At 68.0% G+C, this 222,941-nt stretch carries 227 protein-coding genes and 1 tRNA gene (2 of these 228 only partly in view); 100 read left to right on the forward strand and 128 right to left on the reverse strand.

Translation table 11 applies throughout. From position 1 onward, the window contains the following. A protein-coding gene (hutH, locus tag AB0J62_RS26220) for a histidine ammonia-lyase (RefSeq protein WP_363876370.1) crosses the window boundary here: on the reverse strand, positions 1-476 show its beginning. 1,066 nt of this gene lie to the left of the window's left edge; 476 of the gene's 1,542 nt are visible here — the first part of the coding sequence; it begins with the start codon at positions 474-476; the stop codon falls past the left edge of the window. Between the two features lie 107 nt (positions 477-583). Here hutH and AB0J62_RS26225 point away from each other — a divergent pair, with 107 nt between their 5' ends. Genes AB0J62_RS26225 through AB0J62_RS26235 form a run of 3 tightly spaced genes read left to right on the forward strand, consistent with a single transcriptional unit; the run spans position 584 to position 2,451 of the window. Next, a complete protein-coding gene (locus tag AB0J62_RS26225) occupies positions 584-1,480 on the forward strand; it encodes a GNAT family N-acetyltransferase (RefSeq protein WP_363876373.1) in 897 nt (298 codons plus the stop codon). Next, positions 1,477-1,668: a hypothetical protein gene (locus AB0J62_RS26230; protein ID WP_363876376.1), complete on the forward strand. Its 192-nt coding sequence runs from the start codon at positions 1,477-1,479 to the stop codon at positions 1,666-1,668. The genes AB0J62_RS26225 and AB0J62_RS26230 overlap by 4 nt, the downstream gene beginning before the upstream one ends. Before the next feature lie 24 nt (positions 1,669-1,692). Continuing rightward, positions 1,693-2,451 (forward strand): IclR family transcriptional regulator, encoded by a 759-nt coding sequence (locus AB0J62_RS26235; RefSeq protein WP_363876381.1) that lies wholly within the window; start codon positions 1,693-1,695, stop codon positions 2,449-2,451. Here AB0J62_RS26235 and AB0J62_RS26240 read toward each other — a convergent pair. The 3 genes from AB0J62_RS26240 to AB0J62_RS26250 form a co-directional block, all read right to left on the reverse strand. Further along, on the reverse strand, positions 2,448-3,869 hold the full coding sequence (locus AB0J62_RS26240) for an aromatic amino acid lyase (RefSeq protein WP_363876385.1): 1,422 nt from the start codon (positions 3,867-3,869) through the stop codon (positions 2,448-2,450). The two genes, AB0J62_RS26235 and AB0J62_RS26240, sit on opposite strands and share 4 nt — an antisense overlap. 231 nt (positions 3,870-4,100) lie before the next feature. Beyond that, complete coding sequence (locus AB0J62_RS26245; RefSeq protein WP_134110539.1) at positions 4,101-4,346, reverse strand: type B 50S ribosomal protein L31; 246 nt, start codon at positions 4,344-4,346, stop codon at positions 4,101-4,103. Next, positions 4,343-5,425: a GTP-binding protein gene (locus AB0J62_RS26250; protein WP_363876390.1), complete on the reverse strand. Its 1,083-nt coding sequence runs from the start codon at positions 5,423-5,425 to the stop codon at positions 4,343-4,345. Before AB0J62_RS26250 ends, AB0J62_RS26245 begins: the two co-directional genes overlap by 4 nt. A 124-nt stretch (positions 5,426-5,549) precedes the next feature. On the opposite strand from AB0J62_RS26250, the gene rpmG reads away from it, so the two are divergent. After that, entirely contained in the window at positions 5,550-5,717 is a 168-nt protein-coding gene (rpmG, locus tag AB0J62_RS26255; RefSeq protein ID WP_130442702.1) for a 50S ribosomal protein L33, read from the forward strand. Then, the gene (rpsN, locus tag AB0J62_RS26260; RefSeq protein WP_134110543.1) at positions 5,718-6,023 is read left to right on the forward strand and encodes a 30S ribosomal protein S14; all 306 of its coding nucleotides are present in this window, start codon (positions 5,718-5,720) and stop codon (positions 6,021-6,023) included. A gap of 41 nt (positions 6,024-6,064) precedes the next feature. Here rpsN and AB0J62_RS26265 read toward each other — a convergent pair whose 3' ends face one another. Genes AB0J62_RS26265 through kdpF form a run of 7 tightly spaced genes read right to left on the reverse strand, consistent with a single transcriptional unit; the run spans position 6,065 to position 14,714 of the window. Beyond that, positions 6,065-6,907 carry a hypothetical protein gene (locus tag AB0J62_RS26265; RefSeq protein WP_363876396.1) on the reverse strand — a complete coding sequence of 281 codons (843 nt, stop codon included), beginning with the start codon at positions 6,905-6,907 and terminating at the stop codon, positions 6,065-6,067. A 52-nt stretch (positions 6,908-6,959) separates the two neighbouring features. Further along, the gene (locus tag AB0J62_RS26270; RefSeq protein ID WP_363876399.1) at positions 6,960-7,637 is read right to left on the reverse strand and encodes a response regulator; all 678 of its coding nucleotides are present in this window, start codon (positions 7,635-7,637) and stop codon (positions 6,960-6,962) included. A gap of 13 nt (positions 7,638-7,650) precedes the next feature. Further along, positions 7,651-10,221, reverse strand: a complete 2,571-nt coding sequence (locus AB0J62_RS26275; protein WP_363876403.1) for a DUF4118 domain-containing protein — start codon at positions 10,219-10,221, stop codon at positions 7,651-7,653. A gap of 17 nt (positions 10,222-10,238) precedes the next feature. Further along, a complete protein-coding gene (kdpC, locus tag AB0J62_RS26280; protein ID WP_363876406.1) occupies positions 10,239-10,871 on the reverse strand; it encodes a K(+)-transporting ATPase subunit C in 633 nt (210 codons plus the stop codon). Between the two features lie 14 nt (positions 10,872-10,885). Then, the gene (gene kdpB, locus AB0J62_RS26285) at positions 10,886-12,931 is read right to left on the reverse strand and encodes a potassium-transporting ATPase subunit KdpB (protein WP_363877020.1); all 2,046 of its coding nucleotides are present in this window, start codon (positions 12,929-12,931) and stop codon (positions 10,886-10,888) included. A gap of 32 nt (positions 12,932-12,963) precedes the next feature. Then, complete coding sequence (kdpA, locus tag AB0J62_RS26290; RefSeq protein WP_363876409.1) at positions 12,964-14,625, reverse strand: potassium-transporting ATPase subunit KdpA; 1,662 nt, start codon at positions 14,623-14,625, stop codon at positions 12,964-12,966. Further along, entirely contained in the window at positions 14,625-14,714 is a 90-nt protein-coding gene (kdpF, locus tag AB0J62_RS26295; protein ID WP_328524526.1) for a K(+)-transporting ATPase subunit F, read from the reverse strand. The genes kdpA and kdpF overlap by 1 nt, the downstream gene beginning before the upstream one ends. Positions 14,715-14,961: 247 nt before the next feature. Here kdpF and AB0J62_RS26300 point away from each other — a divergent pair, with 247 nt between their 5' ends. Beyond that, positions 14,962-15,585: a hypothetical protein gene (locus AB0J62_RS26300; protein ID WP_363876413.1), complete on the forward strand. Its 624-nt coding sequence runs from the start codon at positions 14,962-14,964 to the stop codon at positions 15,583-15,585. On the opposite strand, the gene AB0J62_RS26305 is transcribed toward AB0J62_RS26300, so the two are convergent. After that, positions 15,582-16,412 (reverse strand): PhzF family phenazine biosynthesis protein, encoded by an 831-nt coding sequence (locus AB0J62_RS26305; RefSeq protein WP_363876416.1) that lies wholly within the window; start codon positions 16,410-16,412, stop codon positions 15,582-15,584. The two genes, AB0J62_RS26300 and AB0J62_RS26305, sit on opposite strands and share 4 nt — an antisense overlap. 172 nt (positions 16,413-16,584) lie before the next feature. Between AB0J62_RS26305 and AB0J62_RS26310 the strand changes: the two genes are divergently transcribed. Continuing rightward, on the forward strand, positions 16,585-17,679 hold the full coding sequence (locus AB0J62_RS26310) for a TIGR03118 family protein (RefSeq protein WP_363876419.1): 1,095 nt from the start codon (positions 16,585-16,587) through the stop codon (positions 17,677-17,679). Between the two features lie 3 nt (positions 17,680-17,682). Here AB0J62_RS26310 and AB0J62_RS26315 read toward each other — a convergent pair whose 3' ends face one another. The 4 genes from AB0J62_RS26315 to AB0J62_RS26330 form a co-directional block, all read right to left on the reverse strand. After that, positions 17,683-18,555 (reverse strand): MarR family winged helix-turn-helix transcriptional regulator, encoded by an 873-nt coding sequence (locus AB0J62_RS26315; RefSeq protein WP_363876422.1) that lies wholly within the window; start codon positions 18,553-18,555, stop codon positions 17,683-17,685. Positions 18,556-18,568: 13 nt separating this feature from the next. Next, on the reverse strand, positions 18,569-19,387 hold the full coding sequence (locus tag AB0J62_RS26320; RefSeq protein WP_363876426.1) for a methyltransferase domain-containing protein: 819 nt from the start codon (positions 19,385-19,387) through the stop codon (positions 18,569-18,571). 99 nt (positions 19,388-19,486) lie between these two features. After that, positions 19,487-20,047: a cysteine dioxygenase family protein gene (locus tag AB0J62_RS26325; protein ID WP_350865503.1), complete on the reverse strand. Its 561-nt coding sequence runs from the start codon at positions 20,045-20,047 to the stop codon at positions 19,487-19,489. Continuing rightward, the gene (locus tag AB0J62_RS26330; RefSeq protein WP_363876431.1) at positions 20,044-20,946 is read right to left on the reverse strand and encodes an amidohydrolase family protein; all 903 of its coding nucleotides are present in this window, start codon (positions 20,944-20,946) and stop codon (positions 20,044-20,046) included. The genes AB0J62_RS26325 and AB0J62_RS26330 overlap by 4 nt, the downstream gene beginning before the upstream one ends. A 116-nt stretch (positions 20,947-21,062) precedes the next feature. On the opposite strand from AB0J62_RS26330, the gene AB0J62_RS26335 reads away from it, so the two are divergent. Further along, the gene (locus AB0J62_RS26335) at positions 21,063-22,073 is read left to right on the forward strand and encodes a LacI family DNA-binding transcriptional regulator (RefSeq protein ID WP_363876434.1); all 1,011 of its coding nucleotides are present in this window, start codon (positions 21,063-21,065) and stop codon (positions 22,071-22,073) included. 97 nt (positions 22,074-22,170) lie between these two features. On the opposite strand, the gene AB0J62_RS26340 is transcribed toward AB0J62_RS26335, so the two are convergent. Next, complete coding sequence (locus tag AB0J62_RS26340; RefSeq protein WP_363876437.1) at positions 22,171-23,031, reverse strand: SDR family NAD(P)-dependent oxidoreductase; 861 nt, start codon at positions 23,029-23,031, stop codon at positions 22,171-22,173. 109 nt (positions 23,032-23,140) lie between these two features. On the opposite strand from AB0J62_RS26340, the gene AB0J62_RS26345 reads away from it, so the two are divergent. Continuing rightward, positions 23,141-23,683, forward strand: coding sequence for a PadR family transcriptional regulator (locus tag AB0J62_RS26345; RefSeq protein ID WP_363876440.1), 543 nt, complete (start codon positions 23,141-23,143; stop codon positions 23,681-23,683). A 74-nt stretch (positions 23,684-23,757) separates the two neighbouring features. Here AB0J62_RS26345 and AB0J62_RS26350 read toward each other — a convergent pair whose 3' ends face one another. Together AB0J62_RS26350 and AB0J62_RS26355 are read right to left on the reverse strand one after the other, a co-directional pair. Further along, complete coding sequence (locus AB0J62_RS26350) at positions 23,758-26,610, reverse strand: M36 family metallopeptidase (RefSeq protein ID WP_363876443.1); 2,853 nt, start codon at positions 26,608-26,610, stop codon at positions 23,758-23,760. 281 nt (positions 26,611-26,891) lie between these two features. Continuing rightward, a complete protein-coding gene (locus tag AB0J62_RS26355) occupies positions 26,892-28,103 on the reverse strand; it encodes a hypothetical protein (protein WP_363876446.1) in 1,212 nt (403 codons plus the stop codon). Between the two features lie 344 nt (positions 28,104-28,447). Here AB0J62_RS26355 and AB0J62_RS26360 point away from each other — a divergent pair, with 344 nt between their 5' ends. The 5 genes from AB0J62_RS26360 to AB0J62_RS26380 all read left to right on the forward strand — a co-directional run bounded on the left by AB0J62_RS26360 (position 28,448) and on the right by AB0J62_RS26380 (position 34,517). Next, entirely contained in the window at positions 28,448-29,746 is a 1,299-nt protein-coding gene (locus AB0J62_RS26360) for a sugar ABC transporter substrate-binding protein (protein WP_363876449.1), read from the forward strand. A gap of 209 nt (positions 29,747-29,955) precedes the next feature. Further along, complete coding sequence (locus AB0J62_RS26365; protein ID WP_363876452.1) at positions 29,956-30,621, forward strand: sugar ABC transporter permease; 666 nt, start codon at positions 29,956-29,958, stop codon at positions 30,619-30,621. Continuing rightward, positions 30,606-31,430, forward strand: a complete 825-nt coding sequence (locus tag AB0J62_RS26370; RefSeq protein ID WP_363876455.1) for a carbohydrate ABC transporter permease — start codon at positions 30,606-30,608, stop codon at positions 31,428-31,430. The genes AB0J62_RS26365 and AB0J62_RS26370 overlap by 16 nt, the downstream gene beginning before the upstream one ends. Then, the gene (locus AB0J62_RS26375; RefSeq protein ID WP_363876458.1) at positions 31,427-32,056 is read left to right on the forward strand and encodes a hypothetical protein; all 630 of its coding nucleotides are present in this window, start codon (positions 31,427-31,429) and stop codon (positions 32,054-32,056) included. Before AB0J62_RS26370 ends, AB0J62_RS26375 begins: the two co-directional genes overlap by 4 nt. Beyond that, positions 32,040-34,517: a GH116 family glycosyl-hydrolase gene (locus tag AB0J62_RS26380; protein WP_363876461.1), complete on the forward strand. Its 2,478-nt coding sequence runs from the start codon at positions 32,040-32,042 to the stop codon at positions 34,515-34,517. The genes AB0J62_RS26375 and AB0J62_RS26380 overlap by 17 nt, the downstream gene beginning before the upstream one ends. Before the next feature lie 79 nt (positions 34,518-34,596). Here the strand turns inward: AB0J62_RS26380 and AB0J62_RS26385 are convergent, their stop codons facing one another. Both AB0J62_RS26385 and adh read right to left on the reverse strand, forming a co-directional pair. Continuing rightward, positions 34,597-34,974 (reverse strand): DUF779 domain-containing protein, encoded by a 378-nt coding sequence (locus AB0J62_RS26385; protein ID WP_363876464.1) that lies wholly within the window; start codon positions 34,972-34,974, stop codon positions 34,597-34,599. 2 nt (positions 34,975-34,976) lie between these two features. Next, entirely contained in the window at positions 34,977-36,500 is a 1,524-nt protein-coding gene (adh, locus tag AB0J62_RS26390; protein WP_363876467.1) for an aldehyde dehydrogenase, read from the reverse strand. A gap of 83 nt (positions 36,501-36,583) precedes the next feature. Between adh and AB0J62_RS26395 the strand changes: the two genes are divergently transcribed. From AB0J62_RS26395 to AB0J62_RS26415, 5 genes are all read left to right on the forward strand, one after another. Beyond that, positions 36,584-38,035 (forward strand): GAF domain-containing protein, encoded by a 1,452-nt coding sequence (locus AB0J62_RS26395; protein ID WP_363876470.1) that lies wholly within the window; start codon positions 36,584-36,586, stop codon positions 38,033-38,035. An 83-nt stretch (positions 38,036-38,118) separates the two neighbouring features. Then, complete coding sequence (locus AB0J62_RS26400) at positions 38,119-40,287, forward strand: (Fe-S)-binding protein (protein WP_363876473.1); 2,169 nt, start codon at positions 38,119-38,121, stop codon at positions 40,285-40,287. A gap of 88 nt (positions 40,288-40,375) precedes the next feature. Further along, positions 40,376-41,167, forward strand: coding sequence for a hypothetical protein (locus tag AB0J62_RS26405; RefSeq protein WP_363876476.1), 792 nt, complete (start codon positions 40,376-40,378; stop codon positions 41,165-41,167). Positions 41,168-41,266: 99 nt separating this feature from the next. Continuing rightward, the gene (locus AB0J62_RS26410; RefSeq protein WP_363876479.1) at positions 41,267-42,838 is read left to right on the forward strand and encodes an alkaline phosphatase D family protein; all 1,572 of its coding nucleotides are present in this window, start codon (positions 41,267-41,269) and stop codon (positions 42,836-42,838) included. Beyond that, entirely contained in the window at positions 42,835-43,689 is an 855-nt protein-coding gene (locus AB0J62_RS26415; protein ID WP_363876482.1) for a hypothetical protein, read from the forward strand. Before AB0J62_RS26410 ends, AB0J62_RS26415 begins: the two co-directional genes overlap by 4 nt. Here the strand turns inward: AB0J62_RS26415 and AB0J62_RS26420 are convergent. The 5 genes from AB0J62_RS26420 to AB0J62_RS26440 all read right to left on the reverse strand — a co-directional run bounded on the left by AB0J62_RS26420 (position 43,677) and on the right by AB0J62_RS26440 (position 47,202). Continuing rightward, positions 43,677-45,017, reverse strand: coding sequence for a HAMP domain-containing sensor histidine kinase (locus AB0J62_RS26420; protein ID WP_363876485.1), 1,341 nt, complete (start codon positions 45,015-45,017; stop codon positions 43,677-43,679). The genes AB0J62_RS26415 and AB0J62_RS26420 overlap by 13 nt on opposite strands. Continuing rightward, positions 45,014-45,685, reverse strand: coding sequence for a response regulator transcription factor (locus AB0J62_RS26425; RefSeq protein WP_363876488.1), 672 nt, complete (start codon positions 45,683-45,685; stop codon positions 45,014-45,016). Before AB0J62_RS26425 ends, AB0J62_RS26420 begins: the two co-directional genes overlap by 4 nt. A gap of 57 nt (positions 45,686-45,742) precedes the next feature. Continuing rightward, complete coding sequence (locus tag AB0J62_RS26430) at positions 45,743-46,375, reverse strand: hypothetical protein (protein WP_363876491.1); 633 nt, start codon at positions 46,373-46,375, stop codon at positions 45,743-45,745. Between the two features lie 189 nt (positions 46,376-46,564). Further along, positions 46,565-47,014 (reverse strand): hypothetical protein, encoded by a 450-nt coding sequence (locus tag AB0J62_RS26435; protein ID WP_363876494.1) that lies wholly within the window; start codon positions 47,012-47,014, stop codon positions 46,565-46,567. A 114-nt stretch (positions 47,015-47,128) separates the two neighbouring features. Continuing rightward, positions 47,129-47,202, reverse strand: a tRNA-Gly gene (locus AB0J62_RS26440). A 322-nt stretch (positions 47,203-47,524) separates the two neighbouring features. Here AB0J62_RS26440 and AB0J62_RS26445 point away from each other — a divergent pair. Both AB0J62_RS26445 and dcd read left to right on the forward strand, forming a co-directional pair. Beyond that, positions 47,525-47,965 carry a MarR family transcriptional regulator gene (locus AB0J62_RS26445; protein WP_134110609.1) on the forward strand — a complete coding sequence of 147 codons (441 nt, stop codon included), beginning with the start codon at positions 47,525-47,527 and terminating at the stop codon, positions 47,963-47,965. Between the two features lie 132 nt (positions 47,966-48,097). Further along, positions 48,098-48,673: a dCTP deaminase gene (dcd, locus tag AB0J62_RS26450; protein ID WP_363876498.1), complete on the forward strand. Its 576-nt coding sequence runs from the start codon at positions 48,098-48,100 to the stop codon at positions 48,671-48,673. 60 nt (positions 48,674-48,733) lie between these two features. Here dcd and AB0J62_RS26455 read toward each other — a convergent pair whose 3' ends face one another. The 4 genes from AB0J62_RS26455 to AB0J62_RS26470 all read right to left on the reverse strand — a co-directional run bounded on the left by AB0J62_RS26455 (position 48,734) and on the right by AB0J62_RS26470 (position 52,442). Continuing rightward, entirely contained in the window at positions 48,734-50,245 is a 1,512-nt protein-coding gene (locus AB0J62_RS26455; protein ID WP_363876501.1) for a hypothetical protein, read from the reverse strand. 221 nt (positions 50,246-50,466) lie between these two features. Then, positions 50,467-50,706 carry a hypothetical protein gene (locus tag AB0J62_RS26460; protein WP_363876504.1) on the reverse strand — a complete coding sequence of 80 codons (240 nt, stop codon included), beginning with the start codon at positions 50,704-50,706 and terminating at the stop codon, positions 50,467-50,469. Positions 50,707-50,856: 150 nt separating this feature from the next. Next, positions 50,857-51,693 carry a DUF4097 family beta strand repeat-containing protein gene (locus AB0J62_RS26465; RefSeq protein WP_363876507.1) on the reverse strand — a complete coding sequence of 279 codons (837 nt, stop codon included), beginning with the start codon at positions 51,691-51,693 and terminating at the stop codon, positions 50,857-50,859. Next, the gene (locus AB0J62_RS26470) at positions 51,690-52,442 is read right to left on the reverse strand and encodes a hypothetical protein (protein ID WP_363876510.1); all 753 of its coding nucleotides are present in this window, start codon (positions 52,440-52,442) and stop codon (positions 51,690-51,692) included. Before AB0J62_RS26470 ends, AB0J62_RS26465 begins: the two co-directional genes overlap by 4 nt. Positions 52,443-52,553: 111 nt before the next feature. On the opposite strand from AB0J62_RS26470, the gene AB0J62_RS26475 reads away from it, so the two are divergent. The 3 genes from AB0J62_RS26475 (at position 52,554) to AB0J62_RS26485 (ending at position 58,270) form a co-directional block, all read left to right on the forward strand. Further along, positions 52,554-53,348, forward strand: coding sequence for an SDR family oxidoreductase (locus AB0J62_RS26475; RefSeq protein WP_363876513.1), 795 nt, complete (start codon positions 52,554-52,556; stop codon positions 53,346-53,348). A gap of 196 nt (positions 53,349-53,544) precedes the next feature. Further along, positions 53,545-55,683 (forward strand): hypothetical protein, encoded by a 2,139-nt coding sequence (locus AB0J62_RS26480; RefSeq protein WP_363876516.1) that lies wholly within the window; start codon positions 53,545-53,547, stop codon positions 55,681-55,683. 85 nt (positions 55,684-55,768) lie between these two features. After that, entirely contained in the window at positions 55,769-58,270 is a 2,502-nt protein-coding gene (locus tag AB0J62_RS26485) for a polysaccharide lyase family 8 super-sandwich domain-containing protein (RefSeq protein WP_363876519.1), read from the forward strand. Here AB0J62_RS26485 and AB0J62_RS26490 read toward each other — a convergent pair. Genes AB0J62_RS26490 through AB0J62_RS26505 form a run of 4 tightly spaced genes read right to left on the reverse strand, consistent with a single transcriptional unit; the run spans position 58,248 to position 60,039 of the window. Then, positions 58,248-58,724, reverse strand: a complete 477-nt coding sequence (locus AB0J62_RS26490) for a MarR family transcriptional regulator (RefSeq protein ID WP_363876522.1) — start codon at positions 58,722-58,724, stop codon at positions 58,248-58,250. The two genes, AB0J62_RS26485 and AB0J62_RS26490, sit on opposite strands and share 23 nt — an antisense overlap. A gap of 51 nt (positions 58,725-58,775) precedes the next feature. Beyond that, positions 58,776-59,375: a DJ-1/PfpI family protein gene (locus AB0J62_RS26495; protein WP_363876525.1), complete on the reverse strand. Its 600-nt coding sequence runs from the start codon at positions 59,373-59,375 to the stop codon at positions 58,776-58,778. Between the two features lie 16 nt (positions 59,376-59,391). Beyond that, positions 59,392-59,805, reverse strand: a complete 414-nt coding sequence (locus tag AB0J62_RS26500) for a type II toxin-antitoxin system VapC family toxin (protein ID WP_363876528.1) — start codon at positions 59,803-59,805, stop codon at positions 59,392-59,394. Continuing rightward, positions 59,806-60,039 (reverse strand): hypothetical protein, encoded by a 234-nt coding sequence (locus tag AB0J62_RS26505; RefSeq protein WP_363876531.1) that lies wholly within the window; start codon positions 60,037-60,039, stop codon positions 59,806-59,808. A 75-nt stretch (positions 60,040-60,114) separates the two neighbouring features. Between AB0J62_RS26505 and AB0J62_RS26510 the strand changes: the two genes are divergently transcribed. Further along, positions 60,115-60,558 carry a GNAT family N-acetyltransferase gene (locus AB0J62_RS26510; RefSeq protein ID WP_363876534.1) on the forward strand — a complete coding sequence of 148 codons (444 nt, stop codon included), beginning with the start codon at positions 60,115-60,117 and terminating at the stop codon, positions 60,556-60,558. On the opposite strand, the gene AB0J62_RS26515 is transcribed toward AB0J62_RS26510, so the two are convergent. The 4 genes from AB0J62_RS26515 to AB0J62_RS26530 are packed head-to-tail and all read right to left on the reverse strand — an operon-like array spanning position 60,525 to position 64,436. Further along, complete coding sequence (locus AB0J62_RS26515; protein ID WP_363876537.1) at positions 60,525-61,703, reverse strand: MFS transporter; 1,179 nt, start codon at positions 61,701-61,703, stop codon at positions 60,525-60,527. The two genes, AB0J62_RS26510 and AB0J62_RS26515, sit on opposite strands and share 34 nt — an antisense overlap. Beyond that, positions 61,700-62,713 carry a MerR family transcriptional regulator gene (locus AB0J62_RS26520; RefSeq protein ID WP_363876540.1) on the reverse strand — a complete coding sequence of 338 codons (1,014 nt, stop codon included), beginning with the start codon at positions 62,711-62,713 and terminating at the stop codon, positions 61,700-61,702. The genes AB0J62_RS26515 and AB0J62_RS26520 overlap by 4 nt, the downstream gene beginning before the upstream one ends. Before the next feature lie 34 nt (positions 62,714-62,747). Beyond that, the gene (locus tag AB0J62_RS26525; protein WP_363877022.1) at positions 62,748-63,257 is read right to left on the reverse strand and encodes an AAA family ATPase; all 510 of its coding nucleotides are present in this window, start codon (positions 63,255-63,257) and stop codon (positions 62,748-62,750) included. A gap of 24 nt (positions 63,258-63,281) precedes the next feature. Then, entirely contained in the window at positions 63,282-64,436 is a 1,155-nt protein-coding gene (locus tag AB0J62_RS26530; protein WP_363876543.1) for an anhydro-N-acetylmuramic acid kinase, read from the reverse strand. 14 nt (positions 64,437-64,450) lie between these two features. On the opposite strand from AB0J62_RS26530, the gene AB0J62_RS26535 reads away from it, so the two are divergent. The 3 genes from AB0J62_RS26535 to AB0J62_RS26545 all read left to right on the forward strand — a co-directional run bounded on the left by AB0J62_RS26535 (position 64,451) and on the right by AB0J62_RS26545 (position 67,480). Then, positions 64,451-65,068, forward strand: a complete 618-nt coding sequence (locus AB0J62_RS26535; protein ID WP_363876547.1) for a SigE family RNA polymerase sigma factor — start codon at positions 64,451-64,453, stop codon at positions 65,066-65,068. Next, positions 65,065-66,420: a hypothetical protein gene (locus AB0J62_RS26540; protein ID WP_363876551.1), complete on the forward strand. Its 1,356-nt coding sequence runs from the start codon at positions 65,065-65,067 to the stop codon at positions 66,418-66,420. The genes AB0J62_RS26535 and AB0J62_RS26540 overlap by 4 nt, the downstream gene beginning before the upstream one ends. A gap of 145 nt (positions 66,421-66,565) precedes the next feature. Continuing rightward, on the forward strand, positions 66,566-67,480 hold the full coding sequence (locus tag AB0J62_RS26545) for an endo-beta-N-acetylglucosaminidase H (protein ID WP_363876554.1): 915 nt from the start codon (positions 66,566-66,568) through the stop codon (positions 67,478-67,480). Here AB0J62_RS26545 and AB0J62_RS26550 read toward each other — a convergent pair. Continuing rightward, entirely contained in the window at positions 67,477-67,992 is a 516-nt protein-coding gene (locus AB0J62_RS26550; protein WP_363876557.1) for a histidine phosphatase family protein, read from the reverse strand. The genes AB0J62_RS26545 and AB0J62_RS26550 overlap by 4 nt on opposite strands. 96 nt (positions 67,993-68,088) lie before the next feature. Between AB0J62_RS26550 and AB0J62_RS26555 the strand changes: the two genes are divergently transcribed. The 4 genes from AB0J62_RS26555 to AB0J62_RS26570 all read left to right on the forward strand — a co-directional run bounded on the left by AB0J62_RS26555 (position 68,089) and on the right by AB0J62_RS26570 (position 73,383). Beyond that, entirely contained in the window at positions 68,089-69,948 is a 1,860-nt protein-coding gene (locus AB0J62_RS26555) for an acyl-CoA dehydrogenase (protein WP_363876560.1), read from the forward strand. Between the two features lie 341 nt (positions 69,949-70,289). After that, the gene (locus AB0J62_RS26560) at positions 70,290-71,504 is read left to right on the forward strand and encodes a hypothetical protein (protein ID WP_363876563.1); all 1,215 of its coding nucleotides are present in this window, start codon (positions 70,290-70,292) and stop codon (positions 71,502-71,504) included. After that, the gene (locus AB0J62_RS26565; RefSeq protein WP_363876566.1) at positions 71,501-72,169 is read left to right on the forward strand and encodes a hypothetical protein; all 669 of its coding nucleotides are present in this window, start codon (positions 71,501-71,503) and stop codon (positions 72,167-72,169) included. The genes AB0J62_RS26560 and AB0J62_RS26565 overlap by 4 nt, the downstream gene beginning before the upstream one ends. Further along, positions 72,166-73,383 (forward strand): hypothetical protein, encoded by a 1,218-nt coding sequence (locus tag AB0J62_RS26570; protein WP_363876569.1) that lies wholly within the window; start codon positions 72,166-72,168, stop codon positions 73,381-73,383. The genes AB0J62_RS26565 and AB0J62_RS26570 overlap by 4 nt, the downstream gene beginning before the upstream one ends. Positions 73,384-73,394: 11 nt before the next feature. Here AB0J62_RS26570 and AB0J62_RS26575 read toward each other — a convergent pair whose 3' ends face one another. The 12 genes from AB0J62_RS26575 to paaN form a co-directional block, all read right to left on the reverse strand. Beyond that, positions 73,395-74,168, reverse strand: coding sequence for a DUF4097 family beta strand repeat-containing protein (locus AB0J62_RS26575; protein WP_363876572.1), 774 nt, complete (start codon positions 74,166-74,168; stop codon positions 73,395-73,397). A 126-nt stretch (positions 74,169-74,294) separates the two neighbouring features. Continuing rightward, positions 74,295-74,543, reverse strand: a complete 249-nt coding sequence (locus AB0J62_RS26580) for a DUF6458 family protein (RefSeq protein WP_134110656.1) — start codon at positions 74,541-74,543, stop codon at positions 74,295-74,297. Positions 74,544-74,695: 152 nt separating this feature from the next. Next, positions 74,696-76,474, reverse strand: coding sequence for an NHL domain-containing thioredoxin family protein (locus AB0J62_RS26585; RefSeq protein ID WP_363876577.1), 1,779 nt, complete (start codon positions 76,472-76,474; stop codon positions 74,696-74,698). A 55-nt stretch (positions 76,475-76,529) separates the two neighbouring features. Then, positions 76,530-78,155, reverse strand: coding sequence for a hypothetical protein (locus tag AB0J62_RS26590; RefSeq protein WP_363876580.1), 1,626 nt, complete (start codon positions 78,153-78,155; stop codon positions 76,530-76,532). A gap of 204 nt (positions 78,156-78,359) precedes the next feature. Then, a complete protein-coding gene (locus AB0J62_RS26595) occupies positions 78,360-79,259 on the reverse strand; it encodes a carbohydrate ABC transporter permease (RefSeq protein WP_363876583.1) in 900 nt (299 codons plus the stop codon). Further along, complete coding sequence (locus AB0J62_RS26600) at positions 79,256-80,155, reverse strand: sugar ABC transporter permease (protein ID WP_363876586.1); 900 nt, start codon at positions 80,153-80,155, stop codon at positions 79,256-79,258. Before AB0J62_RS26600 ends, AB0J62_RS26595 begins: the two co-directional genes overlap by 4 nt. A gap of 63 nt (positions 80,156-80,218) precedes the next feature. After that, positions 80,219-81,502, reverse strand: a complete 1,284-nt coding sequence (locus AB0J62_RS26605; protein ID WP_363876590.1) for an extracellular solute-binding protein — start codon at positions 81,500-81,502, stop codon at positions 80,219-80,221. A gap of 199 nt (positions 81,503-81,701) precedes the next feature. Continuing rightward, positions 81,702-82,733, reverse strand: coding sequence for a zinc-dependent alcohol dehydrogenase family protein (locus AB0J62_RS26610; RefSeq protein ID WP_363876593.1), 1,032 nt, complete (start codon positions 82,731-82,733; stop codon positions 81,702-81,704). A 173-nt stretch (positions 82,734-82,906) separates the two neighbouring features. Continuing rightward, positions 82,907-83,425: a flavin reductase family protein gene (locus AB0J62_RS26615; protein ID WP_363876596.1), complete on the reverse strand. Its 519-nt coding sequence runs from the start codon at positions 83,423-83,425 to the stop codon at positions 82,907-82,909. Then, on the reverse strand, positions 83,422-84,792 hold the full coding sequence (locus tag AB0J62_RS26620; protein ID WP_363876599.1) for a serine hydrolase domain-containing protein: 1,371 nt from the start codon (positions 84,790-84,792) through the stop codon (positions 83,422-83,424). The genes AB0J62_RS26615 and AB0J62_RS26620 overlap by 4 nt, the downstream gene beginning before the upstream one ends. A 61-nt stretch (positions 84,793-84,853) precedes the next feature. Then, positions 84,854-86,107 (reverse strand): glycosyltransferase family 2 protein, encoded by a 1,254-nt coding sequence (locus AB0J62_RS26625; RefSeq protein WP_363876602.1) that lies wholly within the window; start codon positions 86,105-86,107, stop codon positions 84,854-84,856. Positions 86,108-86,238: 131 nt separating this feature from the next. Next, the gene (gene paaN / locus AB0J62_RS26630; protein WP_363876605.1) at positions 86,239-87,909 is read right to left on the reverse strand and encodes a phenylacetic acid degradation protein PaaN; all 1,671 of its coding nucleotides are present in this window, start codon (positions 87,907-87,909) and stop codon (positions 86,239-86,241) included. Positions 87,910-87,983: 74 nt separating this feature from the next. On the opposite strand from paaN, the gene paaI reads away from it, so the two are divergent. From paaI to paaK, 3 genes are all read left to right on the forward strand, one after another. Then, positions 87,984-88,403 (forward strand): hydroxyphenylacetyl-CoA thioesterase PaaI, encoded by a 420-nt coding sequence (gene paaI / locus AB0J62_RS26635; RefSeq protein WP_363876608.1) that lies wholly within the window; start codon positions 87,984-87,986, stop codon positions 88,401-88,403. Positions 88,404-88,518: 115 nt separating this feature from the next. Continuing rightward, complete coding sequence (gene pcaF, locus AB0J62_RS26640) at positions 88,519-89,721, forward strand: 3-oxoadipyl-CoA thiolase (protein ID WP_363876611.1); 1,203 nt, start codon at positions 88,519-88,521, stop codon at positions 89,719-89,721. 9 nt (positions 89,722-89,730) lie between these two features. Further along, positions 89,731-91,026, forward strand: coding sequence for a phenylacetate--CoA ligase PaaK (paaK, locus tag AB0J62_RS26645; protein WP_363876614.1), 1,296 nt, complete (start codon positions 89,731-89,733; stop codon positions 91,024-91,026). 12 nt (positions 91,027-91,038) lie between these two features. On the opposite strand, the gene AB0J62_RS26650 is transcribed toward paaK, so the two are convergent. Further along, positions 91,039-91,722: a hypothetical protein gene (locus AB0J62_RS26650; RefSeq protein ID WP_363876617.1), complete on the reverse strand. Its 684-nt coding sequence runs from the start codon at positions 91,720-91,722 to the stop codon at positions 91,039-91,041. Positions 91,723-91,940: 218 nt separating this feature from the next. Between AB0J62_RS26650 and AB0J62_RS26655 the strand changes: the two genes are divergently transcribed. Together AB0J62_RS26655 and AB0J62_RS26660 are read left to right on the forward strand one after the other, a co-directional pair. Further along, positions 91,941-92,462, forward strand: a complete 522-nt coding sequence (locus tag AB0J62_RS26655) for a DinB family protein (protein ID WP_363876620.1) — start codon at positions 91,941-91,943, stop codon at positions 92,460-92,462. A gap of 82 nt (positions 92,463-92,544) precedes the next feature. Beyond that, on the forward strand, positions 92,545-93,171 hold the full coding sequence (locus tag AB0J62_RS26660; RefSeq protein ID WP_363876623.1) for a TetR/AcrR family transcriptional regulator: 627 nt from the start codon (positions 92,545-92,547) through the stop codon (positions 93,169-93,171). Here the strand turns inward: AB0J62_RS26660 and AB0J62_RS26665 are convergent. After that, positions 93,168-96,410: a BTAD domain-containing putative transcriptional regulator gene (locus AB0J62_RS26665; protein WP_363876626.1), complete on the reverse strand. Its 3,243-nt coding sequence runs from the start codon at positions 96,408-96,410 to the stop codon at positions 93,168-93,170. The genes AB0J62_RS26660 and AB0J62_RS26665 overlap by 4 nt on opposite strands. An 86-nt stretch (positions 96,411-96,496) precedes the next feature. Here AB0J62_RS26665 and AB0J62_RS26670 point away from each other — a divergent pair, with 86 nt between their 5' ends. Further along, complete coding sequence (locus AB0J62_RS26670) at positions 96,497-97,849, forward strand: serine hydrolase domain-containing protein (protein WP_363876629.1); 1,353 nt, start codon at positions 96,497-96,499, stop codon at positions 97,847-97,849. 101 nt (positions 97,850-97,950) lie between these two features. On the opposite strand, the gene AB0J62_RS26675 is transcribed toward AB0J62_RS26670, so the two are convergent. The 6 genes from AB0J62_RS26675 to AB0J62_RS26700 form a co-directional block, all read right to left on the reverse strand. Then, positions 97,951-98,580 carry an NYN domain-containing protein gene (locus AB0J62_RS26675; protein ID WP_363876632.1) on the reverse strand — a complete coding sequence of 210 codons (630 nt, stop codon included), beginning with the start codon at positions 98,578-98,580 and terminating at the stop codon, positions 97,951-97,953. Positions 98,581-98,678: 98 nt separating this feature from the next. Further along, the gene (locus tag AB0J62_RS26680) at positions 98,679-99,122 is read right to left on the reverse strand and encodes a VOC family protein (RefSeq protein ID WP_363876635.1); all 444 of its coding nucleotides are present in this window, start codon (positions 99,120-99,122) and stop codon (positions 98,679-98,681) included. A gap of 32 nt (positions 99,123-99,154) precedes the next feature. Next, a complete protein-coding gene (locus tag AB0J62_RS26685) occupies positions 99,155-99,970 on the reverse strand; it encodes an ABC transporter permease (protein WP_363876638.1) in 816 nt (271 codons plus the stop codon). Continuing rightward, complete coding sequence (locus tag AB0J62_RS26690) at positions 99,967-100,956, reverse strand: ATP-binding cassette domain-containing protein (protein ID WP_363876641.1); 990 nt, start codon at positions 100,954-100,956, stop codon at positions 99,967-99,969. Before AB0J62_RS26690 ends, AB0J62_RS26685 begins: the two co-directional genes overlap by 4 nt. A 129-nt stretch (positions 100,957-101,085) precedes the next feature. Beyond that, positions 101,086-102,402 (reverse strand): MFS transporter, encoded by a 1,317-nt coding sequence (locus AB0J62_RS26695; protein ID WP_363876644.1) that lies wholly within the window; start codon positions 102,400-102,402, stop codon positions 101,086-101,088. Further along, on the reverse strand, positions 102,399-103,127 hold the full coding sequence (locus AB0J62_RS26700) for a GntR family transcriptional regulator (RefSeq protein WP_363876647.1): 729 nt from the start codon (positions 103,125-103,127) through the stop codon (positions 102,399-102,401). The genes AB0J62_RS26695 and AB0J62_RS26700 overlap by 4 nt, the downstream gene beginning before the upstream one ends. A 282-nt stretch (positions 103,128-103,409) precedes the next feature. On the opposite strand from AB0J62_RS26700, the gene AB0J62_RS26705 reads away from it, so the two are divergent. Then, on the forward strand, positions 103,410-104,837 hold the full coding sequence (locus AB0J62_RS26705; protein ID WP_363876650.1) for a S8 family serine peptidase: 1,428 nt from the start codon (positions 103,410-103,412) through the stop codon (positions 104,835-104,837). Between the two features lie 58 nt (positions 104,838-104,895). Here AB0J62_RS26705 and AB0J62_RS26710 read toward each other — a convergent pair whose 3' ends face one another. The 7 genes from AB0J62_RS26710 to AB0J62_RS26740 all read right to left on the reverse strand — a co-directional run bounded on the left by AB0J62_RS26710 (position 104,896) and on the right by AB0J62_RS26740 (position 112,395). Beyond that, positions 104,896-105,726 carry a DMT family transporter gene (locus AB0J62_RS26710; protein WP_363876653.1) on the reverse strand — a complete coding sequence of 277 codons (831 nt, stop codon included), beginning with the start codon at positions 105,724-105,726 and terminating at the stop codon, positions 104,896-104,898. A gap of 157 nt (positions 105,727-105,883) precedes the next feature. Continuing rightward, a complete protein-coding gene (locus AB0J62_RS26715) occupies positions 105,884-106,828 on the reverse strand; it encodes an NAD-dependent epimerase/dehydratase family protein (protein ID WP_363876656.1) in 945 nt (314 codons plus the stop codon). Then, positions 106,825-107,253, reverse strand: coding sequence for a MerR family transcriptional regulator (locus AB0J62_RS26720; RefSeq protein WP_363876659.1), 429 nt, complete (start codon positions 107,251-107,253; stop codon positions 106,825-106,827). The genes AB0J62_RS26715 and AB0J62_RS26720 overlap by 4 nt, the downstream gene beginning before the upstream one ends. A 74-nt stretch (positions 107,254-107,327) precedes the next feature. Beyond that, positions 107,328-108,686, reverse strand: a complete 1,359-nt coding sequence (locus tag AB0J62_RS26725; RefSeq protein WP_363876662.1) for a dihydrolipoamide acetyltransferase family protein — start codon at positions 108,684-108,686, stop codon at positions 107,328-107,330. Next, complete coding sequence (locus AB0J62_RS26730) at positions 108,686-109,663, reverse strand: alpha-ketoacid dehydrogenase subunit beta (protein WP_363876665.1); 978 nt, start codon at positions 109,661-109,663, stop codon at positions 108,686-108,688. The genes AB0J62_RS26725 and AB0J62_RS26730 overlap by 1 nt, the downstream gene beginning before the upstream one ends. A 3-nt stretch (positions 109,664-109,666) precedes the next feature. Next, positions 109,667-110,785 (reverse strand): pyruvate dehydrogenase (acetyl-transferring) E1 component subunit alpha, encoded by a 1,119-nt coding sequence (gene pdhA, locus AB0J62_RS26735; protein ID WP_363877024.1) that lies wholly within the window; start codon positions 110,783-110,785, stop codon positions 109,667-109,669. A gap of 377 nt (positions 110,786-111,162) precedes the next feature. Next, positions 111,163-112,395 (reverse strand): phytase, encoded by a 1,233-nt coding sequence (locus AB0J62_RS26740; RefSeq protein WP_363876668.1) that lies wholly within the window; start codon positions 112,393-112,395, stop codon positions 111,163-111,165. A gap of 120 nt (positions 112,396-112,515) precedes the next feature. Between AB0J62_RS26740 and AB0J62_RS26745 the strand changes: the two genes are divergently transcribed. Beyond that, entirely contained in the window at positions 112,516-113,484 is a 969-nt protein-coding gene (locus AB0J62_RS26745) for an EamA family transporter (protein WP_363876671.1), read from the forward strand. 525 nt (positions 113,485-114,009) lie between these two features. Then, on the forward strand, positions 114,010-114,603 hold the full coding sequence (locus tag AB0J62_RS26750) for a hypothetical protein (protein ID WP_363876674.1): 594 nt from the start codon (positions 114,010-114,012) through the stop codon (positions 114,601-114,603). A gap of 158 nt (positions 114,604-114,761) precedes the next feature. On the opposite strand, the gene AB0J62_RS26755 is transcribed toward AB0J62_RS26750, so the two are convergent. Together AB0J62_RS26755 and hisC are read right to left on the reverse strand one after the other, a co-directional pair. Beyond that, a complete protein-coding gene (locus AB0J62_RS26755) occupies positions 114,762-115,469 on the reverse strand; it encodes an SDR family NAD(P)-dependent oxidoreductase (protein WP_363876678.1) in 708 nt (235 codons plus the stop codon). Then, entirely contained in the window at positions 115,466-116,545 is a 1,080-nt protein-coding gene (gene hisC, locus AB0J62_RS26760; RefSeq protein WP_363876681.1) for a histidinol-phosphate transaminase, read from the reverse strand. The genes AB0J62_RS26755 and hisC overlap by 4 nt, the downstream gene beginning before the upstream one ends. 156 nt (positions 116,546-116,701) lie before the next feature. Here hisC and AB0J62_RS26765 point away from each other — a divergent pair, with 156 nt between their 5' ends. Next, a complete protein-coding gene (locus tag AB0J62_RS26765) occupies positions 116,702-117,574 on the forward strand; it encodes an arginine deiminase-related protein (RefSeq protein WP_363876684.1) in 873 nt (290 codons plus the stop codon). Here the strand turns inward: AB0J62_RS26765 and AB0J62_RS26770 are convergent. From AB0J62_RS26770 to AB0J62_RS26780, 3 genes are read right to left on the reverse strand one after another with little or no spacing between them, the layout of a single operon-like run. Further along, positions 117,557-118,243 carry a hypothetical protein gene (locus AB0J62_RS26770; protein ID WP_363876687.1) on the reverse strand — a complete coding sequence of 229 codons (687 nt, stop codon included), beginning with the start codon at positions 118,241-118,243 and terminating at the stop codon, positions 117,557-117,559. The genes AB0J62_RS26765 and AB0J62_RS26770 overlap by 18 nt on opposite strands. Continuing rightward, entirely contained in the window at positions 118,180-118,794 is a 615-nt protein-coding gene (locus AB0J62_RS26775; RefSeq protein ID WP_363876690.1) for an S-layer protein, read from the reverse strand. The genes AB0J62_RS26770 and AB0J62_RS26775 overlap by 64 nt, the downstream gene beginning before the upstream one ends. An 18-nt stretch (positions 118,795-118,812) precedes the next feature. Next, complete coding sequence (locus tag AB0J62_RS26780; RefSeq protein WP_363876693.1) at positions 118,813-120,456, reverse strand: phage tail tip lysozyme; 1,644 nt, start codon at positions 120,454-120,456, stop codon at positions 118,813-118,815. A gap of 182 nt (positions 120,457-120,638) precedes the next feature. Between AB0J62_RS26780 and AB0J62_RS26785 the strand changes: the two genes are divergently transcribed. After that, positions 120,639-121,307, forward strand: a complete 669-nt coding sequence (locus AB0J62_RS26785; RefSeq protein ID WP_363876696.1) for a GntR family transcriptional regulator — start codon at positions 120,639-120,641, stop codon at positions 121,305-121,307. Between the two features lies 1 nt (position 121,308). On the opposite strand, the gene AB0J62_RS26790 is transcribed toward AB0J62_RS26785, so the two are convergent. Genes AB0J62_RS26790 through AB0J62_RS26825 form a run of 8 tightly spaced genes read right to left on the reverse strand, consistent with a single transcriptional unit; the run spans position 121,309 to position 130,119 of the window. Then, positions 121,309-123,342, reverse strand: a complete 2,034-nt coding sequence (locus tag AB0J62_RS26790; protein ID WP_363876699.1) for a hypothetical protein — start codon at positions 123,340-123,342, stop codon at positions 121,309-121,311. Beyond that, entirely contained in the window at positions 123,339-124,553 is a 1,215-nt protein-coding gene (locus tag AB0J62_RS26795; RefSeq protein WP_363876702.1) for an enolase C-terminal domain-like protein, read from the reverse strand. Before AB0J62_RS26795 ends, AB0J62_RS26790 begins: the two co-directional genes overlap by 4 nt. Then, positions 124,550-125,374, reverse strand: coding sequence for an SDR family oxidoreductase (locus AB0J62_RS26800; RefSeq protein WP_363876705.1), 825 nt, complete (start codon positions 125,372-125,374; stop codon positions 124,550-124,552). The genes AB0J62_RS26795 and AB0J62_RS26800 overlap by 4 nt, the downstream gene beginning before the upstream one ends. A gap of 10 nt (positions 125,375-125,384) precedes the next feature. Next, positions 125,385-126,194: a carbohydrate ABC transporter permease gene (locus tag AB0J62_RS26805; RefSeq protein ID WP_363876708.1), complete on the reverse strand. Its 810-nt coding sequence runs from the start codon at positions 126,192-126,194 to the stop codon at positions 125,385-125,387. Then, positions 126,181-127,107 (reverse strand): sugar ABC transporter permease, encoded by a 927-nt coding sequence (locus tag AB0J62_RS26810; RefSeq protein ID WP_363876711.1) that lies wholly within the window; start codon positions 127,105-127,107, stop codon positions 126,181-126,183. Before AB0J62_RS26810 ends, AB0J62_RS26805 begins: the two co-directional genes overlap by 14 nt. Further along, a complete protein-coding gene (locus tag AB0J62_RS26815; protein ID WP_134110743.1) occupies positions 127,104-128,387 on the reverse strand; it encodes an extracellular solute-binding protein in 1,284 nt (427 codons plus the stop codon). Before AB0J62_RS26815 ends, AB0J62_RS26810 begins: the two co-directional genes overlap by 4 nt. Before the next feature lie 17 nt (positions 128,388-128,404). Next, a complete protein-coding gene (locus AB0J62_RS26820) occupies positions 128,405-129,112 on the reverse strand; it encodes an FCD domain-containing protein (protein WP_363876716.1) in 708 nt (235 codons plus the stop codon). Beyond that, positions 129,109-130,119 carry a DUF4185 domain-containing protein gene (locus AB0J62_RS26825; RefSeq protein ID WP_363876719.1) on the reverse strand — a complete coding sequence of 337 codons (1,011 nt, stop codon included), beginning with the start codon at positions 130,117-130,119 and terminating at the stop codon, positions 129,109-129,111. Before AB0J62_RS26825 ends, AB0J62_RS26820 begins: the two co-directional genes overlap by 4 nt. Positions 130,120-130,364: 245 nt before the next feature. Here AB0J62_RS26825 and AB0J62_RS26830 point away from each other — a divergent pair, with 245 nt between their 5' ends. Next, entirely contained in the window at positions 130,365-130,751 is a 387-nt protein-coding gene (locus AB0J62_RS26830) for a phage holin family protein (RefSeq protein WP_363876722.1), read from the forward strand. Beyond that, positions 130,751-131,161 carry a low molecular weight protein-tyrosine-phosphatase gene (locus AB0J62_RS26835; protein ID WP_363876725.1) on the forward strand — a complete coding sequence of 137 codons (411 nt, stop codon included), beginning with the start codon at positions 130,751-130,753 and terminating at the stop codon, positions 131,159-131,161. Before AB0J62_RS26830 ends, AB0J62_RS26835 begins: the two co-directional genes overlap by 1 nt. Here AB0J62_RS26835 and AB0J62_RS26840 read toward each other — a convergent pair. Continuing rightward, positions 131,158-132,369 (reverse strand): pyrophosphate--fructose-6-phosphate 1-phosphotransferase, encoded by a 1,212-nt coding sequence (locus tag AB0J62_RS26840; RefSeq protein WP_363876728.1) that lies wholly within the window; start codon positions 132,367-132,369, stop codon positions 131,158-131,160. The genes AB0J62_RS26835 and AB0J62_RS26840 overlap by 4 nt on opposite strands. A gap of 82 nt (positions 132,370-132,451) precedes the next feature. Continuing rightward, complete coding sequence (locus AB0J62_RS26845; RefSeq protein WP_134110753.1) at positions 132,452-132,895, reverse strand: Lrp/AsnC family transcriptional regulator; 444 nt, start codon at positions 132,893-132,895, stop codon at positions 132,452-132,454. A gap of 87 nt (positions 132,896-132,982) precedes the next feature. On the opposite strand from AB0J62_RS26845, the gene AB0J62_RS26850 reads away from it, so the two are divergent. Together AB0J62_RS26850 and AB0J62_RS26855 are read left to right on the forward strand one after the other, a co-directional pair. Then, a complete protein-coding gene (locus AB0J62_RS26850) occupies positions 132,983-133,882 on the forward strand; it encodes an EamA family transporter (RefSeq protein WP_363876732.1) in 900 nt (299 codons plus the stop codon). Beyond that, positions 133,879-134,853: an LLM class F420-dependent oxidoreductase gene (locus AB0J62_RS26855; RefSeq protein WP_363876735.1), complete on the forward strand. Its 975-nt coding sequence runs from the start codon at positions 133,879-133,881 to the stop codon at positions 134,851-134,853. Before AB0J62_RS26850 ends, AB0J62_RS26855 begins: the two co-directional genes overlap by 4 nt. A gap of 37 nt (positions 134,854-134,890) precedes the next feature. On the opposite strand, the gene AB0J62_RS26860 is transcribed toward AB0J62_RS26855, so the two are convergent. Then, positions 134,891-135,880 (reverse strand): acetamidase/formamidase family protein, encoded by a 990-nt coding sequence (locus AB0J62_RS26860; protein ID WP_363876738.1) that lies wholly within the window; start codon positions 135,878-135,880, stop codon positions 134,891-134,893. Positions 135,881-135,996: 116 nt separating this feature from the next. Between AB0J62_RS26860 and AB0J62_RS26865 the strand changes: the two genes are divergently transcribed. The 5 genes from AB0J62_RS26865 to AB0J62_RS26885 all read left to right on the forward strand — a co-directional run bounded on the left by AB0J62_RS26865 (position 135,997) and on the right by AB0J62_RS26885 (position 141,113). After that, a complete protein-coding gene (locus AB0J62_RS26865) occupies positions 135,997-136,689 on the forward strand; it encodes a response regulator transcription factor (protein WP_130442918.1) in 693 nt (230 codons plus the stop codon). Next, positions 136,686-138,287: a HAMP domain-containing sensor histidine kinase gene (locus tag AB0J62_RS26870; RefSeq protein ID WP_363876742.1), complete on the forward strand. Its 1,602-nt coding sequence runs from the start codon at positions 136,686-136,688 to the stop codon at positions 138,285-138,287. The genes AB0J62_RS26865 and AB0J62_RS26870 overlap by 4 nt, the downstream gene beginning before the upstream one ends. Before the next feature lie 109 nt (positions 138,288-138,396). Then, complete coding sequence (locus tag AB0J62_RS26875; RefSeq protein WP_363876745.1) at positions 138,397-139,809, forward strand: trypsin-like peptidase domain-containing protein; 1,413 nt, start codon at positions 138,397-138,399, stop codon at positions 139,807-139,809. A 93-nt stretch (positions 139,810-139,902) separates the two neighbouring features. Further along, a complete protein-coding gene (locus tag AB0J62_RS26880) occupies positions 139,903-140,409 on the forward strand; it encodes a DinB family protein (protein ID WP_363876748.1) in 507 nt (168 codons plus the stop codon). Positions 140,410-140,414: 5 nt separating this feature from the next. Next, the gene (locus AB0J62_RS26885) at positions 140,415-141,113 is read left to right on the forward strand and encodes a pirin family protein (protein WP_363876751.1); all 699 of its coding nucleotides are present in this window, start codon (positions 140,415-140,417) and stop codon (positions 141,111-141,113) included. On the opposite strand, the gene AB0J62_RS26890 is transcribed toward AB0J62_RS26885, so the two are convergent. Beyond that, the gene (locus AB0J62_RS26890; protein WP_363876754.1) at positions 141,110-141,439 is read right to left on the reverse strand and encodes an L-rhamnose mutarotase; all 330 of its coding nucleotides are present in this window, start codon (positions 141,437-141,439) and stop codon (positions 141,110-141,112) included. The genes AB0J62_RS26885 and AB0J62_RS26890 overlap by 4 nt on opposite strands. A gap of 229 nt (positions 141,440-141,668) precedes the next feature. On the opposite strand from AB0J62_RS26890, the gene AB0J62_RS26895 reads away from it, so the two are divergent. Then, positions 141,669-143,570 (forward strand): penicillin-binding transpeptidase domain-containing protein, encoded by a 1,902-nt coding sequence (locus tag AB0J62_RS26895; protein WP_363876757.1) that lies wholly within the window; start codon positions 141,669-141,671, stop codon positions 143,568-143,570. A 291-nt stretch (positions 143,571-143,861) separates the two neighbouring features. Then, positions 143,862-144,158: a zf-TFIIB domain-containing protein gene (locus tag AB0J62_RS26900; RefSeq protein WP_363876760.1), complete on the forward strand. Its 297-nt coding sequence runs from the start codon at positions 143,862-143,864 to the stop codon at positions 144,156-144,158. Here the strand turns inward: AB0J62_RS26900 and AB0J62_RS26905 are convergent. Further along, on the reverse strand, positions 144,155-144,565 hold the full coding sequence (locus tag AB0J62_RS26905) for a PaaI family thioesterase (protein ID WP_363876763.1): 411 nt from the start codon (positions 144,563-144,565) through the stop codon (positions 144,155-144,157). The two genes, AB0J62_RS26900 and AB0J62_RS26905, sit on opposite strands and share 4 nt — an antisense overlap. Positions 144,566-144,634: 69 nt before the next feature. On the opposite strand from AB0J62_RS26905, the gene AB0J62_RS26910 reads away from it, so the two are divergent. Continuing rightward, positions 144,635-145,099: a GNAT family N-acetyltransferase gene (locus AB0J62_RS26910; RefSeq protein ID WP_363876766.1), complete on the forward strand. Its 465-nt coding sequence runs from the start codon at positions 144,635-144,637 to the stop codon at positions 145,097-145,099. Here the strand turns inward: AB0J62_RS26910 and AB0J62_RS26915 are convergent. Next, on the reverse strand, positions 145,068-145,913 hold the full coding sequence (locus AB0J62_RS26915) for an alpha/beta hydrolase (RefSeq protein WP_363876769.1): 846 nt from the start codon (positions 145,911-145,913) through the stop codon (positions 145,068-145,070). The two genes, AB0J62_RS26910 and AB0J62_RS26915, sit on opposite strands and share 32 nt — an antisense overlap. A gap of 297 nt (positions 145,914-146,210) precedes the next feature. On the opposite strand from AB0J62_RS26915, the gene AB0J62_RS26920 reads away from it, so the two are divergent. The 4 genes from AB0J62_RS26920 to AB0J62_RS26935 are packed head-to-tail and all read left to right on the forward strand — an operon-like array spanning position 146,211 to position 149,982. Next, positions 146,211-147,233 carry an ATP-binding cassette domain-containing protein gene (locus AB0J62_RS26920; RefSeq protein ID WP_363876772.1) on the forward strand — a complete coding sequence of 341 codons (1,023 nt, stop codon included), beginning with the start codon at positions 146,211-146,213 and terminating at the stop codon, positions 147,231-147,233. Beyond that, on the forward strand, positions 147,230-148,042 hold the full coding sequence (locus tag AB0J62_RS26925) for an ABC-2 family transporter protein (RefSeq protein ID WP_363876775.1): 813 nt from the start codon (positions 147,230-147,232) through the stop codon (positions 148,040-148,042). The genes AB0J62_RS26920 and AB0J62_RS26925 overlap by 4 nt, the downstream gene beginning before the upstream one ends. Then, positions 148,039-148,881: an ABC-2 family transporter protein gene (locus tag AB0J62_RS26930; RefSeq protein ID WP_363876778.1), complete on the forward strand. Its 843-nt coding sequence runs from the start codon at positions 148,039-148,041 to the stop codon at positions 148,879-148,881. The genes AB0J62_RS26925 and AB0J62_RS26930 overlap by 4 nt, the downstream gene beginning before the upstream one ends. Positions 148,882-148,899: 18 nt before the next feature. Continuing rightward, positions 148,900-149,982 carry a DNA polymerase IV gene (locus AB0J62_RS26935; RefSeq protein ID WP_363876781.1) on the forward strand — a complete coding sequence of 361 codons (1,083 nt, stop codon included), beginning with the start codon at positions 148,900-148,902 and terminating at the stop codon, positions 149,980-149,982. Here AB0J62_RS26935 and AB0J62_RS26940 read toward each other — a convergent pair whose 3' ends face one another. Together AB0J62_RS26940 and AB0J62_RS26945 are read right to left on the reverse strand one after the other, a co-directional pair. Further along, positions 149,983-150,837 carry an amidohydrolase family protein gene (locus AB0J62_RS26940; protein WP_363876784.1) on the reverse strand — a complete coding sequence of 285 codons (855 nt, stop codon included), beginning with the start codon at positions 150,835-150,837 and terminating at the stop codon, positions 149,983-149,985. Continuing rightward, positions 150,834-151,922, reverse strand: a complete 1,089-nt coding sequence (locus tag AB0J62_RS26945) for a mandelate racemase/muconate lactonizing enzyme family protein (RefSeq protein ID WP_363876787.1) — start codon at positions 151,920-151,922, stop codon at positions 150,834-150,836. The genes AB0J62_RS26940 and AB0J62_RS26945 overlap by 4 nt, the downstream gene beginning before the upstream one ends. Before the next feature lie 140 nt (positions 151,923-152,062). Between AB0J62_RS26945 and AB0J62_RS26950 the strand changes: the two genes are divergently transcribed. Genes AB0J62_RS26950 through AB0J62_RS26965 form a run of 4 tightly spaced genes read left to right on the forward strand, consistent with a single transcriptional unit; the run spans position 152,063 to position 154,648 of the window. Beyond that, positions 152,063-152,758: a GntR family transcriptional regulator gene (locus tag AB0J62_RS26950; RefSeq protein WP_134110793.1), complete on the forward strand. Its 696-nt coding sequence runs from the start codon at positions 152,063-152,065 to the stop codon at positions 152,756-152,758. A gap of 18 nt (positions 152,759-152,776) precedes the next feature. Continuing rightward, positions 152,777-153,625, forward strand: coding sequence for a fumarylacetoacetate hydrolase family protein (locus tag AB0J62_RS26955; protein WP_363876792.1), 849 nt, complete (start codon positions 152,777-152,779; stop codon positions 153,623-153,625). Between the two features lie 33 nt (positions 153,626-153,658). Then, entirely contained in the window at positions 153,659-154,261 is a 603-nt protein-coding gene (locus tag AB0J62_RS26960; protein WP_363876795.1) for a class I SAM-dependent methyltransferase, read from the forward strand. 9 nt (positions 154,262-154,270) lie between these two features. After that, positions 154,271-154,648, forward strand: coding sequence for a VOC family protein (locus AB0J62_RS26965; RefSeq protein WP_134110799.1), 378 nt, complete (start codon positions 154,271-154,273; stop codon positions 154,646-154,648). 269 nt (positions 154,649-154,917) lie between these two features. Here AB0J62_RS26965 and AB0J62_RS26970 read toward each other — a convergent pair whose 3' ends face one another. The 5 genes from AB0J62_RS26970 to AB0J62_RS26990 all read right to left on the reverse strand — a co-directional run bounded on the left by AB0J62_RS26970 (position 154,918) and on the right by AB0J62_RS26990 (position 160,533). Continuing rightward, entirely contained in the window at positions 154,918-155,301 is a 384-nt protein-coding gene (locus AB0J62_RS26970; protein WP_363876800.1) for a hypothetical protein, read from the reverse strand. Positions 155,302-155,357: 56 nt separating this feature from the next. After that, positions 155,358-155,729: a hypothetical protein gene (locus AB0J62_RS26975; protein ID WP_363876803.1), complete on the reverse strand. Its 372-nt coding sequence runs from the start codon at positions 155,727-155,729 to the stop codon at positions 155,358-155,360. 166 nt (positions 155,730-155,895) lie between these two features. Then, positions 155,896-157,032, reverse strand: a complete 1,137-nt coding sequence (locus tag AB0J62_RS26980) for an alpha/beta hydrolase (RefSeq protein WP_363876806.1) — start codon at positions 157,030-157,032, stop codon at positions 155,896-155,898. 147 nt (positions 157,033-157,179) lie between these two features. Further along, positions 157,180-157,731 carry a histidine phosphatase family protein gene (locus AB0J62_RS26985; protein ID WP_363876809.1) on the reverse strand — a complete coding sequence of 184 codons (552 nt, stop codon included), beginning with the start codon at positions 157,729-157,731 and terminating at the stop codon, positions 157,180-157,182. A gap of 84 nt (positions 157,732-157,815) precedes the next feature. Further along, on the reverse strand, positions 157,816-160,533 hold the full coding sequence (locus tag AB0J62_RS26990) for a LuxR family transcriptional regulator (protein WP_363876812.1): 2,718 nt from the start codon (positions 160,531-160,533) through the stop codon (positions 157,816-157,818). 158 nt (positions 160,534-160,691) lie between these two features. On the opposite strand from AB0J62_RS26990, the gene AB0J62_RS26995 reads away from it, so the two are divergent. The 5 genes from AB0J62_RS26995 to AB0J62_RS27015 are packed head-to-tail and all read left to right on the forward strand — an operon-like array spanning position 160,692 to position 166,126. Next, complete coding sequence (locus AB0J62_RS26995) at positions 160,692-161,549, forward strand: DUF427 domain-containing protein (RefSeq protein WP_363876815.1); 858 nt, start codon at positions 160,692-160,694, stop codon at positions 161,547-161,549. Beyond that, the gene (locus AB0J62_RS27000; RefSeq protein ID WP_363876818.1) at positions 161,546-163,186 is read left to right on the forward strand and encodes an MOSC and FAD-binding oxidoreductase domain-containing protein; all 1,641 of its coding nucleotides are present in this window, start codon (positions 161,546-161,548) and stop codon (positions 163,184-163,186) included. Before AB0J62_RS26995 ends, AB0J62_RS27000 begins: the two co-directional genes overlap by 4 nt. Next, positions 163,186-163,608, forward strand: a complete 423-nt coding sequence (locus tag AB0J62_RS27005) for a VOC family protein (RefSeq protein ID WP_363876821.1) — start codon at positions 163,186-163,188, stop codon at positions 163,606-163,608. Before AB0J62_RS27000 ends, AB0J62_RS27005 begins: the two co-directional genes overlap by 1 nt. Then, complete coding sequence (locus AB0J62_RS27010; RefSeq protein ID WP_363876824.1) at positions 163,605-165,455, forward strand: Na+/H+ antiporter NhaA; 1,851 nt, start codon at positions 163,605-163,607, stop codon at positions 165,453-165,455. Before AB0J62_RS27005 ends, AB0J62_RS27010 begins: the two co-directional genes overlap by 4 nt. 29 nt (positions 165,456-165,484) lie before the next feature. Next, a complete protein-coding gene (locus AB0J62_RS27015; RefSeq protein ID WP_363876827.1) occupies positions 165,485-166,126 on the forward strand; it encodes a LysE family translocator in 642 nt (213 codons plus the stop codon). Here AB0J62_RS27015 and AB0J62_RS27020 read toward each other — a convergent pair. The 4 genes from AB0J62_RS27020 to AB0J62_RS27035 all read right to left on the reverse strand — a co-directional run bounded on the left by AB0J62_RS27020 (position 166,116) and on the right by AB0J62_RS27035 (position 170,436). After that, entirely contained in the window at positions 166,116-167,480 is a 1,365-nt protein-coding gene (locus tag AB0J62_RS27020) for an MFS transporter (RefSeq protein ID WP_363876830.1), read from the reverse strand. The genes AB0J62_RS27015 and AB0J62_RS27020 overlap by 11 nt on opposite strands. Before the next feature lie 29 nt (positions 167,481-167,509). After that, a complete protein-coding gene (locus tag AB0J62_RS27025) occupies positions 167,510-167,878 on the reverse strand; it encodes a DUF1304 domain-containing protein (RefSeq protein ID WP_363876833.1) in 369 nt (122 codons plus the stop codon). A 15-nt stretch (positions 167,879-167,893) separates the two neighbouring features. Continuing rightward, the gene (locus tag AB0J62_RS27030; RefSeq protein WP_363876835.1) at positions 167,894-168,802 is read right to left on the reverse strand and encodes a hypothetical protein; all 909 of its coding nucleotides are present in this window, start codon (positions 168,800-168,802) and stop codon (positions 167,894-167,896) included. A 152-nt stretch (positions 168,803-168,954) separates the two neighbouring features. After that, the gene (locus AB0J62_RS27035) at positions 168,955-170,436 is read right to left on the reverse strand and encodes a DEAD/DEAH box helicase (protein ID WP_363876838.1); all 1,482 of its coding nucleotides are present in this window, start codon (positions 170,434-170,436) and stop codon (positions 168,955-168,957) included. Positions 170,437-170,599: 163 nt separating this feature from the next. On the opposite strand from AB0J62_RS27035, the gene AB0J62_RS27040 reads away from it, so the two are divergent. Continuing rightward, positions 170,600-170,767, forward strand: a complete 168-nt coding sequence (locus tag AB0J62_RS27040; protein ID WP_363876841.1) for a hypothetical protein — start codon at positions 170,600-170,602, stop codon at positions 170,765-170,767. A 73-nt stretch (positions 170,768-170,840) separates the two neighbouring features. Then, positions 170,841-171,350, forward strand: a complete 510-nt coding sequence (locus AB0J62_RS27045) for a DinB family protein (protein ID WP_363876844.1) — start codon at positions 170,841-170,843, stop codon at positions 171,348-171,350. Between the two features lie 110 nt (positions 171,351-171,460). On the opposite strand, the gene AB0J62_RS27050 is transcribed toward AB0J62_RS27045, so the two are convergent. Genes AB0J62_RS27050 through AB0J62_RS27060 form a run of 3 tightly spaced genes read right to left on the reverse strand, consistent with a single transcriptional unit; the run spans position 171,461 to position 172,950 of the window. Then, positions 171,461-172,129 carry a TetR family transcriptional regulator gene (locus tag AB0J62_RS27050; protein ID WP_363876847.1) on the reverse strand — a complete coding sequence of 223 codons (669 nt, stop codon included), beginning with the start codon at positions 172,127-172,129 and terminating at the stop codon, positions 171,461-171,463. Further along, a complete protein-coding gene (locus tag AB0J62_RS27055; protein ID WP_363876850.1) occupies positions 172,101-172,511 on the reverse strand; it encodes a DCC1-like thiol-disulfide oxidoreductase family protein in 411 nt (136 codons plus the stop codon). Before AB0J62_RS27055 ends, AB0J62_RS27050 begins: the two co-directional genes overlap by 29 nt. Before the next feature lie 13 nt (positions 172,512-172,524). Beyond that, positions 172,525-172,950 carry a hypothetical protein gene (locus AB0J62_RS27060; RefSeq protein WP_363876853.1) on the reverse strand — a complete coding sequence of 142 codons (426 nt, stop codon included), beginning with the start codon at positions 172,948-172,950 and terminating at the stop codon, positions 172,525-172,527. Positions 172,951-173,078: 128 nt separating this feature from the next. On the opposite strand from AB0J62_RS27060, the gene AB0J62_RS27065 reads away from it, so the two are divergent. The 3 genes from AB0J62_RS27065 (at position 173,079) to AB0J62_RS27075 (ending at position 176,059) form a co-directional block, all read left to right on the forward strand. Then, positions 173,079-174,116 carry an amidohydrolase family protein gene (locus AB0J62_RS27065; protein ID WP_363876857.1) on the forward strand — a complete coding sequence of 346 codons (1,038 nt, stop codon included), beginning with the start codon at positions 173,079-173,081 and terminating at the stop codon, positions 174,114-174,116. Next, positions 174,113-174,472 (forward strand): nuclear transport factor 2 family protein, encoded by a 360-nt coding sequence (locus AB0J62_RS27070; RefSeq protein ID WP_363876860.1) that lies wholly within the window; start codon positions 174,113-174,115, stop codon positions 174,470-174,472. Before AB0J62_RS27065 ends, AB0J62_RS27070 begins: the two co-directional genes overlap by 4 nt. A gap of 144 nt (positions 174,473-174,616) precedes the next feature. After that, a complete protein-coding gene (locus AB0J62_RS27075) occupies positions 174,617-176,059 on the forward strand; it encodes an ankyrin repeat domain-containing protein (RefSeq protein ID WP_363876863.1) in 1,443 nt (480 codons plus the stop codon). Here AB0J62_RS27075 and AB0J62_RS27080 read toward each other — a convergent pair. Continuing rightward, complete coding sequence (locus tag AB0J62_RS27080) at positions 176,025-177,131, reverse strand: ionic transporter y4hA (protein ID WP_363876867.1); 1,107 nt, start codon at positions 177,129-177,131, stop codon at positions 176,025-176,027. The two genes, AB0J62_RS27075 and AB0J62_RS27080, sit on opposite strands and share 35 nt — an antisense overlap. A gap of 64 nt (positions 177,132-177,195) precedes the next feature. On the opposite strand from AB0J62_RS27080, the gene AB0J62_RS27085 reads away from it, so the two are divergent. Then, a complete protein-coding gene (locus tag AB0J62_RS27085) occupies positions 177,196-177,702 on the forward strand; it encodes a GNAT family N-acetyltransferase (protein WP_363876870.1) in 507 nt (168 codons plus the stop codon). Between the two features lie 25 nt (positions 177,703-177,727). Further along, positions 177,728-178,597, forward strand: a complete 870-nt coding sequence (locus tag AB0J62_RS27090; protein WP_363876873.1) for a hypothetical protein — start codon at positions 177,728-177,730, stop codon at positions 178,595-178,597. On the opposite strand, the gene AB0J62_RS27095 is transcribed toward AB0J62_RS27090, so the two are convergent. Beyond that, positions 178,581-179,189 (reverse strand): TetR family transcriptional regulator, encoded by a 609-nt coding sequence (locus tag AB0J62_RS27095; RefSeq protein WP_363876876.1) that lies wholly within the window; start codon positions 179,187-179,189, stop codon positions 178,581-178,583. The genes AB0J62_RS27090 and AB0J62_RS27095 overlap by 17 nt on opposite strands. 99 nt (positions 179,190-179,288) lie before the next feature. Here AB0J62_RS27095 and AB0J62_RS27100 point away from each other — a divergent pair, with 99 nt between their 5' ends. After that, positions 179,289-180,494, forward strand: a complete 1,206-nt coding sequence (locus AB0J62_RS27100) for an FAD-dependent monooxygenase (protein ID WP_363876879.1) — start codon at positions 179,289-179,291, stop codon at positions 180,492-180,494. On the opposite strand, the gene AB0J62_RS27105 is transcribed toward AB0J62_RS27100, so the two are convergent. Further along, a complete protein-coding gene (locus tag AB0J62_RS27105) occupies positions 180,445-181,332 on the reverse strand; it encodes a LysR family transcriptional regulator ArgP (RefSeq protein ID WP_134110843.1) in 888 nt (295 codons plus the stop codon). The genes AB0J62_RS27100 and AB0J62_RS27105 overlap by 50 nt on opposite strands. A gap of 73 nt (positions 181,333-181,405) precedes the next feature. On the opposite strand from AB0J62_RS27105, the gene AB0J62_RS27110 reads away from it, so the two are divergent. The 3 genes from AB0J62_RS27110 (at position 181,406) to AB0J62_RS27120 (ending at position 183,898) form a co-directional block, all read left to right on the forward strand. After that, entirely contained in the window at positions 181,406-182,002 is a 597-nt protein-coding gene (locus AB0J62_RS27110) for a LysE/ArgO family amino acid transporter (RefSeq protein ID WP_363876883.1), read from the forward strand. A gap of 119 nt (positions 182,003-182,121) precedes the next feature. Continuing rightward, on the forward strand, positions 182,122-183,084 hold the full coding sequence (locus AB0J62_RS27115; protein ID WP_363876886.1) for an Abi family protein: 963 nt from the start codon (positions 182,122-182,124) through the stop codon (positions 183,082-183,084). Positions 183,085-183,256: 172 nt separating this feature from the next. Further along, positions 183,257-183,898, forward strand: coding sequence for an MBL fold metallo-hydrolase (locus tag AB0J62_RS27120; RefSeq protein ID WP_363876889.1), 642 nt, complete (start codon positions 183,257-183,259; stop codon positions 183,896-183,898). On the opposite strand, the gene AB0J62_RS27125 is transcribed toward AB0J62_RS27120, so the two are convergent. Further along, positions 183,895-184,806 carry an SDR family oxidoreductase gene (locus AB0J62_RS27125; RefSeq protein WP_363876892.1) on the reverse strand — a complete coding sequence of 304 codons (912 nt, stop codon included), beginning with the start codon at positions 184,804-184,806 and terminating at the stop codon, positions 183,895-183,897. The two genes, AB0J62_RS27120 and AB0J62_RS27125, sit on opposite strands and share 4 nt — an antisense overlap. A gap of 46 nt (positions 184,807-184,852) precedes the next feature. On the opposite strand from AB0J62_RS27125, the gene AB0J62_RS27130 reads away from it, so the two are divergent. Then, positions 184,853-185,545, forward strand: coding sequence for a TetR/AcrR family transcriptional regulator C-terminal domain-containing protein (locus AB0J62_RS27130; RefSeq protein ID WP_363876895.1), 693 nt, complete (start codon positions 184,853-184,855; stop codon positions 185,543-185,545). Here AB0J62_RS27130 and AB0J62_RS27135 read toward each other — a convergent pair. Continuing rightward, the gene (locus AB0J62_RS27135) at positions 185,467-186,396 is read right to left on the reverse strand and encodes a DMT family transporter (RefSeq protein ID WP_363876898.1); all 930 of its coding nucleotides are present in this window, start codon (positions 186,394-186,396) and stop codon (positions 185,467-185,469) included. The genes AB0J62_RS27130 and AB0J62_RS27135 overlap by 79 nt on opposite strands. 35 nt (positions 186,397-186,431) lie before the next feature. Then, a complete protein-coding gene (locus AB0J62_RS27140) occupies positions 186,432-187,634 on the reverse strand; it encodes an MFS transporter (protein WP_363877026.1) in 1,203 nt (400 codons plus the stop codon). A gap of 102 nt (positions 187,635-187,736) precedes the next feature. Between AB0J62_RS27140 and AB0J62_RS27145 the strand changes: the two genes are divergently transcribed. Then, positions 187,737-188,612, forward strand: a complete 876-nt coding sequence (locus tag AB0J62_RS27145) for a hypothetical protein (RefSeq protein WP_363876901.1) — start codon at positions 187,737-187,739, stop codon at positions 188,610-188,612. On the opposite strand, the gene AB0J62_RS27150 is transcribed toward AB0J62_RS27145, so the two are convergent. The 4 genes from AB0J62_RS27150 to AB0J62_RS27165 form a co-directional block, all read right to left on the reverse strand. Further along, the gene (locus tag AB0J62_RS27150; RefSeq protein WP_363876904.1) at positions 188,599-188,991 is read right to left on the reverse strand and encodes a GNAT family N-acetyltransferase; all 393 of its coding nucleotides are present in this window, start codon (positions 188,989-188,991) and stop codon (positions 188,599-188,601) included. The genes AB0J62_RS27145 and AB0J62_RS27150 overlap by 14 nt on opposite strands. Next, on the reverse strand, positions 188,976-189,968 hold the full coding sequence (locus tag AB0J62_RS27155) for a pyridoxal-phosphate dependent enzyme (RefSeq protein WP_363876907.1): 993 nt from the start codon (positions 189,966-189,968) through the stop codon (positions 188,976-188,978). The genes AB0J62_RS27150 and AB0J62_RS27155 overlap by 16 nt, the downstream gene beginning before the upstream one ends. Next, positions 189,969-190,325 carry a helix-turn-helix transcriptional regulator gene (locus tag AB0J62_RS27160; RefSeq protein WP_363876910.1) on the reverse strand — a complete coding sequence of 119 codons (357 nt, stop codon included), beginning with the start codon at positions 190,323-190,325 and terminating at the stop codon, positions 189,969-189,971. 158 nt (positions 190,326-190,483) lie between these two features. Continuing rightward, the gene (locus AB0J62_RS27165) at positions 190,484-191,653 is read right to left on the reverse strand and encodes a PLP-dependent aspartate aminotransferase family protein (RefSeq protein WP_363876913.1); all 1,170 of its coding nucleotides are present in this window, start codon (positions 191,651-191,653) and stop codon (positions 190,484-190,486) included. A 122-nt stretch (positions 191,654-191,775) separates the two neighbouring features. On the opposite strand from AB0J62_RS27165, the gene AB0J62_RS27170 reads away from it, so the two are divergent. Further along, on the forward strand, positions 191,776-192,282 hold the full coding sequence (locus AB0J62_RS27170; protein ID WP_363876916.1) for an Lrp/AsnC family transcriptional regulator: 507 nt from the start codon (positions 191,776-191,778) through the stop codon (positions 192,280-192,282). A gap of 88 nt (positions 192,283-192,370) precedes the next feature. On the opposite strand, the gene AB0J62_RS27175 is transcribed toward AB0J62_RS27170, so the two are convergent. From AB0J62_RS27175 to AB0J62_RS27185, 3 genes are read right to left on the reverse strand one after another with little or no spacing between them, the layout of a single operon-like run. Next, the gene (locus AB0J62_RS27175; protein WP_363876919.1) at positions 192,371-193,390 is read right to left on the reverse strand and encodes an LLM class flavin-dependent oxidoreductase; all 1,020 of its coding nucleotides are present in this window, start codon (positions 193,388-193,390) and stop codon (positions 192,371-192,373) included. A 30-nt stretch (positions 193,391-193,420) separates the two neighbouring features. Next, positions 193,421-193,948, reverse strand: a complete 528-nt coding sequence (locus AB0J62_RS27180; protein ID WP_363876922.1) for an NAD(P)H-dependent oxidoreductase — start codon at positions 193,946-193,948, stop codon at positions 193,421-193,423. A 44-nt stretch (positions 193,949-193,992) separates the two neighbouring features. After that, positions 193,993-195,090, reverse strand: a complete 1,098-nt coding sequence (locus tag AB0J62_RS27185; RefSeq protein ID WP_363876925.1) for a M4 family metallopeptidase — start codon at positions 195,088-195,090, stop codon at positions 193,993-193,995. Positions 195,091-195,215: 125 nt separating this feature from the next. On the opposite strand from AB0J62_RS27185, the gene AB0J62_RS27190 reads away from it, so the two are divergent. Next, positions 195,216-197,453 (forward strand): helicase, encoded by a 2,238-nt coding sequence (locus AB0J62_RS27190; RefSeq protein ID WP_363876928.1) that lies wholly within the window; start codon positions 195,216-195,218, stop codon positions 197,451-197,453. On the opposite strand, the gene AB0J62_RS27195 is transcribed toward AB0J62_RS27190, so the two are convergent. The 3 genes from AB0J62_RS27195 to AB0J62_RS27205 all read right to left on the reverse strand — a co-directional run bounded on the left by AB0J62_RS27195 (position 197,436) and on the right by AB0J62_RS27205 (position 200,167). Next, positions 197,436-197,630, reverse strand: coding sequence for a DUF5808 domain-containing protein (locus tag AB0J62_RS27195; RefSeq protein WP_363876931.1), 195 nt, complete (start codon positions 197,628-197,630; stop codon positions 197,436-197,438). The genes AB0J62_RS27190 and AB0J62_RS27195 overlap by 18 nt on opposite strands. Positions 197,631-197,837: 207 nt before the next feature. Then, the gene (locus AB0J62_RS27200) at positions 197,838-198,410 is read right to left on the reverse strand and encodes a hypothetical protein (protein ID WP_363876934.1); all 573 of its coding nucleotides are present in this window, start codon (positions 198,408-198,410) and stop codon (positions 197,838-197,840) included. 11 nt (positions 198,411-198,421) lie between these two features. After that, positions 198,422-200,167 carry a histidinol-phosphatase gene (locus AB0J62_RS27205; RefSeq protein WP_363876937.1) on the reverse strand — a complete coding sequence of 582 codons (1,746 nt, stop codon included), beginning with the start codon at positions 200,165-200,167 and terminating at the stop codon, positions 198,422-198,424. A 139-nt stretch (positions 200,168-200,306) separates the two neighbouring features. On the opposite strand from AB0J62_RS27205, the gene AB0J62_RS27210 reads away from it, so the two are divergent. Both AB0J62_RS27210 and AB0J62_RS27215 read left to right on the forward strand, forming a co-directional pair. Beyond that, positions 200,307-200,972, forward strand: a complete 666-nt coding sequence (locus AB0J62_RS27210) for a hypothetical protein (RefSeq protein ID WP_363876940.1) — start codon at positions 200,307-200,309, stop codon at positions 200,970-200,972. Further along, positions 200,969-201,769 (forward strand): peptidoglycan DD-metalloendopeptidase family protein, encoded by an 801-nt coding sequence (locus AB0J62_RS27215; protein ID WP_363876943.1) that lies wholly within the window; start codon positions 200,969-200,971, stop codon positions 201,767-201,769. Before AB0J62_RS27210 ends, AB0J62_RS27215 begins: the two co-directional genes overlap by 4 nt. 6 nt (positions 201,770-201,775) lie before the next feature. Here the strand turns inward: AB0J62_RS27215 and AB0J62_RS27220 are convergent, their stop codons facing one another. Then, positions 201,776-202,219 (reverse strand): YdeI/OmpD-associated family protein, encoded by a 444-nt coding sequence (locus AB0J62_RS27220; protein WP_363876946.1) that lies wholly within the window; start codon positions 202,217-202,219, stop codon positions 201,776-201,778. A gap of 93 nt (positions 202,220-202,312) precedes the next feature. Here AB0J62_RS27220 and AB0J62_RS27225 point away from each other — a divergent pair, with 93 nt between their 5' ends. Continuing rightward, positions 202,313-202,678, forward strand: coding sequence for a VOC family protein (locus tag AB0J62_RS27225; protein ID WP_363876949.1), 366 nt, complete (start codon positions 202,313-202,315; stop codon positions 202,676-202,678). 272 nt (positions 202,679-202,950) lie between these two features. Here AB0J62_RS27225 and AB0J62_RS27230 read toward each other — a convergent pair whose 3' ends face one another. Both AB0J62_RS27230 and AB0J62_RS27235 read right to left on the reverse strand, forming a co-directional pair. Then, positions 202,951-203,181 (reverse strand): hypothetical protein, encoded by a 231-nt coding sequence (locus AB0J62_RS27230; RefSeq protein ID WP_130443046.1) that lies wholly within the window; start codon positions 203,179-203,181, stop codon positions 202,951-202,953. Positions 203,182-203,374: 193 nt separating this feature from the next. Then, positions 203,375-204,139, reverse strand: coding sequence for an SDR family oxidoreductase (locus AB0J62_RS27235; protein WP_363876953.1), 765 nt, complete (start codon positions 204,137-204,139; stop codon positions 203,375-203,377). A gap of 94 nt (positions 204,140-204,233) precedes the next feature. Here AB0J62_RS27235 and AB0J62_RS27240 point away from each other — a divergent pair, with 94 nt between their 5' ends. After that, positions 204,234-204,851, forward strand: a complete 618-nt coding sequence (locus AB0J62_RS27240; RefSeq protein WP_363876956.1) for a MarR family transcriptional regulator — start codon at positions 204,234-204,236, stop codon at positions 204,849-204,851. A gap of 61 nt (positions 204,852-204,912) precedes the next feature. Beyond that, positions 204,913-205,278, forward strand: coding sequence for a VOC family protein (locus AB0J62_RS27245; protein WP_363876958.1), 366 nt, complete (start codon positions 204,913-204,915; stop codon positions 205,276-205,278). Here AB0J62_RS27245 and AB0J62_RS27250 read toward each other — a convergent pair. Together AB0J62_RS27250 and AB0J62_RS27255 are read right to left on the reverse strand one after the other, a co-directional pair. Further along, positions 205,269-206,087, reverse strand: coding sequence for a DUF3152 domain-containing protein (locus AB0J62_RS27250; protein ID WP_363876960.1), 819 nt, complete (start codon positions 206,085-206,087; stop codon positions 205,269-205,271). The genes AB0J62_RS27245 and AB0J62_RS27250 overlap by 10 nt on opposite strands. Before the next feature lie 91 nt (positions 206,088-206,178). Beyond that, a complete protein-coding gene (locus AB0J62_RS27255) occupies positions 206,179-206,664 on the reverse strand; it encodes an N-acetyltransferase (RefSeq protein ID WP_363876961.1) in 486 nt (161 codons plus the stop codon). Positions 206,665-206,790: 126 nt separating this feature from the next. Between AB0J62_RS27255 and AB0J62_RS27260 the strand changes: the two genes are divergently transcribed. After that, positions 206,791-208,227 (forward strand): LCP family protein, encoded by a 1,437-nt coding sequence (locus AB0J62_RS27260; protein ID WP_363876963.1) that lies wholly within the window; start codon positions 206,791-206,793, stop codon positions 208,225-208,227. A gap of 40 nt (positions 208,228-208,267) precedes the next feature. Here AB0J62_RS27260 and AB0J62_RS27265 read toward each other — a convergent pair whose 3' ends face one another. Continuing rightward, complete coding sequence (locus AB0J62_RS27265; RefSeq protein WP_363876965.1) at positions 208,268-208,975, reverse strand: VOC family protein; 708 nt, start codon at positions 208,973-208,975, stop codon at positions 208,268-208,270. 62 nt (positions 208,976-209,037) lie between these two features. After that, complete coding sequence (locus tag AB0J62_RS27270; protein ID WP_363876967.1) at positions 209,038-209,616, reverse strand: TetR/AcrR family transcriptional regulator; 579 nt, start codon at positions 209,614-209,616, stop codon at positions 209,038-209,040. A 64-nt stretch (positions 209,617-209,680) separates the two neighbouring features. Here AB0J62_RS27270 and AB0J62_RS27275 point away from each other — a divergent pair, with 64 nt between their 5' ends. From AB0J62_RS27275 to AB0J62_RS27295, 5 genes are all read left to right on the forward strand, one after another. After that, positions 209,681-210,523: a virginiamycin B lyase gene (locus AB0J62_RS27275; RefSeq protein ID WP_363876969.1), complete on the forward strand. Its 843-nt coding sequence runs from the start codon at positions 209,681-209,683 to the stop codon at positions 210,521-210,523. 63 nt (positions 210,524-210,586) lie between these two features. Next, positions 210,587-211,495: a UbiA prenyltransferase family protein gene (locus AB0J62_RS27280; RefSeq protein ID WP_363876971.1), complete on the forward strand. Its 909-nt coding sequence runs from the start codon at positions 210,587-210,589 to the stop codon at positions 211,493-211,495. Between the two features lie 2 nt (positions 211,496-211,497). Beyond that, the gene (pip, locus tag AB0J62_RS27285) at positions 211,498-212,451 is read left to right on the forward strand and encodes a prolyl aminopeptidase (RefSeq protein WP_363876973.1); all 954 of its coding nucleotides are present in this window, start codon (positions 211,498-211,500) and stop codon (positions 212,449-212,451) included. Positions 212,452-212,535: 84 nt separating this feature from the next. Beyond that, positions 212,536-213,378, forward strand: a complete 843-nt coding sequence (locus AB0J62_RS27290; protein WP_363876975.1) for a phytanoyl-CoA dioxygenase family protein — start codon at positions 212,536-212,538, stop codon at positions 213,376-213,378. Positions 213,379-213,446: 68 nt separating this feature from the next. Further along, positions 213,447-213,791 carry a cupin domain-containing protein gene (locus tag AB0J62_RS27295; RefSeq protein ID WP_363876977.1) on the forward strand — a complete coding sequence of 115 codons (345 nt, stop codon included), beginning with the start codon at positions 213,447-213,449 and terminating at the stop codon, positions 213,789-213,791. On the opposite strand, the gene AB0J62_RS27300 is transcribed toward AB0J62_RS27295, so the two are convergent. Further along, on the reverse strand, positions 213,788-214,372 hold the full coding sequence (locus AB0J62_RS27300; protein WP_363876979.1) for a YdeI/OmpD-associated family protein: 585 nt from the start codon (positions 214,370-214,372) through the stop codon (positions 213,788-213,790). The two genes, AB0J62_RS27295 and AB0J62_RS27300, sit on opposite strands and share 4 nt — an antisense overlap. Next, positions 214,369-215,331, reverse strand: coding sequence for a WYL domain-containing protein (locus tag AB0J62_RS27305; RefSeq protein ID WP_363876981.1), 963 nt, complete (start codon positions 215,329-215,331; stop codon positions 214,369-214,371). The genes AB0J62_RS27300 and AB0J62_RS27305 overlap by 4 nt, the downstream gene beginning before the upstream one ends. Positions 215,332-215,419: 88 nt before the next feature. Between AB0J62_RS27305 and AB0J62_RS27310 the strand changes: the two genes are divergently transcribed. The 3 genes from AB0J62_RS27310 to AB0J62_RS27320 all read left to right on the forward strand — a co-directional run bounded on the left by AB0J62_RS27310 (position 215,420) and on the right by AB0J62_RS27320 (position 218,448). After that, a complete protein-coding gene (locus tag AB0J62_RS27310; RefSeq protein ID WP_363876983.1) occupies positions 215,420-216,388 on the forward strand; it encodes an ATP-binding cassette domain-containing protein in 969 nt (322 codons plus the stop codon). Beyond that, complete coding sequence (locus AB0J62_RS27315) at positions 216,388-217,197, forward strand: ABC transporter permease (RefSeq protein WP_363876985.1); 810 nt, start codon at positions 216,388-216,390, stop codon at positions 217,195-217,197. The genes AB0J62_RS27310 and AB0J62_RS27315 overlap by 1 nt, the downstream gene beginning before the upstream one ends. 93 nt (positions 217,198-217,290) lie before the next feature. Further along, positions 217,291-218,448, forward strand: coding sequence for a hypothetical protein (locus AB0J62_RS27320; RefSeq protein WP_363876987.1), 1,158 nt, complete (start codon positions 217,291-217,293; stop codon positions 218,446-218,448). 54 nt (positions 218,449-218,502) lie between these two features. On the opposite strand, the gene AB0J62_RS27325 is transcribed toward AB0J62_RS27320, so the two are convergent. Beyond that, the gene (locus AB0J62_RS27325; RefSeq protein ID WP_363876989.1) at positions 218,503-219,336 is read right to left on the reverse strand and encodes an NAD(P)H-binding protein; all 834 of its coding nucleotides are present in this window, start codon (positions 219,334-219,336) and stop codon (positions 218,503-218,505) included. Positions 219,337-219,427: 91 nt separating this feature from the next. Between AB0J62_RS27325 and AB0J62_RS27330 the strand changes: the two genes are divergently transcribed. Next, on the forward strand, positions 219,428-220,360 hold the full coding sequence (locus tag AB0J62_RS27330) for an AraC family transcriptional regulator (RefSeq protein WP_363876991.1): 933 nt from the start codon (positions 219,428-219,430) through the stop codon (positions 220,358-220,360). A 39-nt stretch (positions 220,361-220,399) separates the two neighbouring features. Further along, a complete protein-coding gene (locus AB0J62_RS27335) occupies positions 220,400-220,918 on the forward strand; it encodes a putative immunity protein (protein ID WP_363876993.1) in 519 nt (172 codons plus the stop codon). Here AB0J62_RS27335 and AB0J62_RS27340 read toward each other — a convergent pair. Genes AB0J62_RS27340 through AB0J62_RS27350 form a run of 3 tightly spaced genes read right to left on the reverse strand, consistent with a single transcriptional unit; the run spans position 220,896 to position 222,578 of the window. Continuing rightward, complete coding sequence (locus tag AB0J62_RS27340) at positions 220,896-221,585, reverse strand: alpha/beta fold hydrolase (RefSeq protein ID WP_137256015.1); 690 nt, start codon at positions 221,583-221,585, stop codon at positions 220,896-220,898. The genes AB0J62_RS27335 and AB0J62_RS27340 overlap by 23 nt on opposite strands. A gap of 9 nt (positions 221,586-221,594) precedes the next feature. After that, the gene (locus AB0J62_RS27345) at positions 221,595-221,975 is read right to left on the reverse strand and encodes a TIGR03618 family F420-dependent PPOX class oxidoreductase (protein WP_363876996.1); all 381 of its coding nucleotides are present in this window, start codon (positions 221,973-221,975) and stop codon (positions 221,595-221,597) included. A 12-nt stretch (positions 221,976-221,987) separates the two neighbouring features. After that, entirely contained in the window at positions 221,988-222,578 is a 591-nt protein-coding gene (locus AB0J62_RS27350) for a dihydrofolate reductase family protein (RefSeq protein ID WP_363876998.1), read from the reverse strand. Positions 222,579-222,665: 87 nt separating this feature from the next. Between AB0J62_RS27350 and AB0J62_RS27355 the strand changes: the two genes are divergently transcribed. Continuing rightward, positions 222,666-222,941 carry the 5' portion of a helix-turn-helix domain-containing protein gene (locus AB0J62_RS27355; protein WP_363877000.1) on the forward strand. It continues 177 nt past the right edge of the window, so only the first 276 of its 453 coding nucleotides appear in the window; it begins with the start codon at positions 222,666-222,668; its stop codon lies off the right edge, out of view.

The following is a 222,941-nucleotide window of genomic DNA, read 5'->3' on the forward strand; positions in this document are numbered from 1 at the left end:
AGGATCGCGAGTGCGACATGCGACAGCGGCGCGAGGTCGCCGGAGCAGCCGAGGCTGCCGTACTCGTGCACGACCGGGGTCAGGTGCGCGTTGAGCAGACCGGCGTACGCCTGGGCGGTCTCGACCTTCACGCCCGTACGTCCTGTTGCGAGGGTGGAGAGTCGCAGCAGGGCAAGCGCCCGTACGACTTCGGTCTCCACCTCGGGGCCCGAGCCGGCCGCGTGTGAACGGATCAGGCTGCGCTGCAACTGCGCCCGCAACTCCGGCGCGATGTGCCGCGTCGCGAGTGCGCCGAACCCGGTCGAGACGCCGTAGTGCGGGGTATCCGCATGGGCCAGCGCCTCGATCGCGGCGCGTGACTTCGCGATCTCTTCCAGGGCCTGGTCGTCGATCCGTACTTGCGCGCCGTACCGTGCGACCGCGACCACCTCGGCCGGGGTCAGCGGTCCGATACCGACAATCACCGTGTCTTCCACCCGATCATTGGACCGCGCCGCGATGCTCCTCGACAGCAGCGGCATACCAGTTTCTGTCTCGAATCTGAGACCTCCGGCGTGGACCCGCGAACACATAGAGTCAAGCCATGGTCTTCGAGATCCGGCCGGCGCGGCCGGCGGACGCGGTCGGCGTCGCCCAGGTCTGGGCTGCCGTGATGCCGCAGCTGGTGAAGTCGGCGCGGGCCATCGAGGCCGAACTGCGAGGTGGCCGGAGCCGCGTGATCCTGCTCGCGGTGGACGGCCCGGACGTGGTCGGGTACTCGAACCTGTATCTCCCCGAGGCAGACCTGGCCGGGGCGCGGGTGCGGATCACCGTCCAGGTGCCACCGTCGCAGCGCAAGCGCGGGATCGGCAGTGCGTTGCTGACCGCGATCTCCGCGGAGGCAGTCACAGCCGGGGCAGGTCGGCTACTGGTCGCCGTGGCTGACGACAACGAGTCCAAGGCATTCGCGGAGAAGCGCGGGTTCGCGTTGGGGCGGCGGATGAGCCATGCCGCCGCCGACCTGCGCGACGTCCGCGAGCCGGTTGCGCCGCCGGCCGGCCTACGTCTGGCCACCTACGAGCACCTCGAGCCGCGGCAGCTGTTCGACGCCGAGGTCCAGGTGCGGGACGACGACCCGAGCGGGTTCTCCGGCGGGCCGGCGTACGACGAATGGGTGAAGGTGTCGTGGAACAACCCGGACACCCGGCGGGACCTGAGCTTCGCGGTGCTCGACGGTGACCGGGTGCTGTCATTCGTCACCACGACTGCTGATCCGGACCGCGGGGTGATCTGGTCGAACCTGACCGGCACGATCCCGTCGGATCGCGGGCGTGGACTGGCGAAGGTGGTGAAGTCACACGCGCTGGCCGCGGCCCGGGACGCCGGGTTCGTGACGGCCTCGACCGGGAACGACGCCGGCAATGCGCCGATGCTGGCAGTGAACCGGTGGCTCGGCTACCGGACGACGACCGGCGCGTGGACTGCGGAGAAAGCCCTGTGAAGCGACTGGGCATCTCTTTGCTGTTCTTCCTGGTTGTGTCGCTCGCGGTCGGGTTGCTGCTCTCGGGCTCGGAGTTCCTCGACTGGGGTGTCGCCGGCGGACTGTTCGCGATCGCGGTGGCGGGCGAGGGGCTGCGGTTCTGGTTGGGGCGCAGCCGCGCGAAGAAACGCGAATCGTCAGGGATCTAAGTCCGGCCGGGTTACCCTGCCGTTGTGAGCGGCAACGTTCCCGCCTCGACCCGCACCCTGCGGGTGCTGACGTTCCTGGCCACCCAGCCCGGTCCGGTACCGATGGAGCGCATCGCCTCCGCGGTCGGCCTGCCGCGCTCGTCGACGTACCACTTGCTGCGGGCAATGATCGATGAGGGGTTCGTCGTCCATCTGCCGGAGGAGAAGCGGTACGGGCTCGGGGTTGCCGCCTTCGAGATCGGGTCGGCGTACCTGCGGCACGATCCGTTGGAGAGGTTGGCTCGGCCGTTGCTGGTCCAGCTGGTGCATGAGGTGGGCCAGACGGCGCATCTCGGCGTACTGCATGGTCGAGAGCTCGTGTACCTGCTGAAGGAACAGCCGCCGCGGCCGGTCACGCTGGTGACCGATGTCGGGGTGCGGCTACCCGCGACCCTCACCGCGTCCGGGCGCGCGCTGCTGGCCGAGCTGCCGCCGGCGCAAGTTCGTGCGCTCTTCCCCACGCCTGAGTCCTTCGTCCGCCGCACCGACCTCGGCCCGCAGACCCTTACCCAACTCCGGCGCCTACTGGCCGACGAGAAACGTCAGGGCTACGCGGTCGAAGACTCCTTCATCACCCCGGGCATGGCCTCGGTCGCCAGCGCGGCCGTGGACCACGCGGGCCACCCGGCTGCCGCCATCAGCGTCACCTTCCGCACAGACGCCGTCCCGCCACCGGACCGCCCCCAGCTCGCCCACCGAATCCGCCAGGCCGCGGCCGCGCTCACTCGCCGCCTGCACGGCTAGCCCGACTCGGCAGGGTGTTCGACCTGGCGGTCGCCCCATTGGGTGAGTAGGCCGCGCGCGATCTCCAGGTCCTCGCGGAGGGAACGGTCGGCCAGGTCGCCGGGCAGCGCAGCCAGAGCGTCTGCCAACCACGGGCCGATGGCTGCCGGTGCCAGATCGTCGGGGGTCAGGCCGGCCAGGCGGATCGCGCGTACGGCGGTGACGAGTTCGCTGGCAAGGACCTCGCGCAGGGCATCCAGCAATTGAGCGGTCAGTACTGCGGCCTGCGGCGCGAAGCTCGCGTGGAGCTCGGCGCCTCGGGACAGGGTCGCCGTGCCAAGCGTGGCGGGCTGTGCGGCCGAACGTACGGCGGCGAGTGCGTCATGCGCGACGTACTCGATCATCATCACGCCCGAGCTTGCCTCCGCGCCGCTGGCGAGGAACCGGCTGAGGCCGGTGTAGTCCGGGTCGACCAGGTTCGCGACGCGGGTGGTCGAGAGAGTTGCGACGCTGTGCAGGCTGAGCCGGAGCGAGTCGAGGGCGAGCGCGATCGGCATCGCGTGCCAGTTGCCGTTGTGCAGCACGGTGTCGCCGGCCACCAGCGGGTTCTCCGCGGCCGCATTGATGTCGATCCGCACACTGTTGCCCAAGGCATCGGAATGATCGACGGCAGGCCCGAGCACCTGCGCGAAAGCCCTTAACCCGAAGGGATCCTGCACGCGGGCGGGCGGGAGCGGCAAGCCGTCGAGCAGGCCGCGCATCCGGCGCGCGACCCGTACCTGCCCCGGCTGCGGACGAGCCTCGTGCACGCGCACGTCGTACACCTCGGCGTTACCGTGCAGCGCAACGTGCGAGAGCGCGCCGACCAGCGGTACGACGTTGATGAGCGTTACCGCCTCGACGTACGCGAGGCAGCACTCGGCGAGCGTGAGCGCATTGCTGGACAACAGCGGGAGCGCACTGGTCCCGTCGACGACATCGCCGAGCGCGAGCCCGAGCTCCGCCAGCGGACCGAGGTCGCCGGTACCGATCGCGCCGCCGCGATGCAGGTCGGGCAGATCATCGTCGTTGAGCAGACCAACGATCGCGTCGGCCACCGCCGGGTCGAGCCCGGAGCCACCCGCGGCGAGCTGGTTGACCCGGATCAGCAGCCCGAGCCGGACGACGTCCTTCGGGTACGACGTGGTGCCGGTCGTGCTGTGCGATCCGAGCAGACGCGCGCCGTGCTCCGGGTCGGACGTGAGCACGTCGCGGTTCGCGCCGACGCCGGTCGTCCGCCCGTACACCGGCCGGCGTCTCGCGACCTCGGCCACCACCGCGGCCGAGGCCTCCATCCGCTTTCGCGCGACCTCGCTCAGCCGAACCGCCGTACGCCGCTGCCCGAGCGCCACCGCTTCCAACGGGCTCAACCCGGTACCCGTCAGCTCAACCGGCTCCATCCCCACAGTGTGGAACCGCCCTGCCCGGTGGGGTAAGCGCCGCGCCCGGCTAAATGTCTCGAATCCGAGACGGGCAAACTCGGCCATGACAGTCGAGCACGAAGTACGCGCGGAGACCGCCGCGTCGGCGGTGAGCGGATCGCTCGGGTGGGCGACAAGGCGACGGTTGCCTCCTGAACACGCAAAACAGCCCGTCGCCTGGGGAGGCGACGGGCTGTGAAAGACCAGGGATTACTTCTGGCCGTAGCGCTTCTTGAACTTCTCCACGCGGCCCTGGGTGTCCATCACGCGCTGCTGGCCCGTGTAGAACGGGTGGCTCGCGGACGAGATCTCGACGTCGACGACCGGGTAGGTGTTCCCGTCGTGCCAGACGACCGTCTCGTTGCTCTCGCGAGTCGAACCGGTGAGGAAGCTGAAGTTGCCGGACTTGTCCCGGAAGACGACCCGGCGGTAGTCGGGGTGAATGTCCTTCTTCATGCTGCTGCACTTCCTTCCAGATAAGGGGCGAACGGGTCGGTCAGGGGATGGACCGCTTCATCCGCACGCAGGACACAACCGTCGAGGCGGGCGGTTAATTCCCGCAGCTCCAGACCGGGCCCGGTGATCGACAGGTAGGACGCGCGGTCGCCGTACTCCGGGTGCCACTCGAGGGCGGACCGGGCCTGGTGTTGCTGCCCGACCGCCGGCCAGCGATCGGCCGGGAGGTCGGCCAGCCACGGGCCGAGCACGCCGATCGAGATGTTCGTCCCGAAGCTGTCCCAGCTGAGCCGGTTGCGGTGCTGGGTCGCGATCCACAGCGTGCCGCGTCCGCGGGCCGACCCGGCGACCAGGTCCTCCAGGGCGTCGTACAGACGCTCCGGATGAAACGGCCGATTGGATTGCCAGACCAACGTCGGCACCTCGCCGTCCGCGGGCGCCGCGATCGAACCGGGCTCGACGACATTCCCGGGAGCATGCAGCCGGACGCCGAGCAGACCCGCCGGCGTGGTCTTGATCAGCAGCCGTGGATTGATCGCCCGGACCAGCGCGGCCGGAACCTCACTGCTCAGCACCGCCGCGTCAGCCGACTCCAGTTGCCGGACGACGACCTCGGCGATCGCGCGGCCGTCCTCGGCCGCGGTCGGGATGCCGCGATCACGGATCAGCTCGTCGCCGGTCACGTCAGCGAGCACGGTGGCGGCATCGACGGTGGTGACGACCGCGTCGATGCGGAGGTCGTCGGCCGTGGCGAGCTCGGTCGCGATCGCCTGGGTGTCACCGGCGGCGGGGACGCTCACGATCGCTGCGCCGTACCGCTCGATGGCCGCGATGCTCGAGAGGAGCTGGACGAGGGAACCGCGCATCGCGCAGGAGACGCACGGGTGGTCCATGGTGATCACCTCGCGGTCGATCACGCCGGCCGCAGTACGGGCGATCCGGACGACGGAGCCCGCGCTCAGGCCGCTCACGTCGTACTCCACCAGGACGCCGGTCGGGCCGGCAGCCGCGAGCAGATTGCCCGCCACGGCGCCGCGGAACTCGTCGTCCAGGCCCGTCAGCAAGGTCACCGGCAGCATCGACTCTCCTGTCTTGTTGAAAACGATAACCACTACAAAGTACCCTGTCGGCCGGAATAGCCGCCACCCGGCCGGCGTTGAGAGCAGTGTGGGTCACCCGCCAGGTGATCCGGGAAAGGACAGCATGGCCAAGCGCAACGACCTCCGCCCCATCATCAAGCTCCGCAGCACCGCAGGCACCGGCTTCACCTATGTAACGCGGAAGAACCGCCGGAACAATCCCGACCGGCTGATCATCCGCAAGTACGACCCGAAGACCCGGGCCCACGTCGACTTCCGCGAAGAGCGGTAAATGGCAACGACCGCGAAGATCGCTCGCAACGAGCATCGCCGCCGGACCGTGGCCCACTACTCCGAGCGTCGGTCCTCGTTGAAGCGCATCATCGCCGACCCCGGTACGTCGGCCGGCGACCGCGCCGAGGCGCAGCTGAAGCTCCAGAAGCTGCCGCGCGACGCGAATCCGATCCGGGTCCGCAACCGCGACGTCGTCGACGGCCGCCCGCGCGGCTACATCGGCAAGGCGGGCATCTCGCGGGTTCGATTCCGGGAGATGGCCCACCGCGGCGAACTGCCCGGGATCACGAAATCTTCCTGGTAACACGTCAAAGCCCCCCGCCGCAGCGGGGGGCTTTGACGTGTCTACAGGCGGTTGTACGCCTTCAGCGTTCGGAGTGCGCCGACGGTCACGATGCCGCGGTACTCCAGGGTGGCCGCGGGGCCTGGCGGCTCCCAGGTGAGTGCCCAGCCGCCGTCGTCCTGCTGGTCGGCGATCAGGCGGTCGAGATGGGCCTCGAGCTGGGCGTCGGTGAACAGTTGCTTCCAGAAGCTGTCCGGCGTCGGCGCGAAGTGCAGCGGCGTCACGCCGTACGTCGGATCCGCGGCGTCGGCGCGGTAGTTGGCGAGCTTGGGCAGCCAGTCGCGGATGCGATCCACATCGACGTCACCGCTGTGCTCCAGGAACTCCAGGGCCTCGTGCAACCCATGGGCATCCTCGGGGAGCCCCTTCGCGAGCTCGGCCGCCGACCATGCGCCCGCCTTGTCACGCCACGGGTGCTCGACGCCGAGCCGGTACAGCCGGCCGACCAGGCCCGCCGTCGGGTTGATGTCCGGCTTGTAGGTCCACTCGGTGATGTGCTCGGCCCGCGGGTAACCCTCCACCGCCGGACCGCACAGCGGAACAGCGCCGTCGACCGTCGCGGTCCGGTCCAGCCAGTCGACCGCCCGGCGGACCATCTCGTCGTCCCGGGCACCGGCCGCGAGCAGCGTGTCGAAAGCGACCTCGACGTCGAGCGGCAAGCTGTCCGGACACCGCTTGTCCGGCTCCAGCCCCCAGCCGAAACCGCCGTCTGCGTTCTGGAACCCGCGCAGCGCGTCGACCACGCCCTGCGGGTCAGCGCCCTCGAAAACCGTGGTGAAGAGCCGACGCTCGAGCAGCCGAGCGTCCCGCCGTACAAAGTCCCGACCTGCGGTGAAGATGTCCATGCGCCTACCCTCCCGCGGATCGTGCCGGAGGTCTTGAACGAAACGGACACGCTCAGGCTTCGAAGCGGTAGCCCATGCCCGGTTCGGTGAGGAGGTGCTTGGGGCGGGCCGGGTCGGACTCGAGTTTGCGGCGGAGTTGGCCCATGTAGAAGCGCAGGTTGCCGCTGGCGGTCTCGTAGCCGGGGCCCCACACCTCGATCAGCAACTGGCGTTGCGACATCAGCTTGCCGGGGTTGCGGACCAGGACCTCGAGCAGGTGCCACTCGGTCGGGGTGAGACGGATGTCTTCGCCGTTGTCCAGCGTCACGCGCTTCGCGGCCAGATCGACGACGGCACCGCCGACAGTCACCACCGGCTGGTCCTGGGCGACGTTGCTGCGGCGCAGTACGGCGCGCATGCGGGCCAGCAGCTCGTCGATACCGAACGGCTTCGTCACGTAGTCGTCCGCACCGGCGTCCAGCGCTTCGACCTTGTCAGTCTGGTCGGTCCGCCCGGACAGCACCAGGATCGGGGCGTCGGTCCAGCCCCGCAGCCCGCGGATCACGTCCACGCCGTCGAAGTCCGGCAGCCCGAGGTCGAGGATCACCAGCTCGGGCGGATGCTGCGCGGCCACCTTCAACGCCGACGTACCGGTGCCGGCCAGATGCACCTCGTACCCGCGCGCCTTCAGATTGATCTGCAACGCCCGCACGATCTGCGGCTCGTCATCCACCACGAGAACCCTGGTCACGCGGCCTCCCCAGTCATTCGTGCTCCGATCGTTCGCGGGCTCCGGGGACCGGGGCGTCGGTCGGGCGGAGGGCGGCGGTCGGCATGGTGACCACCATGGTCAGGCCACCGCCCGGGGTGTCTTCGGGCAGCAGCGTGCCGTGCATGGCCTCGGCCAGGCCGCGGGCGAGCGCCAGCCCCAGCCCGACGCCGACCGTGTTGTCGGTGTCGCCGAGGCGCTGGAACGGCGCGAACATCCGGTTCCGGTCCTCGCGCGGGATCCCCGGCCCGCGGTCGATCACCCGGACCTCGACGATGTCACCGAGTGCGCTGCCGGTGATCAGCGGCGGGCGCCCGGGAGGCGAGTAGCGGATCGCGTTCGCCAGCAGGTTCGCGACCACGCGCTCGAGCAACGCCGGATCCGCCTCGACCAGCGGCAGCGTGTGGGGGATGTCGACCGTCACCTGGTCGGCTTCGTCCCCCAGCTCGGCCAGTACGCCGGGCAGGATCTCGTCGAGCGCCATCGGCCGGGTGAACACCGGTAGCACTCCGGCCTGCAGCCGACTCAGGTCGAGCAGGTTGTCCACCAACCGCGACAACCGATCCAGCGACTCGTCCGCAGTCTCCAGCAGTTCGGCGCGCTCGGACTCGCTCCACTCGACGTCGTCGCTACGTAGCGAAGTCACCGAGGCCTTCGCCGACGCCAACGGGGACCGCAGATCATGGCCGACGGCGCGCAACAACGCAGTACGTAGCTTGTCGGCCTCGGCGAGCGGCTTCGCTTCAGCAGCGGCCTCGCTCAACCGGGCGCGGTCGACCAACGCGGCGGCGTGAGCCGCGAACGCCCCGACGAGCCGTCGCTCGTCGGCCTCCAACTGATGTCCTTGCAGCACGAGAACCAGGTCGTCCCGCGCCGGGATCTCCGCGTCGGCCTCCTCCGGACGGGTGCAGGTCAGGGAGCCGGCCGAGGCCAGCGGTCGCCAGATCTCGGTCAGCTCGTCGTCGTCCACACGTTCCATCAGGCACGCCCCGGTCATCCCGAACGCCTCGCGGACCCGTTCGAGCAGTGCGGGCAGGGCTGTCTCTCCCCGCAGTACCGATCCGGCCAAGGTCGCCAACGTCTCCGATTCGGCGGCCGCACGGGCCGCCTGCCTGGTACGCCGTGCCGCCCGGTCGACGACCGAACTCACCATCGCCGCAACAAGGACGAAGATCAGCAGAGCCAGCGCGTTGTTCAGCTCGGCGATCGTGAACGTCCGCCGCGGCGGGGTGAAGAACCAGTTCAGGACCAGCGACCCGCCGATCGCAGTCACCATCGCCGGCCACATGCCGCCGACCAACGCGACCACCACGACCGCGAACAGGAACGCCAGCACGTTGCTGGTCAGGTTAAGCGTGTCGCCGCCCAGACCGAGAACCAGCGCCAGGACCGGCGGCAGCACCACCGACAGCACGAATCCCTGGATCTTCCGGCGCCGGGACAACGCACCTCGCTGCCGCGGCAGCCGGCCACGCCCCATCAGCGAGTGCGTGACGATGTGTACGTCGATATCGCCGGAATCGCGGATCGTGGTGGCGCCGATCCCCGGGCCGGTGAACAACGAGCCGATCCGCGACCGCCGGCTGCCGCCGAGCACCAACTGGGTGGCGTTCTCGGCCCTCGCGAACGTGAGCAGAGCGGTCGGGATGTCGTCACCGACGACCTGGTGATAGGTCCCGCCGAGCTTCTCGACCAGGTTGCGCTGCTCCGCCAGCTTGCTCGGGTTCGCCCCGGTCAGGCCGTCGGATCGTGCGACATGTACGGCGAGCAGGTCCCCGCCGGAGGACCGGGCGGCGATCCGGGCCGCGCGCCGGATCAGCGTCTCCCCCTCGGGACCGCCGGTGAGCGCGACGACGACCCGCTCCCGGGCCTCCCAGGTCGAGTCGATGTCGTGCTCCTGCCGGTACTGCTGCAGGCCCGCATCCACCCGATCGGCCAGCCAGAGCAACGCCAACTCACGCAGGGCGGACAGGTTGCCGACCCGGAAGTAGTTGCCCAAGGCAGCGTCGATCTTGTCCGCGGCGTACACGTTGCCGTGCGCCATCCGCCGGCGCAGGGCCTCCGGCGTCATGTCGACCAGCTCGATCTGGTCCGCGGCCCGGACCACCCGGTCCGGGACCGTCTCCTGCTGCGGTACGCCGGTGATCTTCTCGACCACGTCGTTGATCGACTCGAGGTGCTGGATGTTGACCGCCGAGATCACGTCGATCCCGGCGGCCAGCAGCTCCTCGATGTCCTCCCAGCGCTTCTCGTTCCGGCTGCCCGGGACGTTGGTGTGCGCGAGCTCGTCGACCAGCGCCACCTCAGGGCGCCGGGCCAGTACCGCGTCGAGGTCGAGCTCGGTGAAGCTCGCACCGCGGTAGTCGACGATCCGCCGCGGGACCAGCTCGAGGCCGGTGAGCATCTCCGCGGTGTGTTCACGGCCGTGGGTCTCGACGAGTCCGACGACGACGTCGGTGCCCCGGGCGAGGCGCCGTTGCCCCTCGCCCAGCATTTTGTACGTCTTCCCGACACCGGGCGCGGCACCCAAGTAGATCCGCAGATGCCCACGGCCGTTCTTGCTCATAGCTCCATGCTCTCAGTTCAGCCCAGCGCAGCCAGTGCGTTGTTGAGCGTGACAACGTTGACGGCCGGTTCACCGAGGAAGCCCAGCGTGCGACCCTTCGTGTTCTCCTTGACCAGCTGCTTGATCTGGTCCACCGACAGTCCCCGCTCACGGGCGACCCGGTTGACCTGCAGAGCGGCGTACGCCGGGCTGATCGCAGGGTCGAGGCCGCTGCCGCTCGCGGTGACCGCGTCCGGCGGCACCTGCGACGGATCGACACCCTCCAGCTTGGCGACGTCCTGCCGGCGCTGCTCGATCAGTTTGACCAGGTCCGGGTTGTTCGGCCCGTACTGCGAGGCCGCGCTACCCATCCCGTCGTAGTCGACCGCGGACGGCCGGGTCTGGAACCACTTCGGGTCCGCGACCATGATCGCGTTGCCATCGGCATCCTTCTTCCCGGAATCCATCGTGTAGGCCTGGCCGATCAGGTCCGAGGCGACGTCCTTGCCGTCGACCTTGACGATCGACCCGTTCGCGTTGCTGTGGAAGACCGCCTGGGCGACGCCGGTCATCACCAGCGGGTAGACGATCCCGAGGATCGCCGTGAACACGAGCAGCGCCCGCAGCGCCACCCCGAACTGCCGGACCGAGCCCGGCAAGTTGCTTGCCATGAACAACTACCCTTTCAGCGAAGACCGGGGATCAACGAGATCACCAGGTCCAGGAGTTTGATTCCGGCGAACGGGCTGATCAGACCGCCGACGCCGTAGATCAGCAGGTTCCGGCGCAGCATCGCCGATGCCGAGGACGGCTTGTAGCGGACCCCGCGCAGCGCCAGCGGCACCAGAGCAACGATCACCAGCGCGTTGAACACGATGGCGGACACGATCGCCGACTCCGGCGAGTGCAGCCCCATGATGTTCAGCTTGTCCAGCCCCGGGTACGCCGAGGCGAACAGGGCCGGCAGGATCGCGAAGTACTTGGCCACGTCGTTCGCGATCGAGAACGTGGTCAGCGATCCGCGGGTGATCAGCAACTGCTTGCCGATCTCGACGATCTCGATCAGCTTGGTCGGGTTCGAGTCGAGGTCGACCATGTTGCCGGCCTCCTTGGCGGCCGACGTACCGGAGTTCATCGCCACACCGACATCGGCCTGGGCCAGCGCCGGTGCGTCGTTGGTGCCGTCACCGGTCATCGCGACCAGGCGACCGCCCTCCTGCTCCTTCTTGATCAGCGCCATCTTGTCCTCGGGCGTCGCCTCGGCCAGGAAGTCGTCGACCCCGGCCTCCTCGGCGATCGCCTTCGCGGTCAGCTGGTTGTCACCGGTGATCATCACGGTCCGGATGCCCATCGCGCGCATCTGGTCGAACCGCTCCCGCATGCCTTCCTTGACCACGTCCTTGAGGTGGATCACGCCGAGCGGACGAGCTGTGCCGTTGATGCTCTCGGCAACGACCAGCGGCGTGCCGCCGGAGGCCGAGATGCCGTCGACGATCTCGCCGAGCTGCGGGTCCGTGACTCCGCCGTGCTGGTGGATCCACGTGTTGACCGCACCGGCCGCGCCCTTGCGGACCTGCCGGTCGTCGACGTCAACGCCGCTCATCCGGGTCTGCGCGGTGAACTCCACGAAAGTTGCGTGCGGCAACTCTCCGGTGTGGCGCTCACGCAGTCCGTACCCGGTCTTCGCCAGTACGACGATCGACCGGCCCTCCGGCGTCTCGTCGGCCAGGCTGGACAACTGCGCCGCATCCGCCAGCTCGGTGTCGGTGACACCCTTGACCGGGATGAACTCGGCGGCCTGCCGGTTGCCCAGCGTGATGGTGCCGGTCTTGTCCAGCAGCAGCGTGTTCACGTCGCCCGCGGCCTCGACGGCCCGGCCGGACATCGCCAGTACGTTGCGCTGCACCAGCCGGTCCATGCCGGCGATGCCGATCGCGGACAGCAGCGCGCCGATCGTGGTCGGGATCAGGCAGACCAGCAGGGCCACCAGGATCACGAGGTTCAGCTCGGTGTGCGCGTAGTTCGCGAACGTCGGCAGCGTCACGGTCGCGATCATGAACACGATCGTGAGGCTGGCCAGCAGGATGTTCAGCGCGATCTCGTTCGGCGTCTTCTGCCGCGACGCGCCCTCGACCAGCGCGATCATCCGGTCGATGAAGCTGTCACCGGGTTTGGTGGTGATCTTCACGACGATCCGGTCCGACAGCACCTTCGTACCGCCGGTCACCGCGCTCCGGTCGCCACCGGACTCGCGGATGACCGGGGCCGACTCGCCGGTGATCGCCGACTCGTCGACGCTCGCCACACCCTCGACGACGTCACCGTCGCCGGGGATGATCTGCCCGGCCTCGACGACCACGAGGTCGCCGAGCGTGAGCTGGGTCGCGGGGATCTCCTCCTCGCGATCACCGATCAGGCGCCGCGCTGTCGTCTCGGTCTTCGCCCGGCGCAGCGTCTCGGCCTGGGCCTTGCCCCGGCCTTCCGCGACGGCCTCGGCCAGGTTGGCGAAGATCACGGTCAGCCAGAGCCAGACCACGATCCACCAGACGAACACGCTGGAGTCGGTGACGGCGAAAATCGTCGACGCGACCGCGCCTACCTCGACCACGAACATGACCGGGTTCTTCACCATCACCCGCGGGTCGAGCTTGCGCACCGCGTCGGGCAGGGCGGTGAGCAGCATCTTCGGGTCGAACAGACCCGAGGATGCCCTCTTCGGGGCAGTTGCCACCGGCTGGGGTGCGGGCGGCCTTACGAGCGTGGTCACAGTCCCTCCGCGAGGGGTCCGAGAGTCAGTGCAGGGAAGTAGGTCAGGCCGGTCACGATCAGGACGGTGCCGACGAGCAGCGTCACGAAGAGGGCCTTGTGGGTCGGTAGCGTGCCCTGGGTCACCGGTACCGGCTGCTGCTGGGCGAGCGAACCGGCCAGCGCGAGCGCGAACACGATCGGGACGAACCGGCCGAGCAACATCACCAGCCCGAGGGCGGTGTTGTAGAACGGGATGTTCCCGCTGAGGCCGCCGAACGCGCTGCCGTTGTTGTTGCCGGCGCTGGTGAACGCGTACAGCACTTCGGAGAACCCGTGCGGGCTGTCGGTGTTGAAGATCGACGCCCGTGCCACCGCGAGTCCCATCGCCAGCGAGGCGCCGATCAGTACGACGGTCGGCGTCGCCAGGATGTACAGCGAGACCAGCTTCATCTCGCGCGCGGTGATCTTCTTCTTCAGGTACTCCGGGGTGCGTCCGACCATCAGGCCCGCGACGAACACCGCCAGCACGGCGAGGATCAGCATGCCGTAGAGGCCCGTTCCGGTGCCGCCCGGTGAGACCTCGCCGAGCATCATGTGGAACAGCGCCGTACCGCCGCCGAGTGGGGTGAAGGAGTCGTGCGCCGAGTTCACCGCGCCGGTCGACGTACCTGTCGTCGAGGTCGCGAACAGCGCCGAGGCCCATTCGCCGAAGCGGGTCTCCTTGCCCTCCATCGCGGCGCCCGCGGCGTGGGTCGCCGTACCGGCTCCCTGGTTCTCGAACAACGTCGCGGCGAAGGTGAAGGCCGCCCAGAGCGTGCCCATCACGCCGAGGATCGCGTAGCCCTGCCGCTTGTCCTTGACCATCAGGCCGAAGGTGCGGGTGAGGCAGACCGGGATGACCAGCAGGAGGAAGATCTCGAACAGGTTCGACAGGCCGTTCGGGTTCTCGAACGGGTGCGCCGAGTTGGCGTTGTAGTAACCGCCGCCGTTGGTGCCGAGCTCCTTGATGACCTCCTGGCTGGCCACCGGGCCGCCGGGGATGGTCTGGCTCTGCCCGATCACCGAGGTGACCTCATGCCCGCCGGAGAAGTTCTGTACGACGCCCATCGCGACCAGCACGAGGGTGCCGACGACCGCGATCGGCAACAGGATCCGCAGCGTGGTCCGGGTCAGGTCGACCCAGAAGTTGCCGATCCGGTCGGTCTTGGCCCGGGCGAACCCACGGATCAGCGCGACCGCGACGGCGATGCCGACAGCGGCGGACAGGAAGTTCTGCACCGCGAGGCCGGCGAACTGGACCAGGTGGCCCATCGTCACCTCGGGCGAGTAGTTCTGCCAGTTGGTGTTCGAGACGAACGACGCGGCGGTGTTGAACGCCAGCCCGGACGGCACGTTCGGCAGCCCCAGCGAGAGCGGCAGCCAGTGCTGCAGTCGCTGCAACAGATAGAGCAGTACGACGCTCACCGCGGAGAACGCGATCAGCGACCGGGCGTAGACGCCCCAGGTCTGATCAGCCTTCGGGTCGACGCCGAACAGTTTGTAGGTCACGCGCTCGACGCCCAGGTCCTTGCCGGACGTGAAGACCCGAGCCATGTACCCGCCCAGCGGCCGGTAGACGGCGGCCAGGCACAGGAGGAGGAAGCCGACCTGCAACAGGCCGGCCGCGGTGTCTGACATCAGAACCTCTCGGGGAAGATCAGGGCGGCGACCAGATAGAGGATCAAGGCCGCGGCGACCACCAGGCCCGCGATGTTCTCGGCGCTCACAGCTTCTCCACTCCGCGCAGCGCGAGCCAGACGGCTGCGAACACGACGACGGTGACTGCGAGATAGACGACGTCACCCATGACGGCACGACCTCGCGGTGTAAGTACTCATGGATTCACTGCACACCGCTAGCGGCCCGGTCAGGAGGGTTCTCGCAGGCCTCTCACACCCGCTGACAGAGCTCTCACAGGCTTCTCACATACTTACGGCTGGCATCCCCACCGACAGACAAGGGAAGATCCCGCACGTGACTGAACTGGACACCCCCGCCCCCGCAGAGCAGTTCTTCTCCGCGGACACCCGGACCGCGCTGGCCGAGGCGAGCCGGAAGCTCGCCGAGCGCCTGCAGGCCCACACCGACGCGCTGCTCGCGATGACCGGCGACGAGGACACCTCCGAGCTTTTCGAGCACAATGCCGCACTCGAGGGCGTCGTCGAAGACTGGAACGAGGCCGTCTTCGAGCACACCGGTACGACGCCCTTACTGCTGGACGAGTCCGACGACGATGAGGACGAGGAAGACGTCGAGCCGGACCAGGTGATCAGTGTGGTGTCGCGTTTCGACCTGCGTGTGGTCGACCTGGACGCACTGCTCGAGGCCGGCCGCGCCGCGCAGGAACGGCACCCGGCCGAGCTGGACGAGTCCGGCGAGCGGGAGCCGGTCGACTCCGCCGAGCAGGCGATCTACGAGATCAGCCGTGAGGTCGGCGAGGCCTGGTTCGAGCTGCCCGGGATCGAGATGGTCGCCGGAGCGCGGGCGTACGTCGTACCGGAGCCGCCGTTCGAGCCGCTGGACGCCGACGCCGAGGACGTCGTCACCGAACTCATCGCCCCGAACGGCGTAGCCACCCACGCCGAGACCTGGGCCTAGACGAGAAGCTCGCCCTCGAGGACCGTGATCGCCTGGCCCTTCAGGTAGACGCGGTCGCCGGATGAGCTGACCTGCACGACCCCGCCTCGGGCGGACGCCTGGTATCCGACCAGCTCGTTCCGCCCGAGGCGTTCACCCCAGTACGGCGCCAGACTGGTGTGCGCGCTCCCGGTGACCGGGTCCTCCGGGATCCCGCTGCCCGGCGCGAAGAACCGCGAGACGAAGTCGTACTCCGAACTCTGCGCCGAACTCTGCGCCGAACTCTGGGCCGTCACGATCACGCCGCGCAGCTTCTCGCGCTGGATGATCCCGGCCATCACGTCGTAGTCCGGGACCACCGCGCGGACCGTCGCCTCGTCACGGACGACGACGAGCAGATCACGGAGCTCGCCCGCGACGTACACCTCGAGCGGCTCGACCGCCAGCGACGCCGCCAGCCCATCGGGGACCGGCACCTCGAACGGCCGGTTGACCGGGAAGTCCAGCCTGATTCCGTCGTCCTCGACCGTCGCGACGAGGATGCCGCTCAGGCTCGCGAAGGCGACCTTCCCGGACACCTTGCCGTCCGCAGCCAGCGCATGGGTGGTCGCCAGCGTCGCGTGCCCGCAGAGCTTTTCTTCCTTCGTCGGCGTGAACCAGCGCAGATCCCAGTCCGCGTCGATCCGCTCCGACGGCCGGGCGAACGCGGTCTCGGCGTGGTTCAGCTCGGCCGCTACCGACTGCATCCAGGCCTCGTCGGGCCATGCCCCGGCCTCGAAGAGACACACTCCGGCCGGATTACCGCTGAACGGACGATCGGCGAACGCATCGACAACCCTGATCCTCATGGCTCGACGCTAAACAGGACGTCAGCGGGTTTCCATAGCCATTCGGCACCGGGTGGACCGGTCAGGCCATCGCGCCCGAGTACTGCGCCATGTCTACCGCGCGCCGATTGAACCGCCTAGCCCACCCGGTCGTATCGATGGTGTTCCGCATCCCTACCGACAGGAAAGTGACATGTCACTCCGCTCGAAGGGCCGGCCACTCGCGGTAGCCACCGCACTGGTCAGCGGCCTCGCACTTGTCACCCCCGTGACCGCCAGCGCTCACGGGTCGCACCACGCGCTCGCCGTACAACAGGTCAACCTGGTCTCGGACCAGGCGGGCAAAGCCGTCCTGACCGACCCGGACCTGGTGAACCCGTGGGGGATGTCGCTCGGCGCGACCACCCCGCTCTGGGTGTCCAACCAGGGCACGTCGTCGTCCACGCTGTACTCCGCCGCGCCCGGCTCGGACGTGGTGACGAAGTCGCCGGCCGTCCGGGTAACGGTGCCGCTGCCGACCGGGCAGGTGTCGAACCCCGGCACCGGGTTCCTGGTCAGCAACGCCACCGCCTCCGCGCCCGCGCGGTTCATCTTCGCCACGCTGACCGGGCAGATCGCGGCCTGGAACCCCACGATCAACCCCCTGATGGGTCCGGCCGACATCAAGGCGACCACCAAGGGCGCGGCGTACACCGGGCTTGCGATCTCACCGACGTCCGACCGGCTTTTCGCGGCGAACTTCGCGCAGGGCAGGATCGACGTGTTCGACAGCGCGTTCATGCCGATGAAGCTGTCGAAGTGGGCGTTCCGTGACTTCTCGCTGCCGCGCGGGTTCGCGCCGTTCAACGTGCAGACGCTGAACGACCGGATCTTCGTGACATATGCCAAGCCCGACCCCAAGACCGGCCGCAGCCAGGCCGGACGCGGACTCGGGTACGTCGACGAGTACACCGTCGACGGCAGGTTCGTCACCCGGGTGGCCTCCCGCGGCATGCTGAACGCGCCGTGGGGCCTGACCCTAGCCCCCGCGACCTGGGGTGAGCCCACCGGCACGCTCCTGGTCGGCAACTTCGGCGACGGCCGGATCAACGTCCTGCACCCGAAGTCCCACGGCAGGTTCGAGTTCGCCGGACAGGTCCGCAACACCCATGGCAGGCCCCTGGCGATCGACGGCCTCTGGGCCCTGCTGCCGGGCACTGCCACCACCGGCGGCACCGACACCCTCTGGTTCTCCGCCGGACCGGCCAACGAAACCCATGGTCTCCTCGGCCAACTCCGGATGCCGTAGCTATCAGAGAGACTTCTCGAACCAGTGATGTGCGTAGGGCTCGGTATTGAAGGCCGGTACCTCCTCGAAGCCTGAGGAGCGGTAGAGGGCGATCGCTTCCTTCAGGTTGTGGTTGGTCTCGAGGCGTACGGCGGTGGCACCACGGGCGGCCGCCGTACGCTCGAGCTCTGCCAGCAGTCGGCGGCCCAGGCCGAGTCCGCGCGCATCCGGTGAGACCCACATCCGTTTGATCTCGGCCGGTTCGGACCCGTGCAGCTTGAGTGCACCACAACCGACCGGCTCCGATCGCAACGTTGCTACGAGCAACAACCCGGCGGGGAGGGTCAGCTCGGCGTGGTCCGCCGAGATGCTCCGCGCCGGGTCGAACCCGGACTCGAACCTCCGCCCGAGCTCCTCGAAGTACGCGTTCAGGCAGTACTGCGCCACCGGCAGCCGCGGATCGACGATCTCGACCCGGACCATCGACGCGGTGAGCAACCGGGTCACCTCGTCCATCGCCGCGGTCAATCGCGCCCGCTGCCGTTCGTCGAGCGGCTCGAGGATCGAAGCCGCCAACTCGTCCGACCGCGCATCGAGCACGCGCCGCTCCGCCAACCCCTTCTTCGTCAGCCTGGCGATCCGCACCCGCGCATCCGCGGCGCTCGGCTCGACCTGCACCAGGCCGGCGCCCGTCAACGACCGCAGCAACCGGCTCAGGTACCCGGAGTCGAGGTCGAGCCGAGCGCGCAACGTCCGCACGTCGCACCCGTCCGCGCCGATCTCCCACAGCACCCGGTCCTCCCCCAGCGGACGACCGCGCGCCAGATAGTCCTCCTGCAACGCCCCGACCCGCTGCGTCACCATCCGATTGAACCGGCGCACTCCAACAACATCCATTCTCTGACTTTAGTCAGAGAATCGCCCGTTGGCCTACTCCGAACAGCAAAGAACTCGACTGGACCATCTCCGGGTACCTGTCCGCGAGGCGCGCGCACTCGAGCGCCGTACGCAGCGGATCCGGCTCCTGGAGGCTGTCCGGGAGCGGACGGTCGCCGTAGTGCGCGTCGATCATCACGGTCAGCCAGCCACCCGGCCCGGTCAGGCCGTGGATCATCACGCCGCGCAGGCCGGCGTGCGTGAGCTCGGCCCGCAGCTGGGCGACGGTGTGGTACGTCGTGTGTGCCATCCGCTCGTTGCGAGGGCTGTACCCGTCGCGAAGGATGTCCGTCACCACGCTCTGCCGTTCGATCAACGTGTTGGCCAGGGTGGAGCCGATCAGGTTGGCGGCCCGGTTGATCGCAACGACCGCGACGAACCCACCGAGCTTCGTCACCCGGATCGCCTCCCGCAGCGCGAGCTGCCGTTCGTCCGCCTCCCGCAGGTGATACATCGGACCGGCCACGAACGCCGCGTCGAACTCCTCGTCCTCCCACGGCAGCCGCCGTGCATCCCCTTGTACTGCGCTGATTCCGGCGTCGGTCGCTTGTCGGACGTGACGCTCGACCGGGTCGAGCAGCTCGACGTCGTACCCCCGGTGTTTCAACCAGCCGGCGTGGACTCCGGGTCCGCCGCCGATGTCCGCGACCGCTGCGGGAGGCGCTGGAAGGTACCTGTTCAGCAGGTCCTGTACCCGGGCGAGTTCCAGCCGTCCTTTGACGGTCGAGCCCAGCCGGCTGGCTTCGTCGTACCGCTCGGTGTAGTGCTCCTCGAGCTCCAAGTGCATCGTCATGACACCCGAGTCTGAGCACAAAACCCGCTCCCAGGCAGGCCAGATCCCGGGGCAGATCGATCTGCCCCGGGATGCCCCGCTGTTCCCTCTGCTCTGTTGTCAGTCGATCGGGCGGAGTTCGTCGGCGTAGGAGACGGAGACGCGGCGGAGTACGCCTTCCTTCACCGAGTACTGGCCCATGCGCCACAGGGGTGGGCTGTAGGCGTGGACGGTGACGCTGCCCTTGTCGAGGCCGGTGAGGCGGTGGATGTGGTCGGGGCCGAAGCCGTAGACGTCGCCGGCCTCGACCTCGGTCTCGATCGACTCGACGCCGATCGCGAGATTGTGCTCGACGAGCTTGCCGCGGGCGACCGCGACCGCGCCGGAGGAGACGTCGTGGTCGTGCCAGCCGGTGTCGTTCACCGGGGTCCAGCAGATCAGCCAGACGTCGACGTTCGCGTCGCGGTGCAGGGAGGCGAAGACGCGCTCCTCGTCGGAGTACGCGACCTGGTCCTCCCACAGGTGCGGCTGCGCGGCGATCGACGCGGCCAGCTCCGACAGCTCGGCAGGAGTCAGGTCCCGGCCCGGAAGGTCGTCCAGCGACAGACAGTTGTTGAGCTCCACGAGCCGGCTGGCCTGGCGAGCTGGGACGTTGGGTACGTCGATCGGCTGGGCAGTCACTGCACTCCCCTCTCAGGAGTAGTCGCACCGGCGCCGAAGAGCAGCCGGTGGGGATTGTCGTGGCGGATCACCGCGGTTGCGGCGTCGCCCTGGCGGAGGTCGGTGGTTCCGGCGTACGGCCGGTCGGTGCCGTGCACGACCTGGTCGATGCCGAGGATCCGCGCGACCGCGTCGATCCCCTGCGGGCCGTAGCTCGAGGTGTCGACGTACAGATTGGGGTCGATCGTGCCGAGTCGCCCGCCGCGGGCGGCCAGCCGCTCATGGTGCACCGGCGCGAGACCGGCGGCGGCGGCGAAGCACAGCCGCAAGCGCGGGTACGTCCGTCGTCCGTCGAACGCATGCCACGCCCACCAGGCCGCTTGCAGCTGGGTCGTGTAGTCGACGACCGGCGCCCACCAGCACGGCGCTTCGTTCGATCGGGCGGAGCCGGGGTGGACGAGGATCGGCTTGTTCAACCGCTCCAGCGTCTGTAGCAAGTCACCCAGCGCTTCCCAGGACGACGGCGAGCTGAGCACGTGCGCGGGCAGCTGCAACCCGAGAAATCCCTTGTCCAGAAGGGATTCCAGCTGATCGACATCAGGTTCGAGCAGGTCGACGGACGCCCACGCCTTGAACGGCTCCGGGAAGGCTGCCGCACCCTCATGCCACGCATCGAGCAGTCCGGCGTCCCCGAGCTCCTCGATACCCAACGGACTCGAGAGCGAGACCACGGCGAGCGTCGTCCCGGCGTCCTGCTCCAGCGCCACCCGCTTGCCGAGCTCGTGCGCCGCGGGATCCACGTCGTACGGCGCTTCGGTCGCGGTGTGCAGCGTCCAGCCGTCGAGGTACGGCGGCTCGCGGCGCGCCCGGAGCCGGTCGACGAACGCTTCCGGCCACAGGTGCTGGTGGACGTCGATCATCGGCTCCCCCTCTCCGGAGTTTGATCAGATTGAAGCGCTTCAGGATGTCTAGAGTGAAGCGCTTCAAAGGCGTGGTTGTCAAGTTTCTGTCCACGGCTGCGGCTAGGGTCGTGGGCATGTCCGGAACCGGCCGGAGGCCAACCCTCAAGGACATCGCCGCCGAGACCGGGCTCTCGATGGCCGCTGTGTCGTATGCACTGCGCGGTCTGCACGGCACACCCGAGACCCGGCAGCGGGTCCAGGACGCGGCCGATCGCCTCGGATACCAGGCCGATCCGGTCGCTCGCGCGCTCGCCTCGGGCCGGAGCGGCTCGATCGGCGTCCTGTGTGCGTCCCTCGAGGATCTCTGGCAGCAGCGCGTCGCGGCCGCGCTCGGTCGCGAGCTCCTCGCCCCCGACCGGAATGCCTGGATCATCGACTCGGCCGGCGACGCGGACCGGCAGCTCGAGCTCGCCCAGCACCTCGTCGACCACCGCGCCGACGCGATCGTGGTGATCCCGATCGACCCGGCCGCCAAGGCTTGGGCCGAGATCGCGAAGCAGGCGCCGGTGATCGCGATCGGCGATGCCCTGCCCGGCGCGAAGGCGAAGTCCGAGGTGATCTTCGACAACGAGACCGGCGTGAGTACTGCGCTGCGCCGGCTCGCCGATGCCGGTCATCGCAGCGTCGCCGTGCTCAGCCCGACCAGACGCTTCGAGGTTGAGCGCCCGGCCGAGGAGCTCGCCCAACGGGTGGCGGCCGACCTCGGCCTGAAGCTCCGCCTGCTGCAGTGCCCGCACGACCTGGCCGGCGCGACCGACGTCGCCCGGACGCTGCTGACCAGCACGCCCCGCCCGACCGGCATCCTCGCGCTCGCCGACTCGATGGCCTTCGGCGTGTACGCCGCGAGCCGCGAGCTCGGCCTGCGCATCCCGGACGAGCTGTCCCTGCTCGGGTACGACGATCAGCCGATGTCCCAGCTGCTCACGCCACCGCTGTCGACGTTCCACTGGCCCCTCGACGAGCTGGTCACGCACGTGGTCAGCCGCGTCACGTCCGCCGTCGACACCAACCGCCGCGTCCGCCGCACCACCCTCACGCCGACCCTGATAGAACGCGGCTCGGTCGCCGCCCCGCCCTCCACCTAGGCGAGCCGGCCACCGATACCCGACAGGATCCACGCGCTCGAAACTAGACTAATTCACTACACTTACTGCGCGTTGTCCACCATGTGATCAGCCGGCCCTACGGTTTGATGCCGTTCAGTCCGACGGCTCCGCCGACCACGCGATCCCGCAACCCGGCCGGCAGTTTCGGCAGGATCGCGCCGAGCGTCCGGGCCTCGGCGACGGCGTACCGACGGCGCGGACGACGCGCCTCGACCGCCCGGACGATGACCTCCGCGACCTTCTCGACCGACCCGGGCTTGAACCGCCCCATCGCCTTCTCGTACGCCGCCAGATGCGCCGCGTACAAACCCACCCGATCGCGGTCGGCGTGCTGCATCGCGGCGTCCGCGGCCGCGCCGGCCCGCGCGAAGATGTCCGTCTCGGTGGTTCCCGGCTCGACCACCACCACCGGGATCTTCCACGCGGCCAGCTCCAACCGCAGTGCGTTCGACAGCGCCTCCAACCCGGCCTTGCTTGCCGACAACGCACCCAGCAACGGCATCGCAACCCTCCCGGTCGCCGCGCTCACGTTGACGATCCGCCCAGCAACCCGACCCCCGGCATCCCCCGCAGCGGAGCCGGCACGCAGCAGCGGCAGGAACTCACGGATCACCGAGGCGGGGCCGAGCGTGTTCACCTCCAGTTGCCGTCGCCACTCGTCGGCCGGGACCAGCTCGAGCGGACCCTGGACGATCACACCGGCGTTGTTGATCACCGCCCACAGCCCGTCGACCTCCCCCGCGACCCGCTTGGCCGCCGCGGCCACACTCTCCGGATCCGCAACGTCCAACGGCACCACCCGCACCCCCGGCTCGAACGCAGCCGGACCACGCGCCCCGGCGTACACGGTGAAACTCCGGCTCTGCAGCAGCCGGACCGTCGCCGTACCGATGCCGCCGGTTGATCCGGTGACGAGAACCGCCCGTGCCTCAGTCATATGAACTCCCCTCGCAGATGTTCTCTAGGACATGTCCCTAGGGACATATCCGAGAATGCACATGTCCCAACGGACATGTCAAGATGGCGGGACAGCACAGGAGGTGGACATGTCATTGCGGCACGGGTTGCTCGGGCTGCTCGCCGAAGGGCCGGCCAGCGGGTACGACCTGGCCAGACGGTTCACCGAGGTACTTGGCTCGATCTGGCCGGCGCAGCACCCGAAGATCTACGCCGAGCTGAACAAGCTCGCCGCCGAGGGCCTGGTCGAGGTCGAGAGCGAGGGGCCGCGGCGGCGGAAGGCGTACCGGATCACGGATGCCGGCGTCGCGGAGGTGAAGCGCTGGCTGACCGACGTCGACGTCGACCACACCATGCGGCTGCAGCCACTGCTGCGCTCACTGTTCTTCTGGATGATGGACACCGACGAACTCCAGCGTCACCTCGAGGCCGAGGCGACCTACTATCGCGAGCTCGCCGACCAGTACCGCGATTACGCCGCCCGCAAGGATCGCGGCGAATTCGGGTACAGCGAGCAGACCCAGTCGATGCGCGTCACGATCGAGGCAGGCATCCGCTTGTACTCCGCCCTCGCCGACTGGGCCGAATGGGCGCAGACCGTCCCGCCCGCCAAGCCCCCGAAACATGCGTGAAGGCCGGCCGGGCAAGGAGCCCGGCCGGCCTTCCGTTCAGCAGTACTGCGTTACTTCTTGGGTTACTTCTTGGGTTACTTCTTGCCGAAGACCTGGATCTCGGTCATGTCGGTGAACTGGCAACCGCCGAAGGCGCCGTCCGGGCAGTTCGTCTTGAAGTCCGGAACCTGCGGGCTGGTCATGACGAACCGGACGTACTGGATGCCGGTCGCGTTGCCGGTCGGGGCAACCAGGTTGTACTTGCCCCGGTTCGTGGCGTCGAACGTGCCCGACGCCGCGACTGCCCACGTGGTGCCGTCGACCGAGGTCTCCACCCGGTAGCCACCGGTCGAAGCGCTGCCCGGGTCACCACAGGTGTTGGACGGGTCGATGTTGAACCCGCTGACGTTGACCTTGGCCGGCAGCTTGATGTCGATGTGCTTCTCGATCATCGTGTTGGTCGGCGTGCCGTTGTCGTCGCCGGTCGTGCTGCCCCAGCCGGTGCCCTGCGCGTTGTCGATCGCGAACGCCGGGCCGCACTGCGGCGTGAAGTCCGGACCGTTGAAGTCGGTCACCGTGCCGCCGCCGGAGGATGCGGCCCAGTTACGGCGCGGCGCGAAGTTCGCCTTGGCGCCCGGCTTGACCGTGGCCGGCTGAACCAGCAACTCGTACCCCGGTGCGGACATCACGAGCTTCGGGTACGTGCCCGGTGCGACGCCGGTGATTGCGTAGTTGCCGTTGGCATCGGTCGTGCCGGCGTAGTCACCGGCGTACCCGGAGGAGTGGCCGCCGACGTAGACCAGCGCGCCGGCCACCGGAGCACCGGTGTCCTTGTCGGTCACCTTGCCGGTCAGGGTCGTGGTCGCACCCGTCGGCGGCTTGTGGAAGTCCTCGGCCGGGAACGCGTCGCCGCCGTCGACGACACCGGCGTACCAGCCCATGCCGCGGTTGGCGAAGACGGTCCAGATCGTGTCGGCGTTCTTGCCGCCGCTGGCGACCAGGTCGGCCTGGACGATCGCGTTGCGCATGTCGAGCATCGTCGGGTCGGCCGGCGACAGCTCCATCGCGCGGGTGATGATGCTCATCGCGTAGCTACGGCCGAAGCGCTCACGCAGGTCCCACAGCGTCTGTGCCCAGACCTCACCGGAGGCGTGCACCTCGGGCGAGCCGCCGATGGTCGGGAAGTCGGCGTAGGTGTAACCGCCCTTCGAACCGTCGGGCTGGATGCAGTTCGGGCTGACCGCCTTCACGCGGCAGTCGATCGCCTGCGTACGGAACAGCTCGCCGTGCGAGACGTACCGGCCCTCGAGGACCTCACCCGGAGCGGTGGTGTCCTTCTCCAGGCCGTGCGAGACCAGGTAGTCCATCGCGTAGAAGTCGCTCCACGCCTCGCCCATCGAGCCGGCCTGGATGCTGTTCAGCGTGGAGTTCCCGGTGGCGTCGACGACCAGGCGGTTCGACAGACCGTGGGTGTACTCGTGGTACAGGATGCTGGCGTCGTTCGCGCCGCTCGACGGAACATAGCCTTCCTGCTGGTCGGTCGTGCCCGGGAAGTGCCACAGGTACATCTGCATGGTCGGCGACTGGCCGTCCGGCGGGGTCGACATGTTCGCGTTGTCGATGTGGTTCGCGTCCGGGCCGCCGTTCGCGGCAGTGGCCGCGCCGTCCAGCGCGTTCAGCATCACCGGGTCGCCGCCCGCGGCGTCGAACGAGCCGGCCGCCGGGGTGAAGCTGATCGGCGGCTTCGCCAGCCAGTCGTGGAAGTTGCTGGCCAGGTAGAACGCGTTGGTGACGTCCTGGTTCATGTTGGTCTTCCAGGAGTCCGGCTTCGCCGGGTCCCAGGTGCAGATGAACGCGGCCGAGCAGAACGACGAGGCGTTCTGGAAGGTCGTCAGCTTGTACTCCGAGCCGGTCTTGGTGCCGGGCACCTTGACCGTCTCACCGGGGTTCGGCTGGTTGTCGTCGTTGACGTCGGCGAAGGCCGAGACCGACGTACCGTCGAGGAGGGTCTTCGCGTTCTTCGGCAGCCACTTGTTGTAGATCAGGTTCTCGGTGCGCTGCGTACCGCCCTTGGCGGCGCCCGGGTAGTAGTCCTGCACCAGCGCGTCGCCGTTGCCCTCGCTGACCAGGTCCTTGCGGTAGAGCGTGGCACCGGTCTGGGCGTCGACGACGTGGCTGTAGATGTTCTGGCCACCGGAGTTGGTGTAGGTCAACCAACCCTTCTGCAGCCCGTCGGCGGTGTGGAACCACACCTGCTGGGCGGTGTCGCCGTTGCTCCACTTGGTGTTCACACCGGACGTGGTCGCGGTCGCGGACTTCGGCGTACCGCCGACGTCCTTGATCGCGGCGCTGCGGGCGCCGGCCGCGGACACCTTCGGCGCGGCCTCGGCGGACCGCGTCTGCGCGGCCGTGGCGAGACCGGCGACGGGCGAGCCCATCACGGAGATCAGCTGGCCGTTCTTGGTGACGTTGGCCTTCAGGCCGTTGCCGAAGACCTCGACGCCGTCGACTACCTGGGTCCAGAAGATGTGGTGGGTACCGAGGTCGTCGACGTAGTCCTTGCGCAGCTTCAGCGTGCCGAGGTCCGCGTCGGAGAGCTTGAAGATCTCCGGGTGGGCCTTCACGTACCCGAGGGCGACGTCGGTGGCCTTCTTGGCGCTCTTGCCGGTCAGGAAGCCGTTCAGCTTGGTGACCTGGGCCGGGGTGCCGGTGTTCGGGTCGACCTCGACGACGCCCTGGGTGCCGAGCGAGTCGCGGAACTTCTTCGACGCGGCGGTCTCCTTGCCCTGCACCTTGGCGGTGCGGGCGTAGGTGGTCTTGGCGTTCGGCGTCCGGGCGTCGTAGTTGCCCTTACGCTCCTTGCCCGACGCCTGCTTGTCGGCCTGGGCCGGCTTCTTGGCGTCGGCGCCGCCGGGCTTCTGCGCGGCGTCCGCGCCACCGGCGGTCATGGCCAGCACAACGGCGGCCGCGGAGACGGCTGAGACTGCCAGGAGCCCCCGCCCTCTGCGTGATGATGTCACAGCAAATCTCCATGGAGTTCGAATTAGCGGGTCGCCCTCCACGACCCGTCCCGGGGGCTGACCTTAGGCCTGCGGGAGCTTCTGGGGAAGAGAAATCCCCGGAATGTCGTGGAGTCGAGGGTTGTCCTTCGTGCTCGGAACAGTACTAGGAGCGACCGGACAATGGTTGCACGCAGCCACTGTCCGGTCGCCCAGAGTGTTACAGCGGGTCAGAAGGCGCCGGCGCCGTTCGGAGTACCGAGGCCGGTCGGGCCGTCCCAGCCGGTCCGGGCGTTGCACCACTGGGTCGTGGGGCACGAACCGTTGCTGCCGCTGGTCACGTCGAACAGCGAGCCCGGGTGGGCGTACGGGAACGAGTTCGCGTAGCCGCTGGTGTTGCCGGACAGCGCGTAGACCGCGGCAATGATCGGCGCGGCCTCGCTGGTCCCGCCGAACTGCGCCCAGGTCGACGCGGTCTTGCTCGTCGGGTAGTAGATCGCCATGCCGCCCTTGCCCGGGTCGGCCGCGGCCGAGACGTCCGCCATCGCACGCTTCGAGCAGCCGGTGCTGAACGACGCTGCGCCCGGCAGCGCGGTGTTGTACGTCGAGCAGCCCGAGCCCGCACCGCTCCACACGGTCTCGCTCCAGCCCCGAGAGTTGCTGGCGGCAACCAACGACGTACCGCCGACGGCCGTCGTGTACGACGAGGACGCCGGGTAGCTGCCGCCCTGGTAGCCGTCGTCACCGGTCGACGCGGTGACTGCGATGCCCGGGTGGTTGTAGTACGCGCCGTAGGTTGCATCGGAGGCGTCGCCGCCGCCGTAGCTGTTCGAGATCGCCACCACACCCGCCTGCTTGGCCGCGGTCTGGACCGCAGTGCCGAGGTCGGCGAAGCTCGCGGAGTTGGCCTGTACGACGACGATCTTCGCGTCCGGCGCCGCCGCGGAGACCGCGTCGACGTCGAGCGCCTGCTCGCCGGCCCAGCCCGCGTTGAACCGCGGCAGCGACGTGCCGCCGGTCTGGTTGATCACCTTCAGGCAGCCGTTGGCGGTCGTACACGCGGACAGGCCGAACTGGGAACGGTAGACGCCGAGGTCGCGCTCCAGATTCGGGTAGCCGTAGGCGTCGACGATGGCGACCGTGCGGCCGCCGGCGCTGAGGCCGTTGAGCTTGTACGCGTCGCGCAGACCGGTCGGGGTCAGGCCGGTCGACGGCGGCGAGGTGGCCGCCGGTGTGAACCCGTCCGGGTTCACCAGTTTCACCGCGTTGCAGCTGGCGGTGTGCTTGGCCTTCGCGGCCGAGCAGACGCGGGCGGCGTGCTTCCCGGCGGTGTAGGGGGTGGTGGCCGCGTCGGCTCCCGATGCGGACACAGCTTGGACGGTCAGTCCCGCGACGGCCAGTGCGCCGACGCCCAGGGCGGACACGAGAATCCGTTGCCTCAACTGGACTCCTCGAGTTGGGCAGACCTCCGTTCACACGACCCTCACGGCCGGGGCGGAGGCCAGCATTAATGGGGGGTCTTCGCATCGTCCGTCGGCCGGACGCAGGGACGCCAGCGATCGGGCCGATGACAAATGTCATGGGTGAACCCATGACACCCGCCCCGATCCGCCCGAATTTCCGCGTGATCGCGGGCTTACACAGGGTGCGCGTCGCGGTGAAGGTTTCCCCCTGAGTTTCCCGGGCGCCGAGTCTTGACACGGTTTGGACAGCCGGGGCTATGCTGCCGGGAACCTTCGAGAAATCGATTTCCCTGCCTGGAGGTCCGGTCATGGATCAGCCCCTGATGAGTCGGCGAACCCTCAGTCGACGGCACCTTCTCCAGGCGACGGGAGGTACTGCGCTGGCCGCCGCGCTGGCCGCCTGCGGTGGTGGTGGCGGGAGCGGCGGCGGCTCGTCGTCCAAGGAGCTCTCGTTCGTGTACATGGGCACGGCCGAGCAGCAGGCGACGTGGAACAAGCTGTTCGCGAAGTTCACCGAGCAGCACCCGGAGATCAAGCTCAAGGCCGAGGGCATTCCGCTGTCGAACTGGGGCGACTTCTTCAACAAGCTGTCCACCCGGATCGCCGGCGGTCAGGTGCCGGACGTCATCCAGATCGCGACCGAGGGGCAGCGGCTGTTCGCGTCCAAGGGCCTGCTCGCGCCGCTCGACGACTACATCGCCAAGGACAAGTCGACGATCGACGAGTACTACGGCGACATGGATCCGAACCTGGTCGAGTGGGACAAGAAGTACGCGTCGACCGACGGCAAGACGTACTACCTGCCGGGCGAGTTCAACACGATGTGCATGTGGTACTCCAAGGAGCTGTTCGCGAAGGCCGGCGTACCCGAGCCGACGCCGAAGTGGACGTGGGACGACTTCCGGCAGGCGTGCGAGCAGATCAAGGCCAAGACGGGTGCGTTCGGGTACGCCGCAGGCCCGGAGTACTTCGCGGCGATCATGCCGTGGCTGTTGACCAACGGGACCAGTAGCTTCAGCGACGACTGGTCCAAGCCGACGTACGACGACCCTCGCGTCATCGAGGCCGCTGACTTCAACCGGAAGCTGGTCGCCGACAAGCTGTCGCCGCCGCCCGGCGGCACGTTCGACGCGACGACCGCGGCGGCGCAGGGCAAGCTGGCGATGTTCGGCGGCGGGCGCTGGCCGATCATCAGCATCCGGAACCTGAAGGCGACCGCGAAGATGGGGATCGTGCCGTGGCCGGTGAAGGCCGGACAGGGCTCGCCGGTCGGCTGGAACGGGTACCCGATCCTGAAGGCGTCGAAGAAGAAGGACGACGCCTGGACGTTCATCAAGTTCCTGATCTCAAAGGAAGGCTCGTCGTTCTTCGCCCAGCTGGGCGGGACGATCGTGCCGGCCCGCAAGTCGGTCGCGAACAGCCAGTCGTTCCTCGAGGACGCGCCGAAGGGCACGGAGTACCTGTACCAGGCGCTGTCCTACGCGACGCCGATCCCGTCGCCGGACAAGGGCGCCGCCGTACAGAAGGCGATCGAGGACGGCTGGAAGCAGGTGCTCACCGGGAATGCCTCGCCGGCCGACGCGCTGCGCAAGGCGCAGACCACGCTGGAGGGATTGGTCTGAAACCCCCTCTGAAACCACAGCGCCGGGACTGGCTGCCGGGCTACCTGTTCATCAGCCCTGCCGTCCTGCTCTTCGTCGTCTTCGTCGCCCTGCCGCTGGTCGCGGCGTTCGGGCTGAGCCTGTTCCACTGGGATCTGCTGAGTACGCCGGAGTTCGCCGGGCTGGACAACTTCAAGCAACTGGTCAGCGACGGCGCGACGATCCGGGCCGTGATCAACACGTTCGTGTTCGCGCTGGCGTCGGTGGTGACGCACATCGGGCTGGGCATGCTGCTTGCGCTCGGCGTGCATCGGACGATGATGCGCGGGACGAAGTACTTCGTGCGGACGGCCTACTTCTTTCCGTTCCTGGTGTCGTGGGCCGCGGTCGCCTTGATCTGGAAGTACGTTCTGGATCCGGCTTTCGGGCTGGCGAACTACTACCTCTCGACCACGACGAACTGGTTGGCGTCGCCAACGTGGGCGCTGCCAACGCTGATCGTGGTCGACTGGTGGCACACGATCGGGTACACGTTCATCATCCTGCTCGCCGGGCTGCAAACGGTGCCCGCGCAGTTGCACGAGGCAGCCCGGGTGGACGGCGCGAACGCGTGGTGGCGGTTCTGGAGCGTGACGTTACCGGTGATGTCGCCGACGATCTTCTTCGCGACCGTGATCACGTTCATCGGCGCGTTCCAGATCTTCGACCCGATGGTGATCATGACGCAGGGCGGTCCGGACGGCGCGACCCGAAGCATCGTGCAGTACACCTACGAGAAGGGCTTCCAATCCTTCGAGGTCGGGTACGCCGCCGCACTGTCGCTCGTGCTGTTCGTGGTGATCATGATCGTCACCGGTCTGCAGTTCCGGCTGAGCCGACGGTGGGTGCACCAGTGAAGGGCAAACTGCTCGACCTCATCCTGGTGCTCGGCGGGCTGCTGATGATCGCGCCGTTGGTCTGGTTGGTCGTGAACGCGTTGTCGGAGCCGATCAACGCGTTTCAACTGCCGCCGCAGTGGATCCCGCGTCCGCCGACGCTGCAGAACTTCCAGCAGGTGCCGGATCTGATCCCGTTCGCGCAGATGGCCTGGAACAGTCTGCAGATCGCGGTGCTGACGACGGCGGGGGCCTTGCTCACCAGCGCGCTGGCGGCGTACGCGTTCAACCGGCTGCGGTTCCCGGGGCGCGATCAGATCTTCTCGGTGCTGCTCGCGGCCCTCGTCGTACCTGTTCAGCTGACCGTGGTGCCGATCTTCATCATGATGCGCTGGCTGCATCTGGTGGACACGACCGTGGCGATCTGGTTGCCGGCGTTGGTGAACGTGTTCGGGATCTTCTTCCTGCGGCAGTACATCTCCTCGATCCCGCGGGAGCTGGACGAGGCCGCGATCATGGACGGCGCCGGTCACTTCTGGATCCTGTTCCGGGTGATCCTGCCGCTGGCTCGGCCGGGCCTGACCGCGCTGGGCATCTTCGTCTTCGAGGCCTCGTGGAACAACTTCTTCTGGCCGTACATCTTCCTGTCCTCACCGGAGAAGATGACGCTGCCCGTCGGGCTGGTGTCGCTGCAGGGCGCGATGGGCGGCGGTCCGGCCGTGGTCCTGTTCGCCGCGATCACACTGGTGGTGTTGCCGATCCTCGTACTGTTCCTGATCTTCCAGCGCTCCTTCATCGCCTCCATCGCATCGACGGGCCTCCGCGCATGACCTATCTACCCAGTGCGTTCAAAGCCTTGTGGCACGAACTCCCGTTCCTGGCCGCCGCGGGCGTCCTGGTCTGCACGGGCTCTGGTCTCGTCGTCCTCGTCAGTCCTGGCCTGTCACCCCTCAGCCTTCTGCTGGGTGCGGTTCTGGTCGGACCGACGTGGGCGGCCGTGATTGCCACGACCGACTCCATCGTCCGCGACGATCGTGGCGGCGTCCTGCTGCTACTGCAGAACCTCAAGCGCCACTGTCTTGCCGGGCTCGAGGTCGCCAGTGTTCCTGCGGTCGTCACCGCACTCGCGCTGCTCAACTGGTACGTGTATTCCGGCCCTCTGTTCGCAGTGCCGCTTGCAGTCGGCTGTTGTGCGGGCGTCCTGCTGCTGCTCGCCTCCTGCTACGCCTTCAGCCTGCGGGTCACCGCCGGTTTGCGCGGCAAGAAGCTCTGGTTGGCTGCATTGCAACTAGTTGCACGTGCACCACTAGTGCCGCTCGGCGTACTCGCGCTCGCCTTCGTCGCTCTTCTCCTCGGCACCTCTGTAACTGCCTCGCTGCTTCTGCTCGCCCCCGGTCCGGTGGCGTTGTTCGCCTCTGCTGGTACATGGACGGAGAAACATGCAGTACACCGGTGACAACCTTCGACACTTCGCCCTGCCGCTCGGTGGGCTCGGCACCGGCACGGTCGCGCTGGCCGGCAACGGCGCGCTGCGCCAGTGGCAATTGCACAACATCGGCAATCACGAGGGGCATGTGCCGGATAGCTTCTTCGCCCTTCGTCTCTCGCAGGTCGAGCCGCCGCTGGACGAGATACGTCTGCTGCAAGGGCCGCCGCTGGAGCCGACTGATACTCCGCTGGTGACCGACGACGTGGTGCCGGCTGGTGAGAAGCGGTTGCAGGACGTCATCCCGCCGATCGGCGCGACCACGGTGACTGCGACGTACCCCCAGGCACGTGTGGACTACGAGACCGAGCTGCCTCTCCAGCTGAGCCTGGATGTCTTCAACCCTGTCGTGCCGAGTGACCCGGCCGTCAGCTCACAGCCCGTGGTGGCGTTCACCTTCACGTTGCACAACCCGGGTGAGATCGCGCTGCACGGAAAGCTGGCCGGTGCGTTGCAGAACTCGGTCGGTTGGGACGGCGTGACGCCCATCGACGGCGTCGCTTGCAGCCAGTACGGCGGCAACACCAACCGCATCCGCCGTACCAGCGGCTGGACCCACCTGGTCCTCGAGAACACCACCCTGCCCATCGACCATCCCGGGTCTGGGCAGCTGGTGCTCTCAACTGACACGGCTGATTCGCTCGCCCATCCGCAATGGACCCGCCCCGAGGAATTCGTTGCCTTCCTCAACGGGCCGACCACGCCTGTCAGCGGCGCGAGTGCACCCGGCACGACGTGGAACGGCGGACTGGCCGTCCCGTTCAACCTGCAGCCCGGTGAGACCAAGCAGGTCCGGTTCCTGATCGCGTGGCACTTCCCAAACCGATATGTCGACTTCAACCAGTTCGGCCCGCACCCGGAGTACGGTCACAGCCGCTTCTGGCTCGGCAACGCATACACAGGTCGTACGCCGGACGCCGTCGCGGCGGCCGAGTCCTTCATCGCTCGATGGTCCGAGCAGGACGCGCTGACTGCCGCGTGGGCCGAGGCGTTCGAGTCGAGCAGTCTGCCCGGCGAGGCCGGATCACGGCTCGCTGCGCTCGTAGCCGACGTACGAAGCCCAACGGTGTTCCAAACCGCCGACGGCGACGTGCTGGGGTTCGAGGGTGTGCTCGGTGCGTCGACGGCGATGTGGGGCGGCCGGTACGGCGGCTCGTGTCCGCTCAACTGCACGCACGTGTGGAACTACGAGCAGACGCTCTCCCGCCTCTTCCCGTCGCTGGAGCGGAACATGCGGGACACGGAGTACGACGTAATGCAGGCACCGGAGGGGTACATCCCGCATCGCGTCCGTGCGCCGCTCTACATGAAGCAGCTGTGGGACGTGGTGATCGGCGGCCCGGAGGAGCCGGCTCTGGACGGGATGCTCGGCAGCGTGCTGAAGACGTACCGGGAGGTGCGTCAGGGCGCCGGTCTGGACTGGCTGGGTCGGCGCTGGCCTCAGGTAGTCCGGCTGCTCGATCACATCCACGACAAGTGGCTGCGGGACGGCGTACTGCGTGGCATCCAGCCCAGCACGCACGACATCGACCTGTGTGGCGTCAACTCGTTCATGGGCACGCTCTGGTTGGCGGCGTTGCGTGCTGCTGAGGAGATGGCGTTGCTGCTCGGTGAGGACGGGACGGCGTACCGGAAGCTCTTCGAGGCGGGCAGCAAGGCGTACGACGAGCTGCTGTTCACCGGCGAGTACTACCGGCAGATCCTCGAGCCGGATGAGACCAGGGACTTCCAGTGGGGCGATGGCTGCCTCGCGGACCAGCTGATCGGGCAGTGGTGGGCGCACCAACTCGAGCTCGGTTACATCCTTCCGGCTGACCACGTGCGGACCGCGCTGCCGAACGTCGTACGCCACAACCTACGGACCGGGTTCCACGACTTCGACCACCCGTACCGTGTCTTCGCCGACGCCGACGACACCGGACTCCTCATGTGCACGTGGCCTCACGGCGGGCGCCCCGACGTACCCACCCGGTACTGCGACGAGGTGTGGACGGGATCGGAGTACCAAGTCGCGGCCCACTGCCTGTACGAAGGCCTCACCGACGAAGGCATGTCGATCCTCAACGGCCTCTGGACCCGGTACGACGGCACCCGCCGCAACCCCTTCAACCCGATCGAATGCGGCGACCACTACATCCGCAACGCCGCCGGCTGGTCCGTCCTGGAAGCCCTCACCGGCTACCACCACAACGCCCTCAGCAAAACCATCACCTTCGCGCCACTCCCTCTAGCCCGCTCAGCCGACGGCTGGCACTTCCCCTTCACCACCAACACCGGCTGGGCCACCGCCACCCACTCCCCAGACAACCTCACCCTCACCTGCCACGCAGGCTTCCTGGACCTCTCCACCGTCCACGTCAACGGCACCGAACACTCCATCGACACCCGCATCTACCCCGGCAAACCCTTGGTCATCCACTCGCGCGGGTGACGGTGACTTCAGCAAGATCTGTCAACTAGCTGAAGAGTGCCGGCCGTCCGGCAACGCCACCGGACGGTCGGCACTCGCTTTAGAGGAGGCCGAGCGTTGCGGACTCCTGGTCTGTGAAGAGGCGGGAGCGGATCAGGAAGCGGATGCCCTCGGGGGCCTCTACCGAGAAGCCGCTGCCGCGGCCTTTGACCACGTCGACGGTGAGCTGGGTGTGCTTCCAGTACTCGTACTGGTTCGCGGACATCCAGAACGCGATCGGTGCGTCCAGACCGTCGACGACGAGATCGCCGAGATGCACGTCCGCCGACCCCGTTCGAAATTCCCCGTCCGGGTAGCACATCGGCGAGCTGCCGTCGCAACAGCCACCGGACTGATGGAACATCAGCGGACCGTGCATCTCGGTGAGACGACGGAGCCAGGCCGCCGCCTCGTCCGAGAGCACCACCTTGTCGACCACGATCAGAAGAACCCCAGTTTCGAAGGGCTGTAGCTGACCAGCAGGTTCTTGGTCTGCTGGTAGTGGTCGAGCATCACCTTGTGGTTCTCCCGGCCGATGCCGGAGTTCTTGTACCCGCCGAACGCCGCGTGCGCCGGGTAGGCGTGGTAGTTGTTCGTCCAGACCCGGCCGGCCTGGATCTCCCGCCCGGCCCGGTACGCCGTGTTGATGTCACGCGACCAGACGCCCGCACCCAGGCCGTAGAGCGTGTCGTTGGCGATCTTCATCGCGTCGGCGTAGTCGTCGAACCTGGTCACCGAGACGACCGGCCCGAAGATCTCCTCCTGGAAGATCCGCATCTTGTTGTCGCCCTCGAAGATGGTCGGCTGGATGTAGTACCCGCCGGCCAGGTCACCGTCCAGCTCCGCGCGAGCTCCGCCGGTGAGCACCTTCGCGCCCTCGGCCTGACCGATGTCGATGTAGGCGAGGATCTTCTCGTACTGGTCGTTGCTGGCCTGCGCGCCCATCATCGTCTCGGTGTCGAGCGGGTTGCCCAGCTTGATCGCCTTGGTCCGCGCGGTCGCGTCGGCCAGGAAGTCGTCGTAGATCGACGCCTGGATCAGCGCCCGGGACGGGCAGGTGCAGACCTCACCCTGGTTCAGCGCGAACATCGTGAAGCCCTCGAGCGCCTTGTCGTAGAAGTCGTCCTTCGAGGACGCGACGTCGGCGAAGAACACGTTCGGGCTCTTGCCGCCGAGCTCCAGCGTGACCGGGATGATGTTCTCGGAGGCGTACTGCATGATCAGGCGGCCGGTCGTGGTCTCACCGGTGAACGCGACCTTCGCAACTCTGTTGCTTGAGGCAAGCGGTTTGCCGGCCTCGACGCCGAAGCCGTTGACGATGTTCAGTACGCCGGGCGGCAGCAGGTCGTGGATCAGCTCCAAGAACACGTGGATCGACGCCGGGGTCTGCTCGGCCGGCTTCAGTACGACGGTGTTGCCGGCGGCCAGCGCGGGCGCCAGCTTCCAGGTCGCCATCAGGATCGGGAAGTTCCACGGGATGATCTGCGCGACCACACCGAGCGGCTCGTGGAAGTGGTAGGCGATGGTGTCGTCGTCGATCACCGACACCGAGCCTTCCTGGGCCCGGAGCGCGCCGGCGAAGTACCGGAAGTGGTCGATCACCAGCGGCATGTCCGCGCCGAGCGTCTCGCGCACGGCCTTACCGTTGTCCCACGACTCGGCGACCGCGAGCAGTTCGAGGTTGGCCTCGACCCGGTCGGCGATCTTGTTCAGGATGTTCGCCCGTTCGGCCGGTGAGGTGCGGCCCCAGGCGGGCGCGGCACCATGGGCGGCGTCGAGGGCACGCTCGACGTCGTCCGCCGTACCGCGCGCGATCTCGGTGAAGTTCTCCCCGGTGACCGGAGACGGGTTCTCGAAGTACTGGCCCTTGGCCGGCGGCACCCACTCGCCACCGATGTAATGCTCGTAGCGCGATTTGTAGGTGACCGGGCTGCCATCCTGCCCGGGAGCTGCGAAGATCGTCATAGGTCCTCCTCGGATACCCGACGGTGGGAACGACCCTAGGTGGCGGGACGTTGCACGGACGTTGCAGCGCGGAGTGAGGCGGTATGGACCAACGGGAGCAGGCCCGGCGGCTGAGCGGGCTGTACGACGAGGTGCTCGGCGGCAGGCGGGCGCCGGATGCGCCGCGGGCGCTCGTCGCCGCGTCCTGGGAGCGCTCCCTCGCCGCCGCGGTCGACCCGGAGCTCGATCAGCCGCCGGTCGTCGTCGACCAGGAGATGGTCGAGACGCTGCGCGAGAACCATCCGCTCCGCGCCGTCCTGCCGGTGCTGCGGCAGACGCTGACGACGATCGCCGACGAGGCGTCGCACATCATGATCATCACCGATGCCCAGGGCATGATCCTGTGGCGCGAAGGCTCCGCCGAGGTCAAACGCCACGCCGATCGCATCGCGCTCTCCGAAGGTGCGGTGTGGTCCGAGGACCAGATCGGCACGAACGGCATGGGTACGGCGCTGGCGGTCGGCGAGCCCGTCCAGATCCATTCGGCCGAGCATCTGGTACGCCGGATCCACGAGTGGACCTGTGCCGCCGCGCCCGTCCACGACCCAGACACCGGCAAGCTGCTCGGTGCTGTCGACGTCTCCGGACCGTTGCGCACGGTCCATCCCGCAATGGTCGCGCTGGTGACCGCGGCGGCCCAGCTCGCCGAAGGCCAGCTGAAGGTCCGGATGGCCGCGGCCGACGAGATGCTCCGCGCGCGCAACATGCGGCACCTGATGGCGCTCGGCGATGCACCGGGCGCTTTGCTGACCCCGACCGGCCGCGTGCTCGCCGTGCAGCCGCTCGAATGGTTGCCGGACCGCCTCGTCGTACCCGAGGGCGCCGACCGCATCGATCTCGGCGACGGACGCGAAGGACTGATCGAGCGGCTCGACGAGGGCTATCTGCTCCGCATGCCCGGTACGCCGGGACGCCGCTCGCGCCCCTCGCTCCAGCTGAAGCTGCTCGGCGCCGGCCAGCCGATCGCGGTCGTCGGCGGTCGCGAGATCGCGCTGACGTTGCGGCGGGCCGAAGTACTCGCACTGTTATTACTGCACCCGTCGGGTCTCACCGCCGAGCAGCTGATGCTTCAGCTGTACGGCGACGAGGGCAACCCGACGACTGTGCGCGCGGAGATGCACCGGCTACGCAACCTGCTCGGCGGCGGCGTACTCGACACCAAGCCGTACCGGATCATCGCCGACGTCACCGGCGACGTGACCCAGGTCCAGACCGCTCTGCGTCAAGGAAACCTGGACACCGCGCTCAGCCTGTACGCCGGTCCGCTCCTCGCCCGCTCCGACGCCCCGGCCCTGCGGGCGGAGCGTGACGAACTCGACGCCACCATCCGCCGCGCCGTCCTCGACACGCGCAGTCCAGACGTCCTGTGGCAGTTCGCCCAAACGACCACCGGCGCGGAGGACCTGGAGATCTTCGAGTCGCTGGCCGCCGTACTCCCGACCGACGACCCACGCCGCGCCGCGGTCGCCGCGCGCCTCGCCCGACTGGTCGACTGAGCGCAACGTGACACGAAACACGCGGGCGTGATGATGACCGCAAGCACATGACTGACGAGTAACCAACCAATAACATCGCTGGTATGCAGATCCTCGCCATCGTCGTCTCGCTCGCGGTGACGCTTGTCGCCGTTGCGCTGTTCGGCAAGACGATCGGGCACATCGTGTCCGTCATCAAGCTCGGACAGCCGGCCGGCCGGACCGACAACCCAGGCAAGCGAACCGTCACCCTGGCCAAGGAGACCCTCGGCCACACCCGGATGCTGCAGTGGAGTCACATCGGGGTGATGCACTGGTTCGTCGCGTTCGGGTTCATCGGGCTGTTCCTGACCCTTGTGACGGCGTTCGGCCAGCTGTTCGACCCGCACTGGGCGTTGCCGGTCATCGGGCACTGGTTCGTGTTCGAGTGGGTCAGCGAGGCTCTCACCTGGACCGGTCTGGTGTCGATCATCGGTCTGATCGCGATCCGGCTGCGCAACCTGCCTCGCGGCGCGCAAGGTCGCTACAGCCGGTTCTACGGGTCGACGGCCTGGCAGGCCTACTACGTCGAGTACACGATCCTCGGCGTACTGGTCTGCATCCTGCTGCTGCGCGGACTCGAGTACCAGCTCGGCGCTGTGTCCGATTCTGGGGGTGACAAGTTCCACTTCCCGATGACGTTCTTCATCGGCTCCGGGTTGTTCGGCGGGCTGAGCGAGCACGGACTCGAGAATGCGATCTACCTGGTCGCGATGATCAAGATCCTGATCTCGTTCGCGTGGATGATCACGATCTCGCTGAATGCGACGATGGGCGTGGCCTGGCACCGGTTCACCGCCTGGCCGAACATCTGGTTCAAGCGCAAGGCGGACGGCGGTACGGCGCTGGGCGCGCTGCAGCCGATCATGGTCAACGGCGCACCGATCGACTTCGAGAACATCGACGAGCTCGACGAGGACGCGGCGCTGGGTGTCGGCAAGGTCGAGGACTTCACCTGGAAGGGCCTGCTCGACTTCACCACCTGCACCGAGTGCGGCCGCTGCCAGTCGCAGTGCCCGGCCTGGAACACCGACAAGCCGTTGTCGCCGAAGCTCATCATGATGAGCCTGCGCGAACACGCGTACGCCAAAGCGCCGTACCTGCTGGCGAGCGACGACGACACCCGCAAGTCGCTGCCGGAACTCGTGCTCGCCGAGCAGGACAAGCCGTTGGTCGGTCCCGCGGATGTCGCGGTCATCGACGAGGACGCACTGTGGGCCTGTACGTCGTGTGGCGCGTGCGTGCAGCAGTGCCCCGTCGATATCGAGCACGTCGACGCGATCATGGACATGCGCCGGTACCAGGTGCTGATCGAGTCGTCGTTCCCGTCCGAGCTCAACGGGCTGTTCAAGGGCCTGGAGAACAAGGGCAACCCGTGGAACATGAACCCGTCCGGCCGGATGGACTGGGCCAAGGACCTGCCGTTCGAGGTCAAGCAGGTCGGCACGGACGTCGAGTCGCTGGACGAGGTCGAGTACCTGTTCTGGGTCGGCTGCGCCGGCGCGTTCGAGGATCGCGCGAAGAAGACCACGCAGGCGGTGGCCGAGCTGCTGAACATCGCGGGCGTGACCTTCGCCGTACTCGGTGACGGTGAGACCTGTACCGGAGACCCGGCCCGGCGGTCCGGCAACGAGTTCGTCTTCCAGCAGCTGGCGATGCAGAACGCGGAGGTCTTCAAGGAGACAGGAGTCCGCAAGGTCGTCTCCACCTGCGCGCACTGCTTCAACACGTTGAAGAACGAGTACTCGCAGCTCGGTGTCGAGCTCGACGTCATCCACCACACCCAGCTGCTCAACCGCCTCGTCCGCGACGGCAAGCTGACCCCGGTCGCACCCGCGGACAGCTCGCTCAACGGCCAGACGATCACCTACCACGACCCGTGCTACCTCGGCCGCCACAACCAGGTGTACGACGCACCCCGCGAGCTGCTCGACATCATCCCGGGAGCGCAGTACGCCGAGATGCCGCGCAACCAGACGAAGTCGTTCTGCTGCGGCGCGGGCGGTGCACGCATGTGGATGGAAGAGAAGCTCGGCACCCGCATCAACCTCAACCGCACCACCGAGGCGGTCGAGACAGGCGCCGACAAGATCGCCACCGGCTGCCCGTTCTGCCGGGTGATGCTGTCCGACGGCCTTACCGCCAAGCAGGCCGACGGCTCCGCCCGCGAGTCCGTCGAGGTCCAGGACGTCGCGCAACTGCTACTCGCCTCGGTAAAGCGTGGCGAAAGCTGACCTGCAACTAGCTGCAAATCTCTTCCTCCCCAGGTGGTCCAGACCGTAAGATCCGACGGCTGCGCATCACCTGGGGAGGACAAAGTCCATGAAGTACCGCGCTGCGGTGGCCACGCTGGCCGCCGTACCACTCGCTCTCGGCCTGGCCGCCTGCGGCAACAACGACCCGAAGGCCACCGGCTACCGCCCGTCGATCCCGGCCGAGACACCGACCGCGGTCATCACCAAGACCGCACCGCCGATCGTGAAGGCCCCGGCCGCCCGCTTGAACCGGGTCACGTTCGTCCCGGCGATGAACTCCGCGCTGACCAAGCAGAAGTCGTGGCGGATCACCGGCAGGATGACCGTCAACGGCACTGTCGGGATGACCATGAACGGCGTCCAGACCGCGCAGCCGTCGGCGATGTCGATGGAGATGTCCGGCGCGGCCTTCGGCGGCAAGACCGCGAAGATCATCCAGATCAAGAACGTCGCCTACGTGTCGATGCCGGGGACGACGCCGGCCGGCAAGTTCGTGAAGATCAAGGCCTCGGCCGGTGACCTCGGTCAGCTCATCGACAGCGGTGACCCGACCGCGATCTTCAAGTCGTTCGGTTCGAACCTCGGTAGCGTGAAGTTCGTCGGCGCGGAGACCATCGGCGGCGAGGCGCTGGACCGCTACGACGTGACGGTCGACACCGCCAAGGCGCTGGCCCTGCAGCACAAGAAGCCGCCGGCCTCCGCACCGAAGACGATGACCTACAGCCTGTGGATGGACAAGTCGCACCTGGTCCGGCGGATGTCCTTCGATCTGCTCGGCATCTCGATGCTGATGACGATGACCGACTACAACAAGCCGGTGCACATCACCGCGCCGCCGGCGAGCAAGGTCGTGAAGTAACGACCGGAACCGGTCAGATCCCACCCGATTGTGTGAACTTCTCGTAATCTCCCGTTACGGATGTGATCACCTCTCGATGATCGGGTGGGGCCTGTGCCGATGCGGAGTAGTCGACGAAGCTTTCTGACAGCGACCGGGGCGGCGGCAGCGCTCGCGCTGACCGGCAGTCTCCCGGAGATCAAGAGTGCCGCGGCCGGCTGGACCGGCCGTCCGGACCGGCGGGACCCGTTCACGCTCGGCGTCGCGTCCGGCGATCCGCTCCCGGACGCGGTCGTGATCTGGACCCGGCTCGCGCCGGATCCGCTCGCGCCGTTCGGCGGCATGGATCGCCGCCCGGTCGACGTGGAGTGGCAGGTCGCGGAGGACGAGCACTTCCGCCGTGTCGTCCGCCACGGTTCGGTGAAGGCTGGTCCCGAAGCGAGTCACTCGGTCCACGTCGACGTCCGCGGGCTGCGTCCATGGCGGCACTACTGGTACCGCTTCCGCGTGAACGGTCACCTCAGCCCGATCGGCCGGACGAAGACCGCGCCGACCGCCGACACCCAACTGTCGAAGCTTTCGCTGGCGTTCGCGTCCTGCCAGGCGTGGTGGGAGGGCTGGTACACGGCGTACGCCGATATGGCGCGGCGCGACCACGACGTCGTGTTCTTCCTCGGAGACTACATCTACGAGTTCGGCATCGACCGCGGCATCCGCCCGCACTCGAACGAGCCGTACATCACCCAGCAGACCGTGACGCTGGACGAATACCGGCAGCGCTATGCGGCGTACAAGCTGGATGCGGATCTTCAGACCGCGCACGCGAACGCGCCCTGGATCGTCACGCTCGACGACCACGAGGTCGTCGACAACTGGGCCGACGAGGCGCATCCGAGCGCGCCGCCCGCGCAGTTCCGGGTACGCCGTGCCAACGCGTTCCGCGCGTACTGGGAGCACATGCCGCTGCGGCTCGCACAACTGCCGACAGGCCCGGACATGCAGCTCTACCGGCGGATCAAGTACGGGCGGCTCGCGGAGTTCAACGTGCTGGACACCCGGCAGTACCGATCGGACCAGGCGTACGGCGACGGCACGAAGGCGCCCGGCCCGGAGACCGCCGATCCGGCCCGCACGATCACCGGGGACGCGCAAGAGAAGTGGTTGCTCGACGGCTGGTCGGCGTCGCAGGCGCGCTGGAACGTGATGGCGCACCAGACCGCGATCGCCCGCCTCGACACCAAGGACGGGCCGGAGGTGCTCGTCCCGATGGACACCTGGGACGGGTACGAGGCGTCGCGGAACCGGATCCTCGGCGGCGCCGCGCAGCGCAAGGTCCGCAATCTCGTGTCGATCGCCGGCGACCTGCACCGCAGCGTCGCCTCGGACCTCAAGCTCGACTTCACCGATCCGGCGTCGGCGACGGTCGGCGCGGAGTTCGTCGGTACGTCGATCTCGTCCGGGATGGACGGCGAGGACCTGGATGCGGGTGGTGCCACCTTGCTGCGGGAGAACCCGCACCTGAGGTTCGGCAACTTCCAGCGCGGCTACGTCAGCTGCACGGTCACACCGCAGCAGTGGATCTCGGACTACCGCGTCGTCGACAAGGTGTCGGTCCAGCACGGCACTGTCAGCACCCGCGCCAAGCTCCTCGTCGAGGACGGCCGCCCCGGCATCTCGGAGGTCCAGGAATGAACATCCCCCGGCAGACCGTGATCGCGGCCGGCACGCTCGTGGCGGCCGCCCTGCTCGGCTCCAGCTCGGTGCCCAAGGCAACTACTTCGGACGTGGCGGTGAGCGTCGCGCCGGAGCAACTGAGCGTCGTCGGCCTCCCGTGCTTCCCGGGCCTGCTCAACCTGACGATGACGAACACCGGCTCGCAGGACCGGTACGCCGATCTCACGCTCGACCCGACCGGTCCGCTGCAGCTGTCCCGCACCCTGTTCTCATCCTGGCTGCCCGCACTCGATCCGGACCAGCCGGTCTCCGCACCCGTCGAGGTCCGCGTACCGCGCGACGCCAAGCCCGGCGCGTACAAGATCGGCGTCGAGGTCGACCGCAAGCGCGTGACCGTACCGGTGACCGTCACCCCGCTACCGCCGAAGGGTCCCGGCGACAACCTCGCGCTCGGCGAGCAGGCAACGGCATCCTCCACCCACGGCAACTTCACCCTCTGCGGCGCCGTCGACGGCGACAAGGATTCCGAGCACTGGGACACGCTGACCGGCTGGAACGACGGCACCCGCGCCGCCTTCCCCGACACGTACGACGTGGCTCTGTCGACGCCGGCCACCATCAACCGGGTCGAGCTCTACACGCTGGACTCCGCGAAGTACCCGGCCCGCGTCAACGGGCTGCGCGACTGGGACGTCCAGGTCAAGACCGGCGACACCTGGCAGACCGTAGCCCAGGTCCGCGGCAACACCGTCGGACACGTCACCTCGACGTTCACCCCCGTCCAGGCGGACGCCGTCCGCATCCTCTGCCTCGACGGCAACGACCACACGTACTCCCGCATCGTCGAACTCGAGGTCTACGGAAGCTGACAGACCGGCAGCTTCAGACGGAGTAGGGCACCGGTCCGGGACGGCACGGCTTCGGCCGTCCCGCCATGTGCCTCGGCGACCTGCCGGACGATGGCCAGACCCAGTCCGGAGCCGGGATGCGCGCGGGCGGCGGGCGAACGGTAGAAGCGGTCGAAGACGAACTTGAGGTCGCTGTCGGGGATCCCCGGGCCGGCGTCCGCGACGTCGAGAGCGCCCGCCTCGAGGCTGATCAGGACCCTGCCGCCAGGCGGGCTCCACTTCACGGCGTTGTCGACGAGGTTCGCAATGGCGCGTTCCAGGGCGTCGGGATCGCCGTGGACGAGGGTGGGCGCGCACGCCAGGTCGAATCCGACCTCTGTTGCCCGGCGTGCCGCGCGGGCCGCGACGCGCTCCGCGACCAGATCGAGACGGACGTCTTCGGTGTGGAACGCGGGTTGACCGTAGCGGGCCAGGTCGACGAGGTCGTTGATCAATGTCCTGAGTTCGCCGGCCTGGCCGAGCGCTTCGGCAGCCAGGTGCGGTGCCTGGGAGTCGGCCAGGTTCTCCGCCAGCAGCTCGAGATTCACGGTCAGGCTCGTGAGTGGTGTGCGCAGTTCGTGCGACGCATCCGCGACCAGGCGCCGCTGGGCACCGACGGATTCGTCCAGCGCGGCGGTCATCCCGGCGAACGCGGAGCCGAGCCGGCCGATCTCGTCCTGGCTGTCGGTGGGGATCGGGATGGCCAGGTCTCCGGTCGTGCGGATCAGTTCGACGGTCTCGGTGAGCCGCCGCACCGGGCGCAGTACGCGGCGTGCTGCCAGGCGCGAGGCAAGTGCGGCCAGAAGTCCGGCGGCTACCGTCGATCCGGCGAGCAGCCAGGCGAGTTGGTGCAGGGTGGGTGCCGGATCGGATTGCGGGATCGCTGTGCGCACGAGCGTTCCGGGTGCCCCTGGGAAGGGTGCGGTGTAGATGCGGTAGGCGATGCCGTCGTAGACCGCCGTACGGAAGTAGGCAGCGGAAGTTCCGTTCGCGACCTCGACGTCGCGGGCGGTGAGGTCGACGAACTCCGTCGACGGCCCGGCCCGGACCGGGTCCGGCACGATCTGCAACTGGGTGCTCCCGATGCCCAGCGGGACACTCGGGAAGGCCGATTCGTTGGCCGTCCCTTTGAACTTCTCCTTGATGGCTTTCGCCACGTCCGGCGCCTTCCCGGCCGCGGCCACCAGCGAGCTGTCGATCTGGCCACGGAGGTTGGCCTCGACGGCCGGGTACAGAACCACCGAGACGAGCAGCATCGCGCCCGCGGCGATAGACCCGCCGGCGATGGCCAGCCGGGTGCGCAGGTTCACGGCTCCTCACGCAGGACGTACCCGAGGCCGCGCACCGTCTGGATCAGTCTGCTCCCGCCGTGCGCTTCGAGCTTGCTGCGCAGGTAGCTGATGTAGACCCACAGCGCGTTCGACTCCGGGCCGAAGTCGTAGCCCCACACCGACTCGAAGATCTGGGTCCGGCTGAGCACCCGTTCGGGGTTGCGCAAGAACAGCTCCAGCAGGGACAACTCTGTCTTGGTCAGCTCGAGGCGCCGGCCGGCGCGTTCGACCCGACGGCCGCTCAGGTCCAGATCGACGTCGGCGAAGTGCAGCACCTCGGCTCGTGCACCGCTACGCCGCAGCAGGGCTCGAAGCCGAGCCCGCAACTCCTCCAGTGCGAAGGGCTTCGCCAGGTAGTCGTCGGCCCCGGCGTCGAGCCCGGCGACCCGGTCGGTGACCAGGTCCCGGGCCGTGAGCATCAGGATCGGCGTATCGTGCCCGCCCGAACGCAGCCGCCGGCAGACCTCGAGGCCGTTCGGTTCGGGCATGAGGACGTCGAGCACCACCGCGTCCGGGCGGAAGACGCCGTGCTCGGCGAGGGCGGACACCCCGTCCATGGCGGACGCCACGTCGTACCCGTCCCGGCGCAACGCACTCTCCAACGACCGCCGTACCGCCGGGTCGTCGTCCACGACAAGTATCCGCATGGTCGTCCATCCTCGCCGTCAATCATGAAGGTCTGATGAGGTCAGACACAACGGCCGTCAGCCGTTGACCAATGACTGCTTCAGCTCTCCCAGCGCGGTCATGAGGCGGTCGGGGCTGACTCCGAGAGAGGCGGCGACCTGACGGAAACCCTTGGAGGTCGGAGTAATGCCGTTCGGTGCCGAGACCAAGGTGATCAGCGCGGCCTTGGCCTTGGCCTGGGAGACGCCGAGCTTCGCGGCCAGGTGCGCCGCCGCGGCGTTTGATGCGAACGGCGACTTCTTCGGGTCGCCTTCGCCCTTACCCTTGGGCTCCGCCTTGTCGCCGGCACGTGGGCGCCCGGGCTGGAGCAGCAGCGGTTCCACGGCCGCTTTGACCCGGGAAACCGGCAGCCCCAGATCGGCCGCGACCGCGGCGACGAATGCCTGCGGCGTCACCTTGGTCCGGCCGGCCAGTGACCGCTTCGCGGCGTCGAGCGCGGCGGTGAGCCGGTCGGTTGTCACCCCGAGCTTCGCCGCGATCGCGGCGAAGTCGGCATCCGCGGCCGGCTTGGACTTCCCGTCCTTTGCCGTGGCACCGGATTTCGCAGCGGGTTTCGGATCCGAACCCGACGTCCCCGCCGACGCCGTACCGGTCGTAGCCAGCGCAGCGAGCACGACCGTGGCCACGATCCGCTGTGAGCGTTTCATCATCGTGAGTCCCCTTCGTCCACAGAACGCGCCGGTCGAGAACCGGCGTCGTGGGAACAACACAAACAGCGCGCCCTCAGGTGTGGTTTCAGCCAGCTTTAGAGCTTCCTTAGAAGCGTGGTCGCAGTACGGAACTGAACAACACGAACGGTTGGCCCGGGCAACGGTCGCCGGCTGGGTCAACCGTTTGAATCAGCCGAGCGCCGCGAGCACGGTCGCCAGCAGCACCACGACGAAGATTCCCCCGACCACGCCGATGAGCGTGCCGATACCTTTCCGCTTCACCTTGCTGTGGCCGATGCTCCCGGACGTGAACTGGTGGTACGGCGACGCGTAGAAGACCGGCACCGCCTGGTTGGGCTGCACCGTGCAGTCGAGCGCGGCCTTGCCATAGACACGAATCCACTGCGAGTGGATGTCGATGTGCAGCGGTCCGGCAGGTACCGGGATGTCGTTCCGCCCGTACTTGACCGGCACCGGGTAACCGTTCAGCTGCACGGTCGGCGGGATCATGTTGGACGTCAACGCGCTGCCCTGGATGGTCAACTGCAGCATCCCCATCGGACCCTGCGGCTGGTACTGCTGCTGCGGCTGGAACTGAGGCGGCTGGAACTGGGGCGGCGGCTGCTGCGGGTAGCTCATGCCGCCAAACGATAGAGCGCGACAGGAGCGCAACGGGCCCGCGGCTGGTTGTAGGTCGCTGACATGACTCATCCCCGGGGCCGGAAACCTGCTTCTGCCCCTGGGGCTGCGTTGTGGAGCGGGTGACGGGAATCGAACCCGCACTGTCAGCTTGGGAAGCTGATGTTCTGCCATTGAACTACACCCGCGCGTCCGCCGGATCTCCCGGCAGCAGTGACGAGGATAGCCGATCACGGCGCTCTCAACCACGCCGGGTCCGCGCGTCGGTTGTTGCGCGGTCAGGGGCTTGTCCGCAGAAGGTGCCGAATGCATCGAAAAGAGGGGTGCGGGCGGTTTGCGCCGGGGGTTCTTGGGCAGTTTTCCACAAAGGGCGCGTTCAGGACTGGGCAGGTTCGTCATCTTCTGGCAGATTAGAACGCGTTGCCGGGGGCAACATTCGACGCAACGTGAGGACGCGGTCCTCCGGACCGGACAAGATGGTTGCGGGGCAACTGGATGAAGGGGTGAACGGTGGCAACAGACACAAGTGACGCGGTGGACAACCTCGAGAAGGAACTCGTCACGTTGGCGCGGCGGCTGCGGGGTCTGCAGCGGACGCTGTCGGACGAGGCGCACCCGGACCTGGAGCCGGCGCAGTACGCGTTGCTGAACCACGTCGAGGACCTGGCGCCGGTGCGGATGGCCGACCTGGTGGCAGCACTCGAGGTGGACAAGGGTCCGGTCAGCCGGGCCTGCGCGCGACTCGAGGAAGAGGGTCTGCTGAAGCGTGCCGCCGACAAGTCGGACGCGCGGGCGACCCTGCTGACACTGACCGCGGCCGGCAAGCGCAAGCTGACTGCGGCCCGGAAGAAGCGGCACAAGGTGATCGAGGACCTGCTCAAGGACTGGTCGCCCGCGCAGGTGAAGACCTTCGCCAGCCAGGTGTCGAAGTTCAACAAGCTGTCCGACTGAGGTTAGTTGCCTCAGGCCCAGGTTGGTGGTGCGATCCTGCCGGAGAGCTGAGGGCTCCGGACGACTTCACCACCAGCCCTCGGGAAGGGCCTGACGCTGTGCGGATGAGCAGCACGCTGCTAACGTGCGACCGTGCTGCTCTCCGACCGTGACATCTTGGCCGAGCTCGACGCGAAGCGGGTCCAGCTGGACCCGTTCGACGCTGCGATGGTGCAGCCGTCGAGTGTCGACGTACGGCTGGACCGGTTCTTCCGGGTTTTCGAGAACCACAGGTATCCGCACATCGACCCCGCCGAGGAACAGCCGGATCTGACCCGGCTGGTCGAACCGGACGGCGAGGAGCCGTTCATCCTGCATCCCGGTGAGTTCGTCCTGGGATCGACGTACGAGCTGATCACGCTCCCCGACGACGTCGCCGCCCGCCTCGAGGGCAAGTCGTCGCTCGGCCGGCTGGGGCTGCTGACGCACTCGACGGCCGGCTTCATCGACCCGGGCTTCTCCGGGCACGTGACGCTGGAGCTATCGAACGTCGCCACGCTGCCGATCAAGCTCTGGCCGGGGATGAAGATCGGCCAGCTCTGCTTCTTCCGCCTCTCATCCCCCGCGGAACACCCGTACGGCTCGGAGAAGTACGGCTCCCGCTACCAGGGCCAGCGCGGCCCGACGCCGTCCCGGTCCTACCTCAACTTCCACCGCAGCGACGTCTGACCACAGAAAGAAAGGCCCCGGGACGAGAGAGAGTCCCGGGGCCTTTACTTCTGTCAGTGATCAGGCGGTCGCCTTGACGAAGATGCAGACCGACTCGAGATCCGACGAGTCGTTGCCGGTCGGCAACTGCCGGTAGACGCCTCCGAACGGCGAGACCGCAACGGGCGACTCCTGCTTGCCGTTGTAGAGCGTCAGGCCCAGGTCACCGTTGTCCGACGGGGAGTCGCTCTCGGACGGGGTGTCACCGGTCGACGCGCTGTCACCGGACGAGGGCGTGACACCGGACGAGGGCGTGTCGCTCGAGCTCGGGCCGCCCGACGACGGCGCCGCGCTCGGCAGGTCCTGGCCGGTCTTCGCGTCGAGCAGCACCGGCTGCGCCTCGGTCTGCGCATACACGACGCCGTGGTACGCCGCCGTCACCCGCTGGGGTACGACGCGGCCGCCGGACAGACTCGTGTATCCCCAGGTCTTCTTGCCAGTGGTGTCGTCGAGCCCGAGGATCTCCTCCGGACCGGAGTTCCCGTTGCTGGTGCAGACGATCGAGGTCGCCTGGTCCGCGATGCAGTCGTAGCCGACGACGTCCTTCTGCGGGAGGGCAGGAGCCGTCTGCACCACGGCGCCGGTCGACAGGTCGAGCGCGTAGATCGCGCTGACGGCGATCCCGGCGTCGTAGTCGGTGTACCTGCTGCCGTAGAAGTACGCGTGCTTGGCACCGCCGGCGAGGGGCGTCGGGACGGGCTGCTTCAGCGGGAGCTGCTTGGTGACCTTCCCGCTCGCACCATCGGCGAGCAGGATCGTGCCGTCGGTGGCTTTCGCGTCGTTCGAGCCCTTGGCGCCGGCGATCACGCCGTCGTGCACAGCGGCCGGGGTGATCGCCGGCATGATCGTCGACTTCTGCGTCTTGGGGTCCGCGAACACCGCCAGGGTTTTGCTCAGCACGCTCGAGTTTCCGATCGTGCTGACACCGACCGCGACCTGGCCCGTCTCCGGGTCGTACGCCGTGTTCGTCAGCTTAGGGCTACCGATCGCGTCGCTGCCGGTGCCGTCCAGCGTGCTCACCGGCGTGGAGACCTCGGCGATCTTCTTGCCGGTCATGACGTCGATCCACTGGACGAGGATCAGTCCGCTCGGCTTCTGGGTGCCGTTGCCCTTGTCTTCCTCGGCGTAGGCGACCACCGCGACATCCTTGCCGTCGACCTTGGCGGCCATCGGCTTGCTGGCGCCGCTGACCGTGGTGGTGTCGGCCGACTTCGACGGGATCATCCACTGGTTGTTCGGGTTGGCGACATCGTGCCCGTTGAGTCCGGCAAAGCCGCCGACCAGCGCGACCTGGCCGGCGATGCCCATCTGGGCCTCGTCGAGGGCCGACCGTCCCTGGTAGTCGGCTGACGGGAACGCTGCCGCGACGCTGAGCGCCTTGGGCGGATCGAAGGACGGGACCGTCGGAGCCGACGGTGTGGCGGAGGTGGTGGACTGACCGCCGTTGCCGGAGCCCGAGTCGGATTTCTTGTCGCTGCCGCCGCAACCGGCCACGAGGATCAGGGCGGCGGTGACGGCTGTAGTTGCCACCATCGGGCGCAACATCGTTGGTAACTCTCCCCAAGGTCGACCGAGAATGATCGACTGAACGCTAGCAGTGTCCATGGGTCGGCCCGGCAGTTATCCACAGGCGTTGCACCAAGCTGCAGCGTCCGGAGAATCTCAGCTGGTCCGGGCGAGTCCCAGACGCTGCAGCAGGTGGTACAGCGCGGCGGCCGCGCTGTTCAGCGGTACCCCGCTCTGCTTTACACCGTTCATCGGACGATCGAGAGCCCGGTCCCGCGGTGGCGGGGCTGCTGGTCGGCCAGGACCCGGGACGCGGGCTCGGCCAGGCGGCTGGGCTCCAGCCGGTCGGCCAGCCGGCGCAGTGCGCTGGCGAGACCCTCCCGCGGGCTGGTGCGGTTCTTGCGGTCGTGAAGCATGGCGCGGGCCTCGGCGGCGCGCAGTTGCTCGGCGACTCGGTAGCGGGCAACTTCCTGGTGTTCGGTGATCATGATCGTGCTCCCCTTCGGACAATCCCGGTGCAGTAGTGGTTTTCGGCAATGCTTCGCCCGGGTCCCGCCCCAGTCGGCGGGACCGTGATCGCTTACATCAACCCAACGAACCCGACCGCGCCGATCCGACGCGTGCGGCGTTACGCGGGGTCAGACCTTGTAGACCGTGATGTCGCCGGAGACGGTGCGGGCCCGCAGCATCAGGGCGCGCTCCCCCTCGGCCGGCTTCTCGCCGGGCTCGAGATCGCAGCTGATCTGCCCGGTGACGGTCTTCAGGTCGAGGTACGTCGGGAGGCCCTCGGGCACCCCGATCTGGACATCGCCGCGGGCCGTCTCGGCCTGGACGCTCGGTCCGTCGGCGATCTCGACCCTGACGTCGCCGGAACCGGAGGTGGCGACCGAGTGGTCGCGGATCCGCTCGATGGTGATGTCACCCGAGCCGACCTTGACCGACGTGGGACCGTTGGCCTCGCCCACGGTGACGTCGCCGGAGCCGGTGCTCAGGCCGAGCGCGTCGCCGGCCTCGTCGATGTCGATCGAACCGGAGCCGGTGCTGGCCTTGACCGCGCCGTCGACCTGCTCGACCTTGACGTCACCGCTGCCGGTGTTGACACCCAGCTCGCCCTCGACCCGGGTCAGCTGTACGTCGCCGGAGCCGGTGGACAGTCGGGCCGGACCGAGCGGAACCTCGGAGGTGATGTCCCCGGAGCCGGTCTTCACCCTGGCCTCGAGAACCGCCGAGGTGGCGATCCGGACCTGGATCTCCGGTCCGCGGCGGACGTTGCGCGGGCCTTCGATGATCAGCTCCCCGTCGACGACCTCCACGATCACGTCCTCTTCCCGGCCTTCGTCGACGTCGATGGCGACCGCGGTCCCCGCGCCGTCCGGGTTGGCCTTGAGCTCGACCAGACCGGAGCCGATGTCGATCCGGATCCGCTCGATCCGATCGTTCTCGTCGTCGGTGATCTGCTGGCTGAAGCCGCTCATTCGACCCATCCCGTCATCCGTTGTCCCGGGCCGTGTCCGCCCTTGCGTCGTTCCTTGTCCTCGCGGCGCCGGTCGCGGTCGTCACGCCGGCGGTCGCGGTCCCGGCGGCTGCGCTCCGGGCCGAAGACGCCCTCGTCGCCGAAGGGTCCGTTCGGACCGAACACGCCGTTCGGGCCGAAGACACCGTCGGGGCCGAGCGGGCCGTTCGGGCCCAGCGGGCCTTCCGGACCGAAGACCGGACCCCGCGGCGGGCGCGGCGGCCGGGGCGGACGCGAGCGGCGGCCACGGTCGCTCAGCTCGGTCATCACGGTGCGCATCAGCCACGCGTTCGAGGAGATGCCCTCGGCATTCGCGGCCTCGTCCACCTTGTTCTTGATCGACATCGGCAGCCGGAGCGTGATCCGGGCGGTCGGCTCGTCGGCGTCGAACACGAACTGCTCGTTCGCCTCCGAGTCGGCCTCGTCGTCGATGTCGTCGTCGGTCTCGTCCGGACCGGTCAGCTGGCTGGGAGCCGGCGTGACCACGAACTCGGGACGGCCACCGGCCATCCGGAGCTCGACCGAGCCCGGGGACAGCTCGCGGCTGATCTCCCCGGCAGCGTCGGACAGGGCTGAGATGAGGGCCAGGCGGCCCGCGTCATCCAGCGTCGCCCCGAGGCGCTGGGCCACGGAGCGGGTTTGGTCGTCGGCCAGGGCGGTGGCGTTCTCGACGCTCCGCCGCACCGACTCGAGGTAGTGGTCAAGTTCCATGACAGCAAGCATGACGTCATCGTGACGTCACTGTCAACCCCTCCTGATGTCACCTCGTCGTCAGAGTGGCGGCACAGGCAGAATGACGTGCAGTCAACCAAGGGAGGATCCGTGTCCAGAGGGGTACTCATCACCGGCGCATCCAGGGGCGTCGGCGCGGCCGCCGCGCAGGCGTTCGCACGAGCCGGCGACCGGGTCGTGCTGCACTGCCGCGGGGCGATCGACCGCGCCGAGGAGATCCGGGCCGGACTGCCCGGCGACGGCCATGCAGTGATCGCCGCGGACCTCGGTGACGCGGCCGCAATCCCTGCCCTGGTTGACGAATCGGCCAGCGCACTGGGGCGGATCGACGTACTCGTCAACAACGCGGCGATGTTCGTCGACGAGCCGGTCGGCGGTTCGCGCCGGGTCGGTCACCCGCTGGCCGAGACGTCGTACGACGAGTGGGTCGCGACCTGGCGTCGTACGTTGGCGGTCAACCTCGAGGGCGCGGCCCATGTGACGTGGTGCGTGGCGCGGCAGATGCTCGACAAGGACCCCGCGGACGGCGTACGGCGGGGTGCGATCGTCAATGTCGGATCGCGCGGCGCCTATCGCGGCGAGCCGGACGTGCCCGCGTACGGCGCCTCGAAGGCCGGGCTGCACTCGCTCGGGCAATCGTTGGCGGCATCGTTGGCACCACATGACATCAGCGTGACGTCAATCGCGCCCGGATTCATCGCCACCGACATGACTGAGACCTTCCTGTCGGGTCCCGGCGGCGACGCGATCCGGGCCCAGAGCCCGTTCGACCGGGTCGCCACCGCCGAGGAGGTCGGCGACGCGATCTTCTGGCTTGCCTCACCCCAGGCGAACTGGGCGAGCGGCGCGGTCCTCGACTTCAACGGCGCGTCGTACCTGCACTGAACCGGCAACCCGTTGCCGATCGCCGTGGGAGTCGGCTTCACCCGTCTGAGCCCGATCCGTAACAGATCCTTGTTGGCTCAGTTATCTAGTAACAACGGGTGAGCTTCCGGATACCTGGAGAGGGGTCCGGACCGGTGAACCCGCCGTCCGGTGCACCCGTCCGTCGCCGGGCTCGTCGTACAACGGGAGCCTCTTCATGCGTTTCGCCCGCATCACCCTGGGCCTGCTGCTGTCGCTGGCAGGTCTCGTGGCCACCGTGGCCGGAGCCGTTGCCGCCTTCTGGCTGGTCGGTCCGGACAACACGATCTCGACCCCCAGCCGTGAGTTCGCCAGTTCGGGGCTCGCGGTCGTCACCGCGCCCACGCTGCTCGACCGGCACGGCCCGACGCTGCACGTCAGCGCGTCCGGCGACAAGCCGCTGTTCGTCGGCATCGGGCAGGACCTCGACGTTCGCGACTATCTCGCCGGGTCGGCGCACACCCAGCTGATCCGCTTCGAGCCGCCGGGCACGTTCGGCACGCAGGACCTGCGCGGCCGCAACGGCAAGCTGACGCCGCCCGGCCAGCTCGACTGGTGGGTCGCGCAGTCCGCCACCGGCTCGCAGTCGCTGAGCTGGCCGATGCAGGACGGTCGGTACGAGGTCGTCGTGATGAACGCGGACGGCACGCCGGCCGTCGGAGCGCACGTCAGCTTCGGGGTGCAGGTGCACCGGCTGTTCGGGATCTGCCTGCTGGTGCTGGGTGCGGGGGTTTTGGTGCTCGCGCTGGGCCTGGCGTTGATGTTCCGTCGCCGGAAGGTCGCGGTCGCGGCTGACGCCGAGGCGACGACCGAGATCCCGCTGCCCGTCACCTCGCGCATCCCGGTCCTGGTTCCGGTCGCGGCCGGTACGTCGGACGACAACGAGCCGGCGTACCGCGTGTCGCCGTTCGCGCCTGAGCGGGTCAGCCCGTTCGCCACGACCCAGCCGAAGCCCCCGGCCGCGAAGCCGAAGCCGGCGGTGGCAGCGCCCGCTCCGATCAAGCCGACGCCGGTGCCGGCGGCGCCGATGTTCATGTCGGCCGCGGCGGTCGCCCGGGCCAAGTCGCCGGCTCTCATCGGCGCCGGCGCCTCCCAGCAGCCCGAGCCGCCGCGGTACGCCGAACCGGTGGACCGCACCGAACCCGTCGAGCCCACCGAGACCGTCCAGAGCACCGGGACCGTCCAGCACACCGAGACCATCGAGCGCACCGAGACCATCGAGCGCACCGAAACGATCGAGCCCGCTGAGACCGTCGAGCGCTCCGAGGCCGTCGAGCCGGAGACCGTTCCGCTCGCCGCGTCGCCCGAGTTCGAGAAGAGCGACGAGGCGGTCCGCCGTACGGCCGCCCTGCTGGCCAGTGGCGCTTTGTTGCTCACGACAACGAGCTGCGGTCTGATGCCGCCGAAGAACAGCCTGTCCGCACCGGACAGCCGTCCGGCCGTCACGCTTGCCGACGCGCAGGCCGTGGTCCAGCGCTACAACCAGCTCAACAACCAGGCGAACCGGACGCGCGACGCCAAGCTCTCCGCGACGATCGAGGGCAATCCGACACTCGCGCAGACCCAGGCGGGCTTCGTGATCGGGCGCAAGCTCGATGCCGCCGGCAAGGACATCTCGAAGCCGTTCAGCTACACCGACCCGGAGATCGGCGCACCGCAGTTCGCGTCGTACCCGATGCGGTTCGTGGTCAGCTCGGGCATCTCCAATGCGCCGGGCAACCGGCAGCTCGGCGTCTGGCAGCGACAGAACGCCGGCAGCCCGTGGCTGTTGACGCACTCGGTCTACCCGCCGAAGGGGGTCGAGTTGCCGTCGGTCGACGGGATGCGCACCCCGGAGAAGAGCGACCTGAGCAAGCTGCAGAGTCAGCCGGCAACAGTCGCGAAGGACCTCGCGGCGTACCTGACCGGCGGCCCGAATGCGCCGCAGTCGAAGCTCTTCACGCCGTCACCCGCCCTCTCGAGCTTCCTCAAGCTACGTGCGACGTCGAAGGCCAATGACACCGCGGAGCCGTACATCGCGAGCGTGACCGACGCGTTCGCAGCGTCCGGCGAGCCGCTGACCTTCATCACGTCGTCCGGCGACGCACTGGTGTTCCTCACGCTCACCGAGCAGTACCTGCAGCGCGTCGAGCCGGGCTCGAACGCGTACTGGACCAGCGGCGAGGCGACCGCCTTCAGCAGCATGGTCAAGTACACGCAGAGCCTGCACCAGGACTACCTCCACCAGGTCGCTCTGGTCATCCCCGCCAAGTCGACCGGCGAAGCAGTCCGGGTCCTGTCCATCGACCCCCAACTGATCGGCGCCGGCGGGGCGTAAGTCACAGGCAGCAAGCGGTTGCCGGAAGATAGTTCCGGCTGATTGACTCTCGGGGTGAGGTTTTTCCCACCGCCTGGGAGTTTCAGTGGATATCACCCGTCGCCGCCTGCTGTCCTTCGTTCCCGCCATCGCCCTGTTGACCGCGGTCAACCCAGCTCCGGCCGCCCGCGCTGACGGGCGGACGGTGAGCGCCGAGCCCGGGCAGTTGCTGGCCAATGCGATCGCGATCTACGCCGGTACGGCGGAATCGAACGCCCGCCCCGAGGTCGCCGCAAAAGTCGCCGCGATCGACAGCACGGCGCGGACCTGGTTGGCCGCGCTCGACCGCGCCGGCGCCGGCGAACTCTTCGCCGGCCTGCCCCTCGGCACGAGCGATCCGAACCTCAGCTCGTCGTACCAGCACCTCTACGAGATCGCGCTCGCCTTCCGCCGGCCCGGTCCGGCATCCGACCTGCAGGGCAACGAGCAGGTGCGCGCCCGGATCGCGGAGAAGCTGCTCTGGCTGCACCAGAACTACTACGGCGACCAGTCGAAGGGGTACTACGGCAACTGGTTCACCTGGGAGATCGGCATCTCGACGTTCGTGTCGAAGACGCTCGCGCTGATCGACGCCCCGACCGACCTGATCACGCAGTACGTCGCCTCGATGGACGCGTACCTGCGCAACGGGAAGGACGGGGACGTCGACCTCGACTCGCGCTTCCACACCGGCGCGAACCTCGTCGACATCACCGCGAACCGCGTCCTCCAGGGTGCCCTGCTGAACGACGACGCGCGGATCCGGAAGGCGCTGCAGGACCAGTTCACGGTCTTCGCGACCATCGACCCGTACAACCTCCAGCACGACGTCACCGACGGGTACTACGCGGACGGCTCGTTCATCCAGCACGCGTCGGTCGCGTACACGGGTTCATACGGAAAGGGCCTGCTCAGCCGGGTCGTTCAGACGATCAAGACGCTCGCGGGGACGGACTACGCGCAGAGTGGCGACCTGGTCGGTGTAGTGCAGGGCTGGGTCGAGCACGGGTTCGCGCCGTTGATCTTCGAGGGCTGGATGATGGAGATCGTCAAGGGTCGCGCGGTGTCACGGACGGCGACCGGGTACGACGACGTGGCGGTCGTCGTCGAGGCGATCGTCGATCTGGCCGACTACGCGACCGGCGCGGATGCCCTGCGTCTGAAGGCGTTCGCGAAGTTCACCGCGCGGCCCACGATCAACGTGAACTCGTTCGTCTCGCCGGTCAGCATCGGCCGGTTCGCAGACTTGAAGAACGATCCGGCGATCGTCCCGGCGGACCTCAATCCGGCCGCGAGCACGACGGCCTTCAACGCGATGGACCGGACCGTGCATCGACGGCCCGGGTACGCGTTCGCGGTCGCGCGGAATTCGCAGCGGATCAGCAAGTACGAGTACATGAGCGGCGAGAACCTGATGCCGTGGTTCCAGGGCGACGGCGCGCACTACCTCTACCTGGCGGGCGAGGACCAGACGAAGTCGTTCGGCATCGACTACTACACGACGGTCTCGCCGTACGCGCTCGGCGGCGTGACCGCGCCGGTCGAGACACGCAAGACGGTGCCGGAGCTGTACGGAACGGCGTACTACGACAACCCGCCGACCTTCACCGCATCGTCGGAGTCGCAGAACACCTACGTGTACTTCCCGACCGGCACCAACGTCCACTCCGGCGGCGCGACCCTCGACGCGTACGGCGCGGTCGGCTGGGTGCAGTCGGACGATTTCGCGTACGCGTCGCGCGCGAACCTGCCGGACGACTTCGTGGTCTACAAGAACGCCTCGGCGACCAAGTCGTGGTTCCTCCTCGACGACGAGATCGTCGTACTCGCGGCGGGCGTCGGCGACGCGACCCGCGCGGTCACAACCACCCTCGACACCCGCATCGCCGGCGCAACCGACCCTGTGACGATCACTGGCGTACGCCGCGACGGCCGCCCGTGGACCGGCTCCGGCCAGGTGTCACCACGATGGCTCCACTACACCAACAGCACAGCCTCCATCGGCTACCACTTCCTCCAGCCGACCGAGCTCTCGGTCGATCTGCGGGCGATCACCCGGAGCCGGCGCGTGGTACGCACGTCCAACCCGGACACCGCGATCACCAAGCAGGTCTTCGCTCTCACCGCCACCCAACCTGCCGGCGCCAGCGGTTCTCTGGCTTACGCATTGGTGCCTAACGCAACAGAATCCGCTCTGAAGGCTTACCAGCACAACCGGATCCTGACCCTTGCCAACACCGTTAAAGCGCAGGCGATCCAGCATCTGGGCCTTCGCCTGACCGCTGCCAACACGTTCACCCCCGGAGCTCACAACCTTCCCGGGTTCACGATCGACGGTCCGGCCTCGCTGCTGCTCCGCCGTCAATCGTCGAGCGTGCAGGTTGCGGTGTCCGATCCGACGACGCAGCGCGACACGATCACCGTCAACCTCTGGGCGCAGTACCTCAAGCCCGCGACCCCCGTATCAGGGATTCAGGTGACGCGAACGCTGACCGGCACACGATTGACCTTTACCACCCGCCACACCTACGGGAGCAGTCTGGCGATCAAGCTTCTTCCAGCTTGGTGATGATCGCCTGCATGGTGGCGAGCGTCGTCCGAAGGTCGTCCAGGTCGACGGCCTTCGCGAGCTGCGACGTCCACGGATGCTGGGCGACCGCGATCTGGCGGATCGCCCAGTAGCCGGCCTCGGTGCAGGCGAGCAGCTTGGCGCGACGGTGGGCCGGGTTCGGTCGGTACTCCGCCAGCCCTCGCTCCACCAGCAGATCCGCGATGCGCTGCACACCTTGCCGGCTGACGCCCATGATCCGGCCGACGTCGGCGACCGACCGCGGCTCGTCGAGCACCCCGCCCAGCACCTGCCACCACGCAGCCGTCAGGCCGCCGTGCGCGGCGAGGTCCTGGGCGGCCTCCATCAGCCGCGCGTTCAGCCGGAAGGTGGCGAGGACGACATCGGTCAACACCGCACCACCCTCCGACTGTTTCGTCGGCTTCGGCCACTCTTCCCGAGGTGGAACCGTCATCCGACCATCATCGGGTACGCCGGTCCGCGCCAGCCGGTCCGCGCTCTCGCGTCATCCCACCAGCACCGCGTACGCCGCGGGGTCGGCGCGATGGAACACGCCTTCGTACGCATCCAGCTTCCGCTCGTCCGCCAGCTCGAGCCGCTGCAGCACCGCCCGCGCGAACTGCACCGGCGAGTCCGGCCCCGCTGTGATCAGGTCCCCACCGACAACAGCCCGCTCGTCGACGTAGTTCTCGACGCCCTGGTATCCGGTCGCCTGTAGATACTCCTTCGCGGCACTCGTGTGCTTGCGCTCATCCAGAAGCCCCGCCCGCGCCAGGCCCGCGGTCGCGCCACAGATAGCCGCCACCGGCACCGACGCCTCGAGGAACCGCGCCGCCAACTTGGCGAACGCGTCCCCACCCCCGTTGTCCCACTGCCCCGACCCAGCCAGCACCAGCAGGTCACCCGCGTCCGGCTCGACGTCAGCAATCGTCACATCCGGCACAACCCGCATCCCACCCATGGTCACCACCGGCTCCAACGACTCCCCCACCGTCACCACAGCCCACGGCACCCCGGTAAACCGCCCCGTCCGCAACTCCACCACCAGGTGCCCGATCTCCCAGTCCGCCAACGTCTCGTAAACCGCCACATAAGCTGTCCTCATAGACAACATGCTGTCATCACGACAACATGCTGTCAATAGGTCGGGTGGGTACGTCGACGGTGAGGCCGGCTGCTCGGGCTGCGTCGGCGAGGCGCTTGTCGTAGGTGACGAAGGCGGTGAGCGGCTGGACGCGAAGGGCGGTCGCGAGGTGGACAGCGTCCAGGCTCCGCACGGTCGCCGGCCGAACTGTCTGCGCGAGAATCCGCGTACCCGCGTCCAGGTCGACGAGGTCGATGAGATCCAGGACCAGATGTAGTCGCGACACCGCCTCAGGAGCGTGCCGGGCCAAGGCCCGGAACGACTCGATCTCGGCGAGGACGGAGCTCACCCAACCGACCTCGGCCCGCTCGTCCAGCCAGTCACGTAAGGCCTGCGATTCGGTCTCGGCGTGGACCAGCTTCACGATCGTGGCCGAGTCGAGGTAGATCATTCAGCGCTCGCCGTCCCGGTCCTGGGACAGCTCCGCCCCGACGTCGATGCCATCAGGATCGCCGAGCGGCATTCGCAGTACGGCTCGGCGCATCTCCGCGGCCCGCTCCCGGCGCGACGCCGCCTCGAGCACCGCTTGCCTGATGACCGCCGAGCGCGAACTCCCGTCGTGAGTCAGCACCGCCAGCGCATGCTCGGTCTCCGCGTCAGTACGAATCGTGATCGTGTCCGCCATACCACCATCGTAAGACGATCCGTCTTACAAGGCCAGAAATGGATGGTCGCGAGGGTGGGCCGACTGGGAGGGGGGATGGGTGTGCGGGAGTTGATGGTGGAGGACTGGGGGCGGTTGTGGCCTTTGGTGGAGGGGTTCGGGACTGCGTTTTCGGAGGTGGAGTCGCGGGGGTTCTTCGAGGAGTTGGTGGAGGATCCGCGGTGGGTGGCGTTGGGGTACGACGATGGTGGGGAGCTGATCGGGTACGCCGTGGTGCAGGACTACGGGACGCACTTGCGGGCGGGGCGGAGGCACCACGGGCGGCTGCATGATCTATACGTCGCGCCGGAGCGGCAGCGTGGTGGGGTTGGGCGGGCGTTGATGGATGCGGTGGCGGAGTGGGCGTCGACGCGGGTCCAGCATCTCGAGTGGCAAGGCCATCACGAGCGGGCGGCGCCGTTCTACGAGAAGTTGGGGTATCGCGGTGAGCCGTGTCCGCAGCCGGACTACCCGACCTTCGAGATCGACTTCGGCAGGTAGGCGCGGACCTGGAGGAGGCCGGCGAGTGCGGTCGCGGCGGCCGCGAGGATGAGCGCACTGTGTACGTCGAGCGTGGCGAGGAGATTCGTCGACACGATCAGCGGAACGGTCTGCACCAACGACAGCAGCGACTGCAGTCGAGTCAGATGCGATGTCGGCGTACTGCGGACGAACACCGGCGCAAGGTGGGACGTGAAGAGCCCGATGCCGACGCCCTGCACAAGAGTCGCGCCGACCGCCAGCGGGACGGACGGTGCCAGCGCGAGACCCGAGATCCCGACCGCGGCGACAAGACACCCGACGCCGCCGGTCAGCTCGGCGCGCTCGAACGTGCCGAACCGGGCGACGAGGATCGTCACGACCAGCCCACCACAAACGTTGCCCGCCACAACAAATCCGGCTTGCCCGGCCGCCCAGCCGTGTGATCGGGCCAGCAACGGAACGCACAACGACGTGACCGGCAGGACGAACGCAGCCACCAGCGCCACCACAGCCAGCACCATCCGCAACACAGGATCCCCAGCAGCAACCCGCAACCCATCCAGCGCCTCGCGGACAACGGAACGGCCGACGCGGGCGGCTGGGCTCACGTCGTACGGCGGTCTGAGCGTGAACAGCACAAGGAACTGCACCGCGAACGTCAGCCCGTCGAGCACGAGCGCCCCGACCAGCCCGACCGTCGCAACGAGCAGCCCACTGAGCGGTCCACCGGCCAGCGTGATGAGCTGCGTCGCCGACGTACGCAGAGCCATTGCCCTAGGCAACTGCTCCTCCGCCACGAACAGCCGCGGCAGCACGCCCGCCGCGGGCAGCGCGAAGGCATCAACCGTCCCGACCACCACCGCCGTTATCAACAGCAGACCGGCCGAAGTCCCGCGGACACCCACCACCGCGGCCAGCACGAAGCAGCATGTGCCGACGATCGCGCTGCACCCGAGCAGCAACCGACGCGGACCGATCCGGTCACCAAGGATGCCACCGAGCAGGAGTAGTACGGCGCGCGGCAGGGTGAACCCGGTCAGCACCAGCGCGGCGACCTGTGGGCCGATGCCCGTCGCCGCCCAACCGAGCGCGAAGAACAGCGCGGTGTCACCGAGTACCGAGAGAGTCGATCCTGCCAGCCAGCCGTAGAACGACCGCGTCACCCGTCCAGCCGGACGGGCATGACGAGGGTGGTGAACGTGCCCTGGTCGGCCGACCGTACGACGACCGGTCGCGCCGGCTCGCAGATCTCGAGCAGCACGTCCGGCCCGACACTCGCCTCCAGCGCGGCGGCGAGCATACTCGCGGTGAAGCCGACCCGCACCGACCCGGACCCGATGGCGTCGAGCTTCACCTCGTCGCCGATCCGCAGGCTCCCGGAGTCGATGTCAAAGGCAACAACATCCCGCCCGACCAGTACGTCGAGCAGCCGCGCCCGATCCACCGCCACCCGGCAGACCGGCGGCGCCAGCCCGTCGAGAATCTGCTGGTACGCCGGATACTCGGCATCAACCACGGCCAGCTCACGCGACTCGTCACCCCGCACGAGCACCAGCCCGCCGTCGACCTCGCACCGCACCACATCCCCCGCCGCGGCCCACCGGCTCACCTGCGCGAGCTCGTCCGCCCGGACCAAGACCCGCCCGGCCACCCCACCGAATTCCACCGGCCGAACAGTCCGCACCGCCAGCCGATAGCGATCGGTCGCCACGAAGATGATCTCGTCGGGCGAGAACTCGATCAGCACACAGTCCAGGCCGGGGTACTCGCCTGTCGCGGCCGCGGCCGGCGAGACCTGGCGGATCGCGCTGGCAAGTTCCGGTCCGCCCAGGGCTGCCGTCGTTTGGTGCGCGAGGAGCTGGGTGAGGAGGCGGGTTGCAGCTTCGCGGGTTGCGGTCGACTTGGCTTCGAGCGTGCGGAGATGCGAGCGGACGAGGTCCGCCACGTCGGCGGGGTCGGCATCCAGGGCGATACGAACTTCCGGGAGCGGGAGGTCGATCTCGCGCAGGTCGCGCAGCAGCCGAGCCCTGGTTTGTTGCGACCGGTCGTAGTACCGATAGCCGTTCGCCGCGTCCACAAAAGCGGGCGGCAGCAGCCCGCAGTCGTCGTAGAACCGCAGCGCGCTCGGGGCCAGCCCCACTACCCGCGCAAACTCACTGATCGTCAGCCTCATGGGCCCGACCCTGATCCCTGAACCAACTCGAAGGTCAAGTCCGGAGCCGGCCCCACAGGTTGAGGGTCTTGCCGAAGCGTTCGCCGCGGATCCAGTCGAGGATGCTGCGGGCCACGCGGTCCGGCGAGAGGTCGCCACGGACCGAGCGCGGGACCCGGGTCCGGAGCTCGGCGGCCTCGGCGAGGGCGTCGGCGATCTGGTCCTCGGCCCAGCCGCGGAGCGCGAGCCGTTTGCGGCGAATGGCGTCCGGGCAGTCCAGGTGCAGCCAGCGGCCCTCCGGCAGCTCGGCCGGCAGCAACGGCGAGAGCAGCAGCACCGGAATCCCGGACCGCCTGATCAGCTCGGTGATCCGCAACCAGAGCGCGTTGTACGCCGGCCAGATCGGCGCCGCCGTCGGACTGGCGATGTCGATCCCGAGCAGCCGGCCGTCGTCGTCCAGCAGCTCGTCCATGTCCATCACGACCAGGTTCCCCGGGCTGAGCCGCACCAACTCCGGCACGACCGTCGTCTTCCCCGACCCGGGTGCTCCCGTCACCACGAACATCCTCGTCACAGCACTAGTGTGCGGTCATTGCACCAGAAGGCGCATGGGAGGTCGTGCCTCGCCTGAAATCGTCGGTAGTCCACTCAGCCCGGGTGTGACCGAGCCGAGCACGCTGGAGTGCGTGGCGCCGGTGCAACTCGGCACCGTCCCGCCGAGGCCGTGCACGCTCAGGAACCCGAGCACGGCGAACGCGTACGCCTCCTTCGCCGCCGACGGCATGCCCAGCTCGTCCGTGGTCCGGACCGGAATCTCCAGCTCGTCCGCCAGCAGATGCATCAGCGCCGGGTTCTGGATCCCGCCTCCCGATGCGACCACTTCGGTCCCGCCGTACCTCCGGACGGCGTCGGCGACGGTCCGGGCGGTCAGCGTGGTCACGGTGGCGACCAGGTCCTCCGTGGGGATCTCCGGCAGCCCCTCCATCGCCTTGGCGACGTAGGCGAGGTTGAACAGCTCCTTGCCCGTCGACTTCGGCGCCGGCCGGGCGTAGTACGGCTCCGCCAGCAGCCGAGCGAGCAGTTCCTCGTGTACCTGACCCCGCGCCGCCATCACCCCGTCGGCATCGAACGGCTGCCCGGTCAGCTCCGTCACCACAGCGTCGATCAGGGCATTCGCCGGACCGGTGTCGAAGGCAACCGGCTCGCCGTGGACGACGGTGATGTTCGCGATCCCGCCGAGATTCAGAGCGACCGGTACGCCGGGACGCCCGCGCAACCACAGCACATCGATGATGCTCACCAGCGGCGCACCCTGCCCGCCCGCCGCCACGTCCCGCGCCCGCAGGTCCGACACCACCGGTATGCCGGTAGCCTCGGCGATCCACGCCGGCTGCCCGAGCTGCAGCGTCCCGCGCACCGTTCCGTCGTCGTCGACCCAGTGGAAGACCGTCTGCCCGTGCGAGACGATCAGGTCGGCGTACCCACCGCACAACTGCTCCACCGCCTGCCGGGCCACCGCGGCGAACGCCTGCCCGATCCCGGTGTCGAGCCGGCAGACCTGCTCGACCGTCGTCGATGCCGGTGGCAACGACGCTGCGACCGCAGCCCGCAGCTCCGGCGGATACGGCTGGCTGAGCATGCCCAGCGGCGTCAGCACCAACTCGTCGCCGTCCAGCCGCAGATCCGCGGCAGCGGCGTCGATCGCGTCGTACGACGTCCCGGACATCAGCCCGATCACTCGCATATCAACTCCCGTCGATGGCGGCCGAAGCGTCCATCTTCATCCACAACGCCACCACGCCGCGACTCGGGCAATGCAACCTTCCGGTCTGCGCCGGTGTCTACCTGTCTACGAGCACGATCGCCGAGGAGGGGTGGATGGTCACGCGGGGTGATGATTTCGACGACTTCGTCCGAGGCAGCTCGACCCGGCTGCTACGGACCGCCGTACTGCTCGTCGGCGAGCGCTCGGCCGCCGAGGATCTCGTCCAGGAGATGTACGAGCGGGTCTACGTCAGCTGGCGGCGGATCCACAGCGCACCGGACGCGTACGCCCGCAAGACTCTTGCCAACCTCGCCGCGAACCGCTGGCGCAGCAAGGGCCGCAAACCCGAGGTCGCGCTCGCCGACCACGACCGGCCGACGCCCGACGGCGCCGAGGACCACGCGGTCCGCGCCCAGCTGATCACCGCCCTGCAGGAGCTTCCGCCGCGGCAGCGCGCCGTGATCGTGCTCCGGTACTACGAAGACCTCACCGAGGCCCAGACCGCCGACGCGCTCGGGTGCTCACTCGGCACGGTGAAGAGCCAGACGTCCCGCGCACTGGACCGGCTCCGCCTCATCACCGAACCCGCCATCCTGGAAGGACTGCGATGACCGAGACCGAACTCAAGCAGCGGCTGAGCGCCGACGTCGACAGCGTCGAAGCGCCGCCCGACCTGCTCGACCGGGCGCGGGCCGGCGGGGCTCGCCGGCTCCGGCGCCGCCGTTTCCTCACGGCCGGCGCCATCGCATTGACGACGGTCGTCGTCGGCGGGGCCGCGGTCGCCGCGCCGACGATCCTCGACCACAGTGCCGAGCCGCCGGTCGCAACCCGCCCCGGCAACGGCGATCCGTACGCGTTCCTGATGAACGGTCCGACGCAGGGCGACCTGGCCGGCGACATGACGTATCTGAGGCAGGTCCTGGCGGTCTGGCGATCCTCGCACGGAAAGTCGATCAACCACGACCGCGGCATCTTCAACCACCTGCAGGGAGACGCCAAGGTCGCTTGGGCTGGAAACACGCCCGGCGGGCGGGCCGCGATCGTGGTCGAGAACTCCGACCTCCGCAACCACTCGGACGTGCAGCTGTACCACGAGGGCGTCGCAGCGCTGGTGGGGTACGTCGTCGACGGCAAGGACGGCAAGCCGACCGTGATAGGCGACGACTACCCGGTCCCGGGTTCGTCCCAGCAGACCGCGTTCGTCGTCGGGAAGGACGGCACGAAGGCATTGGTCGTCCTGCAGATGCCGGGCAAACAGATCGGTCTGTCGCTGGGTCGCACGTACGCCGACGACGGTTCGGTCAAGCGCACGTACACCCCGCTGAAGTTCCGCGACCGGGTAGCGATCGTGAAGCTTCCGGCCGGCCAGAAGGACGAGGACCTCCGCATCAACAGGATGCCGGGCAACGCCTTCTCCTATCTCGCTGTCCTGAACACCGGGCCGACGCTGACCGAGACCCCGGACAACCGGCTGTGGTCCGACTTCGCGCAGGAGGGTGACGGGCTCTGGGCGATGAGCGACGGCGCGAACAAGCTGCGCGCGAAGGCGAACGAGGTCTTCAACGACGCGATCGGAAAGGTCAGCGACCCGAACGCGAACAGCACCGCCTTCTCGGTCTGGACCGGGTACGGCGTGACCGCCACCGGCACGGCCGTGTACATCGGCGAGCAGGCGCTCGACAACGACCCGACCCACGTGTACGCCGTACTCAAGCCGAAGACGGGCAAGCCCCGGATCGTGCACGGCGGCGTACCCGATGCGGCGGCGACGCTGCCGGTCGCGATCAAACTCCCCGACAACCAGGGCTGGGCGGTCGCTCGCAAGGACGCACAACTGTCCTACCGGTACGACGGCGGCGCGTGGAGCGCGGCGCGCTCGAACGCGCTTCTGGTACCGGCCGGAATGCACGCCGAGGTGAAGGTGGAGGCCGGTGGCAAGATCGACGTCGTACCGTTGACGTGAACTCTTGACACCGGGTTTCGGCCGATCGATGATCGGTGTCGCTATACCGGTTTATCTCTTGTCGCCGTCTGGGCTTTTGTCCAGGCGGCGACGGGTACTTAACCGATATAGCGACACCGCCCACCTTTGACGAGGAGTCGATCGGATGAGTTCGTCGCTCATGAAACGAAGGACCCTGTTGTCAGCCCTGGCCGCCGGTACCGCCGCGGCCGCCACTGGTGCCGCGCTGCCCGCCGAGGCCGCGAACAAGTGCCGCCGCGCGCAGAAGGCCGGTCCGGTCACCGTCGCGTACATCGAGGTCAACAACTACAGCATGCTGAGCGCCGGCAAGTACACGCTCGCGAACGGCGGAGCGCAGGTGATCGACGTCGCGGTGATCTTCGCGGCCAACATCAACTACGACGGCTCGAACGCGTACCTGTTCTTCAACGACCAGGTGACCAACGTGCTGAACAACGTCGCCACCCAGGTCCGCCCGCTGCAGCAGAAGGGCATCAAGGTCCTGCTGTCGGTCCTCGGCAACCACCAGGGCGCCGGCTTCGCGAACTTCCCGAACCAGGCGGCCGCCGACGCCTTCGCGCAGCAGCTCGCCGACGCGGTCAACCAGTACGGTCTGGACGGCATCGACTTCGACGACGAGTACGCGGAGTACGGCAACAACGGGACCGGTCAGCCCAACGACTTCTCGTTCGTCTACCTGGTCCAGGCTCTCCGCGCCAAGCTCCCGAACAAGCTGATCACCCTCTACGACATCGGCCCCGCCGCGGACCGCCTCACCTACAACGGCCAGAGCATCGCGGAGACCTTCAACTACGCCTGGAATCCGTACTACGGCACGTGGGGCGTCCCGAGCGGACCGAGCGAGAAGTCCCGCCTCTCCCCGGCCGCCATCTCCTACACCGACACCAGCTCGTCGACCGCCGCGAGCCTCGCCCAGCGAACGGTCAGCGAGGGGTACGGCGTCTTCCTCACGTACAACCTGACCGAGTCCGACACGTCGTCGTACATGTCGGCCTTCACCAAGAAGCTGTACGGCAGCGCGACCGTCTACACGCCTTAGACCCGGTACTCCCATCCCGGCTGCCAGTTGAACGGGGAGACGATCAGCTCTTCCATCGAAGCGCGACCGCCCAGGAGGTGCTCGAGGGCCCACCGGTTCGCCGAGTGCGCGACCACGAGCACCACCTGGCCGTCGTACCAGCGCTTGGCGTCCTCGAGGAACGAACGGGTCAGCTCGACGACGTCGGTGTAGCTCTGACCCCCGGGGAACGGACTGTGGACGCGCTTGACCCTCGGGTCGAGCGCGTCCACCGGTGCGCCGTTCAGCACGCCGTAGTTGCACTCGCGCAACCGCCAGTCCTGCAGATGCGGCACCGTCAGCCCGGACAGCTCGACGGTTTGTACTGCGCGACGCAGGTCGGAGCTGAACACCACGTCGACGTCCTGCCGGCGCGGCCCGATCTCAGCCGCGAGCCGGCGCCCCTCCTCGGACAGCTCACCGGGCAGCCAACCGGTCGCGATCCCGCGTTCGTTGTCGACAGTGATCGAGTGGGTCTCGTAAATCAGCTTCATACCTCACAGTCAATCTCCCTTTGACCTCATTACCGGCGGGTATATACTCAAGTTACCGGCGAGTAAACATGCGGCTATTAGGTATGGGGAGCTTCTGTGAGCCACTACAAGTCGAACCTGCGGGATATCGAGTTCAACCTGCTCGAGGTATTGGGCCGCGGTGACGTCCTAGGTCAGGGCCCGTACGCCGACATGGACGTCGACACCGCGCGTGAGGTGCTCGCGGAGGTCGACCGGCTGGCCAAGCACGAGCTGGCCGAGTCGTTCGCGGAGGCCGACTGGAACCCGCCGGTCTTCGATCCGGACGCGCACGAGGTCCGGATGCCCGAGGCGTTCAAGAAGAGCTACCACGCCTACATGGACGCCGAGTGGTTCAAGCTCGAGCTGCCCGCCGAGCTCGGTGGCCAGCCGACGCCGCCGTCGTTGCGCTGGGCCGCCGCCGAGCTGGTGCTCGGCGCCAACCCGCCGGTACACATGTACGCCGCCGGCCCGAACTTCGCGCATGTGCTCTGGCGCAACGGCGTCGACCGCGACAAGAAGATCGCGCACCACATCATCGAGCGCGGCTGGGGCGCGACCATGGTGCTGACCGAGCCGGATGCCGGCTCCGACGTCGGCGCAGGCCGCACCAAGGCCACGCTGCAGGAAGACGGCAGCTGGCACCTCGAGGGCGTCAAGCGGTTCATCACCTCGGGCGAGCACGACCTGACCGAGAACATCATCCACCTGGTTCTCGCGCGGCCGCAGGGCATCGAGGGCGTCGGCGGTCCGGGCACGAAGGGCCTGAGCCTGTTCGTGGTCCCGAAGTACGACTTCGACCTCGAGACCGGCGAGTTGACGGGTGAGCGCAACGGCGCCTTCGTCACGAACGTCGAGAAGAAGATGGGCATCAAGGTCTCCACGACCTGCGAGATCACCTTCGGCGACGGCGTGCCGGCGAAGGGCTGGCTGCTCGGCGAGGTGCACGACGGCATCGCGCAGATGTTCCAGGTCATCGAGTACGCCCGGATGATGGTCGGCACCAAGGCGATCGCCACCCTGTCCAGCGGCTACCTGAACGCGCTCGAATACGCCAAGGAGCGGGTGCAGGGCGCCGACCTGACCCAGCCGGCCAAGGACGCGCCGCGGGTCACGATCACGCACCACCCCGACGTACGGCGTTCGCTGATGACGCAGAAGGCGTACGCCGAGGCGCTGCGGGCGCTGGTGCTGTTCACGGCGACGTACCAGGACCGGGCGGAGCAGGCGCGGTACGCGGGTGAGCACGACGACCTCGCCGAGCGGGTCAACGATCTGCTGCTGCCGCTGGTGAAGGGCTACGGCTCGGAGAAGTCGTGGACGCTGCTCGGCACCGAGTCGCTGCAGACGTTCGGCGGGTCCGGCTTCCTGCAGGACTACCCGATCGAGCAGTACGTGCGGGACGCGAAGATCGACACGCTCTACGAGGGCACGACGGCCATCCAGGGCCAGGACCTGTTCTTCCGCAAGATCATCAAGGACCAGGGCAAGGCGCTCGGTCACCTGGCCGAGCAGGTGCAGGCGTTCGTCGCCTCCGAGGCCGGCAACGGCCGGCTGAAGGAGGAGCGCGGACTGCTCGCCAAGGGGCTCGAGGACACCCAGAAGATCCTGGGCATCATGGGGCAGGCCCTGATGGCCAGCAACCCGCAGGCGGAGAACGGCGACCCGCGCAACATCTACAAGGTCGGCCTGAACACCTCCCGGCTGCTGTTCGTCCTCGGCGACGTGGTCTGCTCGTGGCTGATGCTCCGCCAGGCGGAGGTCGCGCTGGAGCGGCTGGGCGGCGAGCTTTCCCCTGCTGACCAGGACTTTTACACCGGCAAGGTGGCGGCGGCCCAGTGGTTCGTCCGCAGCACGATGCCGTCGGTCCGGGCCGAGCGGGTCAAGGCCGAGCTCACCGACCTCGACGTGATGGACCTCCCGGAGTCCGCCTTCTGACAGCTCCTCCGGCTCGGGTGCTTGCGCGGTCGAGCCGGAGGGTTCGAGAGGGCGTCTGGCGACGCTGCGCCGTCGCGAGCAGGTGCCCGCCGGGTGCTGCGCAGCAGGCGCAGCGTCGCCAGACGCCCTCTGCACTCGGGGCAGATTCATCTGCCCCGGGATGCCCCGCGATCTGCCCTGTTGTAAAGCGGGGTGTTGTAGCAACGTTTCTGCCCTGCAACACCGTGACCCTGGCTTGGCTTCCCCTGTCCGAGCCAGGGTCGCGTCTATTCCGGAACCGGTCGAGGGGATTCAGCGTCCGTGTGAGTGTGCCCAGATCCGGTCGTCGTAGGCTGTCCGCGATGTCCGCCCGACTCTTCTGCGCCGTGGTTGCGGCCCTAACGTTCCTGCCGGTGCTCCCCGCTCAGGCCGATACCCCCGAGCTGCCCGACCGCATCGCCGCGGCCTGGCGGACCGACCACCTGTCCGTGGACGAGCGACTGCGGGCGACGATGCCGACGTCCGAGCTGACCCGGATCCGTACCGCGATGCGGACGGCCGGTCTGCCGGTGTACGTCGCGCTCGTGCCGCAATCGCCGTACCTCCGGGCGAGCGGCTACGACCTGCCGACGTTGCTGCACGCGCGGATCGGCGAGCCGGGCGTCTACATCGTCGCGGTTGTCTACGACACCTACTGGTCGGACCGCGCTGAGCTGTTCCGCCCGGCCGGGCTGCGTGGCCGGGATCTGGCCGGCGTGCGGTCCGACGACAAGCAGGACTCCGATCTCGTCGACGAGCGTCCGGCCCCACAGATCGTCCGGACGATCCAGCAGGCATCCACGGCGTACGACGGTCGTCCGTTGCCGCAGGTCCCGGCAGCTGATCTGGATCCGCGGCGCAGCGACGGTGGGCTGTCGGTGACCGACAAGGAGGATCGGTCCGCGTACGTCGGCCTCGGGGCCGGCGCGGTGATCGGGTTCGCGCTGGTTCTGTTCCTCGGGCTGCGCCGCCGTCGGCCGGCCAAGCGGACGAAACGGCAACGCGCCGACGAGCCGCCGATCGAGGCGTGGGACGTGGAGCTCAAGGCCGACGACAAGATCAAACAGGCCGAGCGCGCGCTTGCGCGGCTGGACGAGCGCAACAACAAGTCGACGAAGCAGCTCGACCAGCGCGATGACGCGTACCGCCGGCTGGATGCGGCGCGCAGGCTGCGCGCGGATCAGCCGGAGGACCTGCTCGCGGCCGCCGGTGCGCTCGTCCTCGCGCGGCAGGCCGAGCGCGTTGCCTCCGGAGCTGCCGTGCAACCGCCGTGCTTCTTCAACCCGACGCACAATCCCGGAACGGCCACGGTCGACTGGGCGGACGAGGTCGAAGTACCCGCGTGCCAGTCGTGTGCGAGCGTCATCCGGCGCGGCCGGACGCCGACCGGGCTGCGGGTGTGGAGCAAGTCCGGGCTGCTCGGTCACGACCGCAAGCAGGTGCCGTACTGGACGCTCGATCCGGAGGACAACCCGATGGTCGCGACCGGCTTCGGTGCGCTGTCCGACGACCTGCCCGAACGGATCGCAGTCCGATGAGGCGCCTCGTTCTGTTGCTATTGGCCACTGCCTTCGCCCTGACCGGGACGGCCTGGGCGGCCTTGACCGGGACGGCCTGGGCGGCCACGCCCGCCGATCCCCGGATCGCCGCGGCCACCGCCGCCTGGGCGAAGCAGGGCCTGTACGTCGATCCCGACTTCACCTCGATTGCCGATGGCAACGAGATGCTGCGGGTGATCTCGTCGGCGAAGATGCCCGTCTTCGTTGCCGTCGTACCGACCGGCGAGTGGTTCCCGGAGAAGGGCGACGCGGATCTCCTCGCCGGACGGCTGGCCGCCGCGAACGGGAAGCCGGGCGTGTACGTCGTGATGGACGGCGACACGACGTACGGCGTGGCGCATCAGCTCGCGGCGTACGCGCCGGACAGCACCTGGCGGGAGAAGGACGAGACCCTGAGCGCGCAGCTGTCGAAGTACCTCGACAACGTCGAGCTGAACGCTCGCTACTCGCCCGAGCCGGCCCGGACCGAACCGGTGCCGACCGAGCCGGAGCGTTCGTACCCGGAGGAGAAGTTCACTGTCGGCAAGGCGATCGGCAACGGTCTCGGCGGTGCTGTGCTCGGGATGATCGGCGGCGGGATCCTCGCCGGAATCGTGTTGATCGTGGCGGCGATCGCCGCCCGGCGTCGGAAGGAAAGCGCGTGAAGGGCCTCTTGAGCTGCTTGGCGGCTTTGGTGTTGTTGGTCGCAGTCCCGGCCGAGGCCAACGCGGATGCGGCGCGGACGCCGGCGGAACGAGCTCGGGAGATCGCGACGGCGCTGACCAAGGATCCGCTGTACATCGATCCGGCGTACGCGTCGGCGCTGCCGGAGAAGCTGCGGGCCGACGTACGGACGAAGGCCAAGGCGGTCGGGTACCCGATCTACACGATCATCCTGCCGTTGACGCCGAGCGACGAGTTCCAGGGCGAGGAGAGCACCGTGCTCACCCTGGTGATGGACGCTCTGCGCAAGCCGGGGTTGTACGTCGTGGTCGACGGCGGCGATCGCTTCCCGTGGTACGAGGCGCGCGACGTACCGCAGGTCAGCGAGGACAAACTGCAGGCTTCGCGCGAACGGGCGCTGGACGACGAGGGGTACGACGCGGGGCCGACCGAGGTCCTGGCCCGGATGTACGAGCTGCTCGCGGCGCCGGGGATCCCTTCGACCACGCCCCGGGCGACCTCGTCGGGCAGACCGTCCGAGGCTTCCGACTCGGACTCGGGTGGGCATGGCTGGGTCGTTGCGCTGTCGATCGTCGGCGGGCTCGTCGTACTGGTGCTGCTCGGTTTGGTGATCGGGCTGCGGCGACGCGCGCCGCAGCGGGAGAAGGCCTTCCGCATCCCGCCGCACGTCGCCGCGACGGTCGCGGCCGAGCGGCGCCGGCGACTGGAACGGGACACGACGGCTGAGCTGACCACGCTCGGCACGAAGCTCGCAGCACTGCCCACGACCGACGGGCCAGGTCTGGTGCATCAGCAGGCGGCGCTCGACGATCACGCAGCGGCCGGGAAGGTTCTCGACTCGTCTACGTCGTTGGTGGACCTGGTCGGCGCGATGGTGCTCCTCGACAAGGCTCGCCGGGAGTACGACGTCGCGGTGACGGGCCGGCCGGACGCCGTACCGGATCTGTGCGCGTTCAACCCGCTGCACGGTCGGTCGGCCGGCAAGCCCACCCAGGTAGAAGCCGACGGCACCACGCTCACGCTCCCCCTCTGCGCCGACTGCCGCCGAGCTCTCAAGCGCGGCACCGCACCGGCGTCACTCCCCGGCGACGACGGCCCCTACTGGTACGACGGCACCCTCTGGGCCCGTACCTTCTACGGCACCACCGGCGAGGACCTGGCCGAGTCCGTCTCCCGCGGCGACCTACATCGCTAACCCCCGGTCATTTACCGGGCGTGGAGTTCGATGTCACCTGAGGTCGTTGTGGCGCTGAGGCTGTGGGAGGCGTCGGCGGAGTTGCCGAGTGAGTTCTCGACGTCGCCGGTGCGGGACTCCGTGGAGACCTTGTAGTCGCCGCCTGGCGCGGTGATCTCGATGTCGCCACTCGTCCCCTTCACGCGGACATCGTTGGCCTCGGCGAGTTGGAGTTCCATGTCGCCGGACGAGGTCTCGACGTTGACCGGGCCGCCCTTCAGGCCGGCGGCCTCGATGTCGCCCGAGTTCGCTTTCACATCCAGTTTGCCGGTGAGGTCGCTGACCGACACATCGCCGGAGGTCAGGTCCAGGTTCACATCACCGTTGATCTCGCGGAGGGTGACCTCGCCGGAGCGGGACTTCACATCGACGCCGGCAACGCCGCTCAGTTCCAGGTCGCCGCTGCCGTTCTCACCGGTGACCTTCGTTCCCCGCGGGACGGTGACTTCGAAGTCGGCGCTGCACTGCCAGCCACAGTCGCCGTCGAGTTTGAGGACGCCGTCCTTCACGGAGTACGCGTCGCCGCGCTTGAAGAACCAGTACTTGCGCTGCTCCTGGACGGTGGTCGTGTCGTCGTCGGAGACCTTGATCGTGATGTCGGAGCGGCCTCCGGTGGCGAGCTGCACCGTGGTGATCTTGTCGTCGACCTTGTTCGTGTCGTCGGAGTCCTTGCCCCCGAACTGCCAGAACGCCAGCCCGGCCGCCACCACCAGCAGGACCACGCCGAGCTGCTTGTTCTCCGCCATCGTCCGCCTCTTCTCGAGCCCACCCACGTTGTCGCATCGACAGTAGGTGGCGAGGCGTGCTCGCTGGATCAGGCAGATCCCCCGAGCTGTCCCTGAGCGTTCCTCAGGGATGCTCGGGAACCTCGCCTACTCCGTGATGTCGCGGTGGTGTTCCTCGACGACGCGGTACTCCTCTTCGACGGCCGGGTCGATGGCGTCGGTCGTCACGCGGCGGCGGCGGTTGGTGATGTAGAAGGAGAGGAGGATGCCGGCCAGGCCGGCCAGCAGCAAGATGTAGCCGACCACTTGCAGGTTGACGGCATCCCAGGTGTCGCGGACAGCGAACGCGAGCACGGCGCCGACCACCATCAGAAAGATCCCCACACCGATGCTCATCGACGTCCTCGCTTCGCTCCGGGCGCCGATGAGACACGTGGCGCACTGTGCTTGATGATGAGCTCGCTTCGCTCGCTCATGTGAGTCTCCCAGTGAGTCGTTCTACTTCGTCAAAGCTACCTCTCTGTACCCACTCAACAAACAGCCAACTGCTACTTGCTGCCGGAGAGCACCAGCTCGACCCGGTCGGGGCCGTCGGGAGTGACGCGGATCGGCACGCCCCAGTCCTGCCGGTGCATGTGGCACGCCGGGAACTCCACCTCGGACGCGTCGTCGCAGGACGCGGCCTGTACGGCGACGTGGAGGACGCCGGTGCCCGCGTGCGGGTCGATGACGAGGCGGCGTACGAGGTCGCTGGAGTCGCCGGCGCCTTCACGCAGGAGCGTGTCAGGTGTCGCGGACACGAGCAGACGGGTGGACGGGCCGTAGCGGTCGTCGAGTTTCTGGCCGGGCGGCGGGGTGAACACGACTTCCAGGGTGACCTCACCGGCGGCCACGTCCATCGGCGGGCGCTGGGTCTGCGTGCTGAACTCGTCAGCGATGGCGGACGCTCCCAAAGGCACCCGCGTGAGGCGGTGGGCCGCCGACTCGACGACGAGCAGTTCGTTGCCCACGACAACAGCGCCGCTGGGCTCGGCCAGACCGGTCGCCATCGTCTCGACGACCTCGGTGCGCGGGTCATAGCGGCGTACGGCGCCGTTGTAGGTGTCGGCGATCGCGATCGACCCGTCGGGAAGAACGGTCACGCCGAGCGGGTGCTGCAGCAAGGCCTCGCTCGCCTTCCCGTCCCGCAGGCCGAAGTCGAACAGCCCGGTCCCGACGGCAGTGTGCACCTCGGTGTCGATCCATCGCAGCGCAGAGATCTCGGAGTCGGCCAGCCACAACCGATCGCCATCCGCCGCCAGTCCACTGGTCTGCGCGAACCAGGCCTCCGCCAGCGGCCCGTCCTTCAACCCTTCGTTCGTCGTACCCGCGGCCACCTCAGTGACGCCAGTGAACGGATCGAAGGTCCACAGCTGATGTACGCCGGCCATCGCGATCCACACTTTGTCGCCCCACCACGCCACGTCCCACGGCGAACTGAGTACGTCGGTGCCGTCGCCGTCCATCCACTGCTTGCCCGTGCCAACCAATGTCCGCACGTGACCATCCGCCAGCGAGATTCCCCGCAACGCATGGTTGACGGTGTCCGCGACGACGACGTCGTACCCGAGACGACCGGCGACCTCGGGCGGAAGAACCACAAGCCCATTGGGCTCCGAAAACGACGCTTCATCAGCGGAGCCGTCCGTGAATCCGCGCCGGCCGGTACCGATCCGGCGTACTACGGTGGTCGCGTCAGCGGCGAGCTCGACGATGCTGTGGTTCCCGGCGTCCGCGACCAGCAGCCCGTTGTCCAGAGCAACGACCTTCGCCGGGAAGCGGAGATCGGTGGACTCGGCAACAGGTGCGACGTACGGCGACTTGCCGCGGGTGAGCGTACCCGCCTGCTCGTGCTGGACGATCAGCTCGGCCAGCAGCGCGTCCAAAGCGTGCGCGTGGCCCTCGCCGGAGTACTGCGCGACGATGTAGCCGTTCGGATCGACCAGCACGAGCGTCGGCCAGGCGCGGGCGGTGTAGTTCTGCCAGGTGATCAGCTCCGGGTCGTCCAGCACCGGGTGCCCCACCTCGTACCGCTCGACAGCGGCCCGGACCGCGGCCTCTTCGCCCTCGTGCGCGAACTTCGGCGAGTGCACGCCGACGATCACCAGCGCATCGCCGTACTTCTCCTCCAACGGCCGCAACTCGTCGAGCACGTGCAGGCAGTTGATACAGCAGAACGCCCAGAAGTCCAGCAACAGAAAGCGCCCCCGGAAGTCAGCGAGCGACAACTCCTGACCGCCAGTATTCAACCAACCCCGACCCCGCAACTCCGGCGCACGCACATGCATGTCCCCATTGTCCGCCGCGCCTCAACCCGATCCGCGCGGGGCCCGGCGGCTGAGATCAGAGCGGGAGGATCAGCGTGTCGGTCAGGAGTTTGGCGGTTTTGCGGAGGGTTGCCGGGGAGGACGAGAGGTCGGTGGCGAGGGCGTAGGGGGTGAGGGTTTCCCCGGGGCCGACGAGGCGGTGGCGGTGGGCGAGGAGCCAGACGATGGCTCGGGGCCAGGTGGACAGGCGGGCCTTGGCGAGGAGGTCGGGGGCGTCGCGGACCAGGCGTTCGGCGATGTCGAACGCGTCGGGTGCGTACGCCGTACCAAGGGTTTCGCCGGCCATCAACCAAGCGTGCGGGGCCAGGACGGAGAGCGTGGCTGCTTGCGAGTTGTCGAGGCCGCGGAGGTCCGGTTGGGGCGGAGAACCTAGGCCGGCAAGGGCTCGGTAAGCGTCTTCCAGGTCGTTGGTGGTGTCGTCGAGGAAGACGCGCTCACCGGGCTTCGAGCCGACCGGGTCGATCATCGCGGCGGCCTCCAGCGCGGGCTGCCAGACGTCGACGGCATCGACTGCCTCGTCGATCGCATCCAGCGGCAGCTGCGTGCGGTCGCCCGCGAACCGGAGCCATGCCTTCACGACAAGCGGAACCGCGTCGAAATACGTGCTGTCGGCAAGGACCTTGCGAGGCAGCCAGTGGGCAAGGAAAAGCTCGACCAGCACGGCGCTGACGCGCAACGGACCGCCAACCGTGTGATCCACCGCGTGGTCGATCCACAGCCTGACGATGTCCGCGGCGTCATCCGGCAACGAAGGCGTCGACTCGAGGAACTCCTCGACCAGCTGATCGCGCTGACGCGGGGACAGCAGTGGGCGGATCGGTGGGCGGATCGGGCGCTCCGGCAACTGGGTCAGCCGGTTCACCAGCAGGCCGGTGAAGAACTCGAAGTCCTCGCTGACCGGCGGATCGTCGTAGTCGCGGGTCTCCCCCAGCGCCTGCAGGATGATCCCGGCCGCGGTTGAGGGCCGCACCGTCCGGATGGTCACCCGGCCGCCGCGCTGGTACGCCTCGAGCACCCGGTCGACGGGCGGGCCGACGAACACGTCTTTGACGATCGCGCCGAGGTTGTTGTCGATGAACACCACCACGGTATGCGGATGCTGCTCGTCGTCGTAATCCAAGACGACGCTCAGGCCGTCGCCGGTGATGTCCTCGGACACGATCGCGCTGGTCAGCCGGAACCCGGCGATCCGGGTCACCCACTCGGGCACCGCGTCCTGCGTGCGTAACCTGGAGATATGGGCCCGCTGCAACGGCAACCGCCCGGCCGGACCCACCGTCCGCGCCAGACTCGTCAGCAGAACGAAGGATTCGAGATCGCGCCGCTCAGCGAGCACGCGCGCGGCGTCGGCCCAGAAGAACCGCTCCACCTCGCCGATCTCGTCCGGTCGCCCGGCCGGCCACAGTTGATCGGCGAGCATCGAGGCCGAGCGGGCCACCGACGCCTCCGCGATCACCGGATGCAGCGCGGCCGGCACCGCGGCCAGGTCGAGGGAGAGCGTTTCCAGCAGGGTCTCCAGCACGGCGACACTCGGCGTCGTGTCGACATCGACACCCGCCGTCGGCCCGTGCGGCTCGCCAGGATCGGGGACGAGCCGTAAGTGGCTGCGCCGCCCGTCCCGTCCGCGTGGAGACTTGGTCACCTTCGTGAGATTACCGTCCGGAACCAGTCCGCCGCAGTCCCGTGCGCGCGTCCTGTGGACAACCTCCTGCCCGACCTTGAGCACGCACCAACCAGTCCGCGGGCCGCGAAGTGGTTGGTGCGTGCTCAAAGAGCGCGGCCCGGGCTCAAAGAGCGCGGCCCGGGCTCGGAGTGAGCTCGGGCCGCGCGTCGGCGTACGGGGGCGTCAGCCCTTGAGGGCGCCGGCCATCAGGCCGCCGATGAACCAGCGGCCGAGGAGGATGTAGACGATCAGCGTCGGGAACGACGTGATCAGGGCGCCGGCCATGCTCGCGGCGTAGTCGACCTTCTGGCCGCCGGCGAGCGCGGCCAGGCCGAGCGTCACCGGGCCGTTGTTCTGCTGGGTCAGGAACAGCGCGAACAGGAAGTCGTTCCAGACCGAGGTGAACTGCCAGATCAGCGTCACCACGAAGCCGGAGATCGAGATCGGCAGGATGATCCGCAGGTACGTCTGGACCAGCCCGGCGCCGTCCACCCGGGCCGACTCGATGATCTCGTTCGGCACGATCGTGGCGTAGTAGTTCCGGAAGATCAGCGTGCAGATCGGGATGCCGTAGATGCAGTGCGCGATGATCAGCGTCGGCACACCCCGGGTCACGTCCAGCTCGGTGAACGTCGTACGCAGCGGCAGCATGACCGCCTGGTACGGGATGAACATCCCGAACAGGATGAACGCGAACACGATGTTCGCGCCCGGGAACCGCCAGCGGGCCAGCACGAACCCGTTCATCGAACCGATCAGCGACGAGATGATCGCGGCCGGGATCGCCAGCGACAGCGACCGGATCATGTACGGCTGGAGGACGTCCCAGGCCTTGCTCCAGGGCTCCAGCGTCCAGGTCTTCGGCAGGTTCCACTGCGAGGCAGCGGTGGTGTCACCGGAGGTCTTGAAGCTCGTGATGAGTACGACGTACACCGGGATCAGCACGAACAGCAAGAACAACAGCAGCAGGACATAGCGGATGGTCCGGCTGCGGCGGGTCGTGCCGTCGGAGGTTGCTCCGCGGCGCGGCGTCTGCCGGATCGCTGCAGCGGTATGGCCTGTGGCAGCCTCTACGGCGGTCATTGCTCGGTCTCCTGCCGGACGGTCCACGCGAGGTACGGGATGACGAGTACGGCGACGACCGCGAGCATGACGATCCCGATCGCCGACGCCTTGGCCAGGTCACTGCGGAGCAGGGTGTTCCACATCAGGATGGCCGGTACCTCGGTGCGGAACTGGTTCGGCCCGGTGATCGCGTAGATCAGGTCGAACAGCTTCAGCGAGATATGGCCGAGGATGATCAGCGCGGACAGCGCGATCGGCGACAGCTGCGGGAACAGCACGTGCCGGTAGAGCTTGAACTCCGACGCGCCGTCGACCCGGGCCGCCTCGCGCAGCTCCGGCGGGATCCCGCGGAATCCGGCCAGGAACAGCGCCATGATGTAGCCCGACATCTGCCAGACCGCGGGCAGCGCGATGGACGCCATCGTCGTCCATCTACTGCCCCCGGTCCACCATGGATTCTCCAGGAAATGCAGGTGGAGGATCTCGAACAACCGGTTCAGTCCCCGCGCGTCGTCGCCCTGGGACGGGTTCAGCAACCAGCCCCAGACCACGCCCGAGGCGATCATCGAGATCGCCATCGGGAACAGGTAGATCGACCGGAAGATCGATTCGCCGGGCACGCCCTTCTCCAGCAGCAGTGCCCAGAGCAGGCCGAAGATCAGCGTGCCCACGATGAATACCACCGTGAGCACGCCGAGGTTCTTCAGCGAGTTGAGGAAGCGGTCCTCGCTGAACAGATTCCCGTAGTTCTCGAACCCGACGTGCTGCGCCGGGCCCTTGCGGGCAGTGTGCCGATCCGTCAGCGAGGTGTTGAAGGACCACGCGATCAGCCCGTAGACGAAGTACCCGAGCAGCAGCACGGTCGGCAGCAGCACCAGGGCACCGGGCCCCCAGGTGCGGATTCTTCCGTGCACGCTCAGTCCTCCAACTCGTCGACCATACGGTTCCTCAACTCTGTGTTCATTTTCTTGGCTGCGTCAGCTGGTCTTCATGGCCGTACCGAGCGCCGACTGCAGCTTGGCGACGTCCGGGCTACCGCTGAACTGGCTGAGCGCGGACAGGATGTCGTTGTTCTGACCGGCCGTGCAGGCAGCACCGTGGGCGCAGGACGGGACGATCGTGTCCTTCTTCCAGTCGGCCATCGCACCCTGCTGGTACTTCGGGTAGTCGGCCGGGTCGGCGTCCGAACGGGCCGGGATCGAGCCCTTCTTGGTGTTGAACGCCTTCTGGCCCTCGGCCGAACCGACGGTCTTCAGCCAGCACTTGGCGCCGTCCGGGTCCGCGCCGTTGGTCGGCAGCGTGAACGAGTCGGACAGGAACTGGAAGTCCGCACCGGTGCCCGGGGCCGGCCAGTAGGTGTACGCGGTGTCCGGGATCTTGTCCGCCAACTGCTGCGCGGCAACCCAGTCACCCATCAGCGTGTAGCCGGCCTTGCCGGAGTTCACGTAGCCCAGCGCGTCCGGCCAGTCGATCGCCTCGCGGTCGGTGTTGGTGAACGTGAGCAGCGTCTTGTATTTGTTCAGCGCCGCCGTCACGTCGCCGCCGGCCCAGTCCGTCTTGCCGTCCCACAGACCCTTGAACTTGTCCGCGCCCAGCTCACCCAGCAGCACAGCCTCGACGAGCATCTCCTGGGCGAAGCCCTTCGAGATCGCCAGCGGGGCGGCCACACCGGCAGCCTTCAGCTTGGTCAGGTCGGCGATCCACGCGTCCACGTTGGCGGGGGCCTTCGTGGCGTCGATGCTCGCCTTCTTCAGCACGGTCGGGTTCACCCAGACCATGTTCGCCCGGTGGACGTTGGCGGGGATCGAGTAGATCTTGCCGTCGACCGTCAGGTTGTCGATCAGGTTCTGCGGGAACGCCTTGTCCAGCCCGAAGTCCTTGTACAGCTGGCTGACGTCGTCGACCTGGCCGGCGTTGATGTAGTCCTTCAGCTCCGCACCGGCGTGCGCCTGGAACGTCGACGGCGGCTTGCCGGCCTGCAGGTCGTTGGCCAGCACCTGCTTGGCGTTCGAGCCCGCACCACCGGCGACGGCCGAGTTGACGAACTTGAAGTCCTTGCAGGTGGTGCCGAACACCGACACCAGACCGTCCAGACCGGCCTTCTCACCACCGTCGGCCCACCAGGTGAAGACAGTGACGTCCTTACTCGCGGACGAGTTGCCTCCGCCGCCGCCGCTGTCGTCGCTGTTACCGCAGGCGCTCACCGCGAGAAGACCCGCCGCACCCACCAGCGCCAGGGTCTTACTCAGACCACCACGCATGATTCACTCTCCGATCAGTTGATGGAGCCGCCTGTGACAACGATGCCCCCTTGACTGTGCAACTCTGGGACGGCGCGCACCGGGTGTCAACGTTCCGCGCAGGCGCGTTGCGCAGCCGTGACCCCGCAGAGCTTGACAGTGTGAGAGCGCGCACATTCACGGCCCGACAGGACACAGTGCGCAACCCGATTGCGCACAATCAGGGCCGCAGCAACACCTTGATCGCGCGCCGCTCGTGCATCGCGGCGTACCCCTCGGCCACGTCGGCCAGCGGGAGCTCCGAGTCGAACACCTTGCCGGGGTCGATCGCCCCGCTCAGTACGTCGGTCATCAGATCCGGCAGGTACGCGCGGCACGGTGCAGCACCGCCCGCGAGCCCGATGTTGTTCCGGAACATCGTGCTGATCGGCACCTCGACGCCGTGCGGCACACCCACGAATCCGACCGTCGCCCCGGGCCGGGCGACGTCGAACGCGGTCGTCATCGACTGAGCGGTGCCGACACATTCCAGGACCGCGTCGGCCCCGACACCCTTCGTCAGTTCGAGTACGGCGTCCTTGGCCGCGTCGCCGCGTTCGGAAATGATGTCCGTGGCACCGAATTCCTTCGCCAGCTTCTGACGGGGCTCATGCCGCGACAGGGCAACGACCCGCTCCGCACCCATCCGCGAAGCCGCGAGTACGCCGCACAGCCCGACCGCACCGTCGCCCACGACAACTACCGTGTCGCCGGCCTTCACTCGTGCAGAGCGCGCCGCGTGCCAGCCGGTGCCCATCACGTCGGACAGCGTGAGCAGGGACGGCACGAGCGCGTCGTCCGGCACCTCGGGTGTCGCGACCAGCGTGCCATCGGCGTACGGGAGCTTCACGTACTCACCCTGGCCGCCGTCGGCCTTGCCCTGGCCGTAGCCGACCATGTTCTGGCAGGCGGTCTGGTAACCGGCCAGGCAGTGCGGGCAGGTCCCGTCGCTCACCACGAAAGGCGCGACCACGAAGTCGCCCGGCTTGACCGTGCGGACGTCGGAGCCGACCTCCTGGACGATGCCGACGAACTCGTGCCCGATCGGCCGCGGCTGCTTCACCGGCGGATCACCGCGGTACGGCCACAGGTCGGACCCACAGATGCATGAGGCAACGACTTTGACCACCGCATCGCCCGGTCCCTCGATCTTCGGGTCCGGAAGCTCTTCTAGCCGTACGTCGAACGGCGCATGGATCACTGTGGCACGCATGAGGCCACACTAGTGGCCCGTGAGCGATGTGGCGTGAACGATAGCGGTGTCCAGGTGCGTGCATCGGGGTGCTTGGTCAGTGGCCTCGATGCGGAGCATCGTGGGCGCTGGCCAAGTGCCCCGAGGTGCGTGCCTGGGCGCCGATAGCGTCGCGCCACATCGCTCACGGGTCACTAAATCGTCGTGTACCGGCCCCGTCGATGGACCAGGGCAGGAGCCTCCTCGCTGGTGAGCTCGACGTGGACGATCTCCAGCTGCACCTGCAAACCCCAGCCGACCTCGGGCGGGTCCTGGTCCACCAGCGTGCAGCCGGCCCAGGTGCTGACGCCGACCGGCGCCGGCCCCCAGGCGGTGTCCGTCCAGTCGATCAACCGGAACGGTCCGCCCGGGGCCGGGGCGACGTACCCGAAGGCGTCGGCCAACTGCTGGTGCGGCGCGCCGAGCAGCGACACCACGGCGGTCCTTGCCTCACGCAACGTTTCCCACAGGTCCGAGTCCGGGTCGATGAGTCCGATCACATATCCGGGCTCACCGTCGGCCACCAGCATCGACGACACCGTGAGCCCGGCCCGCTTCCCGTCGTACGCCGTCGTCCACAGCCCGACCGGTGACGGCAACCGCCCGCGGAACCGCCGCACCGGACTCCGCTCCGACTCGGGCGGCAGGAACGGGTGGTCGCCGTGAATGGTCACTCGGCCACGGTAACTCGCTCCGGGAGGGTGAACTTGTCGATGGGGTGCAGGGTGAGGCCGCTGGAGCCGCGGACCGACTCGACGGCGCCGTTGGCGTCGAAGGTGAAGCGGTACGACTCGCCGTACGAGCCGTAGCCGTTCCCGCCGGTGACGCGCAGCGTGTCGCCGTCGGCTTCGAGCTCCTGGGGCTCCTCGGCCGGATTCGCGAGGGACGGGTCGGTCGCGTACAGGCGGCCGCCGAGCAGGACGAAGTCGGTGATGCCCCACAGGTTCGCGAACCGGCCGGTGAACCGGCCCAACCCAGCCTCTTCGACCCGGTCCTTAGAGTCGGCCAGGTTGAGGAGCCGGAGTAGGCCTTCGGCCAGCTGCGCCGCGGGACCGTCGATCGCATTGGTCAGTGCCGACACGACGAGCCGGCGTTCCGGGTCGACGAGGGTCCGGGTGATGTGGCCCGGATACCCGCCGCCGTGGCCGAAGACGTCTACGTCGCCGACCTTCGTCACCGAGAGGCCGAGACCGTACCGCGCCTTGTCGTCCGCGCCGGTGGTCCACAGCGGGTGCTGCATCTCGCGCTTCGACTTGTCGGTGAGCAACCGGTCGTCGCCGGGCAGGTGCGCGGAGAAGTACGTCACCAGGTCGCGGGCATTACCGAAGAACCCGGTCGCCGATGCCAGCGCCCGGGTGTTGATGTGCTCGATCGGCACGCGCGTGTCGGCGTACGACAGCGCGCTGTAGCCCGCCGCGTACTCCGCGAGCCGGGCCGGATCGAGCTCCGGACCGAGCCCGGCCAGCCCGAGCTTGTCGACGATCGCGGTCTGGACGTAGGCGTTGTACGACGTACCGGACGCCGCCTCGATGATCAGGCCGAGCAGGCCGTAGCCGATGTTCGAGTACTTGAAGCGATCGTTCTCGGGAATGACGGCCGACGACTCGAGGCGCATGACCTCGAGCAGCTCGTCGCGGTCCGGGAAGCTGGTGGACAGCTGCCACCAGTCCGCGTCGAGACCGTCCCGGGTGACACCGCCCGCGTGTGCCAGCAGTTCGCGGACGGTCCGCTGGCCGAGCGGCGTACCGACGATCTCGGTGACGTGCTGCTCGGCCTTGTCGTCCAGCCGCAGGCGGCCCTGCTCGACCAGCTGTAACACGGCCGTGGCCGTGAACGTCTTCGAGTGCGACGCGATCCGGAACAGGTGCTGCTCGGTCAGCGGTACGTCGTTCTCCACGTCCGCGAGCCCGTAGGCCGCCGAGAACGCGATCGCGTCCCCGGCGTACACCGCGACCTGGAGGCCCGGCACCCGCTGATAACGCTGGTTGAATGCCAGCCAGCTGTCGTAGTAAGCGAGTGCCTCGGTCAAGCTTTCAGTCACGGTGGGTCTCCTGGACGGATCGGCGGATGGAGATGAGTCAGTCATACCCTCCGTTTCAGGGTCAGCTCAACGACGCTTCGGCAGCAACTTCAGCACCGCGAGTCCGGCGAACAGGAGTGCGAACCCGGCCACCATCAAGGCGAGGGTCTGGGTCGCCGCGCCGGTGGCGGCCAACGTGGTGCCGGGCAAGGTCAAACTTTGGTGTCCGTACATGAGGCTTCCTTGTGATCAGTGGATTGAATGAAGTGACGTGGTGCCAGCGGGCCTCGGCCCGGCGCACCGAATCCCACACAGCGCGCAGCAGAACGCCTTGCAGGAAGAGGTCGTAGGCCCACTCGACGACCATCACGGCCGCGAGCAGCATGGGGCGGGCGCCGCGGCGGCGGACCGTCACGACGCGTTCGACGACGAAGATCAGGCCGACCGACAGCCACAGCGGCTGCACCCGCAGGCCGTTGCCGGCGGTCAGGACGGTGAGCAATACGAAGGACCACATCGCGATCACGCCGATCCCCATGCCGAGCTGCTGCACGGCGTACGGGAGCGTGACCCGGTTGAGGCCGTACGCCCGCAGGTTCTCGATCGCTCCGCGCTGCCAGCGCAGGCGTTGCCGCCACAGGTCCCGCCAGGTCGGCATCACCTCGGTGACCACCCAGCAGTCCTCCGGCGACACGCAGCGGTAGCCGAGCGACTTGATCGCGAGGGTGATCTCGTTGTCCTCGGTCAGGGCAGTGGTGTCGTACACCAGGCCGTGCGGACCCGGTAGTTCGTGGCCGCGTGCGGCGGCGACGCGGGTCAGTACGTCGACCCGATGCAACGTCGCCGTACCGGTCAGCACCATCGCACGGCCGTTCTTCCGAGCGATGTCGCGTGCGTACCGCGCGTACTCGTTGCGCTGCAGCTCGCCGAGCAGGCCGTGACCCGGCTCGCCCCAGAAGATGCCGCCGACAGCCCCGACCGACTCGTCGGCCAGCTCCCGCAGCGCCGTCTCGAGGAAGGTCGGCGCGAGTACGCCGTCCGCGTCCATCACCAGCACGCGGTCGGCCGGCGTCAGGACCGGCAGCAGGACGGACAGCGCCTGGTTCAGGCCGCCCGCCTTCTTGTCGACATTTCCGACGGTCTCGAAGACCTCCGCGCCGGCCCCCGTGGCCAGCGCGACGGTCCCATCCGTGCAGTTGTCCGCGACCACGATCACGCGGTCCGGTCGCCGGGTCTGCTGCCACAGCGAGTCCAGCGCCGCCGGTAGCGCCGCCTCCTCGTTGTGGGCAGGCACCAGCACCACGATGTGGGCATGTCTGCCCGTCCCCAGTTCCACCCCAGATCCCCCGTGCTAAAAGTTATTACGCTCTCAACTAACTGAGAGTATCCGGGGCGAGGTCTCAAAACGCAAGGCGTAGCGCTCTGTTATTTTTTAGCGTCAATGTCACCCTGCGTGCGCGGGTGCTGTCACTCAACGTGGCGGCGGGACTGAATGACGCGGAAGCGGCTCGCGACGTACGCCCCGTCGGTGTACGTCGCGTTGGCGGCCGGGTTCGCGCCGGTGCCGTGGAAATCGCTGAACGCGGCGGACTGATTCACGAACACCTGGCCGGTCAGGTTCTCGGACAGGGCGACGCCCGCGTCGAGGGCCGCGTCCCGGGCCTCGTCGAGGATCTTCGGGTCGGTCGAATAGATGCCGGCGGTCATCGCGCCGCCCTCGGTCACGGTCGACTTGAACAGGTCGATCGACTGCGCGGTGTCCGCGGTCCTGACCAGGAACGAGACCGGCCCGAAGCACTCCCGCCGGTACACGTCGGCGTCCTCGGCGTCGATCGCGACGAGCAACGGCGTCCGTACGACGGCATCGGGGAAGGCCGGGTGCTCGATCGCGCGCGACTCCAGCACCACGTCGCCGTACTCCGGGGCGAGCTCGAGGCGACTGATCACGGCCTGGTTCACGATGCCGCCGAGGATCTCGACCGCACGGGAGTCGTCGCCGAGCAGCTTGCTGATCGCGGTCGCGATGCCTTGGCCGACCTCGTCGAAGGACTTGTGGCCCTCGTCGGTTTCGATCCCGCCGGCCGGGATGAAAAGGTTTTGGGTGGTGGTGCACATCTGGCCGGAGTACAGGCTCAGGGTGAAGGCGAGGTTGTTGCACAGCGCCTTGAACGAGTCGGTGGAGTCGATGATCACCGCGTTCACGCCGGCCTTCTCGGTGAAGACGGTCGCCTGGGTCGCGTTCTGCTCGAGCCACTCGCCGAACTCGCTGCCGCCGGTGAAGTCGATCAGCTTCACCTCAGGCCGTTGCGCCAGCGGCTTGGCCAGGCCGTCACCGGCGCGCTCGGTGGCCAGGGTGACCAGGTTCGGGTCGAATCCGGTCTCGGCGAGCACCTCTCGGCACACGTCGACGGTGATCGCGAGTGGCAGGACGGCCAGCGGGTGCGGCTTCACGACGACCGCGTTGCCGGTGACCAGCGAGGCGAAGAGGCCGGGCCAGGAATTCCAGGTCGGGAACGTGTTGCAGCCGATCACCAGCGCGACACCGCGACCGGTGACGGTGAACGTCTTCTCCATCCGGATCGGGTCGCCCTTGGCGGGCTTCTCCCAGGTCGCGGTGGCCGGATAGCGGTGCATCTCCTCGTACGCGTAGGCGACCGCCTCGAGGGCACGGTCCAGCGCATGGGCGCCGCCGGCCTGGAACGCCATCACGAACGCCTGCCCGCTGGTGTGCTGAACCGCGTTGGCCAGCTCGAACACCCGCTTGTGCAGCCGATCGAGGATCTCCAGCGTCACGCCGGTGCGGCCGTCGATCCCGGCCCGGCGCCAGTCTGCGAGCCCCTGCTGGGCGGCCATGAGCAGCTCGTCCAGGCCCTCCTCGACGACGCGGGGGTACGCGACATCCATCGGGATCCCGAACGGCGATTGCTCGGTGACGACCGTTCCGTGCGCGCCGGGGATGTCGAGGAGGTACGTCGTGCCGAGGTGCGCCTCGAACGCCGTCTTGCCGTCGGCCGCCGCGTTCTCGCCGTACACCCGCGGGCTCGGCGACTCAGGGAACGCGGAGTGGTAGCCACGGTTGCGGATCGCGGTCAGGGCGGCGTCGAGTCGGTCACGATGAGCGGCGAGCAGATCGGTCATGACTGCGATGTTACAGTCGTGGGCGCAACCGGGACTAGAGTGTCATAAACCTTCTTCTCGATGGGGCAGGCCGGATGGACTTGGCAGCCAGGGTGGCCGCGGCGATGTGGGCGGAGGACACCGCCAGTGCCGGGCTGGGCATGCGCCTGGTGGCGGTCGGGGAGGGTACGGCGCGGCTCGAGATGAGCGTGCGCGACGACATGGTCAACGGGCACGGGATCGCGCATGGTGGATTCGTGTTCAGTCTGGCCGACTCGGCGTTCGCCTTCGCCTGCAACTCGCGCAACCAGGTGACGGTCGCGCAGGCCTGCGACATCGTGTTCGTCGCCCCGGCCCGTCGCGGCGATCTGCTGGTCGCCGAGGCCCAGGAGCGGACCACCTTCGGCCGGAACGCGATCTACGACGTGACGGTCACCCGCGGCGACGCGGTGATCGCAGAATTCCGCGGCCGCAGCCGCCAACTGTCCGGCACCATTCTCGAGGAGCACTCATGAACTGTATTGAATGCGCGCCTCCGGCGCGCGGGTCATGGGGCTGTTGCTCCCGGCCTTCCCTCGTCGCTCCGGTCGCTTCGCTCCCTCCGCTCCTCAGTCCAGGCCGGGAGGCCCCATGACCAGGGAAGCCTTCCTGGTCGACGGCGTCCGGACCCCGATAGGACGGTACGGCGGTGCGCTGGCCGCCGTACGACCCGACGACCTCGCGGCGAACGTGATCTCGTCGCTGGTGAACCGGACCGCGCTCGACCCGGCACTGATCGACGACGTGATCCTCGGCTGCGCGAACCAGGCCGGTGAGGACAACCGGAACGTCGCCCGGATGGCTGTGCTGCTGTCCGGTCTGCCGGACTCGGTGCCGGGTACGACTATCAACCGGCTGTGCGGGTCCGGGCTGGACGCGGTCGCGTCCGCGACCCGGTCGATCATTGCCGGAGACAACGACATCGTCGTCGCGGGTGGGGTCGAGTCGATGTCGCGGGCGCCCTTTGTGATGCCCAAGGCAACGACCGCGTTCTCGCGGCAGGCAGAGATCTTCGACACCACGCTCGGGTGGCGGTTCGTGAATCCCGCGCTGCAGGCGCAGTACGGGATCGACTCGATGCCGGAGACGGCGGAGAACGTCGCGGCGGAGTTCTCGATCTCTCGTGAGGACCAGGATCTGTTCGCGTTGCGGTCCCAGCAGCGCGCGGCCAAGGCGCAGGCGAACGGGCGGCTGGCCGAGGAGATCGTTGCGGTTGACGTGCCGGGGAAGCGTGGTGCCGTCACTGTGGTCGATGCCGATGAGCATCCGCGGGAGACATCGCTCGAGGCCCTTGCCGGTTTGAAGACTCCGTTTCGATCGCCCGGGACTGTGACGGCAGGGAACGCGTCGGGGGTGAACGACGGGGCTGCCGCGCTGCTCGTGATGAGCGGGGAGGCGGTCGAACGTTTCGGGATGAATCCGCTGGCCCGGGTGGTCGGGACGGCCGCGGCCGGAGTACCGCCCCGGATCATGGGAATCGGGCCCGCACCCGCGACGCGGAAGCTGCTCGATCGCACCGGGGTCGCGTTGTCCGATATCGACGTGATCGAGCTCAACGAGGCGTTCGCGTCCCAGTCCCTCGCCGTACTGCGGCAACTCGGCCTGCCCGACGATGCCGAGCACGTCAACCCGAACGGCGGCGCGATCGCCCTCGGGCATCCATTGGGGATGTCGGGGGCAAGGTTGGCGTTGACCGCGGCGCTGGAGCTTCGCCACCGCGACGCCCGGTACGCGCTGGCCACGATGTGCATCGGTGTCGGACAGGGCATCGCGACCCTGCTCGCTCGTCCTTAGGGGTCTCCAATGCTCGGTGAGGCTTGTCCTTCGGAGTTGCAGGACGCCGGCGAACGGCTGTCCGTCGACGAACTCCGCGTCCGCCAGTTGTCGTTGCTGCAGGCAACTGTACGGCGTGCTTACGAGAACGTGCCGCACTATCGGGCCGCGCTGGACGGTATCGGGTTCAAGCCTGGTGACCTTCAATCGCTGGAGGATCTGAGCCGGCTGCCGTTCACGGCGAAGAAGGACCTGCGCGACAACTACCCGTTCGGCATGTTCGCCGTACCGCGGACCGAGGTGGCGCGGGTGCATGCCTCGTCCGGTACGACGGGGCGGCCGACGGTGGTCGGCTACACGAAGCACGACCTGGACAACTGGGCCGACCTGATGGCGCGATCGATCCGCGCGGCCGGTGGGCGTGCGGGCGACGTGTGTCATGTTGCCTACGGCTACGGTCTGTTCACCGGCGGACTCGGTGCACACTACGGAGCCGAGCGGCTCGGGTGCACCGTCGTACCCGTCTCCGGCGGGATGACCGAACGCCAGGTCGACCTCATCCGCGACTTCGGCGCGCGCATCATCATGGTCACCCCGTCGTACTTCCTCTCGATCGTGGACGAGATGTCCGCGCGTGGCCTCGACCCCCGCGACACGTCGCTGCGGATCGGCATCTTCGGCGCCGAACCCTGGACCGAAGCGATGCGCACCGAGGTCGAGGAACGCACCGGCATCCACGCCGTCGACATCTACGGCCTGTCGGAGGTCATGGGTCCGGGCGTCGCGCAGGAATGCGTAGAAACCAAGGACGGCCTCCACATCTGGGAAGACCACTTGTACCCCGAGATCATCGACCCGGTGACCGGCGAGGTCCTCCCCGACGGCTCCGAAGGCGAACTGGTCTTCACCACCCTCACCAAGGAAGCCTTCCCGGTCCTCCGCTACCGCACCAGAGACCTGACCCGCCTACTCCCCGGCACCGCCCGCCCCGGCCTGCGCCGCATGCAGAAGATCACCGGCCGCACCGACGACATGATGATCGTCCGAGGAGTAAACGTCTTCCCCACCCAGATCGAGGAACAAATCCTCCGGGTCCCCGGCCTGACCCCCCACTACCTCTGCATCCTGACCCGCCCCGGCCGCCTGGACGAACTAACCGTCCAGGTAGAAGCCACCCCCGACCTCGCCGACTACGCCACCGCCGCAGCCACCCTCTCCCGCCACATCAAAGACCGAGTAGGCGTCACCGCAGCAGTAGAAGTCGTCCCACCCCACGCCCTAGAACGCTCCCTAGGCAAAGCCAAACGCATCAAAGACAACCGCTAAACCCGAAGGTCCTCAAAGGAGGGATTCGGGTGGGGTTTGTGGGTGGCGGGGTTTGCGGAAGGCTGGGGGGCGGATGTGGGGGCGGACCAGTGCCTCGACCTCGAAGTCTTCTAGGTGGAACTTGGCTGCGATCTCGCGGTACGGCGCTCCGGTGCGGACCTCGTCGATCACGTCCTCCACGGGTACGTCGTCGACCATCGGGCGGCCGTACGAGCGTGCGGGGTCCACGATCACGTCGATGTCGTGGTAGATCACCAGCCGCAGCGTGCCGGCGTACCCGTCGTCGGCCCAGCCGATCGCGGCCGATCCACGTCGCAGTACGCCGGGGAAGCCGCCCTGGCTGTCGCGGATCCGCTCCCAACCCGCGTCACGCCCCTCGGCCGCGATCTCGACGAGCAGATCACGTCCGTCGTGAGCGAGCCCGGACCACGCCAACGGATAGTGCCGGCCCGCCCGCAACCGCAGCGCCACCGCCGCCTCGCCGATCGCCTGCAACGACAACCCGGTACGGCGCAGGTGCCGCAGCATATGCGTCTCGACCAGCCCGGCGAACGTGATCGTCGGCTCGCCGCGGCCGCCGCTGCCGGCCTCCAGCGCGCCGGACCGCAGCCAGTCCCCGAGCGTCGTCGCCGGCAGGCCGAGGTGGAGGGCAACCTCAGCGCGGGTGTAGAGCGGCAGGTCGAACCGTGGATCCACGTGTCACCTCGTTGCGCGGTGCGGGCGCTTGTCACAACTAGAGTGCCAGAAATGTGGTTTCCTCCCCGGCGGTGATCGGATACGGTCCTGCTGCCGGGGGCTTCGACACCTCCGGCGGCGAGAGGAGGTGAGCGCGATGTCGAGTCCGATTGTCGTGCTGCCCGTCCGCCGTGCCCGCGGCTGACCGGGTGGCTTCGTTCCACCAAGGAGTTAGTCGCATGACCGAAGTACAACGTCCGTCCCTGACCGCCGACGAGCGCGCTCAGTTGATCGGATGGCTCGACCTGCAGCGTTCCTTCGTCCGGATGAAGTGCACCGGGCTCAGCGAGGAAGATGCCCATCGCAAGGTTCTGCCGACCTCACCGTTGATGACCGCCGCCGGTCTCGTCGCCCACCTGCGCTGGGTCGAGTACGGGTGGTTCCAGCTGGGCGTCGCCGGCGTCCCTGACACCGGTCAGACGCCGTGGACCGAGGACGGCCACGTCGACGCCGAGATGTTCGTCGACGACGTACCGCTGGCCCAGCTCCTCGACGAGTACGACGAGGAGTGCCGCCGGTCCAACGCGACCATCGCCGACCTCCCGCTCGAGTTCGTCGAGAAGGGCCGGCCGGCGGAGGAAGCGGCCTCGTTGCGGTACGTCCTGTGCCACATGATCGAGGAGACCGCGCGCCACGTCGGCCACCTCGACATCATCCGCGAGCTGCTCGACGGAGCGACGGGATACACCAAGCCGAACTGACGAGGAGGTAACCCGGTTACACCTGCGCCGAGGGGTGGATAGGATGTCCGGCATCTGGCACGGGGTAGCGACAAGAGGTGTGATGAGGGAACCCTCCGTACGCCGTTATTCCGGGCGGTCAGTCGAGGAGTGGAAGGCCGCGCGCCGGGAACGGCTGCTGGCCGCCGCGCTCGAGCTCTTCGGGACCGAAGGATATCCGGCGACATCCGTGGAACGCCTGTGTACACAGGCGAAAGTGTCCACCCGGCACTTCTACCACGAGTTCCAGAACAAGGAAGCAGTACTGCTCGCCGTTCACGCGCAGGTGATCGAGTTGGCGGTCCGGAGCACCGGAGACGCGCTCCGCCGGACCGCCGACCGACCGGTCCGGGAGCGGATCACCGCGGCCGTCGACTCGTACCTGCGCACGATCATGGCCGACCTCCGCCGGGCGCGGATCTCGTTCGTCGAGGTGGTCGGCACCAGCCCCGCGGTCGAGGAGCAGCGGATCGCGTTCCGGGAGTTGCTGATCGGCAACGTCCGCGACCTCGGCGACACCGCGGTCGAGCGCGGTGAGATCAAGCGCAAGGACTTCCGGTTCCTCGCGCTGGCGTTCTTCGGCGCGGTGAACACCGTCGTCTACGACTGGATGCTGGCCGAACCACGACCGCCGGAACAGAAGGTGCAGAGCTCACTGCGGGACCTTGCCGTCCAGCTGATCACGACTTAGTCGGAGCTGTAGCGTTTGCGAAGCTCGGCGACCGCCTCTTCGCGGGTCAGTGCGGCGCCGGCGGCATAGCAGGCGTCGTACTTTTCGTTGCCCAAGGCATCACGCAGTCGATCGACAGACCGCTGTACGTCGCCGTCGGGGATCGAGCGCATCCCCCGCAGTACCGTTGTCATCCCGAGGGTCCGCGCCGCCTGCTCGGTCTCGCCCGCGGCCAGGTCCACATCCGCCGCGGTCTCGACGACGGAAGCGACGAGCGGCATGTCCTCTGTGGTCAGAGCCAGCCGCACGGACTCCCGGTTACGCCGTTGCGCCAGCTCGAGGTCGCCGGTGGCCGCGTTCGTCCGGCTCAGCTGCGCGAGCATGCTCGCCTGTCCGTGCGGCGCGACCCGCTCGGCCTCGAGGTCGAGCAACCCGTACGCGCGCTCCGCCAGGTCCCTCGACTCGTCGAACTGACCGGTCCGGTACGCGATCCGCGCGAGCCCCATGTAGGTCATGGCCTCACTGCCGCGGGACCCTGTCTCCTCGGACAGCCGCAGTGCGCGCTCCAGGTCCGCCCGGGCACCGTCCATGTCGCCCAGCTCGATCCGGGCCATCGCGGCCCCACCGAGCAACTGGGCGACACCTTCAGTCGTCCCGAGCTCTTCGATCAGGTGGCGCGCTTCGATCAGCGACTCCAGCGCCTGAGCATGATCACCGCTGCTGGCCTGGTAACCCGCGAGCCCGCGCAGCGCCATCGACGTACCGAAGCGGTCACCGAGCTGCCGGAAGCCGTCGAGCGCGACCGTCAGGTTGGCCGCCATCTGCTCGACCTCGCCCTCGTTCTCGCGGAACATCGCGCCCATCATCACGCCCATGTTCCGGACCCACGGATCGCGATGCTCGCCGGCCGCCTCGAGCTCGCGGAAGCAGGTCGCCTTGTCCCGCCGGATCGCGGCCCAGATCGCGTTGGTGAACAGTCCGATCCCGGCGTCGACGAGCTGCTGGTGCCGGCGCGTCATCCAGCGGACCGTCGCCAGTCCGCGGATCATCTGCTGGAACGACTTCGCCTGATCATCACCGCTCGACATCTGTCCGAGCGCGAGCAGGTACAGCGCCTCGGCCTTGTCCAGCGGCGCGCTCTTCCCCGGCACGGCCAGAGCCGCCCGCATCCAGTTGACCGCCTCGGCCGGACGACCGCTCATCGTCCAGTACTCGCCCAGCACGGCAACCATCTGTACGGCGATCCGCGCCGAGCCGATGTCGATCGCAGTACGGAGCGCGTCGAGCAGGTTCTCGTTGTCGGCCGTCAGCCGGGCGATCCACTGGATCTGCTCACCGGTCCGCAGCTTCGGTCGCGCCTGGCGCAGCATGCGGCTGAAGAACGCCGTGTGTTGGCGCCGGAAGTGGTCGTACTCGCCCGAGGCCTTCAGCTGCTCGGCGGCGTAGGCACGGACCGTCTCCAGCATCCGGTAGCGCACTGAGCGCTCGTCGGCCGCGGCCTCCACGAGGGACTTGTCCACAAGAGACGCGAGGACGCCGAGCACAGCCTCGGGCGGGATGCGGTCGTCGCTACAGATCTGTTCGGCCGCGTCCAGCGTGGCCCCGCCGGAGAACAGTGAGAGCCGCCTGGCGACCGCTTGCTCGTCCGGGTCGAGCAGGTCCCAGCTCCACTCGACAACGGCTCGCAGGGTCTGGTGCCTGGGCAGTGCGGTCCGGGAGCCGCTGGTCAGCAACCGGAACCGGTCCGCGAGCCGGTCCACGATCTGCGGCGGGGTGAGCGCCCGCAACCGGGCCGCGGCCAGCTCGATCGCCAGCGGCATCCCGTCCAGTCGGCGGCAGATCTCGGCGACCGCGTCCCGGTTCTTGTCGATCAGCATGAAGTCCGGGCGTACTGCGCGCGCCCGGTCGACGAACAACTGCATCGCCGGGTAGTCGTCGGTGTCGTTGTGCTCGTCCTCGGGCGGCATCGCGAGCGGACCGACCGGATGCAGGTGCTCACCGGGGATGCTCAGAGGCTCGCGGCTGGTCGTCAGCACCCGGAGCCGCGGGCAGGAGGCAAGCAGGGAGTCGACCAATCCGGCGACCTCCTGGATCAGGTGCTCGCAGTTGTCGAGCACGAGCAGGACGCGGCGGTCGCCGATCACCTCGACGAGCCGGAGCGTTGCAGCCCGGCTGGTCGGGATGTGCTTCGGCGCGAAGGTGGCCGGCTGCACGTCGACGTACTCGCTGGCGCCGAGGGTGGACAGGACAGCTGGTGCCACATCGGCGGCGTCGCCGAGCGGCGCGAGCTCAACGAACCAGATGCCGTCGCCGCTCTGGTCTACGAGCGTCCTACCGGCCTCGGTGGCCAGCCTGGTCTTGCCGGCGCCACCCGGGCCGACCATGGTGACCAGGCGGGTCCCGTTGCTCATCAGCCGGGTCAGCTCGGCCACGTCCTCCCGGCGCCCTACGAAGCTGGTCAGCGGAGCACGCAGGTTGCTACGCGGCGCTGAAGGCACCGGAGCTGGTACCGCGGACGACTTGGCGGTCGGGTCGACGCTGTCGCCGCGCAGCACCGAGACATGGAGGTCGCGGAGCCGGATGCCCGGGTCGGCACCCAGCTCATCGGCCAGCGTGGTCCGGACCCGTTCGTACGCCGCCAGAGCCTCCGCCTGGCGACCGTCGGCGTACAGAGCGCGGATGAGGAGTTCGTGGACGCGCTCGCGCAGTGGGTGCGTGACAGCGAGCTGCTCGAGGTCGGTGATCAGGTCGCGCGCCTGGCCGCAGGTGACAGCGGCCTCGGCGAGGTCCTCCGCGGCGGCAAGGCGCAGCTCGGCCAGGCGGTCCGCCTCGACTCCGGCGAACGGGAGGTCACGGAGGTCGGTGAGAGCTTCACCGCGCCACAGCTTGTCGGCCTGGGTCAGGAGGGCGTGGGCCCGCTCCGGCTCGGTGGCCAGCAGGGCGCGGCCGCGGCGTACGAGATCTTCGAACTGGAGGGCGTCGACGCAGTCCGGACCGATCGTGAGCGTGTAGCCGGCCGGGCCGGACTGGACCGAGATGCTCGACTCGGTCGCGGGGAGACCGGCCCGCAGACGGGAGACCAGGGACTGCAGAGCGTTCGCACTGGGAGCCTCGCTGCCCCACAGCCCGTCGACGAGGGTCTCGACGCTGACCGGTCGCCCGGCACTCAGCGCGAGGCGCGCGAGCAGTCCGCGCAGGCGGACGCCGCGGATGTCGAGCGGAGTCCCGTCAGCCGCCCACATCGCGAGAGGCCCAAGCACCGCTATGCGCACCCCACCAGCCTCGCATATCCGACCGACCAAATCCCCCTGCCTTTTGTCATCCACCTCCCTTAAGGTCGGAACTCGTGACAGATATCGCCGAGCAGACCCAGAACGCACTCACCCGTATCGTCGCCGAGCGGCAATCGAAGGGCCGGGTTCCCGGGGTGGTGGGCGCTGTCGCCCGCGCCGGGAAGCTGGCCTGGTCGACCGGAGCCGGATCGGCCGACCTGGACAATCCCGGCGTACCGCCGACCGCGGACTCGCAGTTCCTGATCGCATCGCAGAGCAAGACGCTGACCGCGGTCACGATCATGGCATTGCGCGACGAAGGCAAGCTCAGCCTGGACGACACGGTCGACAAGCTGATCCCGGGCAGCAAGCACGAAGGCATCACCGTGCGGCAGATGCTCAGCCACGCCAGCGGCATGCAACGGGAGCCGGTCGGCGACGTCTGGGACCTGATGAAGTTCCCGTCCCGCGACGAACTGGTCGACGGGTGGAACGACGCCGAGCGGATCGGCAAGCCGCACCACCGGTTCCACTACTCCAACCTGGTGTTCGCACTGCTCGGTGAGATCGTCGCGCGGATCGACGGCCGGTCCTGGTACGAGTCGGTCAAGGCGCGGATCCTCGACCCGCTGGAGATGCGCCGTACGACGGTCGGCATGGACGGCGGACCGGCGCAGATCGGGTACTACGTGCCGCCGTGGACCGACGTACCGGTCCGGGAGCCGCTGCTCGACATCGGCGCGATGGACGCCTGCGGCGGGCTCGCATCGACGGCCGAGGACCTGGCGAAATGGGCGATGTTCGTCGCGAACCCGGTCGACGAGGTGCTGTCGAAGGACACCCTCGACGAGATGTGCCAGGTGCAGATCATGGCCGATGTGGACCGCTGGCAGCTCGCGTTCGGGCTCGGGTTCATGCTGTTGCGCCGCGGCGACCGGCTGTTCGTCGGGCACGACGGCGGCATGCCGGGCCACATCACGTCGACCTTCGTCGACCGCGAATCCGGTACTGCGGGCATCGCGCTCTTCGGCTCGACCTCCTCGCCGGCCCCGAGCGCACTGGCGACCGATCTGATCATCAAGGTCCTCGAGGACGACCCGCTGCCGCCCGAAGCCTGGGTCCCCGGCACCGAGGTCCCGTCCGAGCTGGCCGGCGTGCTCGGGACCTGGTTCACCGAAGGCAGCCCGTTCAACTTCACGGTCAAGAACGGCGTACTCCAGGCGAAGTCCCCGGCGGCCGCCGAGTGGCAGTCACCCGCCGTCTTCGAGAAGATCGCCGACGACACCTACCGAACCGTCTCCGGCCGGGAAACCGGCGAACTCCTGCAGATCACCCGCGACTCCTCGGGCATGCCAGAAAAGTTGCACTGGGCAACCTATCTCTGCACCCGCCAACCGCTGGCCTTCAGCGAGATCAACCCCGGCTGATCCGTGTTGCCCGGAAGGGTCTCGTCAGCTAGCCTGTGAACATTCCCCCAGTTGCTTCGGTGGCTGGGTGCGAGGCCCCACTTCGGTGGGGCTTCTGCTTTTCACCAACCCGTGGGCTTGCGGATCACGGCTCCTCCGGCACCCGTCACCCTCTCCGGAAACTGGCTGGCTCGCAGAACTCCTGCCCGGATCTGCTTCGCGAAGGTCGGTCGGCAGGTCAGCAGTCGCTGGCTCGGCACCGGCTGTGGATTGAGCAGCCCCACCACCTTTCCGAGCTCGTGCCGGACGATTCGAATCGGCTCGGTCAGGTCGGAGTCGTTGCTGACGACCGCGAAGGCGTCGGCATCGTCGCGGAAGGCGTCCACCAGGAGATAGGTCGCGAGGTTGACGTCGGAGCCCTTCTCCTCGGTCTTGATGACCTCGACCGTTCGCGGCCCAGAGCTGGGCGGGTTCGCAAGCATCATTCGCGTGGGTTTGGTGAGGAAACTTCCGAGATGTACTTCCACAGGCGGCAGCGTGCCGAGCGCCCGCAGGTACGCCTGCTGCCGGACCGGCGCGTGCAGATTGTCAGGGCGTTCCTTCACGAGCGCCGTGAAGTACCTGATCCGCCCAAGCTCGAACCGGGGCAGTAAGAGGCTGCACATCTTCTCGAGGTTCAGCCACTTGTAAGGCCGGCCCTTGAGGGAGCCGAAGTACAGGTTGAAGCCGTCGACGTACACGTTGATCCGCACCGACGCAGGCTATCCACCGCGAGCGCTCAATCTCGTGCTCTGAAATGCCCTTGTGGACAACGCAGCTTGATCTGCCCCGGGATACCCCCGGATTCCCCTCAGACGACGCAGAAGTCGTTGCCTTCCGGGTCCTGCATCCACAGGTGGTCGAGGGTGGTGGAGTTTTCCATCGGGACTTCGCGGATGAGGGTGGCGCCGGCGGTCAGCAGGGCTGCGGCTTTGGTGCGGATGCGTTGTTCGCGCAGCTGCTGGGGCTCGGCGCGGCCGCCGGCTACCTGGAGGTCGAGGTGGAGGCGGTTCTTGACCGTCCTGGGCTCGGGGACCTTCAGGAACGAGATCGACGGCAGGATGCCGTCGGGGTCGGAGATCGAGGCGCCGTCGTTCCACTCGTCCTCGGGGACGTTCAGCGCGGTCAGCCAGTCCTCCCACGTGTCCCACCCGGACGGTGGGGCCGCCTCGGTGTAGCCCAGCGCCGTACACCAGAAGCGCGCGACCACGGCCGGGTCCGCGCAGTCGATGGTGAGCGTCCAGTTCGTCGTCATACGACCACCTTGACGCTCACCACCGACAGATTTCAGGTACGGCGGCGGTAGGCGCGGATCGCCAGCGGGGCGAACACCGCGACCAGACCGACCATCCAGGCCAGCGTGATCAGCAACGGCTTCTGGACCGCACCGCCACCCATCAGGGCACGTTCGGTGTTGACCAGGTACGTGATCGGACTGACCTTGGTGAAGGCCTGCAGGAAACCCGGCAGCGTGCTGGTCGGGACGAAGATGTTGCTGCCGAAGGTCAGCGGGAACATCACCAGGAACGCGATGCCCTGGACGCCCTGGGCGGTCTTCATCGTCAGGCCGAGCCAGACCCAGATCCAGCACATCGACAGCGCGAACAGCAGCACGATCAGCATGGCCAGCAGGCCGTTGCCGACACCGTTGTGGAAGCGGAAGCCGAGCACGAATCCACTCGTCATCAAGATCACGATCGACAGCGAGTACCTGACCGCGTCGCCGAGGACGGCGCCGATCAGCGGCGAGATCCGGGCGATCGGCAGGCTGCGGAACCGGTCGAAGACGCCCTTGGCGAAGTCGTCGTTCAGGCCGACCCCGGTGCCCATCGTCGCGAACACGACGGTCTGCACCAGCAGACCAGGCAGCAGCACCGGCAAGTAGCCGCGCCAGCCGCCACCGCCCGCGATCGCTCCGCCGAACACGAACAGGAACAGCGCCAGGAAGATGATCGGCTGGAACGTGACGTCCGCCAGGGCTTCCGGGTTCTGCCGGATCCGGACGATGTTGCGCCAGGCGAGCGTCAGGCTCTGCGAGACCCAGGCGAACGGCCGTGACCGGTGGCCCAGGTGGGTCGGTGGTTCGAGGGTTGCGGTGGTCATCGACCCACTCCTTCCAGTACGGCGTCGGACTTCTTCTCTTCGGCGGTGTGACCGGTCAGGGCGAGGAAGACCTCGTCCAGGCTGGGCAGTCGCAGCGACAGCTCGGTGACGGCGATCCCGGCTTCGTCCAGCCGCCGTACGACGACGGGCATCGACGAGCCGTCGCTCACCGGCACGCTGACGAGCGTGTTCACCACGTCGACGTTCGGACGCGTGCCGGTCGACTCCGCGACGATCGCGGCGACCCGCTCGAGGTGGGCCGGCTCGGCCGGGCGGACGTCCAGCGACTGCCTGCCGGCCTGCGCCTTCAGCTCGGCCGGACGGCCGGACGCGACCACGGAGCCCTTGTCGAACACGACGATCGAGTCGGCCAGCGCATCGGCCTCCTCCAGGTACTGCGTGGTGAGCAGGACTGTGGTGCCGTCGAGGACCAGGTTGCGGATCGTCTCCCACACGCCGTTGCGGGCGTGCGGGTCGAGACCGGTGGTGGGCTCGTCCAGGTACAGGATGCTCGGGTTGCCGACCAGGCTCGCGGCCAGGTCGAGCCGGCGGCGCATACCGCCGGAGTACGTCTTCGCGATCCGGTCACCCGCGTCGGTCAGCTCGAACCGCTCGAGCAGCTGGTCCGCCCGGGCCCGGGACTGCTCCCGCGAGAACCCGAGCAGCCGGCCGATCATGATCAGGTTCCGGCGGCCGGACATGTCCTCGTCGACCGAGGCGTACTGTCCGGTCAGCCCGATGATGCCGCGGACCTTGCCGGCCTCCCGTACGACGTCGTACCCGCCGACCGTCGCGTGGCCCGCGTCGGGCCGGAGCAGGGTGCCGAGAATGCGGACCGCGGTCGTCTTGCCGGCGCCGTTCGGGCCGAGGACGCCGAGGACCGTGCCGGTGGGCACGCTCAGGTCGACGCCGGCAAGCGCGGTGGTGTTGCCATATTTTTTGACCAGACCGACCGCCTCGATGGCGACCTGGTTCGTTGTGGTCATCAGTTCCTCCCAGCTTCCCCAACCCCGGCCGGAGGCCGGTGCGTTGGATGAATTTCACTGGGACTACCTTGGCGCTCTGCCCTGTCACCGACCTGGCACTTGCCTGACACCCCGTGCCAGCGCGCTGTCTCAGCCCTTCAGCGGGACGATCTGGTTGGCCAGCAGGGCCTGGTAGGCCTCCGGGTTGTAGCGGGCCAGGTGACCGCGCGCCTTGCGGCGGTACTTGAGGATCTGCCGCGTACCGATCGCCCACAGCACGTACTGGAACGCCAGCGCGAACTTGAAGTCCTCGATCGTCTGCGGAGCCCCACCGGACGAGGTGTCGAGCAGGATGCCCACCATGCCGATACAGAGCAGCGTGGCGATGAACCCGCCGGTGTTGACCATCCCGTTGGCCGCACCGAACCGGGTCGCGGGGTTGAACGTCCGCGCATAGTCCAGCCCGAGCATCGACCCCGGACCACCAGCAGCTTGTACGACGATCAGCAGCAGGAGCACCGGCATCGGCGCACGGCCCGGCCACAGCAGGACGATGGTCCACATCAACACCGAGCCGGCGATCACCGCCAGCACGATCCACGACCGGTAGAAGGGGAACCTGGCGGCGTACCGCCCGACGAGGGGGCCGTAACAGAGCCCGGCGAGCACAGGGATGATCAGCATTGCCGCTGCGGTGGTCGGCGCGACGCCCTGACCCTGCACGAGGAACGGATAGCCCCAGAGCAGTCCGAACGTGCTGCCGGAGAAGCTGGTGGTGAAGTGCGTCCACAGCCCCAGCCGCGTGCCCGGCTCGTGCCAGGCGCGACGCAGGTTCTGCTTGACCTCGTGGAGCGGCTGCTTCGCGCGGCGGAGCGGTTCGTCGTACGGCGTGTCCTTGATCAGGAACAGCACCAGTACGCCGGCCACGAGGCTCAGCACGCTCGCACCCGCGAATGTGGGCGTCCATCCGAACGCGTGGAAGGCAGCAGCCATCGGAACGGTCGACATGATCGCTCCGAGACCACCGAGCATTCCGGTCGCCTGTGACATCACAGGCTGCCGCAGTGCGGGGAACCAGGACATGACCACGCGCAGCACGCTGATGAACACCAGTGCGTCGCCAACACCCAGCACTGCGCGTGCCGCGAGTGCAGCGGGGTACGAATCGACCAGGCTGAAGGCGGATTGCGCTACGAACAGCAGTCCGGACGCAGCGATCAGCAAACGCTTGGAGCCGTAGCGATCGAGCAGGATGCCGACGGGCACCTGCATGGCGGCGTACACCGTGAGCTGTACGACGGTGAAGCTGGCCAGTGCGGATGCGGAGATGTGGAAGCGCTCAGCGGCCTGTAGGCCGGCCACGCTCATCGATCCGCGGTGCAGCACCGTGACGAGGTAGGTGAGGACAGCAGTGATCCACACCGCCCAGGCTCGCCGACCGCCCAGGGGGAAGAGGAGTTCGGTCACCGAGTGCCTCGCAGATCATTTGCGGCTTCGGCGATGTGCGCGACGACGAGCTCACGGAAGCGCTTGACGCTGTTGCCGCCGAGCGCGTCGATCATCTCCTGGTGCGCGGTGATCGACTTGTCCATCCTCGCGGGCTGCACCTCGATACCGGGCACGCCCATCCGGACCTGACGGTCACGCAGGCTGTTGTAGAGCTTGGCGAGGATTTCGTTGCCAGCAGCACCGACAATGGCCTCGTGGAAGGCGCGGTCGGCCTCCAGGAAGCTCTTCGCGTCGCCCGCCTTGCGGTGCGCGCGCATCTCGTCGACGCGCTGGGTCAGCCGCTCGATCAGCTGCTTGCGCCGCGGCCAGACCTTGGCGGCGGCGTGCGTCTCGAGCAGCTCGCGGGCCTCGAGGACGTCCTCGATCTCCTGCGGCAGCACGGGCAGGACAAGCGCGCCCCTCTTCGGGTACAGCTTGACCAGTCCGGATTCCTCCAGGCGGAGCAAGGCCTCGCGGACCGGCGTACGGGAGACTCCGACCGCTGTGGCGAGCTCGCCCTCGGTCAGCAGCTCGCCGCCTGGGTAGACGCGGTCCAGGATCGCCGCCTTCACGTACGCGTACACGCGCTCGGCCGCGGGGATCTTCTCCACCCCCGGCGCGGCCTCGACCACCACCCGGGCGATCTCCGCGGTTTCGTCTCCCAGGAACAACGCATCACTCGCCGGCTCCGGCGACCCGCTCACGACTGAACTCCCCACCCATACGACTGGTATCTCTGTTGTATCTATCTTACACACAGCTCAATCCACCGGTCGGGCGGGTTATTCCCCAGCTTGTCCACGAGTTATCCACAGGCAGATCCACAGCATGTGGGCAACTGAGCGTGAACGGGGGGACGCTCGGTAGTGACGAATGCAGGGTTTCCCCTGCGTTGTGGATAAGGGACTCCGTCTGGCCGGAATCCGCTCTAGAGTCTCCCGATACGGCCCGGGACCGTCCGCCCGGGCCTACCCCGAGGAGGCAGCGTGTCCCGAACTTCCCGTTCCCGCCGGTTGTCCGCCGGCCTGGCCGCGGCCACGCTGGCGCTGACATCCCTCAGCGCCGCGACGGCGTACGCCGCACCGCTCGACGACCCCACGCCCGGTCCCCTGATGAACTACGTGATCAACACCAAGGCCTCGCCGGGACATGTCCGGAAGGTCGAGGACGCGGTCAAGCAGGCCGGCGGGACGGTGCTCTCGTCGTACCGGGAGTTCGGCGTGGTGGTCGCGCAGTCGACCAACGCGAACTTCAAGGTCGACGTGCGCGCCGGACACAACGGGCGCGAGGTGCAGTCCGTCGGCGCCACCCGGACCGCGGCCGTCAGTGAGGGGGCGGCGAGCGGGCTGAGCTCGGTCGACTCGGTCGGCTCGGTGGATGAGACCACGGCGACACCGGTGCTCGACCCGCGCGAGGGCGAGCAGTGGGACATGGTCCAGATCAAGGCGGACCAGGCTCACACCGTGACCGACGGCTCGCGGCGCGTGCTGGTCGGCATCAACGACAGCGGCGTCGACGACACCCACCCCGACCTCGCGCCGAACTTCGATGCGCGCGACTCGGTCAGCTGCGTGAAGAACGGCGTACCGGATCAGACGCCCGGCATCTGGCGGCCGACGACGAGCCCGCACGGCACGCATGTCGCGGGCACCGTCGCCGCGGCGCGCAACGGCGTGGGCATCGTCGGTGTCGCGCCGGGTGTGCGGATCGCGTCGGTCAAGGTCGTGAACGACGATGGCTTCATCTACCCGGAGTACTCGATCTGCGGGATCGTGTGGGCCGCCGAGCACCACATGGACGTGACGAACCACAGCTACTTCATCGACCCGTTCCAGTTCTGGTGCAAGGACAACGGCGACCAGGGCGCGGTGCAGGAAGCCGTACGGCGCGCGTACGCGTGGGCCGCTGACCAAGGGACGCTGTCGGTCGCGGCGGCCGGCAACTCGAACTACGACCTGGCCCACAAGACCACCGATACCACCAGCCCGAACGACTCGACCCCGGTCAGCCGGACCATCGACAACAACTGCCTCGACATGCCGACCGAGCTCCCCGGCGTGATCACCGTCGCCAGCACCACGCAGGCCCGGGTCAAGAGCAGCTTCTCGAACTTCGGCCTGAACAAGATCGACGTCGCCGCACCCGGTAGCTCGATCCTGTCCACGCTGCCCGGCGGCGGTTACGGCCTGATGAGCGGCACGTCGATGGCGTCGCCGCACGTCACCGGTATCGCGGCCCTGCTCAAATCCACTCACCCGTGGTGGGGCCCGCGCGACCTGGAGCGAGCCCTCCAGCGCGAGGCCGACGACACCGCTTGCCCGGCAACCCCCGACGCCCGCTGCACCGGTACCACCGCCAACAACGCCTTCTACGGCGAAGGCATCGCCGACGCCCTCGACGCCGTCCACCCGTAACAAGCCGAGTGGGGGTCCACCGCCCGGGACCCCCACTCACTCATCACCTGTGCAGTCGTCAGCCGAGGGTGATCAGGATGATGCCGGTTACTACTACGGCGGCGGCTGCAGCTCGTTTGGGGCCGAAGCGTTCGTTGAAGAACAGGGTGCCAATGAGGGCACCGAAGATGATGCTGGTTTCGCGGAGGGCGGCGATGGCGGCGAGGGTGCCTCGGGTTTGGGCCCAGAGGACGAGGCCGTAGGCGGCCATCGAGACGACACCGCCGAACAGGCCCGAGAAGATCGCGGGTTTGGGCAGGTTGAAGGCTTGCGGACCGCGCCACAACACGACGGCCAGCGGGACCGCGAAGCCCTGGAGCATGAAGACCCAGCCCATGTAGGTCGCGACCGGCATCTTGTGGACGGCAACCCCGTCGACGACCGTGTACGACGCGATCATCAAGCCGGTGCCGAACGCGGCGAGCAGCGCCGGCAGCTGACGGCGGCCGGGCCGGCCGATGAACACGAGGCCGATCAGACCGCCCGAGATCAGCAGTACGCCGGCCAGCTCGATCACAGCCAGGTGCTGGTGCAGCACGACGATCGACACCAAGGCCACGACCCACGGCGACGTACCGCGGGCCAATGGATACATCTGGCTGAACTGACCGAGCTGGTACGACGCCAGCAACCCGCCCAAGTAAGCAAGGTGCAGCAGGGCAGACGCGACGATGTATCCCCACGTGCCGGCCGGCGGCAGGCCCGTCAGCAGGATCGCGACGAGCCCGATCACTCCGGCCGCGAGCTCGAACAACGCCAGCCCGGCCACCCGATCCGGCGCCCCGTGCGCCATCGCGTTCCAGGTGGCGTGCAGAACCGCCGCCCCCAGCACCACAAAGATCACCAGCACCGCCCCACCATCTCACCGCCCACGTGAGAAGGCAGCCGGATTACGCCACCCGCAGACCGCTGGCCGAGGCCTCGACTCCCCCCGCACTGCGCGAGCTCGCCGGCGCGCCTCGGTCAACTCGCTCGAAGGAGCTCCGTCGGCTCGGGTGGCGGTGGGTTCAGAGGATGCTTGGCACTAGGCCGAGGTCACGGAGACTGTCGGCGGTTTCGAGGATGGTGGTTTTGAGGTCGCGGGGTTGCCAGCCGAGTTCGGTTCGGGCTCGGTCGTTGTGGATGATCGGGCGGGGCAGGTCGAGGCCCGGTGCCTCTTCGGTGGGGGCGGGTGGGCCGAGGATCTCCGCGATCTCGAGGAAGCTGACGGTCGGGTCGTTGGCTACGGCAAGGAAACGCTTGCCTGCGGCATCGGGTGCGGCCATCGCGCGTACCTGGAGATCGGCGACGTCGCGTACGTCGACCACGCCGAAGCGAGCTCGTGGCGCCACGGTCATCGTGCCGTCGAGCATCAGCTTGATCAGCTGGGTGGACGAACGGAGGTCGGCGGTGAGCGTCGGGCCAAAGATCGCGGTCGGGTTCACGACCACGAGCTCCGTGTCGGCGCCGCGCATCAGCTCCCACGCGGCTCGCTCGGCGATCGCCTTCGAGCGCGGGTACGGCGCGAGTCCGGGCGTAGCGGGATCCGTCCAGTCGTCCTCCGTGAACTCAGCGCTGGGCTTCGGCGTGTACCCGACCGCCGCGAACGACGACGTCAGTACGACGCGCCGCGCGCCGGCGTCACGCGCTGCCCGCAGTACCCGCAGCGTTCCCTCACGTGCCGGGACGATCAGCTCGTCGGGATCTTCCGGCTGCGTGAGCGGGATCGGCGACGCGACGTGATGAACCTCCGAGCAGCCCGCGACCGCAGCCGGCCAGCCGTCGTCGGACATCAGGTCGGCCTCGACGATCTCCAGCCCAGCATCGTCGGCACCACCTCGGCGTACGGCGGCGCGCAGTTCGGCGGAGCGTGCCGTCGAGCGGACCGTCGTACGGACCTCTTGTCCGTTGCGGAGGAGGCGCGCGATCAGGTGGGTGGCGAGGTAGCCGGAACCGCCGGTGACCAGGATCATCGCAATACCTCCACCACGCCGATGAGGCGCTCGATCGTCTCGGCCTCGGCGGTCGCGTCGCCGCGGTCGCGGGCGTCCCAGAGCGCGGCCTTCTCGCGGAGGTACTCGAGCCGCACGCGCTGGGCGGCGATCTCCGCCTCGATCCGCTCCGCGTGTCGCAGCAGCAGGTCGCGCTGCTCGGCCGCCGCCTCGCGACCGCGGATCCGGTTGGCTAGGTACGTGCGCATATCGCCGATGCCCACACCGGCGGTTCGCAGACAAGCCAGCGCCTCGAGGGTGTCGACGTCCGCGTCCCGGTAGCGACGATGGCCGCTCTGCGCGTCGCGGTCGATCGGACCGACCAGCCCTGCGTCCTCGTAGTACCGCAGCGTCGGCTCGCTCAGGCCGCTCCGCCGGGAGACTTCCTGAATGGTGAAAACCGTCATGCCGCCACGGTCACACACCTCAAGCGCTTGAGGTCAAACACGAAGGCCCGGGCGATCCGCCCGGGCCTTCGTGGTCAGAACATCAGCGCGCGGGCCGGGTCCTCGAGGATGCTTGCGACATCGGAGAGGAAGATCGAGCCCTTCTCGCCGTCGATCAGGCGGTGGTCGAAGGACAGTGCGAGCGTGGTGATCCAGCGCGGGACGATCTCGTCGTCCACCACCCACGGCTGCTTGCGGATCGCGCCGAACGCGAGGATCGCGGCCTCGCCCGGGTTGATGATCGGCGTACCGGCGTCGACGCCGAACACTCCGACATTGGTGATCGTGAACGAGCCCCCGGCCTGGTCCGCCGGTTGCGTCTTGCCCTCGCGGGCGGTGGCGACCAGGTCGTTCAGCGCCGTGCACAGCTCGGGCAGGCTGAGCGAGTCGGCGCCCTTGATGTTCGGGACGATCAGCCCGCGCGGGGTGGCCGCGGCGATGCCGAGGTTGACCGCGCCCTTGTACACGATCTCCTGCGCCTGCTCGTCCCACGCCGCGTTGATGATCGGCGTACGACGGGCGGCCAGGGTGACTGCCTTCGCGACGATGAGCAGCGGCGAGACGCGGAGGTCGCGGAACGCCTTGTCGGCCTTCAACCGCTCGACCAGCTCCATCGTCGCGCTGACGTCGACGGTGATCCACTCGGTCACATGCGGCGCGGTGAACGCACTGGCAACCATCGCCTGTGCCATCACCTTCTGCACACCCTTCACCGGCACGCGAGTGTCACCCTGCCCACTCACCACCGGCGCGGCTTCATAAACCGGCTCGGCCTCATAGGCCGCTTCAGCCGGAGCGGCCACATAACCCTCGACATCAGCCCGGGTGATAATCCCACCCGGCCCACTGGCGGTCACCGCAGCCAGATCAATCCCCAGATCCTTGGCCAACTTCCGCACCGGCGGCTTGGCCAGCACGTGCACCGACCCGGCCTGCTCGTTGCTCTTAGCAACAACGGGCTCGGGAACAGGTGCAGGTGCAGGCGTAGGTGCAGGAGCAGCTACCGGAGCCGGACCAGCTGATTTGCGGGCTCGGCGTTTGGCTTCGGTGGTTTTGGGGCCGTAGCCGACGAGGACCGCGGTGCGGCCGCCGGTTTCTTCGGCCGGCTCGGGGACGGTGGGGACCAGGTCGTCGGCCAGAGCCTCGGCCGGCGACTCGGTCTCCACGGAGATGATCGGGGTGCCGACGTCTACCGTTTCACCCTCGGGAACCAGGAGCTCTTTTACAACGCCGGCGAACGGCACCGGCAGCTCGACCAGGGACTTCGCGGTCTCGATCTCGACGATGGTGTCGTTGAGCTTGACCGTGTCGCCCGGCTTGACCTTCCAGCTGACGATCTCGGCCTCGACCAGCCCCTCACCGACATCGGGGAGGCGGAACTGCTGGATGCCCATCAGTACTCCATCACCCGGTCGACGCCGTCCAGCACCCGGTCCAGGTCCGGAAGGTAGTCGTCCTCCATCCGCGACGGCGGGTAGGGCGTGTCGTACCCGGTCACGCGCAGTACCGGAGCCTCGAGGTGGTAGAAGCACTCCTCGGTCACCCGCGCCGCGATCTCGGATCCCGTGCCGAGCGACAGCGGCGCCTCGTGCACCACCAGCGCCCGCCGGGTCTTCTTGACCGACGCGAAAATGGTCGCGAGGTCGAGCGGCGCGATCGTCCGCAGGTCCACAACCTCCAGGTTGCGTCCGTCCTCGACCGCGGCCTCGGCCGCCTGCAGGCAGGTCTTCACCATCGGGCCGTAGCAGAACAGCGTCGCGTCGGTGCCCTCACGGACCACCTTCGCCTGGTGCAGCGGCTGCGCGGGCGGCACGGACTCGTCCAGCTCCGCCTTCTCGTGGTACCGGCGCTTCGGCTCGAAGAACACGACCGGGTCGTCGGACGAGATCGCCTGCTGGATCATCCAGTACGCGTCCACCGGGTCGCCGCACGAGACGACCTTGAGCCCGGGCACGTGCGCGAACAGCGTCTCCGGCGACTCGGAGTGATGCTCGACCGCGCCGATGCCACCGCCGTACGGGATCCGGATGACGACCGGCATCTTGATCCGGCCCTCGGAGCGGTAGTGCATCTTCGCGACCTGGTTGATGATCTGGTCGTACGCCGGGAACACGAACCCGTCGAACTGGATCTCGCAGACCGGCCGGTAGCCGCGAAGCGCGAGACCGACCGCGGTGCCGATGATGCCGGACTCGGCCAGCGGGGTGTCGATGACGCGGTCCTCGCCGAAGTCCTTCTGCAGGCCCTCGGTGACGCGGAAGACGCCGCCGAGCTTGCCGATGTCCTCGCCCATGACGACGACCTTCGGGTCCTTCTCCATCGCGGCCCGCAGGCCCGCGTTGATGGCCTTGCCGAGAGTGATCTTGGTCATCGCTCAGCCCTCGCCTTCGAACGACGCGGCGTACGCGGCGAACTGGTCCCGCTGCTCGGCCAGCTGCGGCGTCTCCTCGACGTACACGTTCTTGAAGAAGTCCGTGAGCACCGGATCCGGCAGCGCGAGGCAGCCGGCCCGCAGCTCGGCGGCGATCTTGTCCGCGTCGGCCTCGACCTGGTCGAAGAAGTCGTGGTCGACCCCGGCATGCCGGGCCAGGTACGCGTGCACGCGCTCGATCGGGTCCTTGAGCTTCCAGTGCTCGAGGTCCTCGTTGAGCCGGTACTTCGTCGGGTCGTCGGAGGTGGTGTGCGCGCCCATCCGGTACGTGTACGCCTCGATCAGCGACGGCCCGCTGCCTTCGCGGGCCCGCTTCAACGCCTGCTGCGTGACGGCGTACGTCGCGAGCACGTCGTTGCCGTCGACGCGGACGCCGGGGAAGCCGAAGCCGGCGGCGCGCTGGTACAGCGGGATCCGGGTCTGCCGGTCGATCGGCTCCGAGATCGCCCACTGGTTGTTCTGGCAGAAGAAGACCACCGGCGCGTTGAACACCGAGGACCAGATGAACGCCTCGTTGACGTCGCCTTGGCTGCTGGCGCCGTCACCGAAGTACGCGATCGTCGCCTCGCCGTTCTCGGCGTCGCCGATCGCGTGGTCGCGCTGCTGACCCATCGCGTACCCGGTCGCGTGCAGCGTCTGGGCGCCGATCACGATCGTGTAGAGGTGGAAGTTGTTGTCCTTGGGGTCCCAGCCGCCCTGGTCGACGCCGCGGAACAGGCCGAGCAGCCGCAGCGGGTCGACGCCCTGGCACCACGCGACACCGTGCTCGCGGTAGGTCGGGAAGACCATGTCCCTGTCGTTCAACGCCCGGCCGGAGCCGATCTGCGCGGCCTCCTGACCGAGCAGGGACGCCCACAACCCGAGCTCACCCTGGCGCTGCAGGGCGGTCGCCTCGGAGTCGATCCGGCGGACCAGGACCATGTCCCGGTAGAAGCCCTTGATCGCGTCGTCGTCGAGGTCGAACGAATAGTCCGGGTGCTCGACGCGCTCACCTTCTGGCGTCAGCAGCTGGACGAACTCGACCTCCTCGGAGGCCTGGGGCGGACTGACCGGCGCCTCCACGGGCGCGAACACTTCCGGGGGAGTCCCCGGCACCGACTCACTCACATGCACTCCTCGGGTTCGAGCGCGGGATCGCCGCGACCGCAACGTTGCACGGGGCCGGCCCGTTTCGCCGGATGAGGCTTTCGCAGGCTGGTCCGCGTGATTCCAGGGGTTGATGCACCGCAGGCAGTGGACCTCCTCACCGGTCTCACTCCCATCTTGCCGGACACCGTACCGAGCAGGTGCCTGATCCGCTAACTGTCTGGACTCCGGCGGGTACGCCGGTACCGAAAACGGTCTCAGGATGAGACACCAGTCCACCCACTGGTCCCATCCCAGCGCTCATATTACAGATTTCCGGCGCATCGACGGCATGCGTCACAACTTCGTCTCGATCAGGGCAGTTTCTCCAGCCGGACCAGCTTGAAGTTCGTGCCCTCGCGGTCGCCGTCACCCGGAGTGTTATCTCCGTCATGTACGGCGAACAACCCGTGCGGGAACCGCGCTCCGAGCGGCTCGGTGGTCACCGCGGCGCCGTCACTGTGCTGTACGCCGTCCGCCGCGGGTCCATCGACAACCTCGAATCCGGCGCGGTAGACCAGTCGGCGTCCGTCCATCCGGTAGCTCGCGAACGTCGAGTCGCCCTGGCTGGATGCGTACAGAGTGCGCCGGCCGTGCTCGTACGCGATGGTCAGACCCTCGGCGTCCGCGCTGAGGTGCTTCCCGGCGTCCGGGCTGACCGGTCCGGCCGCCTCACACTCTTCGGTCTGCTCGTTATAGACAGCCTTCTGGCCGAACTCACGGACCTTCTCGAGCAATTCCGGCTTCCCGCGCTGCGGGATGCGCCAGATGCCGACGTCCTCCTGGGCGGCGTACAGGTCGTTCGTGGTGCGGTCGAACACCATGCCCTCGAGCTGCGGCCGGTCGCCCGGGTCCTCGCACGGCGACCACGTGGCGCCATTGGTGAGCGTGAAGCTCGCGGGCAGATCGACATACCGTACGGTTTGGTATGTCGTCTTTTCGTGGCCGTCCGGGACGAGCCGGAGGAACGCGACGCGGGTCTCGCTCCGCCGCGTCACCGCGACGACAGGCTGCCCGTCGATCGAGGTCGCCGCGAGACCGTACGCCGTCCGCTGGTCCTGCACCTCTTCTCTGTCCTTGCTGAACACGAGCGGGGCCTTGGCGCTGGTCACGTCGGTGAGGCGGCCGTTCTTGATCGCGTACGTGCGGAGCTGGTCGCGGCCGCGGTCGGTGACAACGGCGAGATTCCCGACGATGTCCACGTTGTTGAACCGGCCCGGCTCCTGCCCCTCCTCCGGCGCAGGCGGCGTGGCGAACCGCTGCACCTGCTTCCCGGTGAGGTCGAAGACCGTCAGCCCGCCGTTCTTCAGCGTGCCGAGAACGACGCTGCGTCCGGGGTTCTTCTGATCGACCCAGATCGCGGGATCGTCCGCGTTCGCATCGCCGCCGGCCTCGTCGTCCCAATTCGGAGCGGTCTCGGCGGCGGCGGTCACCCCCGTCAACCCACTCGACCCGTTCGACCCGCTCGCGTACGCCGGGTGCACCCCGAGCGTCACAGTCAGCGCAGTCACGACTACTCCGGCGATCCGCATCTTCGTTCTCCTCACGATCACGGCAGTAGCCGCACCCTGCCGGGTGCCGATGGCCTGGCGGGAAACAGCGGATTGCTGGCCGGAAACCGCCTTGCGCGGGGGATCGCCGAGTCCTAACGTAAGCATCGTTCCTGCATGACACCCCTGACAGGTGAGGAGACTCGGATGGCCGCCTCCGCTCCGGCCCCAGTGGTCGGGACCGGTTCCCGTCCGGCCTCCGGCGCGATGATCTGGACCGCGCTCACGGTCGTGTACATCGTCTGGGGTTCGACGTACCTGGCGATCCGGGTGGTCGTTGACGCGGACATCCCGCCGATGCTGGGGATGGCGACGCGCTTCCTGACCGCGGCGGTACTGCTGGCGGCAGGCCTGGCCGTGAAGTCCGGGTGGAAGCGGCTGCGGATCACGCGCCAGGAGGCGATCGGCGCGGCGACGGTCGGCGTACTGCTGCTTGCCTTTGGCAACGGTGCGGTGGCGATCGCGGAGCAGACCGTCCCGTCCGGGCTGGCGGCGCTGCTCGTCGCGGCGATCCCGTTGTGGCTGATGTTGCTGCGCGTGGGCGGCGGTGAGCGGCCGCGCGCGATGACGTGGGTCGGCGTACTGATCGGGTTCGGCGGCGCGGCATTGCTGGCGTTGTCAGGTGGCAACACGAGCGCGAAGCCGTTGTCGGTCGCGATCCTCGTGGTCGGCACGATCTGCTGGGCGATCGGTTCGCGGTTCGCACCCCGGCTCGGCCTGCCGCGGGACCCGCTGGTCACCGCGCTCTACGAGATGGTCTCCGGCGGTACGGCGATGGTGCTGCTCGGCGTACTGCGGGGAGAGCCGGGGCGGCTGCACCTCGACCGCGTGGACGGGTCGGGGTGGATCGGGCTGGGGTATCTGGTCGTGTTCGGCTCGCTGCTTGCGTACACGGCGTACTCGTATCTGCTGGCGAACGCGCCGATCTCGCTGGTTGGAACGTACGCGTATGTGAACCCGGCGGTGGCTGTGTTCCTGGGCTGGCTGATCCTGAGCGAGCGCCTGACGTGGCAGATCCTGCTCGGCGGCGCGGTGATCATCGTGGGTGTCGCCCTCGTGGTCACGTCGGAGCGCCGGCGGAAGTGACGTAGTACAGGCCCCGCTGCGAAGTGACGTAGTACGACGTAGTACAGAGCCGAGCACAAGGAAAGACCCGGGCCCACGAGGGACCCGGGTCTCCCACCGCTGCCGATGCGCGCGGCAGCGGGTCTGACGCCGGTCGCACCCTGCCCCGAAAAAACACGGCGCGAAACTCGGCAATGGTTCCAACGATATTCCGGCAGATCGTGCTATTGCCAATTCGGCGACCACCGAGCCCACCGAAACAATGTCCCGATTCACCGGGCATCCGTCACCCGCGCTGACTCAACGACGCACCATGGGCTCGGTTACGGGTGCTTCTGTCTCAACTTCCGCTCGCTCTTCCGACCGTGCCGTTGCTGGTAAGTTGCCTGGTCAGCACGGGATTGATTGCTTTGTCAGGAAACTCATCACCGTCGACCTATGTGCCCGCCTGCGGCGAAAAAGTTGACGAAAAAGTTTGTAACCGGTGCTGCCAGGTGTCGTTAGCACTAAGACGAATCCGTCAAACCCGAAAGGAAACCTGGCATAATGCAGGTAACTCGCAAGATCGTCGCAGCTGCGGCAGTGGCGACCGTCGCCACCCTGGGCCTGGCCACCATGGTGAGCGCCAACGTTCTGGACGACGCGCAGAAGAAGGCTCAGGACTCCGGCCTGGCCGACGCGGCATCGGCGGCCAGCAAGGGCTACGACATGGGCCACGCTCGCTGGTGGGGCGTCAAGAAGGACGGCTCCCTGGTCGCGATCGACCGTAACGACCTCGGTGCGGTCCAGGCCTGCCACAACTTCGGTGCCGGCACCGGCATCGGCGGCACCGTGCCGGCCGAGGACATCACCGGCATCGTTGGCTGGGGCAACGACGGCAACAGCGTCACCGCCGTCAAGACCTGCGAGCAGAGCAACGAGCAGAACCGCAAGTGGTACAAGGCTGACGGCAACGGTGTTGTCTCGGTGAGCGACAACAAGGTCGGTCCGTGGCAGGTCTGCCACAACGAGATCGACGCCACGGGCATCGGCGGCACCGTGCCGCTGACGAACCCGACCGGCATCCTCGGCCTGGACAACGACGGCAACTCCGTCGACTCGCTCAAGACCTGCGAGCAGAGCAACGAGCAGAACAACTGACCCTCCCTGGTCAGTGATGCAGGACCCGAACCAGCCACCTCGGTGGGTTGACTGATTCGGAGCAACACGCAACAACCGCGGCGCCGGGAGCAAGCCTCACTCCTCCCGGCGCCGCTCTTTTGTGTACTGCGGACTCCACCCCACGTGCCCGCGGCCGGTTACAGGTGGCGGAGGTCTACGCAGGAGCCGTTGGGGAGGTTTCGGGTGAGGAGGGACCAGATGCCGGTGGCGGCTGCTTCGGGGGTGGTGAGGGAGCCGGAGCGCTTCAACTCGTGGAAGCGGGAGACGGACGGGAAGTCCGCCTCGGCTGTGGCGCGGATCTCGGACTGCATGGCGGTGTCGACCACGCCGGGAGCCACGGCGATCACGTGGGAGTTGGCGGGTTGTTCTTGGCCGACCGTGCGGACCCAGTGTTCGACGGCCGCCTTCCCCGCGTTGTAGGAGGACCAACCGGCGTACGCGGTCTTGGCTGCTCCGGAGGAGAGCAGGATCAGGTGGCGTTCGCACGTGAGGTGGGCGGACGCGCGCAGGAACGCTGCGCCGAGGACCTGCGGAGCGGCCGAGTTGAGCAGGACCGCACGGGTGTACGAGGACGGATCAGCCGAAGCCGCGGGGCCGATCGGGCTGATGGTGCCGGCGTTGTGGATGAAGATCGCGTGCTCGCCGTCGTACTCGGCCAGTTCCTTCGTGAAGTGCTCTTCGACAACGGCCCAGCCGGCGGGGTCCGAGAGGTCGGCCCGCAGGTGGTTCGGCGTACCGCCCCGGCGGGAGATGTCGATGACACGGGCGTCCGGGAACGGCACCGCCGCGGCGAGGGCGGCGCCGATCCCGGCCGAAGCTCCGGAGATCCAAACGAGCGCGGTCACTGGCGCCAAGCGCGGGCGACGCCGAGGAAGATGTCGTTGGCTTCGGACTCACCGATGGTGACGCGGACGCCGTCGCCGGGGAACGGGCGGACCGAGACGCCCTCGGCCTGGACGGCCTCGGCGAACTTGACGGTGTCCTCGCCCAGGTCGAGCCACACGAAGTTCGTCTCCGACTCCGGCACGTCCCAGCCGGCGGCACGCAGCTCGTCCACGACGCGGGTCCGCTCGGCGACCAGCGCATCGACCCGCTCGAGGAGCTCCTCCTCGACAGCCAGGGACGCGATCGCCGCGGACTGTGCGACGTAGCTGACACCGAACGGCAGCGCGCACTTGCGAATCGCGGCGACCACCGGCGGGTGCCCGATCGCGTACCCGACGCGGAAGCCGGCCAGGCCGTACGCCTTCGAGAACGTCCGCATCACGACCACGTTGGGCCGGTCGCGGTACACCTCGACGCCGTCCACCACATCCGTTTCGCGGACGAACTCGCGGTACGCCTCGTCCAGGACGACCAGCACGTTGGACGGTACGACGTCCAGGAACGCGAGCAGCTCGTCGCGGCGTACGACGGGGCCGGTCGGGTTGTTCGGCGTACAGACCAGCACGACCTTGGTGCGGTCGGTGATGGCAGCCTCCATCGCCTTGAAGTCGTGCCGGGCGTCGGCGGTCAGCGGCACCTGGACCGACGTGGCGCCGGTCAGCTGGACCGCGATCGGGTACGCCTCGAACGACCGCCAGGCGTAGACGACCTCGTCACCCTCCGAGACCGTGGCCTGCAGCAGGTGGTACAGCAGCGCGACCGATCCGGTCCCGACCGCGAGATCGCTGACCGGTACGCCGAACCGGGCCGAGAGCGCGTCGAGCAGCTCGACACAGCCCATGTCCGGGTAGCGGTTCATCTGGGCCGCGGCCTCGGTCGCGGCGGCGAGCACACCTGGGAGCGGCGGGTACGGGTTCTCGTTGCTGGACAACTTGTACGTCGGCCGGCCGTCGGTGCGCGCGGGCGGACGGCCCGGCTTGTAAGCCGCGACGTCGTCCAGGCAGGCGCGAAAGCGAACCTCGTTGTCAGGGGTCATGCCCGCAGGTTAGTCCTTACCTCACGCCGGAACCACCCTCCTTCGAGCGACCTCGCGCACGCCGTTTGACTCCGGCTACGCCGAGCCTCAAACTGACTGATTGTCGGACAATCAGGAGATCTGACACTGGATCTCATCGGGTCAGGGAGGGTGTTCATGGGGCAGCCGCTGGGGTGGGGTCGTCGCTATCTGATGGTCCGGCCGGACCACTTCCGGATCGACTACGTGATCAACCCGTACATGTCGACGCAGGACCAGCCGGACCCGGCGCTGACGTTGAAGCAGTGGGACTCACTGCGGCAGGCGATCGTGGATGCCGGCGGCGAGGTCGACGTACTGGCGCAGCGCCAGGACTCCCCCGACATGGTGTACGCGATGAACCTCGGGCTGGCGGCCGCGGACGGACGCGCGATGCTCTCGCACATGCGCTTCGAACCGCGCCGCAAGGAGTCGCTGAGTGCGGCCGAGTGGTTCAACGAGCACGGTTTCGAGCTGGACCGGACCGGCGGTGAGGGCGTCGGACCGCACTTCGAGTCCGGGGACGCGTTCGTGTTCGGCGACAGCCTGGTCGTCGGGTACGGTCCGCGCACCGAGGCCGACGCGCTCAAGCACCTCGCGACCGGGTGGAACATCCGCGTCCGCGGGCTGCGGATCGCGCACGAGGGTATGTACCACCTGGACCTGCCGTTCTGCCCGGTGGACAGCACCCACGCGATGGTCTACCCGCCGGCGTTCGACGCCGCCAGCCAGGCCGAACTCGCCGGCATCGTCCCCGACCCGATCGTGCTGACGGACGACGAGGCCTTCGCCTTCACCGCGAACTCCATCGTCGTGAACGAGACGATCATCATGCCGGCCTGCTCCCCACGCCTTCGCGCCGTCTTCACCGACCTGGGCCTGCGAGTAGTCGTCCTCGACCTCTCCGAGTTCCACAAGGGCGGCGGCTCGGCACGCTGCCTGACCAACCCCCTGGACTTCCCGCTGGCCGACATCACCACCCCGGGCGGTGAACTAGTCCTGCCGGCCTGAGCGCGCGTCGGCAGCCGCCAGCCCAGCACGCATCGACTCCCGGACCGCCGGCTCCCAAGCGCCCGTGTTGGCGAGCGGGATCTCGGTCATGAACCGTCGCTCGGCCTCCGGGATCCGAGCGACGACGAGATCCGGGTCCGAGAGGACGGTCGCGTAGATCGTCGGACCGTCGGCGGAGAACAGGTCTGCGATGACCAGTCGTCCGTCGGCGGTCCGCATGACGTTGTCCGGGTTGTCGTCCAGCGGTCCACACCAGGGCAGCTCTGCCTGGGCGCGCTTGTGGACGCGGTGCACCACGTCGACGAGGTCGGCGACTTCGGGTGCTCGTGCGGCGATTGCGTCGTGGAACTCAGCGGCTTCGGCTTCAGGAACCGGCTTGAGGGGCTCCATCAGCTGGAGGTCGCCGCCGCCGACCAGGCGGTGATGGGCAAACAGCTGCGGGACCTGGCCGGTGTACGACGCCTCGCGGTAGAACGCGGCGACATACGGGCTGGCCGGGTCGAACGGGCTGATACGCGCGACCGCCGTACCGTCCGGGGACAGGAGTGCGATCGCCCAGTCGCCGACGCCGCAGCGGGTCCACCCCGCCGCGAGAAGCTCCCCTTCTACTTGCCGGTGGTCCAGATCAGGTCGAGGGTGGCTGGGTCCCAGCCATAGCCTTGGATCCATTGGTCGGCTTTTTCCCTGCCTTGGGGACCGTAGACCTCGATGACGACCGAGATCGCCTCCGGGTTGGTCGGGTCGGTCTTGGACTTGGTGTAGGTGGCCTCGAAGCCGTCGCCGACGTACGGCAACTGGCTGAGGATCGGGTACTTCTGGCGGAGCCGGGCCTGGATCTCGTCGAACCGCTGGCCGGCCTCGGCCTCCAGCTTCAGCTCCTGCTCGGGGTTGTTCTTGGCCCACTCCCTGCCCTCGGCGCTATTGGCGTAGAGGTACATCTTGATGCTCTGCCGATCACCCTCGGCGGTGAACGTCATCGAGTACGGCTGGAATCCGTTCCGTTTGCCCTCGATCGTGTGCTGGCCTTGCTTCACCTTGATCTCGCCGTTGGCCGGAACCTCGTGCCCGTCCATGGTCAGCGTGAGGTCGTTCGGGATCGACTCCACCGTGAGGCTCGTCTCCGAGCCGCCCCGGAACAGCAGGATGCTGCCGACCAGCACGACGACCACCGCCAGCGCGGCAACGCCGATCAGCAAAGGCCGCCGGTTCTCCTCAAGCATCGCTGTATCCGTCCTCACTCAGTTCTTCGGCGTCGTCGTCGGTGTTGCCCCGCTCTTCAGCCGGAAGACCCAGAATCCGTCGGGACCGACGCCGTACAGATTGTCCGCCGCGGGAACGTGCTGCCCGAGTGACCCGGCCGCCGAGTTGAACGCTTCTTTGTCTCCCCACGGACCGACGTACAGGTACGTGTGGCCGGGGCCGTTCAGGATGTCACCCGGCTTCATCCCACCGGGTGGCTCCGACGTCCAGTGGTCGTACTTCCCCGAGTTCAGCATGTAGTCGCGCTGGGTCGGGGTGTACACGTTCGGGAACTTCGGGTCGGCTCCGCTCATGTGCATCACGGTCGCGACGAACCGCCCGCAGTCGGTGTACGGATCCTGACCGCTCGCGCCGTCGTTGTACTTCGCCATCGCCTTCACGTACTCCGGCTTCGCCAGGCTCGCGGACGTACCCCAGTGATTCTTGCCGCTGTCCGGCCAGGCCAGGTTCTTTGCGACCGCGGCGATGTTGCCGCTGCCGGCGCCGCAACCGCTGGGGTCGTCGCCTCCACCCTTGCCGGCGGCCGGAGCCGATCCGCCGAAGGTGTTCAGCACGTGCTCGGCGTTCGCCTTGCGCTCGGCGTACCGCGGGTTGTTCGGGTTCTCGTACCCTGCGAACCGCTCGAACTGGCCGCCGAACGCGACTGCGGCAGCGTCGACGCTGGTGGCGGCCTTGACCGCGTCGCCGGCGGCCTTCTCCGACAGCGGCGGCTTGCCGAGGAGCTGTTTGTGCAGGAACTCCAGCTGGTAGGCCAGTGAGCCGATGACGTCGTCGCCGACCCCGGCGTCGCGGGACGGGTTGATCATCTTGCTGGCCGGCGTCCATTGGACGATGCCCCAGCCACCGGAGTACCCGAGCACGTCGGCCGGCTTCGTCACGGTGCCCGGGGCGGTGCCCTGCTTGCGGCCCGGCTCGACGCTGGACTCGCTGATCATGTTGCCGACGATGCCGGCGGCCTGCTCCTTGGTGTATCCGTTCTGGACGAAGAAGTTGAACGCCTTCTGCTGGTTGTTCGCCCCGCTGAGGTCGCCGTTGAGGCAGGAGCAACCGCTGTCGCCGGAGTCGGACGTGTCGAGCTCGAACGGGTTCTTGTCGGGCTTCTGGGTCTCCCAGTCGGCGGGATCGTCCTTCTTCTCGGCCTTGTTGACCCACATCTCCCAGTGGATGTGCGGGCCGATCAGACCGGGCGCGATCTCGTTGCCGGTGCCGGAGGTGCCGATCACGTCGCCGCGCTTGACGTCGGCGTTCAGCGCCACGCTGATGGTCTTGAGGTACTTCGTCCGCGTCTCGACGTCCTCGCGCCGGATCCGGACCTCGCCGCCGTCGGCCTTGACGACCTTGCCGTCGCTGGACGCGTAGACCTTGCTGCCCTCGTCGACCTTGAAGTCGTAGCCGACGTGACCGGGGAAGCCCGGCGCCGGCGAGGTCCAGTCGACGTCGATCTTCTGCGAGTCGGTCGGATAGCCGAACAGGCTCGTTTCCTGGGCCTGCTGGGCGCACTGCGCCTCGGCCGTGTCCATCCCGCCCAGGACGCCGAGCAGCATCAGCAGGACGATCAGCAGTGGGAGCAGCAGGATCAGCCCGATCGCGCCGAGGATCGGCAGCACTTTGCTGTCTCCCACGTTGTGCTCCTCGCTCACTCGAGTGGACTCCCGCGCCGGTCCGCGAAGAGGGGCGGCCACTGGGGGAAATGCTGCCCGAAAACCGGGTCATCGTGTCGGAAGTTATCCACAGGCCGGCGGCCGGGGTGGTCCCGAACCGGGTCGCGCGCGACAACGGACCGGGTCTGGACGAGAATCACACCATGTACGAACGGCTGCGGGTGGACCGCTCGACCACGGTGGACCGGGTGGTCGACGCGCTGCGCGCCGCGCTGTTCGCCGGCGACCTGGAGCCCGGTACGCCGCTGCGCGAGCAGCCGCTGGCCGAAGCGCTGGGGGTGGCCCGGAGCACGATCCGGGAAGCGATGACGATGCTGGTCACCGAAGGCCTCGCGGTCCGCGAGCCGAACAAGGGCGTCAGCGTCGCGATCCTGCACCCCGACGCGGTGGCAGACATCTGCCGGGCGCGGTTCGTGCTGGAGTCGGCCGGGATCCGGGCCTGGTTCGAGGCGGACGAGGCGGCTCGGGAGCGGGTCCGCGAGGCGATGCGGGTATTCGCCGCGACCGCCAAGGACGGCGCGGACCCGGAGGCGTTGACCGAGACCCACCTCGCGATCCACCGCAGTCTGGTCGCGTTGACCGGCAGCGAGCGGCTGATCGCCACCGCCGACTCGATCACCGGCGAGGCGCGGCTCGCGCTCGCCCGGGTGGATGCCCTGCGGCAGGACGCGCGCCAACAGGTCGCGTCCCACCGCAAGCTGATCCGGCTGCTCGAGCGGGGCGAGCTCGACGAGTGCGTCGACGAGCTCCGCCGCCACCTCGAAGGCGCCCAGGAGTCGCTCCTGGAGGCCATCGCCATGCCACCCAGCTGAATCAGACCAGCCCGTCGGCGGTCACGTCGTACGTCTGCGAAGCGACTCGGAGCCCGATGAGGCGCGCGTCGGGGTCCAGCTCGGCAACCTGTGGGCTTGCCGTGACGGTGCCGTCGAGAGCTACCTCGATGCCGAAGATGCCCTCCAGGACCAGGCTGACCCAGGCGCCGGACGACGAGCAGGACCAGTCGATCAGGTACGGGAACTGTGGCGGGGACTTGGCCGCTCCACCGGCCATCGCCGGCTGCGCCTCTTCCACGAAGTGCGCCTGCCCGCACGGACCCTGGTTGGCTGTCTTCGCCAGCCCAGGCAGCCAGTCGAGCAGTACGTCGCCGCGCCCGAGTGCGAAGAGCGCACGACCCGCATCCGCCGGCCACGCCGGGTACGCACCGTTCCATTGGTGGTCAGGGCGGACGCTGAACGCAGCATCAGCGTCGTACGGCGAGAGGGCGCGCATCCACGTCGGTGTCTGCAACTCATGCTGGAAGAACGACACCATCTCGGCGCACTGCGACTCCGACAAGTCGTCCGGCATCGTCGTGGCGATGAGGTTGAAGTCGTAGCAGTGCCGCACCGGAACTAGTGACCCGTCTGGTTGCCGAGCGTGCCAGAAGCCCTTGCCCTCGACGTACAACTCGTTGACGTGGCCGGCCTGCGCCGACGCCTCCTTGCGCAGCAACGCGGCACGATCGGAGTCACCCGACCGATCTGCGATCTCAGCGGCGACCCGCATGCACCAGACGTTCGCAGCGTTGAAGCTGGCGACCTCGTGCACGTAGCTGCTCACGCACTCCATCAGGTTGTCGATGCCGCCGTAGTCGGCCAGCGGGTGCTCGCCGCGCAGACCACGCCAGGCGGTCGCCCAGTCGTGCACATGCTCGCCGACAGCCTTCGGACCGACCGTAGCGTCGAGGAATGCCTCGTCACCGGTGAAGCGGACGTAGTCGCGCACCAGTCTGGTCATCGCGAAGTCGTTGACCGAGTACCAGTAGCCGACCGGTCCGCCGGTCAGCCACTCGGTGCCGAAGTGCTTGTGGGTGTCGAGGCCGATCCAGTGCTCGATGTGCTTGCGCATCGGCTCCGGGTCCAGCAGCGCATGCGTCAACGACGACAAGCTGTAGTCCCAGATGAACGTCGTCGTCTGCCAGTACCTCGGCATCAACGTGTCGTAGGTCCGCCCGAGCACGCTGGCCGGGTTGTCCCGCCGGAACCAGATGACGCCCAGCACGCCCCACCAGTAGAGCTTCTGCAGCGCCTCGTTCGACGTCTCCAGGACAGGCAAGGACCCGCTGAAGCCCTCGCTGGACGGGTCGAAAGCGTCCGCGATCGCCACATCCCACATGCTCTCCGCCACCGCAATCACCGCAGGTACGTCGGCCACACAGACGTCAAAGTGCTCCCCAGCCTCTTCCAACGACCCCGCCAGCACATGCACGTACGACAGCCGCCCACGCCCTGCCTCATCCAGTACCAGGCTCGTATCGAGCATCCCCCTGTCCACAGTGCTGGGCACATCGAGACCTTGCAGGCTCACGGCCGATTCGGACTCCCCTGTGCCGACAACCCGACCGCCGACGACTGACAACGTGTTGGGCTCGGACGGAGGCTCAGGGCGCAACCATCCAGTCGGCGAGCGAGTCGCCGTGCTCTCCAGTGCGAACCCCAGGCGGACCGACCGGCTCGGTGCGCCAGACACCTCCACCTGTACGACGACGGCTGGGCGGCCCGGTGCACAGGCCGTGGTGGTGCGGACATGCAGGCCGTCGACGGTGGTGGAGCGAACGACGCAGTCCGGCCGCCACACGACGTCTACGGTTCCGCCGTACGAGCGTGCCAGCCGGCCGTCGACGTACAGCTGGGCGGTGATCGTGTCGCCGTGGGAGTACGGCGGGAAGTTCACACTGCGGATCGCGACGACGTCGTGGTCGACCTGCGCCGTGCCCAGGAAGTTCGTCAGCCCGGGCGGGTTGAACATGTCGTCGTAGGTGTGGGTCAGGACGTCGCTCGCCAGGTCGGCGGAACGCGGGATCGTCATGAGGGGTCGGCCCAATCGGTGTTCGGGAGCAGGGGGTACCAGTCCGGGCGCGCCGGATCGCGGTCGTACGGATAGGGTCCGAGCTCGCGGAACAGTTCGGCGTACTCCGCCAGCTTGTCGCGGTCCAGCTCGACACCGAGCCCGGGCCCGTCCGGTACGGCGATCGCACCGTCGACGTACGGACGCTTGCCGCCGGCAATGATGTCGTCGCGCAGGTGGTGGTAGTGCGCGTCCGCGGCGAATGACAGGTTCGGTACGACGGCGCCGAGATGAAGCATCGTCGCCAGCTGGATGCCCAGCTCGCCCGACGAGTGCACGGCGACACCGAGCTGGAAGGTCTCGCAGACGCCGGCCGCCTTGATGCACGGCCGGATGCCGCCCCAGAACGTGGTGTCGAGGAGGATCACGTCGACCGCTGGATCACGCACGTTGGCGGCGAGTTGCTCGAAGTTCACGACGACCGTGTTGGTGGCGAGCGGGATCGGCGTGTTCTCGCGGACGCGGCGCATCCCGTTCAGGCCCCAGGTCGGGTCCTCGAGGTAGTCGTTGTCCAGGTCCTCGATGCCGCGCGCGAACCGGATCGCCTCCTCGACGCTGAACGCGCCGTTCGGATCGAACCGGACACGATGGCCCGGGAACGCCTCGGCCAGCGCGCGGAAGCACTCCCGCTCATAGTCCGGAGGGAACACGCCGCCCTTCAGCTTGTGCACGCTGAACCCGTGCTCGTCGACAAGCGCGCGAGCATGCTCCACCAGTTGAGAAGCGGTCCGGATCTCGCCGGTGCCGTCCTCGTTCGGGTGCCGGAAGAACAGGTAGCTCGCGAACGGCACCACGTCCCGCACCTTGCCGCCGAGCAGCTCGTGCACGGGGACGCCGAGCTCGCGGCCCTGCAGATCCAGGCAGGCGAATTCGATTGCCGCGAGCAACTGAGTGCGGTTGTTGTACAGGCTCGCGGTCGGGTTGGCGAGCATCCAGCGCAAGGCCTCGGTGCGTGCCGGGTCGTGCCCGAGCAGGTACGGCTTCAACCCGGCGACCGCGGCCTCCGCGCTCTGCCCGCCGCCGCCCATCTCGCCCAGGCCGATCAGCCCGTTGTCGGCCTCGACCTCCACCACGGTCCGTACGAAGCGTCCCCAGTGCGCCCCGTTGCTGTGCCGTAGCGGTGCCTCGAGCGGCACGGTGACCGTGGTCGCGCGTACGTCGACGATCTTCACTTCGCGTCCTCCGGCAGTACGACGGGCAGGCCGGCGGTCAATCCACCATCGACCTTGACGTCCGCACCGGTCATGAACGACGCGGCCGGCGACGCCAGGAAATAGATGACCTCGGCAACTTCTCCCGGGGTCGCGACACGACCGAGCGGATGCGATCGTCCCCATTCGGCGACCACGTCATCGGTCGACCGCCCACCGCCGAACTGCGCCGCGGACGTGCGCAGCATGGGAGTGTCCACCGATCCCGGACAGACCGCGTTCACCCGGATCCCTTCCTCGGCGTGGTCCACAGCCATCGCCCGCACGAGACTGAGCAGCGCGCCCTTGCCCATGGAGTACGCCGCCACGCTTTTCTGCGCCGCATACGCCTGGACGGAGGCGACCACCACCACGCTTCCTCCGCGTGGCAGCTTCGGCACAAACGCCTGGCAGGCAAAGAACACGCCGCCGACATTGACGGCCATCACCTCGTCGTACACGGAGCCCGGCGTGTCCACGACGGTCCCGTACCGCTGGACTCCCGCGGCACAGACCAGCGCATCGACGGGTCCGGCCTCGGTGGCGATCGCGGCGAGAGCCGCGCGGTCGGCGACGTCGACGGCGCGTCCGGTCACGAGCTCACCGAGCTCGGCCCCCAGGGCGGCGAGCGCGGCGGCATCCCGGTCGAGTGCGACCACCCGATCCCCCGCGGCGACGAACCGCTCGACCGCACCTCGTCCGATCCCGGCAGCACCACCGGTGACCACGACCGTGCGACCACCCCCCACCCCGCCGGAGGCGGCGTTCTGTCCGCCGGAGGCGGCATTCGACTGCTGCGGCATATGGTTCCTTTCAGAACTGACCCAGGGCGAGGCCCCGGGAGAAGAAGCGTTGGGCGGCGAGGAACAAGATCACGGTGGGCAGCGACACGAGCAGACCGCCGGCAAGCACGGTCGGCAACGACGCACCGCCGTAGGTGCTCTGCAGGCCGGTCAGCGCCGGCATGATCGGCCGCACCGAGTCGGACTGCGAGAGCGTCAGCCCGAGCAGCAGGTCGTTCCACACGAAGGTGGCCTGCAGGATGAAGATCGCGGCCAGCGCGGACCCCGCCATCGGCAGGTAGATGCTGCGGAAGATCCGGAACAGCCCTCCGCCGTCGACCACCGCGGCCTCGAACACGCTCCGCGCGATCCCGGTGAAGAAGTTGCGCATCACGAACGCCGAGAACGGCACGCTGATCGCGGTGTACACGATGATCATCCCGACCCGCGTGTCGTACAGCCCGGAGTCCGCGTACCCGGAGAACAGCGGCATCAGGATCATCTGCAGCGGGAAGATCGTCCCGCCGAAGATGAACACGAACCACAGGAACCCGCGCTTCAACCGCAGTACGACGATCGCGTACCCCGCGGCCGCGCCGATCAGCACGGCGAGCACCGGCGCGATCACGCTGTACATCGTGGTCGCGACCAACGTGTCGCCGAGCGCGGCCTTGCTCCACGCGTCTCCGAAGTTCGAGAACAGCGAGAAGCCGGCCGGCTTCCAGACCGTCTTCGCGTCGTACCCGTCGACGGACTTCGATGCGTTGACGACCAGCAGGTACACCGGCGCGAGCCAGATCAGGCCCAGCGCCATCAGGAACGCGGTCTTAACCCTGCTCACGGGCGTCCCCCAACTGGTAGCGCAGGTACAGGATCGACGCGGCGAACGTGACCAGGCTGAGGAACAGCGCGATCGCCGCGCCCTGGCCGTAGTCGTTCAGCACAAAGGTCTCCTTGTACATAGACAGCGCCAGCGTCTCGGACGACGTACCGGGCCCGCCCTGCGTCATCACCCACACCACATCGAACGTCTTCAGGCTGCCGACGATCGACAGCCCGATGACCACTGTCGTGATCGGCCGGAGCTGCGGCCAGAGGTGGTGGCGGAAGAGACTGAATCCCTCCGCACCGTCCAGCCGCGCAGCCTCCAGCGGTTCACCGGGGATGGACTGCAGACCGACCACGAACAGCAACGCATTTACGCCGGCTGCCTGCCAGGTGACCGCGACGATCATCATCAGCGTGTTGCCAGGACCTGCCTGCAACCAGCCTGTGTGCGCACCCGGTAGCCCGAAGAAGCCGAGTGCCTGTCCCAGTGCACCGTCCGGCTGCAGTACGAAGCCCCAGATGACGCCGACAGCCACACCAGAGATCGCATAAGGCAGCAGGAACGGCAATCGCAGCCACGTGCCCCATTTGTGTCCATAGGTCAGTACTGCGATCAACAGCCCGAGCACTACCGGCAGGGTCACCATGCCGACGACCCACAGGAGCGTGTTGACGAGCGCCCCGGTCAGATCGGGATCGCTGAACATCGCCTTGTAGTTCGCCAACCCGGTCCACACCGGCGACGCCAGCCCGTCGTACTGCGTGAAGCTGACGTATGTCGTCCACAGGAACGGCAGGTAGAGCAGCAGTGCGACCACGCCGGCAGCCGGTAGCCCGAACAGCGGCGCCGTGCGGGCCCCGGTCCGGTCCGGGCGCTGAGTGCTCGCCCGGACCTTCACCGGTGGCCGTTCGATCGTGGAAGTCACTTCTGCTTGGCCCAGTACGCGTCCGCCTCGGCCTGGATCTTCTGCAGGCCCGGCATCGGGTCACCCGGCTTGGTCACGAACGCGCCGAACACCTCGAGCGCCTTGTTCGCGACAGGTACGGGCGTCGCCTCGAACCACCGGTTGATCAGCCGGTAGCCGTCACCGCCGACGTCCTTGTTCAGTGCCGCCAGGCTCGGGTCCTTGACCTCGGCCTTCGGGTTGAACGACAGGTCACCGCGGGAGTTCGCCCACGCGGTCTGCGCCTGCGGCGTGACCCACCAGTCGGTCCACTTCTTCACCGTCGACGCGTGGTCGCTGGCCGCGGCCGAGCAGACCGGACCCGTCTCGAAGATCATCGAGGTCTTCGGCAGGGCCGGGTTCACGTTCGGGATCACGAAGAAGTCGTAGTCGGTGCCGGCCTTCATCTTCAACGTGTTCAGGTTGCCGCTGAACCAGGTGCCGAAGTTGATCATCGCGACATCGCCGTTCTTCAGTTGCGCCTGCGGCTCGGTCTTCGAGCCCGGGTCGCTGAAGTACCCGGCGTCGATCATCTTCTTCCACTCGTTCATCACCTCGACCACGCCGGGGTCGGTGTACTTCGCCTTGCCGGCGGCGAGCGCGTCGTACAGGTCGGGGTCCTTGCCCGCGAGCAGCGTCTCGAACCAGACGAACGAGAACAGGATGTTGGTCTGGTAGAACGGCTTCACGCCGATCGCCTTGAGCTTGTCGGCATCCTTGAGCATGTCCGCCCAGGACTTCGGCGTGTCGGTGATACCGGCCTTCTTGAAGACGGCCTTGTTGTAGTACATCACCCAGTAGCCGGCGTTCAGCGGCACGCAGTACTGCTTGTCGCCGTAGGTGAAGTACTGCTTGAGCTGCTCGGGAATGTTGCCATCGGCAATTGCCTTGGTCCACTGGTCGGTCGTGTCGGCGACGAGCTTCTGGTCCACCAGATCCTGAAGCTCCTTGCCGGTGTGCCAGGTGAACAGGTCGGCCTTCTCCTTGGTCCGGAACGACGACCGGATGAACGCGGTGTACGTGTTCGAGTCGGAGTACCCGACCGGCTGCATGCCGACGCCGATGTCCTTCTTGCTGGCCGCGCCGACCTGGGTGAAGGCGTCCTTCCAGCCACCCTTGTCGTTGTAGAACTTCAGCGAGTCGACCGGCTTGTCCTCGCCCTTCTTCGGGGCAGCCGCTCCGCCACCTCCACAGGCGGACAGCGCGAGCGCGCCGGCGATCACCAGGGCAGCCAGCGCCTTCCGGTTGGTCTTGCGTTGCATTGGTGCGTCCTTCCAGCTCAGGGTGCTGTCAGTCGTTGGTTGATGACGGTCAGTACGCCGTCGAGGTGTTCGCGGGTGAGGAGCTCGGCGAGGTCCGAGTCGCCGGAGCGGACTGCCTCGTAGATCGCGCGGTGCTCGTCCAGGTCGGCCTGCCGGTCACCGTGGATGTGCAGGATCTCCAGCTGCTCCCGGGCGTTCACGACGGTCACTGACTCGACCACCTCGGCGAGGGTCGCGTTGCCGGACGCTTGGGCCAGTGAGCGGTGGAAGTCCATGTTGACCTCGGCCAACCGGGCATGGTCGCCGGATGCGATCAGCTCGGCCGCAGTGGCCAGGTCCTGCTCCATCTGCTCGAGTGCGTCCGCTCCACGCGTCGCTGCGGCCAGTGCGGCTACAGGTGGCTCGATCAGTGCGCGAGCCTGCAGCAGCTCGACCAACCGGTCCGCACTCGGTGCGAGCGCCAGAGGGTTGGCCAACACCAGTCGGCCCACGTTCGGACCGACGTACACACCGGAGCCGTGCCGGAGCTCCACGGCACCGGTCGCCTCCAGTCGGCGGAGCGCCTCCCGGACAGTGGGTACGGCGACCTTGAACCGCTCGGCCAGCGACCGGACGGACTCGAACTGGTCACCGACCGACAGCTTCCGGTCCGCGATGAGCGAGAGCATCGACGTCGCCAGATCGTCCAGCAGACTGCGGCGTACGACGCCACCCGGAGTGCTCACTTGGCAGCCGCCAGCGTCACGGCCAGGAACCGCGGCCGGTAGATGCTCACGTCGCCGTACAGGTCGTCGCTGACCAGGCTGTTGACGTTGTAGCTCACCAGGAGCTCGTTGCCGCGGCGCAGGTCCGGGTGCTCGTGCGAGTTGTACGTGATGATGTTCCCGCCGGTCTCCGGCGTCTGGTACAGCTCGACCGGCTTCACCCACGGACCGGTCGGCGAGCAGGAGAAGTACCCGACCACACGCTTGCTGAACAGCTCCTTGGTGTCGTGTGTGACCAGCAGATAGCCGTCCTTGAAGCTGGTGACGCTGTGCTCGTTGGCCACACCCTCGAGCACGCGCGCCGAGGCACTCTCGTCGGCTGACCAGCCGGAGCCGGTCCAGTACTCCCACGGCTTCGCCGTCAGGTCATCACCACGGACGCGAGCGACGTGCTGGTACTTCGAGGAACCCAGGTCCTCGACTCCGTAGATGTAGGTGTAGCCGCGATCGCGCAGCAACCAAGCGGACCACTGCACATTCGCCGCCGAAGGTAGTGGCGTCAGCGACTCGAGCTTGAAGGTCTTGCTGTCGAAGCGGGCGAGGTAGTTGCTGGCCCAGTGCCAGTCCCACTGACCCGTGCCGGTCTTCACGAAGCGCAGCGCGACCACGTCGAGGTCACGGCCCGCGTGGCTGGTCTGTGCGGCACCGACCCAGTACCAGCCGTCGGACGGCGGCGGGATGAGCGCTGTCGGGTTGGTCGACGTACCGCCGGTGACCGTCTTCAGGCTCTCGCCCTGCTGGATCACGAACGAGTTGTTGATGAACGGCGCGGTGGTCGGTCGACTGCCGTCGGGGTTCACCGGTCCGAGGAACGTGTCGGAGAAGATCCATGCCGTCCGTCCGCCGGGGAGCGCGACGGAGTACGTGCTGTCCGCTCCGGTCCACCCCTTCCCGGTGTTGCTGTAGGCGTTCAGGAGCTCCTCGGGGGCGGCGTGCGGGGTCGTCCGGGCGGTCCAGTTCGTGCTCACCGCGCTGCAGCTCGACGGGGTGGCTGAGGTGGTGGCTGAGGTGGTGGCGGAGGTGGTGGCGGAGGTGGTGGCGGAGGCAGGCACACCGAGGCCCGCTGCCGTGAGAGACAACGCGACAACTGCTACCAGGGGGCGTGACATGAAAATGATCAGATCACTTGGTCATTTTCACTGTCAAGACCCAGGGTTCGATCAGGGTGTGTACCGAGCGTGGTTGCTACCGGGTGGATGGGAGGATCGACGCCATGAAGAACTTGATCATCAGGCTGCTGGCCAACGCGGTCGCGCTGGCAGTGGCAAGCTGGCTCGTCGCCGGCATCACGCTGCAGGGCGCGACCACCGGCAAGCGCGTGCTCACGCTGCTGATCGTCGCCGCGATCTTCGGTGTCGTGAACGCGATCGTGAAGCCCGTGGTGAAGGTGCTGTCGTTCCCGCTGCTGATCCTCACGCTCGGTCTGCTGACGTTCGTGATCAACGCGCTGATGCTGTGGCTGACGTCCTGGATCACCGGCAAGCTCGACGTCCAGTTCCACGTCAACGGCTTCTGGTCCGCGCTGTTCGGCGCGCTGATCATCACGATCGTCGGCATGATCATCAACCTCGTCCTGCCGGAGAAGGCCGAAGTCCACTAGTGCACATCGAGGTCGTCTGCAGCGGGAACATCTGCCGGTCGCCGATGGCCGAGGTGGTCCTGCGGGCCAAGCTCGCCGACGCCGGGATCGACGACGTCGAGGTGACCAGCTCAGGCACCGGCGGCTGGCACGTCGGCGACCCGATGGACCCACGTGCGGCGGCCGCATTGCGCCGGCGCGGGTACGACGGCAGCGCGCACCGGGCTCGCCAGTTCGAGCGGGCCGCGGATCTCACCCTGGCGATGGACTCGGGGCATGTCGCCGAGCTGAGCCGCCGGGGTGCGACGGCGCAGTTGTTCGCGGCGGACGACGTACCGGATCCGTACTACGGCGAGGACGACGGCTTCGACGTGGTCCTCGAACAGATCGAGAAGGCGGCCGACCAGTGGGTCGGCCGCCTCCGCCATTAGGCCTGGCCGATCTCCGACTTCAGGCTGACGAACCAGTCGACCGTCGGATCGAACTCCTTGCCGCCGGCGATCCGCGGGAACTCGATTGCACGCAGCTCGTCGCCGCGCTCCTCGTCGTGACCGACCACGCCGCTCTCACCGCGGAGCGCGGCGTCGACGGCATAGTCGGTGCACTCCTTGATCAGCGCCAGGTCGCGGTCGTTGGACGCGGCCGAGCGGCTGAAGTACCCGCTCTTCTGCACCATCGTCTTCTCGGCCCCGATCCGCTCCGCGAACTGCTTCGCGAACCACGCGCCCGGGTTGATCGTGTCGAGCTTCACGTGCCCGAACGGGTCCCGCGGGACGTCCTCGCCGCGGGCCTCCAGCTCGGCCACGATCGACGGCACCCCGGCGCCCTCGGACAGGAAGATGTTCACGCAGTCCTCGGAGTCCATCACCTTGCGCAGCCGCTCGGCCTCGGCGTCGAGGTCGATCGTTGCCTCCGGCACATACACGGCGTGCACCGACCAGCCGGCCTTCTCCAGGCCGATGCCCGGGTTCCACTCCTGCTCGTCGACCCACTGCTGGTACTCCTGAGCCGTTGCCGCGGTCAACCATCCGCAGTTCCGCCCCATCACCTCGTGGACGATCAGCATCCGCGGGTTCGAGCTGTGCTCGGCGATGATGTTGCGGGCGAACAGCGCGCCCTGCTCGGCCGCGGTCCACGCGCCCAGGCTCTGCCGGATCGGGATCACGTCGTTGTCGATGGTCTTCGGCAGACCGACCACGGTCAGGTCGTAGTCGTGCTCGTGCAGGTACGCCGCGAGGTCGGCCGCCGTGGTGTTGGTGTCGTCACCGCCGATCGTGTGCAGTACGTCGACACCGTCCGCGACCAGCCGCTCGGCGGCGACCTGGAGGGCGTTCTGCCCGTCCTGGATCAGGCCGCGCTTGACCAGGTCCGCGGTGTTGGTCAGCTTCACCCGGCTGTTGCCGATCGGGCTGCCGCCGAACTTGTGCAGCAACGACGCCTTCTCCCGCACCTCCGGCGTCACGTCGAGGAACCGGCCGCTGAGCAGGCCGTGGTACCCGTTCAGGTAGGCGATGATCTCCACGTCGGGCGCCACCTCGGTGTAGCGCTCGATCAGCCCGCCGACGGCGGACGACAGGCAGGGCGCAAGCCCGCCGGCGGTGAGCAGGGCAACTCTGCGGACAGACTTGTCGGCAGCCATGGGCCAGGGTCCTTCCGGGGAACGTCGCTTTGAAGTCGGCACCAGACTAGTGATGCAGACCACTCCCGACGGTGGTTGGGGTTCACCCAGCGGACAAGGGCACGCTGCGTGGCGGGACCGGCGTCGAGACGATGAACGAGCTCGTGGTCTGGCCGTGCACCAGGAACTTGTCCAGAACGTCCTCGAGCGCGGCGATCTCGGCGACCTGGACCCGCATCAGGAAGCAGTCCTCACCGGAGATCCGGTGGCACTCGACGACCTCCGGCGTACGACCGGCGAGCTCGATGATCTTCGGGATCTGGTTCGGCCCGGGCCGCAGCCGCACCCAGGCCGCGACCGGCCGTCCGAGCGCGGCCGGGTCGATGTCGACGCGGTACCCGCGGATCACGCCGGACTCCTCCAGCCGCGCGACCCGCTCCCGCACGGTCGGCGTGGAGACGCCCAGCCGACGCGCCAGCTCGGTGGTCCGCAGCCGAGGGTCGGCGATCAGCTCGTCCAGAATTCGGGTATTGAGCTCATCCGGCATCTGGCTTCTCGTTTCGGTAAGCAAAACCGCCTCCTAGGCTCCGGTCTGCCATAGAAACCCGCAGACTCCGTTCCTACTGTAGTGACCGTGACCACCATCGCAGAAGCCCCGCCCCGCGCCGGTCTCGCCGCCGGCGCCGCTGCCGTGACCGTCGTCCTCTGGGCCTCGTCCTTCGTCGCCATCCGGCACGTCGGCACCGAGATCTCGGCCGGCGCCCTGTCGCTGGCCCGGCTCGGACTCGGCAGCATCTTCCTCGGCGCGCTGCTCTTCACCCGTCGCCGGCCGGCGGCGACCGTACGCCGATGGCCTTCCCAGCGGGACTGGCTGCCGCTGATCGCCTGCGGTGTGCTGTGGTTCGGCGTCTACAACATCGCGCTCAACGAGGCCGAGCGTCGTCTCGACGCCGGTACGTCGGCGATGCTCGTCCACATCGCCCCGCTGCTGATCGCCGTACTCGCGGGCTTGGGTCTCGGTGAAGGCTTCCCGCGGCAGTTGGTGATCGGCGGCCTGGTCGCGTTCGCCGGCATCGTCATCATCGGTACGTCGACCTCCAGCGGCCCCGCCGAGACCTGGGGCGTGGTGCTCTGCGTCGTGGCCGCGATCTCGTACGCCGTTGGCGTGGTCACGCAGAAGCCGCTGCTGAGCCGGCTGCCGGCCGCCGAGGTCACCTGGCTCGCCTGCACGATCGGTGCGGTCGTTTGCCTGCCCTTCGCGCCCACGCTGGTCGATGAGCTCCGCACTGCTGACGCATCGACGATCTGGTGGGTCGTGTACCTGGCCGCCTTCCCCACCGCGCTCGGCTTCACCACCTGGGCCTTCGCGCTCCGCCGTACCAGTGCGGGACGGATGGGCGTAACGGTGTACGCCGTACCGGTTGTGGCGATCGTGCTGGGCTGGCTGTTCCTGGGCGAGACCCCTGCCGTGCTCGCGCTGGCCGGCGGGGCGCTGTGCCTGACTGGAGTCGCAATCTCTCGGAGGAGTGCATGAAATTCGGAGTGTTCGTACCGCAGGGCTGGCGGATGGATCTGGTCGAGCTGGCGGACCCGGTAGAGCAGTGGGAGGCCATGACCGCAGTGGCCAAGGCAGCGGACGCGGGTCCATGGGACTCGATCTGGCTCTTCGACCACTTCCACACCGTCCCTGAGCCTGTCCGCGAGACCGTCTTCGAGATGTGGACCACGACAGCGGCCTTGGCACGTGACACCTCGCGGGTGAAGCTAGGCCAATTGGTCGGCTGCAACGGTTACCGCAACCCCGCCCTGGTCGCCAAGATGGCCGCCACTGTGGACGTGGCGAGCCACGGGCGCATGTACGCCGGACTGGGCGCGGGCTGGTCGGAGCACGAGTGGAAGGCGTACGGCTATCCGTGGACGAGCCAGAAGGAGCGGATGGGCTCGTTCGTCGAGTCGATCGAGCTGATCCATCGGCTCTGGACCGAGGACGACGTGGTGTTCGAGGGGCAGTACCACTCGGTCGACAAGCCGTTCGTCGAACCGCGGCGCAAGCCCAAGCTCTGGATCGGCGGCGGCGGTGAACGCGTCACATTGCGACTAGTTGCAAAGTACGGCGACGCCTGCAACTTCGGCACCGGACGCGTCGATGTCATCAAGCACAAGCTCGCGATCCTCCGGCAGCACTGCGACGAGGTCGGCCGCGACTACGACGAGATCATCAAGTCGACCAGCCTGAACGTGTTCCCGATCGAGTCCGGCGCCGATCCGGAGACCGCGACAGCCAAGGCCCGCGGGCGGTACAGCCTGCAGGAGTTCCTGGAGATCGGCTCCGGCGGCACGTCCCACGTGCTGGCGGACGTGATCACGACGAAGGAGCTCGGCGAGCACATCGAGCAATTGGCCGAGGCAGGGGTCGACTACGTGATCTCGTACATCCCCGGCGTCGCATACGACCACGAGCCGATGCAGCGCTACGCCGAGGACGTCGTACGGCAGTTCAGCTGAACGACTGTATTGGATGCCACGACTCCCTCGCGGCGGGTCATGGGGCCTCGCGCAGGTGCTGGTGGATGCCGTCGTAGACGGTCACCGCCGGGAGCAGACGCTTCGGGATCTTCGTGACGACGCTGTAGTTGACGTCGACCACATTGGCGAGCGGGACCTCACTGACCTGGCTGAGTAGCTGGTACGCGTCCAGCTTGTCGAGTCCGTAGAGGTCTCCGAGCCAGTGGACCATGTCCACCTGGCCCGCCCGCCAGGCGTCCTCGAGCGGCCGGCCCGACCCGACGACAGCCAGGTACTCGTCGTTCTCGATCCGGGGCCAGACCGGTCCGGGTGTCTTGAGCAGGTCGACGATCAGCGCCACGTTCATCGCGCCCTCGACGGCGGTGCCGCAGGACTCGCCCTCGCCCTGGCGGTAGTGGCCGTCACCAACCGAGAACAGTGCACCCTCGACGTTGACGTTGAGGTAACACGTCGCACCCGCCCGCATCTCCGGGGTGTCCATGTTGCCGCCGAACATGTCCGGGACCAGCGCCGAGCGAGCCTCGCCCGCGGCAGGCGCGACACCGACGGTGCCCAGCATCGGCTCCAGCGGCAGCGCGATCTCCAGATCGCTGCCGTGCGCCTGGAACCCCACCGTCTGCTTGTCCGAGTCGACCTCATAGATCCAGGTCCGCTCCGGCAATGGGTCCTGCAGCGTCGCCGTCCGATCGGTGCTGGTCAGACCGCCGAAGTACGGGATGGTCGCGGACACGCCCCAGCTCCGGGCCGGCGTCAGCTCGACGAGGTGCAGTACCAGGGTGTCTCCCGGCTCGGCTCCTTCGACGTAGAACGGCCCGGTCTGCGGATTCACGTGCGGCATCTTGAGCGAGGCGCTGGCAAGATCGGTCGTGCTCCGGAGCGTGCCGCAGTACGCGTCCTCGGTCCACAACCGCAGGGCGGTACCCGGCCGGATCCGGCGGATCGGCGGCACTCCCCCGAAGGTCCAGGCGTACTCGGCGGGTTCAGGTGTGAATTCGATGACGTCCACCTCTGAAACCTAAGGTGTCCAGGAGGTATTGGGCTACCGATCAGCGGGTTCTCAGGCGATTCTCACAGAAGCGACTTACTCTCGGTTGCGGAACTTCGAGCGGAGCGGGGCAGACGATGCGGGTACTGGTGGTGGACGACGACCGGGCGGTCCGGGACTCGCTGCGCCGTTCGCTGGAGTTCAACGACTTCGAGGTGGTGACCGCGTCCGACGGCGCCGAGGCGCTCGCGGTGATCGGCAACGTCGAGCCGGACGTCGTGGTGATGGACGTGATGATGCCGCGGCTGGACGGGCTCGAGACCACCAAGGCCTTGCGGGCCGCGGGCAACAATGTGCCGATCCTGGTGCTGACCGCGCGGGACGCGGTCGCGGACCGGGTCGACGGCCTGGACGCCGGCGGCGACGACTACCTGACCAAGCCGTTCGCGCTCGAGGAGCTGCTGGCCCGACTGCGCGCCCTGCTGCGCCGCAGCACCACGCCCGGCGAGGGCGGCCAGCGCGGCGAAGTGCTGCAGTACGCCGACCTCGTGGTCGACGTCGACGCGCACGAGGTGCACCGGGGCGACGTCGCGATGCAGCTCACCCGGACCGAGTTCTCGCTGCTCGAACTGCTCATCCGCAACCCGCGCCGGGTGCTCGAGCGCGCGGTCATCCTGGACGCGGTCTGGGGCTACGACTTCCCCACCACGGCGAACTCGCTCGAGGTCTACATCGGCTACCTGCGCCGTAAGACCGAGGTCAACGGCCTGCCCCGCCTGATCCACACCGTCCGCGGCATCGGGTACGTGCTGAGGGACACCCCACCGTGAGTCAGCAACACCCCGACGACTTCCCGTCGTACGCCGGACGACCGCAGCAGCCGCAACCGCAACAACCCGCGCAGCCCGTTGCCAATGGCAATGGAAATCGGGTTGTGGCGACGGCTGTCCGCACCCAGACCTGGTGGAACGAGACCCTCCACAAACTCAGCCTGCACGCCCGCGTGACGCTGCTCGCCGCGGTCGCGGTCGGGCTGGCGGTAGCGATCGTCAGCGTCGCGGCGTACATCACTGTGCGCCAGCAGATGTACCAGAACCTCGACAACAGCCTGACCCAGCGGGCCGTCGCGGCCGCGAAGAAGGGCGTTCTGACCGACCTCACGATCCTGCAGGGCGTTCCCTCCGACGCTCTGGGTCTGAGCGACATCCGCGTCGGCGTGATCGGCGCGGACGGCCAGCAGTTCGGGCCGCCGAACAGCCTGCTGCCGCCGATGGGCCAGGACGAACTCCAGGTAGCGAAGGACCAGGGCGACGAGGCCAGCCTGCGGACCGTCGGCATACGCAACGGCGGCTCGCACTTCCGCGTGGTCGCTGTCCCCGCGAGCTACTGCCCGCAGGGCCGGACCGAGGCCTGCCGAGCGGAGCCGGAGAACTTCCTCCAGCCCGGGGCGTTGGTGGTCGCACAGTCGCTGGGGCCGATCGACGAGACCCTGCACAACCTCGGCGTAGTGCTGTGGGCGTTCGGGCTGATCGGCGTCATCGGCGCCGCGCTGGCCGGCAATGCTGTAGCCCGGTCAGGTCTGCGACCGTTGGCCCGGCTGACCGGAGCGGCCGAACACGTCGCGCGAACCGAGGACCTGAAGCCGATCCCGGTGGGCGGCACGGACGAGATCTCCCGGCTGGCGATGGCGTTCAACGCGATGCTCGGCGCGCTCGCACAGTCCCGTGACCGGCAGCGCCGGCTTGTCGGTGATGCTGGGCATGAGCTGCGTACGCCGCTCACCAGCGTGCGCACGAACCTCGACCTGCTCGCCCAGGCGGACAAGCGCGGCGGACTCCGCCCGGAGGATCGCCAGCAGCTGCTGGACGACGTACGCGCTCAGATGGACGAGCTGACCACGCTGATCGGCGACCTGACCGAACTGGCCCGCGACACCCCACAAGTGCGCAACGCGGAGCTGATCGAGCTCTCCAACGTCGTCGAGGACGCAGTGATGAAGGTACGCCGCCGCGCACCCGGACTGGAGTGGGACGTGCAGATCACTCCGTTCCCGGTCTGGGGCGACGAGCGGCTGCTCGGACGGGCCGTGACCAACCTGCTCGACAACGCGGCGAAGTACAGCGTCCCCGAGGGCGCGGAGCCGCGCAGCGACGGGCAGCCGGTCGGACACGTCACGGTTCGCCTGCTGGACGGCGTACTCACGGTCACAGACTCCGGTCCCGGCATAGCCGAGGCTGACTTGCCACACGTCTTCGAGCGCTTCTACCGCTCCAGCGAGGCCCGCAGCCGGCCAGGCTCCGGCCTGGGCCTGGCCATCGTGAAGCACGCGGCCGAGCAGCACGGCGGCATGATCTACGCCCGGAACGTTCCCGGCGGAGGTGCGCAGTTCACGTTGTGGCTGCCGCACGCGGCCACCCAGACGCGCTGAAAGCTGTGCTGAGAGCCGGCAGATCCTTCAGAGGATCTTCATGGACTTCTTCGGTCACTCCGAGCGGATCTTCAGGGCCCTCTCAGGTGCGGCGGACAAAGTATTGACCATGACCGAGAACCAGCCGCCGCAGAACCAGCCCGGCCAGAACCCGCAAGGTCCGCAGGGGCCGGAGCGGACGCAGCAGTTGCCGATGTACGGGCAGCATCAGCAACAGCAGTTCGCGCCGCAGGGTGGTCAGCCGGGACAGCAGAGGCCGGATTCGGGGCCGCACGGGCAGCGGCCGGGACAGTACCCCTCAGGTGGGAGTGCTTACCCGCAGTTCGGAGCGCCGGGGACGCATCAGGGGGCGTCTCCGGGCCCGAGCTGGCCCTTCGGACCGCAGCCGAGCACGGCGACCGCTACGGCGGAGAAGCCGAAGAAGCGGGCCGGCCTGGCAGTAGTGGCGCTGACCGCGCTGCTCGTCGGCCTGGCCGGTGGCGTCGGCGGAGCTGCCGTGTACTCGGCGACCAACGACCACAGCACGAACACCCCGTCCGTGACCGCACCGCTGAACGGCAACCAGGCCGCACCCGCGGCCGCGCCGGACGGCTCCGTGCAGAGCGCGGCGGCCAAGGTGCTGCCGAGCGTGGTGAAGATCGCGGTCGCGACGTCGCAGGGCGCAGCGACCGGGTCCGGCATCGTGATCAGCAAGGACGGCCTGATCGTCACCAACAACCACGTGGTCGCGGGTGCCGGGCAGGGCGCCACGATCACCGTGATGCTGAACGACGGCCGCACGGTCAACGCCACGATCAAGGGCACCGACCCGCTCACCGACCTCGCCGTCATCCACGCCAACGCGACCGACCTGACCCCGGCCACGCTGGGGTCGAGCGGCAAGCTCGCGGTGGGCCAGGGCGTGGTGGCGATCGGCTCGCCGTTCGGCCTGGAGGCGACCGTGACCAGCGGCATCGTCTCGGCGCTGAACCGCCCGGTGACGTCGGGCGACGAGCAGCAGGACAGCACGACAGTCTTCCCAGCAATCCAGACGGACGCCGCGATCAACCCGGGTAACTCCGGCGGCGCCCTGATCGACCTCGCCGGCCAGGTGGTCGGTATCAACAGCGCGATCAAAACCGCCGGCGGATCGGGACAATCCGAAGGCGGCAACATCGGCCTGGGGTTCGCTATCCCGATCGACCAGGCCAAGCCGATCATCGACGAGCTGGTGGCCAAGGGCAAGGCCACGCATGCGCGGCTCGGTGTGACGGTCGGCGACGCGCAGTCCTCCGACGGGCTCACGAACGGAGCACGCCTCGGCGAGGTCACGTCCGGCGGTGCGGCGGACAAAGCCGGTCTCCAGTCAGGTGATGTGGTGACCGCTGTTGACGGCAAGGCGATCGCGTCAGGGGACGCGTTGGTCGCCGCAGTCCGTTCGCACCGCCCGGGCGACCAGGTCACGCTGACCGTCACCCGCAACGGCAAGCCCCAGTCCATCAAGGCCACCCTCGGCTCCGACAACGGGAACCCGACCGGCTGACCAACCGTCGTACCAGAACCGGGACTGCGCCGCCCACCGAGCGGCGCAGTCCCTTTGTGCGAGGTGGACCGGTTCGTTGACTACGGTCCGGGCATGAACTTCTACGACAAGCGGCCGCCGTTGACAGCCGATGAACGGGTGCAGCTGGTCGGCTGGCTCGATCTGCAGCGGGCCCTGGTACGGCGGAAGCTGGAAGGGCTCGCCGAAGCCGACGAGCACCGGGCGGTGTTCCCCACCTCGCCGTTGATGACGCCGGCCGGGTTGGTGTCGCACCTGCGCTGGACGGAGCACTGCTGGTTCAACGTGATCTTCCTGGGAGAGCCGGAGACGACCAACCCGCAGTTCCAGAAGGAGCCGAAGAGCGCCGACTGGAGAGTGGACGGCGTACCGCTGGCGCGTCTGCTGGACGAGTTCGAGGCGCAATGGGCGCAGTCGAACGAGATCACCACTGCCCACGCGCTGGATGATGTCGGCAAGGACGCGGAGTTCCAGCCGTCGTTGCGGTGGATCTTGATCCACATGGTTGAGGAGACCGCCCGGCATCTCGGCCAGCTGGACACCATGCGGGAGCTGCTCGACGGGCAGACGGGGTATTACTAGACCCCATGGAGATCCGTCGGGCGGGTGAGCGGTTTCGTACGGCGAGCGAGTGGCTGGACTCCCGGCATTCGTTCTCGTTCGGGGCGCACTACGACCCGGCGAACGTGGGGTTCGGGTTCCTGGTGGCGCACAACGACGAGACCGTTGCTCCGGGCACCGGGTTCGAGGCGCATCCGCATCAGGACCTGGAGATTGTGACCTGGGTACTGCGGGGCGCGCTGGCGCATCGCGATTCGCAGGGGAACAGCGGCGTCGTGTACCCGGGGCTGGCGCAGCGGATGAGTGCGGGTTCGGGGATCCGGCACTCGGAGTGGAACGACGGCGACGACCCAGTGCACTACGTGCAGATGTGGGTCCGGCCGGAGCGGCTCGACCTGCCTCCGTCGTACGAGCAGACCGAGCTGGATCTCACCTCGGGTGAACTGATCCCGGTCGCTTCGGGGCTCTCCAAGCACGCTGCCAGCACGGCGATCCACCTGAACCAGCCGGCCGCCGGCATGTCGGTGGCCCGCCTCGCCCCGGCGCAGGACATCCAGCTACCGGCAGCGCCGTACCTGCACCTGTTCGTCGCGACGGGGACGGGGACGCTTGAGGGCGCGGGTGAGCTGGCCACCGCGGACGCCGTACGCCTGACTCCGTCCGACGGCCAGCGCATCACTGCCGGACCAGCAGGCGTTGAGGTGCTGGTTTGGGAGATGTACTAGTCGACCTGTTCGCTCATGGTCCAGACGTGACGCAGGGACTGGCCGGCCACGCCTTCCGGGTTCTGCGCGAAGCCCTCGACGAACTGGCTCATGTGTTGCTGCCAACGCTGGTCGGTCGGGTCGTTGCGGAGGTACGCGACCGAGGCCTCGAAATCGTCGGCGACGACCAGGTGGAACAGGTCGCGGCCGCTGCGCCAGATCGACCAGTCGCTGATACCGGCGGCGTGCATCGCCGTGATCAGTTCCGGCCAGACGCGAGCGTGCTCGAGCTCATAGGCCTCTTCGGTCCCGGGAATCAATCGGCTGTGCAGCGCTAGGCGGGTCACAAACGAGCAGAATACGCCGCGTCAGGCGGCGCTGGAACGCGGTTCCAGAATCGGGACCGGCCGATTCACGCAACCTCTTGCCCCCGATTCACGCTCGCTCTGCGGCCAACTCCTGAGCGGTCAGGCGCGTCGTACTTGCGCGGATTGAGTAGTTTCGCCCTCGTGGCGAGCTGCCACACGCCGAAGACTGTCCCCGGTGTCCACCCGTCGTCGTGCGAGAGTTGGGAACGTGAAGCGAACCACTGCGATCGTTTGCCTGAGTAGTCTGCTGATCACCGCCGGTTGTTCCGACAGCAAGTCCGGTGGCGGGAAGTCCGGGAACGACGAGCAGAAGGCCTCCGGCGCCGTCATCCAGCAATTCGCCGATGCCTGGGTGAAGGCGTGGGCGCCGGACGGCAAGCCCGACGCGGCCGGGGCGCTCACCGACAACCCGACCGTCTTCGCGAAGCGGCTCGACGACACCGACACCGCGCTGGTCGCCAGCACCGTGACGGTGACCCCGCAGGGCGATCCGAAGTGCAGCGACGCCAGCAACTGCACGCAGGAGCTCGCGGTCGAGGCGCAGCTGCGCGGTATCGGCACGATGAAGTGGACCAGTACGGCGACCGCGGTGAAGACCGGCGACACCTGGAAGATCAAGGCGTCCGGCGACACCATCTACCCGGGCCTGGGCGACACCAACTACCTCAAGCGCGTCCGCGCGCTGCCCGCGCGTGCCTCGATCCTCGACCGCAACGGCGTCGCACTGACCGCGAACCGGCCGGTCGTGATCGTCGGCGTCGCATCGGGCGCCACGGCGACGGCAGCGACGTACGCGGCGTTCACGAAGTACCTCGATGTCGACGGCGCGAAGCTCGCCGCCCGCGCGAAGGCGGCGCCGGCCGGGCAGTTCGTCGACGCGATCACGATCCGGGCCGAGGAGTGGGAAGCGCTCCGGCCGACGATGAGCAAGCTGCCCGGCGTACTGACGATGGGCGGTACGCAGTCGCTGCCGCCGACCGCGACGTTCGCCAAGTCCCTGATCGGCACGATGAAGACCGCGACCGCGGACACGCTGAAGAACGCCGGCCCGACGGCTTCGGCGCAGGACCAGGTCGGGACGACGGGGTTGCAGTACGCGTTCCAGCAGCAGCTCGCCGGTACGCCGGGCGGCACCGTCACGCTGCGGGACGGCAAGACCAAGCTGACCATCAAGACCGTCTTCAGCCAGAAGGGCACCGCCGGCAAGCCGGTGAAGACCACGCTCGACACGGCGATGCAGAAATCGGCCGAGGCCGCGCTGGCGACGAGCAAGCTGCCGGCGTCGCTGGTCGCAGTACAGGCGTCGACCGGGCAGATCCTCGCCGCGGCGAACGGTCCGACTCCTGCCAGCTACAACCGCGCGTTCCAGGGCCGGTACGCGCCGGGTTCGACGTTCAAGATCGTCACTTCGGCGGCGCTGATCGGAAGCGGCGAGACCGCTGCGACCGTGCTGCCGTGCACGAACACGATCAACGTCTTCGGCAAGACCTTCAAGAACTACGACGGTCTGGCGGCGTACGGCGCGGGCACGATGCAGAAGGCGTTCAACGAGTCCTGCAACACCGCGTTCATCTCGCAGCACGCGCGACTGCCGAAGGACGGGATGACCAAGGCCGCGGCGATGTTCGGCATCGGGCGGGACCTGAACCTGTCGATCAACGCGTACGGCGGTCAGGTGCCGCTGCCGAAGGACGACGTTGCCGAGGCCGCCTCGATGATCGGTCAGGGCACCGTCACCGCGAGCCCGCTGGCGATCTCGCTGGTCGCCGCCACGGTCGACCACGGTACGGCGATGAAGCCCGTGCTCGTGCCGGGTAAGGACGCCGCCGGCGCGGCCGCCTCTCCGTTGCCTGCAGCAACCGTTGCGGCACTGCGGACGTTCATGCGGACCACGGTCACCAGCGGTACGGCGAAGGTACTGGCCGGCAACGGCGCGGTCGCGGCGAAGACTGGCACGGCCGAGCTGGTCTCCGGCGGCAAGGTCATCACCAACGCATGGATGGCCGGCTACCGGGGAGACGTCGCGTTCGCGGTCATCGTCGAGGGCGGCGAGTCCGGCTCCCACACCGCCGGCCCGATCCTCAAGACCTTCCTCTCCAGCTTCAAATGATCGCCACTGTCGGCGGCCCGGCCTAGGGTCGCAGGCATGGACGAGCAGTCGGGCTGCGGTCGGGACGTACTTCGCGACCATGGCGGCGCGGGACTGGGATGCCTTCGGCCTGTCCTCAGCGACGACGCGGTGTACGAGATGCCGCAGAGCGTGCGCCGGGCGCGCTTGATCGGCTCAGTCAGGGGTAGTGGTTGCGAGGGCCAACCAGTCTCCTGAGAGTTGCGCCCCAAAGGTGCTGAGAGTTGGCTGAGAGCACCGTGTTGCTCGGAAGTCGTCACTTAGGGTTGCTGGATGGAGAGCCTGACGTGTCCGAAGTGTCGTGGCGAGATGCGTTCGTACGAACGCAACAGCGTCACCGTCGACCAGTGTGGAGAGTGCCGGGGGATCTTTCTCGATCGGGGTGAGCTCGAGCGGCTGGTCGATGCCGAGCTGCAGTACAACTCCCCGTCGCCGCAGCCTCGCTACGAGGAGAAACGGTACGAGGAGAAGAAGCGGTACGACGACCGCCGGTACGACGATGACCGGCGGTACGGGAACCAGCACCCGCGCAAGAAGAAGAAATCGTTCCTCGAGGAGCTCTTCGACTAGCGGGCGATGACCGTGCCCTGGGCGATCGCGCACAAGGTCGGCGTACCGGCGTCGTCGAGTGTGGTGAGTTCGCAGGTGCACGTCGCCTGGCGCCTGCCCGAGTGGGCAACCTTTGCCTCGGCCCGGAGAATCGCGCCCCGGGCCGGGCGGAGGTAGCTGATCGTGAACCCGCCGGTCAGCACCTCGGGCCCGAGGGCAGTGCCGCCCGCGAACGTGATCGCGTTGTCGGCGGCGTACGCGAGGACGCCGCCGTGCAGGAACCCGTTCTGCTGCTGGAGATCCTTGCGGATGTCGAGCTCGAGCCTCGCGCCGCCGTCCCCGAACGCGGTCACCCGCGCCCCGACCAGCAGACTGAACGGCTGCGCCGCCAACAGCTTCTGAGCCACCTCGAGGGTCAATTCCGTCACCCGCCGCACGATATGCCACTTGCTGCAAAGCATGGTGTACGGCGGTCTGCGCTGGTCTATCGTCGGGGCGTGACCACGCCACCGGTGCAGCTCCGCCCGATCACCGATTCCGAGTACCCGAGCTGGGCGGACCACGCCGCCGAAGTATTCGCGGCCGGGATCGGCCCAGCCCGTGGACTGACCGCTGACGAAGCGCTGAAGTTCGCACGCGAGGAGACCAAGAGGCTGCTCCCGCAAGGCCCCGCCACCGAGAACCAGCTGATCTGGATCGCGCTGGACGGCGACGAACCGGTCGGCAACCTGTGGATCAGCACCGGATCGCGGGTGCCGTTCATCTACGCCATCGAGGTCGACAGCAACCAGCGCGGCAAAGGCTACGGCCGGGCGATCATGCTCGCGGCGGAGGACGAGTGCCGTCGCCTCGGCCACAAGCAGCTGGACCTGAACGTGTTCGGTGACAACGCGACGGCGATCGGCCTGTACGACTCGCTCGGCTACGCGGTCATCTCCCAGCAGATGCGCAAAGAGCTCTGATCAGGCCGGCGAACTCGCTCGGCTGGTCGAGGGGAATCAGCGTGTAGCTGTCGGCCACCTCGACGAACTTTGCCTGAGGCAACAATTCGGCGAGCCGACGGCCGTGAGCTGTAGGCATCACGCGATCGTCTGCGGCCCAGACGATCAGCGCCGGCCGATCAAAGCGCCGGAGATCTTCGGCCGCCTCGGTCAACAGCTCCGGGTCCGCGAACACGGCCCGCAACATCCGCACCGTCTCAGCGCGCAGCTCGGGTTGCTCGAGCAACGGCCTGATCCATCGCGCCGTGGTCACATCGCCGCGCTTCGTCAACGTCCCGAAGGCGAGCGGCGATCGGCGTACCGCCTTGAGCCTCAGCTGCTGCATGAACGCTCCGAACAGCCGCGGCGACAACCTCCCGGACAATGCGAGGACGCGCCCCGTCAGCCCGGGCGGCAGGTTGTCGAACGCCTCGCACGACGCCAGCACGGCCCGCGCGACGCGCTTGGGGTCAGCTCCTAGGACGAGCTGCACAACGGCTCCCCCGGTGTCGTTCCCGACGAGTACGACGTCGTGCAGGTCGAGTCGATCCAGGAACTCGACGACCAGCTCGGCGATCCCGCGCAGCGACAGGTCGGCGCCGGCGTTCATCGGCCGCCGGTGCGCTCCGAACGGCAGAGTCGGGGCGATACAGCGGTGATCGTTGCTCAGGTCGGCGATCACACCGTCCCAGAGCGACGCATCCATCAGCAGGCCGTGGAGCAGGACCACCACGGGTCCGTCGGTCCCGCTGTCGACGTACTGCACCGTTCCGGCGGACAGCTCGATCTCATTCATATGAGAAGCATATTATATGGATCTCATATTTAGCGAAAACGTGTTGGACGACGCTTTCCGGTCGTCATACCGTGGTTGGCGGTAGCCGCATCGAAAGGACCACAGGGAGCGATGTCGACACGTCGCCTGGATATGGGTTAGCGAACTTCGCGATCGGACCGGATCGCGCAGCCGGGACGGACCGCGGAGTCCCCCGGCCGAACCCTTTTGGCGAAGTGCTCGTCCTGCGCTCTGCGCGTTTGCGCGGTGGCGCTGCCCGGTCCTGTCAACTGACTCTTTCGAAAGCGGTGTTCTTTCGTGACACCTGTGCATGCCCTGCCGCCTGTCATCGCGGCCCATGATCTGACCAAGACCTACACCTTCCACCAGCAGACCGCCGGCCTCGGCGGAGCCCTGAAGAGCCTCGTGAAACGCAAGTACGAGACCCGGCTCGCCGTCGACCGGATCACCTTTGACATCGGCCGCGGCGAGGTCGTCGGCCTGCTCGGCCCGAACGGCGCAGGCAAGACGACCACGCTGAAGATGCTGTCCGGCCTGCTGTACACGACCGCCGGACAACTGGAGGTCCTCGGCCACACGCCGTCGGACCGCAAGCACGACTACCTGCGCCGGATCGCGCTCGTCATGGGACAGAAGACCATGCTGTGGTGGGACGTCCCGGCCATGGAGAGTCTCCTGCTGCACAAGGACATGTACGGCTTGTCCACAGCGGAGTTCGACCGCAACGTCGCCGAACTCGCCGAGCTGCTCGAGGTCGAACACCTGCTCAACGTCCAGGTCCGCAAGACCTCGCTCGGTGAGCGGATGAAGCTCGAGCTGATGGCCGCGCTCATCCACGGCCCGGAGATCCTGTTCCTCGACGAGCCGACGATCGGTCTCGACGTGGTCGCGAAGGCCCGTGTGCGGTCGTTCCTCGCCGACGTCAACCGGCTGCGCGGTACGACGATCCTGATCACCAGCCACGACATGGACGACATCGAGGCGCTCTGCTCGCGGGTGATGATCATCGACCACGGCCGGCTGCAGTTCGACGGCGGCCTGGACGATCTCGTTCGTACGGCGCAACCGCGCAAGCTGGTGCGGGCGACGTACGCGACACCTGTCGACGGCACACGCCTGGACGGCCTGGACGGCGTGACCGCGGTCGACGTCGACGGCCAGACAGTGAAGCTCGAAGCCGATCGGGAGCGGGCCGGCGTCGTGATGGAACAGCTCACTCGGCTAGGTCCGCTGGTGGACCTCGACGTCGCGGACGCGGATGTCGAGGACATCATGCGCGACCTGTTCCTGCGCCGCAGCACGCTGGGGGACGCATCATGAACACAGTCGTGCGGAACCTTCGCGTCGTCCGCCGGATGACGGCGGCGGAGATCGCCCAGCAGTCCGTGTACCGCGGGGCGTGGATCATCTTCATGCTGGCCAACATCTGCATGCCGATCATCTCGCTGCTGATCTGGCGGACGGCGCTCGCGAACGGCGCGCAGCTCCCGGTCGACGAGCGGTACATCACGACGTACTTCGTGCTGCTCGGGTTCGTCACGATGGCGACGTCGTCGTGGATGGCGGCGTTCCTGGCCAACGACATCCGGCTCGGCAAGCTGTCGAGCTGGATGGTGCGGCCGGCGTCGTTGCTGGTCGGGTTCGTCGCGAACAACCTGTCGGAGAAGTTCCTGAAGCTGTTCGCGCTGGTGCCGATGATCGGCATCGTCTGGTGGATCTTCCGCGACTCGATGAACCTCCCGGCGGATGCTGGGCGGTGGGCGTTGTTCGCGGTCAGCATCGTGCTCGGAGCGGTGCTGGTGTTCACGATCGACATCCTGATCGCGGCGTTGGCGTTCTGGATGGACGACGTCGGCGCGCTGGTGCAGGCACGCGTCATCATCGCGAGCGTGCTGTCCGGAGCCGTTGTACCGCTGGCGCTGATGCCTTCGTGGTCGCGCGGTTTCGTCGACCACCAGCCATTCCGGTACACGGTGTCGTTCCCGGTCGAGATCGTCGCCGGTCAGCTGACCGGCCGCGAGTTGCTTGCCGGGTTGGGGATCCAGCTCGGGTACGTCGTTGTGCTCGGCGCGCTCGCTCGACTCGTGTGGGCGGCGGGGATCCGGGCGTATTCGGCGGTGGGAGCATGAACACGTATGCGGAGGAGCGGGCTTCGCTGGACCGGAACCGTCTGCACATGCATTGGCGGCATGTCCGGCTGTGGCGGCGGTTCTTCGCTCAGGCGGTGGTTCGCGAAACGCAGTACCGCGCGCATTTCCTGACCACGCTGCTGGTGGGTCTTGTGCAGTTGGGGTTGGGGATCGTGCCGACCTTGCTGCTGTTCGGCTTCACGGCGGAGGTGCACGGCTGGTCGCGGGCCGAGGTGATCGCGCTGGTCGGTGTGTATCAGATCGTCACCGGTCTGATCGCGACGTTCGTGGCTCCGAACCTGAACCGGATGACGACGTACCTGACCGAGGGCGAGCTGGACGGCGTCCTGCTCCGGCCGGTGTCGAGTCAGTTCTACCTGACCCTGCGCTGGATCAACGTTGCCGAGCTGACGAACGTTGCCAGCGGCATCGTTGTGCTCGTGATCGGGCTGGTGCAGTCGGATTTCCGGCCCGGGTGCGAGCAAGTGGTGCAGGCCGTCGTCCTGGCCGGCTGCGGGTTGGTGTTGCTGACGGCGGTGTGGTCGGCGATGTCGTTCCTGGCGTTCTGGCTGCAGTCGGTGAACCCGATCGGGGTCGTCTACCTGAGCATGGTGGAGGCAGGGCGGTACCCGTTGGCGTTCTTCCCGGGCGCGGTGCGCACGTTCCTGACCTTCGCTTTCCCGGTGGCGTTCGCGACGACTTTCCCGGTGCGGGCGCTCGCGGGCGATCTGGGCTGGGCGCCGGTCGCCCTCGGGCTCGGGCTTGCGGTAGTGGCGATGACACTAGTTCGGTTGGTCTGGCGGCGCGGCTTGCTGACGTACTCCAGTGCGTCGAGCTGATGTGGTTATCTGTGGGGTATGAGCTGGTGGGTCCTACACGTGGACATGGATCAGTTCATCGCGGCCGTGGAGATCCGTCGGCGGCCTGAGCTGCGTGGGCTGCCTGTCGTGGTGGGCGGGTCCGGGGATCCGACCCAACCACGGCAGGTGGTCGCCACGGCGTCGTACGAGGCGCGCGAGTTCGGCGTACATTCCGGGATGCCGGTGCGGGCGGCGTACAAGAAGTGTCCGCAGGCGGTGTTCCTGCCGTCGGATCCTGCGGCGTACGACGCGGCGTCGGCCGAGGTGATGGACACGCTGCGCTCGTTCCCGGTCGTGGTGGAGGTCTGGGGCTGGGACGAATGCTTCGTCGGCGCGGAGACCGACGATCCGGAGGCGCTGGCCGTCTCGCTGCGCGCCGCCGTCGAGGAGCGAACCTCACTGACCTGCGCGGTCGGCATCGGCGACAACAAGACACGGGCCAAGCTCGCCACCAACTTCGCCAAGCACTCCCGCTCCCACGCGGCACCCTTCGCCGGCGCGGGCGAGGGCTCAGCCGCAGGCATCTACCGGCTCACGGCCGCGAACTGGCGCGAGGTGATGGACCACCGCCCGATCCGCGACCTCTGGGGCATCGGCAGCCGGATGGAGAAGAACCTCAACGAACTCGGCATCACCACCGTCGCCGAGCTGGCGGCGGCCGACGTCGACGTGTTGAAGAAACGCTTCGGCCCGAACATGGGCGCCTGGTACGCCGCCCTCGGCCGGGGTCTCGGCGACACGCACGTCACCGACGTCCCGCGCGAACCGGTCTCCCGCAGCCACGAGGAGACCTTCGCGACAGACCTGGTCGAACTCCCGGACATCGAACGCGAACTCCGCCGCATCGCCGAAGAAGTCACCCGCGAGGTCGTCGCCGACGGCCGCACCATCCAGCGCGTCTGGGTCAAGCTCCGCTTCATCAGCTTCTACACCCCGATCAAGAGCCGCAAACTCAAGACCCCGACCCAAGACCCCGAGGTCATCGCCACCACAGCCCTCGACCTCCTACAGAAGTTCGAAATCCGCCGCCCAATCCGCCTCATCGGCGTCCGCGTCGAGTTCGTCCCTCCCACTAACTGACTATTGCAGCTTGTAGGTGCTGGTGGCTGTTGTGGTGAAGATGGCGTCGAGCTCGGTGGGGGTGAGGTTGGAGGTGAGGGTTTCGGCGGTTTCTACGACCTGGTTGTAGGTGGCGGCGAGGAGGCAGACCGGCCAGTCGGAGCCGAACATGACTCGGTCGGGGCCGAAGGCGTCCAGTACGACGTCGGCGTACGGCTGGAGGTCTGCGGGCTTCCAGGTGGTCCACGGGGCTTCAGTGACCATGCCGGAGAGTTTGCAGGTGACGTTGGGGAGGGCCGCGAGCTCGCGGAGCTGGCCTGCCCACGGCTCGAGTGGTTCGCCGATGACGGGTTTGGAGATGTGGTCGACGACGAAGGTGAGTTGCGGGAGGTTGCGGGCGGTTTGGATCGCGGCGGGGAGATGCGGGGTCTTCGTCAGGAGGTCGTACGCGAGGCCGGCGTCGGCGATAGCGGCCAGGCCGCGTTGTACGTCGGCGCGCAGCAGCCAGTTGTCGTCCGGCTCGTCGTGGACCTGGTGGCGGATCGCCTTCAGGTAGGAGCCGTCGGGACGCGACAGCAGACCGTCGAGCACCTCGGCGATGTCTTCGGCCGTCAGGTCGACCCAACCGACGACACCGGCCACCAGATCGTTGCCAGCGGCAATCTCCAGGAACTCGAGAGTCTCCTCGACCACACCGACCGTCTGCACCAGCACGGTCGACGCGATGTCGGCCGCCGCGGCCAGCGGCGCGAGGTCCTCGATCGAGAAGTTCCGCCGGATCGGGTCCAGCTCCGGTCCCACCATCCACGTCTGCTCACGAACGCTCAGATCCCACACGTGGTGATGCGCGTCGACTCGAGTCGTGCTGAGACTCATCCGACCCTCCGATCGTCAATCGCGTCCTGGTCCCAGTCGATGCCCAGACCAGGTACGTCGGGCGCTACCGCATGACCGTCGACCACAGCCATCTCTGATTGCGTGATCGCCCTCAATTGCGGGATGTGCTCAACGTACCGTCCGTTCGGCACCGCAGCGGTCAGGCTGACATGCAACTCCATCAGGAAGTGCGGACAGACCTCGAGGTTGAACGCCTCGGCCAGATGCGCAACCTTCAGCCACGGAGTGATCCCACCGATCCGTGCCACGTCCACCTGCACGATCCCGGCGCCACCGGCAGCGACGTACTCCCGGAACTGCGAGACGGAGTACAACGACTCCCCCACCGCGATCGGGATCGACGTGGACTCGGCCAGCCGCACATGTCCGGTCACGTCGTCCGCCGGCAGCGGTTCCTCGAACCAGGACAGATCCACCGCCTCAAACGCGGCGGCCCGGCGCTTCGCCTCGGCGTACGTCATGGACTGGTTCGCATCGACCATGATGTCCATGGACGGCCCCACTGCATCCCGTACTGCGCGCAGCCGCTCCACGTCCTCATGTACTCGCGGTTTGCCGACCTTGAGCTTCACACCGGGCCACCCAGCCTTCTGCGACGCCAGCGCGCCCGCGACGAGCTCATCGGTTGTCAGGTGCAACCAACCGCCCTCGGTGTCGTACAGCGGCACCTGCTGCCGATAACCACCAGCCAGTCGCCACAGCGGCTCACCGGCCCGTAGACACCGCAGATCCCACAGTGCGGTGTCTACGGCCGCCAGCGCGAGTGACGTGATCGCACCGACCGTGGTGGCGTGCGTGGACCAGAACAGGTCCGACCAGAGCTCTTCGACGTTCCGCGCGTCCTTGCCGACCAATCTGGGCAGCAGGTGGTCTCGCAACAACGCAAGAACCGCTGTGCCGCCGGTGCCGATCGTGTACGAGTACCCCAGACCGCTCAGCCCGTCCGTTGTCGACAGGGAGACGAAGATCGTCTCCTGCTTCAGAAACGACTGCACGGCGTCGGTGCGGACCGTCTCGACCTCGAGATCGACCAGGTAGGCCGTAGCCTCGGTGATCGTGCTCACCGGCAGCTCACGGCGGTTCGACGACAGCGGATGATCATCGGGCGGCTCCAGATCCTATAGGATATTGCGTACCTGATGCTCCCGCTTCACACTGGAGCCGTCAAGTGTGGGGCAGAATGAGCGTTCCGGGAGGAGTGACAGTGACGGATGCGCATGTTGGGCTCGCAGGGCAGCTCGCCCGCCTGCCCCAGCGACAGGTGCTGAGCGACGACGTCTACGAGACGGTCAAGGGCCTGATCATGGACAGCGTGGTGGAGCCGGGCACCCGGCTGAACATCGACGCGCTGACCCGCGAGCTGGGCATCTCCCAGACCCCGATCCGGGAGTCGCTGGCCCGGCTGGAGTCCGACGGCCTCGTGATCAAGGAGCCGCTCCGGGGGTACCGCGTGTCCTCGCGGCTGACCCGCGAGGAGTTCGAGGACCTGTTCGAGTACCGCCTGCACATCGAGCCGTGGGCGGCCGCGCGGGCTGCCGAGCGGTCCGGGTCCGAGGACCTGGCCCGGTTGAAGGCGGAGATGCTCAGCTACACCGACGTACCGGACCGTCCGTCGTACGAGAGCTATCGCGCGATGGCGGCGCACGACCAGCGGTTCCACGACCTCGTCCTGGAGCTGGCCGGCAACGAGACGGCCCGGCTGTCCTTCCAGCGGACACACTGCCACCTGCATCTGTTCCGGCTGTACTACGGTGGCGGCATCGCGACGAAGGCGTTGCGAGAGCACAAGGTAGTGGTGACCGCTGTCCGCAAGGGCAACCCGGAGGAGGCGGCCGCGGCGATGCGGTCGCACATCGAAGCCTCGCGCGCCCGGCTGCGTCCCATCTTCGACCAGGACTGACTGAAACAGGGAGATTCTGTGGAACTGCTCCGCCTCGGTCCGATCGGTGAGGAGCGCCCGTACGTGCGCGCCGCCGACGGCACCGTCCACGACCTGACCCCGATCACCGGCGATATCGACGCCGCGTTCCTCGACTCCGACGGGATCGCGCGGACCCGCGCCGCCCTGGACGCCGGGGAGCTGCCGGTCGCCTCCGTCGACGGTCTCCGGATCGGCGCGCCGGTCGCCCGCCCGGGCGCGGTGGTCTGTATTGGCATGAACTACGCGGCACACGCGGCCGAGGGCGGCGCCGAACCGCCGAAGCAGCCGATCGTCTTCTTCAAGCACCCGAACACGGTCGTCGGCCCGAACGACGACGTACTCGTGCCGCGCGGCTCGACCAAGACCGACTGGGAGGTCGAACTCGCCGTCGTGATCGGCAAGCAGGCGCGGTACGTCGAGTCCGACGAAGAGGCACTCGCCTGTATCGCGGGGTACACCGTGTCGAACGACGTGTCGGAGCGGACCTTCCAGATCGAGGTCTCCGGCGGGCAGTGGTCGAAGGGGAAGTGCTGCGAGACGTTCAACCCGCTCGGGCCGTCGCTCGTGCCGGCTGACGAGGTGGACCCGACGAACCTCGCGCTGAAGTCGTGGGTGAACGGCGAGCCGCGGCAGGACTCGAACACGCGCGACATGATCTTCTCGGTGGCGGCGCTGATCCGCGACCTCTCGCAGTACATGGTGCTCAGCCCCGGCGACATCCTGAACACCGGTACGCCGGAAGGCGTCGCGTTGTCGGGCCGGTTCCCGTACCTGTCTCCCGGCGACACGATGGAGATGGAGATCGAGGGTCTGGGTCGCCAGAAGCAGTCCCTCGGCAAGGCCTGAAAACTGTCCCCGGCCGGCTCTAGGGTCGGCCGGGTGACTGACTTCCTGGACGACATCCGCACCTCGTACGACACCGTCGCCGTCTCGTACGCCGAGCTCGTGGTGGACGGCGCCGACTGGGAGAGCGAAGCCTTCGACCTGCTCGCGAAGCTCGTCGCCGGTAGCGGACGGACGGTCCTCGATGTCGGCTGCGGACCGGGGCGGACGACCGGTCTGCTCGCCGAGCGCGGTCTGCGCGTCACCGGCATAGACCTGTCGCCCGGGATGATTGAGGTCGCCCGCCGCGACCACCCGGACCTCGACTTTCGTGTCGGCTCCATGACCGCGCTGGACGTCGCCGGTGGTTCGGCCGCGGGCGTCGTGTCCTGGTGGTCGATCATTCACCTGCCGCGCGACGTCGTACCTCAGGCCTTCGCCGAGTTCTACCGCGTGCTGGCTCCCGGCGGTGTCCTGCTGCTGGGGTTCCATGTCGGTTCGGAGTCGAGCCATAAGACGTCCGGGTACGGCGGCCACCCGATGAACATCCACGTCCACCGGTGGACCGCGCCCGCTCTCACCGAGCTCGCGGTCGCGGCGGGCTTCGCGCCGTACCTGGCGACCGAAATTCCCCACGACCGTCTGCTCTTCCAGAAGTAGCCTCTGCGCATGACATCTCGAGTGCGATCGGTGACGTTCGATACCCACAACCCGTACGAACTGGCCGGCTTCTGGCTGCAGGTGCTCAACGCCCCGCGCCCCGACGACGACCACCCCGGCGACCCGTACGCGGCCGTGGTGACGGACTCGGTGACGCTCCTGTTCGAACAGAACAACGACGAGAAGGCCGCCAAGAACCGCGTCCACCTAGACCTCGAACCCGACATCCCCCGCGACGAAGAGGTCGAACGCCTCATCGCCCTCGGCGCCACCATCGCCACCGACCACCGCAACCCCGACGGCACCGGCTGGGTAGTAATGCACGACCCCGAAGCCAACGAATTCTGCGTACTCCGAAGCGCCGCCGAACGAGCTGCGACCAGCTAAGAGAACCCCGCGTACGGACAGCCGCCCCGCGCGGGCGACGGCGTAGGTCGCGCTCGTCCGTAGACGAAAGGTGGTCACGGGGAGCGCGGGGCATCTCTCGGAGGCCATGGATGCCGTGGAATGCATCCGAGTATGCGGAGGGTGGCCCGCTGTAGCGCGAGGTACTTGAGCACCTAGGTCGCCGGGGGTGGGTGGGGAGCGCGCGCGGGAGAGGGGCGGAGCGACGAGGGAAGCGGCTGCGTAGCGCGGGGGGTGCTTGTCCGGGCGGTCTACAGGTCGTCGACGTAGGGGGTTTGGCCGGTGAAGGTTAGGCGCCAGTCGGTGGTGTGGGCGTCTACGGTCAGGTCGTAGCCCTGGCGTCGGGCCGTGAGCTGGTGGTGGTCGTCGGTTGCGTCGGAGACCGTTACCTTCCAGCCGCGGGCCTCGAGGGTTTCGGCGGTGAAGCCGATTTGGGCGATCGGGTCGGGGGTTGTCGGATCGCCGGTTTCGACGGTGATCGTGCAGACGGACTCGCGGCCGCGGTCGTCGGAGAGGGCGCCTTGGTCGGCGGGGCCGATGTCCTGGGTGACCGTCGGGGTCTGGTCCGGTACGACGATCGCCGCTACCGCCATGAGCTCCGAGCGGAGGTAGTTTCGCGCTTCGGTCAACGTCACGGTATCCGTGATACACCGTGCGGCCAACGCACGCGACACCAGGCCGTGTTTCGATCTCAGGAAACCAGTGGCGTCTCTCCGGTGAACGTTATCCGCCAGTCCGATGCCCAGGCGTGTACGGCGACCTCGAACCCGTCACGCGACGCGGCAACCCGGTAATGCCCGTTCTCCGGCGCGGCGACCTCGGCGTTCCAGCCTCGTGCGCGCAACACGTCCGCCGCAGCCGCGACCGCAGCTGCCGGATCCGGGTCCTTCGCATTGCCCGTCTCAACCGACACCCGGCAGACGGTCGCCGGACCGCGCCCGTCAAACAACACACCCGGGTTCACCGGCCCAGGATCATGCGTCACCACAGGCTGCTGATCCGGTACGACGGCCGCCGCCACCGCCACCAACTCACTCCGCAAAAACTCCCGCCCGTCCGTCATCCCCGCACCCCTCCCACCCGCCAACCCCGTACAACCCCAACCACCCAAGCAGCCCCAGAACCAGCACCCCATCCAGCAGCACCAGTCCACTCCCGAGCACCCCACTCGCCGCCACCCGGCACCACGGCCGCCGCCACGAACTGACTCCCCATCAGCTCACGCCCGATCATCGCCTCGGCCCTTCCGCTCGCCGACCGCGTGTCACCCCGGTCGCCCGAGCAGCACCAGCGCGCCCGCCAGTACCCGTCCCCTCACCGGCGCCCGAGGCGGTGGCTCGGGGGGAGGGGTGTGATGGCTTGGTCAGTGGCACAAGACCGTCGTACACCTTCGAGGCTGCGCCGGCGACTGCGTTGAGCGGACCGCCCCATGAGGTGCCGAGGATCAACTTGGTCTCCGCGGATCGGCTGGTGTCCGTCGTCGTGATCGACGCCAAATCACCGCGCACTACCCGGCCGATGTTGCGGAGTGCCTCGCTGTTCGGGCGGTAGTACTCGTTGTGCCAGTGCACCGAGACCGCCTCGTCGTTGGCGATCGGATCGTTCGTGGCCATCCGGATCGCGTCGGGGAAGGTCGCCGGATCGGGCCCGTGCCATTCGGAGTACGCGACGTAGTCCCCCGGCGCGCGTTCGACGTACAGACGGGTCGGCGGTTGCACGAAGTCCGCCGCCTCATCGACGTACTTCGTGATGCCCGGCGATCCGGTCATCACCACGCGCTTGGCACGTCCGCCGTCCAGCAGCGCCTGCCCGAGTACGTCGGTGCCGTACGAGTGCGCGACGGCCGTGACCTCGGCACCGTCAGCCTTCAACCCGTCGAGCTCGTTCAGGAACTCCGCCAGCCGCGGCCCGCCCTCCAGCGCCGCATTCTTGCTCGCGGCCTGCATCAAACCCTGAGGCGAGTCGTAGTCGAGCCACACCACGACAGCGGTCTCCGACGGACCGGCCTCCTGCCGGATCAGATCGCCACGGTCGGACTGTCCACGAAAGGTGTCCAGGCTGTTCCCCATCCCGGGCACCAGGACCGCGACGTTCTTCGCGTGCTGGAGATCGCCGAGTACTTCGACAGCGCGCCCCTGCCCGCCCACATCGACCTTGAGGAACTGCCGCGGCCGTTGAACGGCTACAACGTTGCCCTCGGCATCCAACGCCGATTCCGTGACCGGCGTCAGCAGTTCCTTGACGGTGGCCAGCCTTCGCCGCTCGGCGTCGCCCCCGGTACCCGAGTCGACCGCTGCCTGCAGACGGACTCGGGCAGCTTCCAGCAACTCGAGATTGGCGCGATACCTCTCAGCCAGCTCGTCCATGGCGTGACTCCCCGTGACAGCCGGTCACCTGGGCGTGAGACCGGACTGACCGCAGTCTGCCAGGCGACGAGGTCCGCCGCATCCCGTCAACCGCCGACCTGTGGACATCCTGGTGACGATCGCGAGCTCGACGGTCAGGTCGGTCGTTCAGTGCAGGGCGAGTGACCAGGAGCCGACGTGCAGGGACAGGTTGACGATCGCCAGCGGCTGTACGTCGACATGCCGGAGCGACTCGGCGGGCGCGTCGACGACGTACAGCACGATCGCCCGGACCACCGCAGGATGCACGACCGCGAGCACCGAGCTGTGGTCTTTGTGGCGCTCGGCAACATCGCCCAGCCAATCGGCGACCCGCCCGATCAGGTCGTTCTCCGTCTCGCCGCCGGGTGTCGCGGTGTGCGGTCGGTCAAGCCATGCCGCCACCTGCGTCGGCTCTGCGGCGAGTAACTCTTCCAGCTCGCGCCCGGCCCATTCGCCGTACTCACGGTCCCGCAGAGCAGGCTCGACCGCGGCGTCGAATCCCAGCGCGGAGGCGGTCCGTACGGCGGCCCGCTCGGGCCCGGCGTACACCACGTCGGCCGAAAGCTTCAGCTCCCGCGCCGCCTCCAGACCCTCTGCGTCCGGATCCACGTCCCCGCCAAGCACAAGCGCCTGCAACGCAGGCGTCAGGGCATGCGCGACCACAGCCAAACCCGTCAACCTGCAGCCACCTTCGCTCAAGCCCCACACCGAAACCGTCCCAGCAGCGTAGCGGCCGAAACCCCCGGAACTGCGCAGGGGTGACTAGCGTGGCAAGACCTGGTCCAGTTGGCTGCGGCTGGCTATCTCCAGCTTCGAGAAGACCTTGCGGAGGTGGTACTGGACAGTGCGGGCGCTGATGAACAGGCGCGTGGCGATTTCGGGATTGGACAAGCCGTCCCGGGCCATGCGGGCTATCTGGGCCTCTTGTGCCGTCAGCTCGGTGCGTGTCGGCACGACTCTCTTGCGGGCGGTGCCGCCGGCTGCCTGGAGCTCACGGCGGGCACGGTCGGCGAATCCGGCCAGGCCCATCGTCTCGAAGCCGGAGTGTGCCGTGCGGAGGTACTCGCGGGCATCCGTACGCCGCCGTTCCCGCCGCAACCACTCGCCGTACAGCAGTTGCGCGCGTGCGAGCTCGACCTTCAGTGCGGTCTTCTCCAGGTGGGCGATCGCCTCGCGGTACAGCCCCTCGGCCGTCTCGCCGGCCGTGACGAGCGCACGGCATCGCGCGGACACTCCGAGCGCCCAGTCCGTCCCGGTCGCGTTGGCCATCTCCTCGACCGTCTGCGCGGCCCGGTGCGCAGTGTCGATCGCACCGGTACGGACCGCCGCTTCCACCAGCTCACTGGGTGAAAGCATCATCGAGCGGTCCTGACCTGCACGTTGAGCCGCATCGAACGCGTCCTGGTACCGGCCCAGCCCGTTGGCGAGCACCGCGGCGGCCCAGTCTGCGAACGCGACCCCGATCCCTTCACCCCGCCGACGACCGTCCCGCTGCGTCACCTCGACCAGCGCCAGCGTCTCGGACCGGTCCCCACGGAACGCAGCCAGCGCGAGCCGACCGTACGGCGCGAGCTTGCCACCGGTCACCTCGTTCGCCGCCTCCACCTCGTCGGTCAGAGTGGCGGCCGTCTCCAGGTCACCGGCGAACACCGACACATACGCCAGCGAGGTAAGAGCCAACGCGACATCACTGAGTACTCCGGTTTGCCGCACGAGCTCCATGTGCCGCCGGGACAACTGCGCCCACCTCTCCGCGTCCCACAACCGCAGCGCCGTCGTGGTGGCCATCCACAGCAGCTGCAGCTCCTCCTCGACAGACAGACTGGGGCCGAAGCCGGCCAGCGCCTTGTGCAATGTCGGAGCACCCGCTGCGTACCCGTCCCGGTAATAGAGCGCAGAGCCCTCGAGCAGCAGGTCTACACAGCGCGTGACGTCGGGCCGCGGCGCAGCAGCGGCCAGATGCGCGGCAGTGAGCACATCGCCGTCCGGTGTGGCCAGGTGCCCAGCAAAGATCGCCGCCGACAACGCATCCAGGTACGTCGTGCGCGCCAGCGCCACATCGACCTTCTCGAGCCTCCTGGCAGCCTTCAGCATCAGCTGCGGCGCGTCGTTCCCTCTGTTGGTGAGGAACGCGAGCTGTGCGTGTACGAGGTCCGCCCGGGCCCGCTGGAGCTCGCTGAGCTGCTCCCCCTCGGCCATGGCGAGCAGCTCGGCCGCCGAGTCGAACGCGCCGGTCTGCAGCTCGGCCTGTGCGGCTGCCAGCGCCCGCGCGGCTCGCTTGACCGGGTCGATCGTCAGCGCGGCGGACCGCTGCAGGAACGCAGCTGTTGCCGCAAAGCCGCTCCGGGCCTGTGCCCGCCCGGCCGACCGCTCCAGCTCGTCCGCAATCTCCTCGTCCGGCCCGGCCGCGGCCTGCGCCCGGTGCCACGCGCGCCGATCCGGGTCGGACGCCGCGTCGGTCTCCGCGGCCAGCGCCTGATGGACCTCGCGCTGCTCGGCTGCCGACGCGGAGCAGTACGCCGCCGACCGCACCAGCGGGTGCCGGAACCGGATTCGGTTCGCGAACTCCGCGAGCCCCGCATCGGTCGCCGGAGTGGCAGCCTGCGGATCGATCCCGAGCCGTACGGCGGCCCGTCGTACCAACGCGTCGTCGCCGGAGGGCTCCGCCGCGGCAAGCAGGAGCAGTCGCCGAGTCTCGGCCGGCATCACGGTCACTCGCTGGATGAACCTCTCCTCGATGCCGGTCACGCTGGGAAGCCCGAAGCCGCCGGCCAACTGCGCCGGCGTCAACCCACGCGGCAGTTCGAGCAACGCCAGCGGGTTCCCATGCGCCTCAGCGACCAGTTGGTCGCGCACCTGCGCATCGATCGGCGCGGTCAGTACGGCGTCCAGCAGCGAACGCGCGTCTGCATCACGCAAGCCACCAATCTGGTACTCCGGCAATCCGGTGAGGATCTGTCCGACCTCACGGGTGGCGAAGACGAGGCCAAGGGACTCAGCACCTAGCCGACGAGCCACGAACGACAGGATCTGCGCAGAACAGCGGTCCAGCCACTGCTGGTCGTCGACCAGGCACAGCAGCGGCTGGTCGACTGCAGCCTCCGCCAGGAGGCTCAGAACACCCAGACCGATCAGGAACATGTCCGGAGGTGGTCCGGCACTTATGCCGAACACAGTCCGCAACGCCTCGGCTTGCGGCGCCGGCAACCGGTCGAGCAGATCGAACGCAGGCGCACACACCTGGTGGAGAGCGGCAAAGGCCAGCTCCATCTCCGACTGCACACCCGAAACCCGTACTACCTGCCCGCGGTGCGCCCGAGCCTCCAGGTAGTCCATCAGGGCCGACTTGCCGACCCCAGCCTCGCCGGACAGCACCAGCGCCCGGCTCTGCCCTGAGCACACCGCACTAATGAGCTGATCGAGCGCATCGCATTCTGTCTCGCGCCCAGTCAGCTCAGCAGAGCGATGGAGAGGAAGCACAGCCTCAAGGTATCCCCGCTTGCCGGCATCGCCGAGTGGCTGGCCAGTGGCGGATGCGAACCGATTCACGCCTGTCGCACCCTCTAGCGGTGCGACGAGCAGTCGTCGGAGCCGTTTGTGTTCCGTAAGCGTTCTGCTGACCTGAACGGAGATGTGTGATGGGACTGGCCTGGCAACAAGGTCCATTGGGGACCGGTGCGATCGGACGGTTCTTGGTACCGGTCGAGCTACCGGAGCGGATGCTGTACGCCGAGCCGGCGCGGCGGCGGATGCGGGTCCGTTTCGGCGACAACTGGATTGCCGACAGCGAGGACGTCGTACTGCTGCATGAGCCGGCGCGATACCCGGTGGCGTATTTCCCGGTTGAGGATGTGGTGGCCGACGTACTCAAGTCGGAGGACCGGACCACGCAGCACAAGGACCTCGGCGCGACCGCTTGGTACACGGTGACTGCCGGTGACACGAGCAGGCCGCGTTCGGCGTGGCAGCACGTGGAGCTGCCGGAGTACGCGAGCGAACTGAAGGGACGGGTCGCCTTCGCGTGGCGGGCAATGGATGCCTTCTACGAGGAGGACGAGCGGATCGTCGGCCACGCGGCCGACGCGTACCACCGGATCGACATCCGCCAGACCAGCCGGCACCTGATCGTCCGCGACGGCGACAAGCTCATCGCTGACACGTCACGTCCGCTGGTGCTCTTCGAGTCGGGCTTCGCGCCGCGCTGGTACGTACCGCGCGAAGACGTCACCGACGGCGCACTCACACCGGTCGAAGGCCAGACCTTCTGTCCCTACAAGGGCCTGTGCAGCTACTACGACATCGGAACGGCGGCACGCGCCGCGTGGTCGTACGAGGACGCGTGGACCGAAGTACGCCGGATCTCGGGCTTCGTGTCGTTCGAACCGGACAAGGTCGAGGTGGAGCTGGACGGGAAGCGGATGCGGCAGGAGCCTGGTCAGAGTGTGATCTCGCATGGTGTCGACCGCGACCTGACTGTGGAGGAACTGTCCGGATGAACGCAGCCAGTGTTTTGTCGGTCAACGTCGGAATGCCGAAGAACGTCGAATGGAACGGCAAGACAGTCTTCACCGGAGTCTGGAAGCAGTCGGTCGACGGGCCGGTGATGGTCCGGCGGCTGAACCTGGACGGCGACGGGCAAGGCGACAAAGCCGGCCACGGCGGCGAGCAGCGTGCCGTGATGGTCTACCAGATCGATTCGTACCGTCACTGGGAGAAGCACTTCGGGCGGGACGACTTCGTGTACGGGCAGTTCGGCGAGAACCTGACGATCGACGGGCTCCCCGACGACGAGGTGTGCATCGGCGACCGGTACCGGATCGGCGGAGCCGAACTCGAGGTCACACAGCCGCGAGTGACGTGCTACCGGGTCGGACTGCGGATGGGGGAACCCGAGCTGCCCGCACTGCTCGTCAGCCATCACCGGCCAGGGTTCTACTGCCGCGTGATCACCGAAGGACCGGTGCAGGCCGGCGACCCGATCGTGAAGGTCTCTACCGGTCCCGGTGCGCTCAGCGTGGCTGACACGGACGCACTGCTCTATCTGCCGCACCGGGATCGGGCCAAGCTGCAGGTCGCCGTACAGATCCCTGCGTTGAGTCCTGGGTGGCTGGGGTCGTTCCAGGACCTGCTGGCCGCGGACGAGAAGCCGAAACCGGCGTGGGACGGCTTTCGCCAGCTACGCGTGACGGAAGTGGTTCCGGAGAGCACCGACGTGTTCTCCGTGCGCCTCGCCACGATCGACGGCAGCGACCTACCTCCGGCTCGCCCCGGCCAGTACCTGACCTTCCGCCTGCCGGACGCCGTACGCAGCTACTCACTGTCCTCAACGACCGACTACCGCGTCAGTATCAAGCGGGAGCCGCATGGAGTTGGCAGCGGCTACATGACCCGGCTGGCTGCCGGAGCGGTCGTCGACGTGGCCGCACCTCGTGGTGACTTCCTGCTGCAAGACGGCACTACGCCGGTCGTACTGCTCTCGGCCGGTATCGGGCTGACCCCCGTGCTGGCGATGCTGCATGCGCTGGCCGGTAGCTCTCGCGAGGTCTGGTGGATCCACACCGCCCGTGGTCCCTCCGAGCACCCGCTAGCGTCCGAGGCGCACGAACTGCTCGCCCAGATGCCCAATGGCCACGAGCGCATCTACTACAGCTCGATCGACGGTCGGCTCACCGAAGCGAAGCTGGCCGAGCTAGCGCTACCAGCCGACGCAACGGCGTACATCTGCGGACCTGCGGCCTTCATGACCGACATGCAGGCCGCATTGCGCGCAGTTGGGATCACTCAGGTCCACACCGAGCTGTTCGGTGCGCTAGCCGCGATCAACCCCGGCCTGGTCGACCAGACCGCCCGTACGCCGCATCAGCCGGACGGGCCACCCGGCGACGGACCGCAGGTGACTTTCGCCCGCAGTGGAATCTCCACTGCGATGCGGGACGGCAGTCTGCTCGAGCTGGCGGAGGCGTGCGATGTTCCGACCCGCTGGAGCTGCCGCACCGGGGTGTGTCAGACCTGTGTCACTCCACTCTTGTCAGGAGAGGTCACCTACTCTCCCACCCCACTCGAACCCCCGCCCGACGGTCAGACGCTGCTCTGCTGCACCCGACCGACGACCGATCTCGTTCTGGATATGTGATGGATTACCGAATCGAAGTTGTCACTCTGCCGGTCAGCGACGTGGACGCGTCGCTCGCCTTCTACCGATCGCTCGGCTTCAGCGTCGACGTCGACTATCACCCGCGCGACGGCTTCCGCGTCGTCCAGGTGACCCCGCCCGGCTCGGCCTGCTCGATCCAGTTCGGCGAAGGGCTGACCGACGCGGCGCCGGGCTCCGCGCGGACCAACTATCTCGTCGTCGACGACCTCGAGGCCGCTCATCGAGAACTGGTTGCCAACGGCATCAAGGTCGGCGACGTCCAGCACAAGGAGCCGATCGACACCTGGGCCGGCGAACTCGCCCCCGGCCTGGACCCCGAGCGCCGGCCGTACGCGAGCATGGCCGAGCTCAGCGACCCGGACGGCAACACCTGGACGCTGCAGGAGATCAACAACAGATGACCGAGCTCGACCCCAGCGGGATGTCGCGGACCAGTGCCGCGACCAGCCCGCTGCGCGCATTCCTGCGCACCGAGGCGGCCAGTGCGGCCGTTCTGGTCGCCGCGATCGTGATCGCACTCATCTGGGCCAACCTCAGCGGCACGGCGTACGAGAGCTTCTGGACGACCGAGCTGCCGATCCGGATCGGACCGCTGTCCGCGAACCTCGACCTCCGGACCTGGGTGAACAGCGGACTGATGACGCTGTTCTTCCTGGTCGTCGGACTCGAGGCACGCCGCGAGTTCGACCTCGGTGAGCTGCGTGAACGCCGCCGACTGGTCCTCCCGCTCGCTGCCGGTCTGGCGGGGATGGCCGTACCGGTCCTGATCTACCTGGCGTTCAACCACTCCGGTGACGGGCTGCACGGCTGGGGTGCTGCGATGTCGACTGACACCGCACTGGCCCTCGGCGTGCTCGCGGTGGCCGGCAAGCAGGTGCCGGACCGGATCAGAACCTTCCTGCTGACCGTGTTCGTCGTCGACGACGTGGTGGCGCTCGTGGTGATCGCGGTCGCGTACACGAGCGAGGTGCATGTCGTCGGCTTGCTGGTCGCGATCGCGGCGTACGGCGGTCTGCTGGCGACCAGGCGGGTGCCGTACCGGCAGCGGCGGGTCCTCTTTGCCGCACTCACCGTGGTGCTGTGGTGCGCGCTGCTGGCGAGTGGGATCGACCCGGTGGTCACAGGTCTGGCGGTCGGGCTGGCCACCTCGGCGTACCTGCCTCGGCGGGATGCACTTGAGCAGGCGACCACGCTGGTCCGGCTGTTCCGTGAGCAGCCGACGCCGGAGCTGGTGCGGGAGGCGACCACCGGGCTGACCGGGACGTTGTCGGCCAACGCTCGCCTGCAGCACACGTACCACAGCGCGACGAGCTATCTGATCGTGCCGCTGTTCGCCCTGGCGAACGCGGGCATTTCGCTGCGGCCGAGTCTGCTGTCGGACGCGCTGACGGCACCTGTGGCTGTCGGTCTGTTCGTTGCGTTCGTGATCGGCAAGCCGGTTGCTGTCGCCGGCACGTCGTGGGCACTCATGAAGACCACGCACGGCTCGGTGCGGCCGTCCGTCGGCTGGGCGGGCGTTGTCGGGAGTGGACTGATCGCCGGAGTGCCGTTCACGGTGTCACTGCTGATCGCCGACCTTGCTCTGACTGGTACGGCGTTGCAGGAAGCGAAGATCGGCGTACTCGCGGCCGCTGTCGCCGCTTCTGTCATCACGCTGGGCTTCTACCGCCTATTGGCCGGCCACACAAGGGCGTTGCTGGGCAGCGGTCGCCAGTTGGTCGACCTGGCGACTCCGGTGGATCCTGGCCGCGACCATCTGCGCGGTCCGGCGGATGCAGTCGTCACCGTCGTCGAGTACGGCGACTTCGAATGCCCGTGGACCCAGATGGCCGCGCCCACGGCCCGCGAGCTGCTCGCAAAGAACAGCGACATCCGCTACGTCTGGCGCCACCTGCCGCTGCATGACGTGCACCCGCATGCTCAGTTGGCGGCGGAGGCAGCCGAGTCCGCGGGGCGGCAGGGCAAGTTCTGGCCAATGCACGACCTGCTCCTGGCCAATCAGGAGAACCTCGAACTAGAACACATCCTGAAGTACGCGGAGGAACTGCAGTTGGACCTCAAACGCTTCCGCACCGACCTGACCTCCCACGACTTCGCCACGCGGATAGCCCAGGACATCGACTCGGCCGACCGCAGCGGCGTAGCCGGCACCCCCACTTTCTTCATCAATAACCACCGTCACGACGGTCCTCAAGACCTCGGCTCGCTCACGGAGGCCATCCGCCAGTCCGTGGCCACGGCCAGCTGAGCGGCACTCGTCTCGCTTATCCTGGGTGGATGCCGTCCGCTCATCATCTGCTTGCGTTTGCGATCACTGCGTTCATCATCATCGTGGTTCCCGGGCCGAGCGTGTTGTTCATCGTGGGGCGTGCGCTCGCGGTCGGGCGGCGCGAAGCGGTCTTGACGATGGTGGGGAACACGCTCGGTGCTGCCGTCATGCTGGTGCTGATCGCGCTCGGGCTGGGCACGTTGATCGCGGCCAGTGCGATCGCGTTGACCGTGGTCAAGCTCGGCGGAGCGGCGTACCTGATCTATCTCGGCGTCCAGGCGTTCCGATCGCGGAAGTCGCTGGCGGAGGCGCTTGCCAGCGGGGTGAAGCCGGGCAGCAGCCGCAAGACCGTGCGTCAGGGCTTTCTCGTCGGCGTGACCAACGCCAAGACCGCGGTGTTCTTCGCGGCCGTGCTCCCGCAGTTCGTGGACAAGGGTGCCAGCAGCCCGGCGTGGTCGCAGATCCTCGTCCTCGGGCTGATCTTCATCCTGATCGCGCTCTGCTCGGACAGTGTCTGGGCCGTCGTGGCCGGTACGGCGCGCGAGTGGTTCGCCCGCTCACCGCGCCGGCTCGAGCTGGTCGGCGGCACCGGCGGCCTGATGATCATCGGCCTCGGCGCCAGCATCGCAGTGACCGGCTCTAAGGAGTAGTACGCCGAGCCGCCTGTACGCCAAGCAATGCGAGCAGTGCCGGGAGTCCGAACGCCACGACGTACGCCGTGATGTCGGAATGCGGTTCGATTGCCGCGAACAACGACCCGCCGATCGCCAATACCGTTGCTGTCGACAACGAATCGCTCAGCTGCGCCGCGGAGCTGTTCGCGCCCTGCTCGTCCCGCTCCGAGTAGTCCAGCGTCAGTACCGACAGCGTCGGGAACACCGTCCCCATCCCGAGTCCGGTCAGACTCCACCCCAGAATCCCGACGAGCACCGGCACCTGCGGACTGAGCGTCAACGTCGCGGTGACGATCCCCAGCACGATCAGCACCATGCCGCCCTGCAGGAAGACCGAGTGCGAGAACGGCTGATTCGGCCGTCCGCGGTACCAGGACGCCGCCGACCAACTCAGTGCGCTCACCGTCAGCACCAGTCCCGCCAGCGCCGGCGACAACCCGCGCTCCCGGGTGAGCATGAGCGGCAGGAAGACCTCCGCACCGAACCCGGATGCCGCTACCAGCCCACGCAGCGCGACCACCGACGGCAGTCCACGCCCGAACGCGAACGTCCCGGACGGCAACAACCGCGGCCCGAATGCAATCACGCCACCCAGCCCGACCACCAGCAGAACGACCTGGAGGACGCCCCGCTGCTGCCCGCCATAGTGCAGCAGCCCGACTCCCACCGCTGCCGCGACCGCCCACATCGCTCGCTTGTCCCACAGCTTTCCCGGACGTACTTCGTGCGCGCCCGCTCCCGCTAGCCCCGGTCGCATCACCAGAGCGGCCGGCACCGCAAGCGCAGGTACGGCGAGGAACACGAACCGCCAACTGGTGTGTTCGACGATCAATCCCGCGATCGCCGGCCCGACCAACGACGGGACGACCCACGCGGTCGCGAACGCAGCGAAGATCTTCGGGCGCAGCCGGGCCGGATACAGCTGCCCGACGACGACGTACAGCGCGACCGTGAGCAGCCCCGAGCCGTAGCCCTGGATGATCCGGCCGACGACCAGGACCTCCATCGTCGGCGCGAATCCCGCGATCAGCAGCCCGCCCAGGAACCACGCCGTACCGTGCCAGAGCGGGCGAGCCGGACCCTTCAGGTCACTCCAGGTGCCGGAGACAACCATCGCGACCACTCCGGAGGCAAGCGGTCCGCCGAACGCGAGCGCGTACAGACGAAGGCCGTCGAGTGCCTGTGCAACCGTCGGCATCGCAGTCGCGACGGCCAGTGACTCGAACGCGACCAGGGTGATCAGGGCAACCATCCCGATCGTCAGTGCGCGGTACTGGGGGGAGAGGACGCCGCCGGTGTCGGTGCTGGTCGGCTCGGCAAGGGTGGTCATGCCGAGAAGGTTCCGTCCTCAAGTGGACTTTAAGTCAAGGCTGCGAGCACCAACGCGAGGATCGGCGGCACAGCCTGCGTCGCCGCGGCGCGAGCCATCCGGCGATCAGAGGCGACCAGTACGACGCCGGCACCGGCCATGCACGCACACGCGAACAGCGCGATGGCATGCCCCTTGTCGCCACCCCAGACCAGCCCGCCGAGCGCGCCGATCGCCAGGAACAGGTTGTAGAAGCCCTGGTTGAACGCCCACGGCCGCGCGGCCGCCATCTCGGTGTCGTCCTTGACCAGGAACCGCCGATAGGTGCTCGGCTTGCGGAACAGCAGGCTCTCCAGCGCAAACACGACGACATGGAACACGCCAGCAATCACGACGAAGACCTGCGCGATCACGCTCATGCCCGGAAGGTACCGCTAGGCCCGCCAGTCTGTCGTGAAGGCACGCGCTGGGTTGTTCCGGAACACGGCATCCGCGACGTCAGCACCGAAGTACCGCGTGATCCGCGGGCGAAGGTGCGTCAGCAGGTAAGGCATGCCCGGGCCCTCACCGGTGGCGGCCCGCGCGCGAGAGGTCGTCGTGTCGCCGCCGAGCAGCAGGCGGTCGGCGTACCCGGCGTCGATCAGCGCGGCCAGACAGTCCATCATCCGCGGATCGGTGGCGTTGTTGGCCCGCGACGGCCCGTCGAAGGCCAGCCACGCACCCCGCCGCGCCAACTCGAGGTGGACGCGATGATCCGGAAAGCGGTTCAGGTGCCCGAGGATGACCGCACCTGGATGTACGTCGAGCTTGTCGACCAGCAGATCGAGTACTGCGTCTGCCGCCGAACCCAGCTCGTGGTGGACGGCGATCGGCGCGTTCGTCGCGTGATGCGCCTCAGCCGCGGCCCGCATCACCAGCTCCGCGTGGGCGTCGAGGACGTGGAAACCGCCGGCCACCTTGATGAGACCCGCCCGCACCTGAGTGTCGCCGATGCCCGCGGTCAGCTCGCGGACGAAGATCTCGGCCAGCTGGTCCTGCACCTTGTCGACGAAGCCATCGGGGTAGTGCTCACGCCGATGCAGACCGGTCGCCGCGACGATCGAAACCCCTGTGCTGGTTGAGATTCCAGGCAGCAGCTCGGCGCGCCGATTCAACCCGTACGGCGTCCATTGCACGATCGCCTGACCACCTGCGTCCGCGAACGCCCGTACTTCGGCCACCGCGGCCACCTCGTCGTCCAGCTCTTGACCAGGCAGGGCCGCCGAGCGGAAGAACAGGTGGTCGTGCGAGTCGGTGATACCGAGCGCGTCGGGCCGCAGGTCCCCCAGAACAGTACGAATCACACCACCAACGTAGCCTTCCAAACGCGCTGAGCCCCCGCTGCCCCGGCGGGGTCTCAACGACTGATCGGTGCTCGCTCAGGCGGCTGGGCTGCCCCTAGTCTCGGCGGGCGAGCGGAAGGCGCCTCAGGCGGCTTGCCTGCCCGGCGTTGGGCTCAGGCGGCTTGCTTGCCTGGGCCGCGGCGGCGGCGGCCGCGGCCGGTCGAGCGGCGGCTGGAGCCGACCGAACCCGGAGCCGAGCCGGTAGAGCGACCCGCGGAACCGGCCGAGCCGCGCGCGGAACCAGCGGCGCCGCCCGTCCGCCCCGCAGATCCGCCTGAGCTCGCCGGGCGGCCGGCCGAGCTGGCGGTGCGGCTTGTTGATCCAGCGGAACGGCGGCGGGAGCCCGATCGGCCGCCTCCGCCGCGCGGCGCGGAGGTCTCCACGGCAGGTTTCGCCGGCGGCTCGACGTAGGTGCGCTCGCCGGGGGCCAGCTCGGACAGCAGCGGGTCGCCGGTGGTGAGCTTGGTGACCGTCGCGGCGATGCCGGCCTTGCGGGTCAGATCGCGTACGTCGCGGACCTGCTCGTCGGTCATCAGCGTGACCACGGTGCCCTCGGCGCCGGCGCGCGCCGTACGGCCGGAGCGGTGCAGGTACGCCTTGTGCTCGATCGGCGGGTCGGCGTGGATCACCAGCGTCACCCCGTCGACGTGGATGCCGCGGGCCGCGATATCGGTCGCGACGAGCGTCTTCGCAGTACCGTCCGAGAAGGCCTCGAGGTTGCGGGTCCGGGCGCCCTGCGACAGGTTCCCGTGTAGCTCGACGGCCGGGACACCCTGGGCGATCAGCTTCTTGGTCAGTGACTTGGCGCCGTACTTCGTCCGCGTGAACACCAGCGAACGCCCCGGCGCAGCGGTCAGATCGACCAGCACCGGGAGCCGGGTGTCGGGCTGGACGTGCAGCACGTGGTGGGTCATCTTGGCGACCGGCGAGCGCGCCGAGTCGACGCTGTGCGTGACCGGGTTGCTCATGAAGCGCCGGACCAGAACGTCGACACCGGCGTCCAGCGTGGCCGAGAACAGCAACCGCTGGGCCGTGGCCGGGGTCGCCTCGAGGATCCGGCGTACGGCGGGAAGGAAGCCGAGGTCAGCCATGTGGTCGGCCTCGTCGAGCACGGTGATCTCCACCGCGCCGAGCTTCGCGTGACCAGCCTGGATGTGGTCCTCGAGCCGGCCCGGGCACGCGACGACGATGTCGGCGCCCTTGCGCAGGCCGTTGATCTGCGGCCCGTGTCCGACACCGCCGAAGATCGTCATCGACCGCAGGCCGAGCGTGTCCGCAAGCGGCGTGATCGACGCCTGGATCTGCGTGGCGAGCTCGCGGGTCGGCGCGAGGATCAGAGCGCGCGGCTGATTGGGCCGGCGCTTCGTGCCGCTCGCGGCGAGACGGGCGAGAACCGGCAGTACGAACGCGTAGGTCTTGCCGGATCCGGTCCGGCCGCGGCCGAGAACGTCCCTGCCGGCCAGCGAATCCGGCAACGTCGCTGCCTGGATCGGGAACGGCTTGGTGACACCGGACGCGTCCAGCGCGGCAACGAGCGGAGCCGGCACGCCGAGCTCCGCGAACGTGCGGTTGTCGGGGGCAATCTCCGCCGACACATGGTTGTCAACAGCAACAGTCTCGTTGTCTTCAGCAACTACAGACTGCGTGGCCGGCTGGTTGTTGCGTGTGGCATCCGAACGGCGTCGGCGCCGCGGTCGCGTGGACGCGGCCGAGCCTTGCGGGTTTGCGCTCGCGGTACGGCGCGGGGAGGTGGATTGCGTGGGCGTGGTTGTAGACGTGGGGCGGCGGGCCGCCATAGAAGTACTCCAAAAGTCGGGGGTCGTCCTGCCCGGCGCGGCCTGGTGGGCCGCGGCGCGTGGTGGTCGACTGCTGGCGCAAAGTAGTTGCGCGCTCCGGCCCGAGGCAGAACTGGGCGGGCCGTCGTGACCAGTCTACGGCATCGCGGGCCGACACCCGCCGGATATTCACAGGACCCTTGTCACACGGTTAGGTTCTGCACGTGACGACTGAGTTCCGGGTGGACCCACCCACGGCCGCCGACGAGCGCACACTCCTGCAGGGATTCCTCGACTACCACCGCGGCACACTGCTCTGGAAAGTGTCCGGGCTGACCGGCGAACAACTGGTTCAGCGCACCGTCGATCCGTCCAGCATGTCGCTGATCGGGCTGGTCAGGCACCTGAGCGAGGTCGAGAAGTACTGGTTCCACCGGGCGCTCGCCGGCCACGACTCACCCCCGAAGTACTGGACCGCCGAACACCCCGACGGCGATTTCGACCTGGCCGACCCCGCCCAGGCCGAGCAGGACGTCGAGGACTTCCGCGAAATCGTGAAGACGTCGGACTCGCTGGCCGCGGGGTACTCGCTCGACGACACCTTCATCCGCCCGGGACACGAGAAGCCGTACTCCGTCCGCTACCTCTACATCCACATGATCGAGGAATACTCCCGCCACAACGGCCACGCCGACCTCCTCCGCGAACGCCTCGACGGGAGCACCGGCGAGTAACGGGAGTTGCCCTCGCGTGCTGCGGCGGGGAACAGCCCAGCCGCCAGGGTTTGCCCGGGCGGCGTGACCAGCTAGCACTCGCACGCGGGGGAATCACCCGCGCGGAATTCTTACGGCTTGATTGAGTGGATCAGGCCCACGAGGTCGGTCACTACCCCGCGGACGCCTGGGATGCGGGTTAGGCGGAGTAGGCGGTCGACCAGGGGGACGGCTCGGTCGATGAGGGCGCGGGTGCGGCGTACGTCTTCGCTGGAGTCGTGGACCCAGAACAGGACTACGCCCATCTGCAGCAGCCACAGCAACTCCGGCAACTCGGCTCGTAGATCCGCCGGAACCTTCAGGTCCGAGCCCTCCACCACCTGGCGGAAGATGTCCACGGCCGCATCCCGCGCTGGCCGTGACTCCTCGCTGAAGGGCGACAGCGGGCTCTTGGGATCCGCCGCCGTCTTGAAGAACGTGCCTGCGAACTCGTGGTACGGCGCGGCCACCTCCAGCCACGTCCGCAGTACGCCGGTCATCCGCGGCACGAACGCCTTCTCCGACGCGAGGAGCTCCTCGACGGCTGCGCGGTGCTGGTCCTGGAGCAGGTCGTAGTACGCCTGCATCAGGTGGTCCTTGGAGCCGTAGTAGTAGTACGCGTTGCCCACCGAGACCCCGGCCTCGGTGGCGATCGCACGCATCGTGGTCTTCCCGTACCCCTGCTCCCGGAACAGCCGTAGCGCGGTCGACAGGATCAGTTCGCGCGTCTGTTCACCCTTCGCGGTCGCACCGTCCGTCACATCCGTCAGCGTAGTCACCTCCGCTCAACCGCCGCAGTCCCGCAGCTGCTTGCACCATCGCCCGCGCCACCGGTCGCATCGCCTGGCTCGCCAGCCGTACGGCGGTGTGCCTGTGCTCCCCCGTTGCCCACAGGCACACGATCCAGGCGCGATCGCCGACGTACACGGACCCGTCGTCGGCGATCACCGTCACCTCGCGCAACGTCGCTTCGTGATCCAGCGTCGGGTACTGCGCCCGCGCATCCGCCGACCCCGCCGCGACGAACCGCAGGCGCACCACGCCGCCCTCCCCGTTCGACGCCGGTCGCTGCGCCGCCAGCCAGTCCTTGAACCGGCGGCACAGTCCGCAGTGGGCGTCGTACAGCACCGTCAACTCACGCACGGTTCGGCGGCCTTCAATACCCGTACCGCGCGGCTTGCTCGGTCATCGTCACCGGCTGGACCGTGTCGTTGGGCGACACGGGCGGGGTCGTCTGCAGTTCGAGCCGGCTGCGGGTGCGGATCTTGTTGAAGATCCAGACGTTGGTCAGATGCACGACCCCGAGCACCAGCATCACGATCCCAAGCTTGACGCTCAGCTGCTCGAACACCCCGCGCGCGTCGTCGACCGCACTTCCGCCCCGCAGGAACAGCGTCACGAACCCGAGGTTGACCAGGTAGAACCCGACCACGAGCAGCCGGTTCACCGCGTCGGCGAAGTCCTCGTTGCCGTGGAACACGTCGACCAGGAAGATCCGCCCGTTGCGGCTCAGCGTTCGCGCCACCCAGATCGTCAACGGCACCGCAATGGCCAGGTAGACCAGGTACGTCGTCACCGTCATGTCCATCTCTTCCCCACTCTTCTTGAACAGGTTCAAATCTCTAACGCTCTGACCGTACGCCGACTTTTTGAACATGTTCAAGTCAGAGATCACGTGACGTGGATCTCTGCTGGGGCAGGATGGGAACCATGGCGACCTGGGTCTTCGAAGGAACCGTGCTCCCGTCCGGCGACGCCGCGCGCGTCACGTTCGGTCCAGGCGAGATCGGCGAGGTGCTGCCCGGGCGGTACGGCGTACCGGGTCTGGTCGACTCGCACTGCCACCTGACCATGGCCGCAGGTCCGAACGGACCCGTGCTGCGCGGCGCGGACTTCGCGGCGGAGCGGCTCGGTGAGCTGGCCGGTGCCGGCGTGAGCGCGGTCCGGGATGTCGGCGGCAACCGGGAGATCACGCTCGAGCTGGCGCGCACGCCCGACGACAGCCGCCCGCTCGTCCTCGCGGCCGGCCGGTTCCTCGCGCCGGAAGGCTGCTACTTCCCGCAGGCGTACAAGCCGGTCGCTCCCGAGGACCTGCTCGCCGCTGTCGAGGCCGAGATCGCCGACGGCGCCACCTGGCTGAAGCTGGTCGGTGACTTCCCCGAGGTGGGTCCGGACGGGCCGATCCGTGGCAGCAAGGTCAGTCCGACCTACGGCCTGGACGTGGTTGAGGCCATGGTCGACTTGGCCCACTCCCGTGACGCCCGGGTCGCGGCACACGTCAACACCGACCACGTCAGCGATCTGATCCGGGTCGGCATCGATTCGGTCGAACACGGTACGGCGCTCACCGAGCGGGACCTGGAAAACCTCGGCGCCCGCGGCGGCGCGTGGACCCCGACGCTGTGCGCCTCGGTCAGCCCGAGCCCGAACGAGACCCCCGAGCAGACGGCTCGCCGCCGAGGCCGTTCCGAGTACCTGGCGTCGATCCTGCCGCTCGCCGAGCAGTACGGCGTCTGCGTGCTAACCGGATCCGATGTGGTCGGCACTGTCGCTGCCGAGATCGACCTCCTGGTGAAGCACGGGCTGTCCGTCGAGCAGGCCCTCACCGCAGCCTCCACCGGCGCGCAGGACTTCCTCGGTCTCACCGGCGTAGGCAACCTCGTCACGTACGACGCCGATCCGCGCGAGCATCCCGAAGTACTGGCGACGCCGGCTGCCGTCGTACTGAACAACCGCCGGATCTCATGAAGGAGAAGGACCTCGACCGCTGGGTCGACCGGTACCGGAGGGCGTGGGAGAGCAACGATCCCGCGCATATCGCCGCGCTCTGGACCGAGGACGCCGCCTGGTACCGGCGTCCGGACGAGGCGCCGGTGCTCGGGCGGGACGCGATCGTGGCGGCCTGGCTCGACGTCGCGGACGGTCCTGGCGAGACGGACTTCGAGTACCAGGTGCTCGGGTTCGGTGACGGGGTCGGCTTCGTGCGCGGCTGGACGACGTACCTGACCAATCCGCCGGCCGAGTTCAGCAACCTGTGGGTGATCCGGCTGGACCGGGACCGGGCACACGAGTTCACCGAATGGTGGATGGAAAAGCCGCTCTGAGATAGGCTCGCGGACAGGCACTCAGGGTGCCGCCGGTCCGCGGGAAGGGCTCAGCCCACCTGAAATGAGCACGGTTGTGGCAGTTGTTCACCTCCTTTCTCGCCTGACGACGCGGACAGCAGGCTCGTAGAGAGGAGGTCGGTGATGCCGACCCGAAATCTTCCGGACGACCCACACCTCGGACACCTTCGCAAGCAGGCGAAAGCGCTGCTCAAGGGCGTCCGCGCCGGGGACCGCGAGGCGATCGCACTCGCGGACGAGTTCCACCCTGTCCAGACACTGGCCGATGCGCAGCTGGTCGTTGCCCGCAGCTACGGATTCCCCAGCTGGCCGAGGATCGTGCTGCACCTGGAGTTGGTGGACAAGTACAGCCGGTCACCGCATCGTCAGTCCGTTGGCGGTCCGCTCGATACTCCGGAGCAACGAGCCGACGAGTTCCTTCGCCTGGCGACCCTGCACTACGGGCAGGACGATCCGGCCCGCCAACGATCCGCACGTGATCTCCTGGACCGGTTCCCAGAGATTGCCCAGAGCAACATTTACACCAAGGTCGTTGCCGGCGACCTCGACGGCGTACGCGCGGACCTGTCCAATGCGGCGAAGGAAGGTGGACCGTATCGCTGGGAGCCGTTGCTCTACCTCACGTACAGCCGCCTCGATGCGCCCAATCAGGTCGAGATCGCGCGTCTCCTCCTCGAGAACGGTGCCGATCCGAACGCCGGATACCTCTGGCAAGGAATGCCGTCACCGTTCACCGCGATCACGGGCGTCTTCGGTCGCGGTGAGGGCGACCAACCACCGCATCACAACCGGGTCGAACTTGCTCGCGTACTGCTCGACGCAGGCGCTGATCCGAACGACAGCCAGACCATGTACAACTGCGGTCCCGGTTGTCCCCCGCCGTACGACGATGTTCATCTGGAGCTGCTGATCGAGTACGGACTGGGCCGCGGCGACGGCGGTCCGTGGCACGAACGGATGACGACCGCGCACCCGACTCCGCAGCAACTGCTGGAGGACGAGCTGGTGTTCGCCTGCTGGGCGGGCCTGCTACACCGGGCCGAGCTGGTGCTTGCCCAAGGCACCGACCCTGAGGGTACCGGCACCAGACATCCGGTGTTCGGCGGCACTCGACCGTACCAACTGGCCGCGATCCAAGGGCATACGGAGATCGCGGAGCTGCTGCGCGCCCGAGGAGCGGCACCGCTGGACGAGATCGACGAGGTGTACGCCGCGGTGATGCGCGGTGAGACATCGAACATCGACGCCGGGCTCGCGGCGCGGGCGGTGGCTCGCCAACGTCACCTGCCCGTTCGGGCCGCCGAGATCGGACGCACCGAGGCGATGGAACCGCTGCAGCGGCTCGGGTTCGATCTGAATGAGATCTCCGGCGGCGCGGCGCCGATCCACCGCGCGGCGCTCAACGGTCACCTGGAGACGGTCAAGAAGCTGATCGAGCTCGGCGCCGACCCGGAGCTGCGCGATCCCAACTACAACGGGAACGCGCTCGGCTGGGCGGAGCACAACCACCAGCAGGCGGTGGTCGACTACCTCAGGGGCTTACCGCAAGGAAGAGGAACGCGCTGAACACCGCGAGGTGAACGGCTCCCTGGAGCAGCGTGGCGCGCCCGGTCGCGAGCGTCAGCATCGCGGTGACAACCGTAAGCGCGAACAGCACCATCTCCTTGCCGTCGAGCCCGAGGACGAGCGGTCCGCTCAGCCAGATGGACGCGAGCGCGATCGCGGGGATGGTCAGTCCGATGCTGGCGAGCGCTGAGCCGAGCGCCAGGTTGACGCTGGTCTGGAGGCGGTTCCGCAGTGCCGCGCGTACTGCGGCAACCGTCTCCGGCAGCAGCACCAGCAGTGCGATCACGACACCGACCACGGGCAGCGGCGCGCCGGCCGACTCCACCGCAGACTCGAGCCTCGGCGAAACAGTCTTGGCCAGACCAACGACCGCGATCAGACAGACGAACAGCAGTCCGAGGCTGAGCAGCGCGGTCTTGCCGCTCGGCGCGGCCGCGTGCTGATCCTCGTCGTCGACGTCACTGTCCCCGTCGGCACGCACGGGCAGGAAGTAGTCGCGGTGCCGGATCGTCTGGATGAACACGAAGACGCCGTACAGCACCAACGACGTCACGCCGGCGAACGCGAGCTGCGCCGAGCTGAACCGCGGCCCCGGCGCGCTCGTTGTGAACGTCGGCAGCACCAAACTCAAGGTGACCAGGGCAGTCATCACGGTCAGCGCGGAGTACGACGCCTGCACGCGGAACTCCTGCACGCGGTGCCGCAGCGAGCCGACAACGAGAGCCAGCCCGAGGATCCCGTTGCAGGTGATCATCACCGCGGCGAAGACGGTGTCGCGGGCCAGCGAGGCGGTCTTCTCCCCACCCGGCGCCATCAGCGTGACGATCAGCGCGACCTCGATCACGGTCACCGCGAGCGCGAGAATCAGCGTGCCGAACGGTTCACCGACGCGGTGCGCGACAACCTCGGCGTGATGGACGGCCGCGATCACCGAGGCGCCGAGACCGAGGCACACGAGGATCAGCAGAACCGCGCCCAGGTGGCGATGCCAGGTCAGCAGAAGGTCAAGGAAAACGAGCGGCGGCACGACCAGAGTCCAGCGCGGCAGCCCTTGGATCACGGAGATTCTCATCCTCAGACAGTCTATCGGGAATCCCCTTGGCATCCGGGGAACATCGGGTGATCCTTCTCCTACGATGACTGTGCAGATCAGGAACGCGACCGACGCCGATTGGCCCGCCATCTGGCCGATCTTCCAGCAGATCGTGACCGCGCGGGAGACGTACACCTACGACCCGGCGATCACCGAGGACGACGCCCGGGCGATGTGGATGGCGCCGATGAACTTCCCGCGTGGCCGGACCACGGTCGCGATCGATGCCGACGGCACCGTTCTCGGCAGCGCGAACATGTACCCGAACCGGCCCGGTCCCGGCGCGCATGTCGCCAGCGCGAGTTTCATGGTCGACAGCAAGGCTCGCGGACGAGGCGTCGGCCGCCTGCTGTGTGAGGACATGATCGAGTGGGCTGGACGATCGGGGTTCCGCTCGATCCAGTTCAACGCGGTCGTGGAGACGAACGAACCCGCCGTACACCTCTGGCAGTCGCTCGGCTTCCGCATCGCCGGCACCGTCCCGGAGGCGTTCGACCACCCCAGGCTCGGGTACGTCGGACTGCACGTCATGTACCGTCCCTTGCCATGACCGTGCTGATGCGGCGACTCGTCCCATGACCAGGGCGCGCCGGATGTGGAAGGCGCTCGAGCCGTTTCACGCGATCACGTACTTCTCGCCGGAGACGCGGCAGGCGACCGACGCGCTCGGGCTCAAGGGCGGCTGGATGAGCTACTTCGGCTGCCGGGCGGCTCCCCTCGGCGCGGTCGGGCCCGAGCTCGTCGCCGCGATGTTCTACAACTTCCACCCGGCGATGGTCGCCCGTTCTCTGCCGGACGCGTGGAGCTACGCGACGCCGGAACAACTGCTCGACGCGCGACTGACGGCTGTGGACAACGCCGTACGCCGGTTGTTCCCGGACGAGCCGCCATACCAAACCGTATGGTCTGGTGAAGCCGTCAAGCGAGCAGCCGAGTTGGCGAGGCGGGCGGCCGAGCTCGCGCCGGTTGCCGGACGGCCGATCGCGGCGGCCAATGCCGCGCTGGAGTGGCCGGACGAGCCGCATCTCGTGCTGTGGCACGCGACCACGATCCTGCGGGAGTCGCGCGGTGACGGGCATGTCGCGGCGCTGGTCGCCGCCGAGCTCAATCCGTGTCAGGCGTTGGTGACAATCTCTGCTGCTGGCGGTCCGTCCAAAGAGGTCTTCCATCTCAACCGCCGGTGGAGCGACGAGGAGTGGGCCGCCGCCTCGGACGATCTGCGACGCCGCGGACTGCTCGACGCCGACGGTGCGCTCACCCACTCCGGGCGAGCGCTGCGCCAGCAGGTGGAAGACACCACGGATGCGCTGGCCGACCAGGGTTGGCGCGCGCTGGGCGACGAACGAGCCAGCGAGTTGCACGACGTCGTACGGCCGATGAGCGCCGTACTGATGTCGACCGGGTTGATCCCGGCAGACAATCCGATGGCTATGCGCTGGGACTGATCCGGTCGGCCAGCGCACGGAGCGACTGAGCGAGCTGCTCACCGGTCGGCGCGCTGTCCGGATCGAACATGCCCTGCGCGACCACGCCGAGCAGCAGCGCCTGGAGAAGTGAGCCGATCGCCTGGACCTGTTCAGGGTCGGCATCCGGATCGACGCCGCCGAACAGGTGCGCCAGACCCTCGCGCGCCTCGCCCTGCATCTTCGTCAACTCCGCGACCAGCTCAGGCATGCTCGCGCCGAGGCTGAGGACCTCGAACTGGGTCGCCCACAACGCCTTCGTGCGTGGGTTGGACAGGCTGTCGATGATTTGACGCCAGGTCGCGACGAACTGCTCGTGCGGTCCACCCACGACCGCAGCACGGTCATCACCGGCGCGCGTGCCCGCCGCGCCGGCCACTTCGGTCGCCCACTCGTCGGTGAGTAGCGCTCGCAGCGCCTCGTTGAGCAGCGTCTCCTTGGAACCGAAGTGGTAACCGATCGCGGCCAGGCTCACCCCGGCCCCGATCGCGATGTCGCGCGCCGTCGTCCGGCTGTAGCCCTTCTGCAGCAGACACGCCTTCGCGCTCTCGACCAGCGCCTCGCGGTTACCCATGCCAGAACCCTAACACGTCCGTCTCACACAAACGTCTTGCACAGTTGTCTAAGACCGTCGTACAGTCGTGGCACAGCAACCACTTCTGGAGGGGTTCCGATGACGACAGTTCTGATTTCCGGCGCGAGCGTGGCAGGTCCGGCCCTGGCGTACTGGCTGCAGCGGTATGGCTTCACCACGACCGTGGTCGAGCGCGCGCCGGCGCCACGGGCCGGCGGCTACGCGGTCGACTTCCGCGGCGCGTCGATGACCGTGCTCGAGCGCATGGGCATCCTGTCCGAGGTCGAGGAGAAGGCGACCCGGATGGGCACGATGACGTACGTGAAGGAGTCCGGGAAGGTGGCCGCAACCACCTCGTCCGAGGCGTTCAGCGGCGAGCTCGAGATCCTCCGCGGCGACCTGGTCGACATCCTTTACAACCTGACGAAGACCAGCACGGAGTACCTCTTCGACGACTCGATCGTGTCGCTCGGCCAGGACGCGGACGGCGTCGACGTGGCGTTCGAGAGCGGCATGCGGGGGCGCTTCGACCTCGTGATCGGCGCCGACGGGCTGCACTCGAACGTACGGCGGTTGGCGTTCGGCGCGGAGTCGTCGTACCTCCACGACCTCGGGTACTACGCCTCGGTCTGCACCGTCGAGAACCACCTCGACCTCGACCACACCGGCCAGATTTTCAACGTGCCGGGCAAGACCGTCGGCACCTACAGCGCCCGCGACAACAGCGAGGCGAAGGCGCTGTTCTACTTCACCTCGTCGGACGTGAAGTACGACCGGCGGAACGTGCCGGCGCAGAAGGCGATCGTCGAGGAACAGTTCAAGGACCTCGGCTGGGAGGTGCCGACCCTGCTCGAGGGGATGCGGACCGCGCCGGACTTCTACTTCGACTCGATCAGCCAGATCAAGCTGGACAGCTACTCACGCGGCCGCGTCGCGCTGGTCGGCGACGCCGGGTACTGCGCTTCGCCGCTGTCCGGGATGGGCACGAGCCTCGCCGTCGTCGGCGCCTACGTACTCGCCGGTGAGTTGCACGCGGCCGGCGGGGACCACGAGCGGGCGTTCGCCGCGTACGACGTACGGATGAAGGACTTCGTGGCGGCGTGTCAGAAGCAGGCGGTCGACGGCGCGATGTGGTTCATCCCGGCGAGCAAGTGGTTCATGAGGCTGCGCAACCTGACCTTCCGGATGATGCCGTACCTGCCGTGGCGGAACATGATTCGGGACATGTCGCTGAAGGTCGGGAACGCGATCGAGCTCACGACGTACGAAGACCTTCCTGTGCGGCCCGCAGCACCGCGTCCGTGAGTGCGTCCAGGATGCCGGACTCGAGCTTCCAGTGCTGCCAGTACAACGGCACGTCGATATATTTGCCTGGGGCAACTTCTACCAGGCGGCCGGCGGCGAGCTCGGATCCGGAGAGCTGGTCCTCGATCATCCCCCAGCCGAGCCCGATCCGGACCGCCTCGTGGAACGGCGCGGACGCCGGGATCGCGTGCGACGGCGGATCGAGCTTCCGCCGGGTCACCTTGCGCAGCAGCCGATGCTGCAGCACGTCCTTCTCGTTGAACACCACCATCGGCGCCTCGGCAAGTGCCTCCGGCAACGGTTTCCCGGTCAGCCAGCGCTCGGCGTACTCCGGGGTGGCGAGCGGGAGGTACCGCATCTTGCCGAGCGGTACGACGCGACAGCCCTGCACCGGCCGCGGATCGGCGGTGACCGCGGCCAGGACCGTGCCGTTGCGGAGGTACTCCGCCGAGTGCTCCTCGTCCTCCTGGTGCACCAGGAACCGGGCGTTGTGCGTGCGGGACAGGTCGAGCATCGCGGGCAGGAACCAGTTGTTGAGCGAGTCCGCGTTCACCGCGAGCGGGATGCGCTGCGCGTCGACCGTACCGCGGACGGCCGCGATCGCCTCGAGCTCGAGCAGGGAGACCTGGCGGGCCAACCGGAGCAGCGCCTCACCGGCGGCGGTAGCCCGGGCCGGCTTGCCGCGCATCACCACGACCTGACCGAGGCGGCTCTCCAAGGCCTTGATTCGCTGGCTGATCGCGGACGGCGTGACGCGCAAACGCCGGGCCGCCGCGTCGAAGCTGCCCTCGTCAACGACGGCCACGAACGTCTCGAGCTGCACGGAGTCGAACTGCATGATGAAGCAATGCTAATGCTACTTCAGAATCTTTAGCTGGTTTGAAGCCGCACAACTGCCTACCGTCGAAGACATGCCCCTCTTCGCCGGATTCGCCACCTCGATCTCCCTGATCGTCGCGATCGGCGCCCAGAACGCTTTCGTCCTCCGCCAGGGCCTGCGCCGCGAGCACGTCCTTCCGGTGGTCCTGACCTGCGCACTTTCCGACGCACTGCTGATCTCCAGCGGCATCCTCGGCCTTGGCGCCCTCCTTACCCGCAGCCAACTCGCCCTCGACATCGCCAAGTTCGGCGGCGCCGCCTTCCTCTACACGTACGCCGCCCTGGCCGCCAGGCGAGCCTTCAACCCCGGCGCGATCACCCCCGCCGACCACGCCCCCGCCGCCCTCCGCAGCGTCGTACTCACCTGCCTGGGCTTCACGTACCTCAACCCGCACGTCTACCTGGACACCGTCGTACTCCTGGGTTCCCTGGCCAACCAACGAGGCACCGACGGCCGCTGGCTCTACGGCCTGGGCGCCGTAGCCGCCAGCTTCACCTGGTTCTTCGCCCTAGGCTTCTTCTCTGCCAAACTAACCACCCTCTTCGCCCGCCCCCGAGCCTGGCAATTCCTCGACTCCGCCATAGCCCTGATCATGACCACCCTGGCAACCTGGATGCTCCTCGCCTGAGATCCACAGGCGCACATTCTCGCGGCAACCTGCCCAGTCCCCGGTGTATCCTTCTATCAACACGGCCAGCCCCTCTGCCCTCAGGGCACGGGCTGGTTTTCTTTTCCTGGGGGCCTTCCGTGACCGTCTACACCAAGCCACACCTGTCTTTCGCCGACCAGGTCGGACTGCTGAAGAGCAGAGGCCTGATCGTCGACGACGAAGCCGAGGCAGAGCGCCTGCTGAGCGTCATCGGGTACTACCGTCTCAGCGGCTATTGGTACTCCTATCGCCGCCCGCTCGACGGCGCCCTTCGGGACGACCACTTCCTCGAAGGCACTACGTTCGGGCAAGTCGTGCGACTCTACGACGTTGATCGCCGGCTGAAGCTTCAGTTGCTCGATGCGCTGGAGCGGATCGAGATCGGGATTCGGGTCATGATCGGATTCACCCTTGGCCGGCACGGCGCCTACGCCCATCTCGACCCCGCGAACCTGGACGGCCGGTTCACTCGGTCAGACGGCCGGCACCCCAGCACGTACGAGCGTTGGTTGCGCAAGGTCTTGACCGCGCAGATCAGATCGTCCGAGGACTTCGTCCTGCATTTCCAGCACAAGTACGACGGCCGCCTGCCAGTCTGGGTGATGACCGAGATCCTCGACTTCGGCGCGATGAGCCACCTGTTCCAGGGTCTGCAGTTCGCCGATCGGAACGAGATCGCGGCACGCTTGGGCGTTCTCGACCGGCACGGCGACGGCAATGGAGCCGCTTTGGCCAACTGGCTGCGGGTGCTCAACTACGTCCGCAACGTCTGCGCCCATCATTCTCGCCTATGGAACAGAAATCTCGCCGACCAGCTCGCTCCGAGCCACCTGCGGCCGATCCCGGACCTGCGGCATCTGACCGATCATCAGGTGTCCCACTTCCGGATCTACTCGACGCTGTGCGTCGTCGGATTCCTGCTGTCTCGCCTGGGGCACGGATCCAACTGGGCCAAGGAGATCCGCGGTCTGATCACTACGGAGATCCCGGCTTGCGGGCGCCGACTTCGCGAGCTGGGGTTCCCGGTCGGATGGGCCGCTGAGAAGCCGTGGATCGGTTGAGCCGGAGGTCTTGGTGGATGTGACGGTGTTGTGTGATGCGGTGGCGGTGTTTCCTGAAGCGGTTGGGGAGGCGCTGCCGGGCTGGGGGTTGGGGGCGGAGGAGTGGACGGGGCGGGTGGTGCCGGGGAACGTTCGGGCGGGTGGGTGGTTGTTGCATTTCCATAGTTACTTGGTGAGTTCGGGTGACGGGCTGGTGTTGGTGGATGCGGGCGTGGGGCCGGCTGGTGGGGAGGCGGCTGAGTGGTTGGGGGTGGCCGGGCGGTTGCCTGGGTTGTTGGGGAAGGTGGGGGTGGAGGTCGCGGACGTGGATGCGGTGGTGTTGACGCATGTGCATCTGGATCACGTGGGATGGGCTTCTGATGGGGTCCAGCCAGCTTTTCCGCGGGCGGAGTATGTCGTGCAGCGGGACGAGGTTGAGCATGTGCGCGGCGGGTCGACGTACCTGAAGAGGATCCGGCCGATCGAGGAGGCCGGGCAGTTGCGGGTGGTGGACGGGGAGATCGCGCTGCGGGGGATGCGGCTGGTGCCGACGCCGGGGCATACGCCTGGGCATCAGTCGGTGGTGACGGATCGGGCCGTGCTCGGTGGTGATGTGCTGGTGCATCCGGCGCAGGCTCGGTGGCCGGAGCTCACCTATGTGTACGAGCGGGATCCCGCGCAAGCCGTGACCTCGCGGCGGGAAGTGCTGGCGATGGCGGCCGCGATGGGTGTGCCGATCGCGGCCGCGCATCCGCATGCTGCATTGTCGGCCGACGCGATCCCGGTTGCCTCGAACGGCACCGGTGACGAGGTGTGCCCGCCGTACAAGCTCTAGCGGTAGCCGGTGGTATCAGCGGGTTTGCCGGCGCCTTGCACCTCGACGATGTAGCGCCAAGCATCCGGACGACTGCCGTCCAAGTCGGTGAACCCGTAGATCCGAGCGAGTTCCCCGCTCGACGTCGACTTGCCGTTCCACCGCCGTACGTCGGGGTCCGCAGCCAGCGCCGCCACCGCGCGGCCGACGTACGACGGGCTCTCGGAGATCGCGAAATGCGGGACCTTCGCCGTCGCGTCCCGCCAGTTCTCCTCGCGTACGCCGAACCCGTCGAGCATCGCCTCCGACCGCAGCCATCCCGGCGTGAGCAGGACGGCGGTCGCGTCGTACTGCTTCAACTCGTGCGCCAGCGCGAACGCCATCCGACTGACCGCGCCCTTCGCGACGTCGTAGAAGAACGAGGCCCGATAGTTCGACGCGTTGTACTCGTTGGTGCCGTCCGTCATCTCGACGACCAGCCCGCCAGGCGTCTTGATCAGCAACGGCAGCGCGAAGTGACTGGTGATCGCATGCGTGTTCACCCCCAGCTCGAGCAACCGCAAACCGTTGTCCAGCGAGCTCTCCCACACGGTCTTGTCCCACTCAGGCTCACCGAACTGCCCCCAGATGTCGTTCACCAGGATGTGCAGCGCGCCCTGCTCGGCCTCGATCCGCGCCACCAGCTCACGCACCTGCGACGGATCGAGATGATCCACCGGTACGGCGATGCCGCGCCCGCCGGCCTTGTCGACCAGCTCGGCGGTCTCCTCGATCGTCTCCGGCCGGTTCATCTCCGACTGCCGGCTCCGGGTGGTCCGGCCGGTCACGTACACGGTCGCGCCGGCCGCGCCGAGCTCGACCGCGATCCCCCGCCCGGCCGCCCGGGTGGCCCCGGCGACCAACGCCACCTTCCGCGCCAACGGCTTCATCGCTCCTCCTAATCCATACGCTGTACGATTATGTACCATACGACGTATGGTTAATGTCGGCAAGCGCTCCGGACGGCCCCGCGCCGGGGAGGAGCGGCTGAGCCGCGAGGCGATCCTGACCGCGGCGCTGCGGATCGTCGACGACGAGGGCATCGACGCGCTGACGATGCGGCGACTCGCATCGACGCTGCAGGTCAACCCGATGTCGCTGTACCACCACCTGCCGAACAAAGCCGCAGTGCTGGCCGGCCTCGCGGAGCTCGTGTTCGCGGGGCTGGAACTGCCCGACCCCGGCGACGCGGTGCCGTGGGACGAGCAGCTCAAGCAGGCGGCGCGTGCCTATCGCAACGGCCTCCGGCAACATCCCAACCTGGCGTTGCAGGTGCTGTCGGACACATCCGCCGTCTCGGACGTCGTCGTGGTCACGATGGAGCCGTTCTACCGCGCGCTCGACCGGGCGGGTTTGTCACCGCGTCAGATTTTCGAGGCGGCCAACACGCTGATCGACTTCATCCACGGGTTCAGCCTGGGCGAGGCGTCGGTCCGGGCCCAGACGTTCGAACTGGCGCCCGACCTACTCACCCGCGTGCGAGCCCTTCCGGCGGACAAGGCGCCGACGCTGACGAGGATCGTCGACGGACTCGGCGTCGAAGGCCTCGCCTACGACTTCGACGGCGGGTTCGAGTCCGGGCTCTCCACACTGACTGCGGGCATCGCGGAAACCGCACGCCGCCGGTAGCGCGAGATCGCGACCCCGACCAGGCACAGCGCGCCACCGCCGTACGCGAGCGGCGCCGGGCTCTCGCCCAGCAGCAGCCAGCCGAGGAAGATCGTGATCGGCGGGACCATGTACGTCGTGGCGCCCATCCGGCCGGCCGTCGTACGCGCCAAAGCGTAGGCCCAGGTCGTGAAGGCGATCGCGGTCGGGAAGGCGCCGAGGAACACGACCCACCAGATCGTCGAAGGTCGTGCATCAGCCGTCTCACGAACGAGCGTCGGCCCGAACGGCAGACACGCGATCGCGCCGATCACGCACGACAGCCAGGTCACCTCCAGCGCGGGCAGTCGCGCGAGCAGCGGCTTCTGCGAAACGACACCGATCGCGTACGCCGCCGCGGCGACGAGGCACAGCACAACGCCCCACGTCTCGGCGCTGCCGCTGGACGACGAGAGCCCGATCAGGACCACCCCGCCGAACGCGACGATGCTCCCCATCACCAACTGACGCGGGAATCCCTCGTGGAGAAGGACACCCGCGAGCAAGGCGATCAGCAGCGGTCCGATGTTGGCGAGCATGGCCGTCGTGCCCGCGTCGAGGTGGCGTTCAGCCTCGTTCAGCGCGAGGTTGTAGACGCCGAACCAGAGCAGGCCACAGGCCACCAGGAACTTCCAGTCACCACGAGCAGGCCAGCGCCGCGGCCGTGCGAACACGAAGATCCCGAGCAGCACACTGCCGACGAGCAACCGCCCGAGCGAGAGCGCACCGGCCGAGATCTCCTGCCCGACGTGGCGGATCGCCACGAACGCCGACGCCCACAGCACCACCGTGACCGCAGCCGCACCAGCGGCCAGCACACCCTGCTTCTTCATGCTGATACAACGTCATCGGGGACCATGGTGTGAGGCTAGGTGTCGGACACTTCGGCGGCCACCGAACTCCGCGGCTCCGGCAGCGCGAACGGTACGACGAACGCCGTGAGCAGGACCGGGATCGTCAGACCCGCGACCAGCACCGACATCGTGAACCACAGCGATCCGAGCGCGAACCCGCCGTACACCGCGATCGCGAAGATCTCGGCGAAGAAGCCCGACACCGAGGTCACGGTCGCCCGCGCCGGTCCGGTGATCGCGTCCTGCAACCGCGACTCCGACACCACGATGACGAGCTGCATAAGCCCGTAACCGACTGCGATCGGCAGGAATCCCCACACCGACCCGCTCAGCGCCCCGACCGCGATCAGCACAGCCGTCGCCCCGAGCCCCACCGCAAAAGTTGCTGCGGGCAACTTGTACGCCGGTCCCGCGAGCGCGCTGCCGATCGCCTGCGCGGCAACGGTTCCCGCGATCAGCAGCGGGATCGCACCGGTCGTCGCACCCGCCTCCCGGCCGAGCAGCGGGAAGTACTCATCGAACGCCAGGAACCCGCCCAGCAACGCCACCAGCGCCACCGCCCTGCGCACCGACCGGCTGAGCAGCACCTCGGTCACACCTGTCCGGAGGACGCGGAGGTAAACGGCGAAGGCTGCTCGAGTGCCGGGCTCATCCGCCTCGCGAGCGGTCTCGACGACCCGCGCTTCAGGCAGCGTCCACGCAACGACCGCCTGCAGCAGGCCGCTGAGCACGCTGACGATTCCGGCGAGCGTGTAGCCGCCGAGCGCGAACAGTGGTGTCGCGAGAGCGGTCGCGGCGAGGTTCATGATGAACGAGGCAGACCGTGCCCGGCCGAGCACGGTCGCATACTGCTCGGTGCGGTCCCGCGCGGCGAGTTCGTCGTACACGAAGGCTTCGTACGTACCGGAGATCAGTGCGGACGACGTACCCCAGAGGACGAAGCCCAGCGCGAAGCCGGCGAAGGACGGGAGCGTGATCCACGCGGCGTACCCGAGAGAGCTGATCAGGGCGCCGAGAACCAGCAGCTTGCGCCGTGAATAGGTATCCGCCCAGGCGCCGGACGGCACCTCGAGGACGAACGCGGTCGCAGACCAGATGACGAACAGCGTCGAGATCTGGGCAGCCGACAGTCCGTGATCGGCGAACAGCAGCTGGTACAGCGGGTAGAGCGGGATGAAGTCCTGGAACGCCTCGAAGGCGACAACCCGGGCGAACAGACCTCTGTCAGAACGTCAAAGATGCGGGCTCGGCAGTCTCATGCATCGAAGATACGCGAAAATGGCGCGCGAAGCCGCTGGAATTTCCGTCAGAGTAGAGCGATGGGACAGGTCAGCGAACGGTTCTGGGCGAAGCTGCCGGAAGGCAGCCGTGACGCCCTCGTCGACGGATTGAGCCAGTCCGAGCTGCAGTCGGTGCTGCTCGACGTGACCCGTGAGCGAGCCGCCAAGGTGACGCCGGCGCGGCTGTTGCAGCGCTGGCAGCAGGACCGGTTCGTGCGCCCGTCGACCATCGATCCGCGCGAGCTGGTGAAGACCCAGCAGCGGCTGTGGGCCGCGCTGCCGGAGAAGTTCGACGGCGTCCAACTGTCCCCGGTGGCGCCGCTGGGCACGTGTTCGGCGATCGCGACGATCAACCAGCACCAGGTGCTCAGCACGATCCGCGGGACGGAGGTCGCCGCCGACCCCACCAACGAGCTGGCGATCGAGGCCGCCGTACGCCGTCGTGCCGGCCAGGACCGAGTGCATCTGGCGGCCTGTCAGCGGGTGGTACGGGCGCAGCCGTTCGACGGGCCTGGCATGTCCGCGCACTTCGAGCTGTTCGTGCTGGTGTCGAGCGCGCGTGACAGCGGCTCGTGCCGGACGGAGGCCGAGCTGTTGATCGACCACCTGAGCTTCTGGCACGACGTACTCGGCGAGAAGGCAGAGCTCACGTTCACCACGTTCGAGGAGTCGGCGTTGCGGGAACGGATCGAGGACACGGTCCGGCCGGCGCTCGGGGTCGCGTTCACCGAGGACACCGAGCGGACCAAGAGCGCGGGCTACTACGCCGGCACCGCACTCGGCATCGATCGCGCCGGTGAAGGACTCGGCGACGGCGGGTTCACCACTTGGACCGCAGACCTGCTCGGCGACGCGAAGGAACGCTGCCTGACGTCGTGCATCTCCACCGAACGGCTGACCGTCATCGGAGCTTGAGCAACCCCGCGTCCGTCGGCTGGAAACCGCACGCGTCCAGGTAGAACGCGCTCAGATGCGGCTCGAAGTCGACATGCAGCCATTCGCATCCGGCCTTGCGCGCCTCCTCGGCCGCGGTCAGCACCAACTGCTTGCCGATACCGCGCCGGCCGTGGTCCGGATGTACGGCGGTATCCAGCACGAACGCGTGCGCACCGCCGTCCCAGCACACCTGCACGAAGCCGACCAGCTGCTCGTTGCTAAAGGCACCGACCCACGTCAACGCCCACCGCTCCAACCGCTCGGCCCAGGCGGTGACCTCGGGCTCGCTCTCGAACGCCGCCGCATGCAGCTCGGACAACTCCCGATCATCGACGGGGAACTTCACCTGGATACGCACGCCTCAGTGCTTATCAGGACAACCGTGCTGTCTTCCATCAGATTCAGCCGTTCCCGCGCCGCACGCAGCCCAGCGAGAGTCGCGGCACCACTCGGTCCGGACGAGATCCCAGCCGCCCCCAGGTCGTCCACGGCCTGCAGGGCCGCGTCGTCCTCGACCGTCACAGAGTAGTCGAGGCCGGAGCGCAGGACGGGCCACGCCAGCGACGACGGCGTACCGCAGTTGAGGCCGGCCATCACGGTCTTGCCGGTCGGGATCGTGAGTAGCTCCCCCGCGAGGAGGCTCGTGGTGACACAGGACGCGCTGGCCGGCTCGACGCCGAGGAGGGCCGGAGCCACTCCACCGCTCCGGTAATGCGTCACAGCCGCCTGCGCCGCCGAGCCCACGCCCATCGGAACGACCACCAGGTCAGGCTGTACGTCGATCTCGCGGAACAGCGTCGAATACCCGTCCACGATGTACTGCGGAATCACGTCGTACCCCGGCCACGCGGAGTCCTGGATCAACAGCCGATCATCCCCCGCGTACGCCGCAGCCTCGGCCACCGCGGCGTCGTACGAATCCGGTACGACGGTCACCACCGCGCCCTCCGACCGGATCGCATCCACGGAGACACCACTCACCACGTCCGGAACGAAGACATGCGCCGCCAGCCCGAGCATCGCCGCCCGCCGAGCGACAGCCCGACCGTGGTTGCCGTCGGTCGCGGTCACCAGCTCAGACGCGCCGGGCTGCTCCTGCGCCGCACGGTGAATCGCCCACCAAGCACCGAGCGCCTTGAACGCGGGCAGCCCGAGCCGCTGCGACTCGTCCTTCACCAGCACTCGGCCGACTCCCAGCTCGGCGGCCAGTGCCGGGACAGGGGTCAGCGGAGTAGGACGGTACGACGGCAGGCTCTGGTGGAACGCGAGCACCTCGGCCGGAGCAGGCGACGTACGCCAGGACCTCGCGGCCGGGTTCTCGTACCAGTGGACCAACTAAGCGACCAGTGCGAACGCCTGCGCCGTCGCGGAGTACGCACGTGGGCCGGACGGGATCCGGTGCGCGGTGCGGTCCTCGACCCGGATCGCGGCGGTCTGCAGCCGGACCGGCAGCGTGGACCGTACGGCGGTCGCGAGGTCGAACTGCACCTCGGACAGCAGATCCGACAGCTCGAGCTCGAGCGCCCGGCAGATCGCGGCGAGGATCTCCGAGGACGGCTCCTTGCGGCCGCGCTCGATCTCGGACAGGTAGGGCACCGACACCTGGGCCAGCTCGGCGAGCTCGCGCAGGGTGATCCCCCGCTCGCGCCGCAAGCGGCGGAAGACGTTCCCGATCACCTGGCGTAGCAACACGTCTGGTCCTCCTCGCTCCGGCTGTCCTGTACCGAGTGTGCCACCCCTCGGAGGTCCCTCGCGAAAAGATCTGCCCTGAGCAGATTCCCGAACCACACTTTGGGCACCCACCAACCGTTCCAGCGGCCCCGAAATGGTTGGCGGGTGCCCAAAGAGCGTCAGGCGACGGCGGTCAGGGCGGCGGTCAGGGCGTTGGTGAGGTCGGCGGTGAGGTCCTCGGGGTCTTCGAGGCCGAGGCTGAGGCGGAGGAGGCCGTCGGACGGCTTGGCCTCGGCGGCCACCAGGCGGTGAGTCAGCGCGGCGGGGTGCTGGATGAGCGTGTCCACGCCGCCGAGCGACACGGCGTGGGTGATGAGCTTCAGGCCGGCGGCGACCCGGGAAGCGGCCTCGAATCCTCCCGACAAGGTGAAGGCAAGCACAGCTCCAGGACCGGATTGCTGACGCCCGATGAGTCCCTGGGGGTCGGTGAGGCCCGGGTAGTAGACGCGCTCCACGGACGGTTGCGCGGACAACCAGTCGGCGACCTTGATTGCGGTTGCCTGCTGCGCCCGTACCCGAACCGGCAGCGTCTGCAGTCCCCTGTGCAGTTCGTACGCCGCCAACGGATGCAGCAGGCCCCCTGTTACTGCGCGGATCTGCCGGAGCCGGCCGACCCACTCCACGCCGGCCGCGACGACGCCACCCATAACGTCACCATGACCGCCGAGGTATTTGGTTGCCGAGTGCAACACCAGGCTCGCCCCGTGCCGAGTCGGCTGCTGCAGCACCGGCGTCGCGAACGTGTTGTCCACAAGCACGGGTACGTCGCCGGCCGCGGCGGCGACTGCCGCGATGTCGACGAGGGCCACCGTCGGATTGGCCGGGGTCTCGACGATCACCAGTCCGGTGTCCGAGCGGATCGCTCCGGCGACTTCACTCGGCTGTGTGTAAGTCACGGTTGTCCCCAGGAGGCCTGTGGATAACAGGTGGTCGCTACCGCCGTACAGAGGCCGCACGGCGACCACATGCGGACGACCGGCGGCGACGCTCGCGAGCAAGCAGGCGGTGAGCGCAGCCATGCCCGAACCGAACGCGACCGCCCCGTCGATGTGCTCGAGCTCGGCAAGCGCGTTCTCGAAGCGGGCGACGGTCGGGTTCCACAGGCGCTGGTAGACGAGGCTGCCGCCATCCGGCCCCCGCCCCTCCGCAAGCGAGTCGTACGACGCTCCGCCGGTGTTCACGTCGGGAAGCGGATACGTGGTGGACAGGTCGATCGGTGGGACGTGGACGCCGAGAGCGGCCAGGTCGTCGCGACCGGCGTGGACCGAACGGGTGTCGAGCTGGGTCATGGCTGCCTCCTCGCCGAGAGGATGGAATCTTCTGCGAGATTGGCGCAATAGTTCCGAAGAAAATTCGTCCACAGTGTCGTCCACAAGCTGTGGATTCTGTGGACGGGCCCTAGAGTGAGGGCATGCCGAAGGATCGTCGGAGCCCGGGACCGGCTCCGCGGCCGGCTCCCGGCGGCCTCGACGAGGTCGATCGGAAGCTGGTGCAACTGCTGACCGCCGACGGTCGGATGGCGAACAATGCGCTCGCCGAGGCGACCGGGATCGCGCCGTCCACCTGTCTCACGCGGGTGCGGTCACTGCGTGAGCGTGGGGTGATCCGCGGCTTCCATGCCGACGTGGATCTGGGCGCGCTGGGTCAGCCGCTGCAGGCGCTGATCGCGATCCGGATCGGCGCGCACTCGCGCGACGAGATCGATCGCTTCCGCGCCAAGGTCCCGACGTTGCCGGGCGTGCTCTCGCTGTTCCATGTCAGCGGAGCCAACGACTATCTTCTGCACGTCAGCGCAGCCACCCCGGATGCGCTCCGGGAGTTCGTCCTCGATCACCTGACGGCCGATCCGGCCGTCAGCCATGCGGAAACCAGCCTGATCTTCGAGCACATCCGCGCGATGCCGGACGCACACCACTGACCAACCCGGCGCACACCGACCAGCTGCGGCTCAGGCAGGCGGGCGGTAGGCGTTGGCCCAGGGGTTGGTCAGTGCGGGAGGTCCGCAATCAGCGAGGCTTCAGGCCCCAAGCGACGGCCAGCAGCTCGAAGGAGCGGCGTCGTTCGGCAGGGTCGTGGATGTTTGTGGTGATGATGAGCTCGTCGGCGCCGGCCTGGTTGGCGCGGCGGAGCAGGTCGGCGGCCACCTGGTCGGGCGTGCCGACGGACACCAATCCCGCCCATTCCTCGACAGCAGCCTCTTCCGCCTCGGACCACGGGTAGTCCGCGGCTTCCTCCGGGGACGGCAGCGGACCTGGGCGGCCGGAGCGGAGCCGGAGCATGGACAGCGCGTTCGCTCGGGCCAGGGCCTGGGCGCGCTCCTCGGTCTCGGCGACGATCGCGGCGAGCGCGAGCATCGCCCGCGGCTCACCGTCGTTCTCGAAGCGCTGGAAGTTCTCCTTGTACGTCGAGATGACGCCGGCCGGATCGAGCGTGCCGAAATGCCCGGCGTACGCGAACCCCGTTCCCAGGGCGGCCGCCGCCTGACCGCCGTACGTGCTGGATCCGAGGATCCAGACCGGCGGCAGCGGTACGTCGTCAGGTTGCGCGCTGATCGGCTCGAACGGATGGCCGGCCGGGAAGCCCTCGACGTACGCGCGGAGTTCGGCGTACTGCTCGGTGAAATCGTCCGCGCCGAGTGCCTCGCGGCTGCGGCGCAGGGCGAGCGCGGTGCGCTGGTCAGTGCCGGGCGCGCGGCCGATGCCGAGGTCGATGCGGTCCGGATAGAGCCCGCCGAGCACGCGGAACGTCTCGGCGACCTTCAGCGGCGAGTGGTTCGGCAGCATGATCCCGCCGGACCCGACGCGGATGCTCGAGGTGGCAGCGGCCACGGCAGCGATCATCACCTCGGGGCTCGTGCTGACCACGCTGCGGATGTTGTGATGCTCAGCGAGCCAGTAGCGGTAATACCCGGCCGCTTCCGCGGTGCGGGCCAGTTCGAGCGTCTCGTGCAGCGCCTCCGACGGCCGCGTGCCTGTCGGCACCGGCGAGAGGTCGAGCACGGACAGGGGCATCGGTTCGGCGCTCACTTAGAACACCCAACCGCCGCCCCCGGCGACCTATTCCGGGTACGGCGTGTTTGCCCGCGCGTCGCGAAGTGATCGAGCCCACCATGCGAGCTGCCGGAGCATCGCCGCAGCGGCCGCGGAGGTGCTGGGGTCGGTCGGCTCGCCTTCGGCGGTGAAGTCCTCCTCGCGGAATCCCAGGCTGTCGCGGATCGTCACCGCATGCAGCTCACCGAAGACCAGCCTCAGCTGTTCCGCGGCCCGCAGTCCGCCCGAGCGCCCGCCGTACACGACGAACCCGACCGGCTTCGCGTACCAAGGCCGCCGTACCGCGTCGATCGCCGTCTTCACGTCGCCCGGATAGGCGTGGTTGTACTCAGCCGTGACGATCATGACCGCGTCCGCGTCCCCGATCCGCCCCGGCAGCTCCGCCAGCGGCAGCACGCTCAGATCGATGAGGTCGAGCTTGAACTCGTCCGCCCGCTCTACCTCCCGTGCGAACCACCGCGTGACCGTAGTACCGAAGCGTCCGCTGTCGAGATTGCGCGTCAGCACGACGAGCCGCAGCGGATGAACAGTCACAACGGCGACGCTAATACCTCAACAAGACTCGAGGTCAAACCATCTCATCCGTCTGTTGGTGGCAGCGAGGGTGGCGTGGAGGGCTCCAGAGAGGACTTCGCGGCGTCCATCAGCGAGGTTTGGTCATCCAGGACGCCGACGGTCTGCCAGGACTTCGTGACGGCCGCCAGCTGGGTGGAGTCGTCGCCGAAGAGGCTCCTTGCGGTCGCTTGGGTGGCCTCGGCGAAGTCCTTGAAAGTGGCGGACTCGCTGAGGTCGCCCGACGTCAGCGTGTCGTACCAGATCTTGCCGGCGTCGTCGTACGCGTTACCGCCGAGCTCGGCCGCGACCAGGTAGAACGCGCGATTGGGGATGCCCGAGTTGATGTGTACGCCGCCGTTGTCGTCCTCGGTATCGACATACCCAGACATGTCGGCCGGCTGCGGATCCTTCCCCAGCCGCGGGTCGTCGTACGCCGTGCCGGGCGCTTTCATCGACCGCAACGCGACACCCTGGACCCCCGGCAACAGCAGCCCCGCGCCGATCAGCCAGTCGGCATCCGCCGCGCTCTGCCCGAGCGCGTACTGCTTGGCGAGCGAGCCGAACACGTCCGAGATGCTCTCGTTCAGCGCGCCCGACTGCCCGTCGTACGCGAGATTCGCCGTGTACTGCGTGACACCGTGGGTCAGCTCGTGCCCGGTCACATCGATCGACGCCGTGAAGTTGCCGAACACCTCGCCGTCGCCGTCGCCGAACACCATCTGCGCACCGTCCCAGAAGGCGTTCGCGTACCCGCGGTCGTAGTGCACCGTCGAGATCAGCGCCAAGCCGGCGCCGTCGATCGAGTCCCGCCCGAAGCACTCCTTGTACAGCGTCCAGGTCGCGCCGGTGCCTTCGTACGCCTGGTTCACCGTCTGGTCCTGGACGGGATCGTCACCCTCGGCGCGGACGAGCGTTCCGGGCAGGTCGGTGCCGTTCTCGGCGTCGTACACCGAGCGTTGCCGGCCGCCTGCTGCCGCCGCGGGCTCACGGCCGGCGGCTGGGCGCGATCGCAGTACGGCGTCATGTTGCAGCGACTGCCGGTACCGGGCGCGAAGGCTGGGATCGCTCGCGGACCGCTCGAGCTGCTCAAGCAGGTACGGCGGGATGATTGAGTGGAACACCACTACAGGAAAACCCCGGAAAGGGATAAACTCAAGGATTTGTGGCTGCCGCGCGCGTCATTTCCTGAACGACTGAAATGCGGCCTTGAAACCAACGGGACGTATTTTAACACAAGGGGTTTGAATTGCCGAATCCGGTCGATGCCGAACAGGCTCACCTGACCACGTTCTACGCCGCGCTCGACAACGAGCGCGAGCGTACGGACGCCCGGACTGACGACGAGCAACTGGTCCATACCCGCAACGCGCAGGCCCTGCACCAGCGTGACGGCCGCATCCGCGACCTCAAGCTCCGGCAGGCCCGGCTGAACGCCGCCGAGGAAGGCCTGTACTTCGGCCGCCTCGACACCGCCGACGGCGAGATCCTGCACATCGGCCGGATCGGCCTGCACGACGCGGACTACGAACCCTTGCTGGTCGACTGGCGCGCCCCGGCAGCGCGGCCGTTCTACATCGCGACCGCCGTCGCGAACCACGACGTCGTACGCCGGCGGCACGTCCAGACCCGGTTGCGCCGGGTGATCGACGTACAGGACGAGCAGCTCGACCTTGGTCGCGAGGCGGCCGACGCCTCCAAGCCCGGCACCGGCGTGATCGGCGAGGCCGTGCTGATGAAGGCGCTCGAGGCGCGGCGGACCGGCCGGATGGAGTCGATCGTCCAGACGATCCAGGCGGACCAGGACCGGATCATCCGTTCCGAACTGCCCGGAATCCTGGTCGTTCAGGGCGGTCCCGGCACCGGAAAGACCGCGATCGCGCTGCACCGGGCGGCATTTCTTCTGTATACGCATCGCGAGCAGCTGGAAAAGCGCGGAATTCTCGTCGTCGGGCCGAATGCGGCGTTCCTGCGGTTCATCGGTCAGGTGCTGCCGTCGCTCGGTGAGGACGGCGTCCGGCTGGTCACGATCGCCGAGCTGTTCCCGGGGCTGAACGCGACCCGGCCGGAGCCGCCGGAGAGCGCCGAGGTGAAGGGGCGGACGGTGATGGCCGAGGTGATCGCGAAGGCGGTCGCCGATCGGCAGTGGATCCCGGAGGAGCCGGTGCGGGTCATGGTCGAGCGGACCGAGCTCACGCTCGACCCGGCGGTGTGCGAGGCGACGCATGCGCGGGTGCGTAACCGCGGCCTGACGCACAACCAGGCACGGCCGTTCATCCTCAACGAGTTCACCGACTACCTGACGAACCAGTACGCCGAGCTGATCGGCACCGATCCGCTGGACGGTGAGCAGTTGCTCGACGAGTACGACCTGGCTGAGTTGCGCAAGGAGGTGCTGGCCGAGCCCGCCGTACAGGCTCTGTTGGAGCAGCTGTGGCCGTTGCTCAGTCCGCAGAAGCTGCTCGAGGAGCTGTACGGCGACGAGGCCAGGCTGGCGTCGGCGGCGCCGCAGTTGTCGGAGCTGGATCGCGAACACTTGTTGAGGTACGGCGACGACTGGTCGCCGGCCGACGTACCGCTGCTCGACGAGGCGGCCGAGTTGCTTGGCGACGACGGGACCGAAGCGGCGCGGGAGCGGGCCGCTCGGGCGCGTGCGATCGCTTATGCCCAAGGCGCCTTGGACGTGCTGAGCGGTTCCGGCTCGACCGACTGGGACGAGGACGACGAGGCAGAGATCCTTACGGCAAAGGACTTGCTGGACGCGGAGGCGCTGGCCGAGCGGTACGAGGCGGACGACGACCGGACGCTGGCTGACCGAGCCGCCGCGGACCGGCGCTGGACGTACGGTCACGTGATCGTCGACGAGGCGCAGGAGTTGTCGCCGATGGCGTGGCGGGCGATCGCGCGGCGGTGCCCGTTGCGGTCGATGACGGTGGTCGGTGATGTGGCGCAGACGAGTTCGATCGGTGGCGGGACTTCCTGGGCGAGCGCACTCGGCGAAACGTTCGGCGATCGCTGGCGGTTGGCCGAGCTGACGCTGAACTACCGCACGCCCGCCGAGGTGATGGAGCTGGCCAACGACGTACTGCGGGAGGTCGACCCGTCGGCGCGGGCACCGCAATCGGTCCGCTCGACCGGGGTGAAGCCGTGGCACGCGGACGTTCCCGCCGCCGAGCAAGCCTTGTACGTGTACAAGATGGCGGCCGAGGAGACGGCGTACGGCGAGGTCGGCGTCATCACTTCGCGCAACCGGCTCGAACTCATCCAGGAGGCAGTCGACGGCCTGGCCGGCGTAACAGTCCTCACCGCCCGCGAAGCCAAAGGCCTCGAGTTCGACTCGGTCCTAGTCGTCGACCCCGACGGCATAGTCATCGAGTCCCCCCGCGGCCTCCGAGACCTCTACGTCGCCCTAACCCGCTGCACCCAACGCCTGGGAGTGATCGGAGACCTACCGGAGGCGCTTCGCGACTCACCCGCGTGGGGGTGAGCTCTTCCCGTGCCGGCCGAACAGCCGAGCCAGGTTGAGGTCGAAGCCCCAGCCGAGCGCCTTCGGCGTGAAGAAGCGCGGGTCCTCGGGATTCCACCAACGAGACTTGAGGCGCTCCCCGGTCAGGGGCCGCCAGTCGTACGGGATGCCGAGAAACTTGCCGGTCTTACCAGCCATACTTCGACGGTACCTCGATCCCTCACCAGCTCTGTCGATCCGTGGCGGGCGGGCCTACCGTCGGAGGATGACGAAGCCGCTTCGATGTCGGCTCCATCTGCACAGGTGGAAGACCGAGCGTAACGAAGAAGGGCAGCGCTACCAGCGCTGTCTCGGTTGTGGGACGACGCGCGACAAGCTGTCGCTGAACGACTTCGGCGCCGGCAGCTAGTGGTCGGCGCAGCAGCTTTGTTGGTGTTGGAGTTCGAAGGGGATGAGGAGGTTGTCGGCGGCGGGTTGGACCTGGAGGACCAGGCGGCCGTCGCGGCGTACCGGGCGGAGGAAGTCGAGGGTGTCGACCAAGGTGTCGTCCTCGACGGGTACGCCGCCGATGCCTTCTAGTTGATCGATACCGCAGCGGGTGCGGAGTTCGGCCGCCGGCAGTACGCCGTGGGCCTGCTCGTGACCGGGCCAGCGGACCACGCGGCCGGTCGTACCGAGCGCCGCTTCGACCGCGGCGACGTACGCACCGCGGACCAACCGGCTCGGACCCGCCAGCTCCGGCTCCGAGGCACCGGCTCTGGTGACGGCCAGGCCAACGTTGCGGTCGGCAACTACCGCGCGGATCGGGTCGGCGAGATCGGCCGCGCTGGTCAGCGACACCGCGACGTGCGGACGGTCGTCGCCCGACACCATGTGGGTGAGGGCGACGACCGGTTGGTCCACGGCGTCGATCAGCTCGTACAGCAGGTGGTCGGCAGCAGCCGTGTCCGAGCTGTCGGCATCGATCGCGATGATCACAACTGAGTTCCTTACTTGGGCAGCACCCAAATGGGGTTGGTGTAGAACCACAGGTCCACCCACGGGTCCGCGTCGCCGACCACATCGAGCTTCGGCCCGGCGGGATCCACGGTCGCGCCCAGGTATCCGGACTGGCTACGGTTCCCGTCGGTGCCGCGAACGCGGACATACTGCGCCTCGTCGGCGCGACCCAGCGGGTAGACAAGCTCGAACGTACCGCGTTTGCCGGACGTGTCCCACTGCTTGACGACCTTGGTGTTCGGCGCGGTGATCGTGTCCTTGTCACCGACGGGCCCGGTCACGGAGCCCTGGATGACGTCGACGCGGTTCAGTGCCGGCACGAAGTTCGCCCAGTTCGGCAATGTCTGGGTGGTGATCCGTACGACGAGCTCGATCGGCCGGCCCTTCTTCACGATGAGTGCGCCGCCCAGCGGTTCGCCGTACCGCTTGCCGACCTCGCGGACCTCGACCTCGACGCCCTTCACCAGCGCGCCGTGGTCGACCCAGACGCGACCGTTGCGCAGGCCGTCCATGACCGACAGGTAGTCGCGGCGGGAGGCGCCGACGTGGGTGCGGCTGAAGAAGCCCGGCCAGAAGTCGCTCGCGGTGGAGTTGACCGTGTTGCCGTAGACCGGGTCCATGTACCGGCCGTCGCGGTCGAACTGCTCCTGCGACGAGCCGTCCGGGCGCCGGGAGGTCTCGTTCCAGTTCACGTGCGAGTCCGAGTTCGCGGTGATCCACCACGGCTTGCCCTCGGCGAGCAGGCTGTCCCAGAGGCCGCCGACGGTCGCGGTCATCCAGTCGAAGCCGCCCCAGGTGCGGTAGCTCTCGGGCGGGTAGCCGGCGAACGAGTTCGGGTTCGGGGCGTTGCCGTACAGGCCGCGGGCACCCGCCGTACCGATGCCCTTCGGGAGGCCGCCGGCCTGGTGACCGGGCGCGCCCTCGAAGCCGATCGCGATCCGCGGGTCGGCGTCGCGCCAGTTGCGGATCTCGTGCGGGCTGTCGATCCCGTTGCGGGCCGGGTGGTTCGCGAGGAACAGCGCGTCCGCGACGCGGCGCTTGTCGACCTGCTGCCCGAGCCATTGGATGCCGGACACCGCGAGCGCCTCGTTGGCGGGCGAGTTCGCGCTCGCGTTCTTCACGCTGCCGTCGTAGTTGTTCTCGAACTGCTTGAGTACGTCGACCTCGCGGCTGCCCGGCGCGACGAAGATCGTGCCGTGCTCGGCGGCCGGGATGTTCCACTCGAGACCCTGGAAGATCAGCGTGTCGCGCAACTCGGCACGCGCCGCCTTGATCTGCGGGTTGACCAGATCCACACCGATCCGCGCGTGCGTCGCACCGCCGTGGTCAGTGATGACCAGCCAGTCGAGCCCGTACGCCGTCGCGTGGCGCGCCTGGTCGATGACGCGGTACATGCCGTCGGAGCTCAACTGCGTGTGGATGTGGTGATCCCCGGCCAGCCAGACGGCCGGCCGATCCCCGTGCTGGAAGATCCAGCCGTCCTTCGAAGGGTTCGCCGCGGCCGCGAACTGCACACCCGTTACCGCGAGCGCCGCAGTACCCCCGAGAATCCCTGCCGACCGCAGCAACCCGCGCCGGGACACCTCGGTCGGCGTCAGGTCGCTGTCCGGCACCGATTCGTCGAGCGCGGCCAACGTCGCCAGATCCAACTCGGAATTCGGATGATGATGCTCGTGCCCATGGCTGTGCTCGTGCCCATGGCTGTGGTCGTGCCCGTGCGAATGCGAGTGCCCCATCACAGTCCTCTCCCCGGCGGATTCCGCGCGATCATCACCCGCCCGCATGACCACCAGATGTTCCCCCGATGAACACCATTCCGGCCCGAGCTGTAGACAACACAGAGTGACGAGGCTTCAATGGCCTGCGGGGGGAATCATGAATGGAGAGCCGTATACGCACACGCATTGTCACCGGCGGAACGAGCGCGGTAACGCGACGCTGGCAGCCCTGGGAGGGGTGGCGGTCGGCGTCATCCTGGTGCTGCTGACCTGGCTCGTGGTGCTGATGACCAAGGACGATCCGGCGCCGCGAGCGGCGGACACCTCGCCGTCGGCAGCGGCCCCGGCGCCGGTGGCGTCGGTGCCGGCGTCGGTGATCACGAAGACCGTCGTACCGAAGCCGACGGTCAAAGGACGGTCGAACTCGGCACCGGCGGCCGGGGATGTCCGGTCGTTGCCGGCCGGGTTGTTCTGCCGCGACCTGAACGCCAAGGGGTACAGCTATGTCGCGGCGATCGACTACTGGCGACTGCATGGGCAGCCGAACCAGATGGATGCCGACCGCAACGGAATTCCGTGCGAGACCGTGTATCCGCGTGGCGATGTCGCGGCGTACTGGAACGGGCGCGAGATCAGCGGGGTCGTCTTCTGGTCGGCCGGGTTGTATTGCCGGGACTTGGCCGCGCGCGGGGCTTCGTACGCGGAGGCTGTCAGATACTGGTGGTACTACGGCATGCCGGATCGCATGGATGCGGACAAGAACGGGATACCGTGTGAAACCGTGTACTCGTCTGCAGCAGTCAACGCGTTCTGGTATCCGTGACGCGGCGCCTCTGGGCGGTCTTTGTCGCAGCGCTGGTGGTTGTCGCCGGCGGTGGGTTGTTCGCGCTGTCCGCAGCCGGCGTCTTCGACCGCACCCAACCGACCGCCGTCACACCACAGCCGACGAGCACAGAGCAGACGTCAGCCACACCCACGCCGACGAGAACACAGCAGCCGAGAAGCACCACGAGACCACCGGCCACAACGGCGCACCCAACCACTCCGTCCCACCCAACCACCCCGCAGCGCCCGAGCAATCTCGCGCAGCCGACACGGCGGTACGTGTTTCCTGTGGGTGGTTGCCGGGCGGACGCTTCACAGAGCCACCACGACTACCCAGCCTCGGACATCTTCGCGAACGTAGGCTGCCTGTTCGTCGCGCCCATCGACGGCCGCGTCGACGAAGTGACGCGCGTCGACAACTGGGACCCGAAGACCAACCGGGGACCCGACCGCGGCGGACTGTCGGTATCCATCGTGGGTGTCGACGGAGTCAGGTACTACGGCTCACATCTGTCGGCGATCGCACCAGGAATCCGCCCCGGCGTCAGCGTCCACGCCGGCCAAACCCTAGGCCGTACGGGAAAGACAGGCAGCGCGCGCGTCACCCCGCCGCACCTGCACTTCGGTATCAGTTGGCCGACGAAGCCGAACGTGTGGTGGATCCGCCGCGGCGCGGTGGCCCCGCAGCAGTTCCTCAACAGCTGGCACCACGGCGGTCAGCTCTCCCCGGTCAGCACAGTCGCCAAGACACACCGCACGTACGGCGCGGACAACGGCTGCCGCGAGTACTGCTAGTACAAGTCAGCGGGCCCGGCCCTCGCGAAGCATTCCGATCGACTTCTCGATCCGTCGTTCGCGGGTGGCGTCCGTCTTCGCCGATGTCACCTGCAAGACGTGCCACTGCCGGTTGCTGTAACTCAGCGTCTCCCAGAACGCCTCACGATCCGCAGCAAGCGCGGCGGCCAACGGCTCCGGCACCTCGAGCTCTCGCGGAGCCGTGTCGAGCTCGACGTCGACTTCGAGGATCTCGCCGGGCGCGACGCCCGCTTCGGTACGCCGCTCCGCGCTGAACCCGAGCAGGTACCGCCCGCCCATCCGCGCGATCGAAGTCCGGAACGTGAACCCGTTGACGGTGACGCTGACCTTCGGCCGGCCGCCACCGCCGAGCGCCTCGACGACGCTCTCGGGCACCTCGAAGCCGGCCGTGTTCCTTCCGGTGGAGAGCAGTTCGGCGGTGAACTTCATCTGATCATCATCGGAGTCGAGCAGGTCATGTCGAGAGCGACGCGCTGGTTCCGACGTACCGGACGACAGTGGTCCGTGGAAAAGGGAGAGATCGTGGCGAAGCCTGTTCTGAACAGCATGTTGATCGGCAGTACCGACGCGGAGCGGTTGAAGGCGTGGTACCGCGACGGGTTCCAGGCGGAGGTCGACGGATACGGGAATCTGAACCTCGGCGGGTTCGGGCTGGTGATCGAGCAGCGCGACGACGTCGCCGCGAAGACCGCCGAGCCGGGGCGGCACATCGTGAACTTCGGCGTCGAGGACATCGAGGCGGCCGCCGCGCACCTGCGCACGCTCGACGTCGACTGGCTGGTGCATCCCGAGGATCGCGGCGTCGGATGGTTCGCGACGCTGATCGACCCGGACGGCAATTACGTCCAGCTCATCCAGATGAAACCGGAGTACTACGCGAACCTCTGAGACAAACAAGTTCGCACCGGACCTGGGGGATCCGGTGCGAACGATGAGGTGTATTCAGTTGTCTCAGGCGCAGTGTGCTGAAGAGCAGTGCTCATCGAGAGAAATGGCGGCAAGCGAGGGGCAGAACGCCCACGCTCGCTTGCCGCCCAATCACCGGTGCCTTTATGTGATCGAGGTGAGGTTCTCGACCTGGGCCACGTTCCGGGTGGGTTGTCTGGTGAGATACGGAACGCGAAAGGCGCCGGATGCCCTTCTCCAGATGCACGGCTTCCTCAGCGGGGTGCTACATCCCACATACGCTCGCCGGGCAGGGGGTCGGGGAGCTTGTCGACGGCCGGCATCGGGTCGTTGGTGACCCGGAGTCCGGCGAACCGACGGCTCATGGCGTCTGCGTACCGCTCGGCCAACGCCGGCTCGGCGTTGTAGTCGGCGATGACGTGCTCACCGAACCAGACACGGACGCGTCGGCGCTCAATCGTCTGGATGGCGGTGGCGGTTGTCACTGGTCCTCCTGGCTGTTACTTCGGGGGTGGTACGGCCTGGAAAACGCGGGCGAGCGCGGTGCCGGTGCGCCGTGTTGTGTTCACCGTCACGTCAGATCCAACGGAGTACGGCGAGCCGAGGTCACGCCCGAATTCAGAAATTCCCAGCTTTTCCGGAACCGGCCGGAACCCAATTCTTCGCCGGTATGTTCGATTACCCGAACGGACCCCGGACGGAGACGCCGCCGTCCAGCACGATCTGCTGTCCGGTGATGTACGACGCCGCGTCCGACGCCAGGTACACCACCGCCTGCGCCACCTCCTCGGAGCGACCGAACCGACCGACCGGGATCTCGTCGACGACCTCGGCGTCGACGTTCGCGTTGGCGACCGCGGTGGCGATCGCGCCGGCCGCGGCGACGTTCATCCGGATGCCGTCGCGGGCGTACTCCGCGGCGACCGTCCGGGCCAGGCTCAGGATGCCAGCCTTCATCACGCCGTACGCCGCCTGCTCGGGGGCTGCCATGAAGCCGGTGACCGAGCCGACGCTGACGATCGTCCCGCCGGTGCCCTGGTCCAGGAAGACGCGGAGCGCCGCCCGGACCGCGCGGGCGACGTACCGGAGGTTGACCTCGTAGATCGTGTCCCAGTCCTCGTCGGCCATCTCGTGCAGCTTCACCGCGGGTACGAACGCGACCTGCCCGCCGACCACGGTGACGAGTACGTCGAGGCCGCCGAGCTTCTCGACCGCGGTCGAGATCATTGCCTCGATGTCGCTCGCAGAACGGACGTCACCGGACACCGCGTACGCCGTACCGCCGCCGGCCCGCACCGCGTCCGCGGCCTCCTCGGCGCGTGCCGGCTCGAGGTCCGCGACCACGACCGTCGCACCTTCGTTGCCGAAGGCCTCTGTCGTCGCGCGACCGATCCCGCCGCCACCGCCACCGATCACCAGGGCTCGTTTCCCGTTGAGCTGCATGGGCGGAGCGTAGGCCAGGAACGGCCTGAGATTCATAGGGTTTCCTCAGGAAAGACACGCCGAAGCTGTCGGAACGGCTCCGTACGCTGGAGACGTGACCATCGAAGACGCTGGAATCAGGCCACAGGAATCCGCCGACGAGCGGGTCGTGGCAAACGCCCTTGTGGTGCCGGAGCGGGTCATCGGCGGCGTCGTGCCGTCACCCGTCCGGACGGGGCCAACGGGGATCGCGGCTGTCCAGACAGAGCACCTGATCGGTGACATCGGTGACGCTCTCCGGCTGCTCGACGCGGTGGAGCGCGTCCGCGGCCACGCCCACCCGCTCATCCTCGGCCTGCAGCAAGCGGTCGGGATGACGATGCCGGCCGCCCTCGTGCTGAACGCGGTCGCCAACGGCCGCACGACGCCGGACGAGGTCTCCCAGCAGGTCGGCATCACGCCCGGCGAGGCGGAGCTGGCGATCGCCGACCTCGAGGCGCTCGGCATGGTCCGGACCACGCCCGCGCTGGCCGTCACGTCGATGGGTCAGGCCCGGCTCTCGCAGCTCGACGGTCTCACCGTCCGCGTCCTCGACGTCATCACCGGCATCCTCGGCCCGACCGATGCCGCCCACCTGGTCCGCCTCCTCCACACCGTCGCCGACGGCCTCGAGTCCGCCTCGGTCGCAGCCGCCGTCAACGACGCCCTCCCGCAGGTCGTCTCGCACAACTAGTGTCGAAATCGCAGGTTGGGTCTCGACGTAGCTGATGTCAGCGATCAAGGGAGGACATCAGATGTTGCACGACAGCAAGGCGTTCAGTGGGTTCTCGGTGGACGACATCGAGAAGGCGAAGGCGTTCTACGCCGACACGCTCGGGATCGATGTCGGCGAGGAGAACGGCATGTTGCGCCTGAAGATCGCGGGTGGCACCCCGATCCTGGCGTATCCGAAACCGAACCACGTGCCGGCGGAGTACACCGTGCTCAACTTCCCGGTCGCCGATATCGAGGCGACCGCACGCGAACTGGCCGGCCGCGGCGTCACGTTCGAGCACTACAACAACGAGCAGGACGAGACCGGGATCTACCGCGGCCAGGGCCCGTTGATTGCCTGGTTCAAGGACCCGGCGGGCAACGTCTTGTCGATCATTCAGGAGTGAGGCACCGGGTCGTTGTACTGACCTAGCCTGCCGGAGTAGCGGGCTCCGTTCAGGTACGGCCAAGCGTACGCCGTACAGCCGTGCAGGCCGAGCGTCTGCTGCTGCATGACCGGGGCCGGCCGGCCCGGCCCCGGGCACAGCTCGTGGCCGTTGCCGAGCCGGTGACCGGTCTCGTGGTTGACCATGTACTGCCGGTACGTCGTCAGCGACGCGCCGAAGTTCGGTACGCCGTGCGCCCAGCGCGCGACGTTGAGCACGACCGAGTCCCCGATCCGGCAGCTCGTGTACCGGTCCGGTCCGCCGCCGCAGATCAGGTCCCGCGTCCGCGGCGTCACCAGCATCAACCTGAAGTCGGGCGTCGCCCCCGGCCCGACCTGCTGGAACCGCCACTTCCCCTGCGATGCCCACCCCTGCGCCGCGCCGTACGTCGTCCGCACGAACTGCGCGAACGCAGTCTTGTCGATCCCGGTGATCCCGCCCTCGATCGCGATCTGGAACGTCATCAGCCTGCCGCCCCTTCCGATCACGGCCGGATCCGCGGGCAGTACGGCGTACGACTGCGACCCCGCGCTCGGGTAGGAGATCACCTCGGCCGGTTTGACCGGCACGACCGGATTCGTCGTACGGCGTGACGCGACCGCCGGCGACTCCAACGACGGCGCGGTCGTCCGGACCGACGCGGGTACGATCTGCCGCCCGAGGTCGCCGTGGCGCGACAACGGGCTGGCGGGCAACTCGTACACCACTCCGACCGCGATCACCGCCGCAGTCGCGAGGCCGATCGTCCTGACAACTGTCCAGCGGCGCATTCCGGCGAGCTCCTCCCACCGCGCCCGGTCGGGCGCGTCCTCACTGTCTTCTTGCCACTGTGCCCACAAACCCTTCTCCCACCACGGCGGGCTACGCCCTGGTGGTCCGGAACCTCAGCGAGGGGTACTTCGATTCGTTGAACCCGAGGTCGCGATAGAGCTCGATGCCGTAGTCGGTCGCGTGCAGTTCGACCTGGCCGACGCCGGTCTCGTTCTCGAACCAGTCCATCAGCGCGACCACGCAGGCGCGGGCCAGACCGCGACGGCGGAAGGCAGGCTCGGTGCTGACGTTGTACAGGTGGCCGCGGACCGTGGTCAGGTCGCGCGGCCCCGGCGGGTGGACGAACACGTTGCCTGCGGCCCCTGCGACGACACCGGCGTCCGGGTCCTCGACGACGTACGCCGCGAAGGTGTCCGGCGATGCCAGCTGCCCGGCGAACCACTCGACGGCGGCGGCCTGCCAGGGGCCGTCGATGTCGTTGCCCATCGCGGCGAGCATCAGCCCGCGTAAACGGACCAGAGACTCCGCGTCATCCACCCCGGCTCGTCGTACCTGAATGTCACTCACGCCGTCCATCCTGCCAACTTTTTGCCGAGTCAATGAATCGAAGGGGGCATGGCCCCGAGCAGAGCGCAGCGATCGTCGCGCAGCAGCCGAGCACGGAGAGCGAGACCGCGACGCCGGTCGGCATTCGCCGCGCTGGTGATCGCCGTCGCCGGCATCCTCCTTCCCGGTACGGCGTACCTGATCGCCCGCCGGCCCCGGCTCGGCTCGGTGGTGACCGTCCTGAGCCTCGCGCTGTACGGCACCGCGGCGTACGTCGGTCTACGCAAACGGGACGCCGTGATCTCGTGGGCGCTGGATCCTGGGCTGCTGCTGTGGATGATCGCCGGGCTCGCCGTGATCGCCCTGGCCTGGATCGTCGTCCTGGTCACGTCGTACAAGATGCTCCGGCCACTGACGGCGCCACCGGGCTCGCGACTGCTCGGGTCGCTGGTGGTCGGTGTGGTCTGCTTCGCGATGACGGTTGGTACGGCGAGTGGTGCGCAGACCCTGATGGCCCAGCGGAGCCTGGTGAAGAAGGTGTTCGCCGACTCGGGTTCGAAGAGCCAGACCCGGCCGACGATCAGCGCCGCGAAGGATGTCTGGCAACAACTGCCGCGGCTGAACGTGCTGCTGCTCGGCGCGGACGACGGCGACGACCGGCAGGGCACGCGGACCGACACCGTGATGGTCGCGAGCATCGACACCAAGACCGGCAACACCTCGCTGATCTCGCTGACCCGGAACTTCATGCGGATGCCGTTCCCGGCCGACTCACCGCTGCACAAGATCTATCCGAGCGGATTCTGGGATCCCAGCATCGATCCCAGCAAGGAGCAGTCGGAGTTCTATCTCGACGCGATGTACCGCAACATCCCGAAGTTGCACCCCGGCGTGATCGGGCCGTCGGACAACGAGGGCGCGGACATCCTGAAGCTCTCGGTCGGCGAAGCACTCGGGTTGAAGATCCACTACTACGTGCAGATCAACCTGGCCGGATTCGCGAAGCTGGTCGAGGCCCTGGGCGGGATCACCGTGAACATCAACTACCCGGTGCCGGTCGGCGGGAACGACGACAAGAAGATCCCGCCGAGCCGCTACCTCCAACCGGGACCGAACCGGAAGCTGAACGGGACCGACGCCCTGTGGTTCGCCCGCGGCCGGTACGGGCTGGCGACCGCCGACCTCGCCCGCCAGGCCCGGCAGCACTGCACTATCCAGGCGCTCGTCGAGCGCGCCACCCCACAGAACGTCGTCGCCAACTACGAACAGATCGCGCACGCCGGCGAGCAGCTGATCCGCACCGACATCCCGCAGAAACTGGTGGGTGCCTTCGTCACCCTCGGGGAGCGGGTCAAGACCGCCAAGATCTCCAACATCGACCTGGACAAGAAGAAGAACTTCCCGAACGGCCGCAACCCGAACTACGCGGCGATGCGCGAGCTCGTCGCGAAGGCGCTCACCCCGAAGCCCGTGACGCCGCGCAGGACCACGACGACCAAGCCCTCGACGGCGACCCAGCCCAGAACGACACCCAAGCCCGACGACGGCGACCTGACTTCGTCCTGCGCCTACAACCCTGGCCCGCCAGGCTAATTCGCTCGTCGAACCAGTGGAGCCGCATCGCTCGGTTCTGTCAGCGTCCGGTCAGGATGCAGAACTCGTTGCCGTCCGGGTCGGCCAGCTCGATCCCGTCTGCGTGCGCCTGACCGCTCGTGTGCCGCTTCGCGCCGAGGCTGATCAGTCGCTCGACCTCAGCCTCGGCATCGCCGGACGGCACGAGGTCGAGGTGCAGGCGGTTCTTCGGCGCCCTCTCGTTGTACGGCGGACCGCCCCAGCTGATCTTGGTCCCGCCCTGCGGGGACTGGATCGCGGTCTCCTCGTCCTGGTCCCAGACCAGCGGCCACTCGAGCGCCTTGCTCCAGAAGTACCCGACGGCCTGGCTGCCGTCGGACGTCAGGCAGCCGATGACTCCGGTGCCGGCGAGGAAGTTGTTGCCCGGCTCGATCACACAGAACTCGTTGCCCTCGGGATCGGCCAGTACGACGTGCTCCTCCTCGGGCTTCTGCCCGATGTCGAGGTGTCGCCCACCGAGCTCCAACGCGCGATCGACCATCGCCTGCTGCGCTTCGAGTGTCTGGCTGGGCAGGTCGAAGTGGATCTGGTTCTGCCAGTGTTTCTCGACGTCGCTCGGCAGGAATCGCACGATGAATCCGAGGTCGTTGTCAGGCAGTACGGACGTCCCGTCCGCACCCAGGTCCCGGCCGAGCACCCCGGCCCAGAACCGCGCCAGCCTCGCAGGATCCTTTGCGTCGAAGGACAGTGCATAGATCTGGACGCTCATCGGGACTCCCATCCGCCGGAGGTACCACCGTATTTCGGGCGGAACGAGCGCCGCAAAGAGATTTAACCGACCGACGCCGCCGCGACCATGGCGTGGTGATCGGCGATCGAGCGGCTCATCGGACGACGGAGCAGGACCAGCTGGTGGTAGAGCGGACCCGTCGCGGTGAGCAGGAGCTGATGGGCATCCGTGCCGGCCGGGATCTCCCCACGCTCCACGGCTCGCCGTACGACGATCGCCGTGCGCTCGTAGCGATCTTCCCAGAACCGCGTGAGTGCCTCGGCGGCTTCCGGCGTACGGAAGGAGGCTGCGATCACGGCCTGGGTGACGGACGGGCGGGCGGTCAGCGCGGCATGCACCTCGCGGTTGACGGCGATCAGGTCGCCCTCGAGCGAGCCTGTGTCGGCCGGCTCCCACGAGTCGTCGGCCCCGGCCTGCAGAAGATCGACGAGCAGGCCGGCAACGGTCTTCCAGCGGCGGTAGACCGTTGTGCGATGGACCCCGGAGCGTGCGGCGACCGCGTCGATGGTGAGTCCGTCGTATCCCTGCTCCGCCAGCTCGGCCTCGACGGCCGCGAGCACTTCGGACCGCACCCGAGCCGTCCGCCCACCCGGCCTGCTTGCGCGATCACTCGTCTGCATGACACGATCTTAACGCAACATTCGTCGCATTAGGGAATGGCCCGCGACGTGAAGGAGAAGCCCTGTGTCAGTGACTGAATATGCGATCGGCGCCAGGAGCGACGGTCCGTACGGCGTTGTAGTGGCGGGCGGTGAGGTGTGGGCAACGCTCGTCCACGCCGGCCGTGTTGCCACCCGTTCGGGACGTGTCATCGACCTCGACGCTGCGGACTCCCGCCCGAGTGTGATCGTCGAAGGGCCCGATCACGCGGTCTGGTTCACGCGGAACGGCGACGATCGGCTCGGGCGCATCGGGTACGACGGAGTCGTGTCGGCGGTCGACATCGCCGGGGCGCCGTATGGGTTGTGTGTCGGGCCGGATGGTGCGTTGTGGTGCACGTTGATGAGCGCTGATGCTCTCGGGCGGGTGACAGTCGACGGCGAGGTGTCGACGTACCCGATCGGGGTCAGTGGGGCGTTTCCGGCGATGATCACGGCGTACGACGGAGAGCTGTGGTTCACGCTCAACCAGGGGAATGCGATCGGGCGGATGAGTCTTGGTGGGGCGGTCACGACCTATCCCCTGCCGACTTCGGGTGCTGGGCCGGTCGGGATCTGCGCGGGTGAGGATGGCGTGTGGTTCGTCGAGATTCTCGGTGACCGGGTGGGGCGAATCAGCTCGGACGGCAAGATCGAGGAGTTTCCGTTGCCGGCCGGTTGTAAGCCGCACGCGGTTGCGGCGGCGGCTGACGGCGGATGTTGGGTCACCCTGTGGGCCGGCGGTGCGTTGGCACGGATGGATGCTCAAGGCAACGTCATCGCCGAGTATGCGCTGGGCGAGGGTTCCGAGCCGCACGGTCTTGCGATCGATGGTGAGTCGGTGTGGGTGGCCCTGGAGAAGGGTTCCTTGGCTCACATCCAGCCGTAGGGGTGAGGAGGTTCACCCGCTGGAGGGAGGACGGCGGGCATCCGGCGGGTGGACAGTGGTGCTGTGAGCACGGTGGTGCAGGTCAGGGGAACGACCGCGCGGGTTCGCGACATCATCGCGGTGGGGCGGCCGGCGTTCTGGGTGGTGTCGATCGTCCCTTATTACACAGGGATCCTGCTCGCCACGCATCGGCTGATCCCACCGGTCGCGGAGTGGCCGCGGCTGATCGTGGGGGCCGTGGTGATGGGGCCGCTGGTGTGGCTGGCCGTGCTGGCGGTGAACGATGCGTACGACCTGCCGAGCGACCGGCTCAACCCACGCAAGGCGAAGTCGCCGCTTCTCGACGGACGTGTCACGCTCCGCGCAGCCAAGCGACTCGCCTTCGCGGCCGCTGTCGCCGCGGTCGGACTGAGCCTGCACGTGGGCGTCGTGTTCGCACTCGGCGTCCTCCTCGCCGTCCTGCTCGGCTACGCGTACTCCGTCCCGCCGGTCCGGTTGAAGACCCGCGCCGGCTTCGACGTCGCGGTCAACGCGCTCGCGCTCGGCGCCTTCGGCCCCCTCGCCGGCTGGGCCGCGATCAACCCCGACCTCAGCAGCTTCCCTTGGTTGATGGGCCTTCAAGGCACGCTCGCCGCCATCGGCCTCTACCTCCCCACCACCCTCGCCGACCTCGAAGCCGACCGCGCCGCCGGCTACCACACGATCGCCGTCCGCTTCGGCGCCCGCACGACGTACCGCATCGGGTACGCCGCCTGGATCGCGGCGGCCGCACTGTCGGTGATCCTCGCCGCGACCGGGACGATCATCCCGCGCAGCATGCTGCTCCTCGAGGTGGTGATGGTCCCGGTCCTGATCGCCGCCTACCGCAAACTCATTGGCCCCGGCCAATCCTTCAAGGGCATCATCATCCTCTCGGCCTTGTTCCTCTTTCCCTGCGGAACGTTCGCTCTCACCTACACCGGAGTCCTCTGACCGTGTATCCGGACATCGAGCCCTACGACCACGGCCTACTCGACGTTGGCGACGGCAACCGCGTCTATTGGGAGGTCTGCGGCAACCCGGACGGCAAACCCGCGCTCGTCGTCCACGGTGGCCCGGGCTCCGGCGCCGGCGCGTGGTGGCGACGGTACTTCGACCCCGCGAGGTACAAGGTCGTCCTCGTCGATCAGCGCAACTGCGGCCGCAGCACACCGGACGCCGCCGAGCCGGACGTCGATCTGAGCACCAACACCACGGCCCACCTGATCGCCGACTTCGAGCAACTCCGCCGGCAGCTCTCCATCGAGAAGTGGCTGCTCCTCGGCGCGTCCTGGGGCGCGACGCTCGGGCTCGCGTACGCCGAGCAGCACCCGGAGGCGATCTCCGAGATCGTCTTGTTCAGCGTGACGAACACGACCCGTCGCGAGGTCGAGTGGATCACCCGCGACATGGGGCGGATCTTCCCCGAGGAATGGGCCCGCTTCCGCGACGGCGTACCGGAGGACCAGCGCGACGGCAATCTTCCCTTGGCCTACAGCCGGCTCTTGCACGACTCCGACCCCGCCGTCCGGGACAGGGCCGCGCGTGCCTGGTGCGACTGGGAGGACACGCATGTCCGCACAGCTCCTGGCTGGCGGCCGGACTCGCGGTACGACGATCCCGTGTTCCGCCTCCGGCTGGCCCGGCTGGTCACGCACTACTGGGGTCACGCCGCCTGGCTGGACGAGGACGTTCTCGTCCGCGAGGCGGGAAAGCTGTCGGGAATCCCCGGTGTACTGATCCATGGCCGGCTGGACATCAGCAGCCCGCCGGACGTCGCGTGGCGGATGGCTCAGGCCTGGCCCGACGCCGAGTTGCATCTCGTCGAGCAGGAAGGTCATGGGGCGGGCGGCGATGGCACGCGCGAGCTGATCCTCGTAGCGTTGGACCGGTTCGCATTACGGGCCTGACCGGTTCACGTGCACGTGCACCAAGGGCAAAGATTTGATCACTGATCTTTACAGCGATGAAACGTTCATGAACCCTTGACTCCCATGACTGCGCTGGATTCCTTCCCCGCCCCACCGCCCCAGTCGACCCGCCCGGAGCTCGAGACCGACTACAGCCTCAGCCGGTCCGATATCAGGCACTTCGCCGAGCACGGCTTCGTGAAGCTGAAGAACGTGCTGAGTCCCGAGACGATCGCGGCGTACGAGCCGGAGATCACCGGCAAGGTGATCGAGCTGAACACGCAGCACCTGCCGCTCGAGGAGCGGGACACCTACGGCAAGGCGTTCCTGCAGGTGACGAACCTGTGGCAGGACAGCGAGCGCGTGCTCGAGTTCGTCTCGTCACCGCGGCTGGCGCGGATCGCTGCGCAGTTGCTGGGCGTGCAGTCGGTCCGGCTGTACCACGACCAGGCGCTGTACAAGGAGTCCGGCGGCGGAGTCACGCCGTGGCACGCGGACCAGTACTACTGGCCGTTCGCGACCGACCGCTGCGTCACGGTCTGGATCCCGCTGCAGGAGACCCCGATGGAGATGGGCCCGCTGTCGTTCGCGGCCGGCAGCCACACGTTCGAGCACGGGCGCGACCTGCCGATCAGCGACGAGTCGGAGCGCGTACTGCAGGAGACGCTGGCCGAACAGGAGTTCGCGGAGATCTCCGAGCCGTTCGAGCTCGGCGAGGTGAGCTACCACCTCGGCTGGACCTTCCATCACGCGCCGGCGAACACCACCGACATCCCGCGCCGAGTGATGACGGTGATCTACGTGGACGCCGCGATGGAGATCTCGGTGCCGGTGAACGAGAACCAGAAGCTGGACCTGGCCAACTGGATGCCCGGCAACCAGCCCGGCGAGACCATCTCCTCCCCGCTCAACCCCGTCCTCTACTGACCCGCCCCGCACAGACCGTCGGACAAATCCGGAGGACTTCTGTACCTATTGGTATGTACGATGCTGCCATGACCTCATCGGAGTCACCGATCAGCCGCGTCGTCGTCCTCGACCAGCACCTGCCGGAGCCGCTCCCGGTGCAGCACGTCGAGGTACGCCGGATCACGATCGAGCCGCACACCGCGCTCGGCGCCCATGTCCACAACGGTCCCGTGTTCGGCAACATCGTCTCGGGCAAGGCGATCTACCAGCAGGCCGCCGACGGTGAGGTCCAGGTCCTCCACCCCGGCGACGTGTTCTACGAGCCCGCGGTCGACCGGATCTCCCGCTTCGACACCGAGGACGAGGGCGTCACTTTCCTCGCGTACTTCCCGCTCACCGCCGGCCAGGACGCGACACTCGACCTGGTCTAGAGCGTCCGCTTCTGCGGGTAGATCGTCTCGCCGCGGGCCAGTTGCTCGACGTACTGCGTGATCCGCTTGGCCCTCGTCTCGGGCTTCTTGGCGCTGTTCACCCGGAACACGACCGCGAACCGGTTGGCGCTGGTCAGGATCTCGAACATCGCCTGTGCGCGCGGCTCCGCGGCCAGCGCCGCAGCGAGGTCGTCGGGGATCTCCTTCGCGCTCGATCCGCCGTACGCCCGGTCCCAGCGGCCGTCGGCCTTGGCGCGCTCGATCTCCGCGCGTCCGGCCGGGCGCATCCGGCCCTCCTCCTCCATCCGCGCGACGAGGTCCACGTTCCGCTTCGACCACATACTCCGGGCACGCCGCGGGGTGTAGCGCTGGACGAAGGTCTGCTCGTCGCGGCTCTTGCGCTGCCCGTCGATCCACCCGTGGCACAAAGCCTCTTCGAGCGCCTCGGCGTACGTGAGGCTCGTCGGCGTCGTCACGTCCTTCTTCGCGAGCACGAGCCAGACACCGTCCGACGCCGCGTGATGTTCGTGCAGCCATGACTGCCAGGCAGCGGCATCCACAACGATCAGTTCGGTACTCATGACGCAGCCTCCTGATAGCGGGCGGCCAGCTGGGCCGCGGCATCCTTCAACTCCTGCGGTCCGACGAATTCCAGGTCGCACTCGAACATCCCGAAGGTCGCGGCCAGGCCGGTCCACGACCACGCGGTCAGCACGAGCCGGCAACTCGTCGGCGTGACCTCCTCGACGAACGCGCCGCGCCCGGCCCACTGCGCGATGTCCGACGCCTTCGCCTGCAGGATCGCCTCGCCCCGGCACGGGTTCTGGTCCTGGCCGTGGAACCGGCTCGAGATGTACGTCGCCACGTCCGGTGCCGGGAGCTCGCGCTGGGTGAACCGAGGCCCGGTCGGCGTCTTCGGAGTCATCCGATCCACGCGGAAGGTCCGCCAGTCCTTCCGATCCAGGTCCCAGCCGACCAGGTACCAACGCCCGCCCCACGTCACCAGGTGATGCGGCTCGACCTTGCGCGGCGGGACCCATTCGTCCGGCGCACCGGGTGACGCGTAGTCGAAGCGCAGTACCTCCTGCGCACGCACCGCCATCCCGATCGCGATCAGCTTCTCCGAGTCCACCGTCGTACGCCGGTTGGCGTAGCGATCGACCGTCGTGACCTGCAACGCGTCGACCCGCTGCCGCAAGCGCGCCGGCATCACCTGGCGAACCGTGGCGAGCGCACGCAACGCACCCTCCTCGATCCCGGTGACCGTGGTCGTAGCGGTCTGCAGGGCGACTGCGACCGCGATCGCCTGATCGTCGTCGAACAGCAGCGGCGGCAGGTCCGCGCCGGCGTCCAGGCGGTAACCGCCGTCAGGCCCCTTGCTCGCACGCACCGGGTAGCCCAGGTCCCGCAGCCGATCGACATCGCGGCGGACGGTGCGCGGGCTGACCTCGAGTCGCTCGGCGAGCAGGGCGCCCGGCCAATCGCGCCGTGCCTGCAGCAGCGACAGCAGCGCGAGGAGTCGAGCAGAGGTTTCGGACATGACGTCAGCTTCGCATGAGTAAGGGACAGAACCTGACCGCTACTGCTGGAAATGTCGTGCTCATCAAGTCCAACCGAAGGAGTCATCCGTGATCAGCACCCGAGCGCTCACCCGGGATTTCGTGGTGAGCCGTACCGAGACCGTGCACGCCGTCCGCGGCATCAGCCTGGACGTCGAACCCGGCGAGCTGGTCGCCGTCCTCGGCCCGAACGGCGCCGGCAAGACCACCACGCTGCGCATGCTCACCACCTTGATCACCCCGACCTCGGGCACCGCGACGGTCGCCGGGTACGACGTGACGACGCAGCCCAGCCAGGTCCGTCGACGGATCGGGTACGTCGGCCAGGGCAACGGCGCCGGCCACACCCAACGGGTCGGCGACGAACTCCGCGGGCAGGGTGTGATCTACGGCCTCGACCGTCGCGCCGCGAAGCAACGGGCCGACGAGTTGCTCGACGCGCTGGAGCTGCGGGAGCTGACGCAACGCAAGGTGTCGGAACTGTCCGGTGGTCAGCGCCGGCGGCTCGACGTCGCGATGGGTCTCGTGCATGCGCCGTCGCTGCTGTTCCTGGACGAGCCGTCGACCGGCCTCGATCCGCAGAACCGGGCGAACCTGTGGGACCACATCCTGCGGATGCGCGAGGAGCACGCGATGACGATCGTGCTGACGACGCACTACCTGGACGAGGCCGACACGATGGCCGAGCGGGTTGTCGTCGTGGATCACGGCGAGGTGATCGCCGATGACACCGCGAGCGCGCTGAAGGCCAAGCTCGCCGGCGACCGGCTCGCGCTGACAGTTGCTCCTAGCAACGTTGCACGCTTGACCGCGCTGGCCGAGAAGTTGCCCGGAGCCCGTGAGGTGGTTGCCGTCGGCGACGAGCTCAGCGTCCGGGTCGCGAATGGCCCGGCGACGCTCCCCGAGCTGATCGCGGCCGCCCAGCACAACGGCGTACCGATCGCGTCGGCGCAGGTGCATCGCCCGACCCTCGACGACGTGTTCCTCAACCTGACCGGCCGCAGCCTGCGCGAAGAGTCCAACGGAAAGGCAGCCTGATGACCACCCTCACTGTTTCAACGCCCGTAGTTGCGGTCCAGCAGCCGTCCCGAAGTCTGTTGCGTGACATCCGGATCGTGATGACGCGCGAGTTGAAGCCGGTATTGCGTGACCCGTTCTCGTTGCTGTTCGGGATGATCCAGCCGCTGGTGTTCCTCGCCCTGTTCGGACCGCTGCTGTCGGGCTCGATGGGCGGTACGTTCGGCGACGGCGTCTGGCAATGGTTCGTCCCGTCGATCCTCGTGATGACCACGCTCTTCGGGACGTCGACCACCGGGGCGAACCTGCTGTTCGAGTTCCAGACCGGTGCCCACGAGCGGATGCTGGTCACGCCGTTGTCCCGTTCGTCGCTGCTGATCGGCCGGGCGCTGAAGGAGATGGTGCCGCTGTTCGGGCAGGCGGTGATCGTGATCGCGGTGATGACGCCGTTCGCGTTCGACCTGCACGTCGGTGGTGCGCTGGTCGGGCTGGCGCTGCTCGCGGTGTTCGGCGTCGGGCTCGGTTCGTTCAGCTACGCGCTGGCGATTGCCGTGCGCAAGCAGGACTGGATGTTCTGGGTCGTGCAGCAGACGTTCCTGTTCCCGCTGATGATCCTGTCCGGAATGTTGTTGCCGCTCGAGACCGGTCCGGGATGGATGCGCGTGGCATCGAAATTCAACCCGCTGTCGTACCTCGTCGACGCCGAGCGGACGCTCTTCTCGGGCGATGTGTGGGCGAGCGCCGTGCTCTGGGGATTGGTCGCGGCGATCGTGACCGCGGCACTCGGCCTGACTGTCGGCATCCGGGCGATGCTCCGCTCGGCCGCGTGACCCAATTGAGCCAGTGGCCCGCCTGGGCCGTTGTCAGCGCTGAATTTCACCTACGGTAGCGCTCAGATCACCCACCGCCCCCAAGGAGATCTGATGAGGCCCCGCCCCGCCTTGCTCGCTGTCCTGACTTCGCTGGCCGCCGCCGCGCTCGCAACCTCCAGCGCGGTGGCGGCTCCGGCTCCCTCCGCCGACAACGCAACGACTGTCGTCGCCGCGACCGACACCGACGGCGACTCGCTACCGGACACCTGGGAAACCAACGGGTACGACGCGAACGGCGACGGCGTCGTCGACGTGGACCTGCCGGCGATGGGTGCGAACCCGAAGAAGAAGGATCTGTTCGTCGAGATGGACTACATGTCCGGCCGGCTCGCGAGTACGGCAGCGCTCGACCGGATCGTCCAGGTGTTCGCGAGCGCGCCGGTCAGCAACCCGGACGGCACGACCGGCGTCAAGATCCACCTCGACGCAGGCGCCGCCCGCGGTGCGGCGTACAACCTGGGCGGCGGGAACCAGGTCACGTACGACGACGATCTCAATCCGTCGGCGACCCAGACCAACGCGATCAAGGCGGCCAACTTCGCCGCGGTCCGCAAGGCGGTCTTCCACTACATGATCTGGGGAGACAGCTACGACGGCGGCTGCAGCAGCGGCCAGGCGTTCAACATCCCGAACGACACGTTCATCGTCACGGTCGGCCCGAAATGCGGGTGGAACGCGACCGACGACACGAATGTCGGCACGTTCGTCCACGAGCTCGGCCACAACATCGGTCTGAAGCACGGCGGCACCGACAACCTGAACTACAAGCCGAACTACCTGAGCGTGATGAACTACTCGTTCCAGCTCGGCGGCGTACTCAAGTCCGACGGCACGAAGTACTGGGGCTACTCGAGCGTCCAGCCGACGTCGATCAACGAGGCCCGACCGGACGAGACAGTCGGCCTGGGCAGCCTGGGCGCGGGGTACAAGACCAGCTGGAAGTGCCCGAACGGCTCGACCAGGACCACGGCCGGCGCCGCGAACCAGCCGATCGACTGGAACTGCGACGGTGACACCACCGACACGACGACCGCCGCGGACATCAACGGCGACAAGACCACATCGATCCTGATCGCGCAGAACAACTGGGCGAACATCGTCTTCGGCGGCGGCGCCGTCGGTGGGGGTACGACGCCCCGCACAAAGACGCCGGCGTCGGAGCTGCACGAGATCACCCACGACGAGTGGGTGTCGATGCAGCACCAGTAGTGATCCGAGCCGAAGCCCTCGCGCCTTCAGGTGGGTGCGAGGGCTTCGGCTTGTTCAGACCGACCAGACTCCGGTCTTCGCGGTCTCGCGGGCCCAGTCGGTGAAGTCGCGCGGTGGGCGGCCGAGGACCTGCTCGACACCGTCGGAGACGTACTCCGAGCGGTGGTTGCGGATCACCGCGAACAGGTCGCGGACCGCATCGGCATCCTCCTGCACCAGGCCCTGCTCGATCAGTTCCGCAACGTGTGCCTCCGGATCGAGGTCGACGTACGTGATCGGGCGGCCGGTCGCAGCGGAGAGTTCGTCGGCGATCTGGGTCATGGTGAGGGTGCGCGGGCCGGAGATCGTGAGGGTCCGGCCGACGTACGACTCGTCGAGAAGCGCCGTGGTCATCACGTCGCCGACGTCGTTGGTGTCGATCCAGGCCTCGGCTCCGGTGCCGGCGGACAGCCGGATCTCACCGGCGAGGACGTGGTACTGGATGAAATCCTCGCTGAAGTTCTGCGCGAACCAGGCCGGCTGCACGATCGTCCAGTCAAGGCCGCTCGCCCTGACCACGTTCTCCAGCTCGAGCTCGCCGTCGTACACGGCGAAGTCGCGACCCGGGCTGCCGACGCCACGACCCGACAGCAGGACCAGTCGCCGTAGGCCGTCTGCTTGCTGGATGAATTTGCCCGCCTGAGCGAGCCCGGTCGGTCCGACGGGTGGCGCGAGGTACGCCGTCTCCGCGCCGGCGATCGTCGGCGCCCAGGTGGTCTCGTCGTACCAGTCGAACCGCTGCGCGCTGGAGCGTGAGGCGAGGCGGTACGGGACCTGCCGCGCATCGAGTTGGGCCGCGACGCGACGGCCGGTCTTGCCTTTGCCGCTGAGGATCAGTATCGGTGTCATGTATCAAGTTCAGCGGGGTTGATTGAGACAAACCATGGCTATGGGGCGCAATTCGATGTTCGAGGCGCTCACCATGGCGTACTCTCAACGCATGGACGTGCTCGACGAACTGCTGGCCGGGACCCGCGCCCAGGACGGGGTTTTCAATCTGACGATCCTGGATCTGCCGTGGGCGCTGGAGATCCGGGACGAGGCGCCGCTCGCGCTCGCGACCCTCGTCCGCGGCTCGGGCTGGGTGACCCGCGAAGGAACAGCGCCGCAACGGCTCGAGCAGGGCGACGTCGCGATCTTCACCGGCCCACAGCCGTACGTCGTCGGCGACAGCGTGCACACCGCACCACAACTGCGGATCCACCCCGGCGGCATCTGCGAGCCGTTGCCCGGGGCACCGGCGGACTACTCGGCTCGGCTCGGCGTACGGACGTACGGCAGCCGCAAGTCGGGTGAGGTAATGGTTGCCAGCGGCACCTATCAGGTGGCCGGTGATGTCAGCCGGCGCCTGGTGACCGCGTTGCCGCCGGTGCTCGTCGTACCGGCCGCGGAGGTCGCCGGGTCGGTGATGGAGATGATCACGAGTGAGATCCAGCGGGACGCGGTCGGACAGCAGACGGTGCTGGACCGATGGCTCGACCTGGCGCTGATCACCACCTTGCGAGCATGGTTCGACCGGCCCGACTCGCACGCGCCGGGGTGGTACCAGGCCCAGACCGATCCCGTCGCCGGTACTGCGTTGCGTCTGCTGCACGAGGATCCGGCGTATCCGTGGAACGTCACCGATCTCGCCGACCGGGTCGGGGTGTCGCGGGCCTCGCTGGCGCGGCGATTCACCGCGGTGGTGGGCGAGGCGCCGATGAGCTACCTGACCGGTTGGCGGATCACACTCGCCGCCGATCAGTTGCGGTCGACCCGGGACACGGTCGAGACGATCGCCCGGCGGGTCGGGTACGCGAACGCGTTCGCTTTGAGCGTTGCGTTCAAGCGGGTCCGCGGGGTCACGCCTACTGACCACCGCCGGGCGGCGTAGAAGCTTAAACACCGAGGTTCAACGATACGATTGAGGCTCATGGAGATCGCGTTGAGCCTCGACGAACTGCGGCAGCTCAGCCTCTGGAGTGCGGACTGTGCGGAGCTGGCGTTGCCCGTCTACGAGGCGGTCAGTCCGGACGATCCCCGGCCCCGCGAGGCAATCGAGGTCACCCGAGAGTTCGGTGCCGGAGGCAACAGAACGAAGGCGATCCGGACGGCTGCGTGGGCCGCGCTGAAAGCGGCCGGCGAAGCAGACGAGCCGGCCGCGGAGGCTGCTGCGCGGGCAGCCGTTGCGGCAGCGGGTTCGGCGTACCTACATCCGTTGGCGGAAGCCACCCAGGTCAAGCACATCGTGGGGGCGGCGCAGTATGCGGCATACGCGCACGAGCTGGCCGGGCGCGATCCCGAGGCCGTCGTCAGGTGGGCGATCGACCGAGTGCCGCCTGTGGTCCGCGACGTACTGCGGCGCTACCCGGACGGCACACCCGGCCGCAGCAGGCTCGGCGAGCTGCACCGCCAACTGGAGACGGCGCTCAGGCAACCGTCGCCTTCATGAACGCCAACGCCTGCGGCCAAGCCAGCCGGAACGCGTCCGCGTTCACCTCCTTGTCGTGTCGCGACTTGTCGGAGAACCCGTGGTCCGCCCCCGGGAAGTACTGCGTGAACGTCGCGCCGGCCGTCCGCGCCTGCAACACCGTCTGCAGCGTCTCGAAGTCCGAATTCGGTACGGCGGTGTCCGCGCTCGGATAGCTCACCAGCACCGGCGCCGTGATCCCGGCCGCCTCGGCAATCGCGTCGTACGTGTGGTGCGGCGGCCGATCGGACGGAACGGTCGGGTGGAAGGCGACGACGTTCGCGACCCGCTGGTCACGCGCCCCGAGCAGGAACGCGAACCGCCCGCCGAGACACCATCCGATCACGCCGACCTTGCTGCACCCGAGCTCGTCGACGAGATAGTCCAGCAGCGCACTCTGCTCGGCCAGCGCGGTGTCGTCGTCCATCTGCCGCAGCAACCCACTCAGCTCCTGCCGACTGGTGTTGTCCGTACTGCGCCCCTTGAACGGATCCCACGCCAGCGCGGTGATCCCCTCGCCCGCCAACTCATCGGCCCAGGCCCGCACCTGCTCGCCGATCCCGGTAATCATCGGCAGCAACAACATGCCGGCCCGTCCGACCCGCGCAAGATAAGCGTCCTGCTCCCCAACCGTCACAGTCACACCCATGCGCGCATCCTAGACGCCGACGGTCTGCCGATCAGGCTCGATGACGGCGATGATGCGGTCTACGTCCCGGGGGTACGGCTGGCCGAGGTACTTCAGCGCGATCTGGTCGACGAGGGCCCAGCCGGCGTCGCCGTCGATCCATTCGGTGACGCGGCCGCGGATGATGACCGGCTCGTGCGGGTTGTCGACGGGGGCGAGCGAGAGGGCGACGCGCGGATCGCGGCGGAGATTGCGCGCCTTCTGCGAGTCGGGACCGGTCAGGAAGATGATCCGCTCGTCGAGCGTGGTGACCCAGAGCGGGATCGAGTGCGGCGAACCGTCCGGGAGAACGGTGGCCAGGTGAGCGATCGAGTTGCTCTCGACGGCACGGCGTACGGCGGGCTTCAACATGGTTCTGCTCCTTCAGCGGACGACTGCGTAGCGAAGGTGGGTCACACCCGGGGCGGGCACTGCTTCGACGAGGTTGAGCCGCACGTGTTCGGGGAGCTCCTGGAAGAACGGCCGGCCGCCGCCGAGCAGGATCGGAACCTGGTGCAGGACGAGCTCGTCGACGAGCCCGGCCTTGAGGGCCGCCGTCACGGCGCCGCCACCCATCAGACCGACGTCCTTGCCGGCCGCGATGTCGCGCGCCACGGCGACCGCGTCCTCGATGGTGTTGGCCAGCGTCTGCTGCTCGCTGATCTCCGGCACCGGCCCGTGGCTCAACACGACGAGCGGCGCCTTCGCGTGCGGGCTGCCGCCGCCGAAGTGGCCGGAGTCCTCGTACGTCTTGTGCCCGGCGATGACAGCGCCGACCCGGCCGGCGAGCGCGTCGAAGACCTTGGCGCTCGGAGCGCTGAGCTTGAAGCCGTCGAAAACCTGGCTCGGGGTGTCGCCGTCGAAGTACCAGTCGAACAGCATCGGCGCATCACCGAGGCCGCGGTCCGGACCGGAGTCGCGACCGGTGATGTATCCGTCGACCGAGACCGCGAGGGCTGCCAAGACGTTGCTCATCGTTCCCCACCTTCCGTTTGGAGTTCCTTGAGGGAACGCTAACACGTTTAGGTTCCTTCAGGGAACCCCGATTGCTAAGGTGATGTCATGCAGCGCACAGACTTCAGTGAGATGGCGTGCTCGATCGCGCGCACGCTCGACGTGATGGGCGAGCCGTGGTCGCCGCTGATCCTGCGCGACATCTTCGTCGGGATGTCGCGGTTCGAGCAGCTCCAGTCGGACCTGGGGATCTCCCGCAAGGTGCTCACCGAGCGGCTGAACCACCTGGTCGACCGTGGCGTGCTGGAGCGCCGGCCGTACGACAAGCGCCCGCGGTACGAGTACGTGCTGACCGGTAAGGGCCTCGAGCTGATCGACGTACTG

It is taken from the genome of Kribbella sp. NPDC049584 (genome assembly GCF_040675555.1).
In the GTDB taxonomy this organism is placed as follows: domain Bacteria; phylum Actinomycetota; class Actinomycetes; order Propionibacteriales; family Kribbellaceae; genus Kribbella.

What these genes read in the sequence shown, in the direction of transcription:
- AB0J62_RS26225 (WP_363876373.1), top strand. Translation starts at nt 584, where the DNA reads ATGGTCTTCGAGATCCGGCCGGCGCGGCCGGCGGACGCGGTCGGCGTC.
- AB0J62_RS26240 (WP_363876385.1), bottom strand. Translation starts at nt 3,869, where the DNA reads ATGGAGCCGGTTGAGCTGACGGGTACCGGGTTGAGCCCGTTGGAAGCG.
- AB0J62_RS26245 (WP_134110539.1), bottom strand. Translation starts at nt 4,346, where the DNA reads ATGAAGAAGGACATTCACCCCGACTACCGCCGGGTCGTCTTCCGGGAC.
- AB0J62_RS26250 (WP_363876390.1), bottom strand. Translation starts at nt 5,425, where the DNA reads ATGCTGCCGGTGACCTTGCTGACGGGCCTGGACGACGAGTTCCGCGGC.
- rpmG (WP_130442702.1), top strand. Translation starts at nt 5,550, where the DNA reads ATGGCCAAGCGCAACGACCTCCGCCCCATCATCAAGCTCCGCAGCACC.
- rpsN (WP_134110543.1), top strand. Translation starts at nt 5,718, where the DNA reads ATGGCAACGACCGCGAAGATCGCTCGCAACGAGCATCGCCGCCGGACC.
- AB0J62_RS26265 (WP_363876396.1), bottom strand. Translation starts at nt 6,907, where the DNA reads ATGGACATCTTCACCGCAGGTCGGGACTTTGTACGGCGGGACGCTCGG.
- AB0J62_RS26275 (WP_363876403.1), bottom strand. Translation starts at nt 10,221, where the DNA reads ATGAGCAAGAACGGCCGTGGGCATCTGCGGATCTACTTGGGTGCCGCG.
- kdpC (WP_363876406.1), bottom strand. Translation starts at nt 10,871, where the DNA reads ATGGCAAGCAACTTGCCGGGCTCGGTCCGGCAGTTCGGGGTGGCGCTG.
- kdpA (WP_363876409.1), bottom strand. Translation starts at nt 14,625, where the DNA reads ATGTCAGACACCGCGGCCGGCCTGTTGCAGGTCGGCTTCCTCCTCCTG.
- AB0J62_RS26305 (WP_363876416.1), bottom strand. Translation starts at nt 16,412, where the DNA reads ATGAGGATCAGGGTTGTCGATGCGTTCGCCGATCGTCCGTTCAGCGGT.
- AB0J62_RS26310 (WP_363876419.1), top strand. Translation starts at nt 16,585, where the DNA reads ATGTCACTCCGCTCGAAGGGCCGGCCACTCGCGGTAGCCACCGCACTG.
- AB0J62_RS26315 (WP_363876422.1), bottom strand. Translation starts at nt 18,555, where the DNA reads ATGGATGTTGTTGGAGTGCGCCGGTTCAATCGGATGGTGACGCAGCGG.
- AB0J62_RS26320 (WP_363876426.1), bottom strand. Translation starts at nt 19,387, where the DNA reads ATGACGATGCACTTGGAGCTCGAGGAGCACTACACCGAGCGGTACGAC.
- AB0J62_RS26330 (WP_363876431.1), bottom strand. Translation starts at nt 20,946, where the DNA reads ATGATCGACGTCCACCAGCACCTGTGGCCGGAAGCGTTCGTCGACCGG.
- AB0J62_RS26335 (WP_363876434.1), top strand. Translation starts at nt 21,063, where the DNA reads ATGTCCGGAACCGGCCGGAGGCCAACCCTCAAGGACATCGCCGCCGAG.
- AB0J62_RS26340 (WP_363876437.1), bottom strand. Translation starts at nt 23,031, where the DNA reads ATGACTGAGGCACGGGCGGTTCTCGTCACCGGATCAACCGGCGGCATC.
- AB0J62_RS26345 (WP_363876440.1), top strand. Translation starts at nt 23,141, where the DNA reads ATGTCATTGCGGCACGGGTTGCTCGGGCTGCTCGCCGAAGGGCCGGCC.
- AB0J62_RS26350 (WP_363876443.1), bottom strand. Translation starts at nt 26,610, where the DNA reads ATGACCGCCGGTGGCGCGGACGCCGCGCAGAAGCCCGGCGGCGCCGAC.
- AB0J62_RS26360 (WP_363876449.1), top strand. Translation starts at nt 28,448, where the DNA reads ATGAGTCGGCGAACCCTCAGTCGACGGCACCTTCTCCAGGCGACGGGA.
- AB0J62_RS26375 (WP_363876458.1), top strand. Translation starts at nt 31,427, where the DNA reads ATGACCTATCTACCCAGTGCGTTCAAAGCCTTGTGGCACGAACTCCCG.
- AB0J62_RS26380 (WP_363876461.1), top strand. Translation starts at nt 32,040, where the DNA reads ATGCAGTACACCGGTGACAACCTTCGACACTTCGCCCTGCCGCTCGGT.
- adh (WP_363876467.1), bottom strand. Translation starts at nt 36,500, where the DNA reads ATGACGATCTTCGCAGCTCCCGGGCAGGATGGCAGCCCGGTCACCTAC.
- AB0J62_RS26395 (WP_363876470.1), top strand. Translation starts at nt 36,584, where the DNA reads ATGGACCAACGGGAGCAGGCCCGGCGGCTGAGCGGGCTGTACGACGAG.
- AB0J62_RS26400 (WP_363876473.1), top strand. Translation starts at nt 38,119, where the DNA reads ATGCAGATCCTCGCCATCGTCGTCTCGCTCGCGGTGACGCTTGTCGCC.
- AB0J62_RS26405 (WP_363876476.1), top strand. Translation starts at nt 40,376, where the DNA reads ATGAAGTACCGCGCTGCGGTGGCCACGCTGGCCGCCGTACCACTCGCT.
- AB0J62_RS26410 (WP_363876479.1), top strand. Translation starts at nt 41,267, where the DNA reads ATGCGGAGTAGTCGACGAAGCTTTCTGACAGCGACCGGGGCGGCGGCA.
- AB0J62_RS26415 (WP_363876482.1), top strand. Translation starts at nt 42,835, where the DNA reads ATGAACATCCCCCGGCAGACCGTGATCGCGGCCGGCACGCTCGTGGCG.
- AB0J62_RS26425 (WP_363876488.1), bottom strand. Translation starts at nt 45,685, where the DNA reads ATGCGGATACTTGTCGTGGACGACGACCCGGCGGTACGGCGGTCGTTG.
- AB0J62_RS26430 (WP_363876491.1), bottom strand. Translation starts at nt 46,375, where the DNA reads ATGATGAAACGCTCACAGCGGATCGTGGCCACGGTCGTGCTCGCTGCG.
- AB0J62_RS26435 (WP_363876494.1), bottom strand. Translation starts at nt 47,014, where the DNA reads ATGAGCTACCCGCAGCAGCCGCCGCCCCAGTTCCAGCCGCCTCAGTTC.
- AB0J62_RS26455 (WP_363876501.1), bottom strand. Translation starts at nt 50,245, where the DNA reads ATGGTGGCAACTACAGCCGTCACCGCCGCCCTGATCCTCGTGGCCGGT.
- AB0J62_RS26460 (WP_363876504.1), bottom strand. Translation starts at nt 50,706, where the DNA reads ATGATCACCGAACACCAGGAAGTTGCCCGCTACCGAGTCGCCGAGCAA.
- AB0J62_RS26465 (WP_363876507.1), bottom strand. Translation starts at nt 51,693, where the DNA reads ATGAGCGGCTTCAGCCAGCAGATCACCGACGACGAGAACGATCGGATC.
- AB0J62_RS26470 (WP_363876510.1), bottom strand. Translation starts at nt 52,442, where the DNA reads ATGGAACTTGACCACTACCTCGAGTCGGTGCGGCGGAGCGTCGAGAAC.
- AB0J62_RS26480 (WP_363876516.1), top strand. Translation starts at nt 53,545, where the DNA reads ATGCGTTTCGCCCGCATCACCCTGGGCCTGCTGCTGTCGCTGGCAGGT.
- AB0J62_RS26490 (WP_363876522.1), bottom strand. Translation starts at nt 58,724, where the DNA reads ATGACGGTTCCACCTCGGGAAGAGTGGCCGAAGCCGACGAAACAGTCG.
- AB0J62_RS26495 (WP_363876525.1), bottom strand. Translation starts at nt 59,375, where the DNA reads ATGAGGACAGCTTATGTGGCGGTTTACGAGACGTTGGCGGACTGGGAG.
- AB0J62_RS26500 (WP_363876528.1), bottom strand. Translation starts at nt 59,805, where the DNA reads ATGATCTACCTCGACTCGGCCACGATCGTGAAGCTGGTCCACGCCGAG.
- AB0J62_RS26505 (WP_363876531.1), bottom strand. Translation starts at nt 60,039, where the DNA reads ATGGCGGACACGATCACGATTCGTACTGACGCGGAGACCGAGCATGCG.
- AB0J62_RS26510 (WP_363876534.1), top strand. Translation starts at nt 60,115, where the DNA reads ATGGGTGTGCGGGAGTTGATGGTGGAGGACTGGGGGCGGTTGTGGCCT.
- AB0J62_RS26520 (WP_363876540.1), bottom strand. Translation starts at nt 62,713, where the DNA reads ATGAGGCTGACGATCAGTGAGTTTGCGCGGGTAGTGGGGCTGGCCCCG.
- AB0J62_RS26525 (WP_363877022.1), bottom strand. Translation starts at nt 63,257, where the DNA reads ATGTTCGTGGTGACGGGAGCACCCGGGTCGGGGAAGACGACGGTCGTG.
- AB0J62_RS26530 (WP_363876543.1), bottom strand. Translation starts at nt 64,436, where the DNA reads ATGCGAGTGATCGGGCTGATGTCCGGGACGTCGTACGACGCGATCGAC.
- AB0J62_RS26535 (WP_363876547.1), top strand. Translation starts at nt 64,451, where the DNA reads ATGGCGGCCGAAGCGTCCATCTTCATCCACAACGCCACCACGCCGCGA.
- AB0J62_RS26540 (WP_363876551.1), top strand. Translation starts at nt 65,065, where the DNA reads ATGACCGAGACCGAACTCAAGCAGCGGCTGAGCGCCGACGTCGACAGC.
- AB0J62_RS26545 (WP_363876554.1), top strand. Translation starts at nt 66,566, where the DNA reads ATGAGTTCGTCGCTCATGAAACGAAGGACCCTGTTGTCAGCCCTGGCC.
- AB0J62_RS26550 (WP_363876557.1), bottom strand. Translation starts at nt 67,992, where the DNA reads ATGAAGCTGATTTACGAGACCCACTCGATCACTGTCGACAACGAACGC.
- AB0J62_RS26560 (WP_363876563.1), top strand. Translation starts at nt 70,290, where the DNA reads ATGTCCGCCCGACTCTTCTGCGCCGTGGTTGCGGCCCTAACGTTCCTG.
- AB0J62_RS26565 (WP_363876566.1), top strand. Translation starts at nt 71,501, where the DNA reads ATGAGGCGCCTCGTTCTGTTGCTATTGGCCACTGCCTTCGCCCTGACC.
- AB0J62_RS26575 (WP_363876572.1), bottom strand. Translation starts at nt 74,168, where the DNA reads ATGGCGGAGAACAAGCAGCTCGGCGTGGTCCTGCTGGTGGTGGCGGCC.
- AB0J62_RS26580 (WP_134110656.1), bottom strand. Translation starts at nt 74,543, where the DNA reads ATGAGCATCGGTGTGGGGATCTTTCTGATGGTGGTCGGCGCCGTGCTC.
- AB0J62_RS26585 (WP_363876577.1), bottom strand. Translation starts at nt 76,474, where the DNA reads ATGCATGTGCGTGCGCCGGAGTTGCGGGGTCGGGGTTGGTTGAATACT.
- AB0J62_RS26595 (WP_363876583.1), bottom strand. Translation starts at nt 79,259, where the DNA reads ATGACCGCCGTAGAGGCTGCCACAGGCCATACCGCTGCAGCGATCCGG.
- AB0J62_RS26605 (WP_363876590.1), bottom strand. Translation starts at nt 81,502, where the DNA reads ATGCGTGGTGGTCTGAGTAAGACCCTGGCGCTGGTGGGTGCGGCGGGT.
- AB0J62_RS26610 (WP_363876593.1), bottom strand. Translation starts at nt 82,733, where the DNA reads ATGCGTGCCACAGTGATCCATGCGCCGTTCGACGTACGGCTAGAAGAG.
- paaN (WP_363876605.1), bottom strand. Translation starts at nt 87,909, where the DNA reads ATGACCGATCTGCTCGCCGCTCATCGTGACCGACTCGACGCCGCCCTG.
- paaI (WP_363876608.1), top strand. Translation starts at nt 87,984, where the DNA reads ATGGACTTGGCAGCCAGGGTGGCCGCGGCGATGTGGGCGGAGGACACC.
- pcaF (WP_363876611.1), top strand. Translation starts at nt 88,519, where the DNA reads ATGACCAGGGAAGCCTTCCTGGTCGACGGCGTCCGGACCCCGATAGGA.
- paaK (WP_363876614.1), top strand. Translation starts at nt 89,731, where the DNA reads ATGCTCGGTGAGGCTTGTCCTTCGGAGTTGCAGGACGCCGGCGAACGG.
- AB0J62_RS26655 (WP_363876620.1), top strand. Translation starts at nt 91,941, where the DNA reads ATGACCGAAGTACAACGTCCGTCCCTGACCGCCGACGAGCGCGCTCAG.
- AB0J62_RS26660 (WP_363876623.1), top strand. Translation starts at nt 92,545, where the DNA reads ATGAGGGAACCCTCCGTACGCCGTTATTCCGGGCGGTCAGTCGAGGAG.
- AB0J62_RS26680 (WP_363876635.1), bottom strand. Translation starts at nt 99,122, where the DNA reads ATGACGACGAACTGGACGCTCACCATCGACTGCGCGGACCCGGCCGTG.
- AB0J62_RS26685 (WP_363876638.1), bottom strand. Translation starts at nt 99,970, where the DNA reads ATGACCACCGCAACCCTCGAACCACCGACCCACCTGGGCCACCGGTCA.
- AB0J62_RS26690 (WP_363876641.1), bottom strand. Translation starts at nt 100,956, where the DNA reads ATGACCACAACGAACCAGGTCGCCATCGAGGCGGTCGGTCTGGTCAAA.
- AB0J62_RS26715 (WP_363876656.1), bottom strand. Translation starts at nt 106,828, where the DNA reads ATGATCCTGGTCACCGGCGGTTCCGGCTACCTCGCCACCCACCTGATC.
- AB0J62_RS26720 (WP_363876659.1), bottom strand. Translation starts at nt 107,253, where the DNA reads ATGACGGTTTTCACCATTCAGGAAGTCTCCCGGCGGAGCGGCCTGAGC.
- AB0J62_RS26725 (WP_363876662.1), bottom strand. Translation starts at nt 108,686, where the DNA reads ATGGGCATCCAGCAGTTCCGCCTCCCCGATGTCGGTGAGGGGCTGGTC.
- AB0J62_RS26730 (WP_363876665.1), bottom strand. Translation starts at nt 109,663, where the DNA reads ATGACCAAGATCACTCTCGGCAAGGCCATCAACGCGGGCCTGCGGGCC.
- AB0J62_RS26745 (WP_363876671.1), top strand. Translation starts at nt 112,516, where the DNA reads ATGACACCCCTGACAGGTGAGGAGACTCGGATGGCCGCCTCCGCTCCG.
- AB0J62_RS26750 (WP_363876674.1), top strand. Translation starts at nt 114,010, where the DNA reads ATGCAGGTAACTCGCAAGATCGTCGCAGCTGCGGCAGTGGCGACCGTC.
- hisC (WP_363876681.1), bottom strand. Translation starts at nt 116,545, where the DNA reads ATGACCCCTGACAACGAGGTTCGCTTTCGCGCCTGCCTGGACGACGTC.
- AB0J62_RS26765 (WP_363876684.1), top strand. Translation starts at nt 116,702, where the DNA reads ATGGGGCAGCCGCTGGGGTGGGGTCGTCGCTATCTGATGGTCCGGCCG.
- AB0J62_RS26770 (WP_363876687.1), bottom strand. Translation starts at nt 118,243, where the DNA reads ATGGATCCAAGGCTATGGCTGGGACCCAGCCACCCTCGACCTGATCTG.
- AB0J62_RS26775 (WP_363876690.1), bottom strand. Translation starts at nt 118,794, where the DNA reads ATGCTTGAGGAGAACCGGCGGCCTTTGCTGATCGGCGTTGCCGCGCTG.
- AB0J62_RS26785 (WP_363876696.1), top strand. Translation starts at nt 120,639, where the DNA reads ATGTACGAACGGCTGCGGGTGGACCGCTCGACCACGGTGGACCGGGTG.
- AB0J62_RS26790 (WP_363876699.1), bottom strand. Translation starts at nt 123,342, where the DNA reads ATGACGATCCCGCGTTCCGCCGACCTGGCGAGCGACGTCCTGACCCAC.
- AB0J62_RS26800 (WP_363876705.1), bottom strand. Translation starts at nt 125,374, where the DNA reads ATGCCGCAGCAGTCGAATGCCGCCTCCGGCGGACAGAACGCCGCCTCC.
- AB0J62_RS26815 (WP_134110743.1), bottom strand. Translation starts at nt 128,387, where the DNA reads ATGCAACGCAAGACCAACCGGAAGGCGCTGGCTGCCCTGGTGATCGCC.
- AB0J62_RS26830 (WP_363876722.1), top strand. Translation starts at nt 130,365, where the DNA reads ATGAAGAACTTGATCATCAGGCTGCTGGCCAACGCGGTCGCGCTGGCA.
- AB0J62_RS26840 (WP_363876728.1), bottom strand. Translation starts at nt 132,369, where the DNA reads ATGGCTGCCGACAAGTCTGTCCGCAGAGTTGCCCTGCTCACCGCCGGC.
- AB0J62_RS26845 (WP_134110753.1), bottom strand. Translation starts at nt 132,895, where the DNA reads ATGCCGGATGAGCTCAATACCCGAATTCTGGACGAGCTGATCGCCGAC.
- AB0J62_RS26855 (WP_363876735.1), top strand. Translation starts at nt 133,879, where the DNA reads ATGAAATTCGGAGTGTTCGTACCGCAGGGCTGGCGGATGGATCTGGTC.
- AB0J62_RS26865 (WP_130442918.1), top strand. Translation starts at nt 135,997, where the DNA reads ATGCGGGTACTGGTGGTGGACGACGACCGGGCGGTCCGGGACTCGCTG.
- AB0J62_RS26875 (WP_363876745.1), top strand. Translation starts at nt 138,397, where the DNA reads ATGACCGAGAACCAGCCGCCGCAGAACCAGCCCGGCCAGAACCCGCAA.
- AB0J62_RS26880 (WP_363876748.1), top strand. Translation starts at nt 139,903, where the DNA reads ATGAACTTCTACGACAAGCGGCCGCCGTTGACAGCCGATGAACGGGTG.
- AB0J62_RS26885 (WP_363876751.1), top strand. Translation starts at nt 140,415, where the DNA reads ATGGAGATCCGTCGGGCGGGTGAGCGGTTTCGTACGGCGAGCGAGTGG.
- AB0J62_RS26900 (WP_363876760.1), top strand. Translation starts at nt 143,862, where the DNA reads ATGGAGAGCCTGACGTGTCCGAAGTGTCGTGGCGAGATGCGTTCGTAC.
- AB0J62_RS26915 (WP_363876769.1), bottom strand. Translation starts at nt 145,913, where the DNA reads ATGAATGAGATCGAGCTGTCCGCCGGAACGGTGCAGTACGTCGACAGC.
- AB0J62_RS26925 (WP_363876775.1), top strand. Translation starts at nt 147,230, where the DNA reads ATGAACACAGTCGTGCGGAACCTTCGCGTCGTCCGCCGGATGACGGCG.
- AB0J62_RS26930 (WP_363876778.1), top strand. Translation starts at nt 148,039, where the DNA reads ATGAACACGTATGCGGAGGAGCGGGCTTCGCTGGACCGGAACCGTCTG.
- AB0J62_RS26935 (WP_363876781.1), top strand. Translation starts at nt 148,900, where the DNA reads ATGAGCTGGTGGGTCCTACACGTGGACATGGATCAGTTCATCGCGGCC.
- AB0J62_RS26940 (WP_363876784.1), bottom strand. Translation starts at nt 150,837, where the DNA reads ATGAGTCTCAGCACGACTCGAGTCGACGCGCATCACCACGTGTGGGAT.
- AB0J62_RS26965 (WP_134110799.1), top strand. Translation starts at nt 154,271, where the DNA reads ATGACATCTCGAGTGCGATCGGTGACGTTCGATACCCACAACCCGTAC.
- AB0J62_RS26975 (WP_363876803.1), bottom strand. Translation starts at nt 155,729, where the DNA reads ATGACGGACGGGCGGGAGTTTTTGCGGAGTGAGTTGGTGGCGGTGGCG.
- AB0J62_RS26980 (WP_363876806.1), bottom strand. Translation starts at nt 157,032, where the DNA reads ATGGACGAGCTGGCTGAGAGGTATCGCGCCAATCTCGAGTTGCTGGAA.
- AB0J62_RS26995 (WP_363876815.1), top strand. Translation starts at nt 160,692, where the DNA reads ATGGGACTGGCCTGGCAACAAGGTCCATTGGGGACCGGTGCGATCGGA.
- AB0J62_RS27000 (WP_363876818.1), top strand. Translation starts at nt 161,546, where the DNA reads ATGAACGCAGCCAGTGTTTTGTCGGTCAACGTCGGAATGCCGAAGAAC.
- AB0J62_RS27005 (WP_363876821.1), top strand. Translation starts at nt 163,186, where the DNA reads ATGGATTACCGAATCGAAGTTGTCACTCTGCCGGTCAGCGACGTGGAC.
- AB0J62_RS27010 (WP_363876824.1), top strand. Translation starts at nt 163,605, where the DNA reads ATGACCGAGCTCGACCCCAGCGGGATGTCGCGGACCAGTGCCGCGACC.
- AB0J62_RS27015 (WP_363876827.1), top strand. Translation starts at nt 165,485, where the DNA reads ATGCCGTCCGCTCATCATCTGCTTGCGTTTGCGATCACTGCGTTCATC.
- AB0J62_RS27020 (WP_363876830.1), bottom strand. Translation starts at nt 167,480, where the DNA reads ATGACCACCCTTGCCGAGCCGACCAGCACCGACACCGGCGGCGTCCTC.
- AB0J62_RS27025 (WP_363876833.1), bottom strand. Translation starts at nt 167,878, where the DNA reads ATGAGCGTGATCGCGCAGGTCTTCGTCGTGATTGCTGGCGTGTTCCAT.
- AB0J62_RS27060 (WP_363876853.1), bottom strand. Translation starts at nt 172,950, where the DNA reads ATGACGGTGACGACGTACCTGGTCTACCTGGCCATTGCGGTGCCGTTG.
- AB0J62_RS27065 (WP_363876857.1), top strand. Translation starts at nt 173,079, where the DNA reads ATGGCGACCTGGGTCTTCGAAGGAACCGTGCTCCCGTCCGGCGACGCC.
- AB0J62_RS27070 (WP_363876860.1), top strand. Translation starts at nt 174,113, where the DNA reads ATGAAGGAGAAGGACCTCGACCGCTGGGTCGACCGGTACCGGAGGGCG.
- AB0J62_RS27075 (WP_363876863.1), top strand. Translation starts at nt 174,617, where the DNA reads ATGCCGACCCGAAATCTTCCGGACGACCCACACCTCGGACACCTTCGC.
- AB0J62_RS27080 (WP_363876867.1), bottom strand. Translation starts at nt 177,131, where the DNA reads ATGAGAATCTCCGTGATCCAAGGGCTGCCGCGCTGGACTCTGGTCGTG.
- AB0J62_RS27085 (WP_363876870.1), top strand. Translation starts at nt 177,196, where the DNA reads ATGACTGTGCAGATCAGGAACGCGACCGACGCCGATTGGCCCGCCATC.
- AB0J62_RS27090 (WP_363876873.1), top strand. Translation starts at nt 177,728, where the DNA reads ATGACCAGGGCGCGCCGGATGTGGAAGGCGCTCGAGCCGTTTCACGCG.
- AB0J62_RS27095 (WP_363876876.1), bottom strand. Translation starts at nt 179,189, where the DNA reads ATGGGTAACCGCGAGGCGCTGGTCGAGAGCGCGAAGGCGTGTCTGCTG.
- AB0J62_RS27100 (WP_363876879.1), top strand. Translation starts at nt 179,289, where the DNA reads ATGACGACAGTTCTGATTTCCGGCGCGAGCGTGGCAGGTCCGGCCCTG.
- AB0J62_RS27105 (WP_134110843.1), bottom strand. Translation starts at nt 181,332, where the DNA reads ATGCAGTTCGACTCCGTGCAGCTCGAGACGTTCGTGGCCGTCGTTGAC.
- AB0J62_RS27110 (WP_363876883.1), top strand. Translation starts at nt 181,406, where the DNA reads ATGCCCCTCTTCGCCGGATTCGCCACCTCGATCTCCCTGATCGTCGCG.
- AB0J62_RS27125 (WP_363876892.1), bottom strand. Translation starts at nt 184,806, where the DNA reads ATGAAGCCGTTGGCGCGGAAGGTGGCGTTGGTCGCCGGGGCCACCCGG.
- AB0J62_RS27130 (WP_363876895.1), top strand. Translation starts at nt 184,853, where the DNA reads ATGGTTAATGTCGGCAAGCGCTCCGGACGGCCCCGCGCCGGGGAGGAG.
- AB0J62_RS27135 (WP_363876898.1), bottom strand. Translation starts at nt 186,396, where the DNA reads ATGAAGAAGCAGGGTGTGCTGGCCGCTGGTGCGGCTGCGGTCACGGTG.
- AB0J62_RS27145 (WP_363876901.1), top strand. Translation starts at nt 187,737, where the DNA reads ATGGGACAGGTCAGCGAACGGTTCTGGGCGAAGCTGCCGGAAGGCAGC.
- AB0J62_RS27165 (WP_363876913.1), bottom strand. Translation starts at nt 191,653, where the DNA reads ATGACCCAGCTCGACACCCGTTCGGTCCACGCCGGTCGCGACGACCTG.
- AB0J62_RS27170 (WP_363876916.1), top strand. Translation starts at nt 191,776, where the DNA reads ATGCCGAAGGATCGTCGGAGCCCGGGACCGGCTCCGCGGCCGGCTCCC.
- AB0J62_RS27195 (WP_363876931.1), bottom strand. Translation starts at nt 197,630, where the DNA reads ATGGCTGGTAAGACCGGCAAGTTTCTCGGCATCCCGTACGACTGGCGG.
- AB0J62_RS27205 (WP_363876937.1), bottom strand. Translation starts at nt 200,167, where the DNA reads ATGGGGCACTCGCATTCGCACGGGCACGACCACAGCCATGGGCACGAG.
- AB0J62_RS27210 (WP_363876940.1), top strand. Translation starts at nt 200,307, where the DNA reads ATGAATGGAGAGCCGTATACGCACACGCATTGTCACCGGCGGAACGAG.
- AB0J62_RS27220 (WP_363876946.1), bottom strand. Translation starts at nt 202,219, where the DNA reads ATGAAGTTCACCGCCGAACTGCTCTCCACCGGAAGGAACACGGCCGGC.
- AB0J62_RS27235 (WP_363876953.1), bottom strand. Translation starts at nt 204,139, where the DNA reads ATGCAGCTCAACGGGAAACGAGCCCTGGTGATCGGTGGCGGTGGCGGC.
- AB0J62_RS27245 (WP_363876958.1), top strand. Translation starts at nt 204,913, where the DNA reads ATGTTGCACGACAGCAAGGCGTTCAGTGGGTTCTCGGTGGACGACATC.
- AB0J62_RS27250 (WP_363876960.1), bottom strand. Translation starts at nt 206,087, where the DNA reads ATGCGCCGCTGGACAGTTGTCAGGACGATCGGCCTCGCGACTGCGGCG.
- AB0J62_RS27255 (WP_363876961.1), bottom strand. Translation starts at nt 206,664, where the DNA reads ATGGACGGCGTGAGTGACATTCAGGTACGACGAGCCGGGGTGGATGAC.
- AB0J62_RS27265 (WP_363876965.1), bottom strand. Translation starts at nt 208,975, where the DNA reads ATGAGCGTCCAGATCTATGCACTGTCCTTCGACGCAAAGGATCCTGCG.
- AB0J62_RS27270 (WP_363876967.1), bottom strand. Translation starts at nt 209,616, where the DNA reads ATGCAGACGAGTGATCGCGCAAGCAGGCCGGGTGGGCGGACGGCTCGG.
- AB0J62_RS27290 (WP_363876975.1), top strand. Translation starts at nt 212,536, where the DNA reads ATGACTGCGCTGGATTCCTTCCCCGCCCCACCGCCCCAGTCGACCCGC.
- AB0J62_RS27295 (WP_363876977.1), top strand. Translation starts at nt 213,447, where the DNA reads ATGACCTCATCGGAGTCACCGATCAGCCGCGTCGTCGTCCTCGACCAG.
- AB0J62_RS27300 (WP_363876979.1), bottom strand. Translation starts at nt 214,372, where the DNA reads ATGAGTACCGAACTGATCGTTGTGGATGCCGCTGCCTGGCAGTCATGG.
- AB0J62_RS27305 (WP_363876981.1), bottom strand. Translation starts at nt 215,331, where the DNA reads ATGTCCGAAACCTCTGCTCGACTCCTCGCGCTGCTGTCGCTGCTGCAG.
- AB0J62_RS27315 (WP_363876985.1), top strand. Translation starts at nt 216,388, where the DNA reads ATGACCACCCTCACTGTTTCAACGCCCGTAGTTGCGGTCCAGCAGCCG.
- AB0J62_RS27320 (WP_363876987.1), top strand. Translation starts at nt 217,291, where the DNA reads ATGAGGCCCCGCCCCGCCTTGCTCGCTGTCCTGACTTCGCTGGCCGCC.
- AB0J62_RS27325 (WP_363876989.1), bottom strand. Translation starts at nt 219,336, where the DNA reads ATGACACCGATACTGATCCTCAGCGGCAAAGGCAAGACCGGCCGTCGC.
- AB0J62_RS27330 (WP_363876991.1), top strand. Translation starts at nt 219,428, where the DNA reads ATGGACGTGCTCGACGAACTGCTGGCCGGGACCCGCGCCCAGGACGGG.
- AB0J62_RS27335 (WP_363876993.1), top strand. Translation starts at nt 220,400, where the DNA reads ATGGAGATCGCGTTGAGCCTCGACGAACTGCGGCAGCTCAGCCTCTGG.
- AB0J62_RS27340 (WP_137256015.1), bottom strand. Translation starts at nt 221,585, where the DNA reads ATGGGTGTGACTGTGACGGTTGGGGAGCAGGACGCTTATCTTGCGCGG.
- AB0J62_RS27345 (WP_363876996.1), bottom strand. Translation starts at nt 221,975, where the DNA reads ATGTTGAAGCCCGCCGTACGCCGTGCCGTCGAGAGCAACTCGATCGCT.
- AB0J62_RS27350 (WP_363876998.1), bottom strand. Translation starts at nt 222,578, where the DNA reads ATGAGCAACGTCTTGGCAGCCCTCGCGGTCTCGGTCGACGGATACATC.